This is a genomic window from Rhizobium sp. Root1212 (genome assembly GCF_001424985.1).
Taxonomy (GTDB): Bacteria; Pseudomonadota; Alphaproteobacteria; order Rhizobiales; family Rhizobiaceae; genus Pararhizobium.
The window spans coordinates 114,983-342,390 of sequence record NZ_LMDA01000012.1 but is presented as its reverse complement, the minus strand read 5'-3'; the positions used below and the strand labels follow the sequence as shown (position 1 = coordinate 342,390).

The 227,408-nt window shown below is 62.3% G+C and carries 214 protein-coding genes and 1 tRNA gene (2 of these 215 running past the window's edge); 81 read left to right on the top strand and 134 right to left on the bottom strand.

The window, feature by feature from the left end; all coding sequences use genetic code 11:
- Window positions 1-163, top strand: partial view of a DUF1059 domain-containing protein gene (locus ASC86_RS13690; RefSeq protein ID WP_056321852.1) — the 3' portion only. The gene continues 23 nt to the left of window position 1, outside the view; only the last 163 of its 186 coding nucleotides appear in the window; its start codon lies off the left edge, out of view; it ends in the stop codon at window positions 161-163.
- A 22-nt stretch (window positions 164-185) separates the two neighbouring features.
- Here ASC86_RS13690 and ASC86_RS13685 read toward each other — a convergent pair whose 3' ends face one another.
- Genes ASC86_RS13685 through ASC86_RS13675 form a run of 3 tightly spaced genes read right to left on the bottom strand, consistent with a single transcriptional unit; the run spans window position 186 to window position 2,712 of the window.
- On the bottom strand, window positions 186-1,436 hold the full coding sequence (locus ASC86_RS13685; RefSeq protein WP_056321849.1) for a CCA tRNA nucleotidyltransferase: 1,251 nt from the start codon (window positions 1,434-1,436) through the stop codon (window positions 186-188).
- Window positions 1,433-2,020: a CoA pyrophosphatase gene (locus ASC86_RS13680; protein WP_082510197.1), complete on the bottom strand. Its 588-nt coding sequence runs from the start codon at window positions 2,018-2,020 to the stop codon at window positions 1,433-1,435. Before ASC86_RS13680 ends, ASC86_RS13685 begins: the two co-directional genes overlap by 4 nt.
- Window positions 2,021-2,076: 56 nt before the next feature.
- Window positions 2,077-2,712 carry a DUF1285 domain-containing protein gene (locus tag ASC86_RS13675; RefSeq protein ID WP_056321845.1) on the bottom strand — a complete coding sequence of 212 codons (636 nt, stop codon included), beginning with the start codon at window positions 2,710-2,712 and terminating at the stop codon, window positions 2,077-2,079.
- 161 nt (window positions 2,713-2,873) lie between these two features.
- On the opposite strand from ASC86_RS13675, the gene ASC86_RS13670 reads away from it, so the two are divergent.
- The 5 genes from ASC86_RS13670 (at window position 2,874) to ASC86_RS13650 (ending at window position 10,932) form a co-directional block, all read left to right on the top strand.
- Window positions 2,874-3,887 carry a MoxR family ATPase gene (locus ASC86_RS13670; protein WP_056321842.1) on the top strand — a complete coding sequence of 338 codons (1,014 nt, stop codon included), beginning with the start codon at window positions 2,874-2,876 and terminating at the stop codon, window positions 3,885-3,887.
- Window positions 3,888-3,890: 3 nt separating this feature from the next.
- Window positions 3,891-4,811 (top strand): DUF58 domain-containing protein, encoded by a 921-nt coding sequence (locus ASC86_RS13665; protein WP_056321841.1) that lies wholly within the window; start codon window positions 3,891-3,893, stop codon window positions 4,809-4,811.
- Complete coding sequence (locus tag ASC86_RS13660; RefSeq protein WP_056321838.1) at window positions 4,808-7,615, top strand: DUF4159 domain-containing protein; 2,808 nt, start codon at window positions 4,808-4,810, stop codon at window positions 7,613-7,615. Before ASC86_RS13665 ends, ASC86_RS13660 begins: the two co-directional genes overlap by 4 nt.
- Window positions 7,616-7,618: 3 nt before the next feature.
- Window positions 7,619-9,688, top strand: coding sequence for a hypothetical protein (locus ASC86_RS13655; protein WP_056321836.1), 2,070 nt, complete (start codon window positions 7,619-7,621; stop codon window positions 9,686-9,688).
- A gap of 71 nt (window positions 9,689-9,759) precedes the next feature.
- Entirely contained in the window at window positions 9,760-10,932 is a 1,173-nt protein-coding gene (locus ASC86_RS13650; RefSeq protein ID WP_200943813.1) for a cellulase family glycosylhydrolase, read from the top strand.
- Window positions 10,933-10,938: 6 nt separating this feature from the next.
- Here ASC86_RS13650 and ASC86_RS13645 read toward each other — a convergent pair whose 3' ends face one another.
- A complete protein-coding gene (locus ASC86_RS13645; RefSeq protein WP_056322608.1) occupies window positions 10,939-11,439 on the bottom strand; it encodes an N-acetyltransferase in 501 nt (166 codons plus the stop codon).
- Between the two features lie 273 nt (window positions 11,440-11,712).
- Here ASC86_RS13645 and ASC86_RS13640 point away from each other — a divergent pair, with 273 nt between their 5' ends.
- A complete protein-coding gene (locus ASC86_RS13640) occupies window positions 11,713-12,684 on the top strand; it encodes a glutathione S-transferase family protein (protein WP_056321830.1) in 972 nt (323 codons plus the stop codon).
- Here ASC86_RS13640 and ASC86_RS13635 read toward each other — a convergent pair whose 3' ends face one another.
- Window positions 12,685-13,173, bottom strand: a complete 489-nt coding sequence (locus tag ASC86_RS13635) for an NUDIX domain-containing protein (RefSeq protein ID WP_056321829.1) — start codon at window positions 13,171-13,173, stop codon at window positions 12,685-12,687.
- A gap of 90 nt (window positions 13,174-13,263) precedes the next feature.
- Between ASC86_RS13635 and ASC86_RS13630 the strand changes: the two genes are divergently transcribed.
- The 5 genes from ASC86_RS13630 to ASC86_RS13610 all read left to right on the top strand — a co-directional run bounded on the left by ASC86_RS13630 (window position 13,264) and on the right by ASC86_RS13610 (window position 17,015).
- A complete protein-coding gene (locus tag ASC86_RS13630; RefSeq protein WP_056321826.1) occupies window positions 13,264-14,166 on the top strand; it encodes a metallophosphoesterase in 903 nt (300 codons plus the stop codon).
- A gap of 125 nt (window positions 14,167-14,291) precedes the next feature.
- Window positions 14,292-14,840, top strand: a complete 549-nt coding sequence (locus tag ASC86_RS13625) for a tetratricopeptide repeat protein (RefSeq protein ID WP_056321823.1) — start codon at window positions 14,292-14,294, stop codon at window positions 14,838-14,840.
- Between the two features lie 178 nt (window positions 14,841-15,018).
- The gene (locus ASC86_RS13620) at window positions 15,019-15,537 is read left to right on the top strand and encodes an RNA polymerase sigma factor (RefSeq protein WP_056321819.1); all 519 of its coding nucleotides are present in this window, start codon (window positions 15,019-15,021) and stop codon (window positions 15,535-15,537) included.
- Window positions 15,538-15,540: 3 nt separating this feature from the next.
- Window positions 15,541-16,374: an anti-sigma factor gene (locus tag ASC86_RS13615; protein WP_056321817.1), complete on the top strand. Its 834-nt coding sequence runs from the start codon at window positions 15,541-15,543 to the stop codon at window positions 16,372-16,374.
- Between the two features lie 146 nt (window positions 16,375-16,520).
- Window positions 16,521-17,015, top strand: coding sequence for a M15 family metallopeptidase (locus ASC86_RS13610; protein WP_056321814.1), 495 nt, complete (start codon window positions 16,521-16,523; stop codon window positions 17,013-17,015).
- Between the two features lie 177 nt (window positions 17,016-17,192).
- Here the strand turns inward: ASC86_RS13610 and leuA are convergent, their stop codons facing one another.
- On the bottom strand, window positions 17,193-18,899 hold the full coding sequence (leuA, locus tag ASC86_RS13605; RefSeq protein WP_056321811.1) for a 2-isopropylmalate synthase: 1,707 nt from the start codon (window positions 18,897-18,899) through the stop codon (window positions 17,193-17,195).
- A 111-nt stretch (window positions 18,900-19,010) separates the two neighbouring features.
- Here leuA and ASC86_RS25825 point away from each other — a divergent pair, with 111 nt between their 5' ends.
- Window positions 19,011-19,376 (top strand): hypothetical protein, encoded by a 366-nt coding sequence (locus ASC86_RS25825; RefSeq protein ID WP_156387044.1) that lies wholly within the window; start codon window positions 19,011-19,013, stop codon window positions 19,374-19,376.
- Here the strand turns inward: ASC86_RS25825 and ASC86_RS13600 are convergent.
- Window positions 19,331-19,912, bottom strand: coding sequence for an ATP-dependent Clp protease proteolytic subunit (locus tag ASC86_RS13600; RefSeq protein ID WP_056321809.1), 582 nt, complete (start codon window positions 19,910-19,912; stop codon window positions 19,331-19,333). The genes ASC86_RS25825 and ASC86_RS13600 overlap by 46 nt on opposite strands.
- Window positions 19,913-20,151: 239 nt before the next feature.
- Here ASC86_RS13600 and ASC86_RS13595 point away from each other — a divergent pair, with 239 nt between their 5' ends.
- On the top strand, window positions 20,152-20,730 hold the full coding sequence (locus ASC86_RS13595) for a HupE/UreJ family protein (RefSeq protein ID WP_056321806.1): 579 nt from the start codon (window positions 20,152-20,154) through the stop codon (window positions 20,728-20,730).
- Window positions 20,731-20,790: 60 nt separating this feature from the next.
- On the opposite strand, the gene queF is transcribed toward ASC86_RS13595, so the two are convergent.
- The 4 genes from queF to ASC86_RS13575 all read right to left on the bottom strand — a co-directional run bounded on the left by queF (window position 20,791) and on the right by ASC86_RS13575 (window position 26,988).
- Window positions 20,791-21,255: a preQ(1) synthase gene (gene queF, locus ASC86_RS13590; RefSeq protein WP_056321804.1), complete on the bottom strand. Its 465-nt coding sequence runs from the start codon at window positions 21,253-21,255 to the stop codon at window positions 20,791-20,793.
- A complete protein-coding gene (locus ASC86_RS13585) occupies window positions 21,252-22,172 on the bottom strand; it encodes a cation diffusion facilitator family transporter (RefSeq protein ID WP_056321801.1) in 921 nt (306 codons plus the stop codon). Before ASC86_RS13585 ends, queF begins: the two co-directional genes overlap by 4 nt.
- Window positions 22,173-22,249: 77 nt before the next feature.
- Window positions 22,250-24,439 (bottom strand): anthranilate synthase, encoded by a 2,190-nt coding sequence (locus ASC86_RS13580; protein WP_056321799.1) that lies wholly within the window; start codon window positions 24,437-24,439, stop codon window positions 22,250-22,252.
- Window positions 24,440-24,774: 335 nt separating this feature from the next.
- On the bottom strand, window positions 24,775-26,988 hold the full coding sequence (locus tag ASC86_RS13575) for a TonB-dependent hemoglobin/transferrin/lactoferrin family receptor (RefSeq protein ID WP_056322605.1): 2,214 nt from the start codon (window positions 26,986-26,988) through the stop codon (window positions 24,775-24,777).
- A 281-nt stretch (window positions 26,989-27,269) separates the two neighbouring features.
- Here ASC86_RS13575 and ASC86_RS13570 point away from each other — a divergent pair, with 281 nt between their 5' ends.
- Complete coding sequence (locus tag ASC86_RS13570) at window positions 27,270-28,100, top strand: extensin family protein (protein WP_056322602.1); 831 nt, start codon at window positions 27,270-27,272, stop codon at window positions 28,098-28,100.
- A 103-nt stretch (window positions 28,101-28,203) separates the two neighbouring features.
- The gene (locus ASC86_RS13565) at window positions 28,204-28,719 is read left to right on the top strand and encodes a DUF1993 domain-containing protein (protein ID WP_056321796.1); all 516 of its coding nucleotides are present in this window, start codon (window positions 28,204-28,206) and stop codon (window positions 28,717-28,719) included.
- On the opposite strand, the gene ASC86_RS13560 is transcribed toward ASC86_RS13565, so the two are convergent.
- The 10 genes from ASC86_RS13560 to ASC86_RS13515 all read right to left on the bottom strand — a co-directional run bounded on the left by ASC86_RS13560 (window position 28,716) and on the right by ASC86_RS13515 (window position 39,285).
- Window positions 28,716-30,395 (bottom strand): formate--tetrahydrofolate ligase, encoded by a 1,680-nt coding sequence (locus ASC86_RS13560; RefSeq protein ID WP_056321792.1) that lies wholly within the window; start codon window positions 30,393-30,395, stop codon window positions 28,716-28,718. The two genes, ASC86_RS13565 and ASC86_RS13560, sit on opposite strands and share 4 nt — an antisense overlap.
- Window positions 30,396-30,536: 141 nt before the next feature.
- Complete coding sequence (locus tag ASC86_RS13555) at window positions 30,537-31,718, bottom strand: DUF2333 family protein (protein ID WP_056321788.1); 1,182 nt, start codon at window positions 31,716-31,718, stop codon at window positions 30,537-30,539.
- On the bottom strand, window positions 31,711-33,012 hold the full coding sequence (locus tag ASC86_RS13550; RefSeq protein WP_056322599.1) for a DUF6638 family protein: 1,302 nt from the start codon (window positions 33,010-33,012) through the stop codon (window positions 31,711-31,713). The genes ASC86_RS13555 and ASC86_RS13550 overlap by 8 nt, the downstream gene beginning before the upstream one ends.
- A 20-nt stretch (window positions 33,013-33,032) precedes the next feature.
- Entirely contained in the window at window positions 33,033-33,443 is a 411-nt protein-coding gene (locus ASC86_RS13545; RefSeq protein WP_056321786.1) for a helix-turn-helix transcriptional regulator, read from the bottom strand.
- A gap of 13 nt (window positions 33,444-33,456) precedes the next feature.
- Complete coding sequence (locus tag ASC86_RS13540; RefSeq protein ID WP_056321783.1) at window positions 33,457-33,705, bottom strand: type II toxin-antitoxin system RelE/ParE family toxin; 249 nt, start codon at window positions 33,703-33,705, stop codon at window positions 33,457-33,459.
- A gap of 60 nt (window positions 33,706-33,765) precedes the next feature.
- Window positions 33,766-35,676: an AAA family ATPase gene (locus ASC86_RS13535; protein ID WP_056321781.1), complete on the bottom strand. Its 1,911-nt coding sequence runs from the start codon at window positions 35,674-35,676 to the stop codon at window positions 33,766-33,768.
- A gap of 4 nt (window positions 35,677-35,680) precedes the next feature.
- Window positions 35,681-36,829 carry a hypothetical protein gene (locus tag ASC86_RS13530; protein WP_056321778.1) on the bottom strand — a complete coding sequence of 383 codons (1,149 nt, stop codon included), beginning with the start codon at window positions 36,827-36,829 and terminating at the stop codon, window positions 35,681-35,683.
- Window positions 36,830-37,046: 217 nt separating this feature from the next.
- Complete coding sequence (locus ASC86_RS13525; protein ID WP_056321775.1) at window positions 37,047-38,135, bottom strand: hypothetical protein; 1,089 nt, start codon at window positions 38,133-38,135, stop codon at window positions 37,047-37,049.
- Window positions 38,136-38,253: 118 nt separating this feature from the next.
- On the bottom strand, window positions 38,254-38,637 hold the full coding sequence (locus ASC86_RS13520) for a cytochrome c family protein (protein WP_056321772.1): 384 nt from the start codon (window positions 38,635-38,637) through the stop codon (window positions 38,254-38,256).
- Between the two features lie 66 nt (window positions 38,638-38,703).
- A complete protein-coding gene (locus ASC86_RS13515; RefSeq protein ID WP_056321770.1) occupies window positions 38,704-39,285 on the bottom strand; it encodes a thymidine kinase in 582 nt (193 codons plus the stop codon).
- A gap of 244 nt (window positions 39,286-39,529) precedes the next feature.
- Between ASC86_RS13515 and ASC86_RS13510 the strand changes: the two genes are divergently transcribed.
- The 6 genes from ASC86_RS13510 (at window position 39,530) to ASC86_RS13485 (ending at window position 45,483) form a co-directional block, all read left to right on the top strand.
- The gene (locus tag ASC86_RS13510) at window positions 39,530-40,486 is read left to right on the top strand and encodes a choline ABC transporter substrate-binding protein (protein WP_056321767.1); all 957 of its coding nucleotides are present in this window, start codon (window positions 39,530-39,532) and stop codon (window positions 40,484-40,486) included.
- Between the two features lie 127 nt (window positions 40,487-40,613).
- The gene (gene choW / locus ASC86_RS13505; RefSeq protein WP_056321764.1) at window positions 40,614-41,459 is read left to right on the top strand and encodes a choline ABC transporter permease subunit; all 846 of its coding nucleotides are present in this window, start codon (window positions 40,614-40,616) and stop codon (window positions 41,457-41,459) included.
- Window positions 41,456-42,502 (top strand): choline ABC transporter ATP-binding protein, encoded by a 1,047-nt coding sequence (gene choV / locus ASC86_RS13500; protein ID WP_056321762.1) that lies wholly within the window; start codon window positions 41,456-41,458, stop codon window positions 42,500-42,502. Before choW ends, choV begins: the two co-directional genes overlap by 4 nt.
- Before the next feature lie 280 nt (window positions 42,503-42,782).
- Window positions 42,783-43,526: a HugZ family protein gene (locus ASC86_RS13495; protein ID WP_056321760.1), complete on the top strand. Its 744-nt coding sequence runs from the start codon at window positions 42,783-42,785 to the stop codon at window positions 43,524-43,526.
- A gap of 218 nt (window positions 43,527-43,744) precedes the next feature.
- On the top strand, window positions 43,745-44,083 hold the full coding sequence (locus ASC86_RS13490; protein WP_056321756.1) for a metalloregulator ArsR/SmtB family transcription factor: 339 nt from the start codon (window positions 43,745-43,747) through the stop codon (window positions 44,081-44,083).
- Between the two features lie 356 nt (window positions 44,084-44,439).
- Window positions 44,440-45,483 carry a Gfo/Idh/MocA family oxidoreductase gene (locus ASC86_RS13485; RefSeq protein ID WP_162245005.1) on the top strand — a complete coding sequence of 348 codons (1,044 nt, stop codon included), beginning with the start codon at window positions 44,440-44,442 and terminating at the stop codon, window positions 45,481-45,483.
- A 12-nt stretch (window positions 45,484-45,495) separates the two neighbouring features.
- On the opposite strand, the gene ASC86_RS13480 is transcribed toward ASC86_RS13485, so the two are convergent.
- Window positions 45,496-46,647, bottom strand: coding sequence for a Gfo/Idh/MocA family oxidoreductase (locus ASC86_RS13480; RefSeq protein ID WP_056321751.1), 1,152 nt, complete (start codon window positions 46,645-46,647; stop codon window positions 45,496-45,498).
- On the bottom strand, window positions 46,644-48,941 hold the full coding sequence (locus tag ASC86_RS13475; protein ID WP_056321748.1) for a glycoside hydrolase family 9 protein: 2,298 nt from the start codon (window positions 48,939-48,941) through the stop codon (window positions 46,644-46,646). Before ASC86_RS13475 ends, ASC86_RS13480 begins: the two co-directional genes overlap by 4 nt.
- Window positions 48,942-49,168: 227 nt before the next feature.
- Here ASC86_RS13475 and ASC86_RS13470 point away from each other — a divergent pair, with 227 nt between their 5' ends.
- Both ASC86_RS13470 and ade read left to right on the top strand, forming a co-directional pair.
- Window positions 49,169-50,494, top strand: a complete 1,326-nt coding sequence (locus tag ASC86_RS13470) for an aspartate aminotransferase family protein (protein WP_056321746.1) — start codon at window positions 49,169-49,171, stop codon at window positions 50,492-50,494.
- Between the two features lie 181 nt (window positions 50,495-50,675).
- The gene (gene ade / locus ASC86_RS13465; RefSeq protein WP_056321743.1) at window positions 50,676-52,373 is read left to right on the top strand and encodes an adenine deaminase; all 1,698 of its coding nucleotides are present in this window, start codon (window positions 50,676-50,678) and stop codon (window positions 52,371-52,373) included.
- An 11-nt stretch (window positions 52,374-52,384) separates the two neighbouring features.
- Here the strand turns inward: ade and ASC86_RS13460 are convergent, their stop codons facing one another.
- Complete coding sequence (locus tag ASC86_RS13460) at window positions 52,385-54,034, bottom strand: alpha-glucosidase family protein (protein ID WP_156387043.1); 1,650 nt, start codon at window positions 54,032-54,034, stop codon at window positions 52,385-52,387.
- 185 nt (window positions 54,035-54,219) lie between these two features.
- On the opposite strand from ASC86_RS13460, the gene ASC86_RS13455 reads away from it, so the two are divergent.
- A complete protein-coding gene (locus tag ASC86_RS13455) occupies window positions 54,220-55,137 on the top strand; it encodes a sugar kinase (protein ID WP_056321737.1) in 918 nt (305 codons plus the stop codon).
- Here ASC86_RS13455 and der read toward each other — a convergent pair whose 3' ends face one another.
- The 3 genes from der to ASC86_RS13440 form a co-directional block, all read right to left on the bottom strand.
- The gene (der, locus tag ASC86_RS13450; protein WP_056321735.1) at window positions 55,138-56,571 is read right to left on the bottom strand and encodes a ribosome biogenesis GTPase Der; all 1,434 of its coding nucleotides are present in this window, start codon (window positions 56,569-56,571) and stop codon (window positions 55,138-55,140) included.
- Between the two features lie 28 nt (window positions 56,572-56,599).
- Window positions 56,600-57,271, bottom strand: coding sequence for a tetratricopeptide repeat protein (locus ASC86_RS13445; protein WP_056321732.1), 672 nt, complete (start codon window positions 57,269-57,271; stop codon window positions 56,600-56,602).
- A gap of 90 nt (window positions 57,272-57,361) precedes the next feature.
- Window positions 57,362-57,949, bottom strand: a complete 588-nt coding sequence (locus ASC86_RS13440; RefSeq protein ID WP_056321729.1) for an NnrU family protein — start codon at window positions 57,947-57,949, stop codon at window positions 57,362-57,364.
- Window positions 57,950-58,113: 164 nt separating this feature from the next.
- On the opposite strand from ASC86_RS13440, the gene ASC86_RS13435 reads away from it, so the two are divergent.
- Window positions 58,114-59,103 (top strand): hypothetical protein, encoded by a 990-nt coding sequence (locus ASC86_RS13435; RefSeq protein ID WP_056322596.1) that lies wholly within the window; start codon window positions 58,114-58,116, stop codon window positions 59,101-59,103.
- A gap of 24 nt (window positions 59,104-59,127) precedes the next feature.
- Here the strand turns inward: ASC86_RS13435 and sbmA are convergent, their stop codons facing one another.
- The 5 genes from sbmA to glpK all read right to left on the bottom strand — a co-directional run bounded on the left by sbmA (window position 59,128) and on the right by glpK (window position 65,285).
- Window positions 59,128-60,396 (bottom strand): peptide antibiotic transporter SbmA, encoded by a 1,269-nt coding sequence (gene sbmA / locus ASC86_RS13430; RefSeq protein WP_056321726.1) that lies wholly within the window; start codon window positions 60,394-60,396, stop codon window positions 59,128-59,130.
- 130 nt (window positions 60,397-60,526) lie between these two features.
- Complete coding sequence (locus ASC86_RS13425; protein WP_056321724.1) at window positions 60,527-61,717, bottom strand: YbfB/YjiJ family MFS transporter; 1,191 nt, start codon at window positions 61,715-61,717, stop codon at window positions 60,527-60,529.
- Between the two features lie 80 nt (window positions 61,718-61,797).
- Window positions 61,798-62,547, bottom strand: coding sequence for a type I methionyl aminopeptidase (map, locus tag ASC86_RS13420; RefSeq protein WP_056321721.1), 750 nt, complete (start codon window positions 62,545-62,547; stop codon window positions 61,798-61,800).
- Window positions 62,548-62,607: 60 nt separating this feature from the next.
- Complete coding sequence (locus tag ASC86_RS13415) at window positions 62,608-63,666, bottom strand: LLM class flavin-dependent oxidoreductase (protein WP_056321716.1); 1,059 nt, start codon at window positions 63,664-63,666, stop codon at window positions 62,608-62,610.
- Window positions 63,667-63,794: 128 nt separating this feature from the next.
- Window positions 63,795-65,285 carry a glycerol kinase GlpK gene (glpK, locus tag ASC86_RS13410; protein ID WP_056322593.1) on the bottom strand — a complete coding sequence of 497 codons (1,491 nt, stop codon included), beginning with the start codon at window positions 65,283-65,285 and terminating at the stop codon, window positions 63,795-63,797.
- A 206-nt stretch (window positions 65,286-65,491) separates the two neighbouring features.
- On the opposite strand from glpK, the gene xdhA reads away from it, so the two are divergent.
- From xdhA to xdhC, 3 genes are read left to right on the top strand one after another with little or no spacing between them, the layout of a single operon-like run.
- Entirely contained in the window at window positions 65,492-66,964 is a 1,473-nt protein-coding gene (gene xdhA, locus ASC86_RS13405) for a xanthine dehydrogenase small subunit (RefSeq protein ID WP_056321714.1), read from the top strand.
- Window positions 66,965-67,006: 42 nt separating this feature from the next.
- Window positions 67,007-69,367 (top strand): xanthine dehydrogenase molybdopterin binding subunit, encoded by a 2,361-nt coding sequence (gene xdhB / locus ASC86_RS13400; RefSeq protein WP_056321711.1) that lies wholly within the window; start codon window positions 67,007-67,009, stop codon window positions 69,365-69,367.
- On the top strand, window positions 69,364-70,188 hold the full coding sequence (gene xdhC / locus ASC86_RS13395; protein WP_280136981.1) for a xanthine dehydrogenase accessory protein XdhC: 825 nt from the start codon (window positions 69,364-69,366) through the stop codon (window positions 70,186-70,188). The genes xdhB and xdhC overlap by 4 nt, the downstream gene beginning before the upstream one ends.
- On the opposite strand, the gene ASC86_RS25820 is transcribed toward xdhC, so the two are convergent.
- Window positions 70,164-70,367 carry a hypothetical protein gene (locus ASC86_RS25820; RefSeq protein ID WP_156387042.1) on the bottom strand — a complete coding sequence of 68 codons (204 nt, stop codon included), beginning with the start codon at window positions 70,365-70,367 and terminating at the stop codon, window positions 70,164-70,166. The two genes, xdhC and ASC86_RS25820, sit on opposite strands and share 25 nt — an antisense overlap.
- A gap of 102 nt (window positions 70,368-70,469) precedes the next feature.
- Between ASC86_RS25820 and ASC86_RS13390 the strand changes: the two genes are divergently transcribed.
- From ASC86_RS13390 to ASC86_RS13375, 4 genes are all read left to right on the top strand, one after another.
- Entirely contained in the window at window positions 70,470-71,366 is an 897-nt protein-coding gene (locus ASC86_RS13390; protein ID WP_056321708.1) for a LysR substrate-binding domain-containing protein, read from the top strand.
- A gap of 77 nt (window positions 71,367-71,443) precedes the next feature.
- Complete coding sequence (locus ASC86_RS13385; protein WP_056321705.1) at window positions 71,444-72,679, top strand: urate hydroxylase PuuD; 1,236 nt, start codon at window positions 71,444-71,446, stop codon at window positions 72,677-72,679.
- Complete coding sequence (gene guaD / locus ASC86_RS13380) at window positions 72,676-73,989, top strand: guanine deaminase (RefSeq protein WP_056321703.1); 1,314 nt, start codon at window positions 72,676-72,678, stop codon at window positions 73,987-73,989. Before ASC86_RS13385 ends, guaD begins: the two co-directional genes overlap by 4 nt.
- A 96-nt stretch (window positions 73,990-74,085) precedes the next feature.
- A complete protein-coding gene (locus ASC86_RS13375) occupies window positions 74,086-75,222 on the top strand; it encodes an alpha-hydroxy acid oxidase (protein ID WP_056321700.1) in 1,137 nt (378 codons plus the stop codon).
- A gap of 95 nt (window positions 75,223-75,317) precedes the next feature.
- Here the strand turns inward: ASC86_RS13375 and uraH are convergent, their stop codons facing one another.
- The 5 genes from uraH to ASC86_RS13350 form a co-directional block, all read right to left on the bottom strand.
- Window positions 75,318-75,680, bottom strand: coding sequence for a hydroxyisourate hydrolase (uraH, locus tag ASC86_RS13370; protein ID WP_056321698.1), 363 nt, complete (start codon window positions 75,678-75,680; stop codon window positions 75,318-75,320).
- A gap of 20 nt (window positions 75,681-75,700) precedes the next feature.
- Complete coding sequence (locus tag ASC86_RS13365; protein ID WP_056321695.1) at window positions 75,701-76,204, bottom strand: ureidoglycolate lyase; 504 nt, start codon at window positions 76,202-76,204, stop codon at window positions 75,701-75,703.
- Complete coding sequence (uraD, locus tag ASC86_RS13360; RefSeq protein ID WP_056321692.1) at window positions 76,204-76,704, bottom strand: 2-oxo-4-hydroxy-4-carboxy-5-ureidoimidazoline decarboxylase; 501 nt, start codon at window positions 76,702-76,704, stop codon at window positions 76,204-76,206. Before uraD ends, ASC86_RS13365 begins: the two co-directional genes overlap by 1 nt.
- The gene (gene puuE, locus ASC86_RS13355; RefSeq protein WP_056321689.1) at window positions 76,704-77,633 is read right to left on the bottom strand and encodes an allantoinase PuuE; all 930 of its coding nucleotides are present in this window, start codon (window positions 77,631-77,633) and stop codon (window positions 76,704-76,706) included. The genes uraD and puuE overlap by 1 nt, the downstream gene beginning before the upstream one ends.
- 104 nt (window positions 77,634-77,737) lie before the next feature.
- On the bottom strand, window positions 77,738-78,529 hold the full coding sequence (locus tag ASC86_RS13350) for a DUF1045 domain-containing protein (protein WP_056321686.1): 792 nt from the start codon (window positions 78,527-78,529) through the stop codon (window positions 77,738-77,740).
- A gap of 194 nt (window positions 78,530-78,723) precedes the next feature.
- Here ASC86_RS13350 and ASC86_RS13345 point away from each other — a divergent pair, with 194 nt between their 5' ends.
- The gene (locus ASC86_RS13345; RefSeq protein ID WP_056321684.1) at window positions 78,724-79,125 is read left to right on the top strand and encodes a PRC-barrel domain-containing protein; all 402 of its coding nucleotides are present in this window, start codon (window positions 78,724-78,726) and stop codon (window positions 79,123-79,125) included.
- A gap of 90 nt (window positions 79,126-79,215) precedes the next feature.
- Here ASC86_RS13345 and ASC86_RS13340 read toward each other — a convergent pair whose 3' ends face one another.
- A complete protein-coding gene (locus ASC86_RS13340; RefSeq protein WP_056321682.1) occupies window positions 79,216-80,349 on the bottom strand; it encodes an FAD-dependent oxidoreductase in 1,134 nt (377 codons plus the stop codon).
- Between the two features lie 39 nt (window positions 80,350-80,388).
- On the opposite strand from ASC86_RS13340, the gene mnmD reads away from it, so the two are divergent.
- Both mnmD and ASC86_RS13330 read left to right on the top strand, forming a co-directional pair.
- Window positions 80,389-81,114: a tRNA (5-methylaminomethyl-2-thiouridine)(34)-methyltransferase MnmD gene (mnmD, locus tag ASC86_RS13335; RefSeq protein WP_056321679.1), complete on the top strand. Its 726-nt coding sequence runs from the start codon at window positions 80,389-80,391 to the stop codon at window positions 81,112-81,114.
- A 105-nt stretch (window positions 81,115-81,219) separates the two neighbouring features.
- Entirely contained in the window at window positions 81,220-82,806 is a 1,587-nt protein-coding gene (locus tag ASC86_RS13330; RefSeq protein ID WP_056321676.1) for a trimethylamine methyltransferase family protein, read from the top strand.
- A 160-nt stretch (window positions 82,807-82,966) separates the two neighbouring features.
- Here the strand turns inward: ASC86_RS13330 and ASC86_RS13325 are convergent, their stop codons facing one another.
- A complete protein-coding gene (locus tag ASC86_RS13325; protein ID WP_244477608.1) occupies window positions 82,967-83,461 on the bottom strand; it encodes a host attachment protein in 495 nt (164 codons plus the stop codon).
- Window positions 83,462-83,576: 115 nt separating this feature from the next.
- On the opposite strand from ASC86_RS13325, the gene ASC86_RS13320 reads away from it, so the two are divergent.
- From ASC86_RS13320 to ASC86_RS13295, 6 genes are all read left to right on the top strand, one after another.
- Window positions 83,577-84,677: a DNA alkylation repair protein gene (locus ASC86_RS13320; RefSeq protein ID WP_056321671.1), complete on the top strand. Its 1,101-nt coding sequence runs from the start codon at window positions 83,577-83,579 to the stop codon at window positions 84,675-84,677.
- Between the two features lie 292 nt (window positions 84,678-84,969).
- A complete protein-coding gene (locus ASC86_RS13315) occupies window positions 84,970-86,481 on the top strand; it encodes a DEAD/DEAH box helicase (RefSeq protein WP_056321669.1) in 1,512 nt (503 codons plus the stop codon).
- 318 nt (window positions 86,482-86,799) lie between these two features.
- On the top strand, window positions 86,800-88,194 hold the full coding sequence (locus ASC86_RS13310) for a circularly permuted type 2 ATP-grasp protein (protein ID WP_056321666.1): 1,395 nt from the start codon (window positions 86,800-86,802) through the stop codon (window positions 88,192-88,194).
- A gap of 5 nt (window positions 88,195-88,199) precedes the next feature.
- Complete coding sequence (locus ASC86_RS13305) at window positions 88,200-89,138, top strand: alpha-E domain-containing protein (RefSeq protein ID WP_056322587.1); 939 nt, start codon at window positions 88,200-88,202, stop codon at window positions 89,136-89,138.
- Between the two features lie 18 nt (window positions 89,139-89,156).
- The gene (locus tag ASC86_RS13300; RefSeq protein WP_056321664.1) at window positions 89,157-89,981 is read left to right on the top strand and encodes a transglutaminase family protein; all 825 of its coding nucleotides are present in this window, start codon (window positions 89,157-89,159) and stop codon (window positions 89,979-89,981) included.
- A gap of 99 nt (window positions 89,982-90,080) precedes the next feature.
- Entirely contained in the window at window positions 90,081-90,959 is an 879-nt protein-coding gene (locus ASC86_RS13295; protein WP_056321662.1) for a DMT family transporter, read from the top strand.
- 91 nt (window positions 90,960-91,050) lie between these two features.
- Here ASC86_RS13295 and araD read toward each other — a convergent pair whose 3' ends face one another.
- From araD to chvE, 6 genes are all read right to left on the bottom strand, one after another.
- Window positions 91,051-92,790: an L-arabinonate dehydratase gene (araD, locus tag ASC86_RS13290; RefSeq protein WP_056321660.1), complete on the bottom strand. Its 1,740-nt coding sequence runs from the start codon at window positions 92,788-92,790 to the stop codon at window positions 91,051-91,053.
- A 53-nt stretch (window positions 92,791-92,843) separates the two neighbouring features.
- The gene (locus ASC86_RS13285) at window positions 92,844-94,277 is read right to left on the bottom strand and encodes an aldehyde dehydrogenase family protein (protein ID WP_056321658.1); all 1,434 of its coding nucleotides are present in this window, start codon (window positions 94,275-94,277) and stop codon (window positions 92,844-92,846) included.
- A gap of 69 nt (window positions 94,278-94,346) precedes the next feature.
- Window positions 94,347-95,339, bottom strand: coding sequence for an AraD1 family protein (gene araD1, locus ASC86_RS13280; RefSeq protein ID WP_056321655.1), 993 nt, complete (start codon window positions 95,337-95,339; stop codon window positions 94,347-94,349).
- A gap of 180 nt (window positions 95,340-95,519) precedes the next feature.
- The gene (mmsB, locus tag ASC86_RS13275) at window positions 95,520-96,725 is read right to left on the bottom strand and encodes a multiple monosaccharide ABC transporter permease (RefSeq protein WP_056321652.1); all 1,206 of its coding nucleotides are present in this window, start codon (window positions 96,723-96,725) and stop codon (window positions 95,520-95,522) included.
- Window positions 96,725-98,260, bottom strand: a complete 1,536-nt coding sequence (gene mmsA, locus ASC86_RS13270; protein ID WP_056321650.1) for a multiple monosaccharide ABC transporter ATP-binding protein — start codon at window positions 98,258-98,260, stop codon at window positions 96,725-96,727. The genes mmsB and mmsA overlap by 1 nt, the downstream gene beginning before the upstream one ends.
- A gap of 120 nt (window positions 98,261-98,380) precedes the next feature.
- On the bottom strand, window positions 98,381-99,451 hold the full coding sequence (gene chvE, locus ASC86_RS13265; RefSeq protein ID WP_056321648.1) for a multiple monosaccharide ABC transporter substrate-binding protein: 1,071 nt from the start codon (window positions 99,449-99,451) through the stop codon (window positions 98,381-98,383).
- Between the two features lie 281 nt (window positions 99,452-99,732).
- Here chvE and ASC86_RS13260 point away from each other — a divergent pair, with 281 nt between their 5' ends.
- Window positions 99,733-100,707 (top strand): LysR family transcriptional regulator, encoded by a 975-nt coding sequence (locus ASC86_RS13260; protein ID WP_056321646.1) that lies wholly within the window; start codon window positions 99,733-99,735, stop codon window positions 100,705-100,707.
- Between the two features lie 56 nt (window positions 100,708-100,763).
- On the top strand, window positions 100,764-101,210 hold the full coding sequence (locus ASC86_RS13255) for a hypothetical protein (RefSeq protein WP_056321643.1): 447 nt from the start codon (window positions 100,764-100,766) through the stop codon (window positions 101,208-101,210).
- A 4-nt stretch (window positions 101,211-101,214) separates the two neighbouring features.
- On the opposite strand, the gene ASC86_RS13250 is transcribed toward ASC86_RS13255, so the two are convergent.
- A complete protein-coding gene (locus tag ASC86_RS13250) occupies window positions 101,215-101,445 on the bottom strand; it encodes a hypothetical protein (protein ID WP_056321640.1) in 231 nt (76 codons plus the stop codon).
- Between the two features lie 205 nt (window positions 101,446-101,650).
- On the opposite strand from ASC86_RS13250, the gene iolG reads away from it, so the two are divergent.
- A complete protein-coding gene (gene iolG / locus ASC86_RS13245; protein WP_056322584.1) occupies window positions 101,651-102,646 on the top strand; it encodes an inositol 2-dehydrogenase in 996 nt (331 codons plus the stop codon).
- Between the two features lie 77 nt (window positions 102,647-102,723).
- On the opposite strand, the gene ASC86_RS13240 is transcribed toward iolG, so the two are convergent.
- Complete coding sequence (locus ASC86_RS13240) at window positions 102,724-103,947, bottom strand: ROK family transcriptional regulator (protein ID WP_056321637.1); 1,224 nt, start codon at window positions 103,945-103,947, stop codon at window positions 102,724-102,726.
- A gap of 230 nt (window positions 103,948-104,177) precedes the next feature.
- Here ASC86_RS13240 and xylF point away from each other — a divergent pair, with 230 nt between their 5' ends.
- The 3 genes from xylF (at window position 104,178) to ASC86_RS13225 (ending at window position 107,487) form a co-directional block, all read left to right on the top strand.
- Complete coding sequence (gene xylF / locus ASC86_RS13235) at window positions 104,178-105,215, top strand: D-xylose ABC transporter substrate-binding protein (RefSeq protein ID WP_056321635.1); 1,038 nt, start codon at window positions 104,178-104,180, stop codon at window positions 105,213-105,215.
- 161 nt (window positions 105,216-105,376) lie between these two features.
- On the top strand, window positions 105,377-106,690 hold the full coding sequence (locus ASC86_RS13230; protein ID WP_056321633.1) for a sugar ABC transporter permease: 1,314 nt from the start codon (window positions 105,377-105,379) through the stop codon (window positions 106,688-106,690).
- An 11-nt stretch (window positions 106,691-106,701) separates the two neighbouring features.
- Window positions 106,702-107,487, top strand: coding sequence for an ATP-binding cassette domain-containing protein (locus tag ASC86_RS13225; protein WP_056321631.1), 786 nt, complete (start codon window positions 106,702-106,704; stop codon window positions 107,485-107,487).
- A 202-nt stretch (window positions 107,488-107,689) separates the two neighbouring features.
- Here the strand turns inward: ASC86_RS13225 and ASC86_RS13220 are convergent, their stop codons facing one another.
- The 9 genes from ASC86_RS13220 to ASC86_RS13180 all read right to left on the bottom strand — a co-directional run bounded on the left by ASC86_RS13220 (window position 107,690) and on the right by ASC86_RS13180 (window position 115,784).
- Window positions 107,690-108,289: a GNAT family N-acetyltransferase gene (locus ASC86_RS13220; protein ID WP_056321628.1), complete on the bottom strand. Its 600-nt coding sequence runs from the start codon at window positions 108,287-108,289 to the stop codon at window positions 107,690-107,692.
- A gap of 229 nt (window positions 108,290-108,518) precedes the next feature.
- Window positions 108,519-109,037 carry a hypothetical protein gene (locus tag ASC86_RS13215; RefSeq protein WP_056321626.1) on the bottom strand — a complete coding sequence of 173 codons (519 nt, stop codon included), beginning with the start codon at window positions 109,035-109,037 and terminating at the stop codon, window positions 108,519-108,521.
- Window positions 109,038-109,212: 175 nt separating this feature from the next.
- A tRNA-Arg gene (locus ASC86_RS13210) sits at window positions 109,213-109,289 on the bottom strand.
- A gap of 134 nt (window positions 109,290-109,423) precedes the next feature.
- Window positions 109,424-110,188 (bottom strand): ABC transporter ATP-binding protein, encoded by a 765-nt coding sequence (locus ASC86_RS13205; RefSeq protein ID WP_056321623.1) that lies wholly within the window; start codon window positions 110,186-110,188, stop codon window positions 109,424-109,426.
- Complete coding sequence (locus ASC86_RS13200) at window positions 110,185-111,018, bottom strand: ABC transporter ATP-binding protein (RefSeq protein ID WP_056321620.1); 834 nt, start codon at window positions 111,016-111,018, stop codon at window positions 110,185-110,187. The genes ASC86_RS13205 and ASC86_RS13200 overlap by 4 nt, the downstream gene beginning before the upstream one ends.
- Entirely contained in the window at window positions 111,015-111,944 is a 930-nt protein-coding gene (locus ASC86_RS13195) for an ABC transporter permease (protein WP_056321618.1), read from the bottom strand. Before ASC86_RS13195 ends, ASC86_RS13200 begins: the two co-directional genes overlap by 4 nt.
- A complete protein-coding gene (locus ASC86_RS13190; protein WP_056321615.1) occupies window positions 111,941-112,984 on the bottom strand; it encodes an ABC transporter permease in 1,044 nt (347 codons plus the stop codon). The genes ASC86_RS13195 and ASC86_RS13190 overlap by 4 nt, the downstream gene beginning before the upstream one ends.
- A 48-nt stretch (window positions 112,985-113,032) precedes the next feature.
- Window positions 113,033-114,670, bottom strand: coding sequence for an ABC transporter substrate-binding protein (locus ASC86_RS13185; RefSeq protein ID WP_156387067.1), 1,638 nt, complete (start codon window positions 114,668-114,670; stop codon window positions 113,033-113,035).
- 58 nt (window positions 114,671-114,728) lie between these two features.
- Window positions 114,729-115,784, bottom strand: a complete 1,056-nt coding sequence (locus ASC86_RS13180; RefSeq protein ID WP_056321609.1) for a dipeptidase — start codon at window positions 115,782-115,784, stop codon at window positions 114,729-114,731.
- A 326-nt stretch (window positions 115,785-116,110) separates the two neighbouring features.
- On the opposite strand from ASC86_RS13180, the gene ASC86_RS13175 reads away from it, so the two are divergent.
- From ASC86_RS13175 to ASC86_RS13165, 3 genes are all read left to right on the top strand, one after another.
- Window positions 116,111-117,343 (top strand): alpha/beta hydrolase, encoded by a 1,233-nt coding sequence (locus tag ASC86_RS13175; protein ID WP_056322582.1) that lies wholly within the window; start codon window positions 116,111-116,113, stop codon window positions 117,341-117,343.
- A gap of 1 nt (window position 117,344) precedes the next feature.
- Window positions 117,345-118,364, top strand: coding sequence for a DUF4105 domain-containing protein (locus ASC86_RS13170; protein ID WP_200943812.1), 1,020 nt, complete (start codon window positions 117,345-117,347; stop codon window positions 118,362-118,364).
- 247 nt (window positions 118,365-118,611) lie between these two features.
- Window positions 118,612-119,634 (top strand): substrate-binding domain-containing protein, encoded by a 1,023-nt coding sequence (locus ASC86_RS13165; protein ID WP_056321605.1) that lies wholly within the window; start codon window positions 118,612-118,614, stop codon window positions 119,632-119,634.
- A gap of 250 nt (window positions 119,635-119,884) precedes the next feature.
- Here the strand turns inward: ASC86_RS13165 and ASC86_RS13160 are convergent, their stop codons facing one another.
- The 4 genes from ASC86_RS13160 to ASC86_RS13145 form a co-directional block, all read right to left on the bottom strand.
- Window positions 119,885-120,928, bottom strand: a complete 1,044-nt coding sequence (locus tag ASC86_RS13160) for a Gfo/Idh/MocA family oxidoreductase (protein WP_056322575.1) — start codon at window positions 120,926-120,928, stop codon at window positions 119,885-119,887.
- Window positions 120,929-120,933: 5 nt separating this feature from the next.
- Complete coding sequence (locus tag ASC86_RS13155) at window positions 120,934-121,719, bottom strand: ThuA domain-containing protein (RefSeq protein WP_056321602.1); 786 nt, start codon at window positions 121,717-121,719, stop codon at window positions 120,934-120,936.
- Window positions 121,720-121,899: 180 nt separating this feature from the next.
- Entirely contained in the window at window positions 121,900-122,241 is a 342-nt protein-coding gene (locus tag ASC86_RS13150) for an SMR family transporter (RefSeq protein ID WP_056321599.1), read from the bottom strand.
- Window positions 122,242-122,254: 13 nt separating this feature from the next.
- Complete coding sequence (locus tag ASC86_RS13145; RefSeq protein WP_056321597.1) at window positions 122,255-122,830, bottom strand: TetR/AcrR family transcriptional regulator; 576 nt, start codon at window positions 122,828-122,830, stop codon at window positions 122,255-122,257.
- 165 nt (window positions 122,831-122,995) lie between these two features.
- On the opposite strand from ASC86_RS13145, the gene ASC86_RS13140 reads away from it, so the two are divergent.
- Window positions 122,996-123,394: a group II truncated hemoglobin gene (locus ASC86_RS13140; RefSeq protein ID WP_056321594.1), complete on the top strand. Its 399-nt coding sequence runs from the start codon at window positions 122,996-122,998 to the stop codon at window positions 123,392-123,394.
- A complete protein-coding gene (locus ASC86_RS13135; protein WP_056321592.1) occupies window positions 123,395-123,769 on the top strand; it encodes a DUF423 domain-containing protein in 375 nt (124 codons plus the stop codon).
- On the opposite strand, the gene ASC86_RS13130 is transcribed toward ASC86_RS13135, so the two are convergent.
- From ASC86_RS13130 to ASC86_RS13105, 6 genes are all read right to left on the bottom strand, one after another.
- The gene (locus tag ASC86_RS13130) at window positions 123,770-124,141 is read right to left on the bottom strand and encodes a glyoxalase/bleomycin resistance/extradiol dioxygenase family protein (protein WP_056321589.1); all 372 of its coding nucleotides are present in this window, start codon (window positions 124,139-124,141) and stop codon (window positions 123,770-123,772) included.
- A gap of 75 nt (window positions 124,142-124,216) precedes the next feature.
- Entirely contained in the window at window positions 124,217-124,531 is a 315-nt protein-coding gene (locus ASC86_RS13125) for an antibiotic biosynthesis monooxygenase (protein ID WP_056321587.1), read from the bottom strand.
- Window positions 124,516-124,854 carry a hypothetical protein gene (locus tag ASC86_RS13120; RefSeq protein ID WP_056321585.1) on the bottom strand — a complete coding sequence of 113 codons (339 nt, stop codon included), beginning with the start codon at window positions 124,852-124,854 and terminating at the stop codon, window positions 124,516-124,518. Before ASC86_RS13120 ends, ASC86_RS13125 begins: the two co-directional genes overlap by 16 nt.
- A 25-nt stretch (window positions 124,855-124,879) precedes the next feature.
- A complete protein-coding gene (locus ASC86_RS13115; protein WP_056321582.1) occupies window positions 124,880-125,296 on the bottom strand; it encodes a DUF2325 domain-containing protein in 417 nt (138 codons plus the stop codon).
- Between the two features lie 200 nt (window positions 125,297-125,496).
- Complete coding sequence (locus ASC86_RS13110; RefSeq protein WP_056321579.1) at window positions 125,497-126,399, bottom strand: energy transducer TonB; 903 nt, start codon at window positions 126,397-126,399, stop codon at window positions 125,497-125,499.
- A 25-nt stretch (window positions 126,400-126,424) separates the two neighbouring features.
- Window positions 126,425-126,817, bottom strand: a complete 393-nt coding sequence (locus tag ASC86_RS13105; RefSeq protein ID WP_056322572.1) for a hypothetical protein — start codon at window positions 126,815-126,817, stop codon at window positions 126,425-126,427.
- 233 nt (window positions 126,818-127,050) lie between these two features.
- Between ASC86_RS13105 and ASC86_RS26100 the strand changes: the two genes are divergently transcribed.
- The 7 genes from ASC86_RS26100 to ASC86_RS13070 all read left to right on the top strand — a co-directional run bounded on the left by ASC86_RS26100 (window position 127,051) and on the right by ASC86_RS13070 (window position 132,202).
- Window positions 127,051-127,242: a hemin uptake protein HemP gene (locus ASC86_RS26100; protein ID WP_056321575.1), complete on the top strand. Its 192-nt coding sequence runs from the start codon at window positions 127,051-127,053 to the stop codon at window positions 127,240-127,242.
- A gap of 6 nt (window positions 127,243-127,248) precedes the next feature.
- A complete protein-coding gene (locus ASC86_RS13095; RefSeq protein ID WP_056321573.1) occupies window positions 127,249-128,304 on the top strand; it encodes a hemin-degrading factor in 1,056 nt (351 codons plus the stop codon).
- A gap of 11 nt (window positions 128,305-128,315) precedes the next feature.
- Window positions 128,316-129,266: a hemin ABC transporter substrate-binding protein gene (locus ASC86_RS13090; RefSeq protein WP_056321570.1), complete on the top strand. Its 951-nt coding sequence runs from the start codon at window positions 128,316-128,318 to the stop codon at window positions 129,264-129,266.
- A gap of 1 nt (window position 129,267) precedes the next feature.
- Entirely contained in the window at window positions 129,268-130,377 is a 1,110-nt protein-coding gene (locus ASC86_RS13085) for an iron ABC transporter permease (protein WP_244477615.1), read from the top strand.
- An 8-nt stretch (window positions 130,378-130,385) separates the two neighbouring features.
- A complete protein-coding gene (locus tag ASC86_RS13080; protein WP_056321566.1) occupies window positions 130,386-131,174 on the top strand; it encodes a heme ABC transporter ATP-binding protein in 789 nt (262 codons plus the stop codon).
- Between the two features lie 95 nt (window positions 131,175-131,269).
- Complete coding sequence (locus ASC86_RS13075) at window positions 131,270-131,632, top strand: DUF883 family protein (protein ID WP_056321565.1); 363 nt, start codon at window positions 131,270-131,272, stop codon at window positions 131,630-131,632.
- 141 nt (window positions 131,633-131,773) lie between these two features.
- Complete coding sequence (locus tag ASC86_RS13070; RefSeq protein WP_056321562.1) at window positions 131,774-132,202, top strand: hypothetical protein; 429 nt, start codon at window positions 131,774-131,776, stop codon at window positions 132,200-132,202.
- Here the strand turns inward: ASC86_RS13070 and ASC86_RS13065 are convergent, their stop codons facing one another.
- From ASC86_RS13065 to ASC86_RS13055, 3 genes are all read right to left on the bottom strand, one after another.
- Window positions 132,203-133,708 (bottom strand): HWE histidine kinase domain-containing protein, encoded by a 1,506-nt coding sequence (locus tag ASC86_RS13065; protein ID WP_056321560.1) that lies wholly within the window; start codon window positions 133,706-133,708, stop codon window positions 132,203-132,205. It abuts the gene before it with no gap.
- A gap of 116 nt (window positions 133,709-133,824) precedes the next feature.
- Entirely contained in the window at window positions 133,825-134,391 is a 567-nt protein-coding gene (locus ASC86_RS13060) for an RNA polymerase sigma factor (protein WP_056321557.1), read from the bottom strand.
- A complete protein-coding gene (locus ASC86_RS13055; protein WP_056322569.1) occupies window positions 134,388-134,582 on the bottom strand; it encodes a NepR family anti-sigma factor in 195 nt (64 codons plus the stop codon). The genes ASC86_RS13060 and ASC86_RS13055 overlap by 4 nt, the downstream gene beginning before the upstream one ends.
- A gap of 144 nt (window positions 134,583-134,726) precedes the next feature.
- Between ASC86_RS13055 and ASC86_RS13050 the strand changes: the two genes are divergently transcribed.
- A complete protein-coding gene (locus ASC86_RS13050; protein WP_056321553.1) occupies window positions 134,727-135,521 on the top strand; it encodes a response regulator in 795 nt (264 codons plus the stop codon).
- 303 nt (window positions 135,522-135,824) lie between these two features.
- Here ASC86_RS13050 and ASC86_RS13045 read toward each other — a convergent pair whose 3' ends face one another.
- The 9 genes from ASC86_RS13045 to ASC86_RS13005 all read right to left on the bottom strand — a co-directional run bounded on the left by ASC86_RS13045 (window position 135,825) and on the right by ASC86_RS13005 (window position 145,895).
- On the bottom strand, window positions 135,825-137,405 hold the full coding sequence (locus ASC86_RS13045; protein WP_056321551.1) for an FGGY-family carbohydrate kinase: 1,581 nt from the start codon (window positions 137,403-137,405) through the stop codon (window positions 135,825-135,827).
- The gene (locus ASC86_RS13040; RefSeq protein WP_056321548.1) at window positions 137,405-138,091 is read right to left on the bottom strand and encodes an HAD family hydrolase; all 687 of its coding nucleotides are present in this window, start codon (window positions 138,089-138,091) and stop codon (window positions 137,405-137,407) included. The genes ASC86_RS13045 and ASC86_RS13040 overlap by 1 nt, the downstream gene beginning before the upstream one ends.
- Window positions 138,092-138,166: 75 nt before the next feature.
- The gene (locus ASC86_RS13035; RefSeq protein WP_056321547.1) at window positions 138,167-139,651 is read right to left on the bottom strand and encodes a mannitol dehydrogenase family protein; all 1,485 of its coding nucleotides are present in this window, start codon (window positions 139,649-139,651) and stop codon (window positions 138,167-138,169) included.
- A gap of 22 nt (window positions 139,652-139,673) precedes the next feature.
- Entirely contained in the window at window positions 139,674-140,447 is a 774-nt protein-coding gene (locus ASC86_RS13030) for an L-iditol 2-dehydrogenase (RefSeq protein WP_056321544.1), read from the bottom strand.
- The gene (locus tag ASC86_RS13025) at window positions 140,444-141,445 is read right to left on the bottom strand and encodes an ABC transporter ATP-binding protein (protein WP_056321542.1); all 1,002 of its coding nucleotides are present in this window, start codon (window positions 141,443-141,445) and stop codon (window positions 140,444-140,446) included. Before ASC86_RS13025 ends, ASC86_RS13030 begins: the two co-directional genes overlap by 4 nt.
- A gap of 28 nt (window positions 141,446-141,473) precedes the next feature.
- Entirely contained in the window at window positions 141,474-142,298 is an 825-nt protein-coding gene (locus ASC86_RS13020) for a carbohydrate ABC transporter permease (protein WP_056321539.1), read from the bottom strand.
- 12 nt (window positions 142,299-142,310) lie between these two features.
- Entirely contained in the window at window positions 142,311-143,183 is an 873-nt protein-coding gene (locus ASC86_RS13015) for a sugar ABC transporter permease (RefSeq protein WP_056321537.1), read from the bottom strand.
- A 291-nt stretch (window positions 143,184-143,474) separates the two neighbouring features.
- Window positions 143,475-144,788, bottom strand: coding sequence for a sugar ABC transporter substrate-binding protein (locus ASC86_RS13010; protein ID WP_056321534.1), 1,314 nt, complete (start codon window positions 144,786-144,788; stop codon window positions 143,475-143,477).
- Window positions 144,789-144,941: 153 nt separating this feature from the next.
- Complete coding sequence (locus ASC86_RS13005; protein WP_056321531.1) at window positions 144,942-145,895, bottom strand: sugar-binding transcriptional regulator; 954 nt, start codon at window positions 145,893-145,895, stop codon at window positions 144,942-144,944.
- Window positions 145,896-146,098: 203 nt separating this feature from the next.
- On the opposite strand from ASC86_RS13005, the gene ASC86_RS13000 reads away from it, so the two are divergent.
- From ASC86_RS13000 to ASC86_RS12985, 3 genes are all read left to right on the top strand, one after another.
- Window positions 146,099-147,460 carry an NAD(P)-dependent oxidoreductase gene (locus ASC86_RS13000; RefSeq protein WP_056321529.1) on the top strand — a complete coding sequence of 454 codons (1,362 nt, stop codon included), beginning with the start codon at window positions 146,099-146,101 and terminating at the stop codon, window positions 147,458-147,460.
- Window positions 147,461-147,475: 15 nt separating this feature from the next.
- Window positions 147,476-148,789 carry an NAD-dependent dihydropyrimidine dehydrogenase subunit PreA gene (preA, locus tag ASC86_RS12995; protein ID WP_056321528.1) on the top strand — a complete coding sequence of 438 codons (1,314 nt, stop codon included), beginning with the start codon at window positions 147,476-147,478 and terminating at the stop codon, window positions 148,787-148,789.
- Window positions 148,790-149,089: 300 nt separating this feature from the next.
- Complete coding sequence (locus ASC86_RS12985) at window positions 149,090-150,811, top strand: adenylate/guanylate cyclase domain-containing protein (protein WP_082510171.1); 1,722 nt, start codon at window positions 149,090-149,092, stop codon at window positions 150,809-150,811.
- Here the strand turns inward: ASC86_RS12985 and ASC86_RS12980 are convergent.
- Window positions 150,800-151,456 (bottom strand): TetR family transcriptional regulator C-terminal domain-containing protein, encoded by a 657-nt coding sequence (locus tag ASC86_RS12980; protein ID WP_056321523.1) that lies wholly within the window; start codon window positions 151,454-151,456, stop codon window positions 150,800-150,802. The genes ASC86_RS12985 and ASC86_RS12980 overlap by 12 nt on opposite strands.
- Before the next feature lie 228 nt (window positions 151,457-151,684).
- Between ASC86_RS12980 and ASC86_RS12975 the strand changes: the two genes are divergently transcribed.
- The gene (locus ASC86_RS12975) at window positions 151,685-152,938 is read left to right on the top strand and encodes a Zn-dependent hydrolase (protein ID WP_056321518.1); all 1,254 of its coding nucleotides are present in this window, start codon (window positions 151,685-151,687) and stop codon (window positions 152,936-152,938) included.
- A gap of 120 nt (window positions 152,939-153,058) precedes the next feature.
- Complete coding sequence (hydA, locus tag ASC86_RS12970; protein ID WP_056321512.1) at window positions 153,059-154,516, top strand: dihydropyrimidinase; 1,458 nt, start codon at window positions 153,059-153,061, stop codon at window positions 154,514-154,516.
- A gap of 47 nt (window positions 154,517-154,563) precedes the next feature.
- Here the strand turns inward: hydA and ASC86_RS12965 are convergent, their stop codons facing one another.
- Window positions 154,564-154,983, bottom strand: coding sequence for a cupin domain-containing protein (locus ASC86_RS12965; protein ID WP_056321510.1), 420 nt, complete (start codon window positions 154,981-154,983; stop codon window positions 154,564-154,566).
- Between the two features lie 116 nt (window positions 154,984-155,099).
- Between ASC86_RS12965 and ASC86_RS12960 the strand changes: the two genes are divergently transcribed.
- The 7 genes from ASC86_RS12960 to ASC86_RS12930 all read left to right on the top strand — a co-directional run bounded on the left by ASC86_RS12960 (window position 155,100) and on the right by ASC86_RS12930 (window position 164,191).
- Window positions 155,100-155,891 carry an ABC transporter ATP-binding protein gene (locus tag ASC86_RS12960; protein ID WP_056321507.1) on the top strand — a complete coding sequence of 264 codons (792 nt, stop codon included), beginning with the start codon at window positions 155,100-155,102 and terminating at the stop codon, window positions 155,889-155,891.
- Window positions 155,892-156,083: 192 nt separating this feature from the next.
- A complete protein-coding gene (locus ASC86_RS12955; protein ID WP_056321505.1) occupies window positions 156,084-156,425 on the top strand; it encodes a hypothetical protein in 342 nt (113 codons plus the stop codon).
- Complete coding sequence (locus ASC86_RS12950) at window positions 156,422-157,294, top strand: ABC transporter permease (RefSeq protein ID WP_156387037.1); 873 nt, start codon at window positions 156,422-156,424, stop codon at window positions 157,292-157,294. Before ASC86_RS12955 ends, ASC86_RS12950 begins: the two co-directional genes overlap by 4 nt.
- On the top strand, window positions 157,291-158,163 hold the full coding sequence (locus tag ASC86_RS12945; RefSeq protein ID WP_056321503.1) for an ABC transporter permease: 873 nt from the start codon (window positions 157,291-157,293) through the stop codon (window positions 158,161-158,163). The genes ASC86_RS12950 and ASC86_RS12945 overlap by 4 nt, the downstream gene beginning before the upstream one ends.
- A gap of 44 nt (window positions 158,164-158,207) precedes the next feature.
- On the top strand, window positions 158,208-159,200 hold the full coding sequence (locus ASC86_RS12940; RefSeq protein WP_056321500.1) for an ABC transporter substrate-binding protein: 993 nt from the start codon (window positions 158,208-158,210) through the stop codon (window positions 159,198-159,200).
- A gap of 480 nt (window positions 159,201-159,680) precedes the next feature.
- A complete protein-coding gene (locus ASC86_RS12935; RefSeq protein ID WP_056321497.1) occupies window positions 159,681-160,877 on the top strand; it encodes an efflux RND transporter periplasmic adaptor subunit in 1,197 nt (398 codons plus the stop codon).
- Window positions 160,878-160,888: 11 nt separating this feature from the next.
- Window positions 160,889-164,191 carry an efflux RND transporter permease subunit gene (locus tag ASC86_RS12930; protein WP_056321493.1) on the top strand — a complete coding sequence of 1,101 codons (3,303 nt, stop codon included), beginning with the start codon at window positions 160,889-160,891 and terminating at the stop codon, window positions 164,189-164,191.
- 177 nt (window positions 164,192-164,368) lie between these two features.
- Here ASC86_RS12930 and ureG read toward each other — a convergent pair whose 3' ends face one another.
- From ureG to ASC86_RS12815, 23 genes are all read right to left on the bottom strand, one after another.
- Window positions 164,369-164,980: an urease accessory protein UreG gene (ureG, locus tag ASC86_RS12925; RefSeq protein ID WP_056321490.1), complete on the bottom strand. Its 612-nt coding sequence runs from the start codon at window positions 164,978-164,980 to the stop codon at window positions 164,369-164,371.
- A 23-nt stretch (window positions 164,981-165,003) separates the two neighbouring features.
- Entirely contained in the window at window positions 165,004-165,675 is a 672-nt protein-coding gene (locus tag ASC86_RS12920; protein ID WP_056322562.1) for an urease accessory protein UreF, read from the bottom strand.
- On the bottom strand, window positions 165,668-166,138 hold the full coding sequence (gene ureE, locus ASC86_RS12915) for an urease accessory protein UreE (RefSeq protein WP_056321487.1): 471 nt from the start codon (window positions 166,136-166,138) through the stop codon (window positions 165,668-165,670). The genes ASC86_RS12920 and ureE overlap by 8 nt, the downstream gene beginning before the upstream one ends.
- Window positions 166,138-166,434, bottom strand: a complete 297-nt coding sequence (locus ASC86_RS12910) for a putative quinol monooxygenase (protein WP_056321484.1) — start codon at window positions 166,432-166,434, stop codon at window positions 166,138-166,140. The genes ureE and ASC86_RS12910 overlap by 1 nt, the downstream gene beginning before the upstream one ends.
- A gap of 205 nt (window positions 166,435-166,639) precedes the next feature.
- Window positions 166,640-168,352: an urease subunit alpha gene (gene ureC, locus ASC86_RS12905; RefSeq protein ID WP_056321482.1), complete on the bottom strand. Its 1,713-nt coding sequence runs from the start codon at window positions 168,350-168,352 to the stop codon at window positions 166,640-166,642.
- A 92-nt stretch (window positions 168,353-168,444) separates the two neighbouring features.
- On the bottom strand, window positions 168,445-169,038 hold the full coding sequence (locus tag ASC86_RS12900) for a glycosyltransferase family 29 protein (protein ID WP_056322559.1): 594 nt from the start codon (window positions 169,036-169,038) through the stop codon (window positions 168,445-168,447).
- Between the two features lie 27 nt (window positions 169,039-169,065).
- Window positions 169,066-169,485: a lysozyme inhibitor LprI family protein gene (locus ASC86_RS12895; RefSeq protein WP_244477607.1), complete on the bottom strand. Its 420-nt coding sequence runs from the start codon at window positions 169,483-169,485 to the stop codon at window positions 169,066-169,068.
- Window positions 169,482-169,787, bottom strand: coding sequence for an urease subunit beta (locus ASC86_RS12890; protein WP_056321480.1), 306 nt, complete (start codon window positions 169,785-169,787; stop codon window positions 169,482-169,484). Before ASC86_RS12890 ends, ASC86_RS12895 begins: the two co-directional genes overlap by 4 nt.
- A 15-nt stretch (window positions 169,788-169,802) precedes the next feature.
- Window positions 169,803-170,057 carry a DUF1272 domain-containing protein gene (locus ASC86_RS12885; protein ID WP_056321477.1) on the bottom strand — a complete coding sequence of 85 codons (255 nt, stop codon included), beginning with the start codon at window positions 170,055-170,057 and terminating at the stop codon, window positions 169,803-169,805.
- A 7-nt stretch (window positions 170,058-170,064) separates the two neighbouring features.
- On the bottom strand, window positions 170,065-170,367 hold the full coding sequence (locus tag ASC86_RS12880) for an urease subunit gamma (RefSeq protein ID WP_056321474.1): 303 nt from the start codon (window positions 170,365-170,367) through the stop codon (window positions 170,065-170,067).
- Between the two features lie 23 nt (window positions 170,368-170,390).
- A complete protein-coding gene (locus ASC86_RS12875; RefSeq protein WP_056321472.1) occupies window positions 170,391-171,218 on the bottom strand; it encodes an urease accessory protein UreD in 828 nt (275 codons plus the stop codon).
- A 47-nt stretch (window positions 171,219-171,265) separates the two neighbouring features.
- Entirely contained in the window at window positions 171,266-172,237 is a 972-nt protein-coding gene (locus ASC86_RS12870) for a D-glycerate dehydrogenase (RefSeq protein WP_056321469.1), read from the bottom strand.
- A gap of 169 nt (window positions 172,238-172,406) precedes the next feature.
- On the bottom strand, window positions 172,407-173,525 hold the full coding sequence (locus ASC86_RS12865; RefSeq protein WP_056321467.1) for a branched-chain amino acid ABC transporter substrate-binding protein: 1,119 nt from the start codon (window positions 173,523-173,525) through the stop codon (window positions 172,407-172,409).
- 113 nt (window positions 173,526-173,638) lie between these two features.
- Window positions 173,639-173,983 (bottom strand): DUF6867 family protein, encoded by a 345-nt coding sequence (locus ASC86_RS12860; RefSeq protein ID WP_056321464.1) that lies wholly within the window; start codon window positions 173,981-173,983, stop codon window positions 173,639-173,641.
- 24 nt (window positions 173,984-174,007) lie between these two features.
- On the bottom strand, window positions 174,008-174,733 hold the full coding sequence (locus ASC86_RS12855) for an ABC transporter ATP-binding protein (protein ID WP_056321462.1): 726 nt from the start codon (window positions 174,731-174,733) through the stop codon (window positions 174,008-174,010).
- Window positions 174,730-175,620, bottom strand: coding sequence for an ABC transporter ATP-binding protein (locus ASC86_RS12850; RefSeq protein WP_056321459.1), 891 nt, complete (start codon window positions 175,618-175,620; stop codon window positions 174,730-174,732). The genes ASC86_RS12855 and ASC86_RS12850 overlap by 4 nt, the downstream gene beginning before the upstream one ends.
- Entirely contained in the window at window positions 175,620-177,014 is a 1,395-nt protein-coding gene (gene livM, locus ASC86_RS12845; RefSeq protein WP_056321456.1) for a high-affinity branched-chain amino acid ABC transporter permease LivM, read from the bottom strand. The genes ASC86_RS12850 and livM overlap by 1 nt, the downstream gene beginning before the upstream one ends.
- Before the next feature lie 4 nt (window positions 177,015-177,018).
- Window positions 177,019-177,921, bottom strand: a complete 903-nt coding sequence (locus ASC86_RS12840) for a branched-chain amino acid ABC transporter permease (RefSeq protein ID WP_056321453.1) — start codon at window positions 177,919-177,921, stop codon at window positions 177,019-177,021.
- A gap of 297 nt (window positions 177,922-178,218) precedes the next feature.
- Window positions 178,219-180,645: an FAD-dependent oxidoreductase gene (locus tag ASC86_RS12835; RefSeq protein ID WP_056321450.1), complete on the bottom strand. Its 2,427-nt coding sequence runs from the start codon at window positions 180,643-180,645 to the stop codon at window positions 178,219-178,221.
- Between the two features lie 187 nt (window positions 180,646-180,832).
- Window positions 180,833-181,393 (bottom strand): sarcosine oxidase subunit gamma family protein, encoded by a 561-nt coding sequence (locus ASC86_RS12830; protein ID WP_056321447.1) that lies wholly within the window; start codon window positions 181,391-181,393, stop codon window positions 180,833-180,835.
- Window positions 181,394-181,397: 4 nt separating this feature from the next.
- Window positions 181,398-184,358: a sarcosine oxidase subunit alpha family protein gene (locus ASC86_RS12825; RefSeq protein WP_056321444.1), complete on the bottom strand. Its 2,961-nt coding sequence runs from the start codon at window positions 184,356-184,358 to the stop codon at window positions 181,398-181,400.
- Complete coding sequence (locus tag ASC86_RS12820) at window positions 184,355-184,615, bottom strand: sarcosine oxidase subunit delta (RefSeq protein WP_056321441.1); 261 nt, start codon at window positions 184,613-184,615, stop codon at window positions 184,355-184,357. Before ASC86_RS12820 ends, ASC86_RS12825 begins: the two co-directional genes overlap by 4 nt.
- 7 nt (window positions 184,616-184,622) lie before the next feature.
- Window positions 184,623-185,873, bottom strand: a complete 1,251-nt coding sequence (locus ASC86_RS12815) for a sarcosine oxidase subunit beta family protein (protein ID WP_056321440.1) — start codon at window positions 185,871-185,873, stop codon at window positions 184,623-184,625.
- A gap of 254 nt (window positions 185,874-186,127) precedes the next feature.
- On the opposite strand from ASC86_RS12815, the gene cysQ reads away from it, so the two are divergent.
- Window positions 186,128-186,904: a 3'(2'),5'-bisphosphate nucleotidase CysQ gene (gene cysQ, locus ASC86_RS12810; protein ID WP_056321437.1), complete on the top strand. Its 777-nt coding sequence runs from the start codon at window positions 186,128-186,130 to the stop codon at window positions 186,902-186,904.
- A gap of 109 nt (window positions 186,905-187,013) precedes the next feature.
- Window positions 187,014-188,045, top strand: coding sequence for a DUF2793 domain-containing protein (locus ASC86_RS12805; RefSeq protein ID WP_056321435.1), 1,032 nt, complete (start codon window positions 187,014-187,016; stop codon window positions 188,043-188,045).
- Here ASC86_RS12805 and ASC86_RS12800 read toward each other — a convergent pair.
- Entirely contained in the window at window positions 188,026-188,427 is a 402-nt protein-coding gene (locus tag ASC86_RS12800) for a response regulator (protein WP_244477606.1), read from the bottom strand. The two genes, ASC86_RS12805 and ASC86_RS12800, sit on opposite strands and share 20 nt — an antisense overlap.
- A gap of 132 nt (window positions 188,428-188,559) precedes the next feature.
- A complete protein-coding gene (locus tag ASC86_RS12795; RefSeq protein ID WP_056321432.1) occupies window positions 188,560-189,306 on the bottom strand; it encodes a Crp/Fnr family transcriptional regulator in 747 nt (248 codons plus the stop codon).
- 151 nt (window positions 189,307-189,457) lie between these two features.
- Between ASC86_RS12795 and ASC86_RS12790 the strand changes: the two genes are divergently transcribed.
- Both ASC86_RS12790 and ASC86_RS12785 read left to right on the top strand, forming a co-directional pair.
- Window positions 189,458-190,321: an SDR family NAD(P)-dependent oxidoreductase gene (locus ASC86_RS12790; RefSeq protein ID WP_056321429.1), complete on the top strand. Its 864-nt coding sequence runs from the start codon at window positions 189,458-189,460 to the stop codon at window positions 190,319-190,321.
- Between the two features lie 32 nt (window positions 190,322-190,353).
- Window positions 190,354-191,910 carry a VOC family protein gene (locus ASC86_RS12785; RefSeq protein WP_056321426.1) on the top strand — a complete coding sequence of 519 codons (1,557 nt, stop codon included), beginning with the start codon at window positions 190,354-190,356 and terminating at the stop codon, window positions 191,908-191,910.
- A gap of 157 nt (window positions 191,911-192,067) precedes the next feature.
- On the opposite strand, the gene ASC86_RS12780 is transcribed toward ASC86_RS12785, so the two are convergent.
- The 7 genes from ASC86_RS12780 to speB form a co-directional block, all read right to left on the bottom strand.
- On the bottom strand, window positions 192,068-192,628 hold the full coding sequence (locus ASC86_RS12780; protein ID WP_056321423.1) for an NADPH-dependent FMN reductase: 561 nt from the start codon (window positions 192,626-192,628) through the stop codon (window positions 192,068-192,070).
- A 97-nt stretch (window positions 192,629-192,725) separates the two neighbouring features.
- A complete protein-coding gene (locus ASC86_RS12775; protein ID WP_056321420.1) occupies window positions 192,726-193,511 on the bottom strand; it encodes a carbon-nitrogen hydrolase family protein in 786 nt (261 codons plus the stop codon).
- Window positions 193,508-194,305: an ABC transporter permease gene (locus tag ASC86_RS12770; RefSeq protein WP_056321418.1), complete on the bottom strand. Its 798-nt coding sequence runs from the start codon at window positions 194,303-194,305 to the stop codon at window positions 193,508-193,510. Before ASC86_RS12770 ends, ASC86_RS12775 begins: the two co-directional genes overlap by 4 nt.
- Entirely contained in the window at window positions 194,302-195,156 is an 855-nt protein-coding gene (locus ASC86_RS12765; RefSeq protein ID WP_056321416.1) for an ABC transporter permease, read from the bottom strand. Before ASC86_RS12765 ends, ASC86_RS12770 begins: the two co-directional genes overlap by 4 nt.
- On the bottom strand, window positions 195,153-196,184 hold the full coding sequence (locus tag ASC86_RS12760) for an ABC transporter ATP-binding protein (protein WP_056321413.1): 1,032 nt from the start codon (window positions 196,182-196,184) through the stop codon (window positions 195,153-195,155). The genes ASC86_RS12765 and ASC86_RS12760 overlap by 4 nt, the downstream gene beginning before the upstream one ends.
- A 155-nt stretch (window positions 196,185-196,339) precedes the next feature.
- Window positions 196,340-197,428 (bottom strand): ABC transporter substrate-binding protein, encoded by a 1,089-nt coding sequence (locus ASC86_RS12755; protein ID WP_056321408.1) that lies wholly within the window; start codon window positions 197,426-197,428, stop codon window positions 196,340-196,342.
- Between the two features lie 99 nt (window positions 197,429-197,527).
- Window positions 197,528-198,589 carry an agmatinase gene (speB, locus tag ASC86_RS12750; protein WP_056321405.1) on the bottom strand — a complete coding sequence of 354 codons (1,062 nt, stop codon included), beginning with the start codon at window positions 198,587-198,589 and terminating at the stop codon, window positions 197,528-197,530.
- A gap of 209 nt (window positions 198,590-198,798) precedes the next feature.
- On the opposite strand from speB, the gene ASC86_RS12745 reads away from it, so the two are divergent.
- Window positions 198,799-199,815, top strand: a complete 1,017-nt coding sequence (locus ASC86_RS12745; protein ID WP_056322549.1) for a LysR substrate-binding domain-containing protein — start codon at window positions 198,799-198,801, stop codon at window positions 199,813-199,815.
- 18 nt (window positions 199,816-199,833) lie between these two features.
- Window positions 199,834-201,009, top strand: coding sequence for an aminotransferase (locus tag ASC86_RS12740; RefSeq protein WP_056321401.1), 1,176 nt, complete (start codon window positions 199,834-199,836; stop codon window positions 201,007-201,009).
- Window positions 201,010-201,151: 142 nt separating this feature from the next.
- Here ASC86_RS12740 and ASC86_RS12735 read toward each other — a convergent pair whose 3' ends face one another.
- The 12 genes from ASC86_RS12735 to ASC86_RS12685 all read right to left on the bottom strand — a co-directional run bounded on the left by ASC86_RS12735 (window position 201,152) and on the right by ASC86_RS12685 (window position 214,299).
- Window positions 201,152-201,991, bottom strand: coding sequence for a DMT family transporter (locus ASC86_RS12735; RefSeq protein ID WP_082510191.1), 840 nt, complete (start codon window positions 201,989-201,991; stop codon window positions 201,152-201,154).
- A gap of 327 nt (window positions 201,992-202,318) precedes the next feature.
- A complete protein-coding gene (locus tag ASC86_RS12730; RefSeq protein WP_056321398.1) occupies window positions 202,319-203,752 on the bottom strand; it encodes an aldehyde dehydrogenase family protein in 1,434 nt (477 codons plus the stop codon).
- Window positions 203,753-203,905: 153 nt separating this feature from the next.
- Window positions 203,906-204,034: a hypothetical protein gene (locus ASC86_RS26925; protein ID WP_280136980.1), complete on the bottom strand. Its 129-nt coding sequence runs from the start codon at window positions 204,032-204,034 to the stop codon at window positions 203,906-203,908.
- A 173-nt stretch (window positions 204,035-204,207) separates the two neighbouring features.
- A complete protein-coding gene (locus tag ASC86_RS12725; RefSeq protein WP_056322543.1) occupies window positions 204,208-205,476 on the bottom strand; it encodes a glycerate kinase in 1,269 nt (422 codons plus the stop codon).
- A gap of 3 nt (window positions 205,477-205,479) precedes the next feature.
- On the bottom strand, window positions 205,480-205,797 hold the full coding sequence (locus ASC86_RS12720) for a Dabb family protein (RefSeq protein ID WP_056321396.1): 318 nt from the start codon (window positions 205,795-205,797) through the stop codon (window positions 205,480-205,482).
- A gap of 25 nt (window positions 205,798-205,822) precedes the next feature.
- Window positions 205,823-207,478, bottom strand: a complete 1,656-nt coding sequence (locus ASC86_RS12715) for a GMC family oxidoreductase N-terminal domain-containing protein (protein WP_056321393.1) — start codon at window positions 207,476-207,478, stop codon at window positions 205,823-205,825.
- Window positions 207,479-207,667: 189 nt separating this feature from the next.
- On the bottom strand, window positions 207,668-208,441 hold the full coding sequence (locus ASC86_RS12710; protein WP_056321386.1) for a 3-ketoacyl-ACP reductase: 774 nt from the start codon (window positions 208,439-208,441) through the stop codon (window positions 207,668-207,670).
- Window positions 208,438-209,946 carry a GMC family oxidoreductase gene (locus tag ASC86_RS12705; RefSeq protein WP_056321383.1) on the bottom strand — a complete coding sequence of 503 codons (1,509 nt, stop codon included), beginning with the start codon at window positions 209,944-209,946 and terminating at the stop codon, window positions 208,438-208,440. The genes ASC86_RS12710 and ASC86_RS12705 overlap by 4 nt, the downstream gene beginning before the upstream one ends.
- An 8-nt stretch (window positions 209,947-209,954) precedes the next feature.
- Window positions 209,955-211,067, bottom strand: coding sequence for an ABC transporter ATP-binding protein (locus ASC86_RS12700; RefSeq protein ID WP_056321380.1), 1,113 nt, complete (start codon window positions 211,065-211,067; stop codon window positions 209,955-209,957).
- Window positions 211,068-211,071: 4 nt separating this feature from the next.
- Window positions 211,072-211,953, bottom strand: coding sequence for a carbohydrate ABC transporter permease (locus tag ASC86_RS12695; protein WP_056321376.1), 882 nt, complete (start codon window positions 211,951-211,953; stop codon window positions 211,072-211,074).
- Window positions 211,950-212,831 (bottom strand): sugar ABC transporter permease, encoded by an 882-nt coding sequence (locus tag ASC86_RS12690; RefSeq protein WP_056321374.1) that lies wholly within the window; start codon window positions 212,829-212,831, stop codon window positions 211,950-211,952. The genes ASC86_RS12695 and ASC86_RS12690 overlap by 4 nt, the downstream gene beginning before the upstream one ends.
- A 244-nt stretch (window positions 212,832-213,075) precedes the next feature.
- Entirely contained in the window at window positions 213,076-214,299 is a 1,224-nt protein-coding gene (locus ASC86_RS12685; RefSeq protein ID WP_244477614.1) for an ABC transporter substrate-binding protein, read from the bottom strand.
- Between the two features lie 370 nt (window positions 214,300-214,669).
- Here ASC86_RS12685 and ASC86_RS12680 point away from each other — a divergent pair, with 370 nt between their 5' ends.
- Window positions 214,670-215,719, top strand: a complete 1,050-nt coding sequence (locus ASC86_RS12680; protein ID WP_056321369.1) for a LacI family transcriptional regulator — start codon at window positions 214,670-214,672, stop codon at window positions 215,717-215,719.
- An 80-nt stretch (window positions 215,720-215,799) separates the two neighbouring features.
- Here the strand turns inward: ASC86_RS12680 and ASC86_RS12675 are convergent, their stop codons facing one another.
- From ASC86_RS12675 to ASC86_RS12655, 5 genes are read right to left on the bottom strand one after another with little or no spacing between them, the layout of a single operon-like run.
- Entirely contained in the window at window positions 215,800-217,308 is a 1,509-nt protein-coding gene (locus ASC86_RS12675) for an aldehyde dehydrogenase family protein (protein WP_056321366.1), read from the bottom strand.
- Window positions 217,308-218,087: an enoyl-CoA hydratase/isomerase family protein gene (locus ASC86_RS12670; RefSeq protein WP_056321363.1), complete on the bottom strand. Its 780-nt coding sequence runs from the start codon at window positions 218,085-218,087 to the stop codon at window positions 217,308-217,310. Before ASC86_RS12670 ends, ASC86_RS12675 begins: the two co-directional genes overlap by 1 nt.
- Window positions 218,080-219,693 carry an acyl CoA:acetate/3-ketoacid CoA transferase gene (locus ASC86_RS12665; RefSeq protein WP_056321359.1) on the bottom strand — a complete coding sequence of 538 codons (1,614 nt, stop codon included), beginning with the start codon at window positions 219,691-219,693 and terminating at the stop codon, window positions 218,080-218,082. The genes ASC86_RS12670 and ASC86_RS12665 overlap by 8 nt, the downstream gene beginning before the upstream one ends.
- A 5-nt stretch (window positions 219,694-219,698) precedes the next feature.
- On the bottom strand, window positions 219,699-220,700 hold the full coding sequence (locus ASC86_RS12660) for a Gfo/Idh/MocA family oxidoreductase (RefSeq protein WP_056321356.1): 1,002 nt from the start codon (window positions 220,698-220,700) through the stop codon (window positions 219,699-219,701).
- Complete coding sequence (locus ASC86_RS12655; protein WP_056321353.1) at window positions 220,697-221,746, bottom strand: LacI family DNA-binding transcriptional regulator; 1,050 nt, start codon at window positions 221,744-221,746, stop codon at window positions 220,697-220,699. The genes ASC86_RS12660 and ASC86_RS12655 overlap by 4 nt, the downstream gene beginning before the upstream one ends.
- Before the next feature lie 332 nt (window positions 221,747-222,078).
- On the opposite strand from ASC86_RS12655, the gene ASC86_RS12650 reads away from it, so the two are divergent.
- The gene (locus ASC86_RS12650) at window positions 222,079-223,242 is read left to right on the top strand and encodes a dihydrodipicolinate synthase family protein (protein WP_056321350.1); all 1,164 of its coding nucleotides are present in this window, start codon (window positions 222,079-222,081) and stop codon (window positions 223,240-223,242) included.
- Here the strand turns inward: ASC86_RS12650 and ASC86_RS12645 are convergent.
- The 4 genes in view from ASC86_RS12645 to ASC86_RS12630 are tightly spaced (at most 32 nt apart) and all read right to left on the bottom strand, a layout consistent with a single transcriptional unit that may run on beyond the window.
- Complete coding sequence (locus tag ASC86_RS12645; protein WP_056321347.1) at window positions 223,239-224,327, bottom strand: chemotaxis response regulator protein-glutamate methylesterase; 1,089 nt, start codon at window positions 224,325-224,327, stop codon at window positions 223,239-223,241. The genes ASC86_RS12650 and ASC86_RS12645 overlap by 4 nt on opposite strands.
- Before the next feature lie 32 nt (window positions 224,328-224,359).
- The gene (locus ASC86_RS12640) at window positions 224,360-225,217 is read right to left on the bottom strand and encodes a protein-glutamate O-methyltransferase CheR (protein ID WP_056321345.1); all 858 of its coding nucleotides are present in this window, start codon (window positions 225,215-225,217) and stop codon (window positions 224,360-224,362) included.
- 9 nt (window positions 225,218-225,226) lie between these two features.
- Entirely contained in the window at window positions 225,227-225,709 is a 483-nt protein-coding gene (locus ASC86_RS12635) for a chemotaxis protein CheW (protein WP_056321341.1), read from the bottom strand.
- 3 nt (window positions 225,710-225,712) lie between these two features.
- A protein-coding gene (locus ASC86_RS12630; protein ID WP_056321338.1) for a methyl-accepting chemotaxis protein crosses the window boundary here: on the bottom strand, window positions 225,713-227,408 show its 3' portion. The gene runs 104 nt beyond the window's last position; 1,696 of the gene's 1,800 nt are visible here — the last part of the coding sequence; its start codon lies off the right edge, out of view — the gene reads right to left on this strand; the stop codon is at window positions 225,713-225,715.

The following is a 227,408-nucleotide window of genomic DNA, read 5'->3' as shown; positions in this document are numbered from 1 at the left end:
TCTGGTTCCCGGCTGTGAGTGGCATACGCGCGCCGATAGCGACGCGGAAGTGGTGCGTCGTACCGTCGATCATATGCGACAGGCTCACGGCGAAACGATTATCCGCGAAAACATGGTCGACAACATCAAGGCGCGTATCGTCGAGGAAACCAAGGTAGCCTGACGAAGCCCCATGACGACCGACTTCAAACGAGCGATTTCAGCCGGGCGACGAGTGTTGCCCGGTCCGCGTTGAAATTGCCTTCGACCCAGCCCTCTTCCAGCTTTTGCAACAGTTCGCGTACCCGCGGTCCTGCCGCCACGCCGGCCTCCAGCACATCCGCACCAGACACGGGCAGAACCGGCTTCTGCCAGCCTTCCGCGCGCACCAGCAGCCGCTTCAGCCGCGCGACTTCGGGAAGAAGGGAGGGATCGTTCTCGGTCTTCTGCCGCGCGACAGCCAGAGCGAGTTTCAAGCGCGTGACGAGACCGGTAGCCCCACTCCTGTAAAGCATGCGGTCGAAAGCCGTATCGGCAATCGAAGCAGGAACCGCAGGCGATGTAGCCCAGGCGGAAAAGAACCCGGCTTCCGCCTTCGACAGCCGCAACCGCTTCGCCATCTCGCCAAGCCGCTCCGCATCCGGCGGCACGATGGAGGCGAGACGCAACAGCGGATCAGGCTTCCAGCCAAAGGCACGCTCCGCCGCAACCAGCCCCGGAATGGCATCGATGCCCCATTTCTCGGTTTCCGGCAGCACTTCGGTCAGCACGCCCGCCTGTCGCATCCACAGCAACGCCCGGCCGGGATCATCAGCCGAGAGCAGCTTCTTCATCTCAGCCCAGACCCGCTCCGCCGAAAGGCCGGAGAGTTTCGAGCGGGCACGGGCGCAGGCGCGCAGACCATCCGCATCCGGCCGCCCCGATCCGTACCAGGCAAAGAAGCGGAAGAACCGCAGCACTCGCAGATAATCCTCGGCGACACGCTTTTCCGCATCGCCGATGAAGCGCACCGTGCGGCTTTCGATATCCTGCAAACCGCCGACCAGATCGATCACATCGCCTTTGGCATCGGCATAGAGCGCATTGATCGTCAGATCGCGGCGCTCCGCGTCCACTTTCCAGTCGGTGCCGAAGGCGACTTCGGCATGACGGCCGTTCGTTTCGACATCCTGCCGTAATGTCGTGATTTCAAAGGGCTTGCCTTCGATAACCAGTGTCACCGTGCCATGGTCGATGCCGGTCGCAATCGCCTTGATGCCGGCGGCTTCGGCGCGCTTCATCACCTCATCGGGCAGAAGCGTCGTCGCCATGTCGATATCGCTGGCTTCAAGGCCCATCAGGCTGTTGCGGACAGCACCACCGACCACCCTCACCTCGCCGCCATCGGCATTCAGAAGATCGAAGATACGCTTCAGCGCCGGTTTCGAAAACCAGGCCTCGCCGGCAACGGAGGTCATGCGTAAAGCCTTTCATAGAGCATGCGAATGATGCCGGCGGTGATACCCCAAATGTTCCGTTCGCCATAGGGCATGCGATAGAATTGCCGCTCGCTGCCCTGCCACGTCGCCCGGCCGCGACCATGATTGTGCGGGTTCATCAGAAACGAAAGCGGCACCTCGAAGACGGAATCGACCTCGACCGGATTGAGCGTCAGCTCGAAGCCCGGCTCGACCACAGCCAGAACCGGCGTGATGCGGAAACCGGACATCGCCATATAGGTCGGCAACCGCCCGACCGGCTGGACGAAGCGGCGGTCGAGGCCGATCTCCTCTTCCGTCTCGCGCAACGCAGCCCGCTCCGGCGTATCGTCACCGGGATCGATCGCGCCGCCGGGAAAGGCGACCTGACCGGAATGCTTGCGCAGCGTCGTCGTGCGCTGAGTGAGCAGCACGCGCGCATCCTCGCCATCGTCGATGACCGGGACGAGTACCGCCGCATCCCTGAGTTTCAGGGTTTCGACGAAGGAGGCGATATCGGGATTGAGCAGAAAATCGCCGTGCTCGCGCCAGGCATCCTCTGCGTGGCTGCCCTGCTGCTGCATGGCGCGACGGCGGAAATCCGTCGCGGAGAAATCCGTGAGGCTCAGAAGCGGCTCGCTCACGCGGAAAGCGCCTTCAGCTCGGCCGCCGGCATGATCGGGAACAGGACACCGCCGGAGCGCACGCAGAACATGGTGATCCCATCGATCTCGGCTTCCTCGCCAAGCTCGACCAGCTCATACATCACGGCACGCGAAACCAGCGCTTCCAGCCGTCCACGCACATGCAGGTAAGGTTTGAGTTCGCGGTTCTCGCCATGGATGACGAAGCGCAGCGCATGCTCTGACCCTGCCTCGACGACATCCCCGACATTGGTGCGGAAGGTGAGCAGCTGATCGCCGGCCCGCTCCGTGGCCGTCATCTCGACGGCGATGAACGGGGCATCAGCGATACGGATGCCGACTTTTTCCACAGGTGTCACAAGATAGGTCTTACCGTCCTCGTCCTTGCGCAGCACCGTCGAGAACAGCCGCACCAGCGGCTGCCGGCCGATCGGCGTTCCCATATAGAACCAGGTGCCGTCGGCACGTATTTCCATGTCGATATCGCCGCAAAACGGCGGATTCCAGCGGTCTACCGGCGGAAGGCCCTTGCTTGCACCGCCGGTTTCGCCCGCGGCACGCGCGATCATCGCCGCGAGGCCTGCCGCATCGCCAGCAGTGCCTGCCGATTGATTTGTCTTGGTTTCTGCCATCGTTCCGTCCCGATTGGCCCTATTGTTGCGCGAACATGGTCTCGCTCACGAGATAGTGCGCCCGATGCGGCTTGTCAGCCGCTGACCGGAGCATAAATTGAAAAACACAAACGGAAAGATCGGATTTTTCGATTCGCCCGGCCGGTTATGGGAGACAGACGATGGGCGTAATGAAGACCACGGACAAGCTGGTCGATGAAAAGACGATCGTTGCCGAAGCGGAAAAGGCGCTGGCCGAGATCGCCGCGATCCGCATGGAAGTTGGCAAGGTCATCTTCGGCCAGGAAAGCGTCATCGAGCAGACGCTGCTGGCGGTGCTGTCCGGCGGCCATGCCCTGCTCGTCGGCGTTCCCGGCCTTGCCAAGACCAAGCTGGTGACGACCCTTGCGACGGTGCTCGGCCTGAATTCCAGCCGCATCCAGTTCACGCCGGACCTGATGCCGTCGGATATCCTCGGCTCGGAAGTGATGGACCAGGACGAAAACGGCCGCCGCTCCTTCCGTTTCGTCGCCGGCCCGATCTTCACGCAATTGCTGATGGCCGACGAAATCAACCGCGCCAGCCCGCGCACCCAGTCCGCGCTGCTGCAAGCGATGCAGGAATATCACGTGACCGTAGCCGGCCAGCGCAACGACCTGCCGCAGCCATTCCACGTTCTCGCCACCCAGAACCCGCTGGAGCAGGAAGGCACCTATCCCCTTCCCGAAGCCCAGCTCGACCGCTTCCTGATGCAGGTCGATGTCGGCTACCCGGAACTGGCGGCCGAGCGCCAGATCCTGCTCGAAACCACCGGCCTTGCGGAAACCGAGGCGAGCCCCATCCTCGATGCGGGTAAGCTGCAGAGCATCCAGCATCTGATCCGCCAGATGCCGGTCAGCGAAAAGGTCGTCGATGCGATCCTCGCGCTGGTGCGCTCCGCCCGCCCCGGCCACGGCAATGCCGCCACCGACAAGAACGTCGCCTGGGGTCCCGGCCCGCGCGCCGGCCAGTCGCTGATGCTCTGCGCGCGCGCCCGCGCCCTCTATGACGGCCGCCTTGCCCCCTCGATCGACGATATCGTCGCGCTGGCGGAGCCCGTGCTGCAACACCGCATGGCTCTGACCTTCGCCGCCCGCGCCGAGGGCATGTCCGTGCGGGATGTGATTTCCGGCCTCGTCAACCAGATCAAGGGATGATGAATGGCCTCGATCGGGCACATCGTCGAGCGTACCCCTTCGGGCGAAGTGTTGTCGCGGGCGCAGATGCGCGCGCGGCTCATTCCCGATTGCATGGTCGAGGCAAAACGCATCGCCAACACCGTGATTTCCGGCTGGCATGGCCGCCGCAAGCGCGGCATCGGCGAGAATTTCTGGCAGTTCCGCCCCTATAGCGACGGCGAAAGTCTGACGCGCATCGACTGGCGCCGCTCCGCCCGCGACGACCATACCTATGTGCGCGACCGGGAGTGGGAAGCGGCCCACACCATCTGGCTCTGGGCCGATCTCTCGCCCTCGATGATGTACAAATCCCGTTTCGGCAGCGTTTCGAAGGAAAGCCGCGCGCTGGTGCTCATGCTGGCGCTGGCGGAAATTCTCGCCCGCTCGGGCGAGCGCATCGGGTGCCCCGGCGTGATGGAGCCGCTGTCGGCCCGCAACGCCGCAGAGCGCCTCGCTGCCGCCCTGATGCACACGCCGCTCTCCGGCGGCCTGCCGGAAACCGGCATGATCCGCGGCTGGAGCGATCTGGTGCTGATCGGCGATTTCCTCGATCCGGCCGACAAGATCATGGCCCGGCTCGGGCCGCTTGCGCGCCGTGGCTTTCGCGGTCATGTGGTCGAGATCGCCGATCCGGCGGAGGAAACGTTTCCCTATGCCGGCCGCACCGAATTCACCGATCCCGAAACCGGCGACAAGCTGACCGCCGGCCGCGCCGAAATCCTGCGCGAAGACTATCGCCGCGCGTATTTCGCCCGCCGCGATGCGCTGGGCGCGGATCTGCGCCACATGGGCTGGACCTTCACGCCGCATCGCACCGACCATCTCGCCTCCGAAGCACTGGTCGCCGTGCATATGTACCTCTCCGGCATGCCGGCGCGGGCGACGCATGGGGGGCAGTTATGAGCCTGCTCTCGCTCGTCTTCGCCAATCCGATGATGCTGGCGGCCCTCGTAGCGCTGCCGGCCATCTGGTGGCTGCTGCGGCTGACGCCGCCGCGTCCCGTCACCGAGGCCTTCCCGCCGCTGCGCATTCTCGCCAGCGTCCTGAGGCGCGAGGAAACGCCCTCGAAAAGCCCGTGGTGGTTGACGCTCCTGCGCATGCTGATGGCCGCCGCCGTCATTCTCGCCATCGCCGATCCGGTGCTGAACCCGCGCGCCAACACGCTGTCCACAACCGGTCCGCTGGTGCTTGTCATCGACAACAGCTGGGCGACCGCGCCGGACTGGGAGCGGCGGGTGAACACCGCCGATGCGCTCATCTCCGACGCCGAAAGCCGCGATCTGCCGGTCTCCATCCTCTTCACCGCCGACCGCGAGCACAACGCTACCCCGACCTCGCCCGACGAAGCTCGCAACCGCCTCGCCGCCGCTGCTCCGCAGCCGCTGACGCCGGACCGGAAGGCTGCCTTCACCGTGCTTTCAACCGCGCTGAAAGGCACCACGCCCGGCACCGTCGCCTTCATCTCGGATGGGGTTGCCTCCGGCGAGAACGATGTGATGACCGACCTCGCCTCGCTCTCGCCGACGGAACTGCGCCTCATCGGCGGCAGCCCGGAAGCCGTGGCAATCACCACCTCGGCAAACGAGGCGGACGCCATGATTATCTCCGTCAGCCGCCTCGATACATCAGGCGCCCGCATGCTGCCGCTCACCGCCTACGATATCCGTGGCCGCGCCATCGCCAACGGCTCCGTCTCCTTCAATGCCGGCGAAGGCACCGCAAAAGGCATGATTGCCGCCCCCTTCGAGCTGCGCAACGATTTCTCCCGCATCGGCATCGACGGTCAGGCGACCGCCGGCGGCACCTACCTGCTCGACGACGGCTTCCGCCGCCGGCGGGTGGCGCTGCTGAGCGGCGAAACACGCGACCAGTCGCAGCCGCTGCTCTCGCCGCTCTATTACATCAACCGGGCGCTCGCCCCCTATGCCGATCTCGTCCAGCCGAACGAGGCGGACCTTGCCGTCGCCATTCCCGAGCTTCTCTCGCAAAAGCCGTCCATGCTGATCATGGCCGATATCGGCCGCCTGCCGGAAGAAACCTACGGCCCGATCGGAAAATGGATCGATAATGGCGGCACGCTGATCCGCTTTGCCGGCCCGCGCCTTGCAGCCGCCCCCGCCAACGATCCGCTGGTGCCGGTGACGCTGCGCCAGGGCGAGCGGGCGCTGGGCGGCGCGCTCTCCTGGGCCGAGCCGCAGCCGCTGGCCGATTATCCGGCGCAAAGCCCCTTCGCCGGGATGCCCCGACCGGAAGGCATTCTCGTCAAGCGCCAGGTTCTGGCCGAGCCGACGGCGGACCTGACCGCCCGCACCTGGGCAAGCCTTGCCGACGGCACGCCGCTGGTGACGACGAAGACACAAGGCGCCGGCCGCATCATCCTGTTCCATGTCAGCGCCGAGGCCACGTGGTCGAACCTGCCGATCTCGGGCGCCTTCGTCGAAATGCTGCGCCGGAGCGTGCAACTGTCGCGCAGCGGCGGTGTTGCCAGCGAAGGTGCGCCGAAGGGCCAGACGCTCGCGCCCTATCGCCTGCTCAATGCCAATGGCGTTCTGGTCGGCGAAACCGCCCGCGCCCGCCCGCTGGAGCCGCGCACTGACGCCGCACCGGTTGCCGATGCCGATCATCCGCCCGGCCTCTATGGCTCCGAAGAGGGTTTCACCGCGCTGAACCTGCTCGCCCCCAATACGGAGCTGAAGCCTATCGCAACCGAAGGCCTTGATGTCGCCTATACCAGCGAGCCGCTGCTGGGTGCCGAGACTGTCTCGCTGAAGCCGGCGCTCTTCACAATCGCGCTTATGCTCGCCCTCATCGATACGCTCGTCGTCCTGTTCATGGCCGGAACGTTTTCCCGCATCCGCCTTTCGGGAGCGGCGGCCGCCGTTGCATTCATCGCCGCCATCAGCGTAGCCACAATGTTACCGGACGTCTCCCGCGCCGACGACAGCAAGCCGGGCGACGAAAACATCCTCGCGCGGCTGGACAAGACCCACCTCGCCTATGTCGTGACCGGCGAGGCTGACGTGGACCGCATTTCCGAGCGCGGGCTTGCCGGCCTCACCGATTTCCTCACCTATCGCACGACGCTGGAGCCCGGCCCGCCGGTCGGCCTCGATATCGCCCGCGACGAGCTTTCCTTCTATTCGCTTATCTACTGGCCGGTTTCCGCCAATGCGCCGATGCCGAGCCCGCAGGCGATCAGCCGCGTCGACGCCTATATGCGCGCCGGCGGCACCGTGCTGTTCGACACTCGCGACCAGTTCAATTCGCTGAGCGGCGGCGCTTCATCGAGCCCGAATGCCGAACGGCTGCAGGCGATCCTCGCCGATCTCGACATCCCGCCGCTGGAGCCGGTGCCGGCCGATAACGTGCTGACCAAATCCTTCTACCTGCTGTCGAGCTTTCCCGGCCGTTATGCCGGCAGCCCGCTCTGGATCGAGGCTCATCCCGACAACGGCACGGAAGACACCGGCCGCCCGGCCCGCACCGGCGATGGCGTTTCGCCGATCATGATTACCGGCAATGATCTCGCCGGTGCCTGGGCGATCGACGCCAACGGCGCGCCGCTGCTGCCAACCGTGCCGCCGGATGAGATGCAGCGCGAATATGCCTTCCGCGCCGGCGTCAACATCATGATGTATATGCTGACCGGCAACTATAAGGCGGATCAGGTGCATATCCCTGCTCTGCTCGAACGGCTGGGGCAGTAGCAGATGACGCTTTCCTTCTCTCCGCTTCTGCCCTGGATCGTGATCGGCGTGCTGGCTGCGATCGCCGTGCTCCTGTCGGCGATCGGCCTCTGGCGTGGTGTGCGGGGCGCGGTGCTGCGCAGCTTCGCGCTTGCCGCTCTCGTGCTTGCCCTTGCCAATCCCGTCTTCTTCCAGGAAGAGCGCGAACCGCTCTCCACCGTCGTCGCCGTCGTCGTCGATCGCAGCCAGAGCCAGGATTATGCCGGCCGGCGCGAAACAACGGATGCCGCCCTTGCCGAACTCAAGGAACGCCTCGCCAAATTCCCGCAGATCGAGGCACGCATCGTCGAAGCCGCCGACGATGCCGACACCGAAGCCCCTGCCACGAAACTCTTCGGTGCGCTCTCGACAGCGCTTGCCGATGTGCCACCGGCCCGCGTCGGCGGCGCGATCTTCATCACCGATGGCCAGATCCACGATATCCCCGATGTCAACCAGCCCCTCGGTTTCGATGCGCCCGTCCATGGACTGATCACCGGCAAGACCGACGAATACGACCGCCGCATCGAGGTGCGCAGCGGCCCGCGCTTCGGCATCGTCGGCGAAGAGCAGACCGTCACCTTCCGCGTCGTGGACGACGGCAAGGCACCCGGCGGCACGGCGGAAGTGTCGGTGAGCCTTAACGGCAATCCGCTCGCGACCGAACGCGCCGAGCCGGGCACGGATATCCCCTTCTCCTTCAAGGTGCCGCGCGGCGGCAGCAACATCCTCGAATTCGCCGTCGCCCCCGTTGCCGGCGAAGTGACGGATGCCAACAACCGGGCCGTCCACGTGCTCGACGGCATCCGCGAAAACCTGCGGGTGCTGCTCGTCTCCGGCGAGCCTCATGCGGGTGAGCGGGCCTGGCGCAACCTCTTGAAATCCGACGCCGCCGTCGATCTCGTGCATTTCACCATTCTGCGGCCGCCGGAAAAGCAGGACGGCACGCCGATCAACGAACTGTCGCTGATCGCCTTTCCGACCCGCGAGTTGTTCGTCGACAAGATCAACGAATTCGACCTGATCATCTTCGACCGCTACCAGCATCGCGGCGTGCTGCCGATCCTCTATTACGACAACATCGCCCAGTACGTCGAAAACGGCGGCGCGCTGCTGATCGCCGCCGGCCCCGAACATGCCGGCGACGATTCGATTGCCACCACCCCGCTCTCCGCCGTGCTGCCCGCCGCCCCCACCGGCTATATGAACGAGAAGGCCTTCTATCCCCGCCTATCAGAGGAAGGCCGCAAGCATCCGGTGACGCGCGGTCTTGAAGGCGCCGACGCCGAGCCGCCCCATTGGGGCCGCTGGTTCCGCACCGTCGATGTCGATCGCCCGCTGGGACAGACGGTGATGGAAGCGGCCGACGGCAAGCCGTTGCTGGTGCTGAACCGCGTCGGCAAGGGCCGTGTCGCCATGCTGCTCTCGGATCAGGGCTGGCTCTGGTCGCGCGGCTTCGAAGGCGGCGGCCCGAGCGTTTCGCTCTATCGCCGCACCGCCCATTGGCTGATGCAGGAGCCGGCGCTGGAAGAGGAAGCGCTGACAGCGCGCGCCAGCGGCCGTTCGCTGGAAATTTCCCGCCAGACGATCAAGGGCGATCCGGGGGCTGCGAACCTCACCTACCCTTCCGGCCGCACAGAACAGGTGCCGCTGGCGGAAAGCGGTCCGGGTCTCTACAAGGCTTCGGTGCAGACCTCGGAAACCGGCCTGTTCGAGATCACCAACGGCGATCTCTCGACCCTCGTCCATGTCGGCGCCGTCGATGCGCCGGAGTTCAAGGCAACAATCTCGACCGAGGAAACGCTGAAACCCTGGGCGGAAAAGACCAAGGGCCTCGTGCGCCGCGTCGCGGATGCCTCCGGCACGCTCGACATGCCGCCGCTTCTGCCGGTGCGCGGCGCCGTCCGCGTCGCCGATGACCAGCGCCTGTCGCTGCGCATGACCGACGAGACCGTGCTGAAGGGCATCAATTCGCTGCCGCTTTTTGCCGGCTTCCTCGGGCTCGGGCTGCTTCTGTTGGCGCTTTCGGCGACCTGGCATCGCGAAGGGCGTTAAACGAAGGAAAAACCTCGCAATTTTGCCATAGTGGCTGGGGATATCCGCGGTATATCAACACGGATATCCTTATGCGCTTTGTTCTTGCGTCTCTTCTCACCCTCGGCCTCTCGCTTCCGGCCGGGGCCGCTGATCTCATCCACTTCTGGGACAAGCCGCAGCACGGCGGCAACAGCTTCAACCGGCTGCCGCCGGATCAGGCCTATTTCGATGCACTGCACGGCTATGGCGCAGGCTGGGTGCGGCTTTCCTACGATAAATGGAAGCCGGCCAAGCGCGATTTTCTTCTCGGCGATGCCGACCACTATGACGGTATTCCCGCTGCCGATCTCGCGACCCTCGCCGAAACCCTCGACCGCGCCGACAAGGCCGGGCTCAAAGTGGTGATCACACCGCTCTCCCTGCCCGGCATGCGCTGGGCGCAAAACAATGGCGGCACCTTCGACGGCCGCCTGTGGCAGGACAAAACATGGTGGGAGGAAAGCGCCCGGTTCTGGAGCGATCTGGCGACCGCTCTCAAGGATCACCCCGCCGTCGCCGCCTACAACATCATCAACGAACCGGCACCGGAAAAGAAGAACGGTCTAGCCGAGCACGCCTCAGCCACCGACATGAAGACCTGGTACGCCGCCAACAAAGGCACCGCCCGCGATCTCAGCGCCTTCTATCAAACGATCATTTCAGCAATCCGCAAGGTTGACCCGAAGACGCCGGTCATGGTCGATGCCGGCTGGTATGCGGCCGCGGACGCCTTCGGCTACTGGCCGGCACCGCTCTCCGACGGCAAGGTGCTCTACAGCTTCCATATGTACGAGCCCTATGCCGCGACCAGCGCGCCCAACATGAAGCGGGAAAAGCCCTACACCTATCCCGGCAACGTGCCCTTCGGCGAAGGCTCCGAGCTTTGGGATCGCAAGCGGGTGGCGGATTATCTGGCGCAGCCGGTCGATTGGGCGAAGCAGGTCGGCCTACCCGCCAACCGGCTCGTGGCCGGCGAGTTCGGCTGCATGCGCCGCTGGGAAGGCTGCAAGGCCTATCTCGACGACGTGCTGACGACGCTCGACAGCCACAATCTGCACTGGGCCTTCTACAGTTTCCGCGAAGACAGCTGGGACGGCATGGATTACGAACTCGGCTCCAAGAAGGTGCACTGGAGCTATTGGGACGCGATCGATGCCGGCAAGCCCGATCCGATCAAGCGCAAAGCCACGCCGGAATTCCAGATCATCCAGAAGCGACTGTAATCCCAATCAAGGGCGCCAGCCGATGGCGCCCTTCAGCCGGGAATGAACATCCTCAGCCATCGGCACGACCAGCACCCGCGCCGGATCGACCGGACCGGGAAATTCGAGCGCCGCATAGGCGACCTTCTCGAAACCGAGCGGCATGTAATAGGGCGGATCGCCGACGAGGATCACGGCCTCGGAACCCTTCCGCCGCGCCGCTTCCACCGCAATCCGCACCAGCTCGCGGCCGATCCCCCGGTTCTTGTGGGAAGGCCGGACGGCCAGCGGGCCGAGCAGATGCCCCTTGACCGAACCCGCCATCACCGGCGTCATCCGCACCGAGGCGATCGTCTCACCGTCGTCCGTGCAGATGAAGGAGAGCGAAAGATCGTGCGGCCCCTGCTCGCGAATGCGCGCTGCCGCCCGTGTGAACCGGCCGGGACCGAAAGCTTCTTCGTTGATGATTTCGATGGCAGCGTCGTGCGACGCGTCTTCCGTCAAATAGACGAGGTCGTGCTTTTGCATGAACATAGGGAAACCGTATATGCGAGACGTATAGGAGTGATGGCGCGCCTTGGGGGCGTCAGAGCATCAGCGTCGTCGCGGGTTTCCTGGGAAGTACATCGAAGTGAGTTCCAGCCTGTTCGAAAATTCAGTGCATCGCCGATAGCAGAAAATTTCCCGCCGTCAAAGCCAAAAACGCACTGTTCATGATCCGGTGGCTATCGAAAGCGTTTTTGTCCGCTATCTACTGTCGCCAGGACACGGGGGAAGCTTCCCCGGCAAGGAGTTTAGAATATGGGCATGCTGGTTGACGGCGTCTGGCAGGACGTCTGGTACGATACGAAATCCACCCAAGGTCATTTCAAACGGGCGCAGTCGCAGTTCCGCAACTGGGTAACGGCCGATGGTTCCGCCGGCCCGAGCGGCGAAGGCGGCTTCAAGGCCGAGGCCGGGCGCTACCATCTCTATGTGTCGCTCGCCTGTCCCTGGGCGCACCGCACGCTGATCTTCCGCAGGCTGAAGAAGCTGGAAGACCTGATTTCCGTTTCGATCGTCGATCCGCTGATGCTGTCGAAGGGCTGGGAATTCAAGAACCAGAACGGCGGCACCGTCGATCACCTCTTCGGTTCGGATGCGCTGTGGCAGGTCTATGTGAAGGCCGATCCGACCTATTCCGGCCGCGTCACCGTGCCGGTGCTCTGGGACAAGAAGACTGGCACGATCGTTTCGAACGAAAGCGCTGAGATCATCCGCATGTTCAACACCGCCTTCGACGGGCTGACGGGCTCCAATCTCGATTTCTACCCGGAGGAAATGCGCGAAGACATCGACGCGTTGAACGGCCGCATCTACGACACCGTCAACAACGGCGTCTACAAGGCCGGCTTCGCCACGTCACAGCAGGCCTATGAGGAAAACGTCACGCCTCTTTTCGCGATGCTGGACGAATTGGAGGAGCGCCTTTCCACCCGCCGCTATCTCACCGGCGGCCGGATCACCGAAGCCGACTGGCGGCTGTTCACGACGCTGGTGCGCTTCGACCCCGTTTATGTCGGCCATTTCAAGTGCAACATCCGCCGCATCGCCGACTATCCGAACCTGCAAAACTATCTGCGCGATCTCTATCAGGTCGAAGGCGTGGCGGAGACGGTGAACTTCAGCCACATCAAGGAGCACTATTACCGCAGCCACACGACCATCAACCCGACAGGCGTCGTGCCGATCGGTCCCGTGGTCGATCTCGATGCGCCCCACGGGCGCGGCTGATCACCAGATGTCGTCGAAAGGCACCTTGCCGGAAAGTTCGTCGAGACGGCGCAGCGTCGCCGACGTCGTGCCTTCCGGCAGGGCATCGAGCGGGAAAAAGCCACCCTCGAGGATTTCGTAGTCGCGCTTTTTCGGCGCGGTCTGCACGACATTGCGGCAGCGATAGAACAGCACATGGTCGCGCCGGCTGGTGCGCGGATTGTGGAAGACATGCATCAGTTCCGGCGGATCGCCGAAGACAAGGTTTCCCTCCTCGCGCAGTTCCTTGATCAGCGCCTGTCCGGCCGTCTCGTTGCGCTCGATGCCGCCGCCTGGCATCAACCAGCCGGGAACATAGCTGTGGCGCACCAAGAAGATGCGGCCTTCGACGTCGAAACAGGCGGCGCGCACGCCCATGGTCATGCCGCGCGCATAGGCGAAGTAACTGTGCACGGCGCGGGTCACGAGCCGCGCTCTCCAGTTGCGCATCTCCGGAGGCGTGTCACTCATGGAACGCGGTCTCCTTAGTGTGAACAGGCGAATGCCGAATAAACCCGGCCGATGATTCCCCTTTGCAGGAATATGCGCTAACTACCAAATATGTTCAAACTTGCGCATATTTCAGACATTCACTTGGGTCCCCTGCCCGATCTCTCCTTTCGCGAACTCGCCTCCAAGCGGATCACCGGCTTCGTCAACTGGCACCGGAACCGCCGCAACCATCTGGTCGGCAATACGCTGAACCTGTTGATGGACGAGATCGAGCGCATCGACCCGGATCATCTGGCGATCACCGGCGATCTCGTCAATCTGGCCTCGTCCCGCGAAATCGAGATAATGACCGAGTGGCTGCGCGAGGCGGGTAAGCCGAAAAACATCTCCGTCGTGCCCGGCAATCACGACGCCTATGTACCCGGCGCCTACGAGAAAACGACCAGGGCCTGGTATCCCTACATGCGCGACGATCGCGGCCCGCGGGAATGGAACGACGACTTCCACTGCTACCCCTACATGCGCGTGCGCGGCAATGTCGCCATCATCGGCTGCTCGACGGCCGTCGCCACTCCGCCCTTTGCCGCTTCCGGCTATTTCGGTCCGAGGCAGGCGCGCGAGACCGTCAATCTGCTGAAGACCGCAGGAGAGGCCGGCCTCTTCCGCGTGGTGATGATCCACCATCCGCCGATCCGCGGCGCCACCTCCATGCACAAGCGCATGCTCGGCATCCGTCGCTTTGCCGCAACCATCTCATCGGGCGGCGCGGAACTCGTACTGCACGGCCACACCCATCTCAACACGGTCCATTGGTTGAAGGGGCACGACGTGCAGGTTCCGGTCGTCGGCATCGCCTCAGCCTCGCAGGGACAGGGCGGCAAGAAACCGCCGGCGTCCTTCAATCTGTTTTCGATTGCAGGCGGCCCCGGCAACTGGAACCTGACGCGCGAGCGCTTCGAACTGACCAAGGATAGCCGCTCCGTCACCCTCGTCGAAACGACCCGCTTTTAAACTCGCCAAAACGAGAAAAGGCGCTATCCTGATGCAATAAACGGAGCGGTTCGTCCGTCCCTTGATGACCGCGCCCCGTATCGGCCGATATGGGCCGGACGATGTTCGCAAAGGGAGAATAAGACATGTTTGCCCGTAAAGTCGCTTTCACGAGCCTTTTCCTCGCCGCCTCCGCTTTCGGCCTCTCGATGGCCCATGCCGCCGGGGAAGACACGAGCCAGCCGCCGCAAAAGACCAAGACCACCAGCGAATGCACCGGCGGCAAGATTTGGGACAAGGACAAGAAGGAATGCGTCGACGCCAAGAAGAGCGGCCTAGACGACGATATCCTGTTCAAGGCCGCCCGCGAGCTTGCCTATGACGGCCAGTACGAAAATTCGCTGAAGGTGCTGGATGCTGTGCGCGACCAGACGAGCGCCCGCGTCCTGAACTATCGCGGCTATGCCAACCGCAAAGCCGGCCGCATGGATATCGGCATGGCCTATTACCGCAAGGCCATCCAGACGGATGCGAACTATATTCTCGCACGCTCCTATATGGGCCAGGCGCTGGTTCAGCAGGGCAAGATCGAGGAAGCCAAGGTGCAGCTTATCGAAATCCGCGATCGTGGCGGCGAAAACACCTGGGCCTACCGGGCGCTGCTGCAGACGCTGGGCGGCGTGCACCGCTACTGATAGATACGGCGCCCGGCTCTTGGCCGGAAGGCCTGTCGGGCGCGCACAGGAAAAGCGGCAAAACATGTGATCGGCAGCATTGGGCGCTTGCGGATCATCGGCCAAGTGTTTCATATCAGCAAACGAAAAAGATCGGGCCGAATAAGTGCCGGATCGGAAACGTTTCATTGGAAGAACAATGCGCCCAGCGGTGGATGTTACCGAATTTCGTCGGGACCTGGTCAGCTTGCTGCCCAAGTTGCGCCGTTTTGCGCTGACATTGACGCGCAATGCCGCCGATGCTGATGATCTTGTTCAGGAAGTCTGCGAGCGGGCCATTTCCCGCAATCACCTCTGGAACGGCGAAGGACGGCTGGAAAGCTGGATCTATGCAATGACGCGCAACCTCTGGGTCGACGAAATCAGGAAGCGGAAAGTCCGCACCGGCGCCGGCACTGTCGATGCGCATGACCAGAGCGAGCTTTCGGTCGAGGCTTCCGGCGAAAAGCTCGTCTATGTCAACCAGTTACACAAGCTCATCCTGTCGATGCCGGAGGGGCTGGCCAGCGTCTTCGTGCTGGTGAATGTCGAGGGCCATAGCTACAAGGAAGCCGCCGAAATCCTGAAGATCCCGATCGGCACCGTGATGAGCCGGCTGTCGACCGCCCGCATGCGGCTGGCGGCCATGATCACCGAGACCTCGGAAAGGAGGGCCTGAACAGTGCAAAGCACGAAAGGTCTGGCGCTCGAAGTCCGGTTGTCCGCCTATATCGACGGCGAAGTGAGCGATGTGGAGCGCCGCGAACTCGAACATCTCGTCAACAACGACGACGAGGCACGGCTGCTTCTGGAAATGCTGAAGGCCGGCAACACATTCGGCAACAGTGCATTCGAAGAGTTCCTGCACGATCCCGTGCCGCTGTCGCTGGTGCGCCAGATCAAGCAGGGATCGGGCGCCGCCCCCCGCAACGACCGCATCGCGGCAACACCGGCACGCACGCCGCGTCAAAAACTCTGGCCGCGGGCGCTGGTCGCCTCGCTGGCGCTGCTCGTCATCGGCGGTTCGACCGGCTTCATCATCGGCAAGGCGAGCGACGATTCGGCCCTGCCCCAGACCGCCATCGCCGCCCGCACCTGGCTCGACGACATCGCCGACTATCACCGCATCTATGCCCGGCAGGAGAAGCATCTGGTCGAAGTGCCGGCGTCGCAGTCCGAATCCATCCGCACCTGGCTTGCCGAAAGCGTCGGCGTCAATTTCAGCGTGCCGGACCTTGAGGCCGAGGGCCTGACCTTCGAGGGTGCGCGCCTGCTCGTCGCCGCCGGCAAGCCGGTGGCGCAGCTGATGTACAAGACCGACGAAGGCGAAGTCGTCGCCATCTGTTTCCTGAAGGGCAAGCCCGGCAGCGCCGATACGCCGCCGAGCGAAAGCATCCGCGACGATCTCGCGATGATCTCCTGGCAGAAGGCCGGCGCATCCTACGTCGTCGTCGGCTCGTCAGCACGGGCCAATCTCCAGCAACTCGCCGAGCAGGTCGCCGGCCGGATCGGCTGATTTCCCCGAAAATACACGTTCCCACCCGGCAATCCCCGCCGGAAGCGGCTGCGGCAATATAAACCTCGTCACCTCGGTCGGAGGTGGCGGGTGTCGCCCCCGCGGGAAACCGACACTCCTGTTTTGCGGAACGGCAGGAGAGATACATGGATCGTTTTCCAGAGACGCGCGGGCCCCAATGGCCTCGGCAAGCCGAAGTCCCGGCCTTTTTCGGCACGCACTGCAGCGTGCCGTTGAAACGGCTGGAGCTTCCCTTCAGGATGAAGATCGCCTGGGATCTCGACAAGGAGATCACCGGCTTCATGATCCATGAAAAGGCTCATGACAGCGCCGCCAGGGTGTTCGGGAAGGTGTGGAAACACTACGGGCGAGCGGGCATTCAGGAGATCGGCGTCGATCTTTTCGGCGGCTGCTACAGCTGCCGCAAGATGAAGGGCGGCACCGGATGGTCGATGCATTCCTGGGCGATCGCCATCGATTTCGATCCCGCCCGAAACCAGCTCAAATGGGGGCGCCAGAAGGCCCGGCTTGCCAAGCCTGACGCGGCAAAGTTCTGGGAATTCTGGGAGGAGGAAGGCTGGCTGAGCCTCGGTCGGGCGCGGGATTACGACTGGATGCACGTGCAGGCAGCACGCCTGTAGCGCCGATGCTCCTCACGCAAAAAGCCGCGAGATTTTCGCGGCTTTTTGGTTTGGTGACACCGCGTCCTACCCTCCGCGTCATCCGTGGCCTCGTGCCGAGGATCTTCCAGACCGTCCTCATACGCGGAAAGACTGAAAATTGCTCGGGACAAGCCCGAGCATGACGGAAGAGGATGATCAGCCGCGGCCTTCGAGAACCCGGTTGGCCGCCGAGACGATCGCTTCGAGCGAGGCAGCGACGATGTTGGTGTTGATGCCGACGCCGAACAGCTTGCCGCCCGGATGTTCCATCTCGACATAAGCAATAGCCGCCGCATTCGAGCCGTGTTGCAGCGAGTGCTCGGAGTAATCGGCAACCGACATGTCGATGCCGAGATAGATCGACAACGCATTGATGAAGCCGTCGATCGGGCCGGTGCCCTTGCCCTCGATGCGCTTCGTCTCGCCTTTATCGGTGATCTCGGCCGCGACGACGCGCACGCCCTTGTGCTCGCCCACCGGATAGGTGTGGTGATCGACGAACTTGATCCGCGCGTCGGGCTGATCGACGTAGCGTTCGATGAAGCGGGCATGGATCGCCTTGGACGGCAGCTCCTTGCCACCCTCGTCGGTGATGCGCTGGATGTCTTCGCGGAACTCGACCTGCAGATTGCGCGGCAGGTTGATGCCGTAGTCTTCCTGCAGGATATAAGCGATGCCGCCCTTGCCGGACTGCGAGTTGATGCGGATGATCGCCTCGTAGGTGCGGCCGACATCACGCGGATCGATCGGCAGATACGGCACTTCCCAGAGCGACTTGTTGGCGGTCTTGATCGCCTTCATGCCTTTGTTGATCGCATCCTGGTGCGAGCCGGAGAAGGCGGTGTAGACCAGCTCGCCGACGTAAGGGTGACGCTCCGGAATGACCATCTGGTTGGAATATTCGTAGACGTCCTTGATACGCTCGATATCCGAACAATCCAGTTCCGGATCGACCCCTTGCGTGAACATGTTCAAGGCCAGCGTCACCACATCGACGTTTCCGGTGCGCTCGCCATTGCCGAACAGCGTGCCTTCGACACGGTCGGCGCCGGCCATCAGGCCGAGTTCGGTAGCGGCGATGCCGGTGCCGCGGTCGTTGTGCGGATGCAGCGAGATGATCAGGTTTTCGCGATTGTCGAGGTTGCGGCACATCCATTCGATCTGGTCGGCATAGATGTTCGGCGTTGCCATTTCGACGGTCGAGGGCAGGTTCAGGATCAGTTTGTTGTCGGCCGTCGGCTTGACGATTTCGGTGACGGCGTTGCAGATCTCCAGCGCCACTTCCAGCTCGGTGCCGGTAAAGCTTTCCGGCGAATATTCGAAGCGGAAGCCGCCGCCGGCCTTGGCGGCCATGTCGGTGATCATCTTGGCGGCGTCGGTGGCGATCTGCTTGATGCCGGCGACGTCCTTCGAAAACACCACTCGGCGCTGCAATTCGCTGGTCGAGTTATAGAAATGCACGATCGGCTTCTTGGCGCCCTGCAAGGCCTCGAAGGTGCGGGTGATCAATTCCGGGCGGCACTGCACCAGAACCTGCAGCGACACATCATCAGGCACATTGCCTTCCTCGATGCACCAGCGGGCAAAATCGAAATCCGTCTGCGAGGCCGAAGGGAAACCGATCTCGATTTCCTTGAAGCCCATGTCGAGCAGCAGCTGGAACATGCGAGCCTTGCGGTCGTGGCCCATCGGATCGACCAGCGACTGGTTGCCGTCGCGCAGGTCGACGGAACACCAGATCGGCGCCTTGGTGATGGTCTTGCCCGGCCAGGTGCGGTCGGGAATGTTGATCTGCGGATAGGCCTGATACTTCGCCGGAGCGTCAGGCATGCCCTGCTTGATGGAATGGGATTTCATGATCATTGCGGCTTCTCTTCGTCTGGAGGCGCATTGCCCGCATGCCATAACCGATCGTCGGTCTCAATGCGATGGCAAAATCCGCCTCGGATGGTTCTTTTCTTGAAGGATTTCAGGATGCGAAAGGAGCTGGGGCCGGTGGGCTTTGGGCCACCGGGCGCTCCTTCAAAGAACCCGGCAACCGCTGATAAGGCCGAGAAGAAGAAGCGAGGCGCAGGAACGGTCACGCACGGCAAAATGCCCGCGGGAAACCTGTTCGTTGATCTGTGCGCCAATCGTCTGCATTCAAGCTGTATAGCCGGGGATGATTTTCGGGGCAAGGGAGATAACAGGGAAAAAAGCGATGAGGTCGCCTTCACCATCAACCATGATCACCGAAAACAAAAACCCCACCGGCGCGAGCCGATGGGGTCGGTAATTTTCGATCTATCGTCCGATCAGATATCGGAAGCCGACGTGATGATGCGGGAAACGAGGCCGTAGGACTTGGCTTCCTCGGCGGAGAGCCAGTAGTCGCGGTCCGTGTCCTTGGCGATCTTTTCGATCGGCTGGCCGGTGGCTTCCGAGAAGATCTTGTTCAGGCGCTCGTTCATCTTGATGATTTCGCGCGCCTGGATCTCGATATCGGACGCCATGCCGCGGGTGCCGCCGGACGGTTGATGAAGCAGGAAGCGGGTGTTCGGCAGGCAAATGCGGCGCTCCTTCGGGGCTGCCACATAGATCAGCGCGCCGGCGGAAGCGACCCAGCCGGAACCGATCATCCAAACCTTCGGCTTCACGAACTTGATCATGTCGTGGATCGAGTCGCCGGATTCGACATGGCCGCCCGGAGAATTGACGAAGATGCGGATGTCTTCGTCGCTGGCGGCGGCAAGCGCCACGAGCTGCGAGCAGACCTTCTGCGCCAGTTCCTGGTTGATCGGGCCATAAATAAAGATCGAGCGCGACTTGAACAGATTCGCCTCGGTCTCCTTGCCCAAGGGCAGTTCCGTCTTCTTGTCTTCGTCGTCTTCGTTCATTCGCTGTCTCCCGCGAAATTCGTGTTGTTCTGCCGCAGTCAGATAAGGCGACTCGACTGCGAAAACAATGCAACAAAAGCGGTTGCGGGCGAAAGGGGCAAGCTTGCGCTATGGTAAAAGACACTGATTACGGCAAAAGCCATATAGACACGGCTTAGGTCCGCAATAAGATGACGCCGTCACGCATTCGCATCCGGCGGTTTCGCCTCCCACGCATCCGCCCGTCAGTGGGGAATTCCATGAAGAAAAGCCTTTCTCTCGCCGCCGCCATTGTCGCGGTTTCCACCGTCCCGGCCTTTGCCCATCTCGATCCGGCCGAACACGGCTCGCTGATGGCCGGGTTTACCCATCCGCTGTCGGGGCTCGATCATATCCTCGTCATGATAGCCGTCGGCCTCTGGGCGGCGCAGATTGGTGGGCGCGCACTTTGGGCCGTTCCAGCCTCCTTCGTCGGCACGATGGCCATCGGCTTCGCGCTGGCGCTCGGCGGCATATCGCTGCCCTTCGTCGAGCCGGCTATCCTCGCTTCGATCGTCGCTCTCGGCCTGCTGGTCGCTATGGCGGTGCGGATGGAAACGGCGGCTTGCGCCGCTGTCGTCGGTGTCTTCGCCCTCTTCCACGGTTATGCCCATGGCGGCGAACTGGGTGTCGCAGGCGCCCTGCCCTTCGGCGTTGGCTTTGTTGCGGCCACGGCATTCCTGCATCTTGCCGGCATCGGCCTTGGTCTCGGTATCGGTAAGCTTTCCGCCGGCGGTGTGCTGTCGCGCATCCTCGGCGGAATCACGGCGCTTGCCGGCCTTGCCCTGATCTTCAACTGATACCGCATTCCATGAAACAAAAACGGCGGGCTTTTTGCCCGCCGTTTTCTTTTGCGAAAATCAACCCCGTCCGCGATAGGGCTGTACGCCCTGATCCGGCAGCCACACGCCTTCCGGCGGGGCACCGGTCTGCCAGAAAACATCGATGGGAATGCCGCCGCGCGGATACCAATAGGCGCCGATCCGCAGCCACTTCGGCGAAAGCAGGTCCACCAGCCGCTTGCCGATATCGATGGTGCAATCCTCGTGGAAAGCACCATGGTTGCGGAAGGAATTCAGGTAAAGCTTCAGCGATTTCGATTCCACCAGCCAGCCATCCGGCACGTAGTCGATGACGATATGGGCGAAATCCGGCTGCCCGGTCATCGGGCAGAGCGAGGTGAATTCCGGTGCGGTGAAACGCACGACGAAATCGGTGCCGGCATGGTTGCTCGGCACGCGCTCCAGCACGGCTTCTTCCGGGTTGGTGGGGGCGGCAACGGCCTGCCCCAGCTGGGAGAGGCCGGAGACATCGGTCTTGCTCATGATTTCAATCCTTCGACGACTTTGACGCGGATACCGTGGGCCTTTTCGCCCTCGGGCTCGACATGAATGGCGATCTTCGCGCCGGGATGCACGCCGCGGATGGCATCTTCAAGGCGGTCGCAAATATCATGCGCCTCCCTCACCGGCATGGCGGCGGGAACGACCATATGGAAATCGACGAAGATCGCCGGCCCCGCCTGCCGCGTCTTCAGGTCATGCACGCCGAGCGAGCCGCTCGCATGGGCGGCGATGGCGTGCTTGATCGCATCTTCTTCCTCGGCCGGCACGGCGCGGTCCATCAGACCGTCCACCGAGCGGGCGATGACCTTCCAGCCCTGATAGAGAATATTGCAGGCGACGATGACGGCCAGCGCCGGATCGAGCACCGCATAACCGGTGACAATCGCCAGCACGAGGCCGAAGAGAACGCCGACCGAGGTCACGACATCCGAGAGAATGTGATGCCCGTCCGCCTCCAGCGCCGGCGACCGCAACCGCCGGCCGGAACTGATCAGTACCCAGGCCCAGACGGCATTGATAACGCCGGCCAGCAAGTTGATGCCGAGACCGAGCGCCGGAGCCTCCGGCAGGCGCGGCGAAAGCACGGCGGGAATTGCCTCCCAGACGATCAAGAGTGCCGCCACGACGATCAGGACGCCCTCGATGACGGCGGAAAAATATTCGGCCTTGTAGTGGCCGAAGGGGTGGCTGGCATCGGCCGGCTTGGCCGCATAGCCGATGACCACGAAGGCGACGACCGCCGCCACGACATTGACGATCGATTCCAGACCATCCGAGAGCAGCGCAACCGATCCCGTCACCCACCAGGCCGCCAGTTTGAGGCCGAGAACAACGATCGAAAGCGGAATACCCCAGAAGGCAAGCCACTGCGCGCTCTTCTTCTTGCTGTCTGCCATGGACAAATTCCCTGCAAATAAACGACCGCCGCACCGGGTGGGCGCGGCGGTCTCAAAAAAGTCGCGTCCGCGATGCGTCAGGCGGCCTTGATCTTCGCCTTCCTGGCGAGATGGGCCACCACGTTCTCGATCATGCGCATGCCGGCGTCTCCGCCCAGTGTCATAATCGATTCCGGATGGAATTGAACCGCCGCAATCGGTTCCTTCACATGTTCGATGCCCATGATCGTGCCGTCATCGCTTTCGGCGGTGATCATGAAATCGCGCGGCAAGCTCGACGGATCGGCAAAGATCGAGTGATAGCGGCCGACCGTCACTTCCTTGCCAAGCCCAGAGAAGACGATGCCCGGCTCCAGCACCCGGATGCGCGACGGCTTGCCGTGCATGGGAATGGCAAGCTGACGCAGATCGCCGCCGTAGGCTTCGGCCAGTGCCTGCAGGCCGAGGCAGACGCCGAAGATCGGCAGGTCGCGCGCCCGCGCCTTCTTGATCGTCGCCTTGCAATCGAAATCCTTCGGCGTGCCCGGCCCCGGCGAAAGCACGACGAGATCGGGCTTCAGCGTGTCGAACAGTTCGTCCGCGACCGGGGTGCGCACGGTCGTCACATCAGCTCCCGTCTGGCGGAAGTAGTTGGCGAGCGTGTGGACGAAACTGTCCTCGTGGTCGACGAGCAGGATGTTGACGCCGGCGCCGACGGCGGCGACGTCGCGGCCGGCCTTGCCGCTGTTGGCGGATTTTGCGTCACGGATGGCTGCGATCATGGCGGATGCCTTCAGTTCGGTTTCGGCCTCTTCCTCTTCCGGATTGCTGTCATTGAGCAGCGTCGCACCGGCGCGCACCTCGGCAATGCCGTCCTTGATGCGGATGGTGCGCAGGGTCAGCCCCGTGTTCATGTCGCCATTGAAGCCGACCATGCCGATCGCCCCACCATACCAGGCGCGCGGGCTCTTTTCATGGCTTTCGATGAATCGCATGGCCCAGAGCTTCGGCGCACCGGTGACGGTGACGGCCCAGGCATGGGAAAGGAAGCCGTCAAAGGCATCCATATCGTCGCGCAGGCGGCCTTCGATATGATCGACCGTGTGGATGAGGCGCGAATACATCTCGATCTGGCGGCGGCCGATGACCTTGACGGAGCCCGGCACGCAGACGCGGCTCTTGTCGTTGCGGTCGACATCCGAGCACATGGTCAGCTCGGATTCATCTTTCTTGGAGTTGAGCAGTTTCAGTATCTGTTCCGAGTCGGCGATCGGATCGGCGCCGCGCTTGATCGTACCCGAGATCGGGCAGGTCTCGATGCGGCGGCCGGAGACGCGCACGAACATTTCCGGCGAAGCGCCGACGAGATATTCCTGATTTCCGAGATTGATGAAGAAGGAATAGGGCGACGGATTGATCGCCTTCAGCCGGTTGGAGATTTCCGAGGGCTTGCTGTCGCAGCGCTCGTAGAATTTCTGGCCCGGCACGACTTCGAAGAGATCGCCGCGACGAAAACTTTCCTTGGCCTTGGTGACCAGCTCGGCATATTCGCCGGGACGGTGATCTCCATGGGGCGGAATGATATCGACGGTGCGGAATGGGTCGGGTACGATATCGCCGGATTTGTCGATGGTCGTCTGATCGCCCTTGGTGAAATCATAGCGATCGATCCAGGCCTTGGCCGAATAGTGATCGACGACAAGGATTTCATCCGGCAGGAACAGCACCATGTCGCGCTGGTCGTCGGGCCGTTGCAATTTCAGCTCGATCGCATCGAACTGGAAGGCAAGATCGTAGCCGAAGGCGCCGTAGAAACCGAGGTTCGAATCCTCCTGCGAATAGAACAGCGCGGTCACGGCGCGCAGCACCGTGAACACCGTCGGCATCTTGGAGCGCTCTTCCTCGGTGAAGACACGGTCCGGCAGGTTGATGGCGAGGTCGAGGCGGCGGCTGATCGAAGCGCCCAGCGTGATGTCGCTGACGCCGGCCAGATGATCGGCGATGATCGAAAGCAGCGCTTCGCCGCGCTCATTGAAGGCTTCGATCCAGAGCGAACGGCCGAAGGAGGAGATGGCAAGCGGCGGGTCAACGATAGCGGTATCCCAGCGGGTGTAGCGGCCGGGATATTCATAGTTGGAGGAAAACACCGCACCGCGGCGCTCATCGAGACGATCGACATAGCTTGAGATCGCGTCCCCATAGGGAGCCTCGCGCCGGCGCCGGATGATCTCGATGCCGCCCTTGGTCGTATAGGTCTCCGCACCGTCGGCCAGAATTGTCGTTCCCATGTTCCACTCCGTTTCGACCCGTTTTCACCGGTGCGGCCTGAATACGAAAAGCCGCCTCGAGGACTTCGGGCGGCTTGTGTTTCAATCACGCATGACTGGTCAAGGCCGCCTCAGCGAGCCCACCACCAGATCGAAAGGATGCGTGCCTGTTTCATGGCCGGAATTGTTAGCGCGGCTTTCGGCGATGCGCAAGCGCACCCCTATGGATCGAGGCGGAAAAATGCACGCTTCCCGCTGCCAATTCCTTACGATTCATCCCCGGCACGGGACCGGGGATGAATCAGGGTTTAAGGCTGGCGCTTCAAGCCATTGAAAGAATCTCGTTTTCCGAGCCTTTAAAAGCGTTGGGTGAGCGAGATCTTGAAGGTGCGGCCCGGCTCGGAATACCACTGCTGCGGCTGCGCGCTTGCTAAGCCGAGGTTTACATCGCGAACGGCTAGAGCGTTATAGTATTCCTTGTCGAAGACGTTGTAGACGCCGGCCTGGACGCGAAGGCCGGGAGCCTGTTCCGGCGTCCACCACGTGGTGAAATCAACGATGCCGTAGCCCGGCGCATCGAACGTCGCGGCATCGTTGTCGTCAGGCATCTTGGCCGAAAGGGTGGAGGAAAGATCGAAACCGTAGGTTTCATTGCTCCAGCCGCCGCCGATAATCGCCTTGAAGGGCGCGACTGAGCGCAGGCGCTCATCCGTATCGCCGTTTTTGCCATAGGCGTAGGCAATCGAGCCATGCAGGTTCACGCCGTTATCGAAGGTCTGCGTGGCCGCAAGTTCGACACCCGAAATCGTCGCTTCGCTGACGTTGGTATAGTTGAATTCCATGATGCCGGTCGTGGGGTTGATGGTCGTGACCGTTTCGATGAAGTTCTTGTAGCGATTATGGAAGGCTGAAACCCGGCCGGTCAGTCCGCCGACATCGAAGTTCGAGCCGATCTCGAAACCGTTGCCGGTTTCAGGCTTCAGGTCCGGATTACCGAGCTGGGCATAGTTGCCGAAGGGGTTGTAAAAGCGGCTGTAAAGCTCGTCGATAGTCGGCGCGCGGAAGGCCATGGCCCACTGCGCATAGACCTGCACATCCGAGGTGATGTCGTAGGTCGCCAGCAGCTTCGGCGAGAACTGCGATTCCTGACGATCCTTGATATCGCCGAAGGTCGGCAGGCCCGGATTGCTGGCAAAGCCGCCCCCGGTGGAAGGATTGTAGTCGAACCAGTCGAAACGCAAGCCGGGCGTCAGGGTGAAGTTGTTGCCGAAATCGATCTGGTCCTCGATGCTGAAGCCGAGCGTCTTGGCATCGACATCAGGCACTTCCGACTGGTTGTTGAGCGGCGGGCAGGAAGCCGGGGTCGGGCAAAGCGCAAAGCTGTATTGCGTCCGGTCGGAGCGCGCCGTTTCGAGGCTGGCGCGAACCGAGTGAGAGAGATTGCCGGCATCGAAATCCTTGGTGACGCCGCCGCTGAAGCCCCAGGTATCGTTTTCAATCTCGTTGTTGCGGCCGTAGGGCGTACCGGTCGAGGTACTGCCATCGGTGCCGGATTCCTTCTTCAGGCCCTGCCAGTAGAGTATCGCCCGCGCCGTCGTGAAGAAGGCGTCGGAGGAAACGGCCTCGTAATCGTAGTCGAGCGAAACGCGGTCGCGCTGGCGCAGTTCCCGACCGTTATAGTCGCCGATCATATAGGCACGGCCCGGCCCCTGCAGTTCGCGCAGATCGGTATCGACATCGCGGCGGAAGCGCTCGGCCGTCAGGCCGATGCGGTGACCGCCTTCCAATTCCTGGCGAACCTTGAACAGCAGGTTGTACTGATCGAAATCGGCCGGATCGGACTGGGTGCGCGTGTTGCCGTAGCTGTCGTTATCGCCGTTGTTGCGGCGCTCGTGCCCCTTGCGATAACCACCCTGGAATAGGACCGAGGTATCATCGAAGCGCTTGGCAACGGCGGCAGAGCCCAGGATGCTGTTGTCTTCGGTGTCGTAGGTCGTCTTGGCGATACCGCCCCAATCCTTGCCGTCGCCGATCAGGTCTTCCGGCTCCAGCGTGTTGAGGACAATCGCGCCGCCCAGCATGCCCGAGCCGGCGCGGTTAGAATCGGCACCGCGCACGATATCGAGTGAGGAGAGCGAATCGAAATCGAAGGTATCGGCACCGCCATTGGCGTTGCTCGTCGCAAATGCGCCCTGACGCGCGTTGTTGGAGAGATAGGGAATCGGAATCCCATCGACCAGCGTGACGATGCGCGGACCAGAAAGGCCACGGAGGTTGAAGCCTGCATCGGCGCGGGAATAGTTGACACCGGCATCGATGCTGCGGCCGATATCTTGGAAGTCAGTGACCTGCTTGTCGGTCAGTTCTTCCTGCGTCACTTCGGTTGCAAGCGGGGTATCGGCAACGCTGCCGGGCTTGACGCGGTCGCCCTTAACGACCAGCTTTTTCAGCACTGTCTCGCCGCTGGCGGCGGTGGTGTCTTCGGTGCTCTGCGCAAGAGCCTGAGACATAGGTAGAGCAAATACGGCCGCTGAAACCATGAGCATGGAGCGCCAATGCCGAACAATCATGTAAACCAACCCTCTATCGTGAATGACCGGGCTGGCTGGCGAGGCACGAGGCTCGTTGGGCTGGCTAGGCGTGACTTGCGGCGGTCAATTCCCGCCTTCCTTTCGCCACATAAAAAACATGACTGAAAGCGTCAACATATAAGTGACGTTTTTAACCATCTTCCGCGGCGCCCATGTTTTCCGGCAACAGAAATACGTCCGGGAGCCGAATGAAACCTCGGGCGGCCTCCATGCGTTGAACCGTATGGGCCGGATATCAAGGCCCAGCCAGGAGGATGTTCATGCCGTTTCGGATCGCCGCCGTTCTTCTCTCCGCCGCCGTGCTTTCCGCCGCCGGCCTCCCCAAGCAGGGTCCGACGCCGGAAAAGCGCCCCGTAACGGAAGACACGGCACCCGTGCAGGGACAGGACAAGGACGCCCCCGTCCCGCAGAACAAGCCGAAGGATGAAGCTCCAGCCAAACCGGCCATGGAGGAAAAAGACAAAACCCCGGAAAAGGCCGACGCCGAAAAAAAGGAGGAGCAAGGCCCTCCCCTGCCCATTCAGGCAGAAAACGAGAAGGACCATGCCGCCTGCCTTGTCGACCTGAAGGCCATCGGCGCGACATTCGAGGAAGTCCCGAAAATCGATGACGGCTCCGGCTGCGGCATCGATAAGCCGCTGAAGCTGAGCATGGTTCTGCCCGGCATCGTTCTGAAACCGGAGGGCACGATACGCTGCGAGACGGCCTTGGAGCTTGCCCGGTGGACGAAGGAATCGGTCCTGCCCGCCGCAAGCACGGCGCTTGCGGAAGAAGGAGAACTCACCACCATCAATCAGGCATCGAGCTATATCTGCCGGCTGCGCAACAATGCCAAGACCGGCAAGATTTCCGAGCACGCCCGCGGCAATGCGATCGACATCGCCTCCTTCACCTTCAAGAGCGGCAAGTCCATCGCCATCGAGCCACGCGACGAGGATTCGACTCTCTCCGGTGCCTTCCAGCGGGCGGTCACCGCCGCCGGCTGTCTTTATTTCGAAACGGTGCTCGATCCCGGCAGCGACGTGGCGCACGAAAACCACCTGCATTTCGACGTCCTGCAACGCCGTGGCGGTTATCGCTATTGCCGATAGCGTTCGAAATTTTTTAGGCCACCCCGGCGGCGGCTTGCGGGCCGGCTTTCGGCACCCCATGTTTCAGCCGCGAAACCCGCCCGCATCCCAGAAGGATCATTCCATGTCCGTTTCCACCTATTCCCTGTCGATACCGGTTTTCCTGCGCGGCCTGAACGTGCTGGCCGCCCTGCTTGAAAAGGGCAAGGCCCACGCCGCAGAGCATTCGATCCCGCTCGACAGCCTTTTCAACGCCCGCCTCGCCCCGGACATGCTGCCGCTTTCCGGCCAGATCCAGCGCATCAGCGACACCTCCAAGAATGCCGTTGGCCGCACGACCGCCATTGCCGCCCCGAGCTTCCCGGACAACGAACAGAGCTACGAGGAACTGGAAGAGCGCGTGCGCAAGACGATCGCCTTCCTCGAAACCGTGAAGCCGGATGACATGGCAGACAGCGGCGAGCGCGAGGTGGCGATCAATCTCGGCAAGCTGCAGCACACTTTTACCGGCAACAGCTATCTCCTGACCTTCGCCATCCCGAATTTCTTCTTCCACCTCACCACGGCCTACGACATCCTGCGCAATCAGGGCGTTGCAGTCGGCAAGCAGGACTTTCTCGGCCCGTTTAAAAAGGCCTAAAACAGCCCCTCGATATAGCCGTCGTCGTTCAGGAAAATCTTTTCCGACGACGGCACGCTTGGCAGGCCGGGCATGGTCATGATCTCGCCGGTGATGACCACCACGAAGCCCGCGCCGGCCGAAAGCCGCACCTCGCGCACCGGCACCGTGTGCCCGGTCGGCGCACCGCGCAGGTTCGGGTCGGTCGAGAAGGAATATTGCGTCTTGGCCATGCAGACCGGCAGGTTGCCGTAGCCCTGCTGCTCCCAGCTATGCAACTGTTCGCGCACCTGCTTGTCGGCAATCACCTCGCCGGCATGGTAGATTTCGGTAGCAATCGTCTCGATCTTGCGGAACAGCGGCATGTCGTCGGGGTAAAGCGGCGCAAACTGCGCCCCTCCGCCTTCCGCAAGAGCGACAACCTTGTGCGCCAGGTCCTCGATGCCGGCCGAACCTTCGGCCCAGTGACGGCAGAGAATGGCTTCCGCGCCGAGCGTCGCGACATACTCCTTCACCGCCTTGATTTCGGCTTCGGTATCGGTGGAGAAATGATTGATGGCGACCACCACCGGCACGCCGAATTTCTTGACGTTGAGTACATGGCGGCCGAGGTTGGCGCATCCCTTGCGCACCGCCTCGACATTCTCGGGCGCGAGGTTTTCCTTCTTCACCCCCCCATTCATCTTCATCGCCCGCACCGTCGCGACGATGACGGCGGCATCGGGCTTCAGCCCCGCCTTGCGGCACTTGATATCGAAGAATTTCTCCGCCCCGAGATCGGCGCCGAAGCCGGCTTCGGTCACCACGTAATCCGCGAGCTTCAGCGCCGTCGTCGTCGCCATCACCGAATTGCAGCCATGGGCGATATTGGCAAACGGCCCGCCATGGACGAAGGCCGGATTGTTTTCCAGCGTCTGCACGAGGTTCGGCTGCAGCGCATCCTTCAAGAGCACCGCCATCGCCCCATCCGCCTTCAGGTCGCGGGCATAGACCGGCGTTTTATCGCGGCGATAGCCGACGATGATATTGCCGAGGCGCTGTTCGAGGTCCTTCAAGTCCCGCGCCAGACAGAGGATCGCCATCACCTCCGATGCCACCGTGATATCGAAGCCGGTCTCGCGCGGAAAACCGTTGGCGACGCCGCCGAGCGAACCGACGATATGGCGCAGCGCCCGGTCGTTCATATCCATCACCCGCCGCCAGGTGATGCGGCGGATATCGATGCCCTCGGCATTGCCCCAGTAGATGTGGTTGTCGATCAGCGCCGCGAGCAGATTGTGCGCGGATGTGATCGCGTGGAAATCGCCGGTGAAATGCAGGTTGATGTCTTCCATCGGGACGACCTGCGAGTAGCCGCCGCCGGCCGCCCCGCCCTTTACGCCGAAACAGGGACCAAGCGATGCTTCGCGGATGCAGACGACAGCCTTTTTGCCGATGCGGTTCAGACCATCCCCGAGCCCGACGGTGGTGGTCGTCTTGCCCTCGCCGGCCGGCGTGGGATTGATGGCCGTTACCAGAATGAGGCGGCCGTCTTTGCGCCCTTTCTGTCGGGCGATGAAATCGGCGCTGACCTTGGCCTTGTCATGACCGTAGGGAACGAGGTCTTCGGGTGGAATGCCGAGCCGTTCGCCGATCTCGTAGATCGGCTTCTTGACGGCGGCGCGTGCGATTTCGATATCCGACTTGACCTCGCCCATGTGGTATCTCTCCCCAATCCACATTGTTATGACGCCATAAAATCGCGAAAGAGCGCACAACGCCAGTTTTTGTTCTACTGACGTATAAAAACCCCGCCGCCGGCAGCGGCCGGCGACGGGGTGAACGGCTTTGAAAGACGATCAGCGGGCGAGAACGTCGCGCATTTCGACGAGGTTCGAACGGACCCGCAGGATATAGAAGCCCATCGTCGCCAGATGCGTCGGCATGATCCAGCCATCTTCGCGGCCGTTGGAGATGATCAGCGGCTGGATGCGCAAGGCCGAGCGCAGTTGCTTGATGCTTTCCACCCAAATCGGCCCGAGGCCGCGCTGCTCGATGACGGCACGGAAATCGGCACCGGCGGCCGACATCACGCCGTAATAGCCGTAAAGCTGGCCATAGGCGAACCAGAAGCGATCATCCGCCCGCGTATCGAACCAGCCGCCATTGTGGTTTTCCGAGCGCTCACGGATCATCGCCGAGGTGCTGCCGAGATCGTTGGCGATACGGTCGAGGAACTCGATCAGGTTGTCGGAGCGGCCGTCGAAGACCGCCTCGCATTTGACGAGGCTCTCATTGAAGGCCTGAAGATCGCGCATGGCGCTGCGGTAGAAGCTCGGCGTCGGCGTCTTCGGGCCAAAGGGATCGAGGCCGAAATACCACGCGGTCTCGTCGAACTGCAGGTTCGAGCGGGCGCGCTGCAGGTTGTTGTTGATGCCGGAAGTGCCGCGCACACGGCCGAGTGAATCCACCAGCTCGACCGTGGTGCGCCGGATCGCCTGATTGACGCCGCGCTGGAAAGACGCCTTGTTGTCGAGCCAGGGAGTGTCATCCCAATCCATGCCGAACAGCCCCATCTTGTAGAGCAACATGGAGGAAATCCAGGCATTCTGGTTTACGTTGAAATCGACCAGATCCGCCGTCACGTCGACGATCGCCGAACGCTCGCAGGTCGTGCCGGGGGCTGGTGCAGGCTGGGCAGCGGCACCATCGACCGGCGCAGCATCCGTCACCGTCGCATCCGGCGTTGCCGCGGGCGTTGCGGGCAGGCCCGCATCGATCTTGCGTGCCGAAAAATTGTAGCGATCGACATAGTCGGGATTGAAATTGGACCAGACCTGGGTCTGCCAGATGAAATAGCCATAAAGGCCGACCAAGACCAGAAGCCCGATGCCGATCGGCCCCTTGATGATCCAGGCGCGCGCCCGATACCAGTTCGCGACCCAGATGAAGGGCGACAATAGCCAGGAGATCGCCAGCCCGATGCCGCGGCCGATCGCGGCAAACACACGCTGAAAAAACGCGACGATCGGATCAAGCATTATTGGTATCCTCCTTGAGCCCGTAAAGACGTTTACGGAACGCGGTCTTGTCTTTCAGATATGCGCCGGTCAGCGTCGCCACAACATATTCGCGGAATTTTTCGCTGTAACGCTCATAGGCGGCATAAAATCCCTGCTTGTCGAAGACGAAGCGAGAGACGAAATCTTCCGGCGTCAGTTGCGACACCAGCCGGTTTACCAGCCACTGATCGGGATGCTCGGGTGCTGCCCGCACCAGATGGAAGCGCTGTTGCGGCGACACATCCTGCATCTTGATGACGCCGGTCGCCATGACGGTGCGGATGGCATTCTGCAGGAAGGGGTAGAGTCCGTTCGCAGCCACGACAGACGCATTCCTGTGCATCCAGGTCTGCAGCCAAATGGCATCGATCGCGCTCTGATCGACCGTCGGCTCCGTCTCGTTGACGAGCGCGCGGATGACCATGTCGGCGCGGTGCTGGTAGAGCCCCGACGTTTCCACCCAGGAGGCCTGCGGCAATTGCAGCCGGTTGGTAGAAGCCAGAAACTCGAAAATGCGCTGATGATCCGACAGGCTGATATAGCTCACCTGCCAGGGCCGCGAGCGGCGGAAGCCCGGCACGGAGGGATCGCAGATCACCGTCGTCGTCTTCTCATCGAGGAAGATATAGACGCCGCCGAAATGATTGGCCCAGAAGGCATCGTGGCGGAACACCAGCTTGTCCGGCACCAGCGCATTTTCGCGAATATCGCCGGTGAGTTTCGCCAGCTCCACCATGCGGTTGAGCAACTCGTCATCCGCCCAGGCATTCGGCACCGTCTTCAGCCGGTCGACGAGCGAGCGCAGTTCCGCCGCCTTGCCCAGCATGTCCTCGGCCGAGAGCACCCGGAAGCGCACCTCGTTGATCGACAACAGGTCCTCGATATCGTTGACGACGGACACGCTGTCCTCGATCTCGCCATAGAGCGCATCGCGGATGGTTACGGCATTGATGGCCCGCGCATTGGCCGAGAAGAACTCGTGCATCAGCGCGGCGGTGTTGGAAAAGCTCGTATGGACAACCGGCAACTCCTCCTGCGCCGGCGTCATGATGACGAAGCGGCGGTTGACGCGGTTCGGATCGAGATAATCCCGGTCGCCGAGTTCATCGGCGATCTCGGGCGAAAAGCCGGTCATGTCGATCTGGAAGGAGGAAAGCGCCGTCGGCCGCAGACCGAAGCCGGCCAGCGCCTTGTTGTAGCGCGCAACCAGATGCGGCTCGGAGATATCGAGCAGCCGGCCATAGATCAATTCGGCTTCGAGGAGGCGGTTCATGGAATGGCCGTCATGCAGGATCACACCTTGCTGCCGGTGGTTGGGCGTTCCTCGCCCCAGACCAGATCATCGAGGTCAACATCCAGCACAACCGCAATAGCCTTCAGAACGGAGAGACTCCCCTCCTTCTTGCCAGTCTCAATTTCCGAAAGGTAGGCTGCGCTAATACCAATCCTTGAGGCAAGTTCCCTGCCAGAGAGTCCCCGGAAATCGCGCCAGACACGCAAAGGACTCTCCCCATCAATAAGACGGTCTACGAAGTCTATCGGCATCCCAACATCATCCCCGTCGGCGATACGTTGCTTGGCATTGTCATAAGCAGCAACATCCGCAAGCATCTCCGCCATCTCAACAAGAGATTCGTAGTCAGCGCGCGGAAGAACAACCATCTGCTCTCCACCCGGAGTGATAAATTCGGAAACCCTGTTCATCCGATTGCTCCACTCAATAAATACTGCCCCGGCTGCCGATATCGAGGATATCCAGAACGTTGCCGCTTTCGTCGAAAATCACGCGCCAGTTTCCGACACGTAATCTATAACCCTCACGTCCCTGCAGCTTTTTGACATTCGCAGCTAGAGACTGTGGTTCCGTGGCGTATTGAAGAATCTTTTCCCTTACCTTCAGGGCCTCATTTCTCGGCATTCGCGAAAGCGTCCTCAAGGCAGGCCTGTGAAAAACAACTTGCTTCATCGACACTACGCTTTGCTAATTTATAGGGCAACATAATTCGCTATCAGCTAACCAGTCTCCTCACCACCGCCCGTCGCGCTTCATCGCCTCGATCTCGCGGATCGCCTTTTCCCGTTGGCGTTCGCGGCGGATGATGTCGGAGATAGCGGCATCGTCGGATTTGTCGGTGTAGCGGAATTCGCTGTCGGCGTAGCGGTTGATCTCCTGCAGCACCATCGGAAGCGTCACCGGCCCGCGCCGCTCCTCGATCATCGCCTTCTTCTCGTCGTAGGGCTTGTGCATGAAGCTTGCGGCATCCTTGAACCAGTCGTCCGGCAATTCCACATCCATCGCCCGCATTTTGATCGCATCGGTGATATTTTTGATGGCCCGGCCGGTAAAGCGCGGTTCGGCGAGCTTGATCTCGTGCAGATAGGCGCCGACATCGGCGAGTGTCGTAATCGCACCGTTGGTCTTTTCGAAACGCTCCCAGACCGCCACCAAGCCCTCCTCCTGCGGCTGGGAATGGGCCTCGTAGGATTGCGACACCGCCTTTTTGATCTCTTGCCCCGCAAAAAGCGCGTGCTCGCCAAGCGGTATCTTGTGGTTCTTGCCGACCAGCAGGGCGAAGATGTCGATGTAGTCGGCCTCCGTCTGCGGCCCGTCGACCAGCCAGCGGGCACCGGCGCGCTGGCGCAAGGCGTCGTCGACATTTTCGGGGTAGTTGGAAAACATGCCGAAGGTGCAATTGCCGCGCACCACCGTCGAGGCGCCGGCGAAGCTCTCCATCAGCACCGCCGTCACCTCATGCTGGCCGGCGGAGGCCCGATCGTCCGAGCGCTTGGCCGCGACCTGATCGACATCATCGATGGTGCCGAAGCCGATGGCGCGCGGGTTGATGACGTTGTTGAGGAATTCCTTGCAGTTCTGGCCCGATTTGCCCTGATAGGAGGAAATCTGGTCGACGCCGAAATTCTCGTAATGGAAGGCGTAGCCGGCGATCTGGCAATAATCGTTGAGCATGCCGGCCAGCATCTGGATCAGGATCGTCTTGCCGGTGCCCGGCATGCCGTCGCCAATGAAGGTGAAGAGAAAGCCACCGAGTTCGACGAACGGATTCATCTGGCGGTCGAAATCATAGGCCATCATCATCTTGGCAAGCTTCAGCGCCTGATATTTGGCGATGTGGTTGCCGATGATCTCTTCCGGCTTCTTGAAGGTCATCACCAGCGGCTTGCGCTTGGCGCCGGGCGCAATGTCAAAACCGTTCAGGGTGAAATCGTCCTGATCGAGCCGGATATGAGCATTTTCGAAGGCCGCAAGCCCGGTGAAGCGCGCCTTACGGCCGATCAGCCCTTCTATCGCCACCCGTGCGAAGGCCCGCGCCCGGCTGGTCAGCGCCGCATCGTCGGGCGCACCGGCAATCGTCCGGTCGAGCGCCGAAACCATCGATTTCATGGCATCCTGCGGCGTGTCGAACAGGAAATCAGGCTCCGCGCCGTCCTCGACCGGCTCGCCCTCCCCGGCCAGCGTCGCCGAAAGATAGGCGGCGAAGGTGAAGGCGGCGACATAGGCCGAAGCCGAAAGCAGCGCCTTGAAGCGGCTCGCCTCCTCGCCACCAAGCGGGGCGGCGGCATTGCGCGATTGCAGGCTTTCGAGGTCGGTCTGGCGGGCAAAGACATCGGCCACCGCAAGCGCCACCTGCAGGCCGCGCCGTGAGCGATAGAGTATCGCATGCTGAGCCAGCGACATCAGCGGATCGCCGGCGCGCACGCTCTGGATCGTCTTTACGAGTTCCACATCCCGCGTGCGGCGCTGGCCGGCGGTCGAAACGGTCGAGACGAAGCGGCGGCCGGTGCCGGCAAGCGCGGTCGATGAAGCCGGATCGTCGGCTTCGAGAATAATCAGCCGCGTCACCAGCCCCTGCGCCACCGCCTGATGCTTGGCGATATCGTCCTCGTGCAGCGTCGTCAGGCCGGCATTCAGGCTCATGGGGTTACACCTCGCTCACAACCTGGTTTCCCGAAATCACATGCACCTTGTAATCCCCGAAGATCGAGGCGGCATCGCCGCTGGCATAAAGCGCCTGATAGGCCTCGTGCGGCACCAGCGCATGTTTCTCGTAGGCGCTCACGCCCATGCGCGTCGCTTCGAGATTGTCGGTATCGATATGGAACTCTTCCGATGCCGGGGTCGAGGACCAGAAGCCGCGCTGGGCCGGACGCTCGGCCTTGGAGAAGACCTCCTGCACCGTCCAGGTAAGCAGCCAGGCATTCTCCACCTTGCGCACCTTGGAGAGGATGTCGTTGATGCGGGCATTGTTTTCGGTGATCCCGGCAGAATAGAACGGCCCGAGCACGATGCGGCGCAACTGCTTGGGGTGCAGTTCCTCGAAATCCTTGTCGAGATTGGTGGCGATGGTCACCGGCGTCAGCGAATAGGCGCTGTTCTTCAAGGCGAAATCGTCGAAGCGGCTGGCAAGATCGGGGTTCAGTAGACCGCCGATCGGCAGCGGAATGTCCTGATCCGGGTTGAGCTTGCCATCCGGCGTCACCAAAAGCTTGACGATGTTTTCCGAGGAATCCTCGATGGTCGCCATATAGACCATCGGCAAGGTGCTGTTGCCATCGAAGGCGCCCCAGCAGACGACGTAATAGGGCCGCATCGTCTTCGGATTGACGGCGACGCGGATCGTTTCGGGCAGCACGAAGGGCGAGAAGATATCGCCCTTGCCGATCTGTTCGAGATAGAGCCGTTCGGCCATGCGGGCCTGCAGGTCCGTCGGAAACGCCTTGTGCCGCAGGATGAAGTCCGCCATGTCGGCGCGCAACGCATCGGCGACGGGGATGCTGGCGAGCCGCTTTTCCGCCGATTGCCGGTCGTTTTCCAGTTCAAGCACGTTCTGGAAAACGGGAAAGCCGCTTTCGGCGCGCGAGATGCGGAACTGGTCGATGAAACCGACGCGGTTTTCCCAACAAGAAAACGAGGCCTTCAGCCGGGCAAGATACGGCACTACGACTTCGCCGACCACGGAATTGCGGTAGAGCGGCGAATTGCGGTCGCCGAGAAAGATTTCGAGGCCGGCGAGTGCGGCGCGGATGGAGCCGAAATATTGGCCAACTGGGCCTTCGAGGGCGGCGTTCATGGGTGGTGTGCCTTGCGAGCCTGCCCCTCATCCGGCCTGTCGGCCACCTTCTCCCCGCGTGCGGGGAGAAGGGACAAGCGGCGAACTCCGTCATCTCTCAACCCCGAAGTTGGAGCCGGAGCGGGGAACGAACGGCACCCCCCGTCGTCCCCTCTCCCCGCCTGCGGGGAGAGGGTTAGGGTGAGGGGCAAAGCCGTAGACGATGACCCAACAAACATCACGACTTCACATAATTCGCAGCATTGTGCTTATCCATCACCGTCTGGAAGCGCCGCGCGAAGGCATCGTCGGCCAGCTTCTTGCGGCGCTGGATGTCCTGCGTCGAGAGCATGTTCTTCTCGTGCATCTCAAGCAGATCGCCGATATGCCGCTGGGCCGCCGAGCCGATGCCCGCCATTGTCTCTTCCGCAGCCGTATCGACCTGGCTGCCGAGCGTATTGATCTTGTGGGCGACCTCCTGCTGGGCCGCCGTCTTCAGCGAATCTTCCAGTGCCTTGTAGAGCACGATGCGCTGCTCGGTATCGATCGTCAGCTTGTTGATCAGCGTGTTCTGCGCGGCGATCTGGTTGTTGAGCGAATCCACGAAGGTCTGGAACATCGACGTATAGCGCTCCAGCGTCTGGCTTTCGGCGAGCAGTTCCTGCTCCTTGGCCTGCTTCTCGTTATATTCCGTCGCCAGCACCGAGCGCTCGCCCTCGAGCTGGGTGCGCGAAATCTGGTCGGTCGATGCCGCAATGCGGTTTTCGATGTCCATCAACATCGGGTTCAGCGCCTCGATACGCTTCTGCACCTCCTGCAGATTGGCCATCGTACCCTTGCGCCGCTCGATCACCTGGATCAGGCTCGCCTCGGAGGTCTTGTAGCGCTGGTCGAGAACGGACTTCTGCTCCTTCAGGATGCCGACGATGGTATCGGATTTCGCAAGCAGCTCCTGCAGATTGCCGGCCAGCGACATGTTGCGAACGCGGTCGGTGCGCATGCGCTGCGCGCTCTGCTTGGAGAAGATGCCGATGAATTTCTCGTAGCCGGTGTAGGTCTTCATGCTCTCGAATTCGGCGCCGAAGACATTTGTCGCATCTTCCAGCCCGATGATCAGGTCGGCGATATTGCCCTCCATCACCTTCTGCTGGCGGATCACATCCTCGATGCGGGCATTCTCGATGTCGAAATTGGCGTCGCCGAGCTTGGTGTCGGCCTTGGCGAACTGATCGAGCACGACGGCGGACTGGTCCATCTTGCCGCGCATCTCCTGGACGATCCCGCGGGTCTTTTCGATCTCGCTCTCAAAATTCTGAAGTGTCGCCATCGGATATCCCCCTGTTTGCGCATCATGACGCGGCGCCGCGCCGGATTATTCGATGCCCGGCCGGATTATATAATGGTCCCCGAAGCTTGAAGCACAAGGGTTGCAGAGCGGAATATTACTATTTGGGCGGAGCAACGGATTTCAGATAGGCGATGACATCGGCGATATCGGCCGGTTTCTTCAGACCGGCAAAGGTCATTTTGGTGCCGGGCACCATCGCCTTGGGGCTCAAAAGATATTCTGAAAGCCGGGCCTCGTCCCAAACCTTCCCGTCCGCGCCGAACTCCCGCATGGCGGATGAATAGCTGTAGTCCGGCGCTGTCGCGACAGGCCGGCCGATCACGCCGAGCAGGCTCGGGCCGACGCGGTTGGTAGGCTCGGTCGCCGTATGGCAGATGCCGCATTTGCGGAAGACGGCGGCGCCCGCCGTCGCATCGCCGTCCGCATGGGCAGCAGTGGTGGAAAGACAGAGACAAATAAGAGAGAAGAGAAGACGCGACATGACGGAGACCCCTGAAATGCGGAAGGCATCACACCATGGCACGAAGCCGCCCCCGGTAGGAAGCCGTCACACCTCGTTCATCAGGTCTTCCCAATGGGTGCGGCAATAGGAGACATATTTCTCGTTGCCACCCACCTCGATCTGCGCGCCTTCGCGGATGACGCGGCCTTCGGCATCGAGCCGCACGACCATCGTCGCCTTGCGGCCGCAATGGCAGATGGTGCGCACCTCTCGCAGTTCGTCGGCGATGGCCAGCAGCGCCATGGAGCCGGGAAAAAGCTTGCCCTGAAAATCGGTGCGCAAACCATAGGCCATGACCGGAATGCCGATGCGATCGGCGACGCGCGCCAGTTGCCAGACCTGCTCTTCAGCCAGAAACTGGGCCTCGTCGACGAAGACGCAGGCGATCTTTTCCTGCTCATGCTGTTCCTTGATCATCGCAAAGAGATCGTCCTCATGGGCGAAGGCAGTGGCATCGGCGCTGAGCCCGATGCGCGAGGAAATGCGGCCCTGACCGGCGCGGTCATCGAAGGCGGCGATCAGAACCAGGGTGCGCATGCCGCGCTCCTGATAGTTGTAGGAGGCTTGCAGCAGCAGGGTCGATTTCCCCGCATTCATGGTGGCGTAGCTGAAATAAAGTTTGGCCATGGCCTGCAGTCCCCGTATGTTCCTTCCGTTCATGACCAGACAAGGCGGACAACACCAGAGCCCAATTTTCGCAAACCACAGAAAAACGAAAAAGCGCGGCGTTCCATCAGCATTGCGACATGTAACGTCGCTTTGGGCGGGCGTGTCTCGCGATTGTCTCAATACACTCCGGCCAACGCCAAAGCGCTTGAAAAGGCGAAAAATTGGTGATTGGCTAAAAACATAGTGGCAGGGGAACGACAAAATGAAGCAAACATTCTCTCTGAAATTCATCGCCGCGGCGACCGTTTCGCTCGTAGCGCTTAGCGCATCGACCGCCTTTGCAGCCGAGCCGGAAAGCTGTGCCACCGTGCGCTTTTCCGATGTCGGCTGGACCGACATCACCGCGACGACGGCAACGGCCAGCGTGCTCCTCAAGGGCCTCGGCTACACAACCGACGTCAAGGTCCTCTCGGTGCCGGTCACCTACCAGTCGCTGAAGAACAAGGACATCGACATCTTCCTCGGCAACTGGATGCCGACCCAGGAAAACGACGTTCGTCCCTTCCTCGACGACAAGTCGGTCGAATCCTTCGGCCCGAACCTCGTCGGCGCGAAATACACGCTCGCCACCAACGCCAAGGGCGCCGAACTCGGCATCAAGGATTTCAAGGATATCGCCGCCCACAAGGACGATCTGGAAGGCAAGATCTACGGCATCGAGCCCGGCAATGACGGCAACCGCCTGATCATCGACATGGTCGACAAGGACACCTTCGGCCTCAAGGGCTTCGAAGTGGTCGAATCCTCCGAGCAGGGCATGCTGGCGCAGGTCGCCCGCGCCGACAAGGATGGCGCGCCGGTGGTCTTCCTCGGCTGGGAACCGCACCCGATGAACGCCAACTTCAAGCTCACCTATCTTTCCGGCGGCGACGACATCTTCGGACCGGATTTCGGCGGCGCCTCGGTCTTCACCAACATCCGCGCCGGCTACACCGCTGAGTGCCCGAATGTCGGCAAGTTCGTCACCAACCTCAAGTTCAGCCTGCCAATGGAAAACGAGATCATGGGCAAGATCCTGAACGACGGCAAGGAGCCGGAAGCGGCCGCGACCGAGTGGCTGAAGGCCAACCCGGCCGCAATCGAGCCGTGGCTTGCCGGCGTCACCACCAAGGATGGCGGCGACGGCCCGGCTGCGGTGAAAGCGGCTCTCGGCCTCTGAGCCGGCACGATGAGGCGGGGAGTTCTTCCCCGCCTTTTTTGACGTCGAACACAGATTACGCTTCGCCACGGCCCGAAATGCTTCGGGCCGATGCCTGACCGGTTCCTTTTGACGTGGGATGACTTCCGTGGATTTCTTGACCGAATATCGTGTTCCGATCGGTGCGGGGGCTAAGTCCTTCGTCGACTGGCTCACCACGAATTTCGCGCTGTTCTTCGACCAGCTTTCCAATGTGCTTTCCGGCGTGGTGGCCGTGCTGCTCTATATCCTGCAGACGCCGCACCCGCTGATCGTAGTGGCACTGGTGACGGCCCTTGCCTGGTGGCTGCGCCGCTCGGTCGGCATCACGCTGTTCACCCTGCTCGGCCTGTTGCTGATCATCAACCAGGGCTACTGGAAGGAAACGACGGAGACGCTGGCGCTGGTTCTGGCGGCAAGCTTCGTCAGCATGGCGGTCGGCATTCCGCTCGGCATCGCAGCCGCCCGCAAGGCCTGGGTCTATGCGGTCATGCGGCCGATCCTCGACCTGATGCAGACCATTCCCACATTCGTCTACCTGATCCCGGCGCTGATCCTCTTCGGCCTCGGCATGGTGCCGGGCCTGATCGCCACCGTGATCTTCGCCATCCCCGCACCGATCCGCCTCACCCGGCTCGGCATCATCTCGACGCCGCCGTCGCTGGTGGAAGCCGCCGTCTCCTTCGGCGCGACCCCATCGCAGGTGCTGCGCAAGATCGAGCTTCCCTTCGCCACCCCGCAGATCATGGCCGGCCTGACGCAGACGATCATGCTGTCGCTGTCGATGGTGGTCATCGCAGCACTCGTCGGCGCAAACGGCCTCGGCGTGCCGGTGCTACGCGCGCTGAACACTGTCAACGTCGCCAAGGGTTTTGAGGCGGGCCTCTGTATCGTCATCCTCGCGATCATCCTCGATCGCCTGTTCCGCTCGTCGGATGAAGGAGAAGGCGCATGACCGACGCCGTCGTTTTCAAGAATGTCGATATCGTCTTCGGCAACAATCCGCAGGCAGCGCTTGCGATGGTCGATCAGGGCAAGACCCGCGACGAGATCGGGGCTGCGACCGGGCTGGTGCTTGGCGTTGCGGATGCCTCGCTCTCCATCCACGAGGGCGAAATCCTCGTGCTGATGGGGCTTTCCGGCTCCGGCAAATCCACCCTGCTGCGCGCCGTCAACGGGCTTGCCCCGGTCGTGCGCGGCAGCGTCGAGGTCAAGACCGGCAACGGCTCGCTCAATCCCTACAAGACGACGACCAAGGCGTTGCGCGATTTCCGCATGCACACCGTCTCGATGGTGTTCCAGCAATTCGCGCTGCTGCCGTGGCGCACCGTCGCCGACAATGTCGGCTTCGGGCTGGAACTTGCCGGCGTGCCGGACGCCGAGATGAAGAAGCGCGTCGCCGAACAGTTGGAGCTGGTGAACCTGACAAAATGGGCTGGCCGGCAAGTTAAGGAACTTTCCGGCGGCATGCAGCAGCGCGTCGGCCTTGCCCGCGCTTTTGCCACCGGTGCGCCGATCCTGCTGATGGACGAGCCGTTCTCGGCGCTCGACCCGCTGATCCGCACGCGCCTGCAGGATGAGCTTCTGGAATTCCAGCGGCGGCTGAAGAAGACCATCCTTTTCGTCAGCCACGATCTCGATGAAGCCTTCCGCATCGGCAACCGCATCGCCATCATGGAAGGCGGGCGCATCATCCAGTGCGGCACGCCGCAGGAGATCGTCAAGAACCCGGCCAACCAGTATGTCGCCGACTTCGTCCAGCACATGAACCCGATCACCATGCTGACGGCGATGGACGTGATGCAGAGCGGCGCAAGCCGCGATACCGCGGGCGTCAGCGCCACCGCCAAGCCGACGACCCCCCTCGTCGACATCCTCGACGCCATGTCCCGCCAGCCGGGCAGCATCGGCGTGGTGGAAAACGGCATGATCGTCGGCACGATCAATGCGCAGAACGTGGTGGAAAGCCTGACGCGGCACAAGAACAGGGATATTTGAGCAGGCAATGGTACGCTCCTTCGTCCCCTCTCCCCGCCTGCGGGCAGAGGGCTAGGGTGAGGGGCAAACCTTCATTCTTGAGGGACTGGAACCCCGCCCCTCATCCGCCCTATCGGGCACCTTCTCCTCGCGCGCGGGGAGAAGGGATATGCCGCAGCCCTCTCAGCTCCTCATACTTTCCGTTTATACTCCACTTTTCCAGATTTCCGTTTCCCCAATTTTGCGCTAGTTCTCCTCCACACCCGCCCTCGCCTGCGGGTCGTTTCAGGAGACCACGACCATGACCGACAAGCCCTCCGTGCTGCGCGATACCGACGACGAGGCGCGCAAGCTCGCCCGCACGCTGCTGCGTTCGGCGCGCAGTGCGGCCCTTGCCGTTCTGGAGCCCGGCGAAAACGGCTTTCCCTTCGTCAGCCGCGCCCTGATCGGCATTGATATCGACGGCACGCCGGTCATCCTTATCTCCAAGCTTTCGACCCACACCCAGGCCCTGACGCTGGACAATCGCTGCTCCCTGCTGGTCGGCGAGATCGGCAAGGGAGATCCGCTCGCCCATGCGCGGATGACCGTCCAATGCCTGGCGGAAAAGGTAGAGCGCGACGATACCCGTCACCTACGGCTGCGCGAACGCTTCCTGCGCCGACACCCCAAGGCCGAACTTTATGTCGACTTCCCGGATTTCGCCTTCTTCCGGCTGACGCCACAGCGGGCCAGCCTGAACGGTGGCTTTGGCCGCGCCTATGCGCTTGATGGTCCGGATTTGATGATCACCTCACCCGCCATCGCCGATCTGGTGGCCATGGAAGGCCGCGCCATCGACCATATGAATAGCGACCATGCCGATGCCGCCACCCGCTATGCGCAGACCTTCTGCAAGGCAACGGAAGAGGGCTGGACGATCACCGGTATCGACGCGGCCGGCCTCGATCTTTCGCTTGGCGACAAACTGAAACGCCTCGAATTCGAGCAACCGCTGCAATCGGCGGCCGAACTACGGCCGCTTCTGGTGCGGCTTTACGGTTAACTCTCCTCTTTTACCCCTAATTCTAGCAGTGCCCCGTTGCCCTTTCATTCAGCACGGCTAATTATCCGCTTCTAATTCGTATGACTAAAGCGCGTCGCGCGAAATGCTTAAGCGATTTTGCAAAGGCCATATGAAACAATAAGAACCTGAAGCGCGCGCCAGTCCGAAACAGGCGCCGTGCTTTGGAAGCGTGATGAGAGCCCGCATCGGAGTGCGTAATGCCCGAAATTTCCCCTGAGACTCATCAGAAGGCAGAGGTCGCTGCTGAATTCTTGTCCGCCATGGCAAACCCGAAGCGCCTGCTGATTTTGAACTCGCTGGTCAAGGAAGAGATGGCCGTCGGTGCGCTGGCGGTTCAGGTCGGCCTCAGCCAGTCGGCCCTGTCCCAGCATCTGTCGAAACTGCGCGCCCAGAATCTGGTGACGACGCGCCGTGACGCCCAGACGATCTATTATTCCTGTGCTGCCGAATCGGTGCTGAAGGTTCTGGACACGCTGAAGGATATCTACCGGGAAAATGACGACAGCGCCCAGCCGCTGAAGCAGCTCCGCGCTTGATATCTCCTTCCTCGCAATTGCGGGGGCGCCCGATTGGCCATTCAAGCAGCCATCGCCAACACGCTTGCCCTTCGCCCCCGATAACCGGACAGGTCCCCGGAAGTCGGTGACAAGGGCGTTTTGACCTGCCGCGCCGGGATAAACGGGTCCGGGCGCGGCAGGCAATGATCATCGCCCCAAGGCGATGGCGGCATTATTGCCCTTATCCGCCATCATTGGAGCACCAGTTCAGTCTCACGACAAGGTTGTGCCAAGCTTGCAACCATATCGCTAGCGGACCGAAGCCCGGTATTTACCCGACCTTGAGACTTGCCGTGCAGGATCGCGCCATCATCCATCCGGGCAGCAGAACCACCATGTCGAAACTACGTTGGGCCGTCATCGGCACCGGAACCATCGCCGCGACCTTTGCCGAAGATATCGCGCGGACGAAGAATGCCACGCTCGTCGCGGTCTTGTCGCGCAACGCCGAAACCGGCGCGAATTTCGCCCGGCGGTTCGGCCCGCTTGCCGTGTTCGCCAATCTCGATGCACTGGCCGAAGCGCCGGGCATCGACGCCGTCTACATCGCCTCGCCCAACACCGCACATTTCGGGCAGGCAAAGCGGCTGATAACCGCCGGAAAGCCCCTGCTCGTCGAAAAGCCGCTGGTTGCCACCGCTTCCGAAGCGCAAACATTGGCGATGCTCGCGAAAGACAGCGGCGTCTTCGCCATGGAAGGCCTCTGGACGCTGTATTTGCCAGCGCTCGAAAGGCTGCGGAACCTGCTGGCGAAACAGGCGATCGGCCGCATCCGCGCCGTGCGTGGACATCTGAGCTTTGCAAAGCCGTTCAATGCGGAAAGCCGGTTCTTTTCCCCGGCGCTGGGCGGCGGGGCGCTGCTCGATCTGGGCGTCTATCCGCTGGCCGTGACGCTCAATCTCTTCGGCCCACCCAAGTCCGTCAGCGGCGACTGGCAGGCCGCCCCCACCGGCGTCGATCTCGCCGCCACCATGCGGCTCGACTATGACGGTTTCACCGTCGATCTCGGCTGCAGTTTCCTCGATACGGGCGAAAACCGCTATGTAATCGAGGGCGAGACGGGCACGCTCGTTCTCGATGCGCCCTTCCTTAAGGCGGCCCGGCTGTTCGTCGTGCGAAACAAGGCCTTGCTTCCCCTCCTCGCACCAAAGGCAGGGGGCCGGCTTTCCGATACCCTCGCCAAGATCGCCCGCCGCCTGCCGCTTCCGGGCGTGGAGATTTTCGACGGCTCCTTCCCCGGCGGCGGCCTGCAATTCGAGATCGAGGCAGCAAGTGCCGCGATCCTGAGCGGCGCAAGGCAGGAACCCCGCGCTCAGCTCTCCGCCAGCCTTCAGGCACTGAAGATCATCGAGGAAATTCGCGCGCGGCCTGCGTCGTAGACTATACCGCTCTCACAAAGACGATGGCGTATAATCCCGCCGCCCGGCATTGAGCGCCAGCACGATATCGGTGAGATGCAGCGCCCGTTCGCCAGAGAAATACGGCACCGTTCCCGCCTCGATCGCCGTTGCCTGGGCCGCGATGCCGCGCATGAAATCGATCTGCGACGGATAGGCCGGAAGCTGGCCTTTTACACCGGCATCGGCATAGGGCACGGCCTTGCCCGGCACCAGCCGGAAGGGAAAGCGCCGACCGCGGCGACGCTCCAGCTTGTCGACGATCCGGTGCAGAAGCGGCCGGCTTCGCCCGGCATATTCGAGGTGGATGGGCGAACGGTTGTCCCAGAGATCGCAGACGATCAGCGTGCCCTTGTCACCGATAATGGTCAGCGAGCGGTCGCGCGGCGCGGCAAGGCCGCTCGTCAGCCGCGCCACCGGCCCCGACGCGAAACGCAGGCAGCCGACCGAGAAATCCGCGGCGAGCGCCAGCCCCTCGGTTCCCGGTCCCTTCTGCGGAAAGGTGAGCGCCGAAAAAGCATCGAGATGCGCGACTGGACCGAAGAGTGACACCAGCCAGCTTGTGGCATAACCCGCATGTTCCAGCGTGCAACCGATTTCGAATTCATGCACGCCCGGCCATTTGGCGCCGGAGCGGCTTTTCCACTCCTGCCAGTTGTCGAGAAAGACCGGGCCGTCCTCCATCTCGGCATAGGCAAGGCGCGGCGTGCCGATCGCGCCGCTCTCAAGGATCGCCCGGCAATGGGCTTGCGCATCGCTCAGCGCATTGGCGGGCGCGCCGGCAAGGGTCAGTCCACGGCTCTTGGCGAGATCGACCAATCTGCGCCCGTCCTCCACATCCATCGCCAGCGGCTTTTCGCAGTAGACGTGCTTTCCGGCCGAAAGCACCGCCTCGTTGACGGCGAAATGGCTTTCCGGCGTCGTCAGATTGACGACGATCCCGACAGTCGCATCCGAAAGCAGTGCGTCGAGCGTGGCATAGGGCGTCACGCTCCAGTAGGCGCAAAACTGGCTAAGCCGTGCATCATCTATATCGTAGGCGCCAGCCAGCCGAAGCTCGGGATGGTTGGCAAGCGTCGTCATATAGTAGTCAGCCACAAAGCCGGTGCCGACGATGGCGATGGTGGTGGTCTTCTTGGTGGTCATCGTGCATCCGCGAGGAAGGAAGCGATATAGACGAGCGGCGCATTCCAGTTGATGGCGATCTCGTTGCTGCCGAAGGCGGCGATATCGTCGGCATAACAGGTTTGTGGCACGCAGCCTTTAAGCTTGCCGCGGGCGATCTCGTCCACCGGGGTCGAATTCGGCCCGCCAGCCAGCGAGCCGACCGGAGGATTGGGCATGCTCCCGTCGAGCTGATGGGCATACCAGCGGCTATGCTGGTTCTGTGGCGACACGCTGCCATAGCCGGTAACGTAGGCCATGTTCATGGCGTTGCGGCCGAGGATGTAGTCCATGCTTTCGCGGATACCGGCCAGAAGATTGCGATCGCCGGAAAGATCGTAGCCCGCCGCCATTACGATCATGTTCTGCAGGATCGCGTGATTGGAGCCCCAGTCGTAGCGACTTTCGGCGGGACGATAGATCTGGCCGAAGGGTTCCTTCTGCTGCAGCTTCAGAAAATTCTCCGCCGCCGAAACCACGCTCTTGCGGATCATCGAGCGATCCTTCTTCGACAGCTTTTCGCCGTAGAGCGCCAGATTGATCCGTGCGAGCGCTGCCGGATTGCGCCAATGGAAGGCGCCAGCGGGCGAAAACACCGGCCCGGCCCAATAGGGCGAGGCGCGCAGCGCCGTCAGATACTTCCCCTCGCCAGTGGTGATGAAGAGTTCCGCAGCAGCCCAGTAGGTTTCGTCGGTGATATCGTCGTCGTCATAATCACCGCCGCCTTGCATGCCATCGCTCTGCGGAGCGTAGAGCACCGGATTGGCTGCTGCCGCCAGCCAGGCTTTGCGGGCAGCGGCGAGCAGCTTTTGCGAAAAAGCCTGATCATAGGGGGCAAAGAGCCGCGCTCCTTGCGCAGCCGTCGCGGCAAAATCGAGGGTCGCGGCGGTCGAGGGCCGGTGAAGAGCGCGCTCCTTGTCGTCCTGATCCGGCAGCAGCGGCGGCACCGTCCACTCCGTATCGTGGAGCTTGTGGTGCACCATGCCGGCCAGCGGCTTGCCATTCGGCACGACCATCTTCAGCAGGAAATCCAGTTCCCAGCGGGCTTCGTCGAGGATATCGGGAATGCCGTTGCCGTTTTCGGGAATGCGCGACAGGCTGTCGCTCGCCGCCGCCGACGCTCCGCCGCCGAACACCATGCCGCGCTCGAAGGTGCCGAGCAACTGGGCGGCGGAAATCGCGCCGTTGACGGCATATTTGCCGTTGTCGCCGGCGTCGTACCACCCACCCGAGACATCCAATCGATAATCGCAATGCCAGTCGCCATAGAGGGTTTGCGCCACCGCCCCGGTCAGGCAGCCGACATCGGTATCGCCCTTGTTTTCCTCCTCGCCGATATGGCCGGCAGGGCGCGCATAGGCAGCGCCCGCAATCGCACCATCGATCGCGATGCCGCTTCGCTGCGGATAGAACCAGGAAAGCGCATCGATCCGAAGCCGCGAATAGACGTCATGGCCGATGGAAAACGGAAAGCTCTTCTTGTCGGCGACAACGATGCGATAACCATCGCCCGCCCGGCGGAAAGCGGAAAAATCCGCGACCTGCGTATCCGCCGCCACTGTCGGGTCGTAGCCGGATGGCAAGGCGGTGCCCTCCCCTACGGTCTTGCCCTCGGCATCCACCAGCTTGAACGCCAGCGGCTTGGCAGAGGATGAGATGATCGTTGCGCGCTTGCGGCCGTCGAGGAAATAGCCGGACTGATTGACGAGCGGCGGCAGAGCTTCGAGCGGGCTCGGGCCATGCGCCGGAACGGCGCTCGCCACGCCGGCAGACACCGGCTGCTTCGCCTCGGAAGCGGCGAGTGTCACATCGTCGATGCAAAGGCGCCAGGGGTCGGAAGCCCCGCCGAGATGGAAGACGAGCTGGGCCGGCTCCGCCTCCTTGGCGACGAAGAGCAGGGAGAGATCGGCGGGCTTTTCCCCGGCGCGGCCATCCAGGCGCGCCTGTGCCGTCCAGGGCTCGGCCGCCCGTTGCACGAGGATGGAGAAGCGGTGCTCGCCCCGGCTCTCGGCCTTCAACCCCAGATGATAGGTTTTTCCCGGCCTGAGCTTGATGTCGTTGACGCCGATCAGCCTGTCCCAGGCCTGCCCGCCGGCCGGCACCGCCGCGCACAATCTGCCGTCTTCGCGCGACAGCACGACATCGCCGCTGCCCCAGAAGCCGTCCTTGGCCTCGGAGAATGCGCCGTCGACAATCGTTTCTTCCGCGCGGGCCTGCACGAGAAGCAGGCCAAGCACAACAACGGCCGCGCAGGCCACACCATTTCGCAAGGTCATCGTCCTGAAGCCGTTTCGGATGCGCGCCCGCAATCTGCCGCAAACAGGTTAAGCTTCCTGAAAGACGAACCGGTCAAAGCCATGCAATCGCACCGAGAAGCAGGCAAGTGGCCCGATCAGGCGCGTACTTGACGCTCAAGGGCACCCTGATAGTTTGGCCGCCGGGCAGAGAGTCAAAGCCCACTCAATTCAAAATGATGGCCGTGCCACAGGCCATGGAGAACATGATGTCGAACCGCAATGTCACCCCCAACGATCTGCGCGCCTTCTGGATGCCGTTCACGGCCAACCGTCAGTTCAAGAAGGAGCCGCGCATGTTCGTGGCGGCCAAGGACATGCACTATACGACCGCCGACGGCCGGCAGGTGCTGGACGGAACCGCAGGACTCTGGTGCGTCAATGCCGGCCACTGCCGTCCCCTCATCACCGAGGCTATCCGCGAGCAGGCCGGCGAACTCGACTATGCGCCCGCCTTCCAGCTCGGCCATCCCAAGGCTTTCGAACTGGCAAACCGCCTGGTCGATATCGCGCCGGAAGGCATGAACCATGTTCTCTACACCAATTCCGGCTCCGAATCCGTCGATACGGCGCTGAAGGTGGCGCTCGCCTATCAACGTGTGAAGGGCCAGGGGTCGCGCACCCGCCTTATCGGTCGCGAGCGCGGCTATCACGGCGTCAATTTCGGCGGCATTTCCGTCGGCGGCATCGTTTCCAACCGCAAGATGTTCGGCACCCTCTTGACCGGCGTCGATCACATGCCGCACACCCACTTGCCCGAAAAGAACGCCTTCACCAAGGGCCAGCCGGAACATGGCGGCGATCTCGCGAACGAACTGGAGCGCATCGTCACGCTGCATGACGCCTCGACCATCGCAGCCGTCATCGTCGAACCGGTCGCCGGCTCCACCGGCGTTCTCATTCCGCCGAAGGGCTATCTGCAGAAGCTGCGCGATATCTGCACCAAGCACGGCATCCTGTTGATCTTCGATGAAGTCATCACCGGTTACGGCCGCCTCGGCACACCGTTTGCGGCCCAGTATTTCGACGTGAAGCCGGACATCATCGTCACCGCCAAGGGCCTGACCAATGGCGTGATCCCGATGGGCGCCGTCTTCGTGACATCTGAAATCCACGACGCCTTCATGACCGGCCCTGAGCACATGATCGAGTTCTTCCACGGCTATACCTATTCGGGCAACCCGATCGCCTCGGCCGCAGCGCTCGGCACGCTCGACACCTACCGGGAAGAGGGTCTGCTGACCCGCGGCGCCGAGCTTGCCCCCTATTGGGAAAAGGCGCTGCATTCGCTCGCCGATTGCCCGCATGTCATCGACATCAGGAACATCGGCCTGATCGGTGCGATCGAACTTGCGCCGATCGCCGGCGAGCCGACCAAGCGCGCCTTCTCCGCCTTCCTCAAGGCCTATGAGTGCGGTTTCCTGATCCGCACCACCGGCGATATCATCGCGCTTTCGCCGCCGCTGATCATCACGACGGAGCAAATCGACGAGCTGATGGACGGCATCCGCAAGGTGCTGAACGCCATCGCCTGAGCCCTTCGGGTGTACGAAGTCTCCCCTTCGCGGTTTCCGCGGAGGGGTATTTCATTTTTAGAGTTTGTCAGGCAAAAGTGGGAACCGGTTTTCCCGAAAAGACAAACGAAAACAAAAGAATCTAGAGTATGTCAGGTTCGATCTGAACCTGACATACTCTAGAGCAGAACAGGAAGCCGCCATGTCAGAACGTCTCGAACGCCTCATCGACCAGGGCACAGGGCGCGTGCCCGCGGATATCGTGCTGAAGGGTGGCCGGTTCTACGACCTGACGACCGGCGAACTCATCTCCTCCGACATCGCTATCTGCGGCGACCGTATCGTCGGCACCTGCGGCGAATACAGCGGCCAGACCGAGATCGACATCTCCGGCAAGATCGTCGTGCCGGGTTTCATCGATACGCATCTGCATATCGAATCCTCGCTCGTCACGCCGCATGAATTCGATCGCTGCGTGCTGCCCTACGGCGTTACCACGGTCATCTGCGACCCGCATGAAATTGCCAACGTGTTGGGCACGGAAGGCATCCGGTTCTTCCTCGACAGCGCGCTCGAAACCATCATGGACATCCGCGTCCAGCTTTCGAGCTGCGTGCCGGCGACCCATCTCGAAACCTCCGGCGCCGACCTGCCGATCGAGACGCTTCTGCCGTTCCGAAACCATCCGAAAGTCATCGGCCTTGCCGAATTCATGAATTTCCCCGGAGTGATCCACAAGGACCCCGTCTGTCTCGCCAAGCTCGAAGCCTTCCAGGGCGGCCATATCGATGGCCACGCGCCGCTCCTGCGCGGCCTCGATCTCAACGGCTATCTCGCCGCCGGCATCCGCACCGAACACGAATGCACCACGGCCGAAGAAGCGCTGGAGAAGATCCGCAAGGGCATGCACGTGCTGGTGCGCGAAGGTTCGGTCTCCAAGGACCTCCATGCGCTGCTGCCGCTTCTGACCGAACGTCTCTCACCTTACCTCGCGCTCTGTACCGATGATCGCAACCCGCTCGACATCGCCGAGGAAGGCCATCTCGACTACATGATCCGCGAAGCGATTTCCAAGGGTGCCGACACGCTTGCCGTCTACCGCGCCGCCTCGATTTCCGCCGCCCGCGCCTTTGGTCTTCGCGACCGCGGCCTCGTGGCGCCTGGCTGGCGAGCCGACCTCGTCGTGATCGATAGTCTGGAAGATTGCCGTGCGGACATGGTGTTTGCCGCCGGCCGGCAGGTTACCGACGCGCTTTTCGCCACCCGCCGCCCCGTAGCACCCGTCGGCCTCGACAGCGTCAAGGCCGGCCATGTCAACGCCGCCGCCTTCGGCGTGCCCTATACCGAGGGCGAAACCTCCGTCATCGGCGTACTGCCGGGCAAGATCATCACCGAGCATCGCCGTTTCAAGCTGCCGGCGGATGGTAACCAGACCGGCATAGATCTCGGCCGCGACATCATCAAGGTCGCCGTCATCGAGCGCCATGGCGTCAACGGCAACCATGCCAACGGCTTCGTGCAGGGTTTTGGCCTGAAGAAGGGCGCGATCGCCTCGACGGTCGGCCATGACAGCCACAATATCTGCGTCGTCGGCGTCAACGAGGACGACATGGCGCTGGCCGCCAACCGCCTCGGCGAAATCAAGGGCGGCTTCGTCGTCGTCGAGGACGGCAATGTCACCGGCGAAATCGCCCTGCCCGTCGCCGGTTTGATGAGCCTCGAGCCCTATGAAAGCGTGCGCGACACGCTGCACCACCTGCGCCAGGCCGCCTTCGCACTCGGCGCTACCTTGCAGGAACCCTTCCTGCAACTCGCCTTCCTACCGCTGCCGGTGATCCCGCACCTGAAGATTTCCGACCGCGGACTGGTGGATGTCGACAAGTTTATGCTGATCGGGTGAGTTGCCGTCAATTAAGACGACAACCTCCCGCAAAACGCATCCAGCGCATCAAGCTCCACATCCCCGCCCTCCAGTCGTGATTCGAAGCCCGGAATGGACAGGAGTTCCGAGATCTTCACATCCTTCGGCAGTTGGACCGATTGCGGGCCGCGGCGCAGGTTGAAGACGAACAGTATCCGTTCGCCGTCTTTCTCGCGGATGAAGGCGAGAATATCCTGATTGGTTTCGATGAAGCGCATGGAGCCGTCGCGCAGCGCAGCATGCGCCTTGCGGAAGGCGAGCGTTTCGCGGTAATGCGCCAGCACCGAATCGTCCGCACCCTCCTGCGCATCAACGGCCAGCGCCTTGTGAACATCCGGAACCGGAAGCCAGGGCTTGCCCTTGGAGAAGCCGGCATTGGCGGCCTTTGCGTTCCAAGGCATCGGCGTGCGGCACCCGTCACGTCCCTTGAAGGCTGGCCAGAAGCGGATGCCATAGGGATCGCGCAGGTCTTCGAATGCAAGCTCGGCTTCGGGAAGCGACAGTTCCTCGCCCTGATAAAGGCAGATCGAGCCGCGCAGGGCGGAAAGGACGGAGATGGCAAGCTTTGCGACCCGCTCCCGCTCGCTGTCCTGCTCGATGAAACGGCTGATATGACGGGTAACGTCATGGTTGGAAAAGGCCCAGCAGACCCAGCCATCCGTCACCGCGTCCTGAAAAGCCGTAACACAGCGGCGGATATGGGTGGCGGTGAAATCCGGTCCCAGAAGGTCGAAGGTGTAGCACATATGCAGCTTGTCGCCGCCGCTGGTATAGGCGGCGACGGTCTTCAGCGAACGTGCGCCATCCCCCACTTCGCCGACGGAAGCACGGTCCCCGAATTCGTCCAGCAAGGCGCGAAAGCGCTGGAGGAAGCCGATATTTTCCGGCTGGGTCTTGTCGTAGAGATGGTTCTGCATCCCGTATGGATTGACATCGGGCGCGTCGAGGCCGATCGCGTCCGCGTCGTAGACCAGTGGCGGATTGTCCCGCAATTCCTTGTCATGGAAGTAGAAATTCACCGTATCGAGCCGGAAGCCGTCGACGCCGCGCTTCAGCCAGAAACGCACGGTGTCGAGCAGCGCATTCTGAACCTCCGGGTTGTGGAAATTGAGATCCGGCTGGGAGCCGAGGAAGTTGTGCATGTAATATTGCTTGCGCACGCCGTCCCATTCCCAGGCCGGGCCGCCGAAGATCGACAGCCAGTTGTTGGGCGCCGTGCCATCCGGCTTCGGGTCGGCCCAGACATACCAGTCGGCCTTGTCGTTGCTGCGGCTGGAGCGGCTTTCCTTGAACCAGGGGTGCTGGTCGGAGGTGTGGGAAATCACCTGATCGATGATCACCTTCAGCCCGAGGCGATGAGCCTCCGCCAGCAGCGCATCGAAATCGGCAAGCGTGCCGAACATCGGATCGACATCGCAATAGTCCGAGACATCGTAGCCCATATCGGCCATCGGCGAGGTGAAGAACGGCGACAGCCAGATCGCATCCACCCCGAGGCTGGCAATATAGGGTAGCCGTGCCGTGACGCCGTTCAGGTCTCCGAGGCCGTCATTGGTGCTGTCCTGAAAGGAACGCGGATACACCTGATAAATGACGGCGCCACGCCACCAGTCGGGATCGGATTTTACGGGAGACGCCAACGGAAACTCCATGACAGGAGGGGACAGGAAGACAAGGTGTATCGTCCTGTTGCTGCAGAGTAAACGGTGGCGTAGCGGCTTTTCCCAGCATCCTCTTATACATCCAAACGCCCCTCCCCCGAAACGCCCTTGCCTTCCGCCGCCCTTCCTCCTATCCGAAGATTATAGGGCAGAGGAGAATCCCAATGGCGCGCAGGCTGCTGACGATCGGCGAATGTATGGTGGAACTCATGCAGGCCGAGGGCGATCTCCTGCGCAAGGGTTATGCCGGCGACAGCTTCAACACCGCCTATTACGCCCGCCGTTTCCTGCCCGCCGATTGGTCCGTGGATTATCTGACCGCCGTCGGCACCGATACCGTCTCCGACGACATGCTCGCCTTCATGGAATCCACCGGCGTTGACACTCACCTCATCCACCGCATCGAGGGCCGTTCGCCCGGCCTCTATATGATCCACCTGAAGGATGGCGAGCGCAGCTTCTCTTACTGGCGCTCGACCTCGGCGGCAAAGCTGCTGGCCGATGATGCCGATCACCTGCGCAAGGCGGTAGAGACGGCCGGTATCATCGTCTTTTCCGGCATCACGCTGGCGATCCTTGCCGAAAACGCCGTCGAAACCCTGCTGTCGGAACTGCGCCGCGCCAAGGCGGAGGACAAGCTGGTGGTGTTCGACCCGAACATCCGCCCGCGCCTGTGGGACGATGGCCAGCGCATGCTCGACACGATCTCGGCCGGCGCCCGCGCATCGAACCTCGTCATGCCGAGCTTCGAGGACGAGGCCACCCATTTCGGCGATGCCGATATCGCCGCCACCATCGCCCGCTACCGCGGCCTCGGGGTCGGTAACCTTGTGGTCAAGGACGGCGCCAATGGCGTGACGCTGAGCTTTAAGGGGCAGGAAACCGTCTTCGTGCCCACCGTCCGCGTCGAAAAGGTCGTGGACACGACCAGCGCCGGCGACAGCTTCAACGGCGCGTTCCTCGCGCGTTACGCCGTCAACGGCGATGCCAGGGCGGCGGCAGAATTTGCGGCCAGGGCGGCCGCCTCCGTCATCCAGCATCACGGCGCGCTGATCGCCGCCGACAAGCTGCCGGCGGCCTGATTACCGCTTTTTCTTCTTGTTTTCGAACGGGTTTTCCGATGCCCGCAGATGGATGCGGATCGGCACGCCCGGCATGTCGAAATCGACGCGCAGACCGTTGGTCATGTAGCGGATATAGCTTTCCGGCACGGCATCAGGCCGCGTGCAGGAGATCATGAAGCCCGGCGGGCGAGCCTTCACCTGCGTCATGTATTTCAGCTTCAGGCGGCGGCCGGAAACAGCCGGTGGCGGATGCTGGGTCTGGACGCTATCCAGCCAACGGTTGAGACGCGCCGTGGAAATGCGGCGGTTCCAGACCTTGTCGGTATCTATGATCGACTGCATCAGCTTGTCGAGGCCGTAGCCCGTCTGGCCGGAAATCGGCACGGCGCGGATGCCGCGCGCCTGCGGCAGAAGCCGCTCGGTCTTTTCGCGCAGATCGGCAAGCAGCGCCTGCGGGTTTTCGACCAGATCCCACTTGTTGAAGGCAAGCACCGCGGCACGTCCCTCGCGGATCACGAGATCGACGAGCTGCAGGTCCTGCTTTTCGAACGGGATGGTCGCATCGAAGACGATGACGACGGATTCGGCAAAGCGGATCGAGCGCAGGCTGTCGGCGACGGAAAGCTTCTCCAGCTTTTCCTGCACCCGCGCCTTCTTGCGCATGCCGGCCGTATCGAACATCTTGATCGTGCGGCCGCGCCAGTCCCATTCGACGGAAATGCTGTCGCGGGTGATGCCGGCCTCGGGGCCGGTCAGCAGGCGGTCTTCGCCGAGAAAACGGTTGATGAGCGTCGACTTGCCGGCATTCGGGCGGCCGATGATGGCGACGCGCAGCGGCTTGGTTTCGTCATATTCGGGCTCGAAATCCTCGTCGTCCTCGGCGCCGGCAAGGGTCGCCTCGTCGCGGACGTCGATATTCGTTACGGCCTCATCCACATCCGGCGGAAAAGCCCGGTCCTCGCCGATGGCCGCGACGATCGCGTCGCGCAGATCGATCATGCCCTGGCCGTGTTCGGCGGAAATCGCGACGGGTTCGCCAAGGCCGAGCGTGAAGGCGTCATAATAGCCGCCATCCGAGCCCTTGGCTTCGGATTTGTTGGCCACCAGTACCACCGGCTTGCCGCGACGGCGCAGCATTTCGCCCAGGGTTTCATCCGCCGGGGTCAGGCCATATTTGGCATCCACGACGAAGAGCGTCACATCGGCTTCTTCGATGGCGGCTTCGGTCTGCGCCCACATGCGGCCTTGAAGGGTTTCAGGCCCCGATTGCTCGAGGCCCGCCGTGTCGATAATGGTAAAGCGCAGGTCGACGAGCTTGGCGTCTCCGGGACGCCGGTCGCGGGTAACGCCCGGCGTGTCATCGACAAGCGCCAGCTTCTTTCCCACCAGACGGTTGAAAAGCGTGGACTTGCCGACATTGGGGCGCCCGACGATGGCGACGGTGAAGTTCATCGAGAGTTCCTGTTCCTCACGCGCCCCTTCAGGACGCCTTGCCGCTTGCGGTGATAAGATCGAGCAGCATCTGGGCGCGGTTTGCCAGATTGCGCGGGCTTTGGGCATCATCGGCGATCTGCTGGAACCAGCCCTTGGCCTTGGCCATGTCGCCGGCTTTGTAGGCGGCGAGACCGAGCGCTTCACGGGCCGAATGGCGAAGGCCGTTCTGCGGCACGGCAAGCTGTTCGACCTCGGCCGAAACCTGCTCATAGGTGCCGGTATCGACGAGCAGATAGGCCGCACGCACACGGGCCGCATCGCGCAACGCCGCGTTGACGCTGTTGTCCTTGGAGATTTCCGAGAAGGCGGCGATTGCGGCTGCCGCATCGCCCTTCTGCGCCTGCAGCGTGGCGGCGCGCATGCGCGCCAGCACCGGATAGGAGCCGAAGCCGTCCTTTTCCAGGGCATCGAAGGCCGCCATCGCCTCGTCGGTCTTGTTATCCTTGGCAAGCGTCAACGCCGCGAGGAAAGCATCACCGGATTTTGAGGCGGAGCTTTCGCGCCAGTATTCGTAAACCACCTTGCCGATGGTTCCGAGCACGATCAGCACGGCAATGGCGATGATGATGCCGCCGAACCGGGTCCAGACACCGCGCATCTGGTCCGAGCGCAGTTCGTCGTTCACCTCGCGGATAAAGCTGTCGTCTTGGTTCGCCATTCCTGTTTCGGCCTTCTGGTACGCAATGGAAAGATTTTGCGCCTTCTACCCCATTTTGCGCCGGTTGTAAGGGGGCATCGGCGAATTGGCCTATCCGAGGGCGATCGGCGCGACCCCAATCAACAGTTCATGCAGCTTCCAGACGAAAAGCCCGTAGACGACGAGGCCGCCGACAACGGCCATGGCATCATAGGCATAGGACACGAAAACCGGATGCGTGACGGCGCCGGCACGCCAGCGGCGCTTCATCGAAATCCGCAGGATCACGCCCCAGGCGAGGAAGGTGCCGAACAGCAGCACCGAATTGGTCTCGCCATTGGCCATGAGATGCGCCAGCGCCCAAATCTTGATGGCGAGAATGGCCGGATGCTTGGTCGCGGCCTTGATCCGGCCGGCTGGCAGGAAGGCGGCGACCAGACAGATGCAGGCGAAGATCATCAGCGTCAGCGCGATGTGGCTGAGGAACTTCGGCGGCGTGTAGAGAATGCCGGTCGTGGCGCGCGAGGCATCGAAGCCATAGGCGATCAGACAGAGGCCGACGACGGCGCAGATGCCGTGGATGGCCCGCCACGCACCCTGCCCGCTGCGCGCGATAACCGCCTCGCGCAGCCCCGGCGCAAAGCTGCGCACCAGATGGATACCGAGAAAAATAACGATGCCGAGAATGAGAAGGGCCATGTCCAACCTGTCCTGAAAGGAATTTCCATCAACGGGAATAAAGGCAATGGTGGCGGATTTCCAGCACGATCAAAGGATTGCCGCATTCCTGCGGCAGTGCATCGCAGCTCCCTGTTTGAAAAGCGCGATCACGCCCCTCCTTCAAGGCCCAATCCATGTCCCGCATGCCCCGTTTCGCCCCCCTCGCCCTCTGTCTCGCCGCACCCCCTGCTTTCGCGGCGGATGCGACACCGGCCAAGCCGGAGCAGATGGTGATCGTTTCCTTCGATGGCGCCCATGACAACGCGCTCTGGGAAAAGAGCCTCGACATGGGCCGGCGCACGGGCGCGCATTTCACCTACTTCCTCTCCTGCACCTTCCTGATGACCAAGGCCGGCGATGGCCGCAGCTATCAGGCACCGGGCCACAAAGCCGGCCGCTCGAATGTCGGCTTCGCCCAATCGACCGACGAGATCGCCGCCCGCGCGCGTCATATCTGGCAGGCGCATCTGGCCGGCCACGACATCGGTAGCCATGCCTGCGGCCATTTCGACGGCAAAGCCTGGAGCAAGGCCGATTGGACCAAGGAATTCAAGGCATTCGACACCGCCCTTGCCAAGGCCTGGACGACGGCCGGCATCGACAGCGAAAAGCCCGAGGGCTGGGACGATTTCGTCAAGAACGGTATCAAGGGTTTTCGCGCGCCCTATCTTTCGACCAGCGACGGCCTGCTGCCGGCATTGAAGGATGCGGGCTTCCGCTACGATGCCAGCCTCGTGACCAAGGGGCCGGGCCTGCCCGCCACGGCCGACGGCATGCCGCGCTTCGGCCTGCCGCTCATTCCCGAAGGGCCGCAGCAGCGTCGAGTGATCGGCATGGACTACAACCTCTTCATCCGCCACTCCATGGGTGTCGAGAACAAGAAGGACACCGCCACCTTCGAGGCACGCGCACTCGAAGCCTACCGCAATGCCTTCGATACCCAATACGACGGCGAACGTATTCCGCTGCAGCTTGGCTTTCATTTCGTCGAGATGAATGGCGGCGCCTATTGGCGGGCGCTCGATCGTTTCCTCACGGAAACCTGCAGCAAGCCGGATGTCGCCTGCGTCAGCTATCCGGAAGCGCTCGCAAGGCTTGCCAACGAAAAGAAGGCGGATCGCTCCGCCTTCTGAGTATGCCCTGATGGTTCATGCCGTTCAGGCGGTCCGAACGTCGTCTTCGCTCTGGGTTTCCAGATAACGCTGGTCGATGGTCGGCAGCGGCTCGTCGTAGATCGCCGATTCGAAGGCGCGCAGGCGCTTGTAGATCGACAGCAGCTCCACGATCGTCGTCCAGGAATTCACGAGATACTGGAACGATTCCCGCACCTGCCCGAAAACGTTCTGAATCTGGCTCATCACACCGAGCGTCAGCTTGCCCGCCACGATCGACGGCACGAGAACGAAGGTGCCGAAGAGATTGTCGGCCTGCAGATAGAAGATGCGGGCGACGTTAAAATACGTGTAGTGGAAATAGAGGCGGAAATAGTTGCGCCGCACATTGGCGAACAACTGCGCCACGGTGATCGGGTCCGCCCGATCGTCATGGTCTTCGCCGTAGACGAGTTCCTTGCGGTAGGCCGCCTCGACACGCTGGTTGCGGAACTCCAGCCCCGGCAGCTTGATACCGACCAACGCCAGAAACACCGTTCCAAACAGCGACCAGCAGATCGCCGCCCAGACGAGCGCATGCGGCACCGCGCCGATAATCGGCAATTCCGTGACCGTATCGGAGAACTTGAACAGCACCGGCAGGAACGCGATCAGCGTCATGATCGAGCTGACGAGATTGACCCCGAGGCTTTCGACCGTCGAGGAAAAGCGCATCGTATCTTCCTGAACACGCTGGGACGCACCTTCGATATGGCGCAGCTTCGGCCAGTGCGACATGTAGAATTCGTTCATCGCCGTGCGCCAGCGAAAGATGTAGTGGCTGACGAAGAAGAGATTGAGCACGCCGACGGTGATCGCGACAAAGGCGATGCCGGCAAAACCGGTCATGCCCCAATAGATATCGAGAGCAGTCGGGATCGGCGCCTGCCGGGCCAGCGCCCGCTGGATCATGTCATAGAACGGGCCGTACCAGGCATTGATGGCGACGCTGACCTGCACCGAGAAATAGGTGTTGAAGACGATCAGCGCCGAGCCGAGCACCGACCAGCTTTGCCAGCGATGCGGGCTGTAGGTGAACCAGAACGCCGAAAACAGCCCCGCCATGACGATGTAGTAGATATAGAACCACAGGAACGGCGCAGACCAGAAAACAGAGACGCCGACCACCGGGTCTACACCGTCCGGCAGCGGTGGCAAGCCGATCAAGGCACCGAAGTCGCGACCGCCCCCATACCAGACGAGGACCGAAAGCAGGGTCCAGATGACGACAGAGGGGAAAAACAGCTTTGGCTTGGGAAAAAAGGATAGGAACAAGACAGTCCGACTTTCGCTGGTGGCGGGCGAAACACCCGCCCTCTCGATGCGGGAAACTAGGGCAAAAGCCCTGCCCTGCCAATCACGCGCGGCAAACGTTACGGTGATTTAATACGGTGCGGGCGCAGGCTCAGGCCGACGCCATCGCCGCTGAAATACGTTTTCCTTCCACGGCGATCATGACGGCGCAGGCAAGCAGCACGGCGGCTGCTATCAGGGTCGGCAGCGTGTAGCCACCGCCTTCCGCCAGCCAGCCGGCAACGATCGGGCCGATGATCTGGCCGACGCCGAAGGCAGCCGTCATGAAGGCAAGCGCCTTGCGCGGGCTTTTGGGTGAAAGCAGCCGGCCGATCTGCAATCCAAAGGCCGTGACCATCAGGAAGGTGAGGCCCAACAGCACCCCGCCGACCAAGGGCGCCAGCGGCAAAGGCAGGCTGACCGCCAGCACGAGGCCGATCGCCTCGACCAGCAGGCCCGCGAGATAGATGCCGACCAACCCCAGAATAGGCACCAGCTTGCCCCAAAGATAAATCGAGACGGCGGCGGAAAGCCCGGTGACGAACCAGGCGAGAAACTCGATGGTGGTATCGGCCGCCCCCTCCCGCGCCATCGCGACGAGGAACGTGGCGGTGATGACATAGCCAAAGCCGAACAGCCCGTAGGTGAGCGTCAGCACCACGAACGATCTCGTCCAGACAAGCGGCGGCTCCTGCACCGGTGCCGCCGTCACCGTTTCTCCCTTAAGCAGGAAAGCGACTGCGGCCATGCCGGCAAAGGCAATGGCCGCGCTGAAAAGCCAATCCATGCGCCAACCCGCGAGGCCAGCAATATCGATGTCGGCGAGCAGATAGATCACGAGCGACGACAGGGCGATACCAATGCCGACGCCGCCAAAATGGACAGACTGCACATGCGGATTATGGGCCTGTGCCGCGCGGCCAAGCACGATCGACGACAGGAAGATCATCGTGAAGGCGCTGGCGACACCGGCCAGAAAGCGGATGACGACGAAATTTGCAATACTTTGGGTAACCCCCATCGCCAGCAGCAAAACCGCTGTCGCCAGCAGCGCCCCGATCCCGATCAATCGCTCCCGCCCCGTCGCCCAGCCAAGCCCCGCGAGAACGGCGCCGGCGAGATAGCCGACGAAATTGGCCGAGGCGATCACACCGGCATCCGATGGAGAAAGGCCGAGGCCGGACATCATGCCCGGCAGGATCGGCGTATAGGCAAAGCGCCCGAAGCCCATGGCGACAGCCATGGCGATGGCCCCGGCCGCCGCCGTGCGAGCTAGTCCCGCAGAAGAATGTGCGACTGTCATGTCCGTTTTATCGCACCGCAGCAAAGCCGCCACAAACGACAAAAATTGAGCGATCGATCAATGCCGCGAATGGTGCGGCATCAGGCCGGCAGGGTCACCACGACAGGACCGTTGCGGGTGACGACCACCGTATGCTCGTATTGCACGGTCGGGGCACGCGGCTCGCTATAAAGCGTCCAGTCGTCATTGCCGCCTTCGGCCCATTGCGCGCCGAGCGACAGGAAGGGCTCTACGGTAAAGACCATGCCCTCTTCCATGCGGCGCTTCTCATGCTTGTCCGGCCACGTGGCAATTTCGGTCGGCTCCTCGTGCAGCGAACGGCCGACACCGTGGCTCGCCAGATTGGTGACCAGCGTATAGCGGTTCTTCCTGGCAAAGCTGCCGATGGCATTGCCGATGGCGGCCAGCGGCTTGCCCGAACGCACCTCGTTGAGGCCCGTCCACATGGCGCGCTTGCCATCGCGGCACAGGCGCTCGATATGCGGCTTGACCGGTGGCACGGCAAAGGATGCGCCGGTATCGGCGAAGAAGCCGTTCTTTTCCGCCGAAACATCGATGTTCACGAGATCGCCGGCCGCGATCACACGGGCGCCCGGAATACCGTGGGCGACCTCTTCGTTGACGGAGATGCAGGTGGCGCCGGGGAAATTATAGGAGAGTTCCGGGGCCGAACGGGCACCGGCCTCCTCCAGCACGCGGCGGCCGATGGCATCGAGTTCGGCCGTCGTCATACCGGGCTCCAAGGCATCACCCATCGTCTGCAGGGCGCGGGCGCAGATACGGCCGATTTCCTTCAGCCGCTCCAGATCGTCGTCATTGTTCAGGGTCATATCGTCTCGCTTTCGGCGTCTATGTAACGCCTCGGTGCCTTCCGATAAAGCCCCGCCGCCCTATTGGGCAGCGGCTTTCTTCGCATCCTCGGCCAAGGCCTCGCGCACGATCGGCGCGACCTTGGTGCCGTAAAGCTCGATGCCGCGCATGATCTGGTCGTGCGGCATCAGGCCAATCGCCATCTGCAGGAGGAAGCGGTCGTTCTTGAAGATGCGCTGATGGCGGATGATCTTTTCCGCGACGGTTTCGGGATCGCCGAGGAAGAGATTGCCGTTCGGGCCGATCGACTGGTTGAAATGCGCCCGGCTCGTCGGCCCCCAGCCACGCTCGCGGCCGATGCGGTTCATCACCTCCGCCTGCGGACCATAAAACTGGTCGGCCGCCTGCTCCGTCGTATCGGCGATAAAGCCGTGGACATTGATGCTGGTCTTGAGTTTTGCCGGGTCCTGCCCCGCCCGCCGGGCCGCCTCGCGGTAGAGATCCAGCAGCGACGCAAACCGCACCGGCTCGCCGCCGATGATCGCAAGCGCCACCGGCAAGCCAAGTGCCCCGGCGCGCGCCACCGACTGCGGCGTGCCACCGACGGCGATCCAGATCGGTAATTCCTCCTGCAGCGGCCTCGGATAGACGCCGCGATCATGAATGGCCGGACGCATCTTGCCGCCCCAGGTCACGACCTCGTTATCGCGGATGGCGAGCAGCAGGTCGAGCTTTTCGGAGAAGAGATCGTCGTAATCTTCGAGGTTGTAGCCAAAGAGGGGGAAGGATTCGATGAAGGAACCGCGCCCCGCCATGATCTCCGCCCGCCCGGCCGAGATCAGGTCCAACGTCGCATATTGCTGGAACACCCGCACCGGATCGTCGGAGGAGAGAACGGTGACCGCGCTCGTCAGCCGGATCGATTTCGTCTTCGCTGCCGCAGCGGCAAGGATCATGGCCGGCGCAGAGGCCGCATAATCCGGGCGATGATGCTCGCCGAGCCCGAAGACGTCGAGCCCCACCTGATCGGCAAGCTCGATCTCCTCGATCAGCTGGCGAACCCGCTCTTCGCCCTCGACGCCACGCCCGCGCGGCGCTTCGGGGTGAACATCCGCAAATGTGTAAAGACCAAGTTCCATGATGCGACCTATCTACCTGAGCCGCCGAGCGGCTTTCCTCGCAGCTATCTAGTTGCGAAGGACAACAGATTACAGTTCACCCAGGGAAACAATATGTTTCACAAAGCTGTGGCGATTTGGCGAACCGCTTAAACGCTCAGCGTCCGCCGCACCGCGTCGTTCCAGCCGGCGATCTTGGCGTTGCGGGTCTTGTCGTCCATTTCGGGTTCAAAGCGGCGGTCGCGGGCCCAGGTGGCGGCAAAGCCGGCCTGATCCGGCCAGACGCCGGCGCGGCTGCCGGCGAGCCAGGCGACGCCGAGCGCGGTGGTCTCGAGAATGACGGGACGATCGACCGGGGCATCGAGCAGGTCGGAGAGACGCTGCATCGTCCAGTCGGAGGCGACCATGCCGCCGTCAACGCGCAGAACCGTTTCGGATGCGTCGTTCGACCAGTCCTTATGCATCGCTTCCAGCAAGTCGCGCGTCTGGTAGCAGACGGCTTCGAGCGCCGCACGGGCGATTTCGTTGGGGCCGGTGCTGCGGGTGAGGCCGAAGATCGCGCCGCGGGCATCCGGGTCCCAATGGGGCGCGCCGAGGCCGGTGAAGGCCGGTACGAGATAAACGTCCTGATGCGGATCGGCCTCTTTCGCCATAGGCCCGGTCTCATAGGCGGCGTTGACGATCTTCAGACCATCGCGCAGCCATTGTACGGCCGCACCGGCAATGAAGATCGAGCCCTCCAGCGCATAGGTGGTCTTGCCGTCCAGGCGATAGGCGATTGTCGTGAGCAGCCGGTTCTTGGAACGCACCATGTCCTGCCCGGTGTTGAGCAGCGCAAAGCAACCCGTGCCATAGGTGGATTTCAGCATGCCCGGCGCAAAACAGGCCTGCCCGATGGTCGCGGCCTGCTGGTCGCCGGCGACGCCGAGCACAGGGATTGCCGCGCCAACGACCTCCGGATCGGTGATGCCGAAATCGGCGGCGCAATCGAGAACCTCGGGCAGCATGGCGAGCGGCACATCGAGCATCTTCAAAAGCGCATCATCCCAACGGTTTTCGGCGATGTTGAACATCAAGGTGCGCGAGGCATTGGTCGCATCGGTGACGAAGGATTGCCCGCCCGTCAGCCGCCAGATCAGGAATGTATCGATGGTGCCGAAGCAAAGCTCGCCCGCATCGGCCCGCGTCCGCGCGCCCTCGACATTCGAGAGCAGCCAGGAAAGCTTCGTACCGGAGAAATACGGATCGAGCAGCAAGCCGGTTTTCCTGACGACCATCTCCTCAAAGCCGTCCTTCTTCAACCGTTCGCAATCGGCGGCCGTGCGGCGGTCTTGCCAGACGATGGCATTGTAAATCGCCTTGCCGCTCTTGCGGTCCCAGACGACGGCCGTCTCGCGCTGGTTTGTGATGCCGATCGCGGAAATGTCGGAGGCCACCAGACCGGCATTGCGGATCGCCTCATGGATCGTCGAAACGACCGTATCCCAGATTTCCTCGGGATCGTGCTCCACCCAGCCGGATTTCGGGAAATACTGGCGGAACTCGCGCTGGCCGGTGCCGACGATCTTCTGCTCGCCGTTGAACACGATCGCACGGCTCGACGTGGTGCCCTGATCGATCGCAAGCACATAACCCATGATGGTCTCCTCCTGAAGCGGAACCGCGCGCGTTTCCTCCTCGCGCAAGCCTAAGAAAACTTCAATACGATGACAAAACGAATGTCAAACGAAAATAAAACGCAAATATCCGATGACCAAATCCAGCCACGGAGGATATTAAAAACGTAATTGTCACATTGCCGCTTTTGCGGCTAGTCTGGTGTGTCGAATTGATAAGAAGAGAAAAAATGACGGCAGCATCGGGCAGTATCCGCTTCATTCTCAACGATCGCGAGGTCACCCTATCGCAGCTTTCGCCGACCGCGACGCTGCTTGATTTCCTGCGCCTCGAAAGGCGCCTGACCGGCACCAAGGAAGGCTGCGCCGAGGGTGATTGCGGCGCCTGCACCGTGCTCGTCGGCCGGCTTGCGGGCGATGGGCTCATCTATGAGAGCGTCAATGCCTGCATCCGCTTCGTCGGCTCGATGAATGCCACCCATGTCGTCACCGTCGAGCATCTGGCCGCTGAAGATGGCACACTCCATCCGGTGCAGCAGGCGATGGTCGATTATCACGGCTCGCAATGCGGCTTCTGCACGCCGGGCTTCGTCATGTCGCTTTATGGCCTCTGGCTTTCAAAGGACAATCCGGGCCGCGCCGATATCGAAAAGGCGCTGCAAGGCAACCTCTGTCGCTGCACGGGCTACGAGCCGATCGTCAAGGCTGCCGAAGCCGTCGCCCGCGCCCGTCCAAACAGCGTCTTCGACCCGATCCTGAAGATGCGCGACGAAATCGGCACGCGCTTGAAAGCGCTGAAGACGGAAGAGACCATCGTCATCGGGCCGGAAGAGGCACAGCTTATCATTCCCGGCACCACAGCCGATCTCGCCAAGATCATGGAACGGTCGCCCAAGGCGACCATCGTCGCGGGTTCGACCGATGTCGGCCTCTGGGTCACCAAGCAGATGCGGCCGATCAATCCGGTCGTGTTCATCAATGGGCTGGATGAACTGCAGACCATCACCGAAACTGCCGAGGGCATCACCATCGGCGCCGGCGTCAGCTACACTGCCGCCTTCGAAACCCTGTCGCGCCACTATCCGGCTTTCGCAGGCCTGATCGACCGCATCGGCGGCGAGCAGGTGCGCAACATGGGCACCATCGGTGGCAATGTCGCCAACGGTTCGCCGATCGGTGACAGCCCGCCGCCGCTGATCGCGCTCGCCGCCACAGTCACGCTCCGCTCCACCTCCGGCGCCCGCACACTGCCGCTTGAAGATTTCTTCATTCAATATGGCATGCAGGACCGGAAAGCGTCCGAATTCGTCGAGAGCATCTTCGTGCCGGCCTTGCCGGCGGGCGATCATTTCGCCGTCTACAAGATCACCAAGCGGCGCGACGAGGATATTTCGGCCCTCTGCGCCGCCTTCCGCATTTCGCTCGATGCCGATAACCGCGTCACGGCCGCCCGCATCGCCTTTGGCGGCATGGCGGGAACGCCGAAGCTGGCGGCAGCGGCGGAAACGGCCCTCACCGGCCAGCTCTGGAACGAAGAGACGATTGCCGCCGCCCGGATTGCGCTGGAGCAGGACTACCAGCCGCTGACCGACTGGCGTGCCACGGCCGGCTATCGCATGCTGGCGGCGAAGAACCTTCTTACTCGATTCTTCCTGGAAATTTCGGGAGAACCTGCCGAACTCAAGCGGTTCGAGGTGGCGTGATGGCGATGATCCTCACCAGCCCGCAGAACGGAGGATGCTCTAATGGATAAATCCACCTTCGAAGAGCGCAAGGTCATTGCCGGCGGCATGCACGCCGGCCTTCGCCACGACAGCGCCCACAAGCATGTCTCCGGCAGCGCCGACTATATCGACGACATCGCGGAACCCGCCGGCACGCTCCATGCTGCGCTCGGCCTCACCGACCGCGCCCATGCGGAAATCGTCTCGATGGACCTTTCCGAAGTCGAGGCCTTCCCCGGCGTCGTCTGCGTGCTGACGGCGCGCGACATGCCCCATGTCAACGACATCAGCCCCAGCCATCTCGACGACGAGCCGGTGCTTGCCGATGGCAAGGTTGAGTTCCACGGCCAGCCGGCCTTCGCCGTGATCGCCGAAACCCGCGATATCGCCCGCCGCGCCGCCCGCAAGGCGAAGATCGTTTACAACGACCTGCCGCATGCAACCGACATTCTCGACGCGCTGGAAAGCGGCGGCGCATTGGTGACGAAACCGCTGACGCTCGCCCGCGGCGACGCCGAGGCCGCTCTCGAAACCGCACCGCGACGGCTGAAGGGCCAGATGCGCGTCGGCGGCCAGGAGCATTTCTATCTCGAAAGCCACATTGCCTTTGCCATTCCCGGCGAGGACAACGAAGTCATCGTCTGGTCCTCGACCCAGCATCCGAGCGAAGTGCAGCACATGGTCGGCCATGTGCTCGGCATTCCCTCCAATGCCGTGACGGTACAGGTGCGCCGCATGGGCGGCGGCTTCGGCGGCAAGGAAACCCAGGGCAACCAGTTCGCGGCGCTCGCCGCCGTCGCCGCCAAGAAGCTCAAGCGCCCGGTGAAGTTCCGCCCCGACCGCGACGAGGACATGACCGCGACCGGCAAGCGCCACGACTTCCTCGTCGATTACGACGTCGGCTTCGACGACGACGGCCGCATCCTCGCCGTCAATGCCAACTTCGCCGCCCGCTGCGGCTATTCCTCCGACCTTTCCGGCCCTGTCACGGACCGCGCCCTCTTCCATGCCGATAGCTCCTATTTCTATCCGCATGTAAAGCTGACCTCGCAGCCCCTGAAGACCAACACCGTTTCCAACACCGCCTATCGCGGTTTCGGCGGGCCGCAGGGCATGATCGGCGGCGAGCGCATCATCGAGGAGATCGCCTATGCCCTGGGCAAGGACCCGCTCGATATCCGCAAGCTGAATTTTTACGGCGAAAAGGGCTCCGGCCGCGATATCACCCCCTACCACCAGCAGGTGGAAGACAACATCATTCACCGCATCGTCTCCGAGCTGGAGGCGAGCGCCGATTATCAGGCGCGGCGGCAGGCGGTGCTCGACTTCAACCGCAAGAGCCGCGTCATCCGCAAGGGCATCGCGCTGACACCGGTGAAGTTCGGCATCTCCTTCACCATGACCGCCTTCAATCAGGCCGGCGCCCTCGTCCATGTCTATCAGGATGGCTCGATCCACCTGAACCATGGCGGCACCGAAATGGGCCAGGGGCTCTATACCAAGGTGGCGCAGGTTCTGGCCGACAGTTTCCAGGTCGATATCTCCAACGTGCAGATCACGGCGACGACGACGGCCAAGGTGCCGAACACCTCGGCCACTGCCGCCTCCTCCGGCTCCGACCTCAACGGCATGGCCGCCTACGATGCCGCCCGCCAGATCAAGGAACGCCTGATCGCCTTTGCCGCCGAACGCTGGCAGACCGATCCGGAGAATGTCAGCTTCGTGCCGAACCATGTGAAGATCGGCGAAGAGCGCGTGCCCTTCTCCGATTTCATCAAGCAGGCCTATTTCGCCCGCGTGCAGCTTTCCGCCGCCGGCTTCTACAAGACGCCGAAGATACATTGGGACCGCAATACCGGCCGCGGCACGCCCTTCTATTATTTCGCCTATGGCGCCTCCGTCTCGGAAGTCTCGATCGATACGCTGACCGGCGAATACATGGTCGACCGCGTTGACGTACTGCACGATGTCGGCAAGTCGCTGAATCCGGCGATCGATATCGGCCAGATCGAAGGCGGCTTCGTGCAGGGCATGGGCTGGCTGACGACGGAGGAACTCTGGTGGGACGACAAGGGGCGGCTGCGCACCCATGCGCCCTCCACCTACAAGATTCCGCTCGCCTCCGACCGGCCGAAGATCTTCAACGTCAAGCTGGCGGAATGGGCCGAAAACGCCGAGATGACCATCGGCCGCTCCAAGGCCGTCGGCGAGCCGCCCTTCATGCTGCCGATCTCGGTGCTGGAAGCGCTTTCCATGGCCGTCGCCAGCGTCGCCGATTACCGCGAATGCCCGCGCCTCGATGCCCCGGCAACTCCGGAACGGGTGCTGATGGCGGTGGAGCGGCTGCGCGCCGGCGGGGGCCTGACAGGCTTGAACCGGTGAATTTCGCAGCCCAGAGCCTCGATGCCTTCCTCGACCGCGAGCTGCGGCTCGTCATCGTCGAAGTCATGGAAACGCGCGGATCGACGCCGCGCGAAACTGGCGCGATCATGCTGGTCTCGCCCACCGATCTGCACGGCACGATCGGCGGCGGTCAGCTGGAATATATGGCGATCGACAATGCCCGCTCGCTGCTGGCCGGCGTCGGTGGCGCCGTCACCATGGACATTCCGCTCGGGCCGGATATAGGCCAGTGCTGCGGCGGCCGGGTGCTGATCGGTTTTCGCATCTGCGACGATGCCGCCCGCTCTGATCTCCGCAAGCAGATCGAGGCACGGCGCAACGATTTTCCCGAAGTCTGGCTGTTCGGCGCCGGCCATGTCGGCCGGGCGCTGACCGACGCGCTGCTGTTACTGCCGGTGAAGACTTACGTCGTCGAAACGCGGGAAACGGAACTGGCGCAGCTTTCGGCCGGCGCGCATCATCGTCTCGCGGCAATGCCCGAAGCGGTGATCGAGGAGGTGGCGCCGGGCAGCGCCGTCATCATCCTCACCCATGATCATGCGCTCGATTTTCTGATCGCAAAGGAAGCGCTCGCCCGCGACGACCTCGCTTATATCGGCATGATCGGCTCGAAGACGAAGCGGGCGACCTTTTCTAGTTGGGCGGGGAAAGAAGGTTTGGGAAGCGCCGCGCTTTCGCGACTGGTGCTTCCCATCGGCGGCACCGCCGTTGATGACAAGCGGCCGGCGGTCATCGCAGCTTTGGCGGTGGCGGAAATCGTCACCGCCCTTGCACATTACCGTGTCAGCTTCGAGTCTTGAGGCGCCTCGCGCCCGTCGATCAGACCCAAATCTCTTTTGATGTAATCCGAGGTCACATCGAGGTCGAGGGCACCGGTTGTTCGGCAATCCCCATGCAGCGCGCGGGTGAGCGCATGCAGCAGGCGATGAGACCATGAAAGATCGATTTGATGAGTTTTTTCACATGCTTGGAGCGTCATTGTAACACCTTTGTATCCTTGGGAAGACACGTTGCACCTTGCGCCCAAACATGCTCAAACTCCAATCGAACGTCAGCGTCGATAGATCAAGAGACCTTATCCATGAAACTGTCGCGACAGATGCCGCTCAATGCGCTGCGCGTCTTCGAGGCCGCCGCAAGGCTGAAGAGCTTCACCAAGGCCGGCGATGAACTCGGCATGACTCAGACGGCCGTGAGCTACCAGATCAAGCTTCTGGAGGAGCATGTCGGCGAGCCCTTGTTCCTGCGTCGGCCGCGGCAGGTTTCGTTGACGGAGGCCGGCGAGCAGCTTCGCCCGAAGGTGGCGCAGGGTTTTTCCATTCTGGCGGAAGCGCTGACCTCGGTCAGCGCCGAAACCGGCCAGATGCTGCATATCGACTCCACCGCAACCTTCGCCCAGCAATGGCTGACGCGGTATCTCGGCTCCTTTCAGCTGCGCCATCCCAATATCGCGGTCCGGCTTTCGACCTCGCCCGTCGTCATCGATTTTGCCGAAACGCAGGCCGACGTCGCTATTCGCTACGGCCACGGCCTCTGGCCGGGCCTGAAGGCGCACCGCATCATGCGCATGGATTTTTCGCCGATGCTGAGCCCGAAGCTCGCCGAAAAGGTCGGCGGCATCCGCGAACCCGCCGATCTGCTGAAGCTGTCGATCATCAGCGCCGGCGATATCTGGTGGGAGCAATGGTTTACCGCCGCCGGGGTGAAAAACCCGAACCTCAAGCGCTTCCTGCCGAACGAACTCGGCACCCAGGCCTTCGATGCCGGCATGGCGATCGCCGGCCAGGGGGTCGCCATTCTCAACCCGCGGCACTTTCAGGAGGAGGTAGAAAGCGGCCGGCTTTACCAGCCGTTTTCGCTCACCTGCAATGACGGGCGCGACTACTGGCTGGTCTATCTCGAAAGCCGCCGGCATGTGCCGAAAATTCGCGCCTTCCGCGACTGGATGCTGAGCGAATTTCCGGTCGATGCCGATTGAGGGAAAAGCGGAATTTAACTTTCCTCCCGCTGGTTTTTTCCGCAATGTGACGACGCGGAGAGAATAAGGGGAACACCATGTACGAATACGCCATCGCGTGGGAATGGGCAGCTTTTGCGGTCCGCTGGCTGCACGTTATCACGGCGATTGCCTGGATCGGCTCGTCTTTCTATTTCATCGCGCTCGACCTCGGCCTCGTCAAGCGGCCCGGCCTGCCCGCCGGCGCCTATGGCGAGGAGTGGCAGGTGCATGGTGGCGGTTTCTATCACATCCAGAAATACCTCGTGGCACCCTCCAACATGCCGGAACATCTGATCTGGTTCAAATGGGAGAGCTACGCCACCTGGCTTTCCGGCTTTGCCATGCTCTGTCTCGTCTACTACGGCGGCGCCGATCTCTTCCTCATCGACCGGCATGTGCTCGACGTCTCGGCGACGACGGCGATCGCCATTTCACTCGGTTCGCTCGCCATCGGCTGGATTTTCTACGATCTGCTCTGCAAATCGCCGCTCGGCAAAAACACCTGGACGCTGATGCTGATCCTCTACGTGGCGCTCGTCGCCATGGCCTGGGGTTATACGCAGGTGTTCACCGGCCGCGCCGCTTTCCTGCATCTCGGCGCCTTCACCGCGACGATCATGTCGGCCAACGTGTTCTTCATCATCATGCCGAACCAGCGTATCGTCGTCGCCGACCTGATCGCCGGGCGCACGCCGGACCCGAAATACGGCGTCATCGCCAAGCAGCGCTCCACCCACAACAACTACCTGACGCTGCCCGTCATCTTCTTCATGCTGTCGAACCATTATCCGCTGGCTTTCGCCACGGCCTATAATTGGATCATCGCAGCACTCGTCTTCCTGATGGGCGTCACCATCCGCCACTGGTTCAACACCACCCACTCCCGCAAGGGTAAGCCGACCTGGACCTGGCTGGTGACGTTGCTGCTCTTCATCCTGATCATGTGGCTTTCGACGGTGCAGAAACCTGCCACCGAAGACGCTGCCGCCGTGTCGCCCGCCTTTCAGCAGTTCGCCTCCAACACGCATTTTCCTGCCGTAAAGGATACGATCTCGACCCGCTGCAGCATGTGCCACGCCGCAGAGCCGGTCTTCGAAGGCATCGTGCGGCCGCCCAAGGGCGTGATGCTGGAAACCGACGCCGAGATCGCCGCCCATGCGCGCGAAATCTATATTCAGGCGGGCCGCAGCCACGCCATGCCGCCCGGAAACGTCACCGACATGACCGGCAAGGAACGGGCGCTCCTGACCGCCTGGTTCGAAAGCTCTGCGACGGAAGGCAAGGTAGAATGAAGACGACGCTGGTCCGGGCGCGCACGCTGAGTTTTTTGCGTGCGCCCCTCTCGATGGATGATACCGCTGCATGGCGCTACGAAAGCGACGGAGCGCTTCTGGTCGTCGATGGCATCATCCTTGCAAGCGGCGCCTACGCCGCGGTGCGCGAACAGGCGCCGGCCGATGTGGTCGAGATCGACCATCGCCCGCACCTGATCGTGCCGGGCTTCATCGATACCCATGTGCACTTTCCGCAAATGCAGGTGATCGGCTCCTATGCCGCAAATCTTCTGGAATGGCTGAACACCTACACCTTCCCCGAGGAATGCCGCTTCGTCGAGACAGCGCATGCGCAGCGTATCGCCGGCTTCTTCTACGACGAGATGATCCGCCACGGTACGACCACGGCCGTCGCCTATTGCTCCGTTCACAAGGCCTCGGCCGACGCCTATTTCGGCGAGGCCCTGAAGCGAAACATGCGCATGGTCGGCGGCAAGGTGATGATGGACCGCAACGCCCCGCAGGGCCTGCTCGATACCCCGCAAATGGGCTATGACGAGACCCGCGCCGTGATCGCGGAATGGCACGGCAAGGGCCGCAACCACGTCGCCATCACTCCCCGCTTCGCCATCACCTCGACCCCGGAACAGATGTCGGCGGCGGAGGCCCTTGCCCGCGAATTCCCCGATCTGCACATCCAGACCCATCTTTCGGAAAACCGCGACGAGATCGATTTCACCTGCTCGCTCTTCCCGGAAGCCGACGACTACACCGATATCTATGCACGCTACGGCCTGCTCGGCCAGAAATCGCTCTTTGGCCACTGCATCCATCTTTCCGAGCGCGAGCGGGACGCCATGAGCGAAACCGGCTCGATTGCCGTGCACTGCCCGACCTCCAATCTCTTCCTCGGCTCCGGCCTGTTTCCGCTGAAGGAACTGATGCGGCGGGAAAAGCCGGTGCGCGTCTCGGTCGCCACCGATGTCGGCGGCGGCACCAGCTATTCGATGCTGAAGACCATGGACGAGGCCTACAAGATCCAGCAATTGCTCGGCGAACGGCTGAACCCCTTCGACAGCTATTACCACATGACGCTCGGCAACGCCGAGGCGCTGTCACTTGCTGACCGGATCGGTACACTGGATGCCGGCACGGACGCCGATTTTATCGTGCTGAACATGGCCGCGACACCGGCCATGGCGGTGAAGGCGGAGGTGGTCAATTCGCTGGCCGAAGAGCTTTTCCTGCTCCAGACCATGGGCGACGACCGGGCCATCGTCGAAACCTACGTGGCCGGCGTCGCCTCGAAAGGCACGCTTCGAACCTGAGAGAAAAGAGGTAAATTAATTTTACCTCTTTGCGTTTCCACCCTTAACAAGCCGCGCCCGGACGTGATATTGCGATGGCAACACAGGGGTCCTGCCATGTCCACACCGCTCGAAATCGCCGATCTCAAAGCCCTCGCCAAGCGTCGCGTGCCAAAAATGTTCTTCGACTACGCCGATAGCGGCGCCTGGACCGAGGGCACCTACCGGGCAAACGAGGAGGATTTCAAGAAGGTGAAGCTGCGCCAGCGCGTGCTGGTCGATATGACCAACCGCACGCTGGAAAGCACGATGATCGGCCAGAAGGTCTCGATGCCCGTCGCGCTCTCCCCGACCGGCCTTACCGGCATGCAGCATGCCGACGGCGAGATGCTGGCGGCGCAGGCGGCGGAAGAGTTCGGCGTACCCTTCACGCTGTCGACGATGAGCATCTGCTCGATCGAGGATGTCGCCTCGGTGACGACCAAACCCTTCTGGTTCCAGCTCTATGTCATGCGTGACCGGGATTTCGTGAAGAACCTGATCGACCGCGCCAAGGCGGCAAAATGCTCGGCGCTGGTGCTGACGCTCGACCTGCAAATCCTCGGCCAGCGCCACAAGGACCTCCGCAACGGCCTCTCCGCGCCCCCGAAATTCACACCGAAACATATCTGGCAGATGGCGACCCGCCCGCTCTGGTGCCTGCAGATGCTCGGGACGAAGCGCCGCAGCTTCGGCAACATCGTCGGCCATGCCAAGAATGTATCCGATCTCTCGTCGCTGTCAGCCTGGACGGCCGAGCAGTTCGATCCGCAACTGTCCTGGGATCACGTCGCCTGGATCAAGAAAATGTGGGGCGGCCCGCTGATCCTCAAGGGCATCCTCGATGTCGAGGATGCCAAGATGGCGGCCCGTACCGGCGCCGATGCGATCATCGTCTCCAACCACGGCGGCCGCCAGCTCGACGGCGCTCCCTCCTCGATCAGCATGCTGCCGAAGATCGTCGATGCCGTCGGCCACACAATGGAAATCCACCTCGATGGCGGCATCCGCTCGGGCCAGGATGTGCTGAAGGCGATCGCGCTTGGCGCCCGGGGCACCTATATCGGCCGCCCCTTCCTCTACGGCCTCGGCGCCGGCGGCAAGGCCGGCGTCACCATGGCGCTCGATATCATCCGCAAGGAGATGGACATCACCATGGCGCTCTGCGGCAAGCGGGATATCCACGATATCGACGGAAGCGTGCTGGCGGAATAGTCAGTAGTGCAAATAGAAAGGGGATGGGTGCGAGACACCCATCCCCTTCCTGACAATATATTCTTTCCGAAGGAAAGACGTGTGCGACAGCCGCCTCAACTGCCTCGATAGGTCGAGTAGCTGAAGGGCGAGAGCAGCAGGGGCACGTGATAGTGGCTGCCCGGCTCGGCGATGCCGAAGCGCAGCGGGATAACGTCGAGGAACGCCGGCTCGGGAAGCTTCGCTCCCGAACCGCGCAAATAGTCGCCGGCATGGAAGACAAGCTCGTAAACGCCGATTGCGAAGGCCTCGCCCTCCAGCATCGGGCCGTCGACGCGGCCGTCATCGTTGGTGGAGACCGTGCGCAGCAGGGTCTTGTTGTCGCCCTCGATGCGGTAGAGATCGATCTTCAGCCCTTCTGCCGGCGTGCCGAGCGCCGTATCGAGGACATGGGTGGTAAGTCGGCCGGCTTTGCTCATGGTAATCTCCGTCGCTGCCTTCAGGGGCGTTCGATGACAAAGGGATGATCGAAGAAGACTTCCTCGAGATTATTGCCCGGCCCTTCGCGATCGACGACGATGAAATCGCTGACCGAACCGACCGCGATCAGCGGATGGTGCCAGACATTGCGACCGTAGTTCACGCCCTGCGATCCGCTGGCGCGGAAGGCGCGCGGCGTGCCCGGCTTGCCGTTTTCGTCCGGCGCGACCACGACCAGCCATGAGCCGCCGCCGATGGGCGAAAAGCTCTGCGAGCCGAGCGGATGCCGTTCCATCATGTCGACAACATAAGGAAAACTGCGCGGCTGGCCACGGAAGAGGTTGATGATGACGGATGCGCCGTCCCCGATCACATCCGCTCGGCCGAGCGCATGAAACCGCTCGGTCGTGCCGCTATTGATATACCGCATCTTCTTCGGATCGGCTTCGATGACGGTGCCGAAGGGCGCGAACGCCGCCGCGGTCAAAGGTTCGATAACGAGAGCCTGCAGGGTCGCGGCCATCACTCCGCGCTCCCCGGCAGCATGGCTTGCAGGCGCAAGGCAGCGATCTTCTCGACCTGTGCAGCGGCCGTATCCAGTTCCTGCCGCGGCGTGTTGCCGATACGGCTTTCGAAGGCTTGGAGAATATCGTCCTTCGTCAGTCCCTTGACGGCGATGATGAAGGGAAAGCCGAATTTTTCCATATAGGCGGTGTTCAGCTCGGTGAAGCGAGCATGCTCGGCAGGGCTCAGGCGGTCAAGACCGGCAGACGCCTGCTCGGCCTTCGAATCCTCGGTCAGCCCGCCCGCAAGAGCAAGCTTTCCGGCGAGATCCGGGTGTGCCCGCAACACATCCAGCCGTTCCGTCTCCGCAGCATTACGGAAGGCGACGACCATGCCGGCATGCACGTCCTCAGCCGTCAGCGGCATATCCGGCCGCGCATCATAGGCCCGCTCAGCGACCCAGGCGGAATGCTCGAACACCCCGCCGAAGCGGGAAACAAAATCCTGTCTGGTCGTCATCACAGCGCGCCTTCCGGCTTGTGATGTTCGTACCAGTGGCGGGCGATATCGATGCGCTTCGGAATCCAGACCTTGTCATGGCTCAGCACGTAATCGACGAAGCGGGCGAGCGCCGCCGCGCGGCCCGGACGTCCGACGAGGCGGCAGTGAAGCCCGACATTCATCATCTTCGGGCTGCCTTCGGCGCCTTCGGCATAGAGAACGTCGAAGGTGTCCTTCAGATAGTTGAAGAACTGGTCGCCCGAGTTGAACCCTTGCGCCGTCGCAAACCGCATGTCGTTGGCATCGAGCGTGTAGGGAATGATCAGATGCGGCTTGTCCGGCGTCAGGCCAGGCACCCAATAGGGCAGCTCATCGGCATAGCTATCGCTGGAATAAACGAAACCGCCCTCTTCCAGAACCAGCTTCAGCGTGTTGTCGGACGGCTTGCCCTGATACATGCCGAGCGGATGCGAGCCCGTCAGTTCCTTGTGCAGCCGCACAGCTTCGAGGATGTGCCTGCGCTCTTCCTCTTCCGGAAAATCCTTGTATTCCAGCCAGCGATAGCCGTGGCTGGCGATTTCCCAGCCGGCTTCCTTCATGGCGGCAACCGCTTCCGGGTTACGCGCCATGGCGAGCGTTACGCCGTAGACGGTGACATCGACCTTGCGGCTGGTGAACAGGCGCCACAGCCGCCAGAAACCGGAGCGGGAACCGTATTCATAGATCGATTCCATATTGAGGTTGCGCTGCCCCGGCCAGGACTGCGCACCGACGATTTCGGACAGCAAGGCTTCGGAGCCCTTTTCGCCGTCCAGAATGCAGCTTTCGCCGCCCTCTTCGTAATTCACGACGAACTGAACCGCGATATTGGCATCTCCGGGCCAGCGCACCTTGGGAGGGTTGCGTCCATAGCCGACGAGGTCGCGCGGATAAGTTTTTTCTACCATGATTTCATCCTTCGATTTCCCGGATACGGTAGCGTATCCAAAACGGAAAAGTCGAGATGAAATTGTGATTTTCCGATGGGGAAGGCCGGTCCTGCCGGCGTCTTTCAGCGGGCGTGAAGGCGCATGGAAAGCGCCGCCATCTGCTCAGTTGCGATCGGCGCCACCACGCCGTCGCCGCCCTTTCGGCGGATGCTCGGGCGATGGGCTGGAAGCTTGCCGAGCGGGTGCTGCGAATGGACGCGCAGCGGCGCGCCCGGCTCCGTCTCGACGAACAGCGCAAGGCTCGCCACCTTGACCGGCTCGGTGAGCAGCGGCTCGAAATAACCACGCAGCGCGGTTTCGAAACGCTCGCGCAGATTGGGGTGCAGCGCGCCGGTCAGCATCATGTGGAAGCGGAATTCGTCCATGACATAAGGATATCCCCAGCGATACAGATTGGTGAATTGCGGTGCCGTCAGCGCATCGGAATCACGCCGTTCGATCTCCGCCTCCGTCAACGGCGCGCGAAAGCGGTCGAAGGCCTCCACTGCGGAGGCCGCGAGATAGTTCATGTCCGCGCATTCCGCCGAGGGCATAAGACCGTAGAAATTTCCGAGACGTGCGACGTCCATCTGCGGGATTTCGAAGGGCACGGCAGCACTGGCGAATTGCATCATGAATTTCAGAAGGCTCGCCTCGGTCTCGTCCGGATGCAGCCGGAAGGGCGCCTTGATCGTGCCGTGGAAACCGTAGCGGCGCGGAACGGCCGTGTGGAAGGCGATCTCCTGGCGGCTGAAACCGGCGATCGACGGCGGCTCGCAGGCCTCCCCGGAATAGACGTTGCGCCCGAGCCAGCTTGCCGCGGCAACGGCCAGCGGGTCGTGTATAGAGGGCGTGAAATAGATCGCGTACCGCATCTGCAGGTCCTTGATTCGGATATCTGCTGCCCGAGATAGACCAACTTCGTGACAGGACGACAAAGACGCGATCCGGATTGCCCCGGCATTCCTAAGTTGCGAAAGCGAAAGCTTATTTTCCCGGTTTTACGAAAGGGAACCATTCGCGCCGCGAACCGTTTTTCTTGTCGATGCAACAAACAGGGAGATAGATCATGACCTATCAGGGTTCTGAATTTCAGGGCACGCGTCAGGATGCGACGATCCGAGAGACCCACGATTTGATCGCCAGCGACAAGGTCGAGGGCACACGGGTCTATGGCGCAGATGGAAAGCATATCGGCTCGATCGAACGCGTCATCCTGGAAAAGCGCAGCGGCCGTGTCGCCTATGCCGTACTCGCCTTTGGCGGTTTTCTGGGCATGGGAGAGGATCATTACCCTCTGCCCTGGGCAAAGCTCTCCTATGACGAGGACTTGGGCGGGTACCGTACCGAAGTCACCCGCGACCAGGTCGAAAACGCGCCGAAATACCATGGCGATGACGAATACGACTGGAACCGCGAAAACGGCCGCCACATCTACGATTACTACGGCGTGCCGCCATATTGGATGTAATGCAGGCTGATGCGGGAGCCCTTGATGAGGTCGGGAAGATCCTCGTAACAAGTTCTAGGATGACGATGGAGTGTGAGGCGGGCTTTTGATTCAGCCCTGTAAGGCGAGATGATGGGCGACGGTGAAGGATGACGGCAATGTCTCCGCGCCGCCCGCGATGCCCGCAACCACCCCCTCCGCCAGTCGATGGGCGATCCCGAAGCTGATCTTGAATCCGCCGCCAAGCACAACGAGCTTTTCGTGTTCGGGATGACGGCCGGCGATCGGGTCTCGGCCGATTGCCTTGGGGCGCAGGCCCGCCCAGCGCTCCACGACCGGGGCCAGCTCAAGACAGGGCGCGAAGCGGCGAGCGCGCGTAATCAAACCATCCAGTTGATCATCGATGGAAACGGGGTCGTCGAACCGCTCTTCGCTGGTGCTGCCGACCGCGACGCGGCCGTCTTCATGTGGAATAATATAAAGACCGTCGTGGAAGATCACCGGCCATGTGGGATCGACCTTCGCATCGAGCAACGCCGCCTGCCCTTTGACGGGCACGCCGATGGGCTGCTTCAGGGAACCACCGTTCAGACGGTCGAGGACATCGAAGGCACCAACGCCGTTTGCCAAGAGGCATGCACCGAAACTGACCGTCAGGCCATTGGACAGGCAGGCCCTACCGGTTTGCGGATCGATGTCAACGGCATCGCATCCCTCGTCGAGGATCACGTTTTGCTGCCGGCCGAGCCATGCCTTGAGAACGGCCAGCAACAATCTCGGCGAGACACGGGCGGCGAGCGTGTCAAAGACGATCCCGGACGCGGTGAACTCATCCGCCGGCCAGCCGGATATCTGCGGGCATTCCATCACGTTCCAGAAGAAGGAGCGATCCTGCTGGTTCCAGTTGGTCAGCGCTTCCTGCTCGTGCCGGAGTGCGATATCGCGCAGATGCGGCTTCGGCAGCGGCATGATCCGTCCGCAGCGCCGGTAGCCCGCCGAAAGCCCCGTCTCAGCTTCAAGCCGAGCGATCTCGCTTTCAAGCGAAACCAGCGCTTCGTATTGGAATTGCTTTTTGGCGTTCCAGCGGTCGGGCATATGCGGCATCAGCGCGCCGAGCAGGCCGCCGCTTGCGCCGGCGCCGATCCGCTCGCGTTCCACGAGATGCACCGAAATCCCTGATCTTACCGCCTTCACCGCGGCCCAGAGCCCCATGATGCCGCCGCCGACGATCAACACATCCGTCATCGATTGACCTTCCCGCCAGCCGGGATTAACGCTTCGCGAATGACCGACAGCACCCTGGAAAACACCCCGTCGCCGCCCGATCATCAGACCTTGAGTTGGGACGAGGGCGATATGCCCTATTCGCGGGAATTTGGCGATCACTTTTATTGCCGCACCGATGGCCGGCTGGAATGCGGCCATGTTTTCCTGGCCGGAAACGGCCTGCCGGAACGCTTTAAGGGCAAGGCGGAGTTCACCATCGGCGAACTCGGCTTCGGCACCGGGCTGAATTTCTGCGAGACCTGGCGGCAGTTCCGCGAAACGGCCGAAGACGGCGAGCGGCTGCATTTCGTTTCGTTCGAGCGCTTTCCCATGCGACGCGCCGAGATCGACCGGGCACTCTCCCATTGGCCGGAAATCGAGCGCGAACGGCTGGCGCTCGCCGCCGCCTGGCCGGACGAACCGGCGGGACGGGTTGCCCTCGATCTTGATGAGCAAGCGCGACTGACCGTCGTCTGCGGCACCGCTTTCGAAGAGATCGGCCGTTTCGACGGCCTGTTCGATGCCTGGTATCTCGATGGCTTCGCGCCGGCGCGAAACCCCGACATGTGGTCGGCGGAACTGATGCAACTGGTCCATGACAAGACCCGCCCCGGCGGCAGCTTCGCCACCTATGCCGCGGCCGGTTTCGTGCGCCGGAACCTGCAATCGGCAGGATTCGCGGTTGAGCGGCGCAAGGGCTTTGCCGGCAAGCGCGAGATGCTTTGCGGTGTCAAAGCGGGCTGATCGGGTGCCCCAGTTTTCTGTCTAGGAAGCTTGCTGTCGCAAATGGAAGGCCATTTTTCGTCATGAACAGGCAGTCTGGCGACGTGCCTAACCGATGGAAAAGCCATGAGCGACAACCAAGCGACGACGCCTTCCCTCACTGATACAGATGCACCCGTCGAGCGCCGCAAACGAGTCGGAGGGCGCGGGGCCGAACGCTCCCGCAAAAGCCTGGGCGGCTTGAAATATCTCAATCTCGTCAATACGCTGCAGAAATCGAAAATCGTCGATGACGAGACGATCGAGGCGATCCACGAGGCGTCGTTGACCGTGCTTGAAGAAATCGGCATGGACGTCATCCTGCCGGAGGCCCGCACCCTGATGAAAGCCGCCGGCGCAGATATAACGCCGGGAACCGACCGGGTGCGCTTCGACCGCGGCCTGATCTCGGAGATGATAGCCTCGGCTCCTTCCGGCTTCACGCTGCATGCCCGCAATCCGCTGCGCAACGTCCAGATCGGCGGCAACAACCTCGTCTTCGCCCAGATCGCCAGCGCCCCCTTCGTCGCCGACCGCGAGGGCGGCCGCCGAGCCGGCAATCAGGAAGACTATCGCAAGCTCGTCAAGCTCGCCCAATCCTATGACATCATCCACACGACCGGCGGCTATCCGGTCGAGCCGGTCGATATCCACGCCTCGGTGCGCCATCTCGACTGCCTCTCGGACATGGTGAAGCTTACCGACAAGGCCTTCCACGCCTATTCGCTCGGCAGGCAGCGCAATCTCGATGCGCTGGAGATTGCACGCATCGGCCGCGGCATTACACCTGAGCAGATGGAGCAGGAACCGTCGCTGTTCACCATCATCAACACCTCCTCGCCGCTCAGACTCGACGGGCCGATGCTGCAGGGCATCATGGAAATGTCGGCGCGCAATCAGGTGGTCGTGGTCACGCCGTTTACGCTGGCGGGCGCCATGGCGCCGGTGACCATCGCGGGCGCGTTGGTGCAGCAGAACGCCGAGGCGCTTTCCGGCATCGCCTTCACCCAGATGGTGCGGCGTGGAGCGCCGGTGATGTATGGCGGCTTCACCTCCAATGTCGACATGAAGACCGGGGCGCCAGCCTTCGGCACGCCGGAATATATGAAGGCGGTCATCGCCGGCGGCCAGCTTGCCCGCCGCTACGGCATTCCCTACCGCACCTCCAACACCAATGCGTCCAACACGCTCGATGCGCAGGCCGCCTATGAATCGGCGATGTCGTTGTGGGCACTGACACAGGGCGGCGGCAATTTCATCATGCACGCGGCCGGGTGGAGCGAAGGCGGACTGACGGCCTCCTTCGAGAAATTCATCCTCGATGTCGATATGCTGCAGATGGTGGCGGAGTTCCTGAAACCGCTCGATGTCAGCGCCGATGCGCTGGGCCTCGATGCGATTCGCGACGTAGGGCCGGGCGGCCATTTCTTCGGCACGCCGCACACACTTGCCCGCTACGAGACGGCCTTCTACTCGCCGATCCTCTCGGACTGGCGCAATTTCGAGACCTGGACGGAGGCCGGCCGCCCGACGACCTACGATCACGCCAACCGCATCTTCAAGGAAAAGCTCAACGAATACGAACGCCCGCCGCTCGATCCGGCCATCGAGGAAGAACTCGATGCCTTTGTCGCGCGCCGCAAGGCGGAAGGGGGCGTGCCGACGGATTTCTGAGAGAGGCGCGACAATCTCTGTCGTCCCCTCTCCTCGCTGGCGGGTAGAGGGTTATGGTGAGGGGCGAAACTGTCATCCTTGAAGGCGCTGAAGCGCCTGCCCCTCATCCGGCCTGTCGGCCACCTTCTCCCCGCAGGCGGGGAGAAGGAATTACCCGCCATCACTGCTCAAACATAACCGAGCGCACGGACGAAATCAGTTTGTCCGTCGGCAGGCGGGCGTAATCCTTGCTGATTTCGACGGTCGTCCGCTCGCGGGTGGCATTCGACAGCATCGAACGCAGATCCCCGAGTGTCTGCGGTGCAGCGCACAGCACCAGACGATCGAACGCGCCCTGCTGGGCATAGGCATCGATCTTCCCGGCAATTTCGGCGGTAAACTTCTGCTGCTCCTCGCGCACCGGGTCGCTGCTGTATTCCATCGCCGAACGACCCTGGCCATTGGATGAATGGCTACGGCCGGGCTTGTCGGCCATGATGTCCTGAACGCGCTTGGTCTGTAGCTGAAATATCTCCTGCTCGGGGTTCTGGGGTTCGTCCTTCAGAAAATTCACACCCTTCAGAAGGCGGGCCTGATTTCCATCGGCGGCAAGAATCCATGTGGTGGGCATCGTTCTCTCCTCGGGCAGTTGCGCTGCCCGGATGGCGGCGCACATAGGGGTTTAAATACGCCGGCACCCGCAAAGGTTCCGCAAACTCTGGAAAACCGGGAAGACCACCTGTCAGCAGGCCCTGCAACGGCTATCGTCGCGGGAGGTAGCAGGAGCGAACATGGCCGAACCCTTGAAAAACCTGATCCATCCCGGACTTGTCGAGGCTATGGGAAACCATATCGGCCGGCACGCCTCCACCTTCGACCGCAAGCGCTTCACGGCGCTGGCGACGAAAGATATGGAGAGCCTCGAACTCATGCAGCGCGCGCTGCAAATTTCGGACGCGCTTGAAGCCACCTTGCCGGAGGATTTTCCTGAGGCCGCCGCCCTTCTTTCCGCAAGCTTGCCGCACACGGACCGCCCCGGCCTTGCCGGCTGGATGCTGCTGCCCGTCAACCAGTATATTGCCCGCCGCGGCCTCGACGATTTCGAGATATCGCTGGCCTTGCTCAAGGAACTGACCCGCCACTTCACCGCCGAATTCGGCATCCGCACCTTCATCCACGCCGATCAGGACCGGGCGCTCGCCGAGATCGCCGGCTGGGTGCGCGATGCCAACCACCATGTGCGCCGCCTGGCAAGCGAAGGCACTCGCCCGCGCCTGCCCTGGGCCATGCGCCTGCCGAAACTGATCGCCGACCCGCAACCGATCCTGCCGATCCTTGAAACCCTGCTGGACGATCCCGAGGACTATGTCCGCCGTTCCGTCGCCAACAGTCTCAACGACATCGCCAAGGATCATCCCGATCTGGTCGCCGAGTTCGTGGCGCGCCATATCGTCGACGCCTCCCCCGAACGGACGCGGCTGCTACGCCATGCCTCGCGAACGCTGTTGAAGAAGGGACATGCCGGAGCGCTCGGCAATTTCGGTTTTGGCGCGCTCGAGGCCATAGCGGCCAACCTTGCGATATCGACGCCGAAGGTCGTCTTCGGCGATGGCGTCGATTTCACGCTTTCGCTGGAAAACACCGCCGCCGCGGCACAGCAGGCGATGATCGATTATGCCGTCCATCACCGCAAAGCCAACGGCACGCTGGCGCCGAAGGTGTTCAAATGGAAAAGCCTGATGCTCAGGCCAGACGAGACGGTCAACCTTTCCCGCAGACACGCCCTGCGGCCCATCACCACCCGGCAATATTATCCGGGCACGCACCGCATCGATATCCTCGTCAACGGCGTTGTCGTCGCCAGCGGCGATTTCGAGCTTTCGATGGATTGAGACGCCTCTTCGCACCTGCACAAAACACCTCTTGACTTTTCATCGCAAAACAACGACATGAGGGCAGCGTCACCTTCCGGCCGCCGCGTGAGCGAGCCCTGCAGACAGATTTCTGCGAAGAAGGCCAGCGCTCGGACTAGGCTCGCCAAACGACGGCGAATAAGCAGCGCAGACCGTATTTTTTCAACCCACAAGTTCCCACTTCACGCGGGGTTCTTGACGCGAAGCGAAACCGGAACGGCATGGTGCCATTCCGGCGAAATCGTTTTGCGCCCCGAAAGGCGTTTATACATTGACCACTTTTAAAGACCTCGGCCTCTCTGAAGGCGTGCTGGCGACCCTTGCGACCGAGGGTTTCGTTACGCCCACGCCGATCCAGGCCCAGGCTATCCCGCTTGTCATGGAAGGCCACGACCTGATCGGCCTCGCCCAGACCGGCACCGGCAAGACGGCCGCTTTCGGCCTGCCGATGATCGAGAAGATGCTGGCCGACGGCAAGCGCGCCGATCCGCGCAACATCCGCGCCCTCGTGCTCGCCCCGACCCGTGAGCTGGTGAACCAGATCGCCGCCAACCTGAAGACCTTCGTCAAGAAGTCGCCGCTGCGCGTCGGCCTCGTCGTCGGCGGCGCGTCGATCAACAAGCAGTCCGAACAGCTCGGCCGCGGCGTTGAAATCCTCGTCGCCACCCCCGGCCGCCTGCTCGATCTCATCGCCCGCAAGGCCGTGACGCTGACCCAGGCCCGCTATCTCGTGCTCGACGAAGCCGACCAGATGCTCGACCTCGGCTTCATCCACGACCTGCGCAAGATTTCCAAGCTGGTGCCGAAGAACCGCCAGACCCTGCTGTTCTCGGCCACCATGCCGAAGGCGATCGCCGAGCTTGCCAGCGAATACCTGAGCGACCCGAAGCGCGTCGAAGTCTCGCCTCCGGGCAAGGCAGCCGACAAGGTCGAGCAGTATGTTCACTTCGTCGCCGGCCAGTCGCAGAAGACGGAAATCCTCAAGAAGACCCTCAACGAAAACCCGGATGGCCGCGCCATGGTCTTTTCGCGCACCAAGCATGGCGCCGAAAAGCTGATGAAGCATCTCGACCACACCGGCTTCTCGGTCGCCTCGATCCACGGCAACAAGAGCCAGGGTCAGCGCGAACGGGCCTTGAAGGCCTTCCGGGACGGCGAAATCCGCGTGCTCGTCGCCACCGACGTCGCTGCCCGCGGCATCGACATTCCCGGCGTCACCCACGTCTACAACTACGACCTGCCGGAAGTGCCGGACGCTTACGTCCACCGCATCGGCCGCACCGCCCGCGCCGGCCGGGATGGCATCGCGATCGCCTTCTGCGCACCGGACGAAATCCGTCTGCTGCGCGATATCGAACGCCTGATGAACATCGATATCGCCGTTGCCAGCGGTGAAGTTCCCGCCGACCGCGCCCGCCCGAAGGGTGCCCGTGGCGGCAACGGCGCCCGCAACGCCCAGCGCGCCACTGGCGACGGTCACAACCAGCGCCGCGCCCGTCCGCAGGGCGGCAGCGACAATGCGCCCCGCACCGAGCGCGCCGCACCGAGCCCGTTTGCCGGCGACGAACTGATCGCCGACGGCCAGCCGCAGCGGAAGCAGCATCGCAAGGGCCAGGGCCCGGCGGCACAGGCTGCCCATGAAGCGGCAGCCGCCAAGCGCGGCAACCGCGGCGGTCGCCCCGGCCAGAAGCAGGGCCAGTGGCGCAACCGCGGCGGCAATGGCGGCGGCGGCCAGCAGGGTCAGCGCCGTCAGGCCGGCGGCCAGCGCCGCGACGAAGCCTGATCGGTTTCAAAGACAAAAATTGAAGGCGGCGGGCTTTGTCCCGCCGTTTTTTTGGCCCGCAAAGCCGCTCAAAAAACGGGCGCGCCCGGAAAAGACCGCCGTGGCGATGCCGATAAAATCGGCAATTATGCGGCTTTATCAAATGACGGCACCGCAAAAACCGTGATGGAAATGCGCGGCGCGCTTCCACCAGCCTAAAAAACCGGCATATCTCTCCGAAAATTTCTTTTACCTGCTGCCAAGTATGCGCCTTGCATTGCTTTTCAGGTTGTACTCAAATGGCAAAAAAAGGGGAACAAAGAGTTGCCATTTGACGAAATGATGAATGCGGACAATAGCCCGCGCCAGCCATACACGACCTACAATGAATGGTATGCGAACCAGGACAGGGCCCGCCTGATCGCCAAATCGAAAGAGGCCGAAAACATATTCCGGAAAACCGGCATCACGTTCGCCGTCTACGGCCACGCCGACAGTTCCGAAAAGCTCATCCCCTTCGATCTCATTCCCCGCATCATCTCCGGCCGCGAATGGCGCCGCCTCGCCCAGGGCATCGAGCAGCGGGTGATCGCCCTCAACGCCTTCCTCGACGACATCTACCACAAGCAGGAGATCATCAAGGCCGGCCGCCTGCCGCGCGAGCTGATCGAGCGCAACGACGCCTTCCTGCCGCAGATGGTCGGCTTCCGTCCGCCGGGCGGCGTCTACACCCACATCGTCGGAACCGATATCGTGCGTACCGGCGAAGATCAGTTCTACGTTCTCGAAGACAATGCCCGCACGCCTTCCGGCGTCAGCTACATGCTGGAAAACCGGGAAACCATGATGCAGATGTTCCCGGAACTCTTCCATCAGAACCGGGTGCGACCGGTCGAGAACTATCCGAACCTGCTGCGCCACAGCCTCGCCTCCGTCGCGCCGCCCGGCTGCGACGGCAAACCGCGCATCGCCGTGCTCACCCCCGGCATCTACAATTCCGCCTATTACGAACACGCCTTCCTTGCGGACATGATGGGCGTGGAACTGGTCGAGGGCTCGGACCTGCGCGTCATCGACGGCAAGGTGAAGATGCGCACGACCCGCGGCTACGAGGCAATCGACGTGCTCTACCGCCGCGTCGACGACGACTATCTCGATCCCCTCACCTTCAAACCGGAATCGGCCCTCGGCATTCCGGGCATCATGGATGTCTACCGCGCCGGAAACATCACCATCGCCAATGCGCCGGGCACCGGCATCTGCGACGACAAGGCGATCTACTCCTACATGCCGGAGATCGTCGAGTTCTATACCGGCCGAAAGGCGCTGCTCGAAAACGTGCCGACCTGGCGCTGTTCGGAAGCAGACAGCCTGCAATACGTGCTCGACAACCTCGCCGACCTCGTCGTCAAGGAGGTCCACGGCTCCGGCGGCTACGGCATGCTGGTCGGCCCGACCGCCTCGAAGAAGGAGCGCACCGCCTTCGCCGAAAAGCTGAAGGCGCGCCCCGCCAACTACATCGCCCAGCCGACGCTGTCGCTTTCCACCGTGCCGATCCTCGTCAACAAGGGCATCGCGCCCCGCCACGTCGACCTTCGGCCCTACGTCCTCGTGTCCGACAAGGTGCAGATCATTCCCGGCGGCTTGACCCGCGTGGCCCTGAAGGCCGGCTCCCTGGTGGTGAATTCCAGCCAGGGCGGCGGCACCAAGGATACCTGGGTACTGGAGGACTGATGAGCATGCTTGGAAGAACAGCAAACGGCCTCTACTGGATGTTCCGCTACATCGAGCGGGCCGAGAACACCGCACGCCTCATCGATGCCGGCCTTCGCATGTCGCTGACTCGCACCGAAGCGAGCGAAGACGACTGGGACGGCGTGCTGCAAAGCTCCGGCATGCGGGAGGTCTACGATCAGGTCTACAAGAAGATTTCCAGCGCCGACGCGATCGATTTCCTGCTGCGCGACAAGGCCAATGCTTCGAGCGTGCTCTCCTGCATCGAAGCCGGCCGCAGCAATGCCCGCATGGTGCGCACGGCGCTGACCCGTGAAACCTGGGAAGCCGTCAACGAGTGTTATCTCGACGTGAAGGCGATCCTTGCGAGGCGGGTGAAAGCCACCGAACTGCCGAAGGTGATCGACACCATCAAGCAGCGCACCGGGCTGATCCGCGGCGCCTTCCACGGCACCATGCTGCGCGACGAGATCTTCAATTTCTGCTATATCGGCACCTTCCTCGAGCGTGCCGACAACACCGCCCGCATCCTCGACGTCAAATATTACGTGCTGCTGCCGGCCGTCTCCCAGGTCGGCTCGTCGATCGACAACGTGCAGTGGGAATCGATCCTGCGCTCGGTCTCGGCCCACCGCTCCTATGGCTGGGTCTATGACGCCGACTACAAAGCCGCCAACATCGCCGATTTCCTCATCCTCAACCGGCGCATGCCGCGCTCGCTCGCCTATTGCTACGATGAAATCGTCAATCATCTCGGCTACCTCGCCCGCGATTATGGCGAGCGGCATGCGGCCCACGAGACGGCGGAAAAGACCTTTGCCTCGTTGCGCAATCACTCGATCAAGGATGTGATGGACCAGGGCCTGCACGATTACATCGAGAATTTCATCAGCGATAACAACCGTCTGGGCCAGGAAATCTCCGACGGCTATCGTTTTTATTAGGTTTCGGAGGAGGGCTCCATGCGTCTGAAGATCAGCCACACCACCGAATACAGCTATGACGAACCGGTCACTTACGCCCTGCAGCGCCTGCGGCTGACCCCTTACAGCCAGCCCGGCCAGACCGTTCTATCCTGGGAAACCCGCGTCGATGGCGCCCGTCTGGAAGTCGGCTACGACGACCATTTCGGCAACCGCGTCCAGCTTGTCAGCGTCAACGCCGAGCAAAGCGCCATCCGCATCGTCGCCTCGGGCGAGGTCGAGACGGAAGACAAGGCTGGCGTCTACGGCGCGCATCAGGGTTATACGCCGCTCTGGCTTTACCTGCGCGAAACGCCTTTGACGAAAAAGACCAAGCCGATCCGCAATATGGCGAAATCGACCGAGGGCGACACCGATCTCGCCCGCATGCATCAGCTGATGGCCGTAATCCACGAGCGGGTGGAGTACAGGCCCGGCGAGACCGGCACGGAAACCACTGCCGAACAGGCACTGCAAAAGGGTAGCGGCGTCTGTCAGGACCACGCCCATATCCTGATCGCCGCCGCCCGCACGCTCGGCCTGCCCGCGCGTTATGTCTCCGGTTACCTGATGATGGAAGACCAGCCGGAACAGGCAGCCACCCACGCCTGGGCGGAAGTGCACCTCGCCGGCCTCGGCTGGGTCGGCTTCGACGTGGCCAACAAGATGTGCCCGGACGACCGCTACGTCCGCATCGCCTGCGGCCTCGACTATAAGGATGCAGCCCCGATCGCCGGCCTCGTGCATGGCTCGGTCAATGAGCAACTGAAGGTGGCGGTGACGGTCGAGAACCAGGGGCAAAGCCAGAGCCAGTCGCAGAGCTGAAGGCCTCCTGGCCGAAAGTACGGCCGAAGCCAAAGTTTCGCTAGGATGGCGGCTGCCTTCGTGGCATGACGGCTTCAAGTTCAGCTCGGCCGGCCTTCCATGTATCTATCCGAAATTCTCGCGCTTGCTGCCGCGACCTGCATTGCGGTCAGCGGCATGCTGGTCGGCGAAGTGAAGGGGCGCGTCAACGTCTTCCGGCTCGCCCGCTGGCAGATGATCGCCTCGTTCCTGATGACGGCGGCTGCGTCCGTCGCGATCGGTGGCTGGCGCACGCTTGAAGCTTGGCAACTCGGTTATCTCGGGGCTTCCAGCCTCTTCGGCATCGTGATCGCCACAACCACCTATTTTGCCGCGATCTATACCGCCGGCGCCCGCACCACCGCCCTGCTCTTCTCGCTCGCCTCGCCGTTCGCGCTGCTGCTCGGCTATCTCGTGCTCGGCGAAGCCATTGATACCAAGCAGGGTCTCGGCGTTCTCCTCGTCCTCGCCGGCATTGTTTTGGCCATCGGCATGCCGGCCGCAAAGACCGACACACCCGCAGCGACGATCCCGTGGGCCGGCATCGGGCTCGGCGTCATCACCGCCATCGGCCAGGCTCTCGGCAGCCTCTGCGCCCGCCCGGCCATGGCCGCGGGCGTCGAGCCCTTCACCGCCATGGCCGTACGCGCCGGCATTGCAGCCGTCGTATTTCTCGTAGCAACCCTGCTACCGGTCGCAGCACTCCGCGAAAAGACGTTCGTTAGCTGGGATGTGCGGCTGCTGGCGCTCGGCTCCGCCTTCTTCGGCACCGGTCTCGGCATGTCGCTGCTGATGGCGGCGCTTGCCCACGGCAATGTCGGCATCGTCTCGACCCTGTCGTCGATGACGCCGGTGATGATCCTGCCGATGGTCTGGGCGCGTACCGGCACCGCGCCTCCGAAAGCCGCGTGGATTGGGGCGGCGATGGCCGTGTGCGGCACGGCGCTGATCAGTCTGTAGTTTTGCGGCTATCGATCGGCTGCAGATCCCGGTTCCCAGCAGGCCAGAAACAAAAAAGGCGAGGTCTTCACCCCGCCTTTTGTTCAACCCGTCAGTGGCTGTCCTTGCCCACCGCGCTGCCGCGACAACCCTTGAGGAAGTCGAGGTCGGCGCCGGTGTCGGCACCCTGGACGTGCTGCTGGTGCAGCCAGGCATAGCCGGAGGTCGGCAGGTCGTGGTGCGGCTGCCATTCGGCCAGACGCCGCGCCAGTTCTTCCTCGGAAATATCGAGGTGCAGGCGGCGGTTCGGTACGTCGAGTTCGATCATGTCGCCATTCTTCACGACTGCCAGCGGCCCGCCGACGGCAGCTTCCGGCGAGGTGTGGAGAACGACGGTGCCGTAAGCTGTGCCGGACATGCGGGCGTCGGAGATGCGCACCATGTCGGTGATGCCCTTCTTCAGCACCTTGGGCGGAAGGCCCATGTTGCCGACTTCGGCCATGCCGGGATAGCCCTTCGGACCACAGTTCTTCATAACCATGACGCATGTCTCGTCGATGTCGAGATTGTCGTCGTTGATCTTCGCCTTGTAGTCGTCGATGTCTTCGAACACGACAGCGCGGCCACGATGTGTCAGAAGATGCGGAGACGCCGCAGACGGTTTCAGCACCGCCCCCTTCGGCGCGAGGTTGCCGCGAACCACGACGATGCCGCCCGACTGGGTCAGCGCCTTCTCGGCCGGCAGGATGACATCCTCGTTCCAGTTGACGACGTCCTTGACTTCATCCCAGACGCTTTCGCCGGAAACGGTGAGCGCGTCCTTGTGCAGCAGGCCGGCTTCGCCGAGCCGCTTCAGCACCACCGGCAGGCCGCCGGCATAGAAGAACTCTTCCATCAGATATTTGCCCGAGGGCATCAGGTTGACGATGGTCGGGACGTCGCGGCCGCAGCGGTCCCAGTCGTCCAGCGTCAGGTCGATGCCAACACGGCCGGCCATGGCGAGCAGGTGGATGACGGCATTGGTCGAGCCGCCGATAGCCGCGTTGGTACGGATGGCGTTTTCGAAGGCCTGCTTGGTCATGATGTCGGAGGGCTTCAGGTCATCCTTGACCATTTGCACGATGCGGCGGCCGGTGAGCTGCGCCATCACCTTGCGGCGCGAATCGACACCGGGGATCGCGGCATTGCCGGAAAGCGCCATACCGAGCGCTTCGGCCATGGAAGCCATGGTCGAGGCGGTGCCCATGGTGTTGCAGGTGCCGGAGGAACGGCTCATCGAAGCTTCCGCTTCGAGGAATTCTTCCTGCGTCATCTCGCCGGCCTTCACCATTTCGGAGAACTTCCACAGATGCGTGCCGGAGCCGACGCGTTCGCCACGGAAATAGCCGTTGAGCATTGGACCGCCGGTGACGACGATCGACGGCAGGTCGACGGAGGCAGCCGCCATGATCAGCGAAGGCGTGGTCTTGTCGCAACCGACCATCAGTACGCAACCGTCCATCGGTTGGCCCCGGATGGTTTCCTCGATCGCGAGTGCCGCAAGGTTGCGGTACATCATCGCGGTCGGGCGGAAGGTGTTTTCGGAGGCCGAGAAAACAGGCACTTCCATCGGGAAGCCGCCGGCTTCCCAGATACCGGCTTTCACCTTTTCAGCAAGCTCGCGCAGATGGCCGTTGCACGGCGTCATGTCTGACCAGGTGTTGAGGATGCCGATGACCGGGCGTCCGTCGAACAGGTCGTGCGGATACCCCTGGTTCTTCATCCAGCCCCGGTGATAGATCACGTCGCGACTGGTGCCGCCGTACCAATGCTGCGACCGCAGCTGCCGCGGCCATTGTGCTTTCTTGAACATTGCCTTGTCCTTTGACTTGCCGGACCGACGGAGCCGATCCGGCGAAAAATGCGTTATGCCAGCGTGTACGCGGTCTTGACGGTGGTGAAGAATTCGGCAGCGTACTTGCCCTGCTCGCGCGAGCCGAAGGACGATGCCTTACGGCCGCCGAACGGCACGTGGAAATCGACGCCCGCCGTCGGCAGGTTGACCATCACCATGCCGGCTTCGGAATTGCGCTTGAAATGCGTCGCATGCTTGAGACTGGTCGTGGCGATGCCCGCCGACAGGCCGAACGGCGTGTCGTTGGCAACGCTGAGTGCTTCCTCGTAATCCTTGACACGGATGACGGAAGCGACCGGCCCGAAGATTTCCTCGCGGCTGATGCGCATCTGGTTGGTGGCTTCGGTAAACAGCGTCGGCTGCAGATAGAAGCCCGGATTTTCGCGGCTGATCGTCTCGCCGCCGAAGGCGAGCTTGGCGCCTTCCTTTTTGCCGATCTCGATATAGTCGGTGTCGGTGGCCAGTTGGCGCTCGTCGACGACCGGGCCGATATGGGTGCCGGTCTTCAGCGCGTCGTCCACCACCAGGGTCTTCAGCTTCTCGGTGAGGGCCGCAACGAACTTATCGTGGATGCCTTCGGTAACGATCAGGCGCGAGGAGGCGGTACAGCGCTGGCCGGTCGAGAAGAAGCCGGAATTGGCGGCGGCTTCGACGGCAACCGTGAGGTCGGCGTCATCAAGAACGACCATCGGGTTCTTGCCGCCCATTTCCAGCTGGAACTTGCGGTTATGTTCGATCGAGGCGGCGGCGACACGTTTTCCCGTGCCCGTCGAGCCGGTAAAGGTGATGGCGGAGAGATCGGGACTGTCGAGCATCGCCTGACCAACGACCGAGCCCTTGCCCATGACGAGGTTCAGCACGCCCTTCGGCAGACCGGCGCGATGAAGGATATCGACGATGGCATGGGCGCAGCCCGGAACGAGTTCCGCCGGCTTGAAGACGACAGTGTTGCCGTAGCAGAGCGCCGGCGCGATCTTCCAGGCCGGAATAGCGATCGGGAAGTTCCACGGCGTGATAATGCCGACGACGCCGACGGCCTCGCGGGTGATCTCGACGCCGATGTTCGGACGCACCGAAGGCAATACCTCGCCGGAAAGACGCAAGGTTTCGCCGGCGAAGAAATCGAAGATCTGGCCGGCGCGGGTAACTTCGCCGATGGCCTCCGGCAGGGTCTTGCCCTCTTCGCGGGCGAGCAACCGGCCAAGTTCTTCCTTGCGGGCCATGATCTCGTCGGAGGTCTTCTTCAGGATCGCATGGCGTTCCAGAATGCCCGAGCGCGACCAGGCCGGGAATGCGGCCTTGGCGGCGGCGATGGCGATCTTGACGTCGTCGGCCGAGGCGCGAGCGTAGAGGCCGACCACCTCGTTCGTGTTCGACGGGTTGATATTTTCAACGCCGTCGCCGCCAACCCATTCGCCGGCAATCAGGTTCTGATGAAGTGTCATGGGCCTATGCCCTCCTTGAGTTCGAGCGTGGCCGCCACCGCGGCCATCGCCGGAAACGATCCGCCAGCTTCAGAGCTGGCCGATCACGATTTCGTCTTCGCCGGCAAGCGCCAGCGTGTTGCGCAACGGCAGACCGAATTCGCCCGCTTCGATTTCGAAGATATCGCCGGCTTCGGTCTTGAAGCCGTCGCCGAAGGACAGCGTCGCCGTACCGAACATATGGACATGCACATCGCCCGGCGCACGGAAAAGGCCATACTTGAAATGATGGTACTCAAGATTGGCGAAGGTATGGGACATATTCGTTTCGCCGGACAGAAACGGCTTTTCCCAGACGATCTTGCCATCGCGGATGATGCGGGAAGCGCCGCGAATATCGGCCGGCGCCTCGCCGACACGGATTTCCGGGCCGAAGCTTGCCGGGCGCAGCTTCGAATGGGCGAGATAGAGATAGTTCACGCGCTCGGTCACATGGTCCGAAAACTCGTTGGCAACGGCAAAACCGATGCGAAACGGGGCGCCCTTGTCGGAGATGACATAAATGCCGGCCATTTCCGGCTCCTCGCCGCCGTCCTCGGCGAACGACGGAGAGACAAGATCACCACCCGGCGCGACCGACTGCGTGCCGTTGCCCTTGTAAAACCATTCAGGCTGTACGCCCTTCTCGCCGGGCTTTGGCTTGCCGCCTTCAAGGCCCATCTTGAACATCTTCATCGTGTCGGTCGCGCCTTCCTCGACCTTGGAGACGGCAGCGTGCATGGCATCGCGCGTCGCGGCGGAGCCGAGATGGGTGAGACCCGTGCCGGTCAGGTGCAGATGGGCCGGATCGGGATGGGTGATCGGCGGCAGGAACTGGCCCTTGGCATAGGCATCCTTGATATCGACGACGTCGCCGAGCCCTTTTTCCTCGATCACGCTCTTCAGCGAGCGGCCGGAATTGGCGGCTTCCATGGCAAGCGCGTGGACGCTTTGAGCGCCCTTCACCACCCGCGCCGGCGCACCTTCTTCACGAACGGCAACCGTGATCGAACCATCGGCGTTCTTGATCTGGGAAATCAGCACAATCCTGTCCTTTTCTTAAACACGCCCCGGCGCCAGTCGAGGAAACGGCGCGGGGGGCGAGAGGGCCGCGGCCCTCGCGATGCGGCGAAACAGCTGCCGCGTTACAGTCGAATTTCGATACAGGTTCCCCTTGTCTGCGCGGCAACCGCCGCGCAGACCGGGTCCTGCTGTCGATAAAGCTCAGCCCTTGTTCTTGTTGTAGACGTCGAAGAACACGGCCGCGAGCAGCACCAGACCCTTGACGAGCTGCTGGTAATCGATGCCGAGGCCCATGATCGACATGCCGTTGTTCATGACGCCCATGATGAAGGCGCCGATGACCGCACCGGTGATCTTGCCGACACCGCCGGAAGCCGAAGCGCCGCCGATGAAGCAGGCCGCGATGACGTCCAGCTCGAAGCCGACGCCCGCCTTCGGGGTTGCCGAGTTGAGGCGCGCCGCGATGATCATGCCCGCCAGAGCCGCCAGCACACCCATGTTGACGAAGGTGTAGAAGGTCAGGCGCTCGGTGTTGATGCCCGAGAGTTTTGCCGCCTTCTCGTTGCCGCCCATCGCATAGATGCGACGGCCGATGGTCGAGCGGGTCGTGACGAAGGTGTAGAGCGCGATCAGAAGCCCCATGACCACCAGAACGTTCGGGAAGCCCTTGTAGGTCGAGAGCTGGTAGCCGAGGAAGATGGCGACGACGGCGATGATGCCCATCTGCGCCGCGAAGAAGGCGAAGGGCTCGTTTTCCGTGCCGTGCCTATCGTTTTCCGCACGGTTCTTCAGGCCGTAATAGACCGCAAGCACCACCAGAACGACGACGACGACCAGTGAGAAAAGGTTGGTGATCGTCTCCGGCATCGGATTGATGAAGGAAAGGAAGTCCGGGACGAAACCGGTCGATAGCGACTGGAAATCCTTCGGGAACGGGCCGATCGGGCGGTTCTCGAGGATCAGGTAAGTCAGGCCGCGGAAGACGAGCATGCCGGCCAACGTCACGATGAATGCCGGAATCTTCTGGTAGGCGACCCAATAACCCTGCGCCGCGCCGACAAGGCCGCCGAGGACGAGGCAAAGCGGCACGACGATCGAGAAATGAATGCCCCATTTGACCAGCATGATCGCCGAAAGACCACCGGTGAAGGCGACGATCGAGCCGACCGAGAGATCGATATGCCCGGCGACGATGATCAGCAGCATGCCCAGCGCCATGATGACGATGAACGAGTTCTGCAGGATGAGATTGGTGAGGTTGACGGGCCGGAACAGCACGCCGCCGGTCAGCACCTGGAAGAACACCATGATGACGACGAGTGCGACGAGCAGACCATATTCGCGGATGTTGGCGCGAAGATATTCGCCGATCGACTGCGTGGACTGGGTGGTGGTTTCTGTGACCATTAGTGCTTCTCCCCCGAGCGCATGATGGCGCGCATGATGGACTCCTGGCTTGCTTCTGCCTTGGAAAGCTCCGCGACGATGCGCCCTTCGTTCATGACGTAGATGCGGTCGCAGGTTCCCAGAAGCTCCGGCATCTCCGACGAGATCATGAGGATGCCTTTGCCCTCTGCGGCAAGCTGATTGATGATGGTGTAGATTTCATATTTCGCGCCGACATCGATGCCGCGCGTCGGCTCGTCGAGGATCAGCACTTCCGGATTTGTGAACAGCCACTTCGACAGCACCACCTTCTGCTGGTTGCCGCCGGAGAGGTTGACCGTTTCCTGATAGATCGAGTGCGAGCGGATACGCAGCTTCTGACGATAGTCCGAAGCGACGCGGCGCTCCTCGTGATCGTTGATCACACCTGCGGACGATACGGCTTCGAGGTTCGAAAGCGTCGTGTTGTGCAGGATGTTGTCGATCAGCACGAGGCCGAGATGCTTGCGGTCTTCCGTCACGTAGGCAAGACCGGCATCGATCGCCTTCGGGATCGTGCTGACGTCGACCGGCTTGCCGTGCATGAAGACATCGCCGGTGATCTTGTGCCCCCAGGACTTGCCGAAGATGCTCATGGCCGTCTCGGTCCGGCCGGCGCCCATCAGGCCCGCGATGCCGACGACTTCGCCGGCCCGGACGTTGAAGTTCACGTCGTGCAGGAACTGGCGGTCGCGGTGCTGCTGGTGGAAGACGTTCCAGTTCTTCACCTCGAGCAGCGTCTCGCCGATCTTGGGTTCGCGCGGCGGGTAGCGGTCTTCCATGTCGCGGCCGACCATGCCCTTGATGATGCGGTCTTCGCTGATGTCCTCGTTATGACAGTCGAGCGTTTCGACCGTGCCGCCATCGCGCAGGATGGTGATCTTGTCGGCGACCTTTTTGATCTCGTTCAGCTTGTGCGAGATGATGATCGAGGTCATGCCCTGCTTGCGGAATTCCATGAGCAGCTTCAAAAGCGCGTCGCTATCCGTTTCGTTGAGCGAGGCGGTCGGTTCGTCGAGGATCAGCAGGCGGACCTTCTTCGACAGCGCCTTGGCGATTTCCACAAGCTGCTGCTTGCCGACGCCGATATCGGTGATCAGCGTTGCCGGCGGCTCCTTGAGGCCGACCTTGGCGAGCAGTTCCTTGGTGCGCGCGAATGTCTGCTTCCAGTTGATCACGCCCTTTTCGGCGATCTCGTTGCCGAGATAGATGTTCTCGGCGATCGAGAGCAGCGGAACGAGCGCGAGTTCCTGGTGAATGATGATAATGCCGATGTGTTCGCTGTCGGAGATCGTCCTGAACTGGCGAAGTTCGCCGGCATAGTGGATCTCGCCCTCATAGCTTCCGGCGGGATAGACGCCGCTCAGCACCTTCATCAGCGTTGATTTGCCGGCACCGTTTTCGCCGACAAGAGCGTGAATTTCGCCTTCGCGGACCTTGAAGCTGACATTGTCCAGAGCCTTGACGCCCGGAAACGTCTTGGTGATGCTCCGCATTTCGAGAATGATATTGTCCATGTTCAGGCATTCCAGCGGGGGTCTGTGGACATGATGAGGCCAGACCGGCCGTCAGTGCAAGCTCCCTCATCACGAGAAAGGGTCCGCGATATCTCGCGGACCCCGATGAACGGGAAAGGATCAGTTGTTGATCTGGTCTTCCGTGTAGTAACCGGCGCCGACCAGGATGTCCTTGGCGTTGGTCTTGTCGACGGCAACCGGCTTCAGGAGGTACGACGGAACGACCTTGACGCCGTTGTCGTAGGTCTTGGTGTCGTTGACTTCCGGCTCCTTGCCGCCGAGGATCGCGTCGGTCATGGTGACGGCGACCTTGGCGAGTTCGCGGGTGTCCTTGAACACGGTCGAGTACTGTTCGTCAGCGAGGATCGACTTGACCGACGGCAGTTCCGCGTCCTGACCGGTAACGATCGGCATCTTCAGGTCGCCCGAGCCGTAGCCGACGCCCTTCAGAGCAGACAGGATGCCGATGGAGAGGCCATCATAGGGCGACAGAACGCCATTGACCTGGGCATCGGTGTAGGTCGAGGAGAGCAGGTTTTCCATGCGGGCCTGAGCAACGGCACCGTCCCAACGCAGCGTACCGACCTGGTCCATGCCCTGCTGGCCGGACTTGATCACGATGTCGCCGCTGTCGACGAGCGGCTTCAGGACAGACATGGCGCCATCGTAGAAGAAGAAGGCGTTGTTGTCGTCCGGCGAGCCGCCGAAGAGTTCGACGTTCCACGGCTTGACGCCGGCGAAGTTCTTCTTCAGGCCTTCGACGAGGCTGGTGGCCTGCAGAACGCCGACCTGGAAGTTGTCGAAGGTGGCGTAATAGTCGACATTGCCCGAATCGCGGATCAGGCGGTCATAGGCGATGACCTTGACGCCGGCGTCATGTGCCTTTGCCAGGATGTCGGAGAGCGTCGTGCCGTCGATGGCGCCGATGATCAGGACCTTGGCGCCCTTGGTGACCATGTTTTCGATCTGGGCGAGCTGGTTCGGAATGTCGTCGTCAGCAAACTGAAGGTCCGGTGCATAGCCGGCTTCCTTGAACAGTTTTTCCATGGTCTCGCCGTCGGAAATCCAGCGGGTCGAGGTCTTGGTCGGCATCGAGATACCGACGACGCCCTTGTCCTGGGCAAAAGCCGGCATCGCGAAGGACGCGACGCTAAGCGCAGCGGCCGCGAGAAGCGAAGTTACAAATTTCATACGATCTCTCCCTGAGTGTTGAACCAGACCGGACCGTCGGGACCGGCCTGCCATGTGCAGCGCATCGCGTCCGGGGGCGGATGCCCTCGGTGGAGGCTGAAGGATGAAAGAAAGCCCTCCCAGGCCTTGCACTCTCCCGCGCGCGCTGACGCACATGGCGGCAAACTGGAATCATTCGACATAACTGTCAAATACAATATTATGCTGCAGACATATCAGAACTGGTATATTAACCATCAACAGTGTGATTTTTGCGGAAAGGCGAAACCGTGGATAAACCTTTGGACGCGGATGGCATCGGCACGAGCCCGCTCGACTACTCCGAAAAGGGGATCGTCCGTTCGGGCCTGAAGATGAATCACCTGCAATTGATTCTCGCGATCGAGGATCACAAGCAGATCAGCGCCGCGGCTCAAGCCCTGAACATTTCCCAGCCGGCCGCCTCCCGCCTGCTTGGCGAAATCGAATCCATCCTCAAAGTGCCGCTCTGCGCGCGGGCGGCGCGCGGCGTCGAACTCACCCAGTATGGCGAGGCATTGGCACGGCGGGCGCGCACCATCTTCCTCGAACTGCGCGAAACCGCACGCGAAATCACCGAGCTGAAGACCGGCAGCGGCGGCTCGGTGTCGATCGGCTCTGTTACCGGCCCTGCCCTCAAACTTGCCGTTCCCGCCATTCGCCAGGTTTCGGCCGCCTATCCCGGCATCGAGATCAACATCCAGATCGAAAACAGCAACGTGCTGGTGCGCGAGCTTCTGGCCGCCCGCCACGATTTCGTGCTTGGGCGCATTCCCGACGACCAGAACCGGCGGCTGTTCAATTTCGTCGAGATCGGCGCGGAGGACGTCTGCCTGATCGTGCGCGAGGGCCACCCGATTCTGGAAAAAACCCAGGTCCAGCTCTCCGAACTGCCGCTCTACGACTGGGTGTTCCAGCCGCCCGGAACGCTTCTGCGCCGATCGATGGAAGACAGCTTTCTCAGCGCCGGCATTCCGCTGCCGGCGACGATCATCAACACATCGTCGATCATCCTGACCATCTCCATCGTACGCAACACAAATGCGGTCGCCGCCGTGGCGCGCGACGTGGCGACGCTGATTTCAGACAATGGGACCGAGGCCGGCGCCATCCGCATCCTGCCGGCAACCTTCGGCATTTCGATGCGGCCCTACGGTCTGATCACCGCCCGCGGCCGCGACCTGCCACCCAGCGCGCGCCTGCTTTACGACCTCATCCTCAAACAAAGCATGGCCTGACCAGCCTCGCATAATCCTGCTGTGCCTATAGCTGGGCGGCGACACGAGGAAGTACGATGTTCAGGATGTCGGTTTTCCAGTCCGTGCTGGAACGCCTGAAAGACGAAGAGATCGAGCCGGCGGAGGAACCCGCTGTCGCCGGCGGCATCTCGACGCCCTTTGTCGGCAACCTCAATGCAGCCGGCGGCTTCGCCTCTACCATGGTGTTCGATGCCTACCGGGAGACAGCCGGCGAAGACATGCTGCGCCCGCCGCCACCGCCGCCGCCGCCGCCGAAACCGGTCATGCCGGATCATCTGCATCGCATCAAGCCGGAGGAGATCGCCGAGGACATCGCGCTGGGCGAGCACGAGACCGTGCTCTCATTGACGGAAAAGCGCCGTCGTTTCGCTGCGGAAAACCACCCGGATCGCCACCCACCGGATTTTCGAGCCAATGCGACTTTGCGCATGAAGATCGCCAATATGCTGATCGACGAGGCTCTGCGGCGGCTGAAGCGATAGAACCTCAGGTCGCGTCTTCGGAGGCCGTCTTTTCCGGCTCTTCAATCGGCTTTGGTTTGTAGAAGATTATGAGCGAACAGGCGGCATAGGCGCCGGCAGCCAGAAAGATGAAGCCCCAGGTCGCCTGACCGTTGTAGAATTCGACACCGGTCCACGCCGCACAGAACAGCACGATCAGCAACCGCCGCCACAGCGGCCGATAGAACGGATGGTTCACATCAATGAAATTGGTCACGGCTTCGCCTCCCGTCGTTGCGCATCGCGCGTTGCTCAAGCCTTATGGGGATATTTTACGCCGCCGCAAGAGCGGGCAAGCGTCAGCGCTTGACGCCTTCTCCGAAAATGGAATAAAAATTCCGAAATAGGAAAACGTTGCCGTTTCATTCCGAAACCGATCCATCCCAGTGCGGCGCTCCGCCCCGTCAATGAAAGAGACCCTCATGACCGTCAGATTTGCTCTTCTCGGCGCAGGCCGCATCGGAAAAGTCCATGCCAAGGCCGTCAGCGGCAATCCCGATGCCGTTCTCGTCGCCGTCGCCGACGCCATGCCGGCCGCCGCCGAGGCGCTGGCAAAGGAGTATGGTTGCGACGTACGGACCATCGAGGCGATCGAAAAGGCCGGCGACATCGACGCCGTCGTCATTTGCACGCCGACCGACACCCATGCCGATCTCATCGAACGCTTCGCCCGCGCCGGCAAGGCGATCTTCTGCGAAAAGCCCGTCGATCTCAACGTCAACCGCGTGCGCGAATGCCTGAAGGTTGTCGAGGAAACCAAGGGCAAGCTGATGGTCGGCTTCAACCGCCGCTTCGACCCGCATTTCATGGCCGTGCGCAAGGCGATCGACGACGGCGCCATCGGCACCGTCGAAATGGTGACGATCACCTCGCGCGATCCCGGCGCACCGCCGGTCGATTACATCAAGCGTTCCGGCGGTATCTTCCGCGACATGACCATCCATGATTTCGACATGGCCCGCTTCCTGCTCGGCGAAGAGCCGGTGGCCGTCACGGCGCATGCCTCCGTGCTGGTCGATCCGGACATCGGCAAGGCCGGTGATTTCGACAGCGTTTCGGTGATTCTCGAAACCGCAAGCGGCAGGCAGGCCGTCATCTCCAACTCCCGCCGCACCACCTATGGCTACGACCAGCGCATCGAAGTGCACGGCTCCAAGGGCATGGTCGCCGCCGAAAACCAGCGCGCCGTCTCGATCGAGATCGCCAACGGCCAGGGCTACACCCGCCCGCCACTGCATGATTTCTTCATGACCCGCTACACCGAAGCCTATGCCAACGAGATCGCAAGCTTCATCGCGGCGATTGAAAAGGGCGCGGTGATCACGCCCGATGGCAAGGATGGCCTTGCGGCGCTGGCGCTGGCCGATGCCGCGGTGCGCTCGGTCGCCGAGAAGCGACAGGTGCGCGTCGAGGGCTGATTGGCTGCTTGACTCGGCCGCTGCCAATTGCTCCCCCTTCTCCCCGCCGAGGGGAGAAGGGAAACCGCCGCCTTCTTTTACGACCCGCTCGAAACCTTGGTCATGACGATATCCTGATCCGCATCCGTCAATGCCCGGTCGAGATGCCCTTCGAACACAAGGCTCTGCTCGTCGGAATTCACGGAAATCTCCGGCATGCCCTGAAGCCGCACCGCATGGGACTGGGCCAGCCCCTCATCGATGCCGCGCTGCAGGAGATCGAAAAACCGGGTCCCCGGCCCGGTGATGTGGATCGGCATGCGCTCATAAAAGCTCATGAGACGTGACAGACCGTTGCCGAGCGCCACGCCGGCCTGGCGGAAGGCATATTCGGCCATGCGGTTTCCCTGCCGGGCGCTCGCCGCGATCTTCTCCATCTCCGCCAGCGGCACGAATTTCGCCGGGATCGTATCCGGCGGCACCTGGAAGGCCGAACGCAGGATGCCGTAGAAGCCCGCCGACGCCTCGATGCAACCATAGGAGCCGCAGCGGCAAAGGCCGCCCTGCGGACTGTGCAGCATGTGTCCGAAATTGGGGGCGGTGACTTCAAGCTCCCCCTGCCGGTTGCGTCGGGCGATGCCGAGCCCGACACTGTGACCGAGCGACAGCGCCGCCAGCGCTTGAAAGCGGCTCTCCGGCGCCTTCTCCGCCTTCAGTGCCAGCGCCTGGGCGACGAGCAGCGTCTCGTTGTTGAGCGAGATCTTGGCCCGCCATTCCGGCTGCAACAGGGCGCTGAAATCGAACTGCCGGCTGCCGAACAGCGGCGACCAGAGCAGCGTCGGAGCTGCCGCATCGACGGTGCCCTTGCTGCTGATCGAAATCGCCAGCACCGCATTCCGGTCGATCTGCGAGCGCGACGCCAGCCGTGACAGCGCATCCTTGACCTCCCCCGGAAAGGCATCCGCCCCGCCCGACCCGTGATTGCGCGCCTCTTCGAAGCGATCGATCAGCCGGCCGCTGTAATCCACCAGCGAATACTGCACCGTATCGGAGGAAATACGCATGGCTATAAGGTAGCCACAATCGCGCCGCTGCGAAAACAGCACGCGCGGCCGCCCGCGACCGCCATGGCCCTGCTGCTCTTTCTTTTCGAGCACCCCTGCCCGCTCGAGATCGGCGGTGATGGCCGAGACGGTGCCCGAGGCAAGGCCCGTTTTCGCGGCGATTTCCGTATGGGAGGCCGCACCGAACCGGCGAAGCGCCGAAAGCACGAGCACACTGTTCTGCTGACGCACCAGCTCGGTGCTGAATTTCGTCAGCATTTCAGCTCCTTATTCAATTCTAATCGAAGAAACACATGCCCTCCCAAGCATCTGTTTGCAAGCCTGCCGGAGCACCGGGAATGCCGTGTTGACAGCTTATGAAAACTCTGACATTTATTTTCTCGACTGTCGAGAAAAAACCTTTTGCGGTTTGCGACAGCATGTTGTGCTGACCGGGGGCCGGGCGGGAGGTTCGCTCGGGCGGTCGGCAAGTCACTTGGGAGGACTTTATGAAATCAGTTCTGAAACTGATGGCCGGCGTTGCCATCATCACGTCCATGCACACTGCTGTCATGGCGAAGGACCTCGTCGTCGGCGTATCCTGGTCGAACTTCCAGGAAGAGCGCTGGAAAACCGACGAAGCCGCCATCAAGGCAGCGCTGGAAGCCTCCGGCGACAAGTACATTTCCGCTGACGCCCAGTCGTCTGCCGCAAAGCAGCTGACGGACGTTGAATCGCTGATCTCGCAGGGTGCGAACGCCCTCATCGTTCTCGCCCAGGATTCGGACGCCATCGGCCCGGCCATCGAAAAGGCTGCCGCCGAAGGCATTCCGGTCGTCGGCTACGACCGCCTGATCGAAAACCCGGCGGCCTTCTACATCACCTTCGACAACAAGGAAGTCGGCCGCATGCAGGCCCGCGAAGTGTTCAAGGTGAAGCCGGAAGGCAACTATGTCTTCATCAAGGGCTCGTCGTCCGATCCGAACGCCGACTTCCTCTTCGCAGGTCAGCAGGAAGTGCTGAAGGAAGCCATCGACGCCGGCAAGATCAAGAATGTCGGCGAAGCCTACACCGACGGCTGGAAGCCGGAAAACGCCCAGAAGAACATGGAACAGTTCCTGACGGCCAACGACAACAAGGTCGATGCCGTCGTTGCCTCGAACGACGGCACCGCCGGCGGCGCAATCGCAGCTCTGGACGCCCAGGGTCTTGCAGGCTCCGTTCCGGTCTCGGGCCAGGACGCCGACAAGGCAGCCCTGAACCGCGTCGCTCTCGGCACGCAGACGGTTTCCGTCTGGAAGGATAGCCGTGAACTCGGCAAGCGCGCTGCTGAAATCGCAGCCACGCTCGCCGGCGGCAAGACCATGGACGAAATCGAAGGCGTCACCACCTTCAACGGCGGCCCGAAGGGCGTCGAAATGAAGTCGGTGTTCCTCGCTCCGCTGCCGATTACCAAGGACAACCTGAACGTCGTCATCGACGCGGGCTGGATCTCCAAGGAAGAAGCATGCGCCGGCGTCAAGGGCGACGTCGCAGCCTGCAAGTAAACATGGCCGTCCGCCACTGACGGTCCGACCTCAAAAGAACGCCGCAGCGGTCGTCGCTGCGGCGTTCTTGCCGAGGTTAGGCCGCAACAGTGGACAGTGATATTATCGACGACTGCACCTGCGGTGCAAAAACAAGAACAAGTGGGGGGAATGGCAGGGCCATGGCCGACACGATACAAACCACACAACTCAATCGCGCCCGCAACGCGACGGAAAATCCGGTAAGGCGCTTCTTCCGCGCCACCGAGATCGACACCCGCCTGCTGGGCATGGTCGGTGCGCTGCTGATCATCTGGATCGGCTTCCAGGTCCTGACCGGCGGCCTGTTCCTGACGCCCCGCAACCTCTGGAACCTCACGGTCCAGACCTCGTCCGTCGCCATCATGGCGACCGGCATGGTGCTCGTCATCGTCACCCGCAACATCGATCTGTCGGTCGGCTCCGTGCTCGGCTTCTGCGGCATGATCATGGGCGTCCTGCAGGCGCAGATCCTGCCGCAATATCTCGGCATGGACTCGGGTCTGACCTGGATCGTCACGCTCGCCTGCGGCATCCTGATCGGGGCGGCCATCGGCGCCCTTCACGGCTCGATCATCGCCTTCCTCAACGTGCCCTCCTTCATCGTCACGCTCGGCGGCCTGCTCGTCTGGCGCGGCGCGACCTGGTTCGTTACGTCCGGCCAGACGGTCGCCCCGATGAACCCGACCTTCCGCCTGATGGGCGGCGGCACCGAAGGCTCGATCGGCGCCACCGCCAGCTGGATCGTCGGCATCATCGCCTGTGTCGCCATCGTCGGCGCCATCATCAATTCCCGCAAGCAGCGCAAGCGCTTCGGTTTTCCGCGCCGCCCGATCTGGGCCGAATATTTCCTCGCCATCCTCAGCTGCGCGCTGGTGCTGACAGCCGTCTGGGTCGCCAACATCTATTACTGGCCGACCAACATCGCCCGCAAATTTGCCGATGCCAACGGTATCGCCTGGCCGGAAGGCGGGCTGCAAATCCCGCACGGCATCGCCATTCCGGTTCTGATGGCCATTGCCGTCGGCATCGTCATGACCTTCATCTCGACTCGCCTGCGCTTCGGTCGCTACGTCTTCGCGCTCGGCGGAAACCCGGAGGCGGCAGAGCTTGCCGGCATCAAGACCCGCTGGGTGACGATCCGCATCTTCATGCTGATGGGCATTCTCTGCGCCATCGCGGCTGCCATATCCACCGCCCGCCTCAACGCCGCCACCAATGCCCAGGGCGAGCTTGACGAGCTTTACACCATCGCCGCAGCCGTCATCGGCGGCACGTCGCTTGCCGGCGGCGTCGGCACGATTGCAGGCGCAATGATCGGCGCACTCGTCATGCAGTCGCTGCAATCGGGCATGGTGCTGCTCGGCATCGACAGCCCGCTGCAGCGCATCGTCGTCGGTGTCGTGCTGGTGCTGGCCGTCTGGGCCGACACCGTCTACCGCGCCCGCGCCAAGTAAGGAGTACGACCATGTCTGAACAACGCACTCCCCTCGTGGAACTGAAGAACATCTCCATTTCCTTCGGCGGCATCCACGCCGTGGATAACGCCTCCGTCGATCTCTACCCCGGCGAAGTCGTCGCCCTTCTCGGCCACAACGGCGCCGGCAAGTCGACGCTGATCAAGATCCTCTCGGGCGCCTACAAACGCGATGCCGGCGAAATCCTGATCAATGGCGAAGCAGCCGACATCAACAATCCGCGCGACGCCAAGAAATACGGCATCGAGACGATCTACCAGACGCTCGCCGTCGCCGACAACGTCGATGCCGCCGCCAATCTCTATCTCGGTCGCGAGCTGCGCACCGCCTGGGGCACGCTCGACGACGTCGCGATGGAAGCCAAGGCCCGCGAAGTCATGGGCCGCCTCAACCCGAACTTCCAGCGCTTCAAGGAGCCGGTGAAGGCACTGTCCGGCGGCCAGCGGCAATCGGTGGCGATCGCCCGCGCCATCCTGTTCGACGCCCGCATCCTGATCATGGACGAGCCGACGGCAGCCCTCGGCCCGCAGGAAACGGCGCAAGTGGGCGAACTGATCAAGCAACTGAAGCGCGAAGGCATCGGCATCTTCCTGATCAGCCACGACATCCACGACGTCTTCGACCTCGCGGACCGTGTTTCCGTTATGAAGAACGGCCAGGTGGTGGGCCACGCCCGCACCGAGGACGTGACCAAGGACGAAGTGCTCGGCATGATCATCCTCGGCAAGGTGCCGGAGAAGGCCATTCCGGGACCGGGGGCGATGCAGACGGCCTGACACGAACCCAACCGTAAAAAAAGAAGCCGCCGCATCCGGAAGAATGCGGCGGTTTTTGCTTGCCGAATTGGGACGGCAAAGCCGCGGTCACCGGTCGGGTGACGGGCGAGATCAATATTGACTTTCAGGACATGATGAAACGCAGGGCCGGCTTTCGAAGCCCGCGGCCGGGCGTTTTTCGAAGCGATGTCCCTCTAAGCCGTTATGCTCGTTTGTAGACGCACCATAAGGGCGTTGCATCGAGGCTGCCTTCACCCCGGAGTTCGAACCCGTTCCTGTAGTAGAATTGGAGGCTGCTCGGATTGGAAGTCTCCAGATAGACACCGTGTGATTTCGAATCCGCCTGAGAGCGCGCGGAAAAGATGTCGAGCATAGCTTTCCCGGCGCCCTTGCCCTGAATTGACGGATGGACCCCGATTACGCCAAGATAATAGTGATCTTCGCCCGGTTGATAGGCATCACAAATTCGCTCGTAGGCCGCAAGACGCGCGGCAAAGCCGGGCACATCGACTTCGAGCTTACGCCATTCGCTGGCTAGCGCAGCAGGCCAGACCGGGCGGGACGTATCGTATCCCATCACAACGCCGGCCACGCGATCGGCTTGCTGCAGCACATAGGCAGGCATTCCGAGCGCGATCCTGACCCGGAGCAGAATAGAGAAAAACTCCATCGCGCCAGCCCGGATGCCATTGGGGTTTTCGCAAAAGAGATACAACATCAAGGGGTCGTCGGCGAAGGCTTCGCCCAGGGAGGCGACTGCTTCGCTAAGGTCTCCATACATCGCACGTCTGACTTGGAACATCGCAATGTCGACCGGTGTTGAACTCGATGAGACAATAGCACAAATTCCGAAGACCCCGGCAACAACCTGAAGGTCTCAAAACCGTAGGGAAGCTTGCAATCTGCGTCGCCACGATAAGGCGGATTCGCTCAGTTCCAAGACCCATAAGCCGGATTCTGAGCGAAGGACTATTATGCCGGCCGAGGCAGGCCGCGAGCCCGGCACCGACAGCAATGGCTTGGCAATCCCGTTAGTGCTTGAGGCACTTCGCGCCCAGCGCCATTGCCTTGTATGTCCCCTTCAGGTCGACGACAAAGGCACCCTTGGTTTCAGGAAAAACGGCCATCTCGTACTTCTTGGCCAAATCGCGTTTGAAATTGGGGTCGTCTGAAAGGATGTAGCCGCCGGAGTAGCCACCTTTGAGTTCGCCGTGTGTGGCGGTGGCGACGCCAGCGTATAGATGGCCGTCGATCGAGACGAAGACCTCCGACTTGGCCGCGTTCTGAAGGCCGAGGTCCGCCTTGGTGAACACGCCAAGGTATCCCACTTCCTTATTCGCGGTCACGCCCATCTGCACGGAGCCAAGGCCAAAATCGCGCACGATCAAGCAATCGCCGCGGGTCTGGTTTGCATAGACGGTCCATCCTTCAACCTCGCCATATTTGACAAGAACGTCGCTTGCCGTTGGAACGGGCGTTTGGGCGTAGGCGGCTATCGCTGACGAAAGCGCAAAAGAGGTCGCGGCAGCGAAGTTCAGGAACTTTTTCATTGATATCCCCTTTGATGTGCAGGGCTGATCCGCCCGTGCCGTGTTGGCGAAAAGCGGGATCACCTGATAGCCAAAAAAAATGCCGTGTAGAAAACGTTCACTTGGGATGCGGGCGACAAATTCCAACCGCGCCTACAGAGGTATCCAGTCCACGCATATATGCGACGCAAATTTGTGGCGCACCCGACAGGATTCGAACCTGTGACCTTTGGAATCGGAATCCAACACTCTATCCAGCTGAGCTACGGGTGCATCCGCGGCGTTTCCGCCGAAGCAGGCTGTGCCCGGTTCATAGCCCAGGTTGATCGCCGCTTCAATGGTCAATGCGCGGGTTAACAAGGAAATTCAAGAAGGGCTCGCAGTAAGGCGAGCCCTCGGGGGAAATCTCAGGCCGGCATCGCCGTCTTGCGCACGAAGCCCTTGCTCGCGACCATCAGGTTTTGCGTATAGGCCTCGGTGATCCGGCCGGCCACGAGGTCGGGAGCCGTCAGGCGTTCGACGACGCGGCCGTTTTTCATCACGGCCAGACGCTCGCACATATGGGTGACGACGCCGAGGTCGTGGCTGACCATGATGAAGGTCAGCTTGCGGTCACGGCGGATCTGTTCGAGCAGGTTCAACACCTCCGCCTGCACCGAGGCATCGAGCGCCGAGGTCGGCTCGTCGAGCAGCAGCACCGAAGGCTCGATGATCAGCGCGCGGGCGATCGCGATGCGCTGGCGCTGGCCCCCGGAAAGCTGGTGGGCGTAGCGAAAGCGGAAGCTCGGGCCGAGGCCGACTTCGTCGAGTGCCCTGAGGATGCGCTTTTCGGCATCCGCAATGCCGTGGATGGCGAGCGGTTCCTGCAGCAGACGGTCGATCGTCTGGCGGGGGTGCAGCGAGCCGTAGGGGTCCTGAAAGACCATCTGGACCTGACGGTAGAATGCCTTGTTGCGCTTGCCGCGCGGCAGGGCCTTTCCGTCGATGACGATCTGGCCGTCGGTCACCGGCGCGAGGCCGGCGATGGCGCGCAACAGGGTCGATTTGCCCGAGCCGGATTCGCCGACGAGGCCGTAGGATTCGCCCGGCTCGACGCCGATCGAAACATCGTTCAACGCCAGGAAATCGTCATAGGTGACGACAAGGTTTTCGACTGAGATCGCCGCGGTCATAGCGCCCACTCCGGTTTGCGGTCGAGCACCGGCAGCGGATGCCGGTCGGAGCCGATGGTCGGCATGCAGCTGAGCAGGCCTTGCGTATAGGGATGCCTGGCGTTGGCGAGATCGGCGGCTGCCAGCTCCTCGACGACATGGCCGGCATACATGACGATGACCCGATCGCAGAAGGACGAGACGAGCCTGAGGTCATGAGAGATGAAGATCAGGCCCATGCCGCGGTCGGCCACCAGCCGGTCGAGAACCGACAGCACTTCGAGCTGCACGGTCACGTCCAGCGCCGAGGTCGGCTCGTCGGCGATCAGGAGTTCGGGGCCGGCGACCAGCATCATTGCGATCATCGCGCGCTGGCCCATGCCGCCGGAAACCTCGTGCGGATGCAGATCGAAGACGCGGGCGGCATCGCGGATCTGCACCGCCTCCAGCATGGCGATCGCCCGGTCGCGGGCTTCGCTCTTCGAGACATTTTCGTGGGTGCGCAGCGTCTCGACGATCTGCCGGCCGATGCTCATCACCGGGTTCAGCGAATATTTCGGGTCCTGCAGGATCATGGCGATGCGATTGCCGCGCAAGCTCCGCTTTTGCTTCCGCGTTGCCGACAGAAGGTCGATGCCGTCGAAATTCAACGTCTTTGCCGAAATCTCCGCCTGGGGCGGTGTCAGCCCCATGATCGCCCTGCCCGTCTGTGATTTGCCCGAACCGCTCTCGCCGACGATGCCGAGGCGTTCGCGGCCGAGGGTGAAGGATACGCCACGCACGGCTTGCACCGTGCCGGTGCGCGTCGGGAAGGAGACACGCAGATCGTCTACCGTCAGAAGCGGGCTCATTGGCTCGCCTCCCGCGGGTCGAGCGCATCGCGCAGGCCGTCCCCGAGAAGATTGAAGCCGAGGCTGACGACGAGGATGGCGATACCCGGCATGGTCGCGACCCACCATTGGTCGAGGATGAAGCGGCGGCCCGACGCGATCATTGCGCCCCACTCTGGCAACGGCGGCTGCGCGCCGAGGCCGAGAAAGCCGAGGCCGGCGGCCGTCAGGATGATGCCGGCCATATCGAGCGTCACACGCACGATCAGCGACGACATGCACATGGGCATGACATGGCGCAACACGATGCGGAAGGGCGATGCGCCCATCAGCTGGACGGCGGCGATATAGTCGGAATTGCGCACCGTCAGCGTTTCGGCGCGGGCGATGCGGGCGTAAGGCGGCCACGAGGTGATGGCGATGGCGAGGATGGCGTTTTCGATGCCGGGACCGAGTGCCGCGACGAAGGCGAGCGCCAAAACCAGCTTCGGAAAGGCGAGGAAGATATCGGTGATGCGCATCAGCACGGCATCGACCCAGCCGCCGACATAACCGGAGACGGCGCCGACCAACAGGCCGACGGGGGCTGCGATGATCGCGACCAGCACGATGACCAGCAGCGTCAGCCGCGAACCGTGCAGCAGGCGCGAAAGGATATCGCGGCCCTGATCGTCCGTGCCGAGAAGATACCCCTCCGTGCCCGGCGGCAGAAGGCGGGCGCCGGCGAGATTGCCGACGACCGGATCATGCGGCGCCAGCACATCGGCGAAGATCGCGACCAGTATCAAGGCGAGGATGATCAACAGACCGAGCACGGCGAGGCGATTGGATGAAAACCGCAGCCAGGTCATATAGGCCCGGCCGAGCCGCGCTTGCATGCGCGATTGCGGCCGGTCGGACAGCAGCCAATCACGGCGGGACTGTGGTTGGGACGGGGCGGTACTCATCGGGCGCGCGTCCTTGGATCAAGCGTCCGGTAGAGAAGATCGGACAGGATGTTGATGGCGATGAAGACTGAACCGATGACGATCGTGCCGCCGAGCACGGCGTTCATATCGGCGTTCTGCAGCGAATTGGTGATGTAGAGACCGAGCCCCGGCCAGGAGAACACGGTTTCCGTCAACACCGAGCCTTCGAGCAGACCGGCATAGGACAGCGCGATCACCGTCACCAGCGGCACCGCCGCGTTGCGCAACGCATGGCCCCAGATGATTCGGGTTTCGGAAAGCCCCTTGGCGCGGGCTGCAACGATATATTCCTGCGACAGCTCATTAAGCATGAAGCTGCGGGTCATGCGGCTGATATAAGCGAGCGAGAAATAGCCGAGCAGGCTTGCCGGCAGGATGATGTGGCGGAAGACGTCGATGAAAACATCCCACTGCCCCTGCCAGGCGGAATCGAGCAGATAGAAGCCGGTGACCGGCGTGAAACTGTATTCGTAGACGATATCGATGCGGCCCGGAAACGCCACCCATTGCAGCTTGGCATAGAACAGCAGCAGCGAGAGCAGTGCCAGCCAGAAGATCGGCACGGAATAGCCGACGAGGCCGACGACGCGGACGATCTGGTCGGCGATGCTGCCGCGCTTGACGGCGGCGAGGACGCCGAGCGGAATGCCGGCAAGACTGCCGATCAGCGTGCCGACGGTGGCAAGCTCCATGGTGGCCGGAAACACACGGCGGATATCGGCCATGACGGGATTGGTCGTCAGAACGGACGTCCCGAAGTTACCGGTCAGCGCATCGCGCAGATAGTAATAGAACTGGATATAGAGCGGCCGGTTCAGCCCCATTTCCTCGCGCACGCGCTCCACTACATGGGCGGGGGCGCGGTCGCCGAGCACGGCGAGCACGGGATCGATGGGGACGACGCGGCCGATGAAGAAGGTGACGGCCAGAAGGCCGAGATAGGTCGTGACCATCACGACGAGAAAGCGTGCGATGGTCGCGGCCCAGCCTTTGGCGCGGGCGCCTTTGCGCCCGGCCACCAGTTGCGATGTTTCGGGAATACTCAACGGATTACCCTTGAACGCCGGTTATTTGCTGACCGGACCGACATAGTTGGTGTCGAAGCTCGGACCCAGCTTGAAGCCCTTGAGCTTGGCGCTGTAGCCGGCCACTTCCGTCTGCTGGAAGATGATCACGAACGGACCCTTTTCCAGAACGGCCTTCTGCAGCGACTTGTACATGTCGGCGCGCTTGGCGTTGTCCTTTTCGAGCAAAGCCGCCTTCGAGGTATCCGAAAGTTCCTTCGGAACATCCCAGGCATTGCGCCAGGCGAGCGTCTTGTTCTTGCCCTCGTCGGCATTGTCCGGGTTGATCGTGAAGGTTTCGGAATTCGAATTCGGATCGAAATAATCCTGGCCCCACTGGCCGATATACATATCGTGGGTGCGAGCGCGGTACTTGGTCAGGGTCTGCTTGCCGTCGCCGGGGATGATTTCGAGCTTCACGCCGGCCTGTCCGAGCGTCTGCTGGAAGGATTCGGCAATGCCCGTCACCGGCTGGGTGTTGCGGGTATCCATGGTGACGGTGAAGCCATCGGCAAGACCGGCCTTGGCCAGCAGTTCCTTGGCCTTGGCGACGTCGAACTTGTAGGGGTTCTCGTCGAGTTCGCCCAGAACGCCCTTCGGCAGGAAGGTCTGGTGGATATCGCCGATACCCTTGATCAGGGTCGAGCCGATCGCATCGTAATCGACCAGATACTTGAAGGCTTCCACGACTTCCGGCTTCGCCAGGTTCGGGTTCTTCTGGTTGAGGCTGATGTAATAGACGGTGCCCTTCGGCGCTGCCGTGATGGCGAGATCGGCATTTTTGGAAACGGCGTCGAGATCACCCGGTTCCAGATTGCGGGCGACATCGATGTCACCGGCTTCAAGCGCAAGGCGCTGACCGGAGCTTTCCTTCATATGGCGATAGATGACACGGGCGAGCGGTGCCTTGTCGCCGTGATAGTTGTCGTTACGTTCCAGCACGACGACTTCGTTGGCACGCCATTCGCGCATCTTGAAGACGCCGCCGCCGGCATAGCCGGTCTTCAGCCAGCCATTGCCGAAGTCGTTGTCGTACTTGTATTCGTCGGACGGGGTGACTGCGGCGACGTGCTCGAGAACGAGCTTCTTGTCGACGACGGAGGCGACGGTTGCCGTCAGACAGTTCAGCACGAAGCTCGGCGCATAGGGCTTGTCGACGGTGAAGACGAAGGTGTTTTCGTCGGCAGCCTTGGCCTTTTCGGTCACGTTGTCGCCGGAGAGGCCGAACTGGGTGAGGATGAAGGCCGGGCTCTTGTCGAGCTTGACGGCGCGCTCGAACGAGAAGGCCACGTCTTCGGCGGTGATCGGGTTGCCGGAGGCGAACTTCAGGCCCTGCTTCAGCTTGAACGTATAGGTCAGACCGTCATCGGAAACCGTCCAGCTGTCGGCGAGATCGCCAACCACCTTGGAGGTGTCGTTGAGGTCGAGGCGCACCAGCAGGTTATAGGTGTTGCTGGTCATTTCCGCGGTGGAAAGCTCGAAGGCTTCACCCGGGTCCATGCTGATGATGTCGTCCATGGCAAAGCCCTCGACCAGCGTATCGGCCGGGGTGACGGCGAAGGCCGGGGCGCTGGCGAAGATCGCAAGCGACATGGCGGCGGTGGTGGTCAGCAGGCGCATGTGACGGCCGAAACTCTGCATTTTCATAGTCGTTCCCTCTTGTTTTAGCCTCTTTGGGCTTTGCTTTAAGTCTTCCGGATCAGGCAGCTTCGTGCCAGGCCTGACCCAAAACACGCAGCCAGTTTTCCCGGCAAATTTTTGCAAGCTCGCCTTCACCATATCCGGCGGCGGAAAGGGCGGCAATCAGGCTCTGGTTTCCGGCCGCGTCACCGATTTCCTGCGGAATGGTGGCGCCGTCGAAGTCCGATCCGAGCGCGACGCAATCGATGCCCATACGCTCGACGAGATAGTCGACATGGCGCACCATGTCGGAGAGCGGCGTCGCCGCATTTTCCTGGCCATCCGGGCGCAGCATGGTCGTGGCATAGTTCAGCCCGACGAGGCCGCGCGTTTCGCTGATCGCGTCGAGCTGCTTGTCCGTCAGGTTGCGGGCAACCGGCGTCAGGGCGTGGGCGTTGGAATGGCTGGCGATCAGCGGCTGGTCGGTCGTCTTGGCGACATCCCAGAAGCCCTGTTCGGTGATATGGGCGAGATCGATGAGGATGCCGAGACGATTGCACTCCTTCACGAGCGCAAAGCCGGCATCGGTGAGGCCGGGGCCGGTATCCGGGCTCATCGGATAGGCGAACGGCACGCCGTGACCGAAGATATTGTGCCGGCTCCAGACGGGACCGAGCGAGCGCAGGCCGGCGGCGTAGAAGACGTCGAGCGCGGCCAGATCCGGCCCGATCGCCTCGCAGCCTTCCATATGCAGCACGGCGGCGAAGATGCCGTCTTCCATCGCCGTGCGGATATCGGATGTCGAGCGGCAGAGGCGCCAGGCCCCTGCCCGGTCGAGCTTGAGCGCGATGGCCGCGAATTCCATCGCGATATCGAGCGACGGCTGGCGCTCCAGCGACTCGGACAGCGGCGTCGTGTAGTGGCCGTTTTCATCCGGCGTCTTCAGGACGAGCCCGTCGGAGGGAATATAGATGGCGCAGAGCCCGCCCGCGAGGCCGCCCTTTTTGGCGCGCGGGCCATCGATATGGCCACTGTCGATACCATCTGCAAATTCCGCGACCGGATCAGTCCCCTTGGCGGCATTGGCCCAGAGCCGCAGCAGCACATCGTTGTGACCGTCAAAAACCGCCTGCATCGGAAATAAATCCTGTATTAACATAAGCTTAAATTGGAAAGCCCGACCGCTTCGCAACCGCGAAAGCAGGGATGCTAGACAATCCCGAGGGTGAAGACAATCGCGCTCCCGATGTTTTCGACAGCCTGCTTGCTGCACGTCCCTCACCACTGTCACGCCCCCGTCACAAAGGTTGCCGGATGGCAACGCAATCGAAAATTGCGAGGGAACGCCGCTGGGAAAAATAGAGAACCAGTTGCATCTGGGCTCATTTTAGCAATGCTGCGACGGTGTTTGAGTGGGGGGCCATGATGGCTGGCGCGTTGGTGGAGTTCAAGGGGCACACGATGCGGCCGGTCGCACGGCTCATGGTTTGCCTGTTCATGAGCATGACTCTCGCCGCCTGCGCCAGCCGGCCTGTCGGCGTGCTGGTGCCCACCCCGACCGCCAGTGATACGACGAAGGTCGATCTTCTCGTCGCCACCACCCGTGCCCCCTCCACCGAGCCCGGCGTGCTCTATGGCGGCGAACGGGCCGAACAGGTTTCGGCCGCCGAAATCGTCGTTTCCATTCCCCCGGACAAGAACCGCAAGGCCGGCGACGTACAGTGGCCGAAAAAACTGCCGGCCGACCCGGAAAAGGATTTTTCCACCGTCAGCATCAAGCCCTTGGCGCAACTTTCGGATGCGCGATCCTGGCTGAAACGGGCCATGCCGAAGAGCCGCCGCGTCCTGCTCTTCGTCCACGGTTTCAACAATCGCTACGAAGACGCCGTCTATCGCTACGCCCAGATCGTGCATGATTCGAAGACCGACGTCGCACCGGTGATCTTCACCTGGCCGTCGCGCGCCAGCGTCTTCGATTACAATTACGACAAGGAAAGCACCAATTATTCCCGTGATGCGCTGGAAGAGTTGCTGCGCCGCGCCGCAGACGATCCGTCCGTCGGTGAAATTACCGTCATGGCTCATTCCATGGGCTCATGGCTGACGGTCGAGGCGCTGCGCCAGATGGCGATCCGCGACGGCCGCGTGAAGGCGAAGATCAAGGACGTCATCCTCGCCTCGCCGGATCTCGATGTCGACGTTTTCAAGACGCAGTTCCGCGCCATGGGGCCGAACAAGCCACACTTCACCATTTTCGTCTCGCAGGACGACCGGGCACTGGCGCTGTCGCGCCGCATTTCCGGCAATGTCGACCGCGTCGGGCAGATCGACCCGTCGAAGGAGCCCTATCGCAGCGCGCTGGAACGCGCCGGCATCACCGTCATCGATCTGACGGCGGTCAAGACCGACGACAAGCTGAGACACGGCAAGTTCGCCTCAAGCCCCGAAGTCGTGCGCCTGCTCGGCGATCGGCTGATCGACGGCCAGACGGTGACCGACAGCAATATCGGCCTCGGCGACCGGCTGGGCGCGGTGGCACTCGGAACGGCCCAGACCGTCGGCAGCGCCGCGAGCATCGCCGTCGCCACGCCGATCCTGATCTTCGATCCCAACACCCGGCAGAACTACAAGGGCCAGATCGACCGCCTGAACACCTCGGTCGGCAACACCGTGACGACAGCAGTGGGACAATGAGATGGCGGCGCCGCGGCTGCTGATGCTGCGGGGACCGCTTCGGGTCGTCGCTCTCATCCTGGCAGCGGTGCTTGTCGCCGTTGCGGGGCTCTGGGGCAGCCTCGCGCTCTTGTATCAGGCGCCCGGCGGGCCGGTGATTGCCACCCTCTGGGCGTTGCTGTCGCTGGTTGCCTTCGCGCTCATCGTCTTGCGCCGCCGGCCGCTTCACACGGCCTGCATCTATGCCGTTTTCTTCGCCATCCTGCTGTTCTGGTGGCAGACGGTTCTGCCGTCGAACGACCGCGACTGGGCCGACGATGTCGCTGAAATGACGACCGGCCTGATCGATGGTGACCGCGTCGAGCTTTCGAATGTCCGGAACTTTCAATGGCGGAGCCTCACGGACTATACGGCGGCCTGGGAAACACGCAGCTATGCACTCGGCCAACTGACCTCCGTCGATCTCATTCTTTCCTACTGGTCGGGTCCGGCCATCGCCCACACGCTCGTCTCCTTCGGCTTTGCCGACGGGCAATTCGTCACCTTCTCGGTCGAAATCCGCAAGGAACGGACGGAAGCCTTCTCGGAGATCGGCGGATTCTTCAGGGACTTCGAAACCAGCGTCGTTGCCGCCGACGAGCGCGACATCGTTCTCCTGCGCACCAACATCCGTAAGGAAGACGTCTATCTCTATCGCATCCGCATGCCGCCCGCGGCGATGCGATCGCTGTTTCTCGCCTATGTCGAGGAGGCGAACGGCCTGGCGCGTGAGCCGCGCTTCTATAACACCGTCACCGGCAACTGCACGACGATCGTCTACAAGATGATGAACCGTATCGTTTCCGGCCTGCCGCTCGATTATCGCCTGCTGTTCTCCGGCTATCTGCCGGAATACATCGCCGAGGTCGGAGGCTTCACGCCGGGCGTTTCGCTCGAAGAGCTGAGGCGCCGCGGCGCAATCAGCCTGCGGGGCCAACAGGCCGGAAACGTCAGCGATTTTTCCAACCTGATCCGCAAAGGCATTCCCGGCATCAGCGACTAAAAGACTAAGAGCACCTAACAAAACCTCCGGGCGGAGGATTGCCGAGGGATTTTCGTTCCTTGCGAGGAGCCAACCGCAGTCGATGCTTCAAGCATCGGCGAGGACTGGCGACGACGCGAGGGGCGAAAAGCACCGGCAAGCCGACCCCGCGAGGTTTTGTTAGGTGCTCTAAAGCGCAGAGTTGGCTGGTCCGTTCCGGTGCCGGCGATTCTGCGCTACAGTTCTCATAAGAATCGGGAATTTGCACATGAACCTCAAGGAGTTCGCCAGCCGGCTGGAACTTTCGCAGACGACGGTCAGCCGTGCGCTGTCCGGCTATCCCGAGGTCAAGCAATCGACCAGGGACCGGATTTTGCGCGCTGCCGTTGAATACGGATACCGGCCGAACACCAGCGCGCTCGGGCTTGCAACCGGCCGTGTCGGCGCGATCGGCATCGTGCTGAAGGGGGGTGGCGAGTTCGGGCCTCATACCAGCGAGTTCATGGGCGGGCTCGGCAACCGGCTGCAGAAAGAGGAAATCGACATCCTCGTTTCCACAGTCGAATCGACCGAGGCCGAGATCGCGACCTACCGGCGGCTTGCGGCCAGCAAACGCGTCGATGCCGTGGTGCTGCACTCTCCTTATCTCGACGATCCGCGCATCGCGCTCCTCGCCGAGCTGCGGCTGCCCTTCATCGTGCATGGACGGCCGCAGGCCGAGGGCAATTTCGGCTGGCTCGACATCGACAATTTCGGCGCCGTGCACCAGGCGACCCGCCATCTGCTCGATCTTGGCCATCGCCGGATCGCCTTTCTCAATGGCTATCGCGGCCGCATCTTCGCCGAACACCGGCAGGATGGATATCAGGCGGCGCTCTGCGAGCATGGCGTGCCGCTCGATCCCGCCCTTTCGGGCAATGGCGAGTTCACCGATGAAATGGGTTTTCGGCTGATGCAGGGCTTCCTGAGGCTTGAGGATCGGCCGACTGCTGTCGTGGCAGGCTCGATGATGTCGGCGCTCGGGGCACTCAGGGCGATCCGCATCGCCGGGCAGAAGGCGGGCGAGGATATCTCGCTCATCGCCCATGACGACGTGTTTCCCTATATCAGCCCGGAAAACCTCGTGCCGACGCTGTCGACCACCCGCTCCTCGATCCGCGCTGCCGGCGCCCGTATCGCCGAAATGCTGCTGGACCTGCTGCAGGGCGCCGCGCCGGAAAGCCTGCGGGAGGTCTGGCCGGTGGAACTGGTGATCCGCCGTTCGACGGCAGCGGCCCCGGTGAAGGATTGAGGCTGACGCCTATGAGAGGCTCGGGGCAGCAACGAACTTTGTCGTCCCCTCTCCCCGCAGGCGGGGAGAGGGTGAGGGTGAGGGGCAACGCTCCCCTTTTCATACAGATATTTTGGTAAGGCCCCTCATCCGGCCTGTCGGCCACCTTCTCCCCGCAGGCGGGGAGAAGGGACAAGTGGCGGCCCCTTGCCTTTGTCAAGCAGGACTGAAATCGACCCCGATACATGCTTGAAGCCGGCTGGCCGCCCCGTCAAACGGAAAGCTCGCGCCGTTCCTTCTCCGTTATCATCGCCAGATCGAGCACCTTCTGAAGCTCGGCGGCATGGCCGAAGCCCGGTTCCGCTGTCTTGCAGGCGCGCACCGCATCGATGAAGCGCTGGTAGTTGGTCAGCACCGTCCCGGCATCGATTTCCTTCCATACGCCCTTCTCGACATCCTCGCCGAGGCAGGCCTTCAGCGTCGAGCCGTCCGGCGTATGAATGACCTCGATTGCGCCCTTGTCGCCATGCATGCGCAGACGCAACTCGTTGAGATGGCCGACGGCCCAGCGGCTGGCATGGATGACCCCCATGGCGCCATTGGCGAATTCCGCCGTCATGGTGAAGCTGTCATTGGCATCCAGATCGTATTCGCCGATCCTGTTGCCCGGCGCCTTGTCGAAGGTCTTCAGCCGGGCAAACACGTGCTCGACATCGCTTGCCGCGCCATAGCCGGCAAAATCGAGGATGTGGATGCCGACATCGCCGAGCACGCCGTTCGAGCCATGCTTGGTCGAAAGCCGCCACAGCCATTGGGATTCGCTCGCCCAGTCGCCCCAGGCCTTAGAAACCAGCCAGCTTTGCAGATAGGAGGCCTCGATATGGCGCACCTGGCCGATTTCGCCTGATAGCACCATCTGCCGCGCCTTCTGCACTTCGGCAACGTTGCGATAGGTGAGATTGACCATGGTGACGAGGCCGGAGGCTTCCGCCGCCCGCGCCATCTCATCGGCCTTGGCATAGGTCTCGGCCAGCGGCTTTTCGCACAGCACATGCTTGCCTGCGGCAATGAGCTTCAGCGTCGTCGGGTGATGGATTTTGTCCGGGGTGACATTCGCCACCGCATCGAACGCACCCCAGGCGATCGCCTCGTCGAGCGAGGTAAAGCGGTTCTCGATGTTGTGGCGCAGGGCAAAGGCCTCGACTCGGGCGATATCGACATCGACGGCGGCGACGAGATCGACGCCATCGATAGTCGAGAAATTCATGGCATGGCTGTTGGCCATACCGCCGGTGCCGAGGATCAGGAGACGCACGCGGCTCACTTGTAACCCTCCTCGCCATCCTGATGCAGGCGCGGGCCGCGCTCGACGATCGGCTCCAAAGCCTTTTCGACCGGAACGTTCGGCGCATCGTGGATCGCCGTATAGGTGCCCTGCGGGTTGTAGGCCCACTTCACCGAATTGCGCAGAACGGTGTGCACATTGGCGTCGTGATAGGTCGGATAGGTCTCGTGGCCGGGTCGGAAATAGAAGATATTGCCGGCGCCGCGACGCCAGGTGAGGCCCGAGCGGAACACTTCGCCGCCGGCAAACCACGAGATGAACACCGTTTCGAGCGGCTCGGGAACCGAGAACTGCTCGCCATACATCTCCTCGTATTCAAGAACGAAATTGTCATCGAGCCCGGCCGCGATCGGGTGGCGCGGATTGATGACCCACAGGCGCTCGCGTTCGCCGGCCTCGCGCCATTTCAGCGCGCAGGGCGTACCCATCAGCCGCTTGAAAATCTTGGAGAAATGGCCGGAATGCAGGACGATCAGGCCCATGCCTTCCCAGACGCGTTTTGCCACACGCTCCACCACCTCGTCGCTGACGGCGCCGTGATCCTTGTGGCCCCACCAGAGCAGAACGTCGGTCCTGGCCAGCCGCTCCTCTGTCAGCCCGTGTTCCGGCTCCTGCAGCGTCGCCGTGGTCGCCTCGATGGCCGGGTCGGCGTTGAGCGCCGCGGCGATCGTATTATGCATGCCGTTGGGATAGATCCCGCGCACGATCGCATTCGTCTGCTCATGGATGTTCTCCCCCCAGACGACCGCCCTGATAGTCATGTCCTGTCCTTCCAAATGATATCGCCGAACCGCGTTTCGGGAACGCCGCGCCATGAGCGAATGCTGAAATTTGAAACCGCTTTCAAATCGAAGCGATAAAACCTCGCCGCTGCTTTGGCAAGGGGGCTTCAAAGCGAAATCCGGGCGCTTTTACTGAGGGGCCGCCGGCGCGTTACCCGATCAATGGATCGTCGATTTGGAAAGGAGGTTCAGAACCAGCACGCCGGCAATGATCAGCCCCAATCCGACGATGGCGGCCAGATCGAGCTTCTGCCCGAAAACGAAATAGCCGACGGACGAAATTAGCACGATGCCGAGCCCGCTCCAGATCGCATAGGCGATGCCGACCGGGATGCTACGCAGCGTATAGGACAGGCAGAAAAACGCCACGGCATAGCAGACGACCATCATCGCCGTCGGCAAGGGCCGGGTGAAATGCTGGGCGGCCTGCATGGCGGACGTGCCAAGCACCTCGAAAACGATCGCAACGACCAGCACGGCGTACAGCATCGGAAAGCTCATGGATTTTCTGGTCCTACTGGAAGGAAAGTGTTTTCAGGCGCTCGAACAGCGCCTTGCGGCCGTCTTGCCCGATATCGTGGCTTTGCAACAGATCCGCGAGCCAGAGACCATCCGCTGCCATACGCACCAGAAGGCAGCTGGCCGAAGAATCCGTTCCCACGAAAGCGTCGGCACGGTCGGCAATCCATTGCCGCCAGCGGGCACGCAAAGCCGGCTCAGCCAGAAGCGCGATGGTCAGCACCCGCCAGCCCTGCGCTTGGGGATCAGCCTCGGCCCCCTCCCCGCCGAGCGTGAAGACGGCAGCCAGATAGGCGCGGGTAAAGCGGCCATGCGCCACCGCATCGCCGCGCATCTCCTCGTCGATCGCTTGATCGAACTTCACAGTCAGATCATCGAACAGCCCGTCGAGCAGCGCCATCTTGCTTGGGAAGTGATGCAACAACCCGCCCTTGCTGACGCCGGCGGCTTGAGCCACCGCATCGAGCGTGACGGCGGCCAGCCCGTTTTCAAGCGACAGGCGTGCGGTGACCTCCAGCAATTGCTGGCGCACGAGTTCGGGACGTTTGCGGCGGTGATGGGCGGAAGACATGCGGGATATAAAGATACCGTCTGGACGGTTTGTCAAGACGCCTCGTTTCGAACGCGGTCAATTGCTGCAATCAGGACGATTTTGTGCAAATGGATTGGTAGCCGGGCAGCTTCACGCTAGAAGACGGGCAGATACCGGCCTTCGCCGGCATATGGATCAGGCATCATGACAGAGCCCCAGACAGAAACCCTCTACAACGCCATCGGCGGCGACGGTGCGGTGCGCGCGCTGGTCCGTCGTTTCTACGAACTGATGGATACCTTGCCCGAGGCGGCCCTTTGCCGCTCGCTACACCCGGCCGATCTCGGCGGCAGTGCGGAAAAATTCTACGAATACCTGAGCGGCTGGCTCGGCGGCCCGCCGCTCTATACGGAAAAACGCGGGCATCCCCGGCTGCGACAGCGCCATTTCGTGGCGGAGATCGGGCCGCAGGCGCGTGACGAATGGCTACTCTGCTTCACCCGCGCGCTCGAGGAAACCGTCAAGCATCCGCAATTGCGCGCAATCATTCTGGAGCCGGTGACACGGCTTGCCCACCACATGCAGAACAAGGAAGAGGAATAGATGGCCGGGATCGACCTTCGCAGCACACTGCCCTTCATCGCCGGACTGATGGGGGTCGCCGGTGTCGCAAGTGCCGCGGCCGCCGCCCATGGCGCCGATCCGCGCCTGCTCGGTGGCGCCTCGGCCATGTGCATGGCCCACGCCCCTGCCCTCATCGCGCTCTCGGCTGCATGGGATCACATCCGGCTTGCCGCCGCAAGCGCGCTGCTGCTTGCAATCGGCACCGCGCTTTTTGCCGGCGATCTGGTATTGCGCCATTTCGCGGGCCACGGGCTGTTCCCGATGTCGGCCCCGACCGGCGGCACGCTGATGATGCTCGGCTGGCTGGTGCTTGCCACCGGCGCGATGCTGCCGCGCAAGGCCACCCGCACCTGATCACCGCACCCGCCACGGCGGATCGATGCGGTTGGCGCCGGCAAAATAGAGAATGATGCGATTGCCGCCAGGATCGAAGAGTTCCGCCTCGCGCCACAGCCAGTTTTTGTCCTCGGGATCGCCAGTGAAATCGAGACCGGCCTGTTTGAGACGGAGAACGGTCTCGTCCAGATCGTCACATTCGAAATAGACGGTCACGCCGCCGGACGCACTTTGGCCCTGATGCAGCGAGAAGGTGCTATCCCCATCGGGGCAGAGGAAGCGGGCATAACGCGGACGCGCATCGACAATCGGTGAGAGGCCAAGCGCACTGTAGAAGCGCCAGCCGGCATCCAGATCCTCCATCGTGACGGTCACCTGATTGAGGCGCATGCCAGTCTCTCCCGCGCAATCCACTGTCTGCGAAAAGCTAATGCGTCACATCGATTTCCGCAACGACGCTCGCAATCACGCCCCTTCGACGACCGAAAAGCCTTCGAATTTTGGCGGGCCGAGATACATCGCGCGGTTGTCACCGGCGCTCTTGTGGGCGGCGCGGAAATTTTCCGACTTGGTCCAGCCGATGAAAGCATCGCGATCTTTCCAGGTCGAGTTCGAGACGAAAAGCGTATAGCCCTCCTCCGGAACGCTGTCGCCGCGCAGCAGACGGAACTCGATGAAACCCTGCACCTCCGAGAGGCTGGAATCCCGGTTTTTCCACACCGCTTCGAAAGCCTCCTCATGGCCGATAGCGATCCTGAAGCGGTTCATCGCATAAAACATGTCGTCTCCTCGTTTATCCGTTCCCGTGCGCCGCAGCGCTGAGGCCCTGGTGTTGATATCCCGTCGATTGGCAAAGCCGGCTGCGGAAAGGTTAGGATATTATCGTCGTCCGCGGCGCGGGCAATCGTCGGGATCGCGTGGGGCGAGCGACGCGGCAAGCGCGCCCGCCCGATAGGAAAAGGCATGACGTTTTCCAAAGCGCCAAACGGTTCCGGCCGGTCGGCAAGGAAGGCATAGAGCTCCGGCACCAGGCCATCCCCTACTTCACCGGCAAGTTTATGCAGGCCGATCATGGTCGCCTGATCGGGACGCTTTTCATACATCAAAAATCTCCCTGGGAACGCACGCTCAGTTGGCGCGGCGGTTCTCGCTCATTTCCTGGAGCGCGCGCTCGAAGCTCGACTTGCTGCCATTGCGCAGGGGCACGAAGGCCTTGCCCCACTTCTTGCAGCCGGTCTTCACGCGAAGACACGCATCATGGCTGATGCAGTCGATCGGGCAGAAGACGCAATCGACGGACGGCAGCACATTATCGATGCGCGAGACGGCCTCGCGCAGGCCGCCGTCGTGATGAATCAGTTCGGCGCCGAAGTTGCTGACGATCTGACGCAGATGCGCGACCTGGCAATCGCGGCCGCCGACATAGAGAAAGCTGCGGCCTTCGAGGCCCGGCTTGGAGGCGTCGTCGTCTGCGGCGGAAACCGCCTGCGAAGCCATCTCCTGCTGCTTGCCCTTGCCGCGCTGCTGTCGACGCTTGTCACCCATCTGCAACTCCCGATGTGTCGTTGCGGCTTGCACCGCGCGTTTCGATGAGCGCGACCCTAGTAAACTTGATAAAAAGAGTAAAGTATAAACATGACTTCTTTTATCATATTTTCTGAGAAAATTTTTCCCCGACGCAGAACGCCGCCTTCCCGAGGGAGAGCGTCGAGAAAACTATATCAATACAGTCTGTTAGGAGACTATCACTCGAAAACAAGGGGAATGGTAAACACCCAGCTGCTGCGCCCTGCCCCTTCCGGTATCTTCGGGAAAGGGGCAGCCCGCTGCACTGCCGCGAGTGCCGCCTGATCCAGAATCGGGAAGCCTGCGCTTCTGGCGATACCGACCCCCGACACCGATCCGTTCGCCGAAACCGTAAAGCGAACCTGGGCCGTGCCGGTCAGGCCTTCGCGCTTGGCCGAACTCGGATAGCGGAAAGCACGGTTGAGCTTGGAGCGAACTTTCCCGGCATAATTGGAGGCGGCGGCATTGCCGGCCTGCTGGTTCGTGTTGCCCTTTTTGCCGCTTGCTGTGCTGGCCTGAGCGTCGGCGACGCCATCAGCCTGCCCCTTCTTTGCGCTTGCCGCTGCATTGCCATCCTCGCCGGCCTTCTTCTTCACCGGCTTCTTGCGCTCGATCTTCTTCTCCGCAGGCGGCTTTTCCTTGGGCTTTTCGATCCTTTCCGGCTCCGGCCGGATTTCCGGCTTTTCCTCGGGCACCACGATTTCGACGGGGCTGACGGTTGCCGTCACTTCCGCCGTTGCCACCGTATAGGGCGTGACCTCCTCGGCCGGCAGGACCACGTCGGCCTCGACCGGCTGAACATCCGTTGACGTCTCGGTGGACACCGGCGCTTCGACCGGCGCGACCTCCTCGATGGGCTCCATTTCTTCTGGCGGCGTTTCCAGGGGGTCGACGATCTCGTCTGGATTGCCCGCCTGCACGGCGTCCTCGAAGGCGTTGCCGAGCAACGTCACTTCCATAGCTTCACCGCCCGCAATCTGCTCCGTGATCTCCTCCCGCTCCGGCTGGAACAGGGCAGCAGTACCCGCATGCGCAAGCAGCGAAAATCCGATGGCGACCGACCATTTTAGAAATGTCTTCATGACAGATACCGATGCGAGAACCGCATCAGCCCTTCAGTTCCACAGGCAGCTTCGATCCGGTGGCAAGCGCCTTCATACAGGCATCCTTGGCAACGCCCTCGCCGGTGCAGACCGGTGCATCGTTGATCAGCAGGCTTTTCACCTGATCGCATTTGGTGCCCGCCAGATCGAACTGGCGCACCTTCATCTTGCCGGCCGGAAGATCGCGGAAATCGAGAACGGCCATGCGTTCCACCAGCCCCTTCCCGTCGAACAGCACGAATTCGAACGACGCCTTGTCGAGCGACCGGGCAAGGCCGTTGGTGGCGACGAAGGTGAGCTTGCAGCCCTTTTCGGACGGGGCGACCTCGTTCAGTTCCACCGAAAGCCTGGCCTCCTGCGCCAGAAGCTGCCCCGGCAGCGTGGCCGCAGCCATCATAACAACAGAGAGTGCACGCATCGTCGTGATCATTTTGCCCATCCTAAACGCCGGCTTTCATGAGCGATTTTTCGAGAGCGGGGGGCCTTCGCGGCAGCTGCCGTTTTCACGAGTCCCGAAATAACTTTACTCAAAAAATCATGTATTGCGTCCATAATAAAAGGTGAGTATGGAAGTCAAGATACCAACACAAGGAAGGCTCGGAAAACCGACAAAAACCGTCGCCGGCCACCCTGTCAGGATGCAGGACTTTGACATCGAACGAACGAGACGCCGCGAGTGCGCCCCATGAGGCCGGCACGACAGCGCACACCATCGACAGCCGCGATCTGTTTCGCGGCGCGACCGAAATTCAGATCGTCCATGACGGCGCGATCTACCGCATGAAAATCACCCGTCAGGGCAAACTTATATTGAACAAGTAGGCAATCATGACCAGCACGACCCGTCCAACCCCCGCCGAAATCCGCGCCTACCGCGCTCAGAACCCGAAGATGCGCGAGCGCGACATCGCCGCACAGCTCGGCGTTTCGGAAGCAGCCCTTGTCGCCGCCGAAGTCGGCCTCACCGCGATCCGCATCGATGGCAGCGCCAATCGCTTCCTGGAGCGCGCTCCCGAACTCGGCACGGTCATGGCGCTCACCCGCAACGAAAGCGCTGTGCATGAGAAGATCGGCCCTTTCATCAAGGCCTCGACCGGCGAGATGGCCTCGATCGTGCTGGGCGAAGAGATCGACCTGCGCGTTTTCCCGCGTGCCTGGGCCCATGGTTTTGCCGTGACCAAGACCGATGGCGACAGCCTGCGCCATAGCCTGCAGTTCTTCGACCGTCAGGGTGTGGCGATCCACAAGGTGCATCTGCGCCCGGAATCGAACCTTGACGCCTACCATGCGATCGTTGCCGATTTCCGCATCGAGGATCAGTCGCAGGACTTCGTCGAGGACGCTCCCGCCGCCGCCGGCCCGGCCGACAATGCCACTCTCGACGTTACCGAGCTTCGTGACCGCTGGAGCAAGATGACCGACACGCACCAGTTCCACGGCCTCTTGCGCAATCTCAAGGTCAACCGCCGGCAGGCGCTGCATTCGATCGGCGAGGACTATGCCTGGCAGCTCTCCCCGTCCGCCGTCGAGCAGATGATGCGCGCTTCGGCCGAAGCCGGCCTGCCGATCATGTGCTTCGTCGGCAACCACGGCATGATCCAGATCCACTCCGGCCCGATCGCGACCATCCAGCAGATGGGCCCGTGGCTCAACATCTTCGATCCCACATTCCACCTGCACCTGCGCGGCGACCACCTCGCCGAAATCTGGGCCGTGCGCAAGCCGACCGCGGACGGCCACGTCACCTCGCTGGAAGCGCTCGACGCCAGGGGCGAGATGATCATCCAGTTCTTCGGCAAGCGCCTCGAAGGCTTTGCCGAGCGGGCGGAATGGCGCGCCATCATGGAAGGCCTCGACAAGCTCGACACCACGGCCGCGGCCTGAGGGGAAACACCATGAGCAAGCTTCACGACCTGCGCCGCCTGCGCCCCTGGGAAATGGCGCTTGCCGCACTGGCCGTCGCCGGACCGTTCCTGTTGCCGGCCATTGCGCCACAGGCCCCGGCCTTCGTCCGATCAGCGGTTGCGCAGGAGATGCAGTCCACTGACACCTCCCGGCTCGTCTCGATCGGTGGTGCCGTCACCGAGATCATCTATGCCCTCGGCGAGGAAAACCGCCTCGTCGGCCGCGATTCCACCAGCATGTACCCGGAAGCGGTGCTGAAGGTGCCGGATGTTGGCTATATGCGCCAGCTCTCGCCGGAAGGCGTGATCGCCACCAGCCCGACCGCCATCGTCTCCATCCAGGGCAGTGGCCCACCGGAGGCGCTTGCCGTGCTCAAGCAGTCGAACATTGCCTTCCGCGAAATTCCGGAAAGCTATGACGCGGCCGGCATTCTCGCGAAGATGAAGGCCGTCGGCGATTTCCTCGGCGTACCCGAAAAGGCGGCGAAGCTTAGCGAGACCGTCAAGGCCGATCTCGATGCGGCCGTTGCCGATGCCGAAAAGCGCCCGGAAGCGGGACGCAAGCGCGTCCTCTTTATTCTCAGCGCCCAGGGCGGCAAGATCATGGCCTCCGGCACAGGCTCGGCCGCGGACGGCATCATCAAGCTCTCCGGCGCCATCAATGCTGCCGGCACCTATCAGGGCTACAAGCCGCTGACCGACGAAGCGATCATCGAGGCCAAGCCCGATGTCATCCTGATGATGACACGCGGCGGCGGCCACGGCCTCAGCAACGAGGAACTGCTCGCGCACCCTGCCCTCAGCCTCACACCGGCGGCGAAGGACAAGGCGGTCATCCGCATGGATGGCCTTGTTCTTCTCGGCTTTGGCCCCCGCACAGCAAGCGCGGTGCGCGAACTGAACGCCGCGATCTATGGAAAAAACAAGAATGCGTCCGAGTGAAATGGCGGCGGGAAACGGCGACAGCCGCTCCCGCAGCATCCGCATGAAGGAAAGCTGGCGCGCCGGCGACCGGTCGCAGGCAGCGCGCCTGCTGATCGGCCTGCTCGTCATCCTCGCCGTCGTCACCTTCGTTGCCTCGATCATGACCGGCGCGGCCGATGCCTCGCTCGGCAATCTCTTACGCTGGCTGACCGGCACCGAGACCGCCGAACAGGCGCTCAGCCTGCGCGACCGGATCATCATCCTCGATATCCGCCTGCCGCGCGCCGTGCTCGGGCTTCTGGTGGGGGCGGCCCTTGCCGTTTCTGGCGCCGTCATGCAGGGGCTGTTCCGCAATCCACTGGCAGACCCTGGCCTTGTCGGCGTTTCCTCCGGCGCAAGCCTTGGCGCGGTGCTGATCATCGTGCTCGGCAGCAATCTCTTCGGCCCGGTCTTTGCCGTGTTCGGCTTCTATACCCTGCCGATCGCCGCCTTCTTCGGCGGGCTTGGAACGACGCTGCTGCTCTACCGCATCGCCACGCGTAGCGGCCAGACCTCGGTCGCGACCATGCTGCTGGCCGGTATCGCCCTTGCGGCGCTTGCGGGCGCAATCACCGGCGTCCTGATCTTCGTCGCCGACGACCAGCAATTGCGCGACCTGACCTTCTGGGGCCTCGGCTCGCTGGCCGGCGCAAGCTGGACGAAGGTGCTCGCCGCCGCCCCGATCATCGTCCTCTCGCTGTTGGTCGTGCCCTTTCTGGCGCGCGGGCTGAATGCGCTGACGCTGGGCGAAGCCGCCGCCTTCCACATGGGCGTGCCCGTGCAGCGGCTGAAGAATGTCGCGATTGTCAGCGTTGCCGCGGCAACCGGTGCATCCGTCGCCGTCAGCGGCGGCATCGGCTTCGTCGGTATCGTCGTGCCGCATGTCATCCGGCTAGTCATCGGCCCCGATCATCGTTTCCTGCTGCCGGCCTCGGCCCTGCTCGGCGGCACGCTGCTGATCTTTGCCGACATGATCGCCCGGACCATCGTGCCCCCGGCGGAATTGCCGATCGGCATTATCACCGCCTTTGCCGGCGCCCCTTTCTTCCTGTGGATTCTGCTGCGCGGCCGGTCCCATATGGGTCTTTGAGGATAGAAATGATCAAGGTCAGCAATCTTTCCGTCCGGCTTTCGGGCAAGCAGGTGCTGCACGGCGTCGAGCTTGAAGCTTTGGCCGGCAAGCTCACTGCCATCGTCGGCCCGAACGGCTCCGGCAAGACGACTACCCTGCGCGCTATTGCCGGCGAAGCGAGCTATGACGGCAGCGTCAGCATCAACGGCTACAACATCGCCAGCCTCAAGCCGTGGGAACTGGCGCTGAAGCGGGCCGTGCTGCCGCAGGCGACCGTCATCTCCTTTCCCTTCACCGTGCGCGAGATCGTCCGCATGGGTCTGGCCGTCGGCGCCAACACCCACCCCGAAGAGATCGACCGGATCGCCCAAGAGGCGCTGGAAGCCGTCGATCTCGCCGGCTTTGCCGGCCGCTTCTATCAGGAGCTTTCCGGTGGCGAGCAGCAGCGCGTGCAGCTTGCCCGCGCGCTCTGCCAGATCTGGGAGCCGGTGCGCAACGGTGAGCCGGCCTTCCTCCTGCTCGACGAGCCGGTCTCCAGCCTCGACATCCGCCACCAGTTGACGATCATGCGGCTTGCCCGCAATTTCTGCAGTCGCGGCGGCGGCGTGATCGCCATCATGCACGATCTGAACCTCACCGCCATGTTCGCGGACCACATGGTGATGATGAAGAACGGCCGGGTGCATGCCGCCGGCCGGCCGCAGGAGGTGATGACCGATGCCGTGATGGAAAACGTCTTCGGCTGCCCGATGCGGGTCAACGCCACGCCCACTGACGCCGTTCCCTTCGTGCTGCCGCATACGGCCGACGCCTGACGTATGGAACAAAACTCTCCCTTGCTCGTTAGCTGATGAGCCCTGGGCAGCTCTGTCCAGGCAAGCCGAACCCGCGGCATGAAAGGAGTTTTCAGATGGCTACAGGCCTTTTTTCCAGTTCCGCCAAAAAACGCAACGGATCGCTTCTCAACGTTTCGGTTGAAGATCAGCTGAGCGAAATCCGTGACGATATCGCTGCCCTCAGCAGCGTCCTGTCGAAACACGGCGCAAAGGCGTCAAGGGACGTACGCGCCAAAGCCGGCGATATTCGCGAGCATGCGGAAGCCGGGTTCGAAGACCTCCGGGAAAACCTGGAGCCCTTGCTCGCGGAACTGCGCGACCGCTATTCGGTTGCCGAGCGCCAGGTCCGCCAGGGCGTGCGCGAGCATCCGGTCGCCACCATCGGCGCGGCTGCGGCCCTCGGCCTGCTCTTTGCCGTTCTCATGCGCCGCCGCTGAGAAAACCTTTGGGACCGCCCTTCCCAAGGGCGGTTCAATCTATTGATTTTCCGCGCCGTCTTCTGCTTCAATCGAATCTGCCGAAGACCAAAGCCGAAAACCTTGGCGCACGCCTGAGGCGGCGCGATCTGGAGATGAAGAATGGGTTCTCTGGGGGCACTGCTCTCGACGCTGATCATGACGGATGTTGGCGTCACCGTTTCCCGCTACAAGCGCTATGGTCTTTATTGGGCGATCGCCGCCTTCCTGTTCCTGACGGCCTATATCTTCGCCCTTGTCGCCGGAACCCTCTATCTTGCAAAAGTCTATACGCCGCTCATCGCCGCAACCGCGATGGCCGCCGCGTTTCTCGTTCTCGGCTTGATCGTGCTGATCGCTCTGGCGGTCATGCGGGCCCGCGATCGGCGTATCGCCGCGGAGCGCCGGCGCCAGTCTCAGCTTCAGTCTGGCCTTCTTGCAGCAACAGCGCTTTCGCTTGTGCGCCAGCAGCCGCTGATGGCCGCGGGTGTCGCTGTGGCGCTCGGCGCCTTCCTCGGGCTGACGCGAAAAAAGACCGATAGCGACGACTGATTACAACGGCAGCCGCACCAGCGCCGTCAGACCCGCCGGCAAATATTGCACCTCGACGGAACTTCCCATCACCTTGTCCAGGCTGCGCTCGATCAGGATCGAGCCGAAGCCTTTGCGCTCCGGCTCGGAGACCGGCGGCCCGCCAACCTCCACCCAGGTCATGCGCAGCACGGTCATGCCGTCCTCGTGCAACCGGCGAGCGGTGATGATCACCTTACCGGTGCTGCGCGACAGCGACCCGTATTTGGCGGCGTTGGTCGCAAGCTCGTGCAGCACGAGGCCGAGGCCCACCGCCTGGTCCGGCCCGAGCAAAATCTCGTCCTTGTGGATTTCCACCTGTTTGTCGTAATCCCGCACATGCGGCGCGAGCTGCTTGTTGATCAGCGCCGAAAGCCGGATCGCCCCCCATTCGTGATCCGAGAGCAACCCGTGCGCCTCTGAAATCGCCTGAAGACGGCCGGCAAAGGCGGTCATGAACAGCTCGGGGTCGCTGGTGGTGCGCAGCGTCTGCCGCGCAAGCGATTGCAGCATGGCCAGCGTGTTCTTGACCCGGTGATTGAGTTCGCGCAGCAGAAGCCGCGTACGCTGGTTGGAGGCCTGCTCCTGCGTCACGTCGATATTGATGCCGAGAAAGACGGTCGGGCGTCCGAAAGCATCGCGCTCATGCACGCGCCCGCGCCCAAGCACCCAGCGGCCGCCCTTGGCGAGCCGGAAAACACCGTCATATTCCTCGTCGTTCGCCATCGCCGAACGCAGCCGCGCCAGCGCCGCCAGCCGGTCGTCCGGATGGATGGCGGCAAAGATGTCGCGGGCCTGGAGGGTGGTGGAAGGCTCGAACCCGAACATGCGCGTCATCGCCAGATTGCAGGAGATGCCGCCGCTGCGGATATTCCACAGCCAGCTACCGATATTGGCGGCATCCAGCGCCATCTCGTGCCGCTTCTCTTCACGGGAAATTTCGGCTTCCTTGAGGGCACGTTCGCGAGTTTCCTGCTTCAGCCGCATCAGCGACGACGCCAGATGCGCCAGATGGGCCAACTGTTCCACGGCATCCGCCCCGACCTCCGAGCGCGGCTCGACGTCGAAGACGCAGACCGTACCCACCGCCTCGCCGCCGATGAAGACCGGTGCGCCAGCATAAAAGCGCAGGAAAGGAGCGCCGACGACAAAGGGCTGCCCGGCAAAACGCGGATCGACCGCGGCGTCCTTGACGACGAGCGTCCCGCCCTCGGGCTGTTCGATTGCGTGGGCGCAGAAGGAGGTCGCGGCGGGCGCTGCGGTCTCATGGGTTCCGAAGGCGGCCTTGAACCACTGGTGCTGCTCGTCGAGCAAGGTCACCAACGCAATGGGAGCCTTGAAGAGCTTGGCCGCCAGAATGGTCAGCGCGTCGAAATCAGGGTCACGGGTCGCCATGTCGGGGACGAAACTCCTGAGCGCCTCGATCCGTGAAGGCGACGCGAGACCGCGATGCTCCGCCGCCTTCAATACCGTGAGTTCATCCGTCATCCCGTTCAATCCACCGGTTTTGCCGGCCCTGCTTTTCGCGATTTCTTATCCGGTCGTCCAGACCCTTGTGCACCATCGCCCATGCCGGCGCAACGCCGTTCCGGCTCCTGACGGTGTCAGGATACGAAAGCCCGCGAGGTCATCGGCGCAGAGGTGGCGTCAGGGCCATATTCCCCCTCACCCGAAATCTGCAGGATATCCTGCAGCCGCTGGCGGGCCCGGTTCACACGGCTCTTGATCGTGCCGAGCGCACAGCCGCAGATTTCGGCCGCTTCCTCGTAGGAAAACCCCGACGCGCCGACCAGAATGATCGCCTCGCGTTGATCCGGCGGCAGCATGTCGAGCGCCCGGCGGAAATCCTGCAGGTCGAGCGACCCGTACTGGGGCGGATGCTGGGCAAGCGATTCCGTGAAGTAGCCGTCGCTGTCCTGCACCTCGCGTCCGCGCTTGCGCATCTGGCTGTAAAGTTCGTTGCGAAGGATGGTGAAAAGCCATGCCTTCATGTTGGTGCCCATTTCAAAATGGTCCTGCTTGGCCCAGGCCTTCATGATCGTGTCCTGCACGAGGTCGTCGGCCCGGTCGTGCCGCCCGATCAGCGACATGGCAAAAGCGCGCAGGCTCGGCAAAGCCGCCAGCATTTCCCTTTTGAAACCTGATTCTTCAGCGTTCACGCGTTCACTCATTCTGCCACACTCGGAAGTGTTTGCCGTTCAACTGCGTCAAGCTTCTCGAGCAGGTCGAGAAATTTGTCCGGAATGGCCTCTTCCTGCACGGAAAGATAGAGCGCCCGCAGCTTCGCTGCAATCTGCGCATTTGGATCTTCTGCGGGAGGGGTTTTGTGTACCTCACGCGCTGCCCCGGCTCTGTCGTTCATAAAACTCACATGTTGTTGATGGTCATTCGAGCCGATAATGCGCGGTGAAAAAAAATGTTCCACAAGCGGAACTTTTTTTTTGACGATGCGTTTTTCCGCCGTCCTGGCCATTTAGAACCCAGGCCAGTTTGAGGGAGTATTTGCATGTCACTTTCTACCCGTATCGCTCCGTTGCTGCCCTATTTGCGGCGTTACTCGCGGGCATTGACGGGCTCGCAGACTTCGGGGGACGCCTATGTTGCCGCCGTTCTCGAAGCGCTGATCGCAGACGTCACCATTTTTCCGAACACCAGCAGCGACAGGGTTTCGCTGTTTCAACTCTATACCCGGCTGTTTGGTTCCGCCTCGGTGATGATCCCGGAGCCGGTTTCGCCCTTCGCCTGGGAAAAGCGCGCATCGATCAATCTTGCCTCGGTTTCGCCGCTCGCACGTCAGGCTTTCCTCCTCGTCTCGGTGGAAGGCTTCCGCACCGATGAGACCGCGGAAGTGCTGAGCACCACCGAGGAACACGTCAGCCGGCTTCTCGAACGCGCCTCCGAGGAAATCTCGCGTCAGGTCGCAACCGATATCATGATCATCGAGGACGAGCCGCTGATCGCTATCGACATCGAGCAGATGGTCGAAAGCCTCGGCCACCGCGTCACCGGCATCGCCCGCACCCGCGACGAGGCGGTAGCGCTGTTCAAGTCCACCCGGCCCTCGATGGTGCTTGCCGATATCCAGCTGGCGGACGGCAGCTCCGGCATCGACGCCGTGAACGAAATTCTCCAGAACACGGCGATCCCGGTAATCTTCATCACCGCCTTCCCGGAAAGGCTCCTGACCGGCGAACGGCCCGAACCGACCTTCCTCGTCACCAAGCCGTTCAACCCGGACATGGTCAAGGCCCTGATCAGTCAGGCACTGTTCTTCAACGAGTCGACCAAGGCCGCCGCCTGATATCAGGCGGTATTCCTTGCGCTCCATCGCGCCCAGCCGGATCGAACGCCGGCTGGGCGTTTTTGCATGCTGATGCAGGTTGAGGAGCCCCGAAAAAGATAACAGCCAGTGCCGGGGGAAGGCACTGGCTGATATCGACAACTCACCGAGGGGGCATGTGAGCTGATAGCCGGATTTTTTTGGGGTGTTCGCATTGGGGGCGATGCGAACCCTATCCGGACACCGCATTAACGGCGCCGCCGGAAAAAGGTTCCGGTGTTCGAAGAAAAAAGTAAAAAACTTTGAGAGGCCGGAAAGGCAGGATTACAAGGCTTCCAGCTCTGCCCGGTGGCGGTAGAGCGCCAGGAATTTCCGGTAGTCCCGCTCATAGACATCACGCTTTTGAGGGTCCGGCCGCCGCTCCTGCCCGCCGGGATACATCGCCTGACCTGCTGCCGACAGGTCACTGTAAAGACCGCCGGCCACCGCAGCCACCATGGCAGTGCCGAGCAGCACGGCGTCGCTCACATGCGGAACCACCACCCGGCAGCCCGTCGCGTCGCTGTAGAGTTCCATCAGCAGCGGGTTCCTCACATGGCCACCGGTGACGTGGAGTGTGTCGAGGTCGTAGCCCGCCTGCCGCATCATATCGAGGATATGGCGCACACCGAGCGCGATGGCGACGCAGGTGCGCCAGTAGAGCCTGCAAAGCGCATCGAAGGAGCTGTCGAGCGTCAGCCCGCTGATGACGCCGAGCGCATGCGGATCGGCCAGCGGCGAGCGGTTGCCGTGGAAATCCGGCAGTACATGCAGGCGGCTGGCGAAATCCTCGCCTTGCTCGGCGCGCATCTCCTGAATGCGCAGCACGATGCGAGCATGCACATCCGGGTTTGGATCGCCGCCGGCGCTGTGGCTGCGCACGACGTGATCGAGCAGCGCGCCGGTTGCCGACTGCCCACCTTCCACCAGCCAGGCGCCGGCAAAGCCCGCTTCGAAATAAGGCCCCCAGAGCCCGAAGCCCGGCTTCATCTCTGGAGAAAAGGCGACGATGCAGCTCGATGTGCCGGCAATCAGCGCCAGCCGCCGCTGCAGCGTGCCGGTATCGCCGGCAAAGCCGCCGAGCACGCCGATGGCGCCGGCATAGGCATCGATGAGACCGGTCGCGACCCGGCACTCCTCGTCAAGCCCCAGTTCCATCGCGGCGGCCGCCGTCAGCGTGCCGACGGACTGGCCGACCGCCGCCGTCTCCTGCGGCAGGCCGCCGCGCTCCAGCAGATCCTCAAGGCCGATCTCCTTCAGGAAGCCGGCATTCCAGCCGTTCTTCTCGTGGGCCAGATAGTTCCATTTGGCCGTCAGCGTGCAGCGCGAACGGGCCTGGCTGCCGGTCGCCCGCCACGACATGAAATCGGCGAGATCAAAGACGTAGCCGGTCTTTTTCCATTGCTCCGGCAGGTTCTTCTTCAGCCACATCAGCTTCGGCATTTCCATTTCCGGCGACATGACGCGGCCGGAATGGGCAAGGATCGGGTGGTTGGTCGCCGTGCAGGCATCGGCCTCGGCCAATGCCCGGTGATCGAGCCAGACGATCGTATCCCAGCGCGGATCGCCCTTGCGATTGACGGAGAGCGGCGCGCCCTCCCTGTCGCGCACGACGAGCGAGCAGGTCGCATCGAAGCCGATGGCGGCAATCGATGAGGCCGGCACATCCGCCTTCGCGCGCGCCGTCTTCACGGCGATGCAGGCGGCCTGCCAGATGTTCTCAGAATCGTGCTCGGCGTGGTTTTCTTCCGGCCGGTTCATGGCGATCGGGTAATCGGCGCGGGCCAGCAGCCTGCCGTGCCGGTCGAAGATACCGGCGCGGGCGCTGCCGGTCCCGATATCGACGGCAACAAGCAGATCGCGCATTAAGCGGTGTTCCCATCCCTTTGTTCTTGGTGAACAAAGTGGATCAAATCACGCATCTCGTCAAACACCACGTCCGGCTTGAGGCACAGCAGGGAATTGCGATGACGTTCGCTTTTGGCATGGGATGCGCCGGTATAGGCAAAAACCCGCATGCCCGCAGCCTTCGCCGCCTGAACACCGGCCGGGCTGTCTTCGATCACGATGCAGGCCTCGGGCTCGACGCCCATGCTGGCGGCCGCGTGCAGGAAGAGATCGGGCGCCGGCTTGCCGTTTTCGACCATGCTGGCGCTGAAGATATGCGGCTCCAGCCTGTCGATCAGCCCGGTGATGGTCAGCGACAGGCGGATGCGCTCCGGCTGGCTGGACGAGGCGACACAGCGCGCCACATCGAGTTCGTCCAGCGCCTCGGCGATGCCCGGCACCGGCTGCAATTCCGCGCGAAAACGCCGATAGAGATCAAGCCGCATCTGCTCGAGAAAACGGTCGTCGACGGCAAGACCGTAATCGTCATGCAGGATCGCCGACATGCTTTTCAGGCTTTTGCCGAGGAATTTCTCCGTCGCCTCCTCGGCATCCATCTCGACGCCGGCATTGCCGAGAATGCCGACCAGCACCTCGAGCGACAAGGGCTCGCTGTCGACCAGCACGCCATCACAATCGAAGATCACCAGCTTGGGTACGGTCATCAAACAGCCCCTCGCGTCATGGCGCCCCAAACCGGAGCAGCCACAAGGTTACGCAGGGGGCGAGGCGTCATGATGTCAATCCCCAAGCTTTCCGTCGAGATAGAGCTGCAGGGTCGCCCGCGTGCCCTTGCCCCGGAGCGTTTGCAGCGCATGTGCGAAACGCCTCCGGAACAGATCGGATGTGGCAACTTCGCCGAAGATATCCGAAAGCGCAAGGAAGGCCTCGGGATTATCCTTCGCTTTCAGGGCGGCTTCCTGCAACCGGTCGGCACTGGCATCGTTGAAGGTGATCGGCTTGCCGCTATCGGTCGTTCCTTCGAAGTAACGGCACCACAGCGCCGACACCAGCGCCAGGCCAACGACATCCTCGCCGCGCTTCAGCCGGTCGGCTGTCGAGGGCAGGATGAATTTCGGCTGGCGGTTGGAGCCGTCCTGTGCAAGGCGCGGGATAGTGTCGCCGATCTTGGGATTGAACAGGCGCTTTTCCACGAGCTTGAAATAGTCGTGCAGGTTGGTGTCCGGCACCGGCGGCACGATCGGGATGATTTCGTCATGCTCCAGCTTGTCGAGGAAAGCCTGAATGATCGGCTCCTCCATCGCTTCATGGACGAAGTGGATATCGAGCAGGGCCGCCGGATAGGCAATCGCCGCATGGCCGCCATTGAGGATACGGATCTTCATATGCTCATAGGGTGCGACATCGGCCACGAACTGGACGCCGACATCCTCCAGCGCCGGTCGTCCGGCCGTGAACTTGTCCTCCAGTACCCACTGCTTGAACTCTTCGCAGAACACCGGCCAGTTGTCGTCGATGCCATAATCGGAAGCGGCGATGCCGATCTCGCGCGGACCGGTCGCGGGCGTGATGCGGTCGACCATGCCGTTCGGGAAGGCGACATTGGCGTCGATCCAGTCGGCCAGCCCCGGATCGGACAGGCGGGCAAGGCCGGAAACGGCGGCGTGGGTCACTTCGCCATTGCCGGGAATGTTGTCGCAGGACATGACCGTGAACGGCACGACGCCCGCTTGCTTGCGCGCCTTCAGGCCGGCGATGATCAGCCCGAAGACCGTCTTCGGCGCCGACGGGTTTTCTGCATCCGCAACGATCGCCGGGTGCTTCGGGTTGAAGAGACCCGAAGCAGGATCGATGAAATAACCACCTTCGGTGATGGTCAGCGACACGATACGGATCGCCGGATCGGCAAGCCGGGCGATGGTCGCGTCCGGATTGCCGGGGCTCAAATAATCGATCATCGGGCCGGTGACACGGGCGGCGCTCTTGTTGTTGTCCTGCTCGACCACGGTCGTCAGGTAATCCTGCTCGGCAAGCTTTGCACGCATCGTCTCGTCGGACGGCAGTACGCCGGCGCCGACAATCGCCCAGTCATGGCCCTTGCCCGTGTTGAACAGATCGTCGAGATAGATCGCCTGATGGGCGCGATGGAAATTGCCGACGCCGAAATGCACGATGCCGGCCTTGAGATCGGACCGTTCATAGGCGGGAACGGCGGCGGTCTCCTTGATGGCGCTAAGATTGGCGAGCGAAAGTTTCGTGGTCATGTCATCTTCCTTTCGATGAGCCTCAGCTCATCCAGTTGCCGCCATCGACATTGTAGGTCTGGGCCACGACGTATTCGCTCTCGGCTGAGGCGAGGAAAATCGCCATGCCCGTCAGGTCTTCCGCCGTGCCCATGCGTCCGAAGGGCACTTCCTCGCCGACGAGCCTTTTCTTCTCGCCGCGCGGCCGGTTCTCGTATTTGGCAAACAGCGCATCGACCCCGTCCCAGTGCTCGCCATCGACGACGCCCGGTGCCATCGCATTGACGTTGATGCCGTGCTTGATGAGGTTGAGGCCCGCCGACTGGGTGAGGCTGATGACCGCCGCCTTGGTGGCGCAATAGACCGCAACCAAGGCTTCCCCACGCCGCCCGGCCTGGCTTGCCATGTTGATGATCTTGCCGCCGCGCCCTTGCGCGATCATCTGTTTCGCCGCCGCCTGCATCGTAAACAGGGTGCCCGCGACGTTGATCGAAAACAGCCGGTCGTAGCTCTCGCGGGTGATCTCGACGATCGGGGCGAGATCGAAGAGAGCGGCATTGTTGACGAGGATGTCGAGCCCCCCGGCCTTGGCGACGACCGCTGAGATAGCTGCATCGATCGAGACCTGATCGGTCACATCCATCTCCACGGCATAGGCCGAGAGGCCGAGTTCATCGGCCGTCGCCTTTGCCCGCGCAAGATTGATGTCGGCGATCGCCACCGTTGCCCCTTCGCGGATATAGGCTTGCGCGAAGGCGCGACCGATCCCGCGCGCCGATCCCGTGATCAGCGCGTTCTTTCCCTGAAGCCGTTTCATCGGATTGCCATTCCTTTTTCATCGAAGCGGTGCACGCGCCCTTCGTCGGGCGAGAGGTAGACGGTGTCGCCATGCTCGGCGCCGAAATCGCCGCCGACGCGGGCCGTCACCTGACCCATGCCCTCGGTCTTGATATGCAGGAAGGTATCGGCACCCAGATGTTCCGCCACACTTACCGTGCCCTTCCAGGTTCCACCTTCCCTCGAGAGACGTAGATGTTCCGGCCGGATGCCGATGGTGTGCGCTCCATAGGGCTGCGAAATAGCGCCCGTGGCGAAATTCATGCGCGGCGAGCCGATGAAGCCCGCGACGAAGAGGTTGTTCGGCTTGTGATAGAGATCGAGCGGCGAGCCCACCTGTTCGACATTACCGGCGTTCAAGACGACGATCTTGTCGGCCATGGTCATGGCTTCCACCTGGTCGTGGGTGACGTAGATCATCGTCGTCTTCAGCTGGTTGTGCAGTTCGCTGATTTCGAGCCGCATCGTGCCGCGCAGCGCCGCGTCGAGGTTCGACAGGGGCTCGTCGAAAAGAAAAGCGGATGGTTCGCGCACGATCGCACGGCCGATGGCGACACGCTGGCGCTGACCACCCGAAAGCTGTCCCGGACGGCGTTCGAGATAATTGGTGAGATTGAGGATGCGGGCGGCATCCGCCACTTTCTTCTCGATGACGGCAGGATCGGTCTTCGCCATCTTCAGCGGGAAGGCGATATTGTTCTTCACGGTCATGTGCGGATAGAGCGCGTAGGACTGGAAGACCATGGCAAGCCCGCGTTTTGCCGGTGCCGCTTCCGTTACGTCCTTGCCGTCGATCTCGATCTTGCCGCTTGAGACATCCTCAAGGCCGGCGATCATGCGCAGAAGCGTCGACTTGCCGCAGCCCGAGGGGCCGACGAAGACGACAAACTCCCCGTCTTCTATATTGAGGTCGATGCCCGGAATGACCGTGGTCGCACCGAAAGACTTGTTGACTTTTCTCAGCTTGATATTGCCCATGTTTCGCTCCCGCTTGTCTTGTTCTTGCTCACTTCACGGCGCCGAAGGTCAGGCCGCGCACGAGCTGCTTTTGTGAAAACCATCCCATGATCAGGATGGGGGCGATGGCGAGCGTCGAGGCCGCCGAGAGCTTGGCCCAGAACAGGCCTTGCGGACTTGAGAAGGACGCGATGAAGGCCGTGAGCGGCGCCGCGTTGGTGGTCGTCAGGCGGATGGTCCAGAAGGCTTCGTTCCACGCCAGGATGATGTTGAGCAGAAGCGTGGAGGCGATGCCCGGAACCGCCATCGGCGTCAGCACGTGGACGATTTCGTTCCAGAGGGAGGCCCCGTCCATCCGCGCGGCTTCGAGAATCTCGCCCGGAATTTCGCGGAAGTAGGTGTAGAGCATCCAGACGACGATCGGCAGGTTGATCATCGTCAGCATCACGGTCAGGCCAAACCGGTTGTCGAGCAGGCCGAAGTCACGGAACAACAGGTAGATCGGCACCAGCACGGCGACCGCAGGCATCATCTTGGTCGACAGCATCCACATCAGGATGTCCTTGGTCTTCTTGGTCGGCGAAAACGCCATCGACCAGGCCGCCGGCACCGAGATGATCAGGGCCAATAGCGTCGAGCCCACCGAGATGATCACCGAGTTCAGGAAGAACTTGAAGTAGTTGCTCTGCGCCTGCACGGCCGCATAGCTCTCGATGGTGCCCGACGGGATCAGGTTGAAGCCCTGGATCGCCTCGGTCTCGGATTTGAACGAGGTGATGATCGTATAGAGGATCGGGAAGAAGATCAGGAGCGCGACGATCCAGGCGACGATCGTGAAGAACACTGTTCTTCTCTTTGAAACTGCACGAGCCATGGTTCTGCCTCCTTACTTGTCGAGGTTCTTGCCGACCGCACGCATCAGGAAAAATGCGACGATATTGGCGAGGATGACTGCGATGATGCCGCCGGCCGAAGCGCCGCCGACGTCGTAGCCGAGAAGTGCTGTGCGGTAGATCAGGAACGGCAGGTTGGTGGATGCGTAGCCCGGTCCGCCGTTGGTGGTGACGAGGATTTCGGCATAGACGCCCAGCAGGAAGATCGTCTGGATCAGGATGACGACCGTGATCGAGCGGGCGAGATGCGGCACCGTCAGGTAGATGAAGCGATTGACGAAGCCGGCGCCGTCCATCTCGGCTGCTTCCTTCTGCTCGCCGTCGAGCGATTGCAGCGCGGTGAGCAGAATGAGCGTCGCAAAGGGCAGCCACTGCCAGGCGACGATAATGACGATCGACAACAGCGGATATTGCCCGAACCAGTCGACCGGCTGAAAGCCGAGAAAGCGGCTAATATCGGCAAAGACGCCGTATTGCGGGTGCATGATCATGTTCTTCCACACCAGCGCCGCGACCGGCGGCATGACGAAGAACGGCGAGATCACGAGAATACGAACAAGCCCCTGCCCCCACATCGGCTGGTCGAGCAGCAGCGCGATCGCGATACCGCCGATGACGGTGATGGCGAGCACGCCGACGACGATGACCAGCGTGTTCCAGATCGACTGGAAGAAGGCCGGGTCAGTGTAAAAGAACTGATAGTTGAACAGCCCGGCCCAGCTGACATTGCCCGGATTGAGCAGATTGTAATTCTGGAAGGAGAACCACAGCGTCATCGCCAGCGGTACGATCATCCAGATCAGGAGAAGCCCGACCGATGGGGCCATCATCCAGCGTGCCAGCGCACGGGTATTATGTGTCGCCATTGCAATGTCCCTCCCACTGTTTCCAGGTTATCGAAGGCCCCTCCCCAACCCTCCCCACAAGGGGGAGGGAGTTGATCGAGGATGCCGAGCCTCTGCCGCCAGCCTTGCTCCGTAGACTCCCTCCCCTTGCGGGGGAGGTCTGGGGAGGGGTTTTTCGCAGCAACCCTGATTTCATTATCGGATCGAAAACCCCGGCGTCATTAACGCCTTGCCGTGAAAGCTCACGCCGATGACGCCGGGTTCAGCGGCGATCCGGAGAGCACCCGGATCGCCTTTCCTTGGGAAGGAACCTTACTTGATGTAGCCGCCGCGGGTCATTTCGCGGGTGGCGGCCGTCTGGGCCTGCGCCAGCGCATCGTCAACCGACATCTGACCGGCAAGCGCCGCCGAGAACAGCTGTCCGACCGTCGTGCCGAGACCCTGGAATTCCGGGATCGCGACGAACTGGACACCGACATACGGCACCGGCTTGACGGACGGGTTCTTCGGGTCGGCGGCGTTGATGCTATCAAGCGTCATCTTGGCGAACGGAGCCGCCTTCTGGTACTCGGGGTTGTTGTAGAGCGAGGTGCGCGTGCCCGGAGGAACGTTTGCCCAGCCTTCCTTCTCGGCTACCAGATCGAGATAGTGCTTGGACGTTGCCCAGGACACGAACTTCTCGGCGGATGCCGCCTTCTGGGTACCTGCCGGGATGGCGAGGTTCCAGGCCCACAGCCAGTTACCGCGCTTGCCGAGACCGGTGTCCGGGGCGAGGGCGAAACCGACCTTATCGGCCACGGTCGAATCCTTCGGGTTGGTTACGAAGGACGCAGCCACCGTGGCATCGATCCACATGCCGCACTTGCCCTGCTGGAAGAGCGCCAGGTTTTCGTTGAAGCCGTTGGACGAAGCGCCCTGCGGGCCGGCGTCGTTCATCAGCTTCACATACATATCGAGCGTGTTCTTCCACTCCGGCTGATCGAACTGGGGCTTCCAGTTTTCATCGAACCAGCGGGCGCCGAAAGCGTTGGACGTGGCGGTCAGGAACGCCATGTTCTCGCCCCAGCCGGCCTTGCCGCGAAGGCAGATGCCGTTGATGTCGTTGGCACGGTCCGTCATCTTGCGGGCCGCTTCGTTGATGAACTCCCAGGTCGGGGCATCAGGCATGGTGAGCCCGGCCTTTTCCATCAGATCCTTGCGGTACATCACCATGGAGCTTTCGCCGTAGAACGGGGCAGCATAAAGCTTGCCGTCGTCACCGGTCAGGCCCGAACGGATGGCCGGGAGCAGATCGTCGACGTCGTAGTCGGCGCCGAGATTGTCGAGCGGCAGGAGCCAGCCCTGCTTGGCCCAGATCGGAACTTCATAGGTGCCGATGGTCAGGACGTCATACTGGCCACCCTTGGTGGCGATGTCGGTGGTGACGCGCTCACGCAGCACGTTTTCTTCAAGGGTAACCCACTCCAGCTGAATATCCGGGTTCGCCTTGGTAAAGTCTTCGGTCAGGCCCTGCATGCGGACCATGTCGCCATTGTTCACCGTCGCAATGGTGAGGGTCTCGGCCTGGGCCAGACCTGCAAAGACGACTGCCGAGCAGGCGCTCAGCAACAAAGTTTTCAATTTCATATTCTTCCTCCCAGAAGAGTTATGAGCATTTGCCTCGCTCAAGGGCAATTACTCACAAATAGGCGAAATTTGTCAATCGCCATTCGTTGCTGCAGCGCCGAAGGCAATGGACAAGCCGCTGTTTAAAAAGGAAGATTTATTTCGGGCAAAAGCTCATTGATTGAGCAAAAACGACGCAGTCGATTCGTCAGTGATCAGACCGTTGATGATCCGGCCCTTCAGCGCGGCCGCAAGAGCTGCCCGCTTGCGCTCGCCCTTGGCCATGCCGATCACCGCCGCCGTGTCACGCGACGGCAGGGGAACGGAGGCGACGCGCTCGTTGATGCTGCCTTCCAGCAGCTTGCCGTCATGGTCGAACATCCAGCCGCAGATCTCGCCGGCGGCCCCCTCGGCCATCAGCTTCAGCATCTCGTCCTTCGCCAGGAAGCCGTCCTCGCAGATCGGCGCCTTGTCGCCGAGTTCGCCGACGCCGACGAAGGCGACATTGGCCTCGGCGCCGAGTTGCAGCGCCGACTTCACCAGGAGCTGATTGTGCAGCAGCGCCCGCTCCTCGGCCGAGGAGACGAGAACCGGCAAAGGCATCGGGAAATGCCGCGCCTTCACCGCATCGGCCATGGAGAAGATGACGTTGTAATAGGCGGCCGACCCGTCGAGCCCGATATTGCCGGTCAGCGACACGATGCGGTGCTGCGGACAGTCCATCGCCGGCAGCTGGTCGATCGCCGCCTTCAGCGTTCGCCCGGTGCCGATGGCCAGGACCAGCGGCTCGGCCGATTTCAGCCAGCGCTCGATTTCCGCCGCCCCCGCCTCGGCGATGCCGACCGTGGTCGAAGACGAGCCGGGGTCGCTCGGTACAACATCCACATGGCGCAGATCGTATTTTTCACGAAGGCGCTGGCCAAGCTCCAGACAGGCGGCGATCGGGTGGTCGAGCCGCACCTTGATCAGCCGTTCGGCCATGGCGAGGGACACCAGCCGCTGTGCCGACTGGCGCGAAATGCCCATCGTCGCGGCGATCTCGTCCTGCGTCCGGCCGGCCACGTAATAGAGCCAGCCAGCGCGTGCGGCATCGTCCAGTTTGTTGTTTGCTTCCGCCCTGCGCGCCATGTTTTTCTCCTTCCCCAGGTGCTGCCATTTTTTAGGCGCTCCTGTCAAACGAACGATGCGCGCGCTTCCCCTCGCCTCTGGCCCAACCCCTTGCGGCACGGCATTTTCAAGCATTTTGATCTGCGAATTTTTACCGTTTGATAAAAAAATTTTCCGTGTTACCGTTTCAACATCCTGAGGCATTGACATTTGGGAGCAATAAAATGGGAACGACTGAAAACGGCATTGTCGGCGGGCGGCTCGATCAGGCCGATTACGTCCGGAATTTTGCCGATCTGCATCCACCGCTGGATGACCACGAGGCGCTGGTCGCCTCCGACCGCTGCTACTTCTGCTACGACGCGCCCTGCATGACGGCCTGTCCCACCTCCATCGATATTCCGCTGTTCATCCGGCAGATATCGACGGGCAATCCGATCGGCTCGGCCAACACCATCTTCGACCAGAACATTCTGGGCGGCATGTGCGCCCGCGTCTGTCCCACCGAAACGCTCTGCGAGCAGGCCTGCGTGCGCAACACCGCCGAGCAACGCCCCGTGGAGATCGGCCGGCTGCAGCGTTATGCCACCGACATCGCCATGCGCGACAATCACCAGTTCTATCAGCGCGCCGAACCGACCGGCAAATCGATCGCCGTCGTCGGCGCCGGCCCAGCCGGCCTCGCCTGCGCCCACCGCCTTGCGGTGAAGGGCCATGACGTCGTGCTTTACGATGCCCGCGAAAAGGCCGGTGGCCTCAACGAATATGGCATCGCCACCTACAAATCGACCGACAACTTCGCCCAGAAGGAAGTCGATTACGTGCTGTCGATCGGCGGCATCGACTGTCGCAACGGCCAGATGCTGGGCCGTGATTTCAGCATTTCGGACTTGCTCGAAAAGCATGATGCCGTATTCCTCGGCCTCGGCCTCTCCGGCGTCAATGCACTGCGGGCCGAAGGCGAAACTCTGGCCGGCGTCGATGATGCCGTCGATTTCATCGCCGCGCTTCGCCAGTCTGAAACCAAGGCGGATGTAGCCGTCGGCCGCCGTGTCGTCGTCATCGGCGGCGGCATGACCGCGATCGACGCCGCCGTGCAGGCCAAGCTTCTCGGCGCCGAGGAAGTGACGATCTGCTATCGCCGCGGCAAGGAGCATATGAACGCTTCCGAATTCGAGCAGGATCTAGCCGCGGCCAAGGGCGTCTCGATCCGCCACTGGCTGCAGCCGAAACGCATCCTTGCCCGTGACGGCAAGGTCGCCGGCATCGAGCTCGACTACACCACCCTGGCTGACGGCCGTCTCGTCACGACCGGCGAAAGCGGTGCCATCGTCGCCGACCAGATTCTGAAGGCCATCGGCCAGACCTTTGAGGCCGACGGCCTCGGCACCGTCGCCCTTGAGGGCGGCCGGATCGCGGTCGATGCGGAAGGCCGCACCTCCATGAACGGTGTCTGGGCCGGCGGCGACTGCATCGTCGGCGGCGAGGACCTGACCGTTTCGGCCGTCGCCAACGGTCGTGATGCCGCAGAATCGATCCACCGCGCATTGATGGCTGCCACGCAGCCCGTCACTGCCGTCGCCTGAAGGGAGGAATGAGCTATGGCTGACCTGCGCAACAATTTCGTCGGCATCAAATCGCCGAACCCCTTCTGGCTCGCCTCGGCACCGCCGACCGACAAAGCCTACAATGTCGAGCGCGCCTTCAAGGCCGGCTGGGGCGGCGTCGTCTGGAAGACGCTGGGCGAGGAAGGCCCGCCCGTCGTCAACGTCAATGGCCCGCGCTACGGCGCGATCTGGGGCGCCGACCGCCGCCTGCTCGGCTTGAACAATATCGAGCTGATCACCGACCGCGACCTATACACCAACCTGCGCGAAATGAAGCAGGTGAAGATGAACTGGCCGGACCGCGCCCTGATCGCCTCGATCATGGTGCCCTGCGAGGAGGAAAGCTGGAAGGCGATCCTGCCGTTGGTCGAGGAAACCGGCGCCGACGGCATCGAACTCAACTTCGGCTGTCCGCACGGCATGTCGGAACGCGGCATGGGTGCCGCGGTCGGGCAGGTGCCGGAATATATCGAGATGGTCGTGCGCTGGTGCAAGCAATACACCCGCATGCCGGTCATCACCAAGCTGACGCCCAACATCACCGATATCCGCAAACCCGCCCGCGCCGCCAAGGCCGGCGGTACCGACGCCGTGTCGCTGATCAACACGATCAACTCGATCGTGTCCGTCGATCTCGACAACTTCGCCCCGAACCCGACGGTCGGCGGCAAGGGCACCCACGGCGGCTATTGCGGCCCGGCTGTGAAGCCGATCGCGCTCAACATGGTCGCCGAGATCGCCCGCGATCCGGAGACTTACGGCCTGCCGATCTCCGGCATCGGCGGTATCACGACGTGGCGCGATGCGGCGGAATTCCTGGCGCTCGGGGCCGGCAACGTGCAGGTCTGCACTGCCGCCATGACCTACGGTTTCAAGATCGTACAGGAGATGATCACCGGCCTCTCCAACTGGATGGACACAAAGGGTCACCGCAGCCTCGACGACATCTGCGGCCGCGCCGTTCCGAACGTCACCGACTGGCAGTACCTGAACCTCAACTACATCGCCAAGGCCCATATCGATCAGGATGCCTGCATCAAATGCGGCCGCTGCCACATCGCCTGCGAGGATACCTCGCATCAGGCGATCACCCAGTTCGTCGATGGCGTCAGGCACTTCGAGGTGATGGAGGACGAATGCGTCGGCTGCAATCTCTGCGTCAACGTCTGCCCGGTCGAAAACTGCATCACCATGGTCGGGCTTGAGCCCGGCACGCTCGACGAGCGCACCGGCAAGATCGTCGATCCGAACTACGCCAACTGGACGACGCATCCGAACAACCCGATGGCCCGCCAGGCCGCGGAATAAGAGGCTTCGGTTTCGCCAAGATGAGGGTTTTTGCCCCTCACCCTACCCCTCTCCCCGCACGCGGGGCGAGGGGATGACGGAGGTTGCCGCTTCTTCCTTTTCCCCGTTTTACGGGGAGAAGGTGGCCGACAAGCCGGATGAGGGGCGGAACTTGCTCGGAGTGCGCAGCGAATTTCCCCTCCACGAACACGCATTCATCACGAAAACGAGACGATGCGTCTACAAAACAGGCATTGTCGCGCGGAGCGAACTCGTCAATAAGGAGTTTAAGAAGAAACGCACAAACGCGCGGAAACGCTCTTGAAATTGAAAACGGAAATTCCCCGCAAACGGCTGCACCTGATCACAGGTGTCTGTCTCGGGCTGTTTCTGCTTACCCATTTCCTCAATCACGCGCTCGGCCTCATCTCAGTCGATGCCATGGAGAAGGGCCGCACGCTCTTCAACATCCTCTGGCGCAACTGGCTCGGCACGGTCCTGCTCTACGGCTCGCTGCTGACCCATTTCGTGCTGGCGCTCGAAAGCATCTATGGCCGCCAAACCCTGCGCATGCCGCCGCGCGAGGCGCTGAAGATCGTCTTCGGCCTCGCTTTGCCCTTCATGCTGGTGCCGCATGTGGTGGGCACCCGCATCGAATGGATGCTCTCCGGCTATGCCGCCAGCTATTACGAGGTGCTGCCCAATCTCTGGGCGCGTCCGCCCGATGCCGTGCGCCAGTCGGTCGCGCTTGTCTTTGCCTGGACCCACGGCTGTCTCGGCTTCTGGTTCTGGATGCGCGGCCGGGCCTGGTACCCGCGCTATCAGCTTCTGCTTTACACCGTGGCACTGCTCGTGCCGGTGCTGGCCTTGCTCGGCTTTTCGGTCGGTGCACGCTCGCTCGGCCAGCCCTCCCACGCCTGGTTCATGCAGGACCGGGCGGATTTTGCCCTGCTGAGCGATATCCGCTTCTGGATCTATGCCACGCTCTTCGGTTCGGTCGGCGGCACGCTGCTCCTGCGCGCCCTGCCCGCCAACGGCAAAATCCGCGTCAGCTACCCGGATGGCCGCAGCATCTCGGTCGCACGCGGCTTCACCCTGCTCGAAACCAGCCGCGCCGCCGGCATTCCGCATATCTCGGTCTGCGGCGGCCGTGGCCGCTGTTCCACCTGCCGCGTGCGCATTCTCGAAGGGATGGAAGGCTTGCCCGCCCCCGGTGAGGCCGAGCGCAATACGCTCGCCCGTATCAAGGCGCCGGAAAACGTGCGCCTCGCCTGCCAGCTTCGTCCCAACCACAATGTGTCCATCGCCCCCGTGCTCGGCGCCGATAATGTCGGCGTTTCCTCTGGTCCGAATGCCGAGGAAGCCGCCGGCCGCGAACGCCGCATCGCCGTGCTCTTCTGCGACCTGCGCGACTTCACCCGGCTGTCGCAGCAGCAGCTTCCCTTCGACACCGTTTTCCTGCTCAACCGCTATTTCGAGATGATCGGGGAAGCTGTGGAAAGCGCTGGTGGCGTCGTCGACAAGTTCATCGGCGATGGCGCTCTTGCGATCTTCGGCCTCAACACCGGCATCGAAACGGCCTGCCAGCAGGCCTTGAACGCCACCACCCGGATCGCCCGCAACGTCGAAGTTCTCAACCGCAATTTCATGAGCGAACTGGATCAGCCCCTGCGCATCGCCATGGGCATGCATGCCGGGCCGGCGATCATCGGCCAGATCGGCTACGGCCGCGCCTCGTCGCTGACGGCGGTCGGCGATACGATCAATGCCGCAAGCCGGCTCGAGGGTTTCGCCAAGGAATATGACGCGCAACTCGCGGTCTCGGCCGACCTGGTGCGCTATGCCGGCCTGCCGCTCTCCGGCCATGAGAGCTACCATATCGCCATCCGCGGCCGCGCCGGCACGCTCGAAACGTTGATCGTCTACAAGGCGGAGGAATTCGAGCCTCTGCTGGCCGAAAAGGCCGCCAGCCCGCCGGCTGCGAGCCAGAACGGAGCGATACCGTCGCGCCCCGAGAAAAGCCCGGAAAAATCAGGTCGCTGACGGCTCCTGCGCCACCGCGAGACCGCCGATGAACAACTGCTCCAGAAAGCGCGCCGCATCCTCGAAGCGCCCTTCTCCCGAATGGGCTTCACCGAGCACGGCCTTAACCTGCACGTCGAAATCGGCATAATGCTGGGTGGTCGACCAGATCGCGAAGATCAGGTGGTAAGGATCGCATTTGGCGATCTTGCCCGCCCGCGCCCAGGAGCGGATGACTTCGGCCTTCTCGTCCACCAGTGCCTTCAAAGGCCCTGTCAGCTCGTCCTCGATATGGGGCGCACCCTGCAGCACTTCGTTGGCGAACAGCCGGCTTTCGCGCGGAAAATCCCGCGCCATCTCCAACTTGCGGCGGATATAGCTGCGGATTTCCGACGCCGGGTTTCCCTCCGCATCGAATTCCCGGAGCGGATCGAGCCACGTGTCCAGCACCCGGTCGATCAGCGCCCGGTGCATCGTCTCCTTGGTGCGAAAATAATAGAGCAGGTTCGGCTTCGACATGCCCGCCACGTCGGCGATCTGGTCGATGGTGCTGCCGCGAAAACCGTGAGTCGCGAAAACCTCGAGTGCTGCCTCGAGGATCTGCTCTTCCTTTTCTTCCTGAATGCGGGTTCGCCGTTGTGTTCTGGCAGCCCTCGGAAGTACCATCTTTCCCCCTGCTTCACCGCGATCCGAAAGAAGCCGATTTTTCCATTTTCCGTCTTGAGTGCGGCAATGGAAGTTGTAATGTTTACCAACCGGTCAAATTATCAGTCAGTTCACATATAAAGGCAACGACTGATCGAAGGGCGATCCAAAAAACAGCCCCGATTTGATCAACGGGAACTGCGGGACGCGCAAGGCGCATCCCTTGAAAAACTGATGAGGAGTTGAGCCATGGCAGCAGCGCCGGGCGAGAACATGCGCGTCAATGCCGACCGCCTGTGGGACAGCCTTATGGACATGGCGAAGATCGGCCCCGGCATAGCCGGCGGCAACAATCGCCAGACCCTGACCGACGAGGACGGCGAAGGCCGCCACCTTTTCCAGAAGTGGTGCGAGGACGCGGGCCTCACCATGGGCGTCGATCGGATGGGCACCATGTTCGCCACCCGTCCGGGCACCGACCCGGATGCGCTGCCCGTCTATGTCGGCAGCCATCTCGACACCCAGCCGACCGGCGGCAAATATGACGGCGTGCTCGGCGTGCTCGGCGCGCTGGAAGTCGTGCGCACCATGAACGATCTCGGAATCAAGACGAAGCACCCGATCGTCGTCACCAACTGGGCAAACGAGGAAGGCGCGCGTTTCGCCCCCGCCATGCTCGCCTCCGGCGTTTTTGCCGGCGTGCATACGCTCGATTACGCCTACGGGCGCAAGGACCCCGAGGGCAAGACCTATGGCGATGAGCTGAAGCGCATCGGCTGGCTGGGCCACGAAGAAGTCGGCGCGCGAAAAATGCACGCCTATTTCGAATATCACATCGAACAAGGTCCGATCCTCGAAGCCGAAGACAAGCAGATCGGCGTGGTGACGCACTGTCAGGGTCTGTGGTGGTTGGAATTCACCCTGACCGGCCGCGAAGCCCATACCGGCTCGACGCCGATGAACATGCGCGTCAATGCCGGTCTTGCCATGTCGCGCATCATCGAGATGGTGCAGGATGTCGCCATGGGCGAACAGCCGGGCGCCGTCGGCGGCGTCGGCCAGGTGTTCTTCTCGCCGAATTCCCGCAATGTCCTGCCGGGCAAGGTAGTGTTCACGGTCGACATCCGCTCGCCGGACAAGGCCAAGCTCGACCGCATGCGGGCGAAAATCGAGGCCGAGGCGCCGAAGATCACAGAAGCGCTCGGGGTCGGCTGTTCCATCGAGGCCATCGGCCATTTTGCGCCGGTGACCTTCGATCCGACACTGGTAACCGCCGTCCGAACCGCCGCCGAAAAGCTCGGCTACAGCCACATGAACCTCATCTCCGGCGCCGGCCACGACGCCTGCTGGGCCGCCAAGGTGGCGCCCGCAACGATGGTCATGTGCCCTTGCGTCGGGGGCCTCAGCCACAACGAAGCGGAAGACATCTCCAAGGAATGGGCCGCCGCCGGTTGCGACGTGCTGTTCCATGCGGTCGTGGAGACGGCGGGGATCGTGGAATGAGGGAACGGCGCGATAATCGCGCCGTTCCCGACCCTGTTTTGTCCGACGACATCTACATGCGCGGTGAACGCCATCTGCCTATGGCCGGCCAGCGCCAGTGAAGAACAAAAGGGAGCAGTCATGACCACCACAGTCATCAAGGGCGGAACGATCGTCACGGCGGACCTGACCTACAAAGCGGACGTCAAGATCGAAGGCGACAAGATCGTCGAGATCGGCCCGAACCTTTCGGGCGACACGACGCTGGACGCCACCGGCTGTTATGTCATGCCCGGCGGCATCGATCCGCATGTGCATCTCGAAATGCCCTTCATGGGCACCTATTCCTCCGACGATTTCGAAAGCGGTACCCGCGCCGGTCTGGCCGGCGGCACGACCATGGTGGTCGATTTCTGTCTGCCCGACCCCGGCCAGTCGCTGCTCGACGCGCTGAAACGCTGGGACAACAAATCGACCCGCGCCAATTGCGACTATTCCTTCCATATGTCTGTGACGTGGTGGGGCGAGCAGGTCTTCAACGACATGAAGACCGTCGTGCAGGAGAAGGGCATCAACACCTTCAAGCACTTCATGGCCTACAAGGGCGCGCTGATGGTGAACGACGACGAGATGTTCGCCTCGTTCCAGCGTTGCGCCGAGCTTGGCGCACTGCCCCTCGTCCACGCCGAAAATGGCGACGTCGTCGCCGCCATGCAGCAGAAGCTGATGGATGAAGGCAATAACGGCCCCGAAGGCCACGCCTATTCGCGCCCCGCCTCCGTCGAGGGCGAGGCCACCAACCGCGCCATCATCATCGCCGACATGGCCCGCGTGCCGCTCTATGTCGTCCACACCTCCTGCGAACAGGCGCATGAAGCCATCCGCCGCGCCCGGCAGAACGGCATGCGCGTCTATGGCGAGCCTCTGATCCAGCATCTGACGCTGGATGAGACGGAATATTTCAACAAGGACTGGGACCATGCCGCCCGCCGCGTGATGTCGCCGCCCTTCCGCAACAAGCAGCATCAGGACAGCCTCTGGGCGGGCTTGTCCTCAGGTTCGCTGCAAGTGGTCGCGACCGATCACTGCGCTTTTACCACCGAGCAGAAGCGGACGGGTGCGGGCGATTTCCGCAAAATCCCCAACGGCACCGGCGGCCTCGAAGACCGCATGCCGATGCTTTGGACCTATGGTGTGGCGACGGGCCGCATCACCATGAACGAGTTCGTGGCCGTCACTTCCACCAACATCGCCAAGATTCTCAACGTCTATCCGCGCAAGGGCGCTATCCTTGTCGGTGCCGATGCCGATATCGTCGTCTGGGACCCGAAGCGCTCCAAGACCATCTCCGCCAAGAGCCAGCAATCGGCGATCGACTATAATGTCTTTGAGGGCAAGCAGGTGACCGGCCTGCCGCGCTACACCCTCACCCGTGGCGTGGTCGCCATCGAAGACGGCACGGTCAAGACGCAGGAAGGCCACGGCAAGTTCGTTTCCCGCGAGCCCTTCGCCGCCGTCAACAAGGCGCTTTCCACCTGGAAGGAACTCACGGCACCGCGCAAGGTGGAACGGTCAGGCATTCCGGCGAGCGGGGTGTGAAACCCCGAATGCCATTACCACCGCGTCCCGCGCCCGAAAGCCGATCGTCAAAAACTGACCAGCGCTTCCAGTTCCGGCAGCAGCACCACGCTTTCCTGTTCGTTGGGATCTGTCCGCGCGATCACCGCGCTGCAGGGGGCATCCGAAAGATTGGCCGGCAGATGCGGCACGCCGGCCGGAATGTAGAACATTTCGCCGGCCTTGACGACCACGTGATGCTCCAGCCGGTCGCCGTACCAAGTGTGGGCCTCGCCGGAGAGCATGTAGATCGCCGTTTCATGGCTTTCGTGCATATGCGCCTTGGCGCGGCCGCCCGGCGGGATCGTCAGAAGGTGCATGCAGATGCCCTTCGCCCCGACGGCCTCAGCCGAAATACCCTCGAAATAGCTCAACCCCTGCTTGCCGTCGTAAGTATGCCCCGTGCGTACCACGTGGCAGGTCGGCTTCGCCAAAACTTCCTCGGACATCCCTCATCCTCCCCTGCGGCACCATACCGTAAATGGAAAATATGACGTACGATATTTCAAAACAGCAAGCCGCAGGGCTTCACGAAGAATCTTCCGGGGCAAGCGCAGGAGCGGCCATGACGTCCAATCTCGCATCGGTGGTCTCCGCGCGCGACCTCGGCTTGACCTTCGAGACCGGCGACGGCCCGGTCACGGCGCTTACCGGCGTCAATCTTGACGTGAAGAAGGGGGATTTCGTCTCATTCATCGGCCCCTCAGGCTGCGGCAAGACGACCTTCCTGCGTGTCATCGCCGATCTCGAAAAGCCGACTGCCGGCTCGATCACCGTCAACGGCACAACGCCGGAAAGCGCCCGCGAAAACCGCTCCTACGGCTATGTCTTTCAGGCGGCGGCGCTTTATCCCTGGCGCACGATCGAGAAGAACATCGCCCTTCCGCTGGAGATAATGGGTTACTCTAAAGCCGAGCAGCAAGCGCGCATCGCCCGCACGCTGGACCTCGTGAACCTCTCCGGCTTCGGCAAGAAATTCCCCTGGCAGCTTTCCGGCGGCATGCAGCAACGCGCCTCGATTGCCCGCGCGCTCGCCTTCGACGCCGATCTGCTGTTGATGGACGAACCCTTCGGCGCGCTCGATGAAATCGTCCGCGACCATCTGAACGAACAGTTGCTGGAACTCTGGGACCGGACAAACAAGACGATCTGCTTCGTCACCCATTCCATTCCCGAAGCCGTTTATCTCTCCACCAAGATCGTCGTCATGAGCCCCCGCCCCGGCCGCGTCACCGACATCATCGAATCCACCCTGCCCCGCGAACGGCCGCTCGATATACGCGAAACCCCCGAATTCCTCGAAATCGCCAGCCGTGTGCGCGACGGCCTGAGAGCGGGGCACAGCTATGACGAGTAGGGATTTGGTCGGAAATACCCCCCTCTGTCGCTTCGTGACATCTCCCCCTCAAGGGGGGAGATTGGCAGGAGGCCACCTCTTGCTCCCGATCTCCGCCCTTGAGGGGGAGATGTCAGCAAAGCTGACAGAGGTGGGTAGGCCACACGGCAATCATCTCACACAAGAAATCAACGATACCGCGCAGGCCCGCCCATGAACCCCGCCTTCATTGTCTGGCTTGCCGCAGCCATGGCGGTTTTCCTGAGCGCCGCGACCGCATCGCGCTATTACGTCGCCAACAACAACATCCTCATCCTGCTGTTCTCCCTCGGCCTTTATTGCGTCGGCAACCTGATGATGGTGCGGCTGATGCGGGAGGGCGGGCTCGGCCTTGCCATCTCCGCCTCGGCCATCGCCCAATTGCTGCTCGTCAACATCATCGCCTTCGCCATCTTCGGCGAACGGCTGACGACCACGCAGATCGCAGGCGTCGCACTCGGTTTCGTCGCCATGGCCCTGATGCTGTTTCCGACGGGCGGAGGTGCCTCGTCATGACCATGCGTGAAAAATTCCTCCCCGTCCTGTCGATCGTGCTTGCCATCGTCGCCATCTGGTATGTGGCCGCCGTCTATCTCAACGCGCCTTTCGAGCGTGACACCGCCGCCCGCGCCGGAACCACCATCACCTTTTCGGAAATCGTGCCAAAGACCATGTTCCAGGAGCGCCCGGTCCTGCCGGCACCGCATCAAGTCATCGCGGAAATCTGGGATACCACCGTCAACAAGCCGATCACCTCCAAGCGCAGCCTCGTCTATCATGCGTGGATCACGCTTTCGGCCACACTCGTCGGCTTCGGCATTGGCACGGTGCTCGGCATCCTGCTGGCCATCGGCATCGTCCACAACCGCGCCATGGATCGCTCGCTGATGCCCTGGGTCATCGCCAGCCAGACGATCCCGATCCTCGCCATCGCCCCGATGATCATCGTCGTCTTGAATGCCATCGGCATCTCCGGCCTGCTGCCGAAAGCGTTGATCTCGACCTATCTCAGCTTCTTCCCGATCGTCGTCGGCATGGTGAAGGGCCTGCGCAGTCCCGAGCAGATCCAGCTCGACCTGATGCACACTTATAACGCCTCCTCCGCCCAAACCTTCTGGAAACTGCGCTGGCCGGCCTCGATGCCTTATCTCTTCACCTCGCTGAAGGTGGCGATCGCCATTTCGCTGGTCGGCGCCATCGTCGGCGAACTGCCGACCGGGGCCGTCGCCGGGCTCGGCGCGCGCCTGCTGGCTGGCTCCTATTACGGCCAGACGGTACAGATATGGTCGGCGCTGTTCATGGCGGCAGCCTTGGCCGCCGTGCTCGTCGTCATCGTCGGCGCCGCCCATACCGCCGTCCTCAAACGCATGGGAGCGCGGCCATGACCTCCGGTTTCCTCTACGGCGCCATCGCCTTCTGGCTCGCAGCATGGGCGATCAACGAATGGCTGGTGCGCATCCGCACCAAGGATCACACGCTCCAGCGCATCATCCGCCTTGCCGTGCCGCTGCTGTTCGGCACCAGCATTCTCGTGCTTTGGGAAGGCATCGTCCGCGGCTTCAACATCCCCTCGGTGCTCTTGCCGCCACCCTCGATGATCTGGACGCGGCTGATCAACTCGCTGCCGACGCTCTGGGCGGATTTCCGCCAGACGTTCCTGAAATCGGTCATCACCGGCTACATCATGGGCTGCGGCCTCGGCTTCCTCGTCGCCATCGCCATCGATCGCTCGCCTTTCCTGCAAAAGGGCCTGCTGCCGCTCGGCAATTTCGTCTCGGCGCTGCCGGTCGTCGGCGTCGCACCGATCATGGTCATGTGGTTCGGTTTCGACTGGCAGTCGAAGGTCGCGGTCGTCGTGATCATGACCTTCTTCCCGATGCTGGTGAACACCGTTTCCGGCCTTGCGGCCGCAAGCTCGATGGAAAAGGACCTGATGCGCACCTATGCTGCCAGCTGGTTCCAGACATTGATAAAATTACGTCTTCCCGCGGCGTGGCCATTCATATTCAATGCACTCAAAATCAATTCCACGCTCGCCCTCATCGGCGCCATCGTGGCGGAATTCTTCGGCACGCCGATCGTCGGCATGGGCTTTAGAATCTCGACCGAAGTGGGCCGTATGAATGTCGACATGGTCTGGGCCGAAATCGCGGTCGCCGCGGTGGCTGGCTCCGCCTTCTACGGGATCGTCGCGCTCGTCGAACGCGCCGTCACGTTCTGGCATCCGTCTGTCCGTGGTGGCCAGACGTCATAAAATGGCCCGTCCACAAGGCCGGGCATAATAAGAGGGAACTGAAAATGAAGACAAAACTGGCATCCCTGCTGCTCGCAGGCGCATTTTCGCTTTCTGCCTTCCAGGCCATGGCAGCTGACAAGGTGACGCTGCAGCTGAAATGGGTCACGCAGGCCCAGTTCGCCGGCTATTACGTCGCCAAGGACAAGGGCTTCTACGAGGAAGAAGGCCTTGACGTCGAGATCAAGCCGGGCGGCCCGGATATCGCGCCTGCGCAGGTGATTGCCGGCGGTGGCGCCGATGTCATCGTTGACTGGATGCCCTCTGCCCTTGCCACCCGCGAAAAGGGCGTGCCGCTCGTCAACATCGCCCAGCCCTACAAGTCCTCCGGCATGATGCTGACCTGTCTGAAGGAATCCGGCGTCAAGGGCCCTGAAGATTTCAAGGGCAAGACGCTCGGTGTCTGGTTCTTCGGCAACGAATATCCCTTCCTCTCCTGGATGAGCCACCTGAAAATCCCGACCCAGGGCGGGCCGGATGGCGTGACCGTGCTGAAACAAGGCTTCAACGTCGATCCGCTGATCCAGAAGCAGGCCGCCTGCATCTCGACCATGACCTATAACGAATACGGCCAGGTGCTCGATGCCGGCATCAAGCCGGAAGACCTCGTGACCTTCAAATACGAAGACCAGGGCGTGGCGACACTGGAAGACGGGCTCTATGTGCTGGAAGACAAGCTGAAGGACCCGGCCTTCAAGGAAAAGATGGTCAAGTTCGTGCGCGCCTCGATGAAGGGCTGGAAATATGCCGAACAGAACCCGGATGAAGCAGCCGGCATCGTTCTCGAAAACGACTCGACCGGCGCCCAGACCGAAGCCCACCAGAAGTTCATGATGGGCGAAGTCGCCAAGCTGACCGCCGGCTCCAACGGCGCGCTGGACGAGGCCGACTACAAGCGCACCGTCGCCTCGCTTCTGGCCGGCGGCTCCGATCCGGTCATCTCGAAGGAGCCGGAAGGCGCCTGGACCCACGAAATCACCGACGAAGCACTGAAGTAACCGCCTTCGTCAGGCGACAATGGCAAGGTCCGCCACCCTCTCTTCCGTCATGCTCGGCCCTGAGCCGAGCATCCACCAGCCTCTCCATTCGACGCGAGGCTGATAGATCCTCGGGTCACGCCCGAGGATGACGACGGAGGGAAGGAGACCTGTTGACGTGAGGACGCGCGGGTTCCCCCGCGCGTTTTCACTTTTAAAATGGAAATCTGTTCGCGCTACAAAACGATATAAATCGGAGATTGTCTCTGAACGCGTCCTTGCGTAGAATAATGAGGCACCATTCTTTTTTCTTATGATCTTGCATCGCCAAAAAGGCCTGACTACATAAGGCCTCGAGGCATTTTGAGGCGGATGCGGGGGAAATTCGGGCTCGAAAAACGAGGCGGTTTCTTCCCTTCCGATAGCCGATGGCGAAGAAGCCTTTCCGAGGAGGCTGGCGCTGTGGCACCCAGTTATCCGGAATTCGAGGAAAGTCAGCCGATGGCTCGTAAAACCACGTTCGCGTATGGTCTCGCAACCGCCCTGCTGTTCAGCCTTCAGGCGGGCACCGTGCTGTCGCAGGAACCCGCCGCTCCCGCAAAAACCGAGCAGGCGCTGCCCTCCATCGTAGTCTCGACCGTGAAGACCAAGCCGATCGTCGATCGGGTCGTCGCCACCGGCGCCGTCAAAGCGGTTGATGAAACCTATGTTTCGCCGCTCGTCGACGGGCTTTCCATCCGCACACTGAACGCCGATGTCGGTGATCGCGTCGAAGCCGACAGCACGCTCGCCACCTTGAACCCGGATATGCTGGTGCTGCAGAAAAGCCAGTATGCCGCAAGCCTTGCCAAGGCGAGAGCCGCCCTCGCGCAATATCAGGCGCAACTCGCCGAGGCGCAGGCCAATGCCGATGAGGCCGTCCGCGTCAGCGAGCGCTCGAAGAAGCTTGCCGAAGCCGGCTCCATGTCGACCGCCCAGCGCGACCAGGAGAAGGCCGCTGCCACAGCAGCCCTTGCCCGCGTCAATTCCGCCGAAGAACTGGTCTCTGTCGCCAATGCCGACATCAAGGTCGTCGAGGCGCAGATTTCCGATGTCGACCTCAGGCTCGCCCGGACGGATGTTAAAACGCCGGTCAGCGGCGTCGTCTCGGCAAAGACCGCCAAGGTCGGCGCCATCGCCAACGGCACCGGCGAGCCGCTGTTCACCATAATACGCGACGGCGCTGTCGAGATGAAGGCGGAAATCATCGAAACCGATTTGCCGAAGCTTGCAATCGGCCAGAAGGCCAAGGTGACACTCGCCGACGGCAAGACCGAGATCGAGGGCAAGATTCGCCTCATCTCCCCGGTCATCGACACCCAGACCCGCCTCGGCAGCGTCTACATCACGCTCTTGGACACCGACAAGGCGCGCGTTGGCATGTATGCCCGCGCCCAGATCATCGTCACCGAGAAAAATGCATTGGTTCTGCCGCTCTCGGCGGTCACCAAGTCCAGGGACGGCATGGTCGCTCGCAAGGTCGAAAACGACGTGGCCCATGTCACCAAGGTCGAAACCGGCATCGAGGACGACGGCTTTATCGAAATCCGCAGCGGCCTTGCCGAAGGCGACAAGGTGATCACCAAGGCCGGCGCCTTCGTGCGCGACGGGGATCGCATCAAGCCGGTGCCGGCCAGCACCGAAACCGTATCGAACTGAGGTCCTAAGCGATGAACTTCTCCGCCTGGTCGATCCGAAACCCCATCGCGCCGATCCTCGGTTTCGCGCTGTTGCTGTTCCTTGGAATTCAATCGTTTTTCGCATTGCCGATCACGAAATTTCCGAACATCGACGTTCCCGTCGTCGCGATCACCGTCGCCCAGAACGGCGCTTCGCCGTCGGAACTGGAAATGCAGGTGACGAAGGAGGTCGAGGACGCGGTTGCCTCGATTGCCGGCGTCGATGAAATCCAGTCGACAGTGACCGACGGACAGTCGGTGACCTCGGTCGTCTTCCGCATCGAAAAGCCGACCGACGAAGCCGTGCAGGACACCAAGGACGCGATCGACCGCATTCGCAGCGACCTGCCCGCCGATGTCGAAGAACCCGTCGTCACCAAAATCGACGTCGAAGGACAGGCGATCCAGACCTTCTCCGTGACCTCGCCGGATATGACGCTGGAAGAGCTGTCCTGGTTTGTCGACGACACGATCAAGCGCGCTCTTCAAGGTCAGGCCGGCGTCGGCCGCATCGACCGTTACGGCGGCTCCGACCGTGAAATCAAGGTCGAACTCGACCCCAGCAAGCTCGATTCCTTCGGCATCACCGCGCCGGACGTGAACAACCAGCTGCGCAGCACCAACGTCGACCTCGGCTCCGGCCGTGGCCAGATCGGCGGCAACGAGCAGACGATCCGCACGCTCGGCGATGCCCGCAATGTCGCGCAACTCGCCCAGACGACGATTGCGCTGCCCAACGGCCGCTTCGTCAAGCTGTCCGATCTCGGCACCGTGACCGATACCTATGAGGAACCGAAATCCTTCTCGCGCTTCAACGGCGATGCCTCGGTCACCTTCGCGGTGTTCCGTTCCAAGGGCGCCAGCGAAGTGTCGGTCGCCGAAACCGTCGCCAAAAGCCTCGACACGGTGCGCGCTGCTCACCCCGAGGTTGATATCGCGATGGTGGACGACGCCGTCTACTTCACCTACGGCAACTATGAGGCGGCCCTTCACACGCTGATGGAAGGCTCGCTGCTCGCCGTCATCGTGGTGCTGCTGTTCCTGCGCAACTGGCGGGCAACGCTGATTGCCGCCGTCGCCCTGCCACTTTCCGCGATCCCGACCTTCTGGATCATGGACCTGATGGGCTTTTCGCTGAACCTCGTCAGCTTCCTGGCGCTAACACTCGCGACCGGTATTCTCGTGGACGATGCGATCGTCGAGATCGAGAACATCGCCCGGCATATCAAGATGGGCAAGACGCCCTATCGCGCCTCGCTCGATGCTGCCGACGAAATCGGCCTTGCAGTTATCGCGACCAGCTTCACCATCATCGCCGTCTTCGTGCCGGTGTCGTTCATGCCGGGCATTGCCGGGCAATACTTCATCCAGTTCGGCCTGACGGTCGCTTTCTCGGTGTTCTTCTCGCTGATGGTGGCGCGGCTTATCACGCCGCTGATGGCCGCCTATCTGATGCGGCCGCAGGACGGCGTCGACGATCACCACGACAACGACAGCCGCATCATGAAGGCCTATACAAGGCTGGTCAGCTTCACGACGTCGCGCTGGTACATGCGCTACGCGACGATGCTAGCGGCTTTCGCCTTCCTCGTCGGCTCGCTGTTCCTGATGTCGCAGGTGCCCGGCAGCTTCATGCCCCCGGACGATTCTTCGCGCGTCGTTCTCTCCGTCGAACTGCCCCCGAACGCGACCCTCGACGAGACCGATGCGACGACGACCCGGATCTATGACGCCATCCGCGGCATCGACGGCGTCGAAAGCGTCTTCGTGCTCGGCGGCGCCTCGCCCAAGGGCGATCTCGAACTGCGCCGCGCGACCGTGCGCGTCATCCTCGGCAAGATCGATCACTCGCTGGTCAAGACGCTGGTCAACAAGGGTCTCGGTGGTCTTCCTGTCATCGGGCGATATATGCCGAAGATGCAGTGGGACGGCCGCACGCGGCCGCAGTGGGATGTCGAAAAGGATATCTTCGCCAAGCTCAACGGCATTCCCGATGTCCGCATCACCAAGCTCAATGACCGCGGCGAGCGTGAGTTGACGTTCAACTTCCTGTCTTCGAACGAGCAGGACCTGAACGACGCCATCGGCACACTGGAAGGCAAGCTGCGGGCTTCGCCGATCCTCTCCAATGTCAGCTCGGAAGGTGCGCTCCCCCGGCCGGAGTTGCAGATCTTCCCGCGCAAGGATGAGATTGCCCGCCTCGGCATCACGCCGCAGCAGATTTCTCAGACGATCCGCGTGGCGACGACCGGCGATGTCGATTCGGCGCTGACCAAGATTTCGCTCGACGACCGGCTGATCCCGATCCGGGTGCAGACCTCGCTCGACGTTCGCCGCGACCTGCAGGCGATCGGTGCGCTGAAGCTGCGGACGGCATCGGGCGCGACCGTACCGATTGATAGCGTCGCCGATATCAGCTACGCCGAAGGCCCAAGCTCGATCCTGCGCAACGCCCGCAACCGTGTGGCCTCCATCGGCTCCGACGTGCCGCAGGGCACGGCGCTCGATACCTCGACGGCCGAATTCAAGCGGATCGTCGAAGAGACGAAGCTGCCGCCGACGGTCCGGCTTGCCGAAAGCGGTGACGCCAAGATCCAGAGCGAGATGATGCAGAGTTTCGGCAATGCCATGCTGCTCGGCCTCCTGATGGTTCTGGTGGTGCTGATCCTGCTGTTCAAGGATGTGATCCAGCCCTTCACCATCCTGCTCTCGCTTCCGCTCGCCATCGGCGGGGTCGCGGTGGCGCTGATCCTGACGCGCAATGCGTTTTCGATGCCTGTCATGATCGGTGTGCTGATGCTGATGGGCATCGTCACCAAGAACGCGATCCTGCTGGTCGATTTCGCCGTCGAGATGAAGCGTCATGGCATGGGCCGCGTCCAGGCGATGATCGAAGCCGGCCGCAAGCGCGCCCAGCCGATCGTCATGACCTCGATTGCCATGTCGGCCGGCATGATCCCGTCGGCGCTCGGCGTCGGCGAGGGCGGCTCGTTCCGTGCGCCGATGGCGATCGCCGTGATCGGCGGCATCATCGTCTCGACCGTGCTGTCGCTGGTGGTCGTGCCCTCGTTCTTCCTGATCATGGATGACCTCTCGCGCCTGCTCGGCTGGGCCTTCGGCCGCCTCGTCGGAAAGAAGGACGAGGAACCGGAAGTGCTGGAAAACGAAGCCCTCACCGGCATCGTCACCGATCAGGCCAAGAGCATCGGCGAGCTTCAGGAGCGGCTGGACAAGTTGGAAGGCCCCAAGCGCACCGGCAAGGTCATCAGCCACCCGGCGCTGGCCGCCGAATAAGGCGAATAAAACGAAAAAGCCCGGCCGTATGATCACACGGCCGGGCTTTTCTTTGCGGCGATATTCGAAATTTCATGCTCGGGCCTGTCCCGAGCATCTGTCACAGTCCCCGCATGTCGGTGAGGCTGGAAGATCCTCGGCACAAAGCCGCGGATGACGCAGAGAGGCGCTATCGCGTCAGAGCCCGCCTTCGACCCTCAGAAACTCGACGATACGCTCGACGCCCTCGCCGCGCTTCATGTCGGAAAACACGAAGGGCCGCGACTGGCGCATACGGTTCGCATCGTTTTCCATCACATCGAGATCAGCGCCAACATAAGGCGCGAGGTCCTTCTTGTTGATGACCAGCAGGTCCGAGCGGGTGATACCCGGCCCGCCCTTGCGCGGGATTTCCTCGCCCTGGCAGACGGAGATCACATAGATGGTGATATCGGCGAGATCGGGCGAAAAGGTCGCGGCGAGATTGTCGCCGCCGGATTCGATGAAGACGATATCGAGATCGGGAATGCGGCGGTTGAGATCGGCAATAGCCTGCAGGTTGATCGTCGCATCCTCGCGGATGGCGGTGTGCGGGCAGCCGCCGGTTTCGACGCCGACGATGCGGTCGGAGGGCAGCGCCTGCATGCGCACCAGCGCCTCGGCATCCTCGCGGGTGTAGATATCATTGGTGACGACGGCGACCGAGTACTGGTCACGCATGGCCTTGCAGAGCTTGTCGGTGAGCGCGGTCTTGCCCGAGCCGACCGGGCCGCCGATGCCGACGCGCAGGGGACCGTTTGCAGATTTCATCGAATGCGTCCTTCTCAATTGGCTCAGGAACGGAAGAGCCGGGAATATAATGTTTCGTGGCGTAGCGCCGCGATGTCCGCGACGAAGGTCGAGGTGCCAAGATCGTCGAGGCTGCTGGCCGAAACCCGCGCAGCCATCTCCGCGATCAAAGGCTCCAACGCCGCCAGAACGCCCACCCCACCCTGCTGCCCCATCACGCCGCAGCGGATGGCGACCGAAACGAGGTTCGACAGCGCGCCGTGGAGGTAGGCGGCAAGAGCCGGCTCAAGCCCCGTTGCATGGCCGCCGGCAACGGCACCGACCGCAACCGGATAGGCCACCTTGCCCTGAAGCCTCTCCAGAACCGGGTGCGGCCAATGGGCGGCAGCGGTGAGAAAGGCCTCGCCCTGCAGCATGGTTTCCATATGCCGCTCCTGCGAGCCGGCAAGCGCCTCGGCGAGATCGCGCACGGCAGCGAGACCGGCTGAATCATCGATGGAACGATAAGCTTCTGCCAGCAAAACGGCATCATTCCAGCCGGCCCCGCACTCCAGCCATGCCGCAAGCCACGACTGGAGATCGTCAACCTTGCCGACCAACCCATCCGCAACGGCCTGTTCCAGTCCGCCCGAATAGGAGAAGGCGCCGACCGGAAAGGCCGGCGACATCCAGGTTACCAGCCGGATCAGCGCCTGCGTCGCCGAAGCGTCAGTCATGGTGGTGATGGCCGTGCCCATGGGAATGACCGCCATGATAGGCCCCGCGCATCGGCTGGAACGGCGAGATCACGTCGCTGACCGTAGCACCAAGGCCTTCAAGCATGGCACGGATGACCGCATCGCGCAAAATCAGGATACGGTCTTCACGGATTTCGGCCGCCAGATGGCGATTGCCGAGATGCCAGGCAAGCTCGATCAGATGCAGGCCGTTTTGCGGCCGGATTTCGTAAAGCGGCTCATCCGTCGCCGCGATGCGGATATGCCCGCCGCCTTCCAGCACCAGCAGGTCGCCATCGGCGAGCATGACCGGCTCCTTCAGGTCGAGCATGACGACATCGTCGTTTCCAAGATGCAGCAGCTTGCGGCGCAGATGCCGCTGGTCGTGCGCCAGCGCAATCGTCGCGACCGGGGTGATATCGGCCAGGCCGGGCGAGAGAATTTCCGTCGAACGATAGGGCATCAGACCACCTCGACCTTTTCGGGATGCACGACTTCGACACGACTTTCGGCAACGAGATCGGCTATCGCCTTGCCGAAGGCGGCGATATGGGCGGTCTCGAAATGCGCCTGCAAAGCCGCGCGGCTCGACCAGTTTTCGACGAAGACCAGCGTCTCCGGCTCGCCGGGCTTCTGGTAAAGTTCGTAATGGATACAGCCCTCTTCGGCGCGCGTGGCCGAGATCAGCGGCTGGGCGGCGGCCAACACCGCGGCGGCCTTGCCGGGATGGGCTTTTAGATAGGCGACAACGTAGATCATGGGTCCTCTGAATGAAAGTTCGTGTTCGATGAGGTTTTGCCCCTCACCCCGGCCCTCTCCCCGCTCGCGGGGAGAGGGGACGTTGGAGCCGCTGGTTACCTACTCAATAGCCCTCTTTGTGGCTCGGAGTTCACCGCTTGTCCCTTCTCCCCGCAGCCAAGGAGAAGGTGCCCGACAGGGCGGATGAGGGGCAATCCCCGAAACGTCAGAACAGGAAATACCGCTGCGCCATCGGCAGCACCGTCGCCGGTTCGCAGGTCAGGAGAATGCCGTCCGCCCGCACCTCGTAGGTCTCCGGGTCCACCTCGATATGCGGTGTCAGGCTGTTGTGGATCATCGAGCGCTTGCCGATACCGCCGCGCGTGTTCCTCACCACAACCAGTTCCTTGTCAATGCCCAGCCGGCCCTTCAGCCCGCCATCAAGCGCCGCCTGCGAAACGAAGGTGACCGAGGAATTCGTCCTCATCTTGCCATAGGCGCCGAACATCGGCCGGTAGTGCACCGGCTGCGGCGTCGGGATCGAGGCGTTGGGATCGCCCATCGGCGCCATTGCGATCGTACCGCCGAGCATGACCATATCGGGCTTCACGCCGAAGAAGGCCGGGTTCCAGATCACCAGATCGGCGCGCTTGCCGACCTCGACCGAGCCCGTCACATGGCCGACACCGTGGGCGATGGCGGGGTTGATCGTGTATTTGGCGATGTACCGCTTGACGCGGAAATTGTCGTTGTCGCCCTTTTCCTCGGGCAGGCGGCCACGCTGGCGCTTCATCTTGTCGGCGGTCTGCCAAGTGCGGATCGCCACTTCCCCGACGCGGCCCATGGCCTGACTGTCGGATGAGATGACCGAGAAGGCGCCGATATCGTGCAGGATATCTTCCGCAGCGATGGTTTCCTTGCGGATGCGGCTTTCGGCAAAGGCGATGTCTTCCGGGATCGACGGCGACAGGTGATGGCAGACCATTAGCATGTCGAGATGTTCGGCGAGCGTATTGGTCGTATAGGGCCGCGTCGGGTTGGTGGACGACGGGATGACGTTTGGCTGGCCGCAGATCTTGATAATGTCCGGCGCATGGCCGCCGCCTGCGCCTTCCGTGTGGAAGGCATGGATGGTGCGGCCCTTGAGCGCCGCAATCGAATCCTCGACGAAACCGCTTTCATTGAGCGTATCCGTGTGGATCATCACCTGCACGTCGTATTCGTCGGCCACCGACAGGCAGCAATCGATCGCAGCCGGCGTTGCACCCCAGTCCTCGTGGATCTTCAGCGACGTCGCCCCACCCATGACCATCTCGACCAGCCCGCCGGGCAGCGAGGCATTGCCCTTGCCGGAAAAGGCGAGGTTCATCGGGAAGGCATCCGCCGCCTCGATCATCCGGGCGAGATGCCAAGGGCCGGGGGTGCAGGTGGTGGCAAGCGTGCCGTGGGCTGGGCCGGTGCCACCACCGAGCATGGTGGTGAGGCCGCTCGCCAGCGCTTCCTCGATCTGCTGCGGGCAGATGTAGTGGATGTGGCTGTCCATGCCGCCGGCGGTGATGATCTTGCCTTCGCCGGCAATAACCTCGGTGCCCGGACCGACGATGATATCGATGCCCGGCTGGGTATCCGGGTTGCCGGCCTTACCGATCGCCGCGATCAGCCCGTCCCGGAGGCCGATATCGGCCTTGACGATGCCCCAGTGGTCGAGGATCAGCGCATTGGTGATGACGGTATCGACGGCGCCGCCGGCGCGCGTGACCTGGCTCTGGCCCATGCCGTCGCGAATGACCTTGCCGCCGCCGAACTTCACCTCCTCGCCATAGGTGGTGAAATCCTTCTCCACCTCGATGAACAGCTCGGTATCGGCAAGGCGCACCTTGTCGCCGGTGGTCGGCCCGAACATGCCGGCATAGGCCGCGCGAGACATCTTGTAGGGCATCGTTCTCTTACCTCCGAGGGCCGGATTTCGGGGAAATCCGGGATGATCGTCATGTGCCCCCGCACGCGCGCGGAAAGCGAAAATTCTATCGTTTACGGCGCAGCCGGCAGGCGCCTGAGGCGCCCTTCCCCGACCAGCCGTTCCACCAGGCGACGCTCGGCATCGAAGGGATGACCGTCCCACCCCTCATGGCCAAAGCCGGCAAGCGTCACATCGGCATCGGGATAGGTCGCGAGCGCGAAGGCGATCACGATCATGCCGCTGCTCGGCACCACATAGGGCGCAGGAGCCTCTAATTGCTCTTCGAGCGCCTCATGCACGGCGCGGCCGATCACCACATGCTCCTTGCCGAGTGTCCGGCAAAGCGCGTCGAATTCAGCCGTGTAGTCGTCGCAGAAATCGTCCAGCTCCGGGTGGCTGACGGCCAGCACCGGGCGCAGGCTTTCGAATTTTTCCGGATCGCGCACGCTCCAGATCGCGCCGGCCTGCACCACCGCCGGATGCTCCACCCACTCCGCCGAGGCAAGCCGCGCTTTGCCCGGACGACCGGTGTTGCAGATGGCGACGACATCCGTCCTTTCCCCCGCTGGCCCGTAGGTGCGGCAATCGTTGAAGCGGATCACCAGATCGGCGGCATCGATACGGGCGGCCGCGCCCTGCGGCACCTCGCCGTTTCCGACAATCATGATCTCTCGCTTCACCATCCCGCCCGCCTATTCGATGCCGTTGGCAAGGTCCTTGAGTTCTTCCGTGCGCTTGCGGGTCAAATCCGCCAGGCAACCGGTGACGATGGCCGGATACATGGTGCCGCCCCAGACGCTGTAGCCCACCGCATCGCACTGGCCGTCCCGATACTCGATCCAGGCGCGCTGCGCCTTCATCAGAGAATCGACCGCGCCCTTGTTCTGCTTTTCAAGTTCGGCATCCCAATCGACCATGACCTTTCTGGTCTTGGTCCATTGGGCGTTCAGCGCCTTGTCCGCCGCCTCGTAATCCTCGCTGGCGCAGCTATTGATGTCCGCCTGTGTCATCGCATTGGCGCAATCGACCTTGGGTTCCTGCGCGAAAGCGCTGCCGGCGAGGAGGCCGCAAGCCATCAGCATCGAGGCATATTTCATCCAGCGCGCGCTCACAGCTTGCCCATCACCTGCTGGCGGAACCCGTAGATTTCCCGCTTGCCGGCAATCGGCACCAGCGTCACGCTGCGGGTCTGGCCGGGCTCGAACCGCACCGCCGTTCCCGCCGGAATATCCAGCCGGCGGCCATAGGCGGCGTTGCGGTCGAAGGTGAGGCCGGCATTGGTTTCGGCAAAATGGTAGTGGCTGCCGACCTGCACCGGCCTGTCGCCCGTGTTGGAGACCTCGATGGACACCATATCCAGCCCGACATTCAGTTCGATTTCGCCTGCGGCGGCGATGATTTCTCCGGGGATCATGGGCATCTCCTCTGTTCAGGCCGCCTTAACCGGCGGGCAGCCTTCGGCCCTCAGCACGCGCTTGGTCGAGGCCGGAAATTTGTCGAGTTTCGAAGCGGGCCGGACCGGCCGGCGCACCAGTTCGCCGCTGCAATTCGGGCAGCGGCCATCCAGCACGTTTTCCACGCAATCGAGGCAGAAGGTGCATTCGAAGCTACAGATCATCGCCTCGCGGCTGCCGGGCGGCAGGTCCTTGTCGCAGCACTCGCAATTGGGTCGAAGCTCCAGCATGGCGGCCTCAGCGGATCGGTTCGTGCACGGTCACCAGCTTGGTGCCGTCAGGGAAGGTCGCCTCGACCTGGATATCGTGGATCATCTCGGGGATGCCATCCATCACCTGCGCGCGGGTCAGTACATGGGCGCCGGCCTCCATCAGCTCCGCCACCGGGCGGCCGTCCCGCGCGCCTTCGACGACGAAATCGGTGATGAGCGCAACGGCTTCAGGATGGTTGAGCTTGACGCCGCGCTCCAGCCGCCGGCGTGCCACCATCGCAGCCATGGAAATCAGAAGCTTGTCTTTTTCGCGGGGGGTGAGGTTCATGCGCGGCCACCGGTTTTCATCAGTTACAAGGTCCAGACTTTCGGCACTGACGCTCCCTTACGCAAGTGCGAAATGACCGGAATAAGGATTTTTCTGAGCGCAAAGCCATCCGCCGCCACAAGCCGCGCGACAAGCTTCTCCCGCCGATGGATTTCGACGCGGCTTGCGCCGCCGGAAGCGCCGATCAAAGGCCGGATCGCCGCAAGCTGCGCCTCGCAATCAGACCCGGTGTAAAATAGCGTGGCAAAGGCCACCTGCCCGCCCAGCACCGGCACGCGCTGCGTCAACGCCCCGATTTCGCCGGCAAGCTTCAGATTTTCCGCATGCAGCAGAACACCGCCCTTGCGAATGCGCCAGCGATCCTGAAACAGCCCGTTTTCCATGGCTTCGCCCATGGCCTTGCGTCCGAGAAGCACCGCTTCGACCGCCAGGAATTCGGCATCATCGGCGATATCGACATCGAGACTGCGGGACATCGAGGCACGCTCGAAGAGAATGGTTTCCTGCGGCAGCCAGTGCACCGCAGCCCCGGCGCGCACATCGATGCGCGTATCGACCGTGGCCATGCCGCCGCTCGATTTATAAATCTTTTCGCAGGCCTGGGTGGTGAGCGTCAGACGGGTATTTTCGCCGCTATCGAACGCCCAGTCGAGCCGGTCGCCGCCGGTCAGACCGCCGGAACTGTTGATCAGCACCGCTTCCATCGTGTTGTCGAAGGTATCGGGAAGCCTGATCTTGGCGCAGCCTTCCTGATAGAATTCAGCGAGCCGCGTGCGCTCGGCAAAAGGCTTTGCCGTAAGCCGCCCCCTGCCCCACGCCCTTTGCGGAGCGATCGCCGCCGCCTCTGCCATGTCCACCACAGTCAAGTTATCCGACCCCTTACAAATACCGTGACGGTTCAGGCAACCCGATCCGGCGGCTCGCGCCCCTCGAAAAACGCAGTGATATTCTCGACGACCTTCATGCCCATCGCCGTGCGGGTTTCTTCCGTGGCGCTGCCGAGATGCGGCAGGAGCACGACATTTTCGAGGTTTCGCAGGGCGCCCGGCACACGGGGCTCCGCCTCGAAGACATCAAGGCCGGCACCGCGGAACGTACCGCTTTCAAGCGCGGCAGCTAGCGCGACCTCATCCACCACATCGCCACGCGCCGTGTTGATGAGAAACGCGCCGGGCTTCATCTGCGACAGGCGTTTCGCATCGATCAGATGCCGGTTGGCGCCGCCGCCGGGGCAATGCAGCGAGACGAAATCGGAAACGGCCAGAACCTCCTCCACCGTATCGAGCTGGCGCGCGCCGTAGCGGGCAGCCTCCGCGGGGTCAATCCGCGACCTGTTGTGGAACACGACCTGCATGTCGAAGCCGAAATGGCATCGCTTGGCCATCGCCTGACCGATGCGGCCGAAGCCGATGATACCGAGGGTCTTGCCGGTGACCTTGGAGCCGATCATATGCGTCGGCCGCCAGCCGGTCCATTTTCCGGCGCGAACCTCGCGCTCCCCCTCGCCGGCCCGCCGCGCCACGGACAAAAGCAGCGTCATGGCGAGATCGGCGGTGCAATCGGTGAGTACGCCCGGCGTATTGGTGATAACGATGCCTGCGGTCTTCGCGGCTTCAATATCGATGTGATTGTAGCCGACGCCGTAATTGCCGATGATTTTCGCCTTGATCCCGCCCGAGAATACGCCAGCCGGCAGCCGATCCGAAACGGTGGGCAGCACCGCATCGTAACGGCCAAGCGCCTCCGCGATCGCTGCTTCGGAAAGGGGCTTGTCATCCACGTTCAGCGTCGCCTCGAACCGCTCGCCAAGAACCCGCTCGACGGTTTCAGGCCATCTGCGGGTAACGAGGATACGCGGCTTGGCTGACATCAGGCTCTCCGGCTTGGCGAGAATCGTTGCCCCGTCAATTAAGCAGGAGAGCCGGGAGGACACCAGCCACTAGGCGCAATTGATGACGGCCGAATTCGCGAAAGACTTTCTCCAAATGCAAAAGGCCCGGCAATGCCGGGCCTCCGCATAGGACTTACACCAGAAAAACTTACTTGTTTTCGGTGTAGGTGTACTTGCCGTCGTCACCCTTCTTCCAGGTGTACATGACGTAGTCCGGACGGGTGATGTCGCCCTTTTCGTCGAAGCCGAGTTCGCCGATAGCGGTCGGGAACGGACCCTTGGCCTTGATGGCTTCGGCAACGGCCTGCGGGTCGTTGCCGCCGGCAGCCTTGGCGGCTTCAGCGATGACCTGAACGGCAGCGTAGGAGTAGAGCGTGTAGGCTTCCGGTTCGAAGCCGGCAGCGCGGAACTTCTCGACCAGTTCCTTCGAAGCCGGGTTCTTGCGCGGATCGGGAGCGAACGTCATCAGCGTGCCGTCGACGGCGTCGCCGGCGATCGATGCCAGTTCGTTCGAAACGATGCCGTCACCCGACATGAACTGAGCCTTGAGGCCCTGGTCGGCAGCCTGGCGTTCCATCAGGCCGAACTCGGTGTGCAGACCACCCCAGTAAACGACCGAAACGCCGGCTTCCTTCATCTTGGCGATGAGGGCCGAGAAGTCCTTGTCGCCGACGTTGACGCCTTCGTAGACGGCTTCGGTGACACCGGCTTCGTTCATGGACTTCTTGGTTTCGTCGGCAAGGCCCTGGCCATACGGGGTCTTGTCATGGATGACGGCGACCTTGGCGTCCTTGAAGTTGGTGGCGATGTAGGAACCGGCTACGGCGCCCTGCTGGTCATCACGACCGCATGTACGGAAGGTGTTCCACAGGCCGCGCTCGGTATAAGTCGGGTTGGTCGAAGCCGGGGTGATCTGCAGGATGCCGTTTTCGGCATAGACTTCCGAAGCCGGGATCGAAACGCCCGAGTTGAAGTGACCGACAACGAACTTGACGCCGTCAGCAACGAACTTGTTGGCGACCGAAACGCCCTGCTTGGCGTCGGAAACGTCGTCGCCGAGAACGATCTTGATCTGCTCGCCATTGATGCCGCCGGCAGCATTGATGTCTGCAGCAGCCTGTTCCGCACCCTTCTGAAGCTGTGCGCCGAACGCCGCGTTCGGGCCTGTCAGCGGGCCGCCGACGCCGACGAGCACGTCAGCCCACGCAGCACCACCGAAAGCGACCATTGCGCTGAAGGCAACAGCCGACAAAAGTGACTTCTTCATTGTGTAACTCCCAAATCTTCGAGCGGGTCTGGTTTCGATAGCCAACGCAATACCCACCATCATTGCGCCAGCGTTTTTTATCCGCCCCTGCAAAACAGGGCCGGGATTCCCTCTTATTTATTCTTCCAGGAGAAGGGCGATACCTTCTCATAGAGCCAGTAATAGTTGCTGGTCATCTGTTTCGTCCGATAGAAACGGAAACCGGCGGTAGCAAACACCAAAAGGACGAGCGTGTCCACGACGTAGTATTGCAGGCTGAACATGGTGCCGGCAAACAGCGCGTGGTGAATGAAGCGGATGCCGAGACCGAGCAGCGCGGTGTAGAGAAAGACCGTTCCCATGTCCTGCCAGCCTTCGGCGACGCTCTTGCCGGTGCGCCAGGCGGTCCAGCCGCCAATGATCACCGAGATCAGCAGGAACTGCCAGATCGAGGGCTCTTCGTAGAGAATTCCATGCATGTCAAAAACTCCCTCGGGCGGCGCTCAGTGGCGCCCGCCTTCCAGATAGGCCGCGCGAACTTCCGGATTGGAAAGCAGTTCCTTGCCCGATCCACTCATCGTCACCTGACCGTTGACCATGACATAGCCGCGATCCGACAGTTTCAGGGCGGCAAAGGCGTTCTGCTCGACGAGGAACACGGTCAGCCCCTCGGTCTGGTTGAGCTTCTTGATCGCCTCGAAGATGCCCTTGACGATCAGCGGCGCAAGGCCGAGCGACGGCTCGTCGAGAAGCAGGAGCTTCGGACGGGCCATCAGCGCACGGCCGATGGACAGCATCTGCTGCTCGCCGCCGGAGAGCGTGCCACCGCGCTGCATTTGGCGTTCCTTGAGGCGCGGGAAGAGCGTGAAGATCTTTTCCACGTCCTCGTCGAAATACTTCAGATTGTCGAGGCTCGCGCCCATCTGCAGGTTTTCGAACACGGTCATGCGCGGGAAGATACGACGGCCTTCCGGAGACTGCGCGATGCGCAGGCGGGCGATCTCGTGCGTCGGCATGCGGGTGATGTCCTGACCGTCGAAGATGACGGAACCGGTGCGTGCCTGCGGGCTGCCGCAGATCGTCATCATCAGCGTCGACTTGCCGGCGCCGTTGGCGCCGATCAGGCAGACGATTTCGCCGCTGTTGACCTCGACATCGACGCCGCCAAGCGCGCGGATGTTGCCGTAATAGGTTTCGACGGACTTTACCTGGAGAAGCGGGCCGCTCATTTCAGGCCTCCTTCTTCGCCTTCGACCTCGGCAATCACGTCTTCGACCTCATCATCTTCAACACCGAGATAGGCCGCGATGACCTTCGGGTCGTTCTTCACAAATTCGGGGTTGCCGTCGGAAATCTTCTGGCCGTATTCGAGCACCACAACGTGGTCGGAGATCTCCATGACCACGGACATATCGTGCTCGATCAGCAGGATCGACGCGCCCGTATCTCGGCGCACGCCCTGCAGCAGATCGTTCAGCGCCAGCGATTCGCGCGGGTTGAGACCGGCAGCCGGCTCGTCCAGGCAAAGCAGTTCCGGCCCCGTGCACATGGCGCGGGCGATTTCCAGACGACGCTGGGCACCATAGGGCAGATCGCCGGCCGGATCGTCGGCGCGGTCGATCAGCGAGGCGCGCTCGAGCCAGTGCTTGGCAATTTCGATCGACTGCTTCGACGCCTGCTTGTAGGCCGGAAAACCGAGCAGGCCGAGCACGGTGTAACCCGAGGCGCGCATCAACGTGTTGTGCTGCGCGACCAGCAGATTTTCGAGAACGGTCAGACCCGAGAAGAGCCGGATGTTCTGGAAGGTACGGGCGACCTTCGCCTGCTTGGTGATCTCGAAATCCGGAAGGCGTTCGAGCAGATATTCCTTGCCGGCCTTCTGGCGCATGGTGATCATGCCCATCGTCGGCTTGTAGAAGCCGGTGATGCAGTTGAACACCGTGGTCTTGCCGGCGCCGTTCGGGCCGATCAGCGCGGTGATGTCGCCGCGATAGGCCTCGAAGGAGAAGTCGTTGATCGCCATCAGACCGCCGAAGCGCATCGACAGGTGTTCGACCTTGAGGATTACGTCTTTTGTCATTGTCGTTGCCGCTGTTGTCGTCGTTGCGGAAGCCATCAGCCGTGCCCTTCCTTGGTGAAGCTGCCGGAGACGTTCTTGCGCTCCTTGAGGAAGGCGGTCGGTTCGCGGGAGCCGACGAAGCCGCGCGGTTTCCAGACCATGACCACCACCATCGCCAGGCCGAAGATCAGCATGCGGTAGAGTTCAGGCGTAAAGTCCGGCCCGAAGACCGCCTTAAGGAAGTCGAGTTCGCGCAGGATTTCCGTGCCGCCGATCATGACGACAGCCGCGATCGCAATCCCCGTCAGCGAGCCCATGCCGCCGAGAACGACAATGGCGAGGATGACGGCCGATTCGAGGAAGACGAAGCTTTCCGGCGAGACGAAGCCCTGGCGGACCGCAAAGAACGAGCCGGCGAAACCACCGAACATCGCGCCCGTGGCAAAAGCCGTGAGCTTGGTCGTGACCGTGTTGATGCCGAGCGAGCGGCAGGCGATCTCGTCTTCACGCAGCGCTTCCCAGGCGCGGCCGATCGGCATGCGGCGCAGGCGGATCGTCACGTAAGCCGTCAGGCCGGCCAGAGCGAGGATGAGATAGAACAGGAAGATCTTGTAGTAGGCCGAGGACATCGGCAGACCGAAGGCCTTGGCGAAGTTGTTCGGCGCGCTGACATCGAACGACCAGATGCCGAAGATCGACGCCTTGGCGATGCCCGAGACACCGAAGGTCCCCTTGGTCACTTCCGTCCAGTTGATCAGCACGAGCCGGATGATCTCACCGAAGGCCAGCGTCACGATGGCGAGATAATCGCCGCGCAGGCGCAGAACCGGGAAGCCGAGCACCGTGCCCCAGACCGCCGCCAGCAGGCCGGCGATCGGCAAAAGCACCCAGAAGGACAGGCCGAGATAGCTGGAGAGCAGCGCGTAGGAATAGGCGCCGACAGCATAGAAGGCGACGTAGCCGAGATCGAGCAGACCGGCAAGGCCGACGACGATGTTCAGGCCCCAGGCGAGCATCACGTAGATGAGGATCTGGATGCCGAAATTGTCGACCCACTTGAGCGAGCCCTGCGCGCCGAAGAGCACAACGGCCAGCACCGGATAGAGAACCAGCCCGATGAGCGCGATGACCGTGAAATTGCGCTTGAAGAAGCTTTCCCGGTCCTCGGCGATGCCGACGGCTTCGGCCTTGGCGGCCTTGCGGCTCGCCGACCACGGCTGCACATAGGCAACCATCAGGAAGCGGCCGACGGCGGCGACAATCACGAAGATCGCCAGCAAACCCCAGCGCTGAACGAGAACCAGTTCGTTCAGGATGTTCTGGTCGGTCTTGAGACCGACGAAGAGGAAGAAGAGGCCAAGCGAGATGAGGCCCGCGAACATAGCCTCGCGCAGAGCCCGCGCCGTCAGGTCCCCGCCGGCGCTCTCACGTTTATTCGTCATGTTTGCCATGAAATTATACCTTCTCGACTTCCGGCCGGCCGAGGATACCCGACGGCTTGAAGATCAGGACGATGGCCAGGATGGAGAACGTCGCCACATCCTTGTAGTCGATGGTGAAATAGGCCGACCAGAGGCTTTCGATGAGGCCGATCAGCAGGCCGCCGATGACGGCGCCCGGAAGCGAACCGATGCCGCCGAGAACCGCGGCCGTGAAGGCCTTGACGCCCGGAATGAAGCCGTCGGTGAAGACCACGACGCCGTAATACATCAGGTACATGGTACCGGCGACCGCGGCGAGCGCAGCACCCATGATGAAGGTAACGGAGATCGTGCGGTCAACGTCGATGCCGAGCAGCGCCGCCATCTTGCGGTCCTGTTCGGTGGCGCGCTGGGCGCGTCCCAGCGGCGTCTTGTTGACGATGTACCAGAACACCGACAGCAGAATGGCCGTGATGACGATGATCAGGATCTGCTTCAGCGAAATCGAGATGCCGAAGACGTTATAGACCGTCGAAACCAGCGGCGGGATCGGCTTGTTGCGCGGACCCTGTGTCACCTGGATGAAGTTCGACAGCGCGATCGACATGCCGATCGCGGTGATCAGCGGCGCAAGGCGGAAAGAACCGCGCAGCGGCCGGTAGGCCACCTTTTCGATGGTCCAGTTCCACAAGGCCGCCGTCAGCATGGCGACGATCATCATGATGAGAAGCGCGATAACAACCGGCACGCCGGCAAAAAGGCTCGTCAGCACGAGAAACACGATCAGCGCGGCAAAGCCGCCCAGCATGAAGATATCGCCATGGGCGAAGTTGATCATGCCGATGATGCCGTAAACCATTGTGTAACCAATGGCGATCATGCCGTAGATAGAGCCCAGAGTCAGCCCGTTGACGAGCTGCTGTACAAAGTACTGCATCAATTATCCCCCGGACCTGATCCCTTGATGGGTCTGGTCTCTTGTTTTTTCAGGTGCCGTTTAGCCCCGATGATTAGGAAGATTCCATAACGGTTTCGCTTGAAAAGTGAAGCCTAAAAGTGCTCGATCGACAGATTCTTCGCCGCATTTGATTAATTGGGTGATTTGAATCCAAAAGAATCAAAAAAAGTGCACAGAATGCGCGCGAATTGGGCAGAAACGATAGGTTATCCGGCAGGTGCTCAAAGCGGCTTGCGCCGGGGCGTGGTTACCCCGGCGTCTCGCGCGTTTTTTCGATTATGAACGCATGCGCGAACCGTTGGCGTCAAAGAGCGGCTGGACCTGCAACCGGGCCGGCAGGTGCTCGCCGAGAATCTCGACCGACCAGCCATCCGCTTCGTCGGCGACCTCTTTCGGCACATAGCCGATGGCGACGGAAACCCCGGCGGCATGGGCATAGCCGCCCGATGTCACCCAGCCGCAGACCTTGCCGTTCAGCGAAATCGGCTCGTCGCCGATCACATCGGCATCCCCGGCTTCGACGACGAAGGTGCGCAGGCGAAGCTCGCCACCTTCGGCTTTTTCCTTCTGCGCGGCAGCCTTGCCGATGAAATCTGCTTCCTTCGACAGGGCAACGAATCGCGACAGCCCTGCTTCGAGCGGGCCGTAGAGCGGACGATATTCCCGCGACCAGCTGCCGAAGGATTTTTCGAGACGCAGCGCATTCAGCGCGCGCAGGCCGAAGAGACGGATGCCGAATTCCTTGCCGGTCTCCATGAGCAGGTCGAAGAGATAACGCTGGTATTCCGGCTTCATCCAGATTTCGTAGCCGAGATCGCCGGTATAGCTGACGCGCCCGACGATGGCCGGGGCCATGCCGAGATCCATCTTGCGGATCGCCATGAAGGGGAAGGCAGCATCGGACATATCGAGATGGGTAAGCTTCTCGATCAGGGCGCGGGAATTCGGGCCGGCGATGGAAAGACCGACAATGCCGGCATTGAGCGGCTTGAGCGAGACGCTGCCATCGTCGGGCAGATGGCTCTCGAACCAGCGCATGTGATAGTCTTCGGCAATGCCGGAACCGATCAGCAGGAAATCGTCTTGCCCGAGGCAGGCGAGCGTGAAATCGCCGATCAGCTTGCCATCGTCCTTCAGCATCGGCGCCAGCACCATGCGGCCGGGGGTCGGGATGCGGGCGGCAAGCAGCCGGTCGAGCCAGGCGGACGCGCCCTTGCCGGTGATGGTGTATTTGGCGAAACCCGAGGTTTCCATCAGGCCGACACTGTCGCGCACCGCCTTTGCCTCCGCACCGACCGTTTCGAAATCGGTCGAGCGCCGCCAGGAGAACGCATCCTCGACGCCTTCCGGCGCGAACCACAGCGGCTGTTCCAGCCCGTAGGATGCGCCGAAGACGGCGCCTTCGGCCTTGAGCCTCTCGTAAATCGGCGTCGTCAGGAACGGACGCGCGCCCGGCAATTCCTCGTTCGGATAACGGATCGAGAAGCGGCGGGAATAGTTCTCACGCACCTTGGCATTGGTATAGCCGAGGGTGGCGAAGTCGCCGTAGCGGCAGACATCCATGGCGAAGACATCGAAGCCCGGATCGCCGTGGATCATCCAGTTGGCAAGCGCCAGGCCCACGCCGCCGCCCTGGCTGAAACCGGCCATGACGGCGCAGGCCGACCAGAAATTGGTCATGCCGCGCACCGGCCCGACCAGCGGATTGCCATCGGGGGAGAAGGTGAAGGGGCCGTTGATGATCTTCTTGATGCCGGCATTGTTGAAGGCCGGGAAATGGCGGAAGCCGACTTCGAGTTCGCTGGAAATTCGCTCCAGATCCTCGGCCAGCAATTCGTGGCCGAAATCCCATGGGGTCTGAATCGGCGACCATGGGCGGCAGGCCTTTTCATAGGTGCCCATCAGCATGCCGTTGCGTTCCTGGCGGATGTAGATTTCGCCGTCGAAATCGACACAGTGCATCAGTTCCTTGCCGGAGGTCTTGTTGAACTCGATCACCTCCGGCATGTCCTCGGTGATCAGATACATATGCTCCATGGCGAGCACCGGCAGCTCGAGCCCTACCATGCGGCCGACCTCGCGCGCCCAGAGGCCGCCGCAGTTGACGACATGCTCGGCGATGATCTCGCCCTTGTTGGTGATCACCCGCCAGCTGCCGTCCTCGCGCTGCACGAGGTCTTCGACCTTGGTGTGGAGATAGATGTCCGCGCCGTTCTTCTTGGCGGATTTCGCGTAGGCGTGGGTGGTGCCGTAGGGGTCGAGGTGGCCTTCATGCGGATCGAAGACAGCGCCAACGAACTGGTCGGGGTCGAGAAGCGGCATCATCTCATAGGCTTCACGCGACGAAATCAGCGTCGCCTCACCGCCGGCATATTTGCCCTTGGCGAGCAGCGACTTCATCCAGTCGAAGCGCTCGTTGGTCGCGGCAAGCATCAGGCCAGAGGTCATGTGCAGGCCGATATCCTGGCCGGAATACTCCTCGATCTCCTTATAGAGTTCGACCGTGTATTTCTGCAGCTTGGCGACGTTGGGATCGCCGTTGATTGTGTGCATGCCGCCGGCCGCATGCCAGGTCGAGCCGGAGGTCAGCTCCGAGCGTTCGACCAGAACGACATCCGTCCAGCCGAATTTGGTGAGGTGATAGAGTACCGAGCACCCGACGACGCCGCCGCCGATGACGACGACCCTTGCATGGCTTTTCATAAAACTCTCCGGTTTCTCGGGCGCGCGGCGCAGGCCGCAAAAGCCACTGGCATGGACGACGAAACGAGAGCCTATTTTGAAGCCTGTCGGGGCGGAAGACGCAAGCGCGAAACCGTCTTGCCGTTTTCCGCCATGAGAGTGCGCACCACTGGCAAAAATGCGCCATCATACGGCGCATTTGATCCCGTCAGCCCTGATCGGCCAGACCGCCGGAAAAACCGTAGGAAAGATCGAATTCCCGGCCCATGGCGAGCAAGTCCTCGAACAGGGATTCGGCAAAGCTTCGGAAGACGATAAGCTCGAACTCATTTTCGCCGGAACGGGCGAAATTCACCGCGATATGGCCGCAGCGCAGATTGGCCGACTGGCCCACGGTAAAGACCGAGGGATCGAGATCTACAGCCACGCCTTTTGCCAGAATGCGCCGCGCATTCGGGCCGGAGAGCCGCAGAAGCACCCTGCCCTCGCTCTGGTCGACGACCTCAGCGATATCGGCGAGCAGCGCGGCAAGCCGGCGCTCCAGATTGACGGCGCGCTCGACATGGGAGAGCACCAGCCATTCGCCGGGTGCGACATTGCGCATCGTGAGATCGCCGGCAGCGGCAAAACCGGCAACGACCATCGCCGCATCGCTCAGACGCGAAAGCACGGTCGCGATTGCGACAGAGCGCGGGATTTCCAGATGATCGACGGCGCGGACGGCGGAACCGGCCTTGCCTTCGAGCGGATGGCGGGATTGGAACGACATCGCCTTAGACCTTGAGCTTTGCGGAGAGGGGATCGACGAAGACCGGTTCGCAGACCTCGGCCATCGTCTCCTCGTTCTTCAGCCTGTCCCAGACGACAATGCGTTCGCCATAGCGTTCCCGGCCGGATTTCAGGAAGGCGAGCGCGATGTCGTGTCCCAGCACTGGGGAGAAACAGGCGGAACTGACATAACCCTGATCGTTGATGGTCGAGGGTTTCGCCCCGTCCTTCAGGAGGTGCGCGCCGGCGCGGATGGTCTTGTCCTTCTCGGCGGGTTTGAGGCCGACCATTTGCATGCGGTCGGCAGCGGTCAGGCCGTAACGGGTGGACAGGCGCTTGCCGATGAAATCCGGCTTCTGGGCCGAAACCATGCGGCCGAAGCCGGCATCGTCAGGCGTCACGCGGCCATCGAATTCGGCATGGGTGACATAGCCCTTTTCCAGGCGCAGGACGTTGAGCGCCTCAAGCCCATAGGCGCAGATGCCATGCGCCCTGCCCGCCTCTATGACGGCATCGGCGACGCTTTCGCCATAACCGGCGGGCACCGCCAGCTCATAGGCCAGTTCGCCGGAAAAAGAGATGCGGAACAGCCGCGCCTTGAGGCCGCCCTTCAGCGTCACCACGCCGACTGACAGGTAAGGAAAGGCCACATTGGAAATATCGTCCTCGATCATCGCCTGCACGACCGCCCGCGCTTTCGGACCGGCAATCGACATTTGCGCCCATTGGTCGGTAACGGAGGTGAAGCGCACATCGAGGTCCGGCCACAGCACCTGGGCGCAATATTCCATGTGGCTCAGCACGCCGGCGGCAAGGCCGGTCGTCGTCGTGACGAAGAAGTGGTTTTCACCGAAGCGGCTCACCGTGCCGTCGTCATAGACGATACCGTCTTCGCGCAACATCAGGCCGTAACGTGCCTTGCCAATCGGCAGCTTCGCCATAGCGTTGCAATAGAGCCGGTTGAGGAACTCGGCGGCATCGGTGCCGAAAACTTCGATCTTGCCGAGTGTCGAGACATCGCAGAGGCCAACATTTTCGCGCACGTTGAGGACTTCCCGGTCGGTTGTCTGCCGCCAGGTCCTTTCACCCTCGCGCGGGAACCATGACGAGCGATGCCAGAGGCCGGCTTCGACGAAGACCGCGCCGTTGCGCTCCGCCCAGCCATGCAGCGGCGAGACCCGCTTCGGGGCGGCATGCATGTCGCGCGCCGTGCCGGCGAGTGCACCGAAGGAAACGGGCGTGTAGAACGGGCGGAAGGTGGTGATGCCGACTTCGGCGGGGCTCACGCCGCGCATGCCGGCCAGAATGCCGGCGGCGTTAACGCCGGAAAGCTTGCCCTGATCGGTCGCCATGCCATTGGTCGTGTAGCGCTTGGCATGCTCGATATGGCCAAACCCTTCTCGCAGAGCGAGGCCGAGATCGCGGGCGTGAACATCGTTCTGGAAATCGACGAAGGCCTTCGATTTTGCGCCGGGCACATACCAGAGCGTAGTGAAGGAGGGATCGACCTCCTCTCCCACGGCGGGCGCTTCATCGGCTGTGACGGCGAAGCCGAGATCGGCGGCAATAGTAGCCGCCTTTTCCGCACCATCGGCAAGACAGGCGGAGAGCGTGTAGTACCCGGCCGCAGCCCCCGCAATCGAGAGCCCGCCGCCAACATCCGGCGCGAGGAAAGTATCGAGTTCGCTCGACCAGACCGGCCGCGCCCCGCGCTGGCAGGCGAGATGGATCACCGGATTGAAGCCGCCGGACATGCCGATAGCATCGCAGGCGATGACCTCTTCATAACCCGAGCGTTCGAACACCAGCTTGCCCAGTCGCTGCCCGCCCATCGTGTCGACGATGCCGGCGCCTTTGATGATACGGACATCCTTCAAATCATCCACTGCGGGTGCATCACTGCGCGTATCGATGATCGCAGCGATGCCGACGCCGTGGCGGAGGAGATCGGCCGCTGTGCGATAGCCGGCATTGCCGTTGGTGAAGATCGCGACGGATTTTCCCGCCGCAACGCCGAAGCGATTGGCATAGGTGCCGATCGCGCTCGCCGTCATCACGCCGGGGCGGTCGTTGCCGCCGAAAACCAGTGGCCGTTCTTCCGCACCGGTCGCCAGCAGCGCCCGCTTGGCCGCGATGCGCCACAGGCGCTCCACCGGCAGTTTGGCGATCGGCTGGGCCACGTGCTTCTGCACCCGCTCGACCGCGCCGAAGACATTGTCGTCATACCAGCCGAAGACGGTGGTGCGCGGCATCAGCGTGACATTCGGAAGCGTCGCAAGTTCGGCAAGCGAAGCCTCGGCGAAGACCGACGCAGAATTGCCGTCGATCGCCGTGCTGTCGGACAACAGCGCCCCGCCCATGCGAAAATCCTGCTCGGCGAGCACGACGCGCAGGCCGGCACGGCCTGCCGTTAGCGCCGCCGAAAGGCCGGCGGGACCGGAGCCGACGATCAGCAGATCGCAGTGCGTCCAGCATTTCTCATAGCTTTCCGGGTCGCGCTCCAGTACGGCGCGGCCGAGGCCGGCGGCGCGGCGGATCAGCGGCTCGTAGAGCTTTTCCCAGAAGGCGGCCGGCCACATGAAGGTCTTGTAGTAGAAGCCGGCGGACAGGAACGGCGACAGCAGATTGTTGAGAGCGCCGATATCGTACTTCAGCGACGGCCAGTTGTTCTGGCTGCGGGCCTCCAGCCCGGCATAAAGCTCCGCCACCGTGGCACGGGTGTTGGCATCCGTGCGCGCGCCGCTGCCGATGCTCACCAGCGCATTCGGCTCGGAGACGCCTGCGGTCACCAGACCGCGCGGGCGGTGATACTTGAAACTGCGGGCGAGCAGCAGTTGATCGTTGGCGAGCAGCGCCGAGGCCAGCGTATCGCCAGGATGACCCTTGAAACGCGTGCCGTCGAAGCGGAAATCGAGCGACGTCGTGCGGTCGACGAGGCCGCCCTCGGGGAGACGATAGGCCGTCATCGGCTGCCTCCATCGGTCACGCTATAGACCTCATGGGTGACGGTATCGCGCTCGACCACCAGAAATCGCCGGCAACCGAACACATGCTGCCAGTGCTCGCGGGTGCGTCCGCGGGGATTGGCGCGGATGTGGACATAATTGTGCCACGCCTCGTCGGATGCGTCCGGCTCCGGGCGAATGACGGAGGCATCGCCCCTCACCGTGAACTCTTCCTTCGGCCGGATGCCGCAATGCGGACAGGAAATAAAGCTTGCCATGGAACTCTCAGTGCAGGTTTGGCTGGGGACCAGCGCCGTGTTCGTCGATGGGATAGCCGCGCTCGAAGCGATCAAGCCGCAGGAAGCGCGCGGCCGGATGCGTCTCGCCCTTGGCGATCAGGTGGGCAAAGCAGAAGCCCGACGCCGGCGTCGCCTTGAAGCCGCCGTAACACCAGCCGCAGTTCAGGTAGAGATTGTCGATATCAGTGCGGCTGATGATCGGCGAGCCGTCCATGCTCATGTCCATCACCCCCGCCCAGGAGCGCAGCACGCGCACGCGGGAAAGGCCGGGGATCATCGTCACCCCCTCCTCCATCACATGCTCGACGGTCGCGAGACCGCCGCGCTGGGCATAAGAGCTGTAGCCATCGATCTCAGCGCCGAACACCAGCCCGCCCTTGTCGGACTGGGAGATGTAGAAATGCCCGGCGCCATAGGTGATGACGTGATCGATGCAGGGCTTCAGCCCCTCCGTCACGAAGGCCTGCAGCACATGGCTTTCGATCGGTAGCTTCAGCCCCGCCATCTGGCCGACGACGGAGGTATTGCCGGCCGCAGCCAGCCCCAGCTTGCCGCAGCCGATGAAGCCGCGAGACGTTTCGACGCCGACCACCACGCCGTTTTCCCGGCGAATGCCCGTCACCTCGCAATGCTGGATGAGATCGACGCCATGCCGGTCCGCACCTCGGGCAAAACCCCAGGCCACCGCATCATGGCGGGCCGTGCCGGCCCGTTTCTGCAACAGGCCGCCCATGATCGGGAAACGGGCATGATCGAAATTGAGGAAGGGCATCATCTTCTTCAGCGTTTCGCGGTCGAGCAGTTCGGCCGGCACGCCTTCCATCCACATGGCATTGCCGCGCCGGATATGGGCATCGCGGTCGGCATCGCTGTGGAAGAGATTGATGATGCCGCGCTGGGAGAGCATGACGTTGTAGTTGAGGTCCTGCCCCAGCCCTTCCCAAAGTTTGAGCGAGAACTCGTAGAACGGCTCGTTGCCGGGTAGCAGGTAGTTGGAGCGCACGATAGTCGTGTTGCGGCCGACATTCCCGGAGCCGAGATAGCCCTTTTCGAGCACGGCGATGTTCTTCACGCCGAATTCCTTGGCGAGATAATAGGCCGTCGCCAGCCCATGTCCGCCGCCGCCGACGATGATCACGTCGTAATGCGGCTTCGGCTGCGGCTCGCGCCAGGCCGGCGTCCAGCCCCTGTTGCCCTGCAATGCCTGCTTAACGAGTGCGAATGCGGAATAACGCATGCCTTTTACCGTTCCATGATTTTCCCGCACATTGGCATATCGGCATGCGGGCGCAAAGGTCATTGGTCCCAGCCCTATAACAATCTTCGCGGCCTTGCGCGACGATTTCCGCGCCATTGTCAAAAAACCCCTAAGCATAAGGAATGACTTGTTTAAAAGGCCGGCGTATAGTCCTTGTGATGGGACGGCCGCTCCGCTAAGGATCGCCGTGAAAAACCGACAGGACCGGCGCAAGAAGGGGCGAAAGAGCGACCATGCTCGACATACTGGCACAAGCAGCCGTCGCCGCCGGAAGAGCCATCCTCGACATCTACAATGCCGGCCACGAGGTCCGCCACAAGGCCGACTGTTCTCCCGTCACCGATGCCGACGAGACGGCGGAACGCATCATCCTCGACCGTCTTGCCGTGCACTTCCCCGATATCCCCGTCGTCGCCGAGGAATCCGTCGCCGCCGGCTGCATTCCCGATATCGAGGGCAAGACCTTCTTCCTCGTTGACCCGCTGGATGGAACCCGCGAATTCGTCGACCGCAATCATGATTTCACTGTCAACATCGCCTTGATCAAAAAAGGTGAACCGGTGGCCGGCATCGTCTATGCCCCGGCGCTCGGCATTCTCTATGCCGCCGATGGCGGCATAGCCCAGAAATCCGTGATTTCCGGGCAGAAGGAGATCGGCGATCCCGTGGTCATCGGCTGTCGCAGCCGTGGCGACCGGATCGTCGCGCTCGCCAGCCGCTCGCACAACAGCCAGGAAACCATCGCCTATCTCGCCGAACACGGGGTGACCGACTACGAATCCGTCGGTTCGTCGCTGAAATTCTGCCTGCTGGCCGAAGGGCTTGCCGATATCTATCCCCGGCTCAGCCGCACGATGGAATGGGATACGGCCGCCGGCGACGCCGTGCTGCGTGCCGCGGGCGGCGAAACCGTGACCATGGACGGGAGCCCGCTGTTCTACGGCAAGCGCAACCAGCCGCACGACGTGGATTTCGCCAATCCCTATTTCGTCTCGCGCGGCAAGGTCTGATACCGGGCATTACCGCCGCGATTTTCCCTGTCTTTTCCGTGCGCAGTCTTTCCCCGCCCTCCCCGCGGGCCGTGGCTCCCTTAGGCTCTTGCCAGCCAAGGAGACCATGATGAGCGAAACCACCGCCAATCTCGAAATGCCCTACATCCTACCCTCGCAGGCGCAGAAGCACGTGACCCACAACGAGGCCCTGCAGCGCCTCGATGCCGTCACCCAACTGACGATCACCGCATCGCTTGCCACGCCGCCCGCCACGCCCGCGGAGGGCGACTGCTACTTCGTGGCCGCCAGCCCCACCGGCGCCTTTTCCGGCAAGAGCGGCAAGCTGGCCTTTCGTCAGGACGGCAGCTGGATCTTCATTACGCCGAAGCGCGGCTGGAGGGCATGGTTCGTTGCCGACGACAGCCTGAAAATCCATGATGGCAGCGGCTTTGCCGCCTATGACGCCCTCGCCACGCATGCCGTCTTCGGCATCAACACCTCAGCCGACGCGACCAACCGCCTTGCCGTTTCCGCCGACGCCACCCTGCTCACTCACGACGGCGACGACCATCGGCTGAAGATCAACAAGGCGGGTCCAACGGATACCGCAAGCCTGCTGTTCCAGAGCGGCTGGTCGGGACGCGCGGAAATGGGACTTGCCGGAAACGACGCCTTTTCCATCAAGGTCAGCGGCGACGGCTCGACCTGGCAGGAGGCACTGACGGTGGGTGCTGCCGGCCGCGTGCTGATGCCGAACCGGCCGCTCGCCCGCGCCACGCGCGGCGGCGGCCTCGTCACGCCGTCTTCCGGTAGCCAGACGGGCTTTTCCACGTTTGCGATTAATCAGGGCGGTTTCAGCCTCGGGGCAAGTGTCGCCGGCGGCGGCAACCGGCTGATCATCCCCGAAACCGCGCCCTATCTCGTTTGCCTGTCCGTCGAGGCCAATCCGGCCGGCGCCTTCAGCGTCGACGCCAGGGTGAACGGCACCACCACCATCGCCAGCGTCCGCGACAACGATGCGGCGACCGCAAGCTACAACATGACCGCTATCGGGCTTGCCATGCTGACGGCCGGCGACTGGCTGGTGCTGGAGCATACCGGCTCGACGCCGATCGATTTCGGCCTTGGCAAGACCGAGATCAGCCTCGTGATGCTTTGAGGTCGGAGGAGGTTTCGAGTACTGCAATCAGGAACGCCCGCAGCATCTCCTCGTCGAACGGTTTCGACAGGCGGGCGCGAGCGCGCAGGGCGGGCGGGAAATCCGCCCCCTCGTCATAGCCGCTGACAAAGCCGAAGGCGATACCCTGCCCAGCGAGCCTTTCGGCAAAGCCGAAGCTCGTCTCATGGCCGAGATCGACATCGAGAAGGGCAAAATCGAAGGCGTTTTCCGACAGAAGAGCCGATGCCTGGGCGAGATTGACGGCAATTTCAACATGGAGAACGCCGAGTTTCCTCAGCATGTCTTCCGCGTCCAGCGCAATGAGGAAATTGTCTTCCAGCACGAGGACACGCGAGATGGGCAAGGGCAGTTTCGAAATCAAGGTCATATCCAGTTTGACGGGGACCGGATTCGCATCACTCCGGATCATGCCGCCGAGGCTACGCGACTGTCGCCACGCCCCGCTATTAAATATGACATACTGGGAGATTTTTCCTATGCGACGAAAGTCCCGTCAGATGAACGGACGTTGGGTCTCCCGATAGCCGGCCCAGCCGGCGGCGTCGGCCAGCCCCTCGTCGTCGAGAATATCGCATCCACGCTCCGCCCAGCGGATAAGCTTGCGATCGGCCAGTTTCTTGAGCGTCCGGTTGGTATGCACGGTCGAGAGCCCGAGCGTATCGGCAATATGCTGCTGGGTGATGGGGAGCGAAACGCGCTGGTTCCTGAACAGGTTGGTCGCTTCGGCGCGCCGGTAAAGGAAAGCGAGAAGATAGGCCGCCCGCTCCAGCGCCGAGCGGCGGCCGATGCTGAGCAGGTTTTCATCGAGGATGCGCTCTTCCTGCGCCGCGATCCAGGTCATGTCGTAGCCGAGGCCCGGATGATTGCGAAACAGCGTATTGAGCTTTTCGCGCTCGAAGACACAGAGCGTCACCGGCGAAAGCGCCTCGACGGAATGCTGCATCTCGCGCATCAGCGTGCCCTGCAGGCCGATGAGATCGCCGGGCATCATATAGTTGAGGATTTGCCGGCGGCCGTCGTCCAGCATCTTGTAGCGAAAGCCCCAGCCGGAGAGCACCGTGAACAGATGGGCGCTGTTGGCGCCTTCCGAGAGGATCGTCGTGCCGGGATCGACCGAAAGCTCGCCGACCTTGAAACGGGAGACGAATTCAAGCTCTTCGGGCGTGAACTCCCGGAAGTGCGGGAGCGCCCGCAGCGGACATTGCTGGCAGGGTGTCTGCTTCTCGTGTCTCTTGCTCAATGCGCCCCTCCTGCCTTCGCTGAAGCCAATTAGTGTCCGCGATATCAAGGACAAGGGCCGCGGCCGGACTGGGAAAACCGGAAGCGCGCTGTGGACTTCCTGACGCCGCAGACCTAGTTTCTGCACAAATTCCTGAAGCGCAACATCTTTTATGGAGATCGCCATGACCGCTCTCGCCAGCCAGAATGTCGCCGTCGTCACCGGTGCCGCCTCCGGCATCGGCCTTGCCGCGGCAAAACGCTTTGCCAGCCTCGGCATGAAGCTGGTGCTTGCCGATCTCCCCGGCGAAAAGCTTGAGGCCGCCACCCGGCAGGTGGCCGAGGCCGGTGGCAGCGACACCGTGCTTGCCGTTGCGACCGATGTCTCGGAGCTTGCCTCGCTACAGGCGCTCGAACATGCCGCCCGCGAAAAATTCGGCGCCATCCATGTGCTGATGAACAATGCCGGCATCCAGCCGGGCAGCGCCATGTTCGGCCCGCTCGGGAATTGGGAAAGCGTGCTGGCCGTCAATCTCTGGGGCGTCATCCACGGTTCGCGGGTGTTCGCCCCCGGCATGATCGCCGATGGCGGGCCGGGGCTGATCATCAATACCGGTTCGAAACAGGGCATCACCACCCCGCCCGGCGACCCCGCCTACAATGTCTCCAAGGCGGGCGTGAAGGCCTTTACTGAAGCTCTGGAACACGAACTTCGCAACACCGAAAACTGCAGGGTCAGCGCCCATCTGCTGATCCCCGGTTTCGTCTATACCGGCCTTACCGCCGGCAATCGCACGGAAAAGCCCGCCGGTGCCTGGACGCCGGAACAGACCGTCGACTTCATGATCGAAAGCCTCGAACGCGGCGATTTCTATATCCTCTGCCCCGACAACGATGTCGACCGGGCAACCGATGAAGCCCGCATTCTCTGGGCCGCCGGCGATATCGTCGAAAACCGGCCGCCTCTGTCGCGCTGGCACAAGGATCACGCCGAGGCCTTCAAGGCGCATCTCGCCGAAAGTCTGAAGCACCGGTAAAAAGGCACGCAATTTCGAAACGGTAGGGCTCCATGACCAGCGGCATCCATCACATCACGCTCATCACCCGCAAGGTGCAGGCCAATGTCGACTTTTACGTCGGCTTCCTGGGCCTGCGGCTCGTCAAGCGCACCGCCGGTTTTGAGGATGCCGCACAGCTTCACGTGTTCTATGGCGATGCCATCGGCTCGCCCGGTTCGCTCGTCTCCTTCCTCGTCTGGGAAGACGGCGCGCCCGGCCGCGTCGGCCACGGCCAGCCGAGCGAGATCGCCTTTGCCATCCCTGCGGAAAGCATCGGCTTCTGGTTGACGCGGGCGCTGCGCTTCGGCATCGCCACGACCGGCCCTGCGCAGGAATTCGGCGAGCCGGTGATCCGGCTGAAGGACCCGGACGGCGTCATCGTCAAGCTGGTCGGCGCCGACATCTTCCCGTCCGAACACCCGCCCTATGACGGCGACATCCCGCAGACCGACGCCATCCGGCGGCTGCGCGGCGCGACCATCCTCACGGAAAAGCCCGACGAGACCGCCGACGTCGTCATCAGCCATTTCGGCTATCGCGACGACGACCGGACGGATGCCATTCGCCGCCTCGTCTCCGCCTCAGGCGATATCATCGACGTGCGCAACGCCGGTGGCTTCTGGACGGCCGCGCCCGGCACCGGCACCATCGACCACATCGCCTTCCGCGCCGCCCATCAGGCCGAGGTCACCACGCTCAACGACACCCTGCACCGCGAAGGGCAGGACGAGACGGCGGTGCATGATCGCAAATATTTCTTCTCGCTCTACATGCGCGAACCGGGCGGCACCCTGTTCGAATTCGCGACCGACGCGCCCGGCATGACCGTGGACGAGGATCGCGAAACCCTCGGCAGCCGCCTGTTCATTCCTGCCCATTTCACCGGCGATCGCGAGGCGATGATCGTGATGCTGCCGCAATTCGCCCTGCCCGGCGAAGAACGCTTTGCCGCCCGCGACCTGCCCTTCGTGCACCGGCTGAACCAGCCGGCGGAGCCTGATGGCAGCACCCTCGTCCTGTTGCACGGCAGCGGCGCCAGCGAAACGACGCTACTGCCGCTCGGCCGCAAGGCAGCCCCCCACGCCCTGCTCTTCAGCCTGCGCGGCCGCAGCACCGAAGAAGGTGCGCCGCGCTTCTTCCGCCGCATTACGCCCTTCACCTTCGATCAGGCCGATATCGCTTCGGAAGCGGAGGCTTTTGCCGCGACAATGGAAGAAGCCGCCGTCGGTTACGGCCTCGACAGGGACCGCATGACCTTCCTCGGCTATTCCAACGGCGCCAACATGATCACAGCGACCATGCTGCTGCAACCCGGCCTCATCCGCCGCGCCGTGCTGCTCAGGGCGATGAACCCGCTGACCGAAATCCCCGATGTCGATCTCTCCGGCACGGAAATCCTTGTTATAACCGGCGCTACGGACCCCTACGCTCCCTATGCCGCGGAGTTGGAAAAACTGCTGACCACACGCGGTGCCAAGGTCGAAGCCCGCACGATCAGCGCAGGACATGAGATCGGCGATATCGACGCAACGATTATCAAGGAATGGTTAAGCCGTTACACGTCTTAATGAATTTCACCCGCCCTACTCTCCATCGTCACCCTCGGCCTTGTGCCGAGGGTCCGCTGCCCCTCATCAGCGCGGAGAGTTTGGCAGATGCTCGGGACACGCCCGAGCATGATGGAGGAGAGCGAGGCGGACGGGCCTCGTTTGCAGCGAAAAAGCCCTATAGCCCCTTCTCCTTCTTCACATAATCGGCGAAGGCCTCGACAAAGGCCTTCAATCGCCCCCGTGCGTCCTCATCCACCAGTTTGCTGTCCTTGTCGAACAGCGCGCCCGCCTTCGGCAGCATCAGCCGCTTGCCGGACCAGAGGTCCGCGCCCAGCGTGCGAAAAACGGGAAGCCAGGCATTCTGGCTGAGCAGCGTGCCGAACGGGCTCGGCGACGTGCCAGCGAGTGCAAAAGCGCGACCGGCAAAGACATTCGGCGCCCCGGTCATCGAGGAACTGGCCCAGTCGATCGCGTTCTTGAACACGCCCGGCATGGAATTGTTGTATTCGGGGGTAAACAGGATCACGCCATCGGCACCGGCGATCTGATCCCTCAGAAGTTGCACCGGCGCCGGCACGCCCTCACGCTCGATATCGGCATTGTAGAGCGGAATGCCCTCGATAGTGCCTGCGGTGAAGCGGACATCGGCCAACGGAAGTTCCAACGCCGCATGAAGCAGCGCCTTGTTGAAGGAGGCCTTGCGAAGACTTCCGGAAATGCCGAGCAGCTTGATCATCTCATCACCCTTGTTTGCTATAGGGAGATGATGGTGCGCCCCGCTCAAAAGTCGAGCCGAAAAGCCGGATTATCCCGGCTTTCCTTGTCAAGGCTCCTCAACCGGCGCGGCGGTGGAGGTCGCCCAGATAGGTATTTTCCGCCCGCGAAACGTTGAATTCGGCGGGATCGATCCTGACCAGCATCAGGCTCTCATCGCTCGGGCCGCCGCTGGCGATCAGGTTGCCGTCTGGCGAGGCGATGCGTGACAGCCCGGCAAAGGAGAAGCGTTCGTCAGAGCCGCAATGGTTGATATAGGCAACGAAAACCTGGTTTTCGAAGGCGCGGGTGCGGATCATGTGTTCGGCAATGAAGGCACCGGACCAGCCGGCCGGCAGCGCCGTCGGCACCAGCACGGCATCGGCGCCGGCCAGCGCCAGCCGCCGGACGTTTTCCGGAAACTCGACATCGTAGCAGATCAGCATGCCGCAGGTGACGCCGCGATGATCGAAGAGATTGGCGGCCGGTTCGCCGGGCACGAACAGTTCGCGCTCGTAATCGCCGTAGAGATGGGATTTGCGGTAGACAACCGGGGTCTTCTCACCATCGACATAGACGGCGCTGTTGAAAACAGTGTCTCCGTCCCGTTCGGCAAAGCCGGCTATGATGGCAACCTCCGCCTCAGAGGAAATGGCCTTCAGGCGCTGGACCGTCGACCCATCGGCGGGTTCGGCAAGCCGGGTGAGCAGTTCACCGCAGCCATAACCGGTGATGCCGAGTTCCGGCGTCACCAGCAGGCTTGCACCCTTGGCGGCGGCTTCCATAGCCGCCTTTTCGATCCGGGCGAGATTGGCGGCGACATCGCCACTCTCGGATTTCATTTGCAACGCGGCAAGAGTGATCATTTGTCGTCCGCCGCCATGGCGCCCAGCAGTTTCGGGAGATCGCCGAAGCGGGCGACCAGCGAGAAGATGACGGCCGCCGTTGCAACGAACAGGATCGTCACCGATGCCATGGTCGGCGTATAGCCGTAGCGCAGCGCATTGAAGATCTTGATTGGCAGCGTCTCCACCGTGAAGCCGACGGTCATGTAGGCAACGATATATTCGTTGAGCGACAGGACGAAGGCAAAGGCGTAGCCGGAGACGATGTAAGGCAGGATCAGCGGCAGGACGACCGTCCGGAAGATCGTCCTGTCATCAGCTCCCATCGTCGCCGCCGCTTCGACCAGCGAGCGGTCGATGGCGGTGAAACCGAGCGAAAGCGTCACCAGCGGCAGCGTGACGAAGAAGATCGCGTGGCTGATGACGGCCGTCCACGGCTGGCCGTAAAAACCGGTCGTCGCCCAGAAGGTGAGCATGCCGAGCGCTGTGATGACCGGCGGCAGCGTGAACGGCGCAATGCCGAGCAGTTGGAAGATATTCGCCCACGGCGCCACCCGCCGCCAGAGGAACCAGGAGAGCGGCAGCGCGATCGCCACCGCCAGCGCCGCCGAGCAAACGGCCAGCGTCAGCGACGCGAAGAGCGCGTTGCGCCATTCGGGATTGAGGAAGATCTCGCCATACCAGGAGAGCGAAAAGCCCTTGGGCGGGAAGGCGAGCGTCTGCTTCTCATTGACGGATACGCCGGCAACGACGATCAGCGGCAGCGCCAGAAACAGGCCGATGACAACGAAATAGAGATTGCGCAAGGCGTTCATGCGGCTTCTCCCTTGCGGCCGACAAAGGCGGTGAGCGCGACGAGGCCGAGCGTGACGAGCACGAGGAACACCGCCATCGCCGCCGCAAACGGCATGTTCGACTGGTAGACGGCCTGATCGGTGATCAGCACCGACAGCGTCCAGTGCTGCGGCCGGCCGAGCAGCTGCGGAAGAAGGTAGGAGCCGAGCGCGAAGATGAAGACCATGATCAGCGTTGCCGTGATGGTGTTGCGCAGCGCCGGCACGACGACGGTGAAAAAGGCCTTGAGCGGCGACGCTCCGAGGGTGCGCGCGGCTTCCGTCAGCGTCGGATCAAGCCGCACGATCGCCGGATAGAGCACCAGCACCGTATAGGGAAAGGCCTGATAGACCATGCCGGTCAGCACCGCGCCGAAACTCGGCAGCAGCGCCTTGGCCTCGCTCATTACGCCCATCATGACCAACAGATTGGTGATGCCGGCGGTGCGTGAAAACAGCGTCGACCAGGCAAAGCCGATGATGACTTCCGACAGCGACAGCACCGAAAGCAGCGCCACCAGCCAGACGACCTGCGCCTTTCGCGACATGCGCGCCAGAAGATAAGTGAAGGGCAGCGCGAGCAGCACGCAGCAGATCGCCACCACGATCGCCAGCATCAGCGAAAAGCCGAGCACATTGGCGAAGAACAGGCTGAGGAATCGCTCGTAATTCGCAAGCTGGAAGGCCGGGATATAAAATCCGCCCTGCTGTCGCTGGAAGAAGCTGACGGCGATCATCGTCGCGAAGGGAATGACGAAGAAGACGGTGAGCATGATCGCGGGAAAGGCGATAGGTGCATAATCGACAAGGCGTTGGGGCGGTTCGCGTCTCATTTGGCCAGCACCACGCAGACATCGGGAAGAAGCGTGATGCCGACCGGCTGGCCGACGGTGACATCGGGCCGCGCCCGCGGCGTCGAGACGGCGACGATCTGGCGTCCCGCGACATCGACGAAGGTTTCGATCGTGCCGCCGAGATCGCGCACGAAGGTCACGGTGCCGGAGAGCGCGCCGTTGCCGGGCGCTGTCAGATGCACGTCTTCGGGGCGCACGGAAAGCGTCGCCTTGGCAGCAGAGCCGAGCGAGATGCCGGAGACCGGCTGGCCGAGAACGGTGACGGCGCCACCCTTGGCTTCGGCGTCGAGCAGGTTGGTCGAGCCGATGAAATCGGCGACGAAGGTATCGGCCGGACGGCGATAGATTTCGATCGGCGAGGCTGCCTGGCGGATTTCGCCCTTGCTCATGACGACGACCGTATCGGCCATGGTCATCGCCTCGCGCTGATCGTGGGTGACGACGATGGTGGTGATGCCGAGCTTCTGCTGCAGTTGGCGAAGCTCCACCTGCATCGCCTCGCGCAGCTTGGCATCGAGCGCCGACAGCGGCTCGTCGAGCAGGAAAAGTTTTGGCGAGATCGAGAGCGCCCGCGCGATCGCCACGCGCTGCCGCTGGCCACCGGAAAGTTTCGACACCGGCCGGTCGGCATAGCCGGAAAGATGGATCATGGCGAGCAGTTCGTCGACGCGCTTCTTCTGCTCTTCCTTGGCCACGCCGCGAATGCGCAGCGGATAGGCGATGTTTTCGCCCACCGTCAGATGCGGGAAGAGCGCCAGCGACTGAAACACCATGCCGAGATTGCGCTTGTGGGTCGGAACGCGGGTAATGTCGTCGCCATCGAGCTTGATCGCACCGGATGTCGGCAGGTCGAGGCCGGCGATCATGCGCAGAAGCGTGGTCTTTCCGCAGCCGGAGGGGCCAAGCAGGCAGACGAACGTCCCGTGCGGCACCGTGATGTCGATGTTGTTGACGGCGGTGAACGCGCCGAATTCCTTGGTGACGTTGCTGAGCGCGAGGCCTGACATTGTTCTCTGTTTCTCAAAGGGAGTGGTCGAAAGGCCCCTCACCCTAGCCCTCTCCCCGCTGCGGGGAGAGGGAACTATGGAGGTTGCCGCTTGTCCCTTCTCCCCGCCGGCGGGGAGAAGGTGGCCGACGGGCCGGATAAGGGACTTTTAACCCCTTAGCCGACGATCAGCTCGGTCCACTTCTGGTTCAGCCAGTCCGACTTGGTCTGGTAGAGATCGTAGCGCGGAATGATCGGCTCGATATCCGAAGACACGGCCGCGAATTCCTTGTCGGTCAGATCGGTCACTTCGCGCTTGACCGTCGGCGACGTGCCGACCTTGCGCGACAGCAGCGACTGGACGGACGGCTGGCTCATGTAGTCGATGAACACATGGGCTTCCTCGACCTTGCCAGAAGCGCGCGACAGCGCCCAGCAGCCCGAATCTTGGATGCCACCTTCCTTCGGGAAGGTCGAGCGGACCGGATTGCCGTCCGCCGCCGCAAGGCCGGTGACGTCATGATAATACTGGCCCATCGGGATTTCGCCCGACTTCAGCGACTGCTCGAACTGAGCCTCGTCACGATACCAGAGCCGCACGTTCGGCTTGACTTCGGCGAGCTTGGCGAAGGCCTTTTCCAGCCCCTCGTCGGTATCGAGCGCATTGGTGCCGCCCATGTAAGTCTTGGCCGTCACTTCCAGCAGGAAAGAGTTCGAAACGAGGGCCAGCAGGCCGAGCTTGTCGGCATTCGCCGGGTCCCACAGCGCTTCCCAAGAGGTCGGCGGCTCCTTGTAGACGTCGGTGTTGGTGACGAGCGTGATGTACCACGACACCGCACCGATGCCGGCGACGCGGCCGTCCGGATACTTGTTGACGAAGCGATCGAGCAGGTTCGAAAAATTCTTGAGCTTGGATGTATCGAGCGGCGTCCAGAGATCGGTCGCCTGGCCCTTGAGCATCGCCACCTGCGACATCATCGAGATGTCGGCCGGGGCCTGCCCGGCCTGCGCGGCCTGCTGCAACTGCACCAGCCAGGCTTCGCCGGTCGGCTCGGCGACGGATTCGACGGCGATGCCGGTTGCCTTGGTGAAATCCGGGAAGATGTTCTTGTCGAACGAATCCTTGAAGTAACCGCCATAGACGCCGACCTTCAGCGACTTGTCCTGCGCCCACAGGATCGACGGCATGGCCAGCATCGAAGCGCCGGCAAGGCCGGCACCGAGCACGCCGCGGCGGCTCACGCCCATTTTGAGAATGTCACTCATTTTTGCTCTCCTTCGTTTTTATTGCCGGCCGCTCTTTGCGGCGGTCCGGCCGTTCCCACATCCCGCCCTAAGGCGGGTTTTAAAACCCCTGCTGCGCGGTCAGTCGCGCTTGCCGTTCACGAACGGACTGTAGACCATCAGGCTCAGAATTTCGAACAGTACCTGCGAACCCGCCTGGGCCGTATTTGTCGTCGCGTCGTATTGCGGCGCCACCTCGACGACGTCGCCGCCGACAAGGTTCACGCCCTTCAGCCCACGGATCAGCTCCAGCACCTCGCGGGTGGTCAGGCCGCCGATTTCCGGCGTGCCGGTGCCCGGCGCGAAGCTCGGATCGAGGCTGTCGATGTCGAAGGAGAGATAGGTCGGCCCATCGCCGACAATCGCCTTCGCCTTTTCGATGATGGCAGGAACTCCAAGCCCCGTCACCTCTTCCGCATGGATCACCGTCATGCCGGATTCGTAGGAGAATTCCCACAGATATTCGGAGGAGCCGCGAATGCCGATCTGGATGGTGCGGGTCGGGTCGAGCACGCCGTCGAGCACCGCGTTGCGGAACGGGCCGCCGTGATGGAACTTGGTGAGGTCGTAGGCGCCGCCGGTATCGCAATGGGCGTCGATATGGATCATGCCGACCGGGCGCTTCTTGCCGACAGCCTTCAGGATCGGATGGCTGATCGAATGATCGCCGCCGACAGAAAGAGGAACCACGCCGGCATCGACGATCTGGTTGATGCGCTTTTCGATATCGTCATGGCTGAGTTCCAGCCGGTAGCGGCTCTGGAACGGCACGTCGCCGATATCGGCCACGCGCAGGTCATGGATCGGGGCGCAGCCGAGGACGTGATTGTAAGGGCCGATGCGCTCGATGGTGCGCATGGCGCGCGGCCCGAAGCGGGAACCCGGCCGGTTGGTGACGCCGAGGTCCATCGGAATACCCGAAATCGCCACCTGCAAATTGCCGAAATCCGGCTCGTTGGCATCGACGGGCATATAGGGCGCGGAAAGGAATGTCGGAACGCCAGCATAAGGGGCAAGGCGGGTGCCGTTTTTGGTGAAGATCTTGTCGGCCACCTTGCGGAAGGTCGGGTCGAACATCTCCCCACCATGGCTTTCGCCGTATTTCGCCTTGAGATCCTGAAGCTTCCGGTCGTCCCAGCTCATGCCGCATCCTTTCTGTCAAAGTCCAGGAAACGGCGTCCGGCCGCGGCTGCGGCAGGTTTGTCGGCTTGGTGCCGAAAATTATGTGTTCCCCAGGCTTCTGCCTTTGTTGATCGTATTAGCGATCAATTTCATTGGAAAAGCAATTGACAATGTTATAGGGTTTTATGTGAGAAATTTTCACCATGCCGGCGAAGATGGAAAGCCCGCCCATGAACAGCCGATTGCCACCGCTGAACCCGCTGCGCGCCTTCGAGGCCACCGCCAGACGCGGCTCGGTTTCGGCCGCGGCGCGGGAGCTGAACGTCACCCATGGCGCGATCAGCCACCAGATTCGCGCGCTGGAACAGAGCTTCAACGCCCCCCTCTTCGAGCGCGGCGGCAAGCGCATGAAGCTGACGCCGCAGGGCGCGCTGCTGCTTCCCGCCGTCACCGATGCCTTTGCGGGCATTGCGGCGGCGACCGCCGCGATGATGCGCCCGACGACGAGCGGCGAACTGCGCATCACCTGCGTCGCAGCCCTTCTGTCCTTCTGGATGATCCCGCGGCTGCATCTCTTCACCGAGCAGTTTCCCGACGTGCGGCTGACGCTGATCGCCTCCAACGATCCGACCAACCTGTTTTCGCCGGACGTCGACGTTTGCCTGCTCTATGGCGACGGAAACTGGGGTGACAGCTGGTCGCGGCTCTGGAGCCAGCTTGAACTGTTCCCGGTGGCGAGCCCCACGCTTCTCAATTCGCGCCCGCTGCGCTCGGTGCGGGATTTGCAGGACCATGTGCTGCTGCATGGCGATGACGGCCGTGAATGGAACACCTGGCTTGCCGCCGCCGATGGCAGCGACGTGCCGCGCGGCCGCCAGCATTTCATGAGCGACGCCCGGCTTTCGACGGAAGCCGCCCTGCACAATCAGGGCGTGGCGCTCGGCGATACCATCACCGCCGGCAGCCTGATCGCCAAGGGCGAACTGATCGCCCCCTTCGCGCTGGCGGTTCCGGCAAACGACGCCTTCTATGTCGCCTGTCGCAACGAAGCGAGGGCTGCCCCCATCGTCAAGGTCTTCATCGACTGGCTGTTTTCGGCGCTGGAAAGCGATCCGATGCCGGAGATGCAGACCTCGGCCCGCACGGTCATTCGCGGGCGGCCGCACAAGGACAACTTTCAACCCGTTTCATCCCCGCACCGCCCCCGGCGTCCGGAACAGACCCCGAAGCGCCGCGCCAAAACGTAAGGACCACAGGATACCGCAATGCCGCAATTCAATCCGCTGATCGCCCGCCTGTCGCCGCCGCCGATCCCTTCCGTGCTCGCCTGGGCCAAGGCCTATGACGGGTCGCGCGGCCCGCTGATCGATCTGAGCCAGGCCGTTCCCGGCTATCCGCCCCATCCCGACATGCTGAAATGGCTCGGCGAAGCGGCAAGCTCACCCGCCTATACCGGCTACGGCGCCATCGAAGGCGAAGACGAGCTGCGGGACGCCTATGCCGATCATGTCTCGAAGGTTTATGGCGCGAAGATTACCGCCGATAACATCCACGTCACCTCAGGCTGCAACCAGGCCTTCATTTCGGTTGCGATGACGCTCGCCGGCAGCGGCGACACGATCCTGATGACCAACCCCTTCTATTTCAATCAGGAAACGACGCTTTCGATGCTCGGCGTCAAGATCGAGCTGGTGCCTTGCGATCCGGCAAACGGCTTCCTGCCGGATGTCGAGGCGATCGCGCAGGCCCTGCGGCCGGGCGTCAAGGCGCTGGCGCTGGTTTCGCCGAACAACCCGACCGGCGCCGTCTATCCCCCAGCCCTACTGCAGAAAATCTTCGATCTCTGCCGCCAGAACGGCACATGGCTGATCCTTGATGAAACCTACCGCGATTTCCTGCCCGCAGGTGCCGCACCCCATGGGCTGTTTTCCAATGTGCGCTGGCAGGAAAACCTGGTCTGCCTCTACAGCTTCTCGAAATCCTTCTGCATTCCCGGCCATCGGCTCGGTGCGGTGACGGCAAGCCCGGCAGTGGTCGAGCAGATCGCCAAGGTCATGGACAACCTGCAGATCTGCGCCCCGCGCTCGGCGCAGGCGGCCCTTGCCAAGGCCTTGCCCGCTCTGGACGACTGGCGGGCGGAAAACCGCGAGGAGATCACCCGCCGCGCCGATGCCCTGCGGCAGGTGATGGCCAGGGCGCCCGGATGGAAGTTGCAGGCGATCGGCGCCTATTTCGCCTATATCCGCCACCCCTATGCCGATATCGGCTCGGATCTCGTCGCGGAAAAGCTGGCGAAGATCGCCGGCATCGTCTGCTTACCCGGCGATTATTTCGGCGAGGGACAGGAAGGTTACCTGCGCTTTGCCTTCGCCAATGCCGATGCGGCCACGATCCTGAAGCTTGAGGAACGGCTGAACGGATTTTCGCTGCCGGGTATCTAAGGAACTGGTCGCCCTTCAGTTCAGGCCGCGCCGAAAATGGTGATTTTCCGTGATCCGGAGCGCAGCGTACTTCGGTACGTGAGCACCGGAAGCGCGGAAAAGCGCCATTTGCAGGCCGGCATGGGCTGAAGGGTGGCCCGTTCTAACCGCGGCGCGCGACAGCAATCCCCGCAAGAACGATCAGGCCGCCCGCGGCCTGCATCAACCCGATTGGCTCGTCGAGAACCAGCCAGGCGAGGATCGAGGCGCCGACCGGCTGCAACAGCAGCGTCAGCGACGAAAAGGCGGCCGGCAGGAAGGCGAGCGCATAGGTGATCAGCACCTGTCCGCTCGCATGGCTGATGAAGGCGATACCGAACACCGTTGCCCAGCCGGGAAGCGTCGTCGGAAACAGCGTATTCTCGAACATCAGCGCCGCCGGCAGCACGCAGATTGCCGCCGAAGCCGAGCCCCAGACCATGATGCGCAACGTATCGAACCGGCTGCGCAGCCGCCCGACCGAGAGGATATAGCCGGCATAGAACATGGCGGAGATGGTGGCGACCAGATCGCCCTTCAGCGCGCCGCCGCCGATCGCCGCAGGCCCGCCCTTCAGCACCAGAATACCGACCGCCGCCGTCATCAGGCCAAGAACGAAGGCGCGGGTGATCGGCAGGCGAAACAGCGCCCAGCCGAAGATCGTCACGAACACAGGCGCAAGGTTCGCGAGCAGCGTCGAGTTCGCGACCGAGGTCATGTGGATCGACAGGTGCCAGCAGGCGAGATTGGCCGCAAGCATGATGCCCGGCAACGTCAGCATCAGCCGGTCGCGCATCGTCTCGGGCGCGACCCCCCTGTTCCGCCGGAAGATGAAGAACAGCCCGAGCGGAATAAGGGCCAAAGCCACGCGCCAAAAAGCCGTTGAGAGCGGCCCGACCTCGGAAAGCCGCACGAAGATCGGAGAACCGCTGATCGCAACGCCGCCGAGCAGCAGCGATGCCATGGGCAAGCGGTTGTCAGTTGGCTGCATGCGGCCGGCGGGGTGGGAGGCGGTCTGCGTCAAGGTCATTCCAATCGGTCGCTGCCGGCGCGCGGCGGTATCTCCGCGCTACCAGATCGGCGCGTTCGCTCCCAGAGGGGAAAGGCCGGGCCGGCAAGATTTCGGGGTCTGCAGAGCGGGTTGCCAGCTTTCCCTTCTCCCCAGCGGGGAGAAGGTGGCCCGAAGGGTCGGATGAGGGGTCTCGCACATTCAGAATATGCCGCACCACCCCCTCATCGCCTCGCAAGCTCGGCACTTCTCCCCGCTAGGGAGAAGTGGACAAACTTACAGTCAGGCCGCGTCGGGGCGGTGGATGGTCTTCACCTCGAGGAAATCCTCAAGCCCGAACAGGCCGCCTTCGCGGCCGTTACCGGATTGCTTGTAGCCGCCGAAGGGGCTGCCATAACGATGCGGCCCGCCATTGATATGCACCATGCCGGCCCGCAGCCGCGCGGCGACCCGCTCGGCGCGGTCGGCATTGCCGGTCTGCAGATAGGCGGCAAGGCCGTAGGCCGTATCATTGGCGATGGCGATTGCCTCTTCCTCGGTATCGAAGGGGATGATCGCCAGCACCGGCCCGAAGACTTCCTCGCGAGCGATACGCATCTCGTTGTTCACATCGGCAAAGATCGTCGGGCGAACGAAATAACCGGTCTCGAAACCCTCCGGCTTGCCGGGACCGCCGACCAGTACCCGCGCGCCTTCGGCAACGCCGGCCTCGATCAGCGCCTGTACGCGGCCGAACTGGATGTGCGAAACGAGCGGCCCGATATGGCTGCCCTCTTCCTCCGGGTTGCCGACGGTCGCTTCCTTGCCAGCCTTTTCAGCGATTGCGACGGCCTTGTCGTAAACCGACCGCTGCACCAGCATGCGCGTCGGCGCATCGCAGGACTGGCCGGAATTGTTGAAGCACTCGTGTACGCTGGCCGCGACCCGGTCTTCCAGATCTGCATCCTCGAAGACGAGGTTCGGCGATTTGCCACCGAGTTCCAGCGTCACGCGCTTCACCGTCTCGGCCGCATCCTTGCTGACGGCGATGCCGGCGCGAGTGGAACCGGTAAACGACATCATGTCGATATCCTTGTGCTTCGACAAAGCCGCGCCGCACTCGATGCCATCGCCATTGACCAGGTTGAAGACACCGGCCGGGAAGCCGGCCTCCTCGACCATCTCGGCATAGAGAAGCGCATTAAGCGGCGTGAATTCCGACGGTTTCAGCACGCAGGTGCAGCCCGTCGCCAATGCGGGCACGACCTTGAGAGCGATCTGGTTGATCGGCCAGTTCCAAGGCGTGATCAGGCCGCAGACACCGATGGGTTCGCGGCGCACGACGTCGCCGTTCGGCAGCACTTCGCGCGCCTTCAGCCGTTTCAGGCCATCGATGAAGCCCTGCAAATGCCCGACGCCGACATCGGCCTGTTGCTCGGTGCTCATGGTGATCGGCGCGCCGAGTTCGAGCGTGATGGTGCGCGCCATCTCGTCGTAACGGCGCTTGTAGATGGCAAGCAGCTTTTCAAGCAGCGCGATGCGCTCGTCGAGCGGGGTCTGGCTATAGCTCGGGAAAGCGGCCTTGGCGGCGGCGACAGCGCGGTCGATATCGGCGGATGTGCCCATGGAGATGACCGCAATCGGCTTTTCCGTGGCCGGATTGATCACCTCGAGATCATGAGGCTGCAGGGGATCGACCCATGCACCACCAATAAAAAATTTCCGCTTGTCCAGCATGCTGCTCTCCCATCATTCTTTCCAGGCCGCCCTGCGGCGAAGCGGCCGCATGGTGGTCTGCGGAAAATGCCGGGTCAAGCCGGGGAGGAGGCAGAAAAGAAAAAGGCCCATGTCAAAACGACGATGGGCCTTTTTCTCTCGGTGTCGGTGAGGTCAGATCGCGCCGCAGACCAGCGCGCTAACGAAAAGAAAGGCGGCAGCAAGGGCGACGCCCTGCGCGGCAAAGTTCCAGGAAAACGGAACGGCGGGACGGTGATGTGCAAGCGGCTTGGAGCTGTGCATTTTGCTCTCCCTTGGCTGACCCGGCGGAAGAGAGGTCTTCAGCCGGTGTTGTCTTCCCTTGTTTTCCTCAATTTCCTAGTAAGTTTATAGATATTATTTTCCGAATTTTCCGGCGCAAGCGAAAAAACGGTTCGCGCCACAACGCGACCTGCCGCCCAAATGTTCCGGCGCGTTCAGAGAACGAGCATCGCCCGGAAATCGTTGACATTCGTGCCCGTCGGACCCGGCACGAAGAGGTCGCCGCTGGCATGGAAGGCGCTCCAGGCGTCGTGACGGGCAAGATGATCGCGCGGATCGGCACCCGCCGCGCGCATGGCCGCCACCGTGCCGCCATCGGCAAAGGCGCCGGCATTGTCTTCGGAGCCATCGATGCCATCGGTATCCGCGGAAAGCGCATGAATGCCGTCGACGCCATCGATATCGAGCGCCAAGGACAGCAGCAATTCGCTATTTCGACCGCCCTTGCCATAGGCGCCGGAGATCGTCACGGTCGTCTCGCCGCCGGAAAGGATCACCACCGGCTTGGCGAAGGGTCGATTGCGCAGCGCCGTCTCTCTCGCGATCGCCGCATGCATGCGGCCGATATCGCGCGCCTCGCCCTCGATCGCATCGGAGAGGATCACCGGCTCGACGCCAAGTTCCCGTGCCTTCGCAGCCGCCGCCTCCAGCGAAACGCTGGCGGAAGCGATCACATGCTGCACATGGTTTTTGAACGCCGGATCGTCCGGCAAGGGCGCTCCCGCCTGCCCGGAATTCAAATGCCGCATCACCGCCGGCGGCAGCTCCATGCCGTAGCGGGCGACGATGGCGAGTGCATCCTGCGCCGTCGAGGTATCCGGGATGGTCGGGCCGGAGGCCACGAAGGCCGGATTGTCGCCGGGCACATCCGAGACGATCAGGCTGACGACCCGCGCCGGTGCCGCTGCAAAGGCAAGCCGCCCACCCTTGATGCGGGAGACATGTTTGCGCACCACATTCATCGCCGAGATCGGCGCACCGGAGGCGAGCAGCGCCTTGTTGACGGCGATTTCATCCGCAAGCGTCAGCCCCTCGGGCGGGGCCGGCAAAAGCGACGAGCCGCCGCCGGAGATCAGCGCGACGACGAGATCGTCCGCCGTCAGCCCTTGTACCAGTCGCAACAACTCCGCCGAGCCGGCAAGCCCGGCTTCATCCGGCACCGGATGGGCCGATTGCAGCACGCGGATGCGCTTGCAGTCGGCGACAGGCCCATGCCGTGCGACGACCACGCCCTCCAGCGGGCCATTCCACAGACTTTCGAAGGCGGCCGCCATTTGGCTTGCCGCCTTTCCCGCGCCGACGACGATCGTCCGACCCTTCGGCGGTTCCGGCAGATGGGCGCGGATCGCAGCAAGCGGATCAGCGGCCGCAACGGCGGCTTCGAAAAGGCTGGTCAGGAAAGCGCGCGGGGCAAGGGCCATCAGCAATCAGTCCGCAATCTCGATATCATAGACCAGCACACCATCGACCCCGCCTTCGCAGGCGTCAACAATGCGCGCGCCCACTTTCTGGTGCTCGGGATGAACGAGGTAGGCATCGCGCGCCGCGGCATCGGCAAAATCGATGATGAAGCCGGCCGAATAGCCCTTGTCCATGCCGGTTTCCGGGCTGACGTTCACGCCGATATGGGCGGCGGCGTAGCCCGGAACGAGCGGCTTCAGAGCCTCGATCGCGTGAAAGATTTCCGTCTTGCGATCATCGGGATAATCGGACTTGAAGCGCAGGAAAACGCAGTGGCGGATCATGGAAACCTCCTATCGGACATTGGCCCTATCTTACATTGACTCTTGCGCGCCGACGCTGGTCGTTGCGCTCATGGCTGAAGATGACGGCCGGAAGCGGTTCCAGGCCACGGATGATATCCGCACCCTTCTCGCCCATCATGATCGTCGGACCATTGGTGTTGCAGGAGGGAACGCGCGGCATGACCGAACTGTCGCAGACGCGCAAACCTTCAAGCCCATGCACCTTCAAATCGAGCCCGACCACGGCATCCGCACCGGTGCCCATCTTGCAGGTGCCGACCGGATGGTGGTCTGTCTTGGCATTGGCGCAGCCGTAATCGAACAATTGCTCGTCGGTGACGACACCGCGCCCCGGCAGCCGCTCTTCCAGAATGAAAGGCTTCAGCGCCGCCTGCTGGAAGATTTCGCGGGCGATCTTCAGGCCCTCGATCGACATCTTGCGATCATGCGGGTCTTCCCAGTAGTTCGGATCGATCAACGGGGCGGCAGACGGATCGGCGGATTTGAGCCGTACCGTTCCGGTCGAGCGGGGATGCAGATAGGCGGAATTCAGCGTCACGCCCGCATTCTTCAGCCGCGCCACACCGGCCTCGATGCCGGAGCCGAGGCCGAGGTGGAACTGGATATCCGGCGAGCGCGCATCGGGATCGGCATACCAGAAGCCACCGGTCTCGAAGAGAGACGAGGCCACCGGCCCGGAACGAAACAGCACATATTGCAGCCCGGCCCAGAGCGTGCGGTGGAGCTTCGCCACGCCGTCATAGGTATGGTCGCCGGTGCATTCGGAGATGACGAAGAGATCGAGATGATCCTGCAGGTTGGAGCCGACGCCGGGCAAATCGTGCTTCACCTCGACGCCGACCGAGCGCAGGTGATCGGCCGGGCCGATGCCGGATTGCTGCAAGAGTTTCGGTGAGCCGATGGCGCCCGAGGAGACTAGTACTTCACGTTCGGCTCTTATGGTTTCGAGCCCGCGCGAGGTGACGATCTCGACGCCGACCGCCCGGCCGCGCTCGATGAGAATGCGTGTCACCTGCGCGCCGAGCCGCACGGTCAGGTTCTTGCGGTTGCGGATGGGGTTCAGATAGGCAAGCGAGGCGGAGGAGCGGCGGCGGTTGCGCTGGGTCAGCTGGTAAAAGCCGACGCCCGCCTGCTGCTTGCCGTTAAAATCGTGATTGTAGGGAATGCCGAGTTCTTGGCCGGCGCGGATATAGGCGTCGCAGATCGGCAGGCCCGAGACCGGCATGGAAACGCCGAGCGGCCCGCCGTAGCTGTGGTAATCGTCGGCGAAACGCTGGTTGTCTTCGCAGCGTTTGAAATAGGGCAGCACGCTGCGGTAGTCCCAGCCGGTGCAGCCGTCTTCGCTCGCCCAAAGATCGTAATCGGCGGCATTGCCGCGGGTGTAGAGCTGCGCGTTGATGGACGAGCCGCCGCCGACGACCTTGGCTTGGGTATAGCGCAGCACGCGGTTCTTCATGTGCTTCTGCGGCACGGTTTCCCAGCCCCAGCTGGCGACACCCTTGGTCATCTTGGCGAAGCCGGCCGGCATGTGGAACAGCGGGTTCCAGTCGCTGCCGCCGGCTTCCAGCAGCAGCACCGTCACATCGGCGTCTTCCGTCAGGCGGTTTGCAAGCACGCAGCCCGCGGGGCCTGCTCCGGTGATGATGTAGTCATAAGCCATGTCTTTGTCCTCAAAGTCCTTGCGAGGGCGTTGCCCCTCATCCGCCCTGTCGGGCACCTTCTCCCCGCAGGCGGAAAGAAGGGATATGCCGCGCCTTCGCAGTTCTCGCCGCATCCCCGAGCAGACGCCGCTGCACTGTCGTCCCCTCTCCCCGCGAGCGGGGAGAGGGCTAGGGTGAGGAGCAACCCCTCACAATTTCCCGATCGACAGCGCCCCGTCCGCCTGGATCACCGAGCCCGTTGCAAAGCCGAAGCGGCCGGAAGCCAGTGCCGAGACGATATCGCCGATATCCGATGGCTCGCCCCAGCGTTTCATCGGCACCAGCCCGCCCTCGATCAGCGCGTCATATTTGGTGGAAACCCCCGCCGTCATTTCCGAGCGGATGATGCCCGGCCGCACTTCGAAAACACCGATGGCGGTTTCCGCAAGCCGCAGCGCCAGCCCTTGCGAAAAGGCGGAAAGTCCCGCCTTGCTGACGCAATAGTCCAGCCGCTCCGGCGAACTGAGCGACGCGGAAACCGAGGTGATGTTGACGATCGAGCGCGCGCCCAGCGCAGCGGCTTCAGTCGAGAGCATCGAGCGCAACACGGCCTGCGTGAAAAACATCGTGCCACGCAGGTTGGTCGCGACGATCGCATCGAAATTCTCGGGGCTCAGATCAAGGAAATCGCCGCGCACCACTGAGGCCATGCCGGCATTGTTGACGAGGCAATCGATGCGGCCGAAGCGTTCGACGATCGCCTCCACCGTCGCCTGATGGCCCGAGACATCGGAAAGATCGGCCCGGAAGAAGGCCGCATCCGCCCCAAGCGCCGCAAGCTCTTCCAGCACCGACGAAATTCCCGTGCTGTCACCGATACCGGTGATCGCGATATCGAACTCCGCAGCCGCAAGCGCCTTTGCGATGCCAAGGCCGATGCCGCGCCGCCCGCCGGTTACGATCGCCAAACGCCGTTTCGTCATCCCGCCAGATCCTTCTCACGAATATGCGCCCCAACCCTGAGCGCCTGCGCCGCCACCGACAGCGCCGGATTAACCGCAGCAGACGTCGGCAGATAGGAGGCATCGACCACGAAGAGGTTGGGGTGGTCGAAGGCACGGCAATAGATATCGAGCGGTGCGCTTGCCGGATCGGTACCGATCCTGACCGTGCCGCACTGATGCGAGGGCGTGCGCTTGTCGAAGGGCCGCGACAGGACCAGCGGAAAGCCCGCCGCCTTCAGCGCCTTCTTCAGCTTGGCGACCAGCATCAGATGCGCGTCCCAATTGGTGCGCACCCATTGCAGCACGATGCGCTCGCCATCGACCATGACACGGCTTTCGGGATGCGGGATATCCTCGCTCATGGCGTAGAAATCGATCGCATGGGCGGACACCTGATTCAGTAGCCATTCAGGCGCCGCCGGCATCTGCGCCTTCAGGATCGGGCCGGAAATGCGCCCGAGAAGCTGAACATTGCCGAGCGGCGGCCCGCCCTCCCCGTCCGAGAGGTAATAGTCGTTGAAGCCGAAGGTCTTCTGGTAGATCGAGGTGTTGCGGTAGAAGGGCGAAACCGCGATCACCGCACTCGAATTGTGGTTCATGAAATTGCGGCCGACCTGATCGGAGCTGTTGGCAAGCCCGTTCGGATTGGCCTCATTGGCCGAGCGCAGCAGCAGCGCGGCGGATTGCACCGCGCCGGCCGAAAGAACGACAAGCTTCGGCGAAAGCATATGCTCCACGCCGTCCTTAACATAAACGACACTCTCGATCCGCTTGCCATCGGCCGCCGTTACAAGCCGCGTCACCCGCGAATTGGTCTGCAGCCGCACATTCGGGTGCTGCAGTGCCAGCGCAAGACCCGCGGTCTCGGCATCCATCTTGCCGTCGAGGCTGTTGGGATGGGCGTCCCACGGCGTCTTCCCCTTACTCAGCCAGCGGTCGATATCGACGCCCAAGGGCAGCGAATAGGGATGCAAGCCGTTGCGCTTCAGCTTTTCGCGCACTGCCGTAATCGATGGCTCGTCCGGCACCGGCGAAAAGGCGTAGGCCGTGGAGTGGGGCGGCTCGGTCGGGTCCTGCCCCAGCGTACCGCGCACCTGAAACAGTTGCTCGGCATCGCTGTACCACGGCTCCAGTTCCTCATAGGGAAACGGCCAGGCGGGCGAAACGCCTTCCAGATGCTGCATCTCCTCAAAATCCTCGCGGCGATAGCGCACCAGCACCGCGCCGTAGAATTTCGAGTTGCCGCCGACATTGTAGTAGTTGCCTGGGTTGAAGGCCGTGCCGTCCGTCTCGTACCACATCTCCTTGGGACGGAAGTGGCCGCGCTGGAAGATCGCCCTGGCGTCGCGGTTTTCGGGCCGGTCCTCGATATGGCCGCCGGCTTCAAGGACCAGGATCTCGGCACCGGAGGGCGCGAGCGCCGAAGCGATCGTCGATCCGCCGATACCGGAGCCGATAATGACAATGTCGGGCGTTCTTTCCATGATCATTCTCAGGCGATGCGCTGCTGGGTCTGCGGATCGAAATAGACCGCCTTGTCGAGATTGAAGGCCAGCCGTGCCGTCTGGCCGGCCGCGATGCGAACATCGGCCCTGAGACGCGCGACCACTTCCTTGCCGCCGAGCTTGGTCACCGCGAAAGTATCGGAACCGGCCGGTTCCACCACGTCGATCAGGCAATCGCCTTCGGCCAGCGAACGGGCATTGCGGTCGGCTCCGTCAGGATCGGTCAGGGCCTCGGGGCGGATACCGAAGACGATCTGCTTGCCCACATGGGCGGCAAGACCGCCGACGGAGGAGACAGGCAAACGCAGTGGCTCGGCATCCGGCCGCGCCAGCGAAACGGCAAGATCGTTGCCGCCGCCCTCGACGGTTGCGGTGAGCAGGTTCATCGCCGGCGAGCCCATGAAATCGGCAACGAACATATTGGCCGGATTGTTGTAGATTTCGGCCGGCGTGCCGAACTGCTGCAGCACGCCGTCCTTCAAGACGGCGATCTTGGTCGCCAGCGTCATCGCCTCGATCTGGTCGTGGGTCACGTAGACGATCGTGGTCTTCATGCGCTGGTGCAGGCGCTTGATCTCGGTGCGCATGTCGACGCGCAGCTTGGCATCGAGGTTCGACAGCGGTTCGTCGAACAGGAAGACCTGCGGATTGCGCACCAGCGCCCGGCCCATGGCGACGCGTTGGCGCTGGCCGCCGGAAAGCTGGCTCGGCTTGCGTTCCAGGAGATGGCCGATCTGCAGCATGTCGGCAACCTGCTTGATCGCCTTCTCCCGCTCGTCCTTCGGCACGCCGCGGATTTCCATGCCGAAGGCGATGTTTCCGGCCACCGTCATGTTGGGATAGAGCGCGTAGGACTGGAACACCATGGCGATGTCGCGCTTGGAGGGGTGAAGCCCCGCGACCGACTTGCCGTTGATGGCGATCTCGCCCGAGGTGATCGGCTCCAGACCGGCGATGGTGTTGAGCAGCGTGGACTTGCCGCAGCCGGAGGGGCCGACGAGCACGAGGAAGCCACCCTCATCGATCTCAAGGTTGATGTTCTTGAGGATTTCCAGCGCGCCGTAGGACTTGCGCAGATCGGTGATTTTCAGAAACGACATGGCTTTACCCCTTCACGGCGCCGGACATCAGGCCGCGGACGAAGTAGCGGCCGGAGACGATGTAGACGATGAGCGTTGGCAGGGCGGCGAGGATCGCGCCCGCGAAGTGAACGTTGTATTCCTTGACCCCCGTGGAGGAGGAGACGAGGTTGTTGAGCGCGACCGTCATCGGCGTCGAGGAGGCGCCCGAGAACGAAGCCCCGAACAGGAAGTCGTTCCAGATATTGGTGAACTGCCAGATGACCGAGACGACGATGATCGGGCCGGACGACGGCAGCAGGATGCGCCGGAAGATCTGGAAGAAGCTTGCGCCGTCGATCTGGGCGGCCCGCACCAGTTCGGTCGGAAACGCTTCGTAATAGTTGCGGAAATAGAGCGTGGTGAAGCCGAGGCCGTAGATGATGTGCACCATCACCAGGCCGCTGACCGAACCCGCAAGCCCCAGGATGCCGAGAATGCGCGCCATCGGGATCAGCACGATCTGGAACGGGATGAAGCAAGAAAGCAGCAGCATGCCGAAGAAGATGCCCGACCCCGGAAAACGCCACTTGGTCAGCACGTAACCATTGAGCGCGCCGATGATCGTCGAGATCGCCACGGCCGGCACGACCATCAGGATCGAGTTGATGAAGAACGGGCGAAGGCCAGTCGGCTGCACGCCGATCTGCGCCGTCGACCACGCCGAAAGCCAGGGCTCGACCGTCCAGGTCTGCGGCAGGTTCAGCATGCCGCCCTGACGGATTTCGTCCAGCGGCTTGAAGGAATTGACCAGCATCACATAGAGCGGCAGCAGCGAATAGAGCGCGAACAGGATCAGCACCGCATAGATGACCGCGCGGGTAAAGCGGGTGCTGGAGATGGCGTTGTCGGGGCTTGCGATGCTCATGACCGCTTCTCCGTTTTGATTTCAGAATAGAGGTAGGGAATGATGATCGAGAAGATCATGATCAGCATGATAATCGCCGAGGATGCGCCGATACCCATGGAATTGCGGGTGAAGGTGTAGGAATACATGAAGGTCGCCGGAAGTTCGGTCGCCTGCCCCGGCCCGCCGCCGGTCAAAGCGACGATCAGGTCATACGCCTTGATGGCGAGGTGGGCGAGCACGACGAAAGCGGAGAGAAACACCGGCCGCATAAGCGGAATGATGATCCGGCGATAGATCGTCGTCGTCGAGGCGCCGTCGATCTGGGCAGCCTTGATGATCTCGTTGTCGACGCCGCGCAGGCCCGCCAGGAACATTGCCATGATGAAGCCGGAGGATTGCCAGACGGCGGCGATGACCACGCAGTAGATCGCGTAGTTGCGGTCCTTTATCCAGTTGAAGGTGAAGCTTTCCCAGCCCCAGAGGTGCATGGTGTTTTCAAGCCCGATGCCGGGATCGAGAAACCACTTCCAGGCGGTGCCGGTCACGATGAAGGACAGCGCCATCGGATAGAGATAGATCGGCCGCAACAATCCCTCGGCGCGGATCTTCTGGTCGAGCAGGATGGCGAGACCGAGCCCCAGCACCGAGCAGATGACGATATAGAGCGTCGCGAAGATCGCCAGATTGCTGATCGCCCGCCACCAGTGCGGCAGCGCCCAGAGCTTGGAATAATTGCTGAGGCCTACGAAATTGTAGGAGGGCAGCATCTTGCTGTCGGTCAGCGACAGATAACCCGTATAGGCGATGAAGCCGTATACGAAAACGAGAACGATCAGGAAGCTCGGGGCAAGCACCAGCTTTGGCACCATTTCCTGCAACCGGCTGCGGCTATCCATGAGTGAACACCACCTTTGGCGCATACCTCCGGCCCCCCATGGCCCGGATCGATCACGCACATATCTTGAAACATTGATCCGCGGGCAAAGTCAGCCTCTGGAATAAACTGCGCCTGCCCCTCATCCGCCCTTCGGGCACCTTCTCCCCGCACGCGGGGAGAAGGAGGAGCGGCAAATTCGGTAGTCCCCTCTCCCCGCAAGCGGGGAGAGGGTTAGGGTGAGGGGCAGCCCCTCATCCCGAAGCTTACTTGGCGGCTGCGACGGCAGTCACCAGTTCCTTCACGGCGTCGTCAGACGAAAGCTCGCCGTTGAACTCGCGGGTCACCACGTCGTAGATCGCGTTCTTCACAGCCGCCGGGTTGGCGTGGCCGTGCGCCATGGAGCCCATCAGCGTGCCGTTGGTGTTGGCTTCTGCGAGGTCCTTGATCGCCTTCTTGCCGCAATCGTCGAAAGCGGTATCCGGAACGTCGGTGCGAGCCGGAACCGAGCCCTTGACCACGTTGAAGGCCGACTGGAAGGTCGGGCTTTCGATCGCGGAGGCCATGGCGAGCTGGGCCGGAACCTTGTCTTCGGCAATCTTGAACATCGCGAACTGGTCGGAGTTGAAGGTGACCGACCCCTGCGTACCGGGGAAGCGCATGCAGACGAAGTCGGTGCCCGGCACCTTCTTGGCCTTCAGGAATTCGCCCTTGGCCCAGTCGCCCATGAACTGCACGCCGGCCTTGTTCTCGATGACCATGGCGGAAGCGAGGTTCCAGTCACGGCCGGAGAAGTTGTCGTCCACATAGGAACGCAGCTTCGTCATGCGGTCGAAAGCTTCCTTCATCTTGTCGCTGCCGAGCGTATCGGGATCGAGATCGATAAAGGCCTTCTTGTAGAAGTCGTTGCCGAGCGAGAGCACGACAGCGTCGAAGATCGTCGCATCCTGCCACGGCTGGCCGCCATGGGCGATCGGGGTGATGCCCTGGGCCTTGAAGTTGTCGAGCAGCGCGATCAGTTCGTCCCAGTTCTGCGGCTCCTTGCCGCCGGCCTTGTCGAGCGCGGCCTTGTTGATCCACATCCAGTTGGTGGAGTGGACGTTGACAGGTGCTGCGATCCAGTGGCCGTCATACTTCGAGAACTGCTGCAGGGCGGTCGGGATTACCTTGTCCCAGCCTTCCTTGCCGGCCACTTCATCGAGGTTGCCGAGCGCGCCTTCCTTGGCCCAGTCGAGAATGTCGAAGCCGAGCATCTGCACGGCCGTCGGCGCGTTGCCGGCGGTAACGCGAGCGCGCAGGACGGTCATGGCTTCCGTGCCGCCGCCGCCGGCGACCGGCATGTCGGTCCAGGTAATACCCTTGGATTCGAGGTCCTTTTTCAGGACGTCGAGCGCGGCCGCTTCGCCGCCGGACGTCCACCAGTGCAGCACTTCGACGTTTTCAGCCGCCTGGGCCACAACCGCCGTTCCCGTCAGGCCGGTCAGCGCCATTACCGCTGCAACCGCCGTCGTCGTCATCAACTTGCGCATCGTTATCCTCCCGTTTGCAAGTTCCCTGCGGGAAATATCTCCCCGCTCTTTTCAAAACCAACCGCCTTGGGCGGCTGGCAATCCGTCACGGCTCCCCGCCGCGGGCTCAATTTAAAACGTTATAAATACTAGCAAGTCAAGCGCGTGTGCGAAACTTCGACCAATTGCTTAACCGCATTGATTAATAACGATAATTCAGATGATATGCATGCTGCATTGCAACATGAATAGCTGTATCCGATGCATTTAAAACGTTTTCACAATCCGCGTTGCGCCTTCGTCCGTAGCGGGTTACAAAGACGCCTTGTCCATGCGTTCCGTGAGTCATTCCTTGGCTGATACTCCCAAAGCCCCGCCAGCCGACGCACCGCTCAAAGCGGCAAAGCCGACACTGCGCACCATCGCCGAGCTGACCGGTTTTGCGGTGACCACGGTTTCGCGGGCGTTGAGCAATGCGCCGCAGATTTCCGCCGAAACCCGCAGGCGCGTTCACCAGGTCGCAAGCGAGATCGGCTACCTGCCCGACCGGGCCGCCCAGCGCCTGAAGACCGGCCGCACCAACGTCATCAGCGTGCTGCTCGATCCGCATGAGGAAATCCTCGGCTACGGCACCTCGCTTATGCTCGGCATCGCCCGCGCGCTGAGGGACACGCCGTTTCACCTGATCGTCACGCCGAGTTTCGCCGCCACCAGCAATGTCGATGCCGTCAGGCATATCGTCCGCAACGGCATGGCCGACGGCATCATTTTTTCCCGCACCGAACCCTTCGACCCGCGCGTGCGGCTGCTGCTGGAGCAGGGCTTTCCCTTCGTCGCCCATGGCCGCACGGAATTCTCCACGCCGCATCCTTACGTCGATTACGACAACTTCACCTTCGCCTACGAGGCGACCCGGCGCCTGATCGCCCGCGGCCGGCGCAAACCGACGATCATCCTGCCCCCGAAGCGCATGACCTTTTCCCAACACCTGCAGCACGGCTTCATGACCGCCGTGCGCGAGGCGGGCGTGGCCTACGAAATCCCTGACGATATCGACCTCGACTGTCCCGTCGACCAGATCCGCGATTTCGTCAGCCGCCGCGCCGGCCTGCCCGACGCACCGGACGGTTTCGTCTGCGGCGGCGAGGTCTCGGCGCTGGCGACAATCACCGGCATGAGCGACCGCGGCCTGACGCTGGGCAACGAATACGACATCGTCGCCAAGCAGACCTCGAAACTGCTGGTCAACATCCAGCCGAAAGTCGAGACGATCTACGAAGACCTCGTCGATACCGGCTTTCGCATGGGCACGACCCTGCTGGCCGCCATCGGCGGCGAGACCGATCCCGGCAAGCTGCAGACGCTGCTGGAACCGACGATCGATTTTCCCGACAGGGCTTGAGATGGGCTGCGGACGGACAGGCGACATCGCCGTCTCGTTCAGCCGCCCTCCTTTCCGCAAGCGTGCCATGGCTCTCTCCCTTAGCGCGGCATCCACCAGCCGGTGCGTTGGCCGATGTGCATGTTGAGGGTCTTGGTTTCTGTATAATCCTCCACCGCATGGCGGCCGAGTTCGCGGCCGAGGCCAGACTGGCGGTAGCCGCCGAAGGGAAGCTCCGGCGTGCCGTCCATGAATGTGTTCATCCAGACCGTGCCGGCGCGCACCTTGCGGCCGATGGTCATGCAGGTGTCGAAATCCCGGCTCCAGACGCCGGCCGAAAGGCCGTAGTCGATGGAGTTGGCAATGCGGATCGCCTCGTCCGTGGTCTCGAAGGAGAGAACGGAGAGAACCGGCCCAAAAACCTCTTCGCGGGCGACAGCCATGTCCGGCCTCACGGCCGAAAGGATGGTCGGGGACATGAACTGGCCGATGCCGAGATCGATGGCCGATCCGCCATGGGCAACCGTGGCACCACTGCCGGAAGCCGCCGAGACGAAGCCGACGATCTTTTCCAGATGCTGCGGCGTGATGATCGCGCCGACCTTGGTTTCCGGGTCGAGCGGATCGCCGACCTTCACCTTGGCCGAAAGCGCGGCCACACGAGAGACGACCTCATCGACGATATCGCGATGGACAATCAGCCGTGAGCCGGCATTGCAGCATTCGCCCGCGTTGAAATAGGCGCCGAAGACGGCGGCATCGATGAACTCGTCGATATTGGCGTCGGGGAAGACGATCTGCGGGTTCTTGCCGCCGAGTTCGAGCGAGACCTTCTTGAGCGTCTGCGCGGCATTGGTCATGGTGAGCTTGCCGACGCCGGTCGAGCCGGTGAAGGACACCATGTCGACCTCGGCATGGCTGGTCATGATCGCGCCGACATCCGGCCCGGTGCCGGTGATGATGTTGACGACGCCGGCCGGAACACCTGCGGCTTCGAGGATTTCGCCGAGCAGCAACGTCGAGCCGGAGGTGAGTTCCGAAGGCTTGACGACCGTTGTGCAGCCGGCAGCGAGCGCAAACGGCAGCTTCTGGCTGACGATCAGGAACGGGAAATTCCAGGGGGTGATGATCGAGACGACACCGATCGCCTCGCGCAGCACGACGCCGAGGGTGCCGTCGCCGAGCGTGTTGTAGCTTTCGCCGTGCAGATCGCGGGCAAGGGCGGCTGCGTAGCGCCAGATATCGGCCGCGCCGCCAAGTTCGGCCTTGGCCTGGCTGATCGGCTTGCCGGATTCGATGCAATCGAGATAGGCCAGTTCATCGGCACGGGCGGCGATGAGATCGGCGGCTTTCAGCAAGACATGCGAACGCTCCGAAGCCGTCATGCGCGGCCACGGGCCATCCTCGAAAGCGCGGCGGGCGGCGGCAATGGCACGCTCGGCATCGGCCTTTTTCGCGGCCGGATAGCGGCTAACGACGACGCCGTGACCGGGGGCGACGCGCTCCAGCGTCTCGCCGGTTTCGGCCGCTACCCATTTGCCGTCGATCAGCATGCGGAAGTCGCGCACCGCGACATCGCCAAGCGCCTTGGGCTTCACCAGAACCGTCATTACCATTCTCCCTTGAATTCGGCCGGGCGCTTGGCGGCAAAGGCCGCGACGCCTTCCTTCATGTCGCCGGTCTTGGCGGCGAGGATCGAGCCCAGCGCCTCGACGGCAGCCCCGTTGTCCTCGCCATTGGCGACCGCGATCATCAGTTTGCAGATTTCCAGCGCCGCCGGCCCGCGGGCGGCGATCTTCTGGGCCTTTTCCTTGGCCTTCGTGAGCGCCGTACCTGTCTCGACGACATGATCGACGATGCCGAGCGCACGGGCCTCTTCAGCCGTAAACATCTCGCCCGCCAGCACCATGCGCCGTACGGCCTGCGCGCCAAACCGCGCCACCAGCCGCTGCGTGCCCGACCAGCCCGGCACCATACCGAGGCTCGTTTCCGGCAAGCCGATCTTGATCTGCGCTTCAGCTATGCGGACATCGGCGACAGCCGCCAGTTCCAACCCACCGCCCAGTGCATGACCGTTCATTGCCGCGATCACCGGCATGCGCAGCGTCGCCAACCGTTCGAACACGCGATGGCCGAAGCGCACCCAGGCATGGCCGAATTCGTTGGGGCTCATCGCCCCCCAGGCCTTGATATCGCCGCCGGCGGAAAAGGCCTTGCCTTCCCCCGTCAGCACTGTCACGCGGATATCGGCATCGCTTTCAATCTCGTCGCAGGCGGCAGACAGCCCCTTCAGCATCTCAATATCGAGCGCATTGAGCTTGTCGGGCCGCGACACCGTCAAAACAGCGACATGACCTTCCCGATCGATGCGGATGCGTTCATCAGCCATGATGCACTCCCGATACGACGCGAGCGGGCTTTTCCGGCAGAGTAAGACCGATCGGCGCTTCGCCGAACAAAGCCGCATCCATGACCTTCAGCTTGTCGGAAACGATCAGCGGGAATTCCGACTGGTCGAGAATATGTGTTTGCAAATCGACGCCCGGCGCGATCTCCGTCAGCATGATGCCTTCCGGCGTCAGCTTCAGCACGCAGCGCTCGGTGACATAGGTGATATCCTGCCCCTGCGCGACACCGCGCGGGCCGGAGAAGGTGACGTGCTCGACCGCTTCGACCAGCTTCTTCAGCTTGCCTTCCTTGTCGATGACAAGCTTGCCGTCTGCGACCGAGAGCTTGGCGCCGGCATTGAACATGCCGGAAAAGACGATCTTCTTCGCTCGCGCCGTGATATCGACGAAGCCGCCCGCACCCGCCGTCACATGCGGCCGGAATGAAAGCTTGGAGACATTCACCGAACCATCGCGGCCGATTTCGAGGAAGGAGAGCAGCGAGGCATCGAAGCCCGCGCCCTGGAAATATGTGAACTGGTAGGGCGACGGCATATAGGCATCGGCATTCGAGGCGCAGCCGAAGGCGAAATCGAGAAGCGGTACACCGCCGACAGCCCCCTGCTCGATCACCCAGGTCACGGAGCCATGCAAACCCTCTTCCATCAGGATACGCGGCACATTGGCCGAGATGCCGAAGCCGAGATTGACGCAGCTGCCACCCTCAAGCTCCTGTGCCACGCGGCGGGCAATCACCTTCTGGATATTGAATTCCGGCACCCGGAACGTCTCGAGCGGCCGAAAGATTTCGCCTGATATGGCCGGATCGTAATCCGTCAGCGTCGTCTGCTTCTGATCGGGATCGACGACGACATAATCGACGAGCATGCCGGGTACGCGCACATCATGGGGTTTCAGCGATCCCGATTTAGTAATGCGCTTCACCTGCGCGATGATGATGCCGCCATTGTTGCGAGCGGCGAGCGCCTGATCGAGGCCGCCAAGATAGGCGCCCTCGTGCTCATAGGTGAGATTGCCGCGTTCGTCCGCCGTCGTAGCGCGGATGATCGCCACCTGGGGCACGATCGACTTGAAATACAGCCACTCCTCGCCTTCGAACTCGATCTTCTTGACGATCGATTGCGCCGCAGCCTTGCCGTTCATGGCGCAGCCTTCGCGGGAGGGATCGACGAAGGTTTCGAGGCCGACCTTGGTCAGCACGCCCGGCCGCTTGGCTGCCGCCTCGCGGTGCATGTCGAACAGGATGCCCGAGGGCACGTTATAGGCCGGGATCTCGTCATTGCCGATCATCTGCCAGATGAGGGGCGGTTCGGAAGAGGACGGGCCGGAGGGATAGGAGCCTCCGATGATGCGGGCGAGCAAACCCTTCTTGGCGATGTAATCGACACCCTTGATGCCGCTCATGTCGCCGGCTGCGATCGGGTGCAGCGTCGTGATGTTCTGCGGATGACCGGTCGCGTCGAAGCGTTCGCCGATAGCCTTCAGCATCAGGTCCGGGCAGCCGAGACCGCTCGACGACGAGACGGTGACGACGGCTCCATCCGGGATCAGGGCGGCGGCTTCGGCCGAGGTGATATGCTTGCTCATGGGTCTCACAGTCCGGATTCGATCTTGGCGCTCGTGCCCGATGCTACAGCCTTGATGACCGCAAGGCCGGTCGCCAGCGACCAGATGCCGTCTTCGCCGGTGCAGAGCGGCTTGCCCTTGCCGGCAATGGCGGCGTCGAAGGCGGTGAGCGTATTTTGATAGAGGTTGCGGTGGTCGACCGGCAGCTGGTGCTCGCCCTCGGCATTAACAAGGGTGACGGTGCCGCCGGGCTTCTGGATCATGCAGTTACGGCCGAACAGCGAACCTTCGGAGCCATGCACCTCGAAGCTGGTGACGGCATATTTGGTGGTGAAGCCATCATGGAACTGGGCAATCAGGCCGGACTTGAAACGCATCGCACCCATGACCGCATCCTCAAGCCCCGCTTGCGCCATGCCGCCATGCTGGCCGAAGGCAACCGCCTCGACCGGATCATCGCCAAGCACGAAGCGCAGCGCATCCGTGTCATGCACGGTGATATCGAGGATAACGCCGCCGCCGGCTTCCGGCCGGTCGAGACGCCAGCCCTGCAAATGCGCCGGCAAAAGACCGGCATGGCAGATGCGGGCGGCAAGCGGCTTGCCAATGCGGCCGGCGGCAATCGCCGCCTTCATCGCCTGATGGGTCGCGGCACCGCGCAGATGGTGATTGGTCGCCATGACGACGCCGGCAGCGCGGGCCGCTTCCACCATCGCATGGGCGTCGTCGAGCGACATCGACAGCGGCTTTTCGCAGAGGATGTGCTTACCCGCTTGGGCTGCGGCAATCGCCTGATCGCGATGCAGTTCGTTGGTCGTCGAGATATAGACGGCATCGATATCGGGATCGCCGACCAGCTCGATCAGCGAGGTCACCGACTTCGGAATATCGTGATCGCGGGCATAGGTCGCGCCGCGCTCGGCGCTCGTGCTCATCACCGAAACGATCTCGCCGCCCACGGCGCGGATCGCATCGATCACCCATTCATGCGCGATCGTGCTCGCGCCGATCAAGCCCCAGCGTGTCATATCAGAGCCAGCCTTTCTCTCTTGTCTGCCGCGCTGCCGCAGCTCTGGCGGATCACGAGCCGCACCGACCCGATAATCGCCTCGGCATCCGCCTTGCCGGCATTGATCTGTTTGAGAAGCAGTTGCGCGGCGCGGCGGCCCATGCCCTGCGGATCGACGGATACCGTCGTCAACGCCGGCACCGCCGCCTTCGCCTCGATCACATCGTCGAAACCGACGACGGCAAAATCCACCCCCGGCTCCAGCCGCTTGGCCCGCAGACCGTCGCAGGCGCCGAAGGCGACCGCATCGTTGAAGCAGAGTGCCGCCGTCGGCCTGACCGGCAGCGACAGCGCCCGCTCGGCCGCATCGACACCACCGGCCCGCGACGGCGCGGAGCCGATGACCAGTTCCTCGCTCACCTCAAGTCCAGCATCGACGAGCGCATCGCGATAGCCGCGCAGACGCTCGCTGAAGACGGCCGTATCGGGAAAACCGCCGAAGAAGGCGATGCGGCGATGGCCGAGCCCGGCCAGATGGGTGACCGCCGCATGGGCGCCGGCATGATTGTCCGAAATCAGCGACGAAACCTTCGCGCCCACGATCTGGCGCACGACGTTCACCACCGGAACGCCGCTGGCGACCAGCGGCTTCAGGTCGGCGGCATCCGTGCCGCGCGCCGGGGAAAGAATCAGGCCGGAAATGCCATGCTCGCGCATCGAGGCGATGACCTCGCGCTGGCGATCGAGGCTTTCGCCGGTATTGGCAAGGAACTGAACGTAACCGGCCGATTGCACGACCATGTCGATACCGACGGCAAGCTCGGCGAAGAAGCTGTTGGTGAGATCGTTGACGACGACGCCGATGATCTTCGACTTGGCATTGGACTGGCGCAGATTGGCAGCACCACGATTATAGACATAGCCAAGCTCGCGGATAACGGCGTTGACCTTGGCCCGTGTCGTCTCGTTAACGAGCGGGCTGGCCTGCAGCACGAGCGAGACGGTCGACTTCGACACGCCGGCGGCGCGCGCAATATCGATGACCGTGACCCGCTCTTTCACCAAGACATTTCCTCCCACAAGGGCTCTCCGGCCCCTCGACTGGATCACAAGATAATTGGAACGTTCCAATTTTGTCAAGCGAAAGCGTCGGAAAAATACGTCTTGGTTCGGACTTCCAATGAAAGGGAGATAAAAGCCCATAGGTAAAATGTTTTAAGCAATTAATTTATAAATATTTTTTCAAGTATTGCGACGTATTTGCGGTTTCTAAATTTCACTTGGGGATGGCTGTGAGGACAGTCATTCGCTTCTCGTCAAGCCCCTCTTCGCCAAAACTACACTTGAAATTTGGAACGATCTAAATTATTCGACCATCAAACCCGAGGAGGAACTCCATGTCGCAAGCCCTGCTGCTGCCCCGCGCCGATGGCACCGTCGAAACCTATCGCCTCAGCGGAACGCCGATTGACCGCCCCGCCGCCGTGCCGCGCTTCAGCCGTATCGCCTATGCCGCCGCGCACGTGGTTTCCGATCCATTACGGGACCTTCAGCCTTGGGGCAGCCCGGCCATCGACTGGGACACGACACTCGCCTTCCGCCACCATCTCTGGTCGCTCGGCTTCAAGATCGCCGAAGCCATGGACACCTCCCAGCGCGGCATGGGGCTGGATTGGACAGGTGCGCAGGAGTTGATCCGCCGCTCGCTGGCGGAAGCGCGCACCGTCGAGGGTGCCGATCTCGCCTGCGGCGCGGGCACCGATCACCTTGCACCGGAAGACACCCGCTCGCTCGACGACGTGATCAAGGCCTATGAGACACAGGTCGGCTTCGTCGAGAAGCAAGGCGGCCGGTCGATCATGATGGCAAGCCGGGCGCTTGCCCGCATCGCCCGCTCGCCGGACGATTATCGTAAGGTCTACGGCCATATCCTCAGCCAGACCAAGGACAAGGTGGTGCTCCACTGGCTCGGCGATATGTTCGACCCACAGCTCAAGGGCTATTGGGGTTCGGAGAATTTCGAGACGACACTGGAAACCGTACTCTCCATCATCGAGGAAAACAGGGGCAAGGTCGAAGGCATCAAGATTTCACTGCTCGACAATGCCTATGAAGTGGCGCTGCGCAATCGCCTGCCGGAGGACGTGCTCTGCTTCACCGGCGATGATTTCAACTATGCGGAACTGATCGAAGGCGACGGCAGGAAGTATAGCCACGCCCTGCTCGGCATCTTCGATGCCGTCGCCCCCTCGGCTTCAAAGGCGCTGGCAGCGCTGGCCGAAGGTGATGTCTCCACCTTCCGCTCGGTCATCGAGCCGACCGTGCCGCTGTCGCGAAAAATCTTCGAGGCGCCGACGCAGTATTACAAGGCGGGCGTCGTCTTCCTCGCCTGGCTGAACGGCCACCAGAAGCATTTCACCATGCCGGCCGGCATGCAGTCGGCGCGCGGGGTGGTGCATTATGCCGATATCTTCCGGCTTGCCGACAAGGCCAATGTGCTCGACCGCCCGGAGCTGGCCGTCGAGCGCATGAAGGCTTTCATGACGGTTCAGGGGTTCTAAAACTTCGCCTGCGCCATGAGAATTTCGCGGGCGATCTGCTCCAGCGGCACGACCTTGTCGACGCCGCCATGGGCGATCGCTTCCTTGGGCATGCCGAAGACGACAGAGGTCGCCTCGTCTTGGGCGATATTGAAGGCCCCTGCCCGCTTCATTTCCTCCATGCCGCGGGCGCCGTCGTCGCCCATGCCGGTCATGATCACGCCCATGGCATTGGCCCCGGCCGCCCGCGCCGCCGAGCGGAACAGCACGTCCACCGAAGGCCGGTGACGGGACACCAGCGGTCCGGTTTTCACCGAGACATGATAGCGCGCGCCCTGCCGCTCCAAGAGCATATGCTTGTCGCCGGGGGCGATCAGCACGTGGCCGCGCAGCACCGGATCGCCGTCCTCGGCTTCCTTGACCTCGACTTCGCAGAGCCCGTTCAGCCGCTTGGCAAAGGCGGCGGTGAATTTTTCCGGCATGTGCTGGACGATGACCATGCCCGGCGCATTTGCCGGCAGCGCCTCCAGCATTTCGCGCAGGGCTTCCGTCCCACCGGTCGAAGCACCGACGCAGACGACCATTTCCGTCGTCTTCGCCATCGCCCGCCCGGTTGGCGGCGGTAGCATGGCATCGGCCGTCAGCTTGCTGGCCGGGCCGGATGCGGCCGCAGACCGCGTCGGCCGGCGCACACCGGAAATCCGCGCATGGGCGGCACTTTTCACCACTTCGCGAATGCGCATGCCGCTTTCGGCCAGATGATCGGCAGCCCCGATCTTCGGCTTCAGAATGATGTCGACGGCACCCGCCTCCAGCGCCTGCAGCAGGGTTTCAGAGCCGGTTTCCGTCAAGGACGAACACATGACGACCGGGATCGGATGCTGCGCCATCAGCTTGCGCAGGAAGGTGATGCCGTCCATGCGCGGCATCTCGACATCTAGCGTGATGACATCGGGAATATCTTCCTGAATGCGCTTTGCCGCCATGAAGGGATCGGAAGCCGCCCCCATCACCTCGATATCGGGGTCCTGGCTCAGCACGGCCGTCAGCGTCTGGCGGACGCTGGCGCTGTCGTCGACGATCAGCACCCGGATCTTCTTTCCCATTTTCGATCTGCCTTTCAGCAACGCCGTTTAAATTATGTCTTCTGAAAAACCGTATTGGACACCTGTTCCAACGGCAGGTCGATGCCGGTGATCGATTCTGAGTGGCCGATGAACATGTAGCCGCCCGGTATCAGGCAATCCGTCAGCCGCGACAGCACCGCCGCCTGCGTCGGCTTGTCGAAATAGATCAGCACGTTGCGGCAGAAGATGATGTGCATGGGATCGCCGACCGGATATTTGGCGTCCATCAGGTTCATGCGGGCGAAACCGATGCGCGAGCGCAGCTTCGGCGAAATCCGCACCTCGCTGTTGCCCGGCCGGACCGACCGCATCACATATTTCCGCATCATCTCCGACGGCACGGGTGCGACGAGATCGGCCGGATAGATGCCCTGATGCGCGGTCTGCAGCACATCGGTACTGAGGTCCGTCGCCAGGATCGAATAGTCGAGATCGTTGCGGCGCTCGACGAAGTCCTGCATCACCATGGCGATCGTGTAGGGCTCGGCCCCGGTCGAGCAGGCGGAACTCCAGATGCGCAGGTTGCGGTATCCCCGCTTGGCGAGAGCCGGCAGGGCGCTTTCGGCCATATAGTCGAAGTGCCTGGATTCGCGGAAGAAATCCGTCTTGTTGGTGGTGACGGCATCGATGAGATAGACGGCCTCATGCTCGATGCCGTCCTCGTTGAACAGGTAGTCGCAGTAATCGTCGAAGCTGGCGATGCCGGTTGCCCGAAGGCGGCGGCGAAGCCGGCCTTCGAGCATCGTCAGCTTGCTCTGCGGCATCTTGATGCCGCTGTAGTCGTAGATGTACCGGGCGAGCCGGTCGAAGTTCCGCTTGCTGATGCGGTCGTCGACCGCCTGCATCGGACGCAGCGCAGCACTACTCATCTGTGATCCTCAGGCAGCACCCGGAAGGGTGAGAAGAGCGGTTTCCTCCCGCGACAGGAGGCTTGCGAGATCGATGATCACGACAAACCCGCCCTCGCGGCGCACGACGCCGGCAATATAGCCGGAGCGCCAGCGGACCCCGATATCGGGGGCCGCCTCCACCTGGTCCTTGCGGAACGGCGTCACTTCAAAAACCCGGTCCGCCACCATGCCGAGGCACAGCATGCGGTTTTCCAGGGGGACATCCAGCACCAGAACCCGCGTGTGCGAGGTCGGCACGGTCTTGGAAAGGCCGAGCTTCAGCCTCAGATCGATCGTCGGCACCCCCTGCCCGCGCACATCGCGCAGGCCGAGCAGATAGTCGGGACCGTTTGGGATCTTGAAGGCTTCCTCATAGTCGAGGATCTCCCGGACCACCTCGACGGGAACGGCGAAGACTTCCTCGCCCAAGCTGAACGTCACGTATTGGGATTCGAGAGATGCTGTTGCCATGGTTCAAGCGCTTTCCCTGAAATCGGCGTCCTCTGCATCCGGGCCGCCCATGGAGAGATCGAGTGCGAAGCCCTTGACCCGAGCCTGCTGGGCCGAGACGCTGTTGCTCGCCGTGACTTTGCGAACGGGTGTCTTGGCTGCAGCCTTCGCCGGCTTGCGGATACCGCCGGCAACCTTCACGCCGGCACCATCGACCTTGAAGAAGGCGATCGAGGTCTGCAGTTCTTCGGCCTGAGCAGCAAGCTCTTCAGACGTTGCCGACATCTGCTCGGAGGCGCCGGCATTCTGCTGGGTCACCTTATCGAGTTGCTGGATCGCTTCATTGATCTGGCTTGCGCCGATATCCTGCTCGCGGCAGGCGGCGGAGATTTCCGAGACGAGTTCCGCGGTCTTGCGGATGTCCGGCACCAGACGGTTCAGCATCTCGCCGGCTTCCGCCGCAGCCTTGACGGTATCGCCGGACATCTGGCCGATTTCGGCAGCGGCCGATTGCGACCGCTCGGCCAGCTTGCGCACTTCCGAAGCGACGACGGCAAAGCCCTTGCCATGCTCACCGGCACGGGCGGCCTCAACTGCGGCATTCAGAGCGAGAAGGTCGGTCTGGCGGGCGATTTCCTGCACGATGGAAATCTTCTCGGCGATGGTGCGCATGGCGCTGACCGCGCGGGAGACGGCTTCGCCGCTGGCTTCCGCGTCCTTGGACGACTGGCGGGCGATCTTCTCCGTCTGGGCGGCGTTGTCGGCATTCTGCTTGATGTTGGCCGCCATCTCTTCCATCGAAGCCGAGGCTTCTTCGGCGGACGCGGCCTGCTCGGTCGCGCCTTGCGAAATCTGCTCGGAGCTTGCCGAGAGTTCCTGGCTGCCGGCGGAAACATTATCTGCTGCCGAAAGCGCGTCCCCGACGACGCCGCGCAGGCGCTCGACCATGCGCTGCAGGGCAAGACCCAGCGTGTCCTTCTCAGACAGCGGCGTCGGCTCGACCGTCAGGTCGCCATCGGCGATCTTGTCGGCAAGGCTTGCTGTGTTGCGCAGATTGGAGGTCATGCGCTGCATAGAGTCGACCAGATCCTTGATCTCGTCGTTGCTTTTGTGGGCGATCTCATAGTTGAGGTCGCCGATGCTGACGGCGTCGGCCAGATCGACGGCGCGGCGCAGCGCGCGGGAAATGTTGATCGAAATCCAGGCGGCGGCAGCGATCGAGAACAGGGTCAGGGCCACCGTCGCCGTGATCAGCAGCAGGCGCGACTGGACGTATTGCTCATCGGTCGCCGCATCGGTTTCCTTGACGTTGCCGGTCACCAGCAGGTTGATCTCGTCGATGACCTTCAGCGCCTTGTTCATGACCTCGCGGCCTTCGCCCATGGAAATCTTCGCGGCGAGCGTGTTGGATTCCGGCGTGTTCTGGATCGCCAGCTCGCTCATGCGCTTCTGCAGCGGCACGTATTGTTCGAAGAGGGTGCGGAACTCGGCCACCTTGGCCGCGACCTGCGGGTCCGTCGAATTCGAAAGCGTGGTGATCATCCCGTCCAGTTTGGCTTGACGCTCGTTGAGCGACTTCACGAATTCGCCGATCTCGGCGGGATTGGTGTTGAGGATCGAGTTCTTTTCGGCGCGGATCGTGCCGTTGAATTCCGCCGTGAGGTCCGCAAGTTCCTTCATGTCGGCGACCGGCTCGTTCACCATGCGCGTGATGGCCGTG

What these genes read in the sequence shown, in the direction of transcription:
- ASC86_RS13470 (WP_056321746.1), top strand. Translation starts at nt 49,169, where the DNA reads ATGTCGAACCGCAATGTCACCCCCAACGATCTGCGCGCCTTCTGGATG.
- ASC86_RS13415 (WP_056321716.1), bottom strand. Translation starts at nt 63,666, where the DNA reads ATGGAACTTGGTCTTTACACATTTGCGGATGTTCACCCCGAAGCGCCG.
- ASC86_RS13220 (WP_056321628.1), bottom strand. Translation starts at nt 108,289, where the DNA reads ATGTTCCAAGTCAGACGTGCGATGTATGGAGACCTTAGCGAAGCAGTC.
- ASC86_RS13105 (WP_056322572.1), bottom strand. Translation starts at nt 126,817, where the DNA reads ATGATGGCTGCGGCCACGCTGCCGGGGCAGCTTCTGGCGCAGGAGGCC.
- ASC86_RS12880 (WP_056321474.1), bottom strand. Translation starts at nt 170,367, where the DNA reads ATGAACCTCACCCCCCGCGAAAAAGACAAGCTTCTGATTTCCATGGCT.
- ASC86_RS13630 (WP_056321826.1), top strand. Translation starts at nt 13,264, where the DNA reads ATGTTCAAACTTGCGCATATTTCAGACATTCACTTGGGTCCCCTGCCC.
- ASC86_RS13230 (WP_056321633.1), top strand. Translation starts at nt 105,377, where the DNA reads ATGGCCGACACGATACAAACCACACAACTCAATCGCGCCCGCAACGCG.
- ASC86_RS13665 (WP_056321841.1), top strand. Translation starts at nt 3,891, where the DNA reads ATGGCCTCGATCGGGCACATCGTCGAGCGTACCCCTTCGGGCGAAGTG.
- ASC86_RS13650 (WP_200943813.1), top strand. Translation starts at nt 9,760, where the DNA reads ATGCGCTTTGTTCTTGCGTCTCTTCTCACCCTCGGCCTCTCGCTTCCG.
- ASC86_RS12820 (WP_056321441.1), bottom strand. Translation starts at nt 184,615, where the DNA reads ATGGCAAGCTTTATTTCCTGTCCGCATTGCGGCATCCGGCCGAAGGAA.
- ASC86_RS13215 (WP_056321626.1), bottom strand. Translation starts at nt 109,037, where the DNA reads ATGAAAAAGTTCCTGAACTTCGCTGCCGCGACCTCTTTTGCGCTTTCG.
- ASC86_RS12805 (WP_056321435.1), top strand. Translation starts at nt 187,014, where the DNA reads ATGAGCGAAACCACCGCCAATCTCGAAATGCCCTACATCCTACCCTCG.
- ASC86_RS13325 (WP_244477608.1), bottom strand. Translation starts at nt 83,461, where the DNA reads ATGTGCGCCGCCATCCGGGCAGCGCAACTGCCCGAGGAGAGAACGATG.
- ASC86_RS13155 (WP_056321602.1), bottom strand. Translation starts at nt 121,719, where the DNA reads ATGACTATCAGGGCGGTCGTCTGGGGGGAGAACATCCATGAGCAGACG.
- ASC86_RS13595 (WP_056321806.1), top strand. Translation starts at nt 20,152, where the DNA reads ATGAAGAAAAGCCTTTCTCTCGCCGCCGCCATTGTCGCGGTTTCCACC.
- ASC86_RS12840 (WP_056321453.1), bottom strand. Translation starts at nt 177,921, where the DNA reads ATGCAGTACTTTGTACAGCAGCTCGTCAACGGGCTGACTCTGGGCTCT.
- ASC86_RS13170 (WP_200943812.1), top strand. Translation starts at nt 117,345, where the DNA reads ATGGCGGCGCCGCGGCTGCTGATGCTGCGGGGACCGCTTCGGGTCGTC.
- ASC86_RS13670 (WP_056321842.1), top strand. Translation starts at nt 2,874, where the DNA reads ATGGGCGTAATGAAGACCACGGACAAGCTGGTCGATGAAAAGACGATC.
- ASC86_RS13120 (WP_056321585.1), bottom strand. Translation starts at nt 124,854, where the DNA reads ATGTATGAAAAGCGTCCCGATCAGGCGACCATGATCGGCCTGCATAAA.
- ASC86_RS12685 (WP_244477614.1), bottom strand. Translation starts at nt 214,299, where the DNA reads ATGGCGCTGACCGGCCTGACGGGAACGGCGGTTGTGGCCCAGGCGGCT.
- cysQ (WP_056321437.1), top strand. Translation starts at nt 186,128, where the DNA reads ATGCTCGACATACTGGCACAAGCAGCCGTCGCCGCCGGAAGAGCCATC.
- ASC86_RS13540 (WP_056321783.1), bottom strand. Translation starts at nt 33,705, where the DNA reads ATGAAGCAAGTTGTTTTTCACAGGCCTGCCTTGAGGACGCTTTCGCGA.
- ureE (WP_056321487.1), bottom strand. Translation starts at nt 166,138, where the DNA reads ATGCCCTATCGTTCGACGGAAATTCTCTCGCCCGGCCTGGCCGATATC.
- mmsB (WP_056321652.1), bottom strand. Translation starts at nt 96,725, where the DNA reads ATGGTCACAGAAACCACCACCCAGTCCACGCAGTCGATCGGCGAATAT.
- uraH (WP_056321698.1), bottom strand. Translation starts at nt 75,680, where the DNA reads ATGAGCAAAGCCGGCCGACTTACCACCCATGTCCTCGATACGGCGCTC.
- ASC86_RS13675 (WP_056321845.1), bottom strand. Translation starts at nt 2,712, where the DNA reads ATGGCAGAAACCAAGACAAATCAATCGGCAGGCACTGCTGGCGATGCG.
- chvE (WP_056321648.1), bottom strand. Translation starts at nt 99,451, where the DNA reads ATGAAATTTGTAACTTCGCTTCTCGCGGCCGCTGCGCTTAGCGTCGCG.
- ASC86_RS13550 (WP_056322599.1), bottom strand. Translation starts at nt 33,012, where the DNA reads ATGAACCGCCTCCTCGAAGCCGAATTGATCTATGGCCGGCTGCTCGAT.
- ade (WP_056321743.1), top strand. Translation starts at nt 50,676, where the DNA reads ATGTCAGAACGTCTCGAACGCCTCATCGACCAGGGCACAGGGCGCGTG.
- ASC86_RS13295 (WP_056321662.1), top strand. Translation starts at nt 90,081, where the DNA reads ATGTATCTATCCGAAATTCTCGCGCTTGCTGCCGCGACCTGCATTGCG.
- ASC86_RS13150 (WP_056321599.1), bottom strand. Translation starts at nt 122,241, where the DNA reads ATGAGCTTTCCGATGCTGTACGCCGTGCTGGTCGTTGCGATCGTTTTC.
- ASC86_RS13145 (WP_056321597.1), bottom strand. Translation starts at nt 122,830, where the DNA reads ATGTCTTCCGCCCATCACCGCCGCAAACGTCCCGAACTCGTGCGCCAG.
- ASC86_RS13565 (WP_056321796.1), top strand. Translation starts at nt 28,204, where the DNA reads ATGTCCGTTTCCACCTATTCCCTGTCGATACCGGTTTTCCTGCGCGGC.
- ASC86_RS13435 (WP_056322596.1), top strand. Translation starts at nt 58,114, where the DNA reads ATGCCCCGTTTCGCCCCCCTCGCCCTCTGTCTCGCCGCACCCCCTGCT.
- ASC86_RS13510 (WP_056321767.1), top strand. Translation starts at nt 39,530, where the DNA reads ATGAAGCAAACATTCTCTCTGAAATTCATCGCCGCGGCGACCGTTTCG.
- mnmD (WP_056321679.1), top strand. Translation starts at nt 80,389, where the DNA reads ATGACCGACAGCACCCTGGAAAACACCCCGTCGCCGCCCGATCATCAG.
- ASC86_RS12885 (WP_056321477.1), bottom strand. Translation starts at nt 170,057, where the DNA reads ATGCTGGAGCTTCGACCCAATTGCGAGTGCTGCGACAAGGACCTGCCG.
- ASC86_RS13570 (WP_056322602.1), top strand. Translation starts at nt 27,270, where the DNA reads ATGCCGTTTCGGATCGCCGCCGTTCTTCTCTCCGCCGCCGTGCTTTCC.
- ASC86_RS13255 (WP_056321643.1), top strand. Translation starts at nt 100,764, where the DNA reads ATGTTCAGGATGTCGGTTTTCCAGTCCGTGCTGGAACGCCTGAAAGAC.
- ureG (WP_056321490.1), bottom strand. Translation starts at nt 164,980, where the DNA reads ATGAAATCTGCAAACGGTCCCCTGCGCGTCGGCATCGGCGGCCCGGTC.
- araD (WP_056321660.1), bottom strand. Translation starts at nt 92,790, where the DNA reads ATGTTCAAGAAAGCACAATGGCCGCGGCAGCTGCGGTCGCAGCATTGG.
- ASC86_RS12835 (WP_056321450.1), bottom strand. Translation starts at nt 180,645, where the DNA reads ATGAAAAGCCATGCAAGGGTCGTCGTCATCGGCGGCGGCGTCGTCGGG.
- ASC86_RS13495 (WP_056321760.1), top strand. Translation starts at nt 42,783, where the DNA reads ATGACCGACAAGCCCTCCGTGCTGCGCGATACCGACGACGAGGCGCGC.
- ASC86_RS13125 (WP_056321587.1), bottom strand. Translation starts at nt 124,531, where the DNA reads ATGTTTTATGCGATGAACCGCTTCAGGATCGCTATCGGCCATGAGGAG.
- ASC86_RS13480 (WP_056321751.1), bottom strand. Translation starts at nt 46,647, where the DNA reads ATGACCACCAAGAAGACCACCACCATCGCCATCGTCGGCACCGGCTTT.
- ASC86_RS13065 (WP_056321560.1), bottom strand. Translation starts at nt 133,708, where the DNA reads ATGACGGATGAACTCACGGTATTGAAGGCGGCGGAGCATCGCGGTCTC.
- ASC86_RS13620 (WP_056321819.1), top strand. Translation starts at nt 15,019, where the DNA reads ATGCGCCCAGCGGTGGATGTTACCGAATTTCGTCGGGACCTGGTCAGC.
- speB (WP_056321405.1), bottom strand. Translation starts at nt 198,589, where the DNA reads ATGAGCTGGGACGACCGGAAGCTTCAGGATCTCAAGGCGAAATACGGC.
- ASC86_RS12695 (WP_056321376.1), bottom strand. Translation starts at nt 211,953, where the DNA reads ATGAGCATCGCAAGCCCCGACAACGCCATCTCCAGCACCCGCTTTACC.
- ASC86_RS13025 (WP_056321542.1), bottom strand. Translation starts at nt 141,445, where the DNA reads ATGGGCAATATCAAGCTGAGAAAAGTCAACAAGTCTTTCGGTGCGACC.
- ASC86_RS12765 (WP_056321416.1), bottom strand. Translation starts at nt 195,156, where the DNA reads ATGAGACGCGAACCGCCCCAACGCCTTGTCGATTATGCACCTATCGCC.
- ASC86_RS13005 (WP_056321531.1), bottom strand. Translation starts at nt 145,895, where the DNA reads ATGGCGCGCAGGGCGGAAGCAAACAACAAACTGGACGATGCCGCACGC.
- ASC86_RS13635 (WP_056321829.1), bottom strand. Translation starts at nt 13,173, where the DNA reads ATGAGTGACACGCCTCCGGAGATGCGCAACTGGAGAGCGCGGCTCGTG.
- leuA (WP_056321811.1), bottom strand. Translation starts at nt 18,899, where the DNA reads ATGATCATGAAATCCCATTCCATCAAGCAGGGCATGCCTGACGCTCCG.
- ASC86_RS12770 (WP_056321418.1), bottom strand. Translation starts at nt 194,305, where the DNA reads ATGAACGCCTTGCGCAATCTCTATTTCGTTGTCATCGGCCTGTTTCTG.
- ASC86_RS12745 (WP_056322549.1), top strand. Translation starts at nt 198,799, where the DNA reads ATGAACAGCCGATTGCCACCGCTGAACCCGCTGCGCGCCTTCGAGGCC.
- ASC86_RS13440 (WP_056321729.1), bottom strand. Translation starts at nt 57,949, where the DNA reads ATGGCCCTTCTCATTCTCGGCATCGTTATTTTTCTCGGTATCCATCTG.
- ASC86_RS13115 (WP_056321582.1), bottom strand. Translation starts at nt 125,296, where the DNA reads ATGGGTGACAAGCGTCGACAGCAGCGCGGCAAGGGCAAGCAGCAGGAG.
- ASC86_RS13475 (WP_056321748.1), bottom strand. Translation starts at nt 48,941, where the DNA reads ATGACCTTGCGAAATGGTGTGGCCTGCGCGGCCGTTGTTGTGCTTGGC.
- ASC86_RS12945 (WP_056321503.1), top strand. Translation starts at nt 157,291, where the DNA reads ATGACCTCCGGTTTCCTCTACGGCGCCATCGCCTTCTGGCTCGCAGCA.
- ASC86_RS12670 (WP_056321363.1), bottom strand. Translation starts at nt 218,087, where the DNA reads ATGGCTGATGAACGCATCCGCATCGATCGGGAAGGTCATGTCGCTGTT.
- ASC86_RS13300 (WP_056321664.1), top strand. Translation starts at nt 89,157, where the DNA reads ATGCGTCTGAAGATCAGCCACACCACCGAATACAGCTATGACGAACCG.
- ASC86_RS13375 (WP_056321700.1), top strand. Translation starts at nt 74,086, where the DNA reads ATGTCCACACCGCTCGAAATCGCCGATCTCAAAGCCCTCGCCAAGCGT.
- xdhB (WP_056321711.1), top strand. Translation starts at nt 67,007, where the DNA reads ATGGATAAATCCACCTTCGAAGAGCGCAAGGTCATTGCCGGCGGCATG.
- ASC86_RS12660 (WP_056321356.1), bottom strand. Translation starts at nt 220,700, where the DNA reads ATGACACGCTGGGGCTTGATCGGCGCGAGCACGATCGCGCATGAATGG.
- ASC86_RS13180 (WP_056321609.1), bottom strand. Translation starts at nt 115,784, where the DNA reads ATGCAGGCGGTTTTTGACGGTCACAACGATGTGCTGCTGCGGCTCTGG.
- ASC86_RS13490 (WP_056321756.1), top strand. Translation starts at nt 43,745, where the DNA reads ATGCCCGAAATTTCCCCTGAGACTCATCAGAAGGCAGAGGTCGCTGCT.
- guaD (WP_056321703.1), top strand. Translation starts at nt 72,676, where the DNA reads ATGAAGACGACGCTGGTCCGGGCGCGCACGCTGAGTTTTTTGCGTGCG.
- ASC86_RS12780 (WP_056321423.1), bottom strand. Translation starts at nt 192,628, where the DNA reads ATGATCAAGCTGCTCGGCATTTCCGGAAGTCTTCGCAAGGCCTCCTTC.
- uraD (WP_056321692.1), bottom strand. Translation starts at nt 76,704, where the DNA reads ATGACGACCAGACAGGATTTTGTTTCCCGCTTCGGCGGGGTGTTCGAG.
- ASC86_RS13195 (WP_056321618.1), bottom strand. Translation starts at nt 111,944, where the DNA reads ATGAGTACCGCCCCGTCCCAACCACAGTCCCGCCGTGATTGGCTGCTG.
- ASC86_RS13365 (WP_056321695.1), bottom strand. Translation starts at nt 76,204, where the DNA reads ATGGCCGCGACCCTGCAGGCTCTCGTTATCGAACCTTTGACCGCGGCG.
- ASC86_RS12635 (WP_056321341.1), bottom strand. Translation starts at nt 225,709, where the DNA reads ATGGCAACAGCATCTCTCGAATCCCAATACGTGACGTTCAGCTTGGGC.
- ASC86_RS25825 (WP_156387044.1), top strand. Translation starts at nt 19,011, where the DNA reads ATGCGAAAGGAGCTGGGGCCGGTGGGCTTTGGGCCACCGGGCGCTCCT.
- queF (WP_056321804.1), bottom strand. Translation starts at nt 21,255, where the DNA reads ATGAGCAAGACCGATGTCTCCGGCCTCTCCCAGCTGGGGCAGGCCGTT.
- ASC86_RS13655 (WP_056321836.1), top strand. Translation starts at nt 7,619, where the DNA reads ATGACGCTTTCCTTCTCTCCGCTTCTGCCCTGGATCGTGATCGGCGTG.
- ASC86_RS12650 (WP_056321350.1), top strand. Translation starts at nt 222,079, where the DNA reads ATGTCGCAAGCCCTGCTGCTGCCCCGCGCCGATGGCACCGTCGAAACC.
- ASC86_RS13660 (WP_056321838.1), top strand. Translation starts at nt 4,808, where the DNA reads ATGAGCCTGCTCTCGCTCGTCTTCGCCAATCCGATGATGCTGGCGGCC.
- ASC86_RS12785 (WP_056321426.1), top strand. Translation starts at nt 190,354, where the DNA reads ATGACCAGCGGCATCCATCACATCACGCTCATCACCCGCAAGGTGCAG.
- ASC86_RS13225 (WP_056321631.1), top strand. Translation starts at nt 106,702, where the DNA reads ATGTCTGAACAACGCACTCCCCTCGTGGAACTGAAGAACATCTCCATT.
- ASC86_RS12755 (WP_056321408.1), bottom strand. Translation starts at nt 197,428, where the DNA reads ATGAGTGACATTCTCAAAATGGGCGTGAGCCGCCGCGGCGTGCTCGGT.
- ASC86_RS13085 (WP_244477615.1), top strand. Translation starts at nt 129,268, where the DNA reads ATGGCGGCGGGAAACGGCGACAGCCGCTCCCGCAGCATCCGCATGAAG.
- ASC86_RS13530 (WP_056321778.1), bottom strand. Translation starts at nt 36,829, where the DNA reads ATGAACGCCGCCCTCGAAGGCCCAGTTGGCCAATATTTCGGCTCCATC.
- ASC86_RS13625 (WP_056321823.1), top strand. Translation starts at nt 14,292, where the DNA reads ATGTTTGCCCGTAAAGTCGCTTTCACGAGCCTTTTCCTCGCCGCCTCC.
- ASC86_RS12930 (WP_056321493.1), top strand. Translation starts at nt 160,889, where the DNA reads ATGAACTTCTCCGCCTGGTCGATCCGAAACCCCATCGCGCCGATCCTC.
- ASC86_RS26925 (WP_280136980.1), bottom strand. Translation starts at nt 204,034, where the DNA reads ATGCACAGCTCCAAGCCGCTTGCACATCACCGTCCCGCCGTTCCGTTT.
- ASC86_RS13165 (WP_056321605.1), top strand. Translation starts at nt 118,612, where the DNA reads ATGAACCTCAAGGAGTTCGCCAGCCGGCTGGAACTTTCGCAGACGACG.
- ASC86_RS13455 (WP_056321737.1), top strand. Translation starts at nt 54,220, where the DNA reads ATGGCGCGCAGGCTGCTGACGATCGGCGAATGTATGGTGGAACTCATG.
- xylF (WP_056321635.1), top strand. Translation starts at nt 104,178, where the DNA reads ATGAAATCAGTTCTGAAACTGATGGCCGGCGTTGCCATCATCACGTCC.
- ASC86_RS13580 (WP_056321799.1), bottom strand. Translation starts at nt 24,439, where the DNA reads ATGGGAACGACAATTCTGGCCGACGGTGCGGAGACCTATACGACCAAG.
- xdhA (WP_056321714.1), top strand. Translation starts at nt 65,492, where the DNA reads ATGACGGCAGCATCGGGCAGTATCCGCTTCATTCTCAACGATCGCGAG.
- ASC86_RS13090 (WP_056321570.1), top strand. Translation starts at nt 128,316, where the DNA reads ATGAGCAAGCTTCACGACCTGCGCCGCCTGCGCCCCTGGGAAATGGCG.
- ASC86_RS13425 (WP_056321724.1), bottom strand. Translation starts at nt 61,717, where the DNA reads ATGACAGTCGCACATTCTTCTGCGGGACTAGCTCGCACGGCGGCGGCC.
- choV (WP_056321762.1), top strand. Translation starts at nt 41,456, where the DNA reads ATGACCGACGCCGTCGTTTTCAAGAATGTCGATATCGTCTTCGGCAAC.
- ASC86_RS12870 (WP_056321469.1), bottom strand. Translation starts at nt 172,237, where the DNA reads ATGTCAGCCAAGCCGCGTATCCTCGTTACCCGCAGATGGCCTGAAACC.
- ASC86_RS13075 (WP_056321565.1), top strand. Translation starts at nt 131,270, where the DNA reads ATGGCTACAGGCCTTTTTTCCAGTTCCGCCAAAAAACGCAACGGATCG.
- puuE (WP_056321689.1), bottom strand. Translation starts at nt 77,633, where the DNA reads ATGGTAGAAAAAACTTATCCGCGCGACCTCGTCGGCTATGGACGCAAC.
- ASC86_RS13560 (WP_056321792.1), bottom strand. Translation starts at nt 30,395, where the DNA reads ATGGGCGAGGTCAAGTCGGATATCGAAATCGCACGCGCCGCCGTCAAG.
- ASC86_RS12950 (WP_156387037.1), top strand. Translation starts at nt 156,422, where the DNA reads ATGACCATGCGTGAAAAATTCCTCCCCGTCCTGTCGATCGTGCTTGCC.
- ASC86_RS12690 (WP_056321374.1), bottom strand. Translation starts at nt 212,831, where the DNA reads ATGGATAGCCGCAGCCGGTTGCAGGAAATGGTGCCAAAGCTGGTGCTT.
- ASC86_RS12705 (WP_056321383.1), bottom strand. Translation starts at nt 209,946, where the DNA reads ATGGAAAGAACGCCCGACATTGTCATTATCGGCTCCGGTATCGGCGGA.
- ASC86_RS13200 (WP_056321620.1), bottom strand. Translation starts at nt 111,018, where the DNA reads ATGAGCCCGCTTCTGACGGTAGACGATCTGCGTGTCTCCTTCCCGACG.
- ASC86_RS13585 (WP_056321801.1), bottom strand. Translation starts at nt 22,172, where the DNA reads ATGGCAGACAGCAAGAAGAAGAGCGCGCAGTGGCTTGCCTTCTGGGGT.
- ASC86_RS12735 (WP_082510191.1), bottom strand. Translation starts at nt 201,991, where the DNA reads ATGGCATCGCTGCTGCTCGGCGGCGTTGCGATCAGCGGTTCTCCGATC.
- ASC86_RS12760 (WP_056321413.1), bottom strand. Translation starts at nt 196,184, where the DNA reads ATGTCAGGCCTCGCGCTCAGCAACGTCACCAAGGAATTCGGCGCGTTC.
- ASC86_RS13445 (WP_056321732.1), bottom strand. Translation starts at nt 57,271, where the DNA reads ATGGCGAACCAAGACGACAGCTTTATCCGCGAGGTGAACGACGAACTG.
- ASC86_RS12935 (WP_056321497.1), top strand. Translation starts at nt 159,681, where the DNA reads ATGGCTCGTAAAACCACGTTCGCGTATGGTCTCGCAACCGCCCTGCTG.
- ASC86_RS13350 (WP_056321686.1), bottom strand. Translation starts at nt 78,529, where the DNA reads ATGCGGTACGCGATCTATTTCACGCCCTCTATACACGACCCGCTGGCC.
- ASC86_RS13310 (WP_056321666.1), top strand. Translation starts at nt 86,800, where the DNA reads ATGATGAATGCGGACAATAGCCCGCGCCAGCCATACACGACCTACAAT.
- ASC86_RS13040 (WP_056321548.1), bottom strand. Translation starts at nt 138,091, where the DNA reads ATGACCGTACCCAAGCTGGTGATCTTCGATTGTGATGGCGTGCTGGTC.
- hydA (WP_056321512.1), top strand. Translation starts at nt 153,059, where the DNA reads ATGACCACCACAGTCATCAAGGGCGGAACGATCGTCACGGCGGACCTG.
- ASC86_RS13050 (WP_056321553.1), top strand. Translation starts at nt 134,727, where the DNA reads ATGTCACTTTCTACCCGTATCGCTCCGTTGCTGCCCTATTTGCGGCGT.
- ASC86_RS13345 (WP_056321684.1), top strand. Translation starts at nt 78,724, where the DNA reads ATGACCTATCAGGGTTCTGAATTTCAGGGCACGCGTCAGGATGCGACG.
- ASC86_RS12710 (WP_056321386.1), bottom strand. Translation starts at nt 208,441, where the DNA reads ATGACGAAACGGCGTTTGGCGATCGTAACCGGCGGGCGGCGCGGCATC.
- ASC86_RS12790 (WP_056321429.1), top strand. Translation starts at nt 189,458, where the DNA reads ATGGAGATCGCCATGACCGCTCTCGCCAGCCAGAATGTCGCCGTCGTC.
- ASC86_RS12955 (WP_056321505.1), top strand. Translation starts at nt 156,084, where the DNA reads ATGAACCCCGCCTTCATTGTCTGGCTTGCCGCAGCCATGGCGGTTTTC.
- ASC86_RS13015 (WP_056321537.1), bottom strand. Translation starts at nt 143,183, where the DNA reads ATGGCGACACATAATACCCGTGCGCTGGCACGCTGGATGATGGCCCCA.
- ASC86_RS13000 (WP_056321529.1), top strand. Translation starts at nt 146,099, where the DNA reads ATGGGAACGACTGAAAACGGCATTGTCGGCGGGCGGCTCGATCAGGCC.
- ASC86_RS12975 (WP_056321518.1), top strand. Translation starts at nt 151,685, where the DNA reads ATGGCAGCAGCGCCGGGCGAGAACATGCGCGTCAATGCCGACCGCCTG.
- ASC86_RS13035 (WP_056321547.1), bottom strand. Translation starts at nt 139,651, where the DNA reads ATGACCACGAAACTTTCGCTCGCCAATCTTAGCGCCATCAAGGAGACC.
- ASC86_RS12720 (WP_056321396.1), bottom strand. Translation starts at nt 205,797, where the DNA reads ATGATCCGCCACTGCGTTTTCCTGCGCTTCAAGTCCGATTATCCCGAT.
- ASC86_RS12960 (WP_056321507.1), top strand. Translation starts at nt 155,100, where the DNA reads ATGACGTCCAATCTCGCATCGGTGGTCTCCGCGCGCGACCTCGGCTTG.
- ASC86_RS13385 (WP_056321705.1), top strand. Translation starts at nt 71,444, where the DNA reads ATGTACGAATACGCCATCGCGTGGGAATGGGCAGCTTTTGCGGTCCGC.
- ASC86_RS12815 (WP_056321440.1), bottom strand. Translation starts at nt 185,873, where the DNA reads ATGCGTTATTCCGCATTCGCACTCGTTAAGCAGGCATTGCAGGGCAAC.
- ASC86_RS13175 (WP_056322582.1), top strand. Translation starts at nt 116,111, where the DNA reads ATGCGGCCGGTCGCACGGCTCATGGTTTGCCTGTTCATGAGCATGACT.
- ASC86_RS12775 (WP_056321420.1), bottom strand. Translation starts at nt 193,511, where the DNA reads ATGATCACTCTTGCCGCGTTGCAAATGAAATCCGAGAGTGGCGATGTC.
- ASC86_RS12890 (WP_056321480.1), bottom strand. Translation starts at nt 169,787, where the DNA reads ATGATCCCCGGAGAAATCATCGCCGCCGCAGGCGAAATCGAACTGAAT.
- ASC86_RS12700 (WP_056321380.1), bottom strand. Translation starts at nt 211,067, where the DNA reads ATGTCGTTTCTGAAAATCACCGATCTGCGCAAGTCCTACGGCGCGCTG.
- ASC86_RS13240 (WP_056321637.1), bottom strand. Translation starts at nt 103,947, where the DNA reads ATGCTGACGAAATTCAGCACCGAGCTGGTGCGTCAGCAGAACAGTGTG.
- ASC86_RS12830 (WP_056321447.1), bottom strand. Translation starts at nt 181,393, where the DNA reads ATGTCGTTCCAATCCCGCCATCCGCTCGAAGGCAAGGCCGGTTCCGCC.
- ASC86_RS13060 (WP_056321557.1), bottom strand. Translation starts at nt 134,391, where the DNA reads ATGAGTGAACGCGTGAACGCTGAAGAATCAGGTTTCAAAAGGGAAATG.
- ASC86_RS13640 (WP_056321830.1), top strand. Translation starts at nt 11,713, where the DNA reads ATGGGCATGCTGGTTGACGGCGTCTGGCAGGACGTCTGGTACGATACG.
- ASC86_RS13045 (WP_056321551.1), bottom strand. Translation starts at nt 137,405, where the DNA reads ATGCGCGATCTGCTTGTTGCCGTCGATATCGGGACCGGCAGCGCCCGC.
- ASC86_RS13030 (WP_056321544.1), bottom strand. Translation starts at nt 140,447, where the DNA reads ATGAAACGGCTTCAGGGAAAGAACGCGCTGATCACGGGATCGGCGCGC.
- ASC86_RS13340 (WP_056321682.1), bottom strand. Translation starts at nt 80,349, where the DNA reads ATGACGGATGTGTTGATCGTCGGCGGCGGCATCATGGGGCTCTGGGCC.
- ASC86_RS12940 (WP_056321500.1), top strand. Translation starts at nt 158,208, where the DNA reads ATGAAGACAAAACTGGCATCCCTGCTGCTCGCAGGCGCATTTTCGCTT.
- ureC (WP_056321482.1), bottom strand. Translation starts at nt 168,352, where the DNA reads ATGCCCTACAAGATGTCTCGCGCGGCCTATGCCGGCATGTTCGGGCCG.
- ASC86_RS12675 (WP_056321366.1), bottom strand. Translation starts at nt 217,308, where the DNA reads ATGACGGTTCTGGTGAAGCCCAAGGCGCTTGGCGATGTCGCGGTGCGC.
- ASC86_RS13485 (WP_162245005.1), top strand. Translation starts at nt 44,440, where the DNA reads ATGTCGAAACTACGTTGGGCCGTCATCGGCACCGGAACCATCGCCGCG.
- ASC86_RS13285 (WP_056321658.1), bottom strand. Translation starts at nt 94,277, where the DNA reads ATGACACTTCATCAGAACCTGATTGCCGGCGAATGGGTTGGCGGCGAC.
- ASC86_RS13610 (WP_056321814.1), top strand. Translation starts at nt 16,521, where the DNA reads ATGGATCGTTTTCCAGAGACGCGCGGGCCCCAATGGCCTCGGCAAGCC.
- ASC86_RS12900 (WP_056322559.1), bottom strand. Translation starts at nt 169,038, where the DNA reads ATGATTGTCGGAAACGGCGAGGTGCCGCAGGGCGCGGCCGCCCGTATC.
- ASC86_RS13205 (WP_056321623.1), bottom strand. Translation starts at nt 110,188, where the DNA reads ATGACCGCGGCGATCTCAGTCGAAAACCTTGTCGTCACCTATGACGAT.
- ASC86_RS13555 (WP_056321788.1), bottom strand. Translation starts at nt 31,718, where the DNA reads ATGCTTGATCCGATCGTCGCGTTTTTTCAGCGTGTGTTTGCCGCGATC.
- ASC86_RS13545 (WP_056321786.1), bottom strand. Translation starts at nt 33,443, where the DNA reads ATGAACAGGGTTTCCGAATTTATCACTCCGGGTGGAGAGCAGATGGTT.
- ASC86_RS12980 (WP_056321523.1), bottom strand. Translation starts at nt 151,456, where the DNA reads ATGGTACTTCCGAGGGCTGCCAGAACACAACGGCGAACCCGCATTCAG.
- der (WP_056321735.1), bottom strand. Translation starts at nt 56,571, where the DNA reads ATGAACTTCACCGTCGCCATCGTCGGGCGCCCCAATGTCGGCAAGTCC.
- ASC86_RS13070 (WP_056321562.1), top strand. Translation starts at nt 131,774, where the DNA reads ATGGGTTCTCTGGGGGCACTGCTCTCGACGCTGATCATGACGGATGTT.
- ASC86_RS13140 (WP_056321594.1), top strand. Translation starts at nt 122,996, where the DNA reads ATGACAGAGCCCCAGACAGAAACCCTCTACAACGCCATCGGCGGCGAC.
- mmsA (WP_056321650.1), bottom strand. Translation starts at nt 98,260, where the DNA reads ATGGACAATATCATTCTCGAAATGCGGAGCATCACCAAGACGTTTCCG.
- ASC86_RS13055 (WP_056322569.1), bottom strand. Translation starts at nt 134,582, where the DNA reads ATGAACGACAGAGCCGGGGCAGCGCGTGAGGTACACAAAACCCCTCCC.
- ASC86_RS12920 (WP_056322562.1), bottom strand. Translation starts at nt 165,675, where the DNA reads ATGACTGACGCTTCGGCGACGCAGGCGCTGATCCGGCTGGTAACCTGG.
- livM (WP_056321456.1), bottom strand. Translation starts at nt 177,014, where the DNA reads ATGGCAAACATGACGAATAAACGTGAGAGCGCCGGCGGGGACCTGACG.
- ASC86_RS13685 (WP_056321849.1), bottom strand. Translation starts at nt 1,436, where the DNA reads ATGACCTCCGTTGCCGGCGAGGCCTGGTTTTCGAAACCGGCGCTGAAG.
- ASC86_RS12910 (WP_056321484.1), bottom strand. Translation starts at nt 166,434, where the DNA reads ATGATCTACGTTGTCGCCTATCTAAAAGCCCATCCCGGCAAGGCCGCC.
- ASC86_RS13135 (WP_056321592.1), top strand. Translation starts at nt 123,395, where the DNA reads ATGGCCGGGATCGACCTTCGCAGCACACTGCCCTTCATCGCCGGACTG.
- preA (WP_056321528.1), top strand. Translation starts at nt 147,476, where the DNA reads ATGGCTGACCTGCGCAACAATTTCGTCGGCATCAAATCGCCGAACCCC.
- map (WP_056321721.1), bottom strand. Translation starts at nt 62,547, where the DNA reads ATGACCCTGAACAATGACGACGATCTGGAGCGGCTGAAGGAAATCGGC.
- ASC86_RS13680 (WP_082510197.1), bottom strand. Translation starts at nt 2,020, where the DNA reads ATGCAGCAGCAGGGCAGCCACGCAGAGGATGCCTGGCGCGAGCACGGC.
- ASC86_RS13095 (WP_056321573.1), top strand. Translation starts at nt 127,249, where the DNA reads ATGACCAGCACGACCCGTCCAACCCCCGCCGAAATCCGCGCCTACCGC.
- ASC86_RS13010 (WP_056321534.1), bottom strand. Translation starts at nt 144,788, where the DNA reads ATGAAATTGAAAACTTTGTTGCTGAGCGCCTGCTCGGCAGTCGTCTTT.
- ASC86_RS12965 (WP_056321510.1), bottom strand. Translation starts at nt 154,983, where the DNA reads ATGTCCGAGGAAGTTTTGGCGAAGCCGACCTGCCACGTGGTACGCACG.
- ASC86_RS12850 (WP_056321459.1), bottom strand. Translation starts at nt 175,620, where the DNA reads ATGGCTTCCGCAACGACGACAACAGCGGCAACGACAATGACAAAAGAC.
- ASC86_RS13600 (WP_056321809.1), bottom strand. Translation starts at nt 19,912, where the DNA reads ATGAACGAAGACGACGAAGACAAGAAGACGGAACTGCCCTTGGGCAAG.
- ASC86_RS12665 (WP_056321359.1), bottom strand. Translation starts at nt 219,693, where the DNA reads ATGAGCAAGCATATCACCTCGGCCGAAGCCGCCGCCCTGATCCCGGAT.
- ASC86_RS12715 (WP_056321393.1), bottom strand. Translation starts at nt 207,478, where the DNA reads ATGGCTTATGACTACATCATCACCGGAGCAGGCCCCGCGGGCTGCGTG.
- ASC86_RS12825 (WP_056321444.1), bottom strand. Translation starts at nt 184,358, where the DNA reads ATGACGGCCTATCGTCTCCCCGAGGGCGGCCTCGTCGACCGCACGACG.
- ASC86_RS13515 (WP_056321770.1), bottom strand. Translation starts at nt 39,285, where the DNA reads ATGGCCAAACTTTATTTCAGCTACGCCACCATGAATGCGGGGAAATCG.
- ASC86_RS13020 (WP_056321539.1), bottom strand. Translation starts at nt 142,298, where the DNA reads ATGGCTCGTGCAGTTTCAAAGAGAAGAACAGTGTTCTTCACGATCGTC.
- ASC86_RS13520 (WP_056321772.1), bottom strand. Translation starts at nt 38,637, where the DNA reads ATGTCGCGTCTTCTCTTCTCTCTTATTTGTCTCTGTCTTTCCACCACT.
- ASC86_RS13320 (WP_056321671.1), top strand. Translation starts at nt 83,577, where the DNA reads ATGGCCGAACCCTTGAAAAACCTGATCCATCCCGGACTTGTCGAGGCT.
- ASC86_RS12740 (WP_056321401.1), top strand. Translation starts at nt 199,834, where the DNA reads ATGCCGCAATTCAATCCGCTGATCGCCCGCCTGTCGCCGCCGCCGATC.
- ASC86_RS12860 (WP_056321464.1), bottom strand. Translation starts at nt 173,983, where the DNA reads ATGCATGGAATTCTCTACGAAGAGCCCTCGATCTGGCAGTTCCTGCTG.
- ASC86_RS25820 (WP_156387042.1), bottom strand. Translation starts at nt 70,367, where the DNA reads ATGACGCTCCAAGCATGTGAAAAAACTCATCAAATCGATCTTTCATGG.
- ASC86_RS12640 (WP_056321345.1), bottom strand. Translation starts at nt 225,217, where the DNA reads ATGAGTAGTGCTGCGCTGCGTCCGATGCAGGCGGTCGACGACCGCATC.
- ASC86_RS12645 (WP_056321347.1), bottom strand. Translation starts at nt 224,327, where the DNA reads ATGGGAAAGAAGATCCGGGTGCTGATCGTCGACGACAGCGCCAGCGTC.
- ASC86_RS12865 (WP_056321467.1), bottom strand. Translation starts at nt 173,525, where the DNA reads ATGAAGAAGTCACTTTTGTCGGCTGTTGCCTTCAGCGCAATGGTCGCT.
- ASC86_RS13645 (WP_056322608.1), bottom strand. Translation starts at nt 11,439, where the DNA reads ATGCAAAAGCACGACCTCGTCTATTTGACGGAAGACGCGTCGCACGAC.
- ASC86_RS13525 (WP_056321775.1), bottom strand. Translation starts at nt 38,135, where the DNA reads ATGGCGACACTTCAGAATTTTGAGAGCGAGATCGAAAAGACCCGCGGG.
- ASC86_RS13535 (WP_056321781.1), bottom strand. Translation starts at nt 35,676, where the DNA reads ATGAGCCTGAATGCCGGCCTGACGACGCTGCACGAGGACGATATCGCC.
- ASC86_RS13575 (WP_056322605.1), bottom strand. Translation starts at nt 26,988, where the DNA reads ATGATTGTTCGGCATTGGCGCTCCATGCTCATGGTTTCAGCGGCCGTA.
- iolG (WP_056322584.1), top strand. Translation starts at nt 101,651, where the DNA reads ATGACCGTCAGATTTGCTCTTCTCGGCGCAGGCCGCATCGGAAAAGTC.
- ASC86_RS13110 (WP_056321579.1), bottom strand. Translation starts at nt 126,399, where the DNA reads ATGAAGACATTTCTAAAATGGTCGGTCGCCATCGGATTTTCGCTGCTT.
- ASC86_RS13130 (WP_056321589.1), bottom strand. Translation starts at nt 124,141, where the DNA reads ATGCGCCTCAATCAGGTGACCGTCACGATGGAGGATCTGGATGCCGGC.
- ASC86_RS13080 (WP_056321566.1), top strand. Translation starts at nt 130,386, where the DNA reads ATGATCAAGGTCAGCAATCTTTCCGTCCGGCTTTCGGGCAAGCAGGTG.
- ASC86_RS13330 (WP_056321676.1), top strand. Translation starts at nt 81,220, where the DNA reads ATGAGCGACAACCAAGCGACGACGCCTTCCCTCACTGATACAGATGCA.
- ASC86_RS13305 (WP_056322587.1), top strand. Translation starts at nt 88,200, where the DNA reads ATGCTTGGAAGAACAGCAAACGGCCTCTACTGGATGTTCCGCTACATC.
- ASC86_RS12855 (WP_056321462.1), bottom strand. Translation starts at nt 174,733, where the DNA reads ATGAGCGGCCCGCTTCTCCAGGTAAAGTCCGTCGAAACCTATTACGGC.
- ASC86_RS13390 (WP_056321708.1), top strand. Translation starts at nt 70,470, where the DNA reads ATGAAACTGTCGCGACAGATGCCGCTCAATGCGCTGCGCGTCTTCGAG.
- ASC86_RS12875 (WP_056321472.1), bottom strand. Translation starts at nt 171,218, where the DNA reads ATGGCAGAGGCGGCGGCGATCGCTCCGCAAAGGGCGTGGGGCAGGGGG.
- ASC86_RS12730 (WP_056321398.1), bottom strand. Translation starts at nt 203,752, where the DNA reads ATGCTGGACAAGCGGAAATTTTTTATTGGTGGTGCATGGGTCGATCCC.
- ASC86_RS13185 (WP_156387067.1), bottom strand. Translation starts at nt 114,670, where the DNA reads ATGCAGAGTTTCGGCCGTCACATGCGCCTGCTGACCACCACCGCCGCC.